The 225486-nt window shown below is 59.9% G+C and carries 224 protein-coding genes and 5 tRNA genes (1 of these 229 running past the window's edge); 145 read left to right on the top strand and 84 right to left on the bottom strand.

Going from position 1 to position 225486, the window contains the following annotated elements:
* Positions 1-77: the start of a DNA-processing protein DprA gene (gene dprA, locus KUV46_14670; GenBank protein QYJ00561.1), read on the bottom strand. 994 nt of this gene lie to the left of the window's left edge; 77 of the gene's 1071 nt are visible here — the first part of the coding sequence; it begins with the start codon at positions 75-77; its stop codon lies off the left edge, out of view.
* Positions 74-685: a glycerol-3-phosphate 1-O-acyltransferase PlsY gene (plsY, locus tag KUV46_14665; protein QYJ00560.1), complete on the bottom strand. Its 612-nt coding sequence runs from the start codon at positions 683-685 to the stop codon at positions 74-76. The genes dprA and plsY overlap by 4 nt, the downstream gene beginning before the upstream one ends.
* A gap of 136 nt (positions 686-821) precedes the next feature.
* On the opposite strand from plsY, the gene KUV46_14660 reads away from it, so the two are divergent.
* Positions 822-1400, top strand: a complete 579-nt coding sequence (locus tag KUV46_14660; protein QYJ00559.1) for a TetR family transcriptional regulator — start codon at positions 822-824, stop codon at positions 1398-1400.
* Positions 1401-1403: 3 nt separating this feature from the next.
* Here KUV46_14660 and pyrC read toward each other — a convergent pair whose 3' ends face one another.
* Genes pyrC through ruvX form a run of 4 tightly spaced genes read right to left on the bottom strand, consistent with a single transcriptional unit; the run spans position 1404 to position 5055 of the window.
* Positions 1404-2675 carry a dihydroorotase gene (gene pyrC, locus KUV46_14655; GenBank protein QYJ00558.1) on the bottom strand — a complete coding sequence of 424 codons (1272 nt, stop codon included), beginning with the start codon at positions 2673-2675 and terminating at the stop codon, positions 1404-1406.
* Positions 2672-3619, bottom strand: coding sequence for an aspartate carbamoyltransferase catalytic subunit (locus KUV46_14650; protein QYJ00557.1), 948 nt, complete (start codon positions 3617-3619; stop codon positions 2672-2674). The genes pyrC and KUV46_14650 overlap by 4 nt, the downstream gene beginning before the upstream one ends.
* A gap of 54 nt (positions 3620-3673) precedes the next feature.
* Positions 3674-4600: an AEC family transporter gene (locus KUV46_14645; protein ID QYJ00556.1), complete on the bottom strand. Its 927-nt coding sequence runs from the start codon at positions 4598-4600 to the stop codon at positions 3674-3676.
* On the bottom strand, positions 4597-5055 hold the full coding sequence (ruvX, locus tag KUV46_14640) for a Holliday junction resolvase RuvX (protein QYJ00555.1): 459 nt from the start codon (positions 5053-5055) through the stop codon (positions 4597-4599). The genes KUV46_14645 and ruvX overlap by 4 nt, the downstream gene beginning before the upstream one ends.
* Before the next feature lie 79 nt (positions 5056-5134).
* On the opposite strand from ruvX, the gene gatC reads away from it, so the two are divergent.
* Positions 5135-5422 carry an Asp-tRNA(Asn)/Glu-tRNA(Gln) amidotransferase subunit GatC gene (gene gatC / locus KUV46_14635; GenBank protein QYJ00554.1) on the top strand — a complete coding sequence of 96 codons (288 nt, stop codon included), beginning with the start codon at positions 5135-5137 and terminating at the stop codon, positions 5420-5422.
* A 72-nt stretch (positions 5423-5494) separates the two neighbouring features.
* On the opposite strand, the gene KUV46_14630 is transcribed toward gatC, so the two are convergent.
* Positions 5495-5941 (bottom strand): hypothetical protein, encoded by a 447-nt coding sequence (locus KUV46_14630; GenBank protein QYJ00553.1) that lies wholly within the window; start codon positions 5939-5941, stop codon positions 5495-5497.
* Positions 5942-6108: 167 nt separating this feature from the next.
* Here KUV46_14630 and gatA point away from each other — a divergent pair, with 167 nt between their 5' ends.
* The 4 genes from gatA (at position 6109) to gatB (ending at position 9839) form a co-directional block, all read left to right on the top strand.
* Positions 6109-7581, top strand: a complete 1473-nt coding sequence (gatA, locus tag KUV46_14625; protein ID QYJ00552.1) for an Asp-tRNA(Asn)/Glu-tRNA(Gln) amidotransferase subunit GatA — start codon at positions 6109-6111, stop codon at positions 7579-7581.
* A gap of 10 nt (positions 7582-7591) precedes the next feature.
* Positions 7592-7849 carry a hypothetical protein gene (locus tag KUV46_14620; protein ID QYJ00551.1) on the top strand — a complete coding sequence of 86 codons (258 nt, stop codon included), beginning with the start codon at positions 7592-7594 and terminating at the stop codon, positions 7847-7849.
* 58 nt (positions 7850-7907) lie between these two features.
* Positions 7908-8234 carry a hypothetical protein gene (locus KUV46_14615; GenBank protein QYJ00550.1) on the top strand — a complete coding sequence of 109 codons (327 nt, stop codon included), beginning with the start codon at positions 7908-7910 and terminating at the stop codon, positions 8232-8234.
* Positions 8235-8327: 93 nt separating this feature from the next.
* Positions 8328-9839, top strand: a complete 1512-nt coding sequence (gene gatB / locus KUV46_14610) for an Asp-tRNA(Asn)/Glu-tRNA(Gln) amidotransferase subunit GatB (protein QYJ00549.1) — start codon at positions 8328-8330, stop codon at positions 9837-9839.
* 161 nt (positions 9840-10000) lie between these two features.
* Here gatB and KUV46_14605 read toward each other — a convergent pair whose 3' ends face one another.
* The 6 genes from KUV46_14605 to KUV46_14580 form a co-directional block, all read right to left on the bottom strand.
* Positions 10001-10435, bottom strand: a complete 435-nt coding sequence (locus KUV46_14605) for an HIT family protein (GenBank protein ID QYJ00548.1) — start codon at positions 10433-10435, stop codon at positions 10001-10003.
* A complete protein-coding gene (locus KUV46_14600) occupies positions 10432-11007 on the bottom strand; it encodes a hypothetical protein (GenBank protein QYJ00547.1) in 576 nt (191 codons plus the stop codon). Before KUV46_14600 ends, KUV46_14605 begins: the two co-directional genes overlap by 4 nt.
* The gene (locus KUV46_14595) at positions 11004-12167 is read right to left on the bottom strand and encodes a GNAT family N-acetyltransferase (protein QYJ00546.1); all 1164 of its coding nucleotides are present in this window, start codon (positions 12165-12167) and stop codon (positions 11004-11006) included. The genes KUV46_14600 and KUV46_14595 overlap by 4 nt, the downstream gene beginning before the upstream one ends.
* A gap of 15 nt (positions 12168-12182) precedes the next feature.
* On the bottom strand, positions 12183-12908 hold the full coding sequence (locus tag KUV46_14590) for a hypothetical protein (GenBank protein ID QYJ00545.1): 726 nt from the start codon (positions 12906-12908) through the stop codon (positions 12183-12185).
* An 8-nt stretch (positions 12909-12916) separates the two neighbouring features.
* The gene (locus KUV46_14585; GenBank protein ID QYJ00544.1) at positions 12917-13378 is read right to left on the bottom strand and encodes a RidA family protein; all 462 of its coding nucleotides are present in this window, start codon (positions 13376-13378) and stop codon (positions 12917-12919) included.
* A 72-nt stretch (positions 13379-13450) separates the two neighbouring features.
* Positions 13451-14731: a DNA polymerase IV gene (locus tag KUV46_14580; protein QYJ00543.1), complete on the bottom strand. Its 1281-nt coding sequence runs from the start codon at positions 14729-14731 to the stop codon at positions 13451-13453.
* 125 nt (positions 14732-14856) lie between these two features.
* Between KUV46_14580 and KUV46_14575 the strand changes: the two genes are divergently transcribed.
* Both KUV46_14575 and KUV46_14570 read left to right on the top strand, forming a co-directional pair.
* Positions 14857-15249 carry a response regulator gene (locus tag KUV46_14575; protein QYJ00542.1) on the top strand — a complete coding sequence of 131 codons (393 nt, stop codon included), beginning with the start codon at positions 14857-14859 and terminating at the stop codon, positions 15247-15249.
* Positions 15246-16616, top strand: a complete 1371-nt coding sequence (locus KUV46_14570) for a PleD family two-component system response regulator (GenBank protein QYJ00541.1) — start codon at positions 15246-15248, stop codon at positions 16614-16616. The genes KUV46_14575 and KUV46_14570 overlap by 4 nt, the downstream gene beginning before the upstream one ends.
* A gap of 21 nt (positions 16617-16637) precedes the next feature.
* Here KUV46_14570 and KUV46_14565 read toward each other — a convergent pair whose 3' ends face one another.
* The 7 genes from KUV46_14565 to KUV46_14535 form a co-directional block, all read right to left on the bottom strand.
* Positions 16638-17102, bottom strand: coding sequence for a universal stress protein (locus KUV46_14565; protein QYJ00540.1), 465 nt, complete (start codon positions 17100-17102; stop codon positions 16638-16640).
* A gap of 131 nt (positions 17103-17233) precedes the next feature.
* A complete protein-coding gene (rpmG, locus tag KUV46_14560) occupies positions 17234-17401 on the bottom strand; it encodes a 50S ribosomal protein L33 (GenBank protein ID QYJ00539.1) in 168 nt (55 codons plus the stop codon).
* Positions 17402-17503: 102 nt separating this feature from the next.
* Positions 17504-18232, bottom strand: coding sequence for an NUDIX hydrolase (locus tag KUV46_14555; GenBank protein ID QYJ00538.1), 729 nt, complete (start codon positions 18230-18232; stop codon positions 17504-17506).
* Positions 18232-20499 carry a ribonuclease R gene (rnr, locus tag KUV46_14550; GenBank protein QYJ00537.1) on the bottom strand — a complete coding sequence of 756 codons (2268 nt, stop codon included), beginning with the start codon at positions 20497-20499 and terminating at the stop codon, positions 18232-18234. The genes KUV46_14555 and rnr overlap by 1 nt, the downstream gene beginning before the upstream one ends.
* A 297-nt stretch (positions 20500-20796) precedes the next feature.
* The gene (gene topA / locus KUV46_14545; protein ID QYJ00536.1) at positions 20797-23379 is read right to left on the bottom strand and encodes a type I DNA topoisomerase; all 2583 of its coding nucleotides are present in this window, start codon (positions 23377-23379) and stop codon (positions 20797-20799) included.
* Positions 23380-23449: 70 nt separating this feature from the next.
* Entirely contained in the window at positions 23450-24568 is a 1119-nt protein-coding gene (gene lptG, locus KUV46_14540) for an LPS export ABC transporter permease LptG (GenBank protein QYJ00535.1), read from the bottom strand.
* Positions 24568-25683 (bottom strand): LptF/LptG family permease, encoded by a 1116-nt coding sequence (locus KUV46_14535; GenBank protein ID QYJ00534.1) that lies wholly within the window; start codon positions 25681-25683, stop codon positions 24568-24570. The genes lptG and KUV46_14535 overlap by 1 nt, the downstream gene beginning before the upstream one ends.
* A 97-nt stretch (positions 25684-25780) precedes the next feature.
* On the opposite strand from KUV46_14535, the gene KUV46_14530 reads away from it, so the two are divergent.
* Both KUV46_14530 and KUV46_14525 read left to right on the top strand, forming a co-directional pair.
* Positions 25781-27247, top strand: coding sequence for a leucyl aminopeptidase (locus tag KUV46_14530; protein QYJ00533.1), 1467 nt, complete (start codon positions 25781-25783; stop codon positions 27245-27247).
* A 2-nt stretch (positions 27248-27249) separates the two neighbouring features.
* Positions 27250-27720, top strand: coding sequence for a DNA polymerase III subunit chi (locus tag KUV46_14525; GenBank protein ID QYJ00532.1), 471 nt, complete (start codon positions 27250-27252; stop codon positions 27718-27720).
* Here KUV46_14525 and KUV46_14520 read toward each other — a convergent pair.
* Positions 27717-27905 carry a hypothetical protein gene (locus tag KUV46_14520; GenBank protein ID QYJ00531.1) on the bottom strand — a complete coding sequence of 63 codons (189 nt, stop codon included), beginning with the start codon at positions 27903-27905 and terminating at the stop codon, positions 27717-27719. The two genes, KUV46_14525 and KUV46_14520, sit on opposite strands and share 4 nt — an antisense overlap.
* 147 nt (positions 27906-28052) lie before the next feature.
* Here KUV46_14520 and ndk point away from each other — a divergent pair, with 147 nt between their 5' ends.
* Positions 28053-28475, top strand: coding sequence for a nucleoside-diphosphate kinase (gene ndk / locus KUV46_14515; protein QYJ00530.1), 423 nt, complete (start codon positions 28053-28055; stop codon positions 28473-28475).
* A gap of 128 nt (positions 28476-28603) precedes the next feature.
* Entirely contained in the window at positions 28604-29044 is a 441-nt protein-coding gene (locus tag KUV46_14510; GenBank protein ID QYJ00529.1) for a BLUF domain-containing protein, read from the top strand.
* On the opposite strand, the gene purN is transcribed toward KUV46_14510, so the two are convergent.
* Positions 29022-29615 carry a phosphoribosylglycinamide formyltransferase gene (purN, locus tag KUV46_14505; protein ID QYJ00528.1) on the bottom strand — a complete coding sequence of 198 codons (594 nt, stop codon included), beginning with the start codon at positions 29613-29615 and terminating at the stop codon, positions 29022-29024. The genes KUV46_14510 and purN overlap by 23 nt on opposite strands.
* The gene (gene purM / locus KUV46_14500; protein QYJ00527.1) at positions 29612-30637 is read right to left on the bottom strand and encodes a phosphoribosylformylglycinamidine cyclo-ligase; all 1026 of its coding nucleotides are present in this window, start codon (positions 30635-30637) and stop codon (positions 29612-29614) included. The genes purN and purM overlap by 4 nt, the downstream gene beginning before the upstream one ends.
* A 110-nt stretch (positions 30638-30747) precedes the next feature.
* Here purM and KUV46_14495 point away from each other — a divergent pair, with 110 nt between their 5' ends.
* From KUV46_14495 to KUV46_14480, 4 genes are read left to right on the top strand one after another with little or no spacing between them, the layout of a single operon-like run.
* A complete protein-coding gene (locus tag KUV46_14495) occupies positions 30748-31764 on the top strand; it encodes a hypothetical protein (GenBank protein QYJ00526.1) in 1017 nt (338 codons plus the stop codon).
* Positions 31765-31769: 5 nt separating this feature from the next.
* A complete protein-coding gene (locus tag KUV46_14490) occupies positions 31770-32480 on the top strand; it encodes a hypothetical protein (protein QYJ00525.1) in 711 nt (236 codons plus the stop codon).
* Positions 32481-32503: 23 nt separating this feature from the next.
* Positions 32504-34702, top strand: coding sequence for an RNA degradosome polyphosphate kinase (locus tag KUV46_14485; GenBank protein ID QYJ00524.1), 2199 nt, complete (start codon positions 32504-32506; stop codon positions 34700-34702).
* Positions 34699-36198, top strand: coding sequence for a Ppx/GppA family phosphatase (locus KUV46_14480; protein ID QYJ00523.1), 1500 nt, complete (start codon positions 34699-34701; stop codon positions 36196-36198). Before KUV46_14485 ends, KUV46_14480 begins: the two co-directional genes overlap by 4 nt.
* Before the next feature lie 15 nt (positions 36199-36213).
* Here the strand turns inward: KUV46_14480 and rnd are convergent, their stop codons facing one another.
* Positions 36214-37386 carry a ribonuclease D gene (gene rnd / locus KUV46_14475; protein QYJ00522.1) on the bottom strand — a complete coding sequence of 391 codons (1173 nt, stop codon included), beginning with the start codon at positions 37384-37386 and terminating at the stop codon, positions 36214-36216.
* Between the two features lie 88 nt (positions 37387-37474).
* Between rnd and aspS the strand changes: the two genes are divergently transcribed.
* Positions 37475-39310 carry an aspartate--tRNA ligase gene (aspS, locus tag KUV46_14470; GenBank protein ID QYJ00521.1) on the top strand — a complete coding sequence of 612 codons (1836 nt, stop codon included), beginning with the start codon at positions 37475-37477 and terminating at the stop codon, positions 39308-39310.
* Positions 39311-39373: 63 nt separating this feature from the next.
* Here aspS and KUV46_14465 read toward each other — a convergent pair whose 3' ends face one another.
* The 3 genes from KUV46_14465 to KUV46_14455 all read right to left on the bottom strand — a co-directional run bounded on the left by KUV46_14465 (position 39374) and on the right by KUV46_14455 (position 43071).
* Positions 39374-40027 (bottom strand): pentapeptide repeat-containing protein, encoded by a 654-nt coding sequence (locus KUV46_14465; GenBank protein QYJ00520.1) that lies wholly within the window; start codon positions 40025-40027, stop codon positions 39374-39376.
* Between the two features lie 207 nt (positions 40028-40234).
* Positions 40235-40723 carry a pentapeptide repeat-containing protein gene (locus KUV46_14460; protein ID QYJ00519.1) on the bottom strand — a complete coding sequence of 163 codons (489 nt, stop codon included), beginning with the start codon at positions 40721-40723 and terminating at the stop codon, positions 40235-40237.
* A 68-nt stretch (positions 40724-40791) separates the two neighbouring features.
* Entirely contained in the window at positions 40792-43071 is a 2280-nt protein-coding gene (locus KUV46_14455; protein QYJ00518.1) for a hypothetical protein, read from the bottom strand.
* Positions 43072-43237: 166 nt separating this feature from the next.
* Here KUV46_14455 and KUV46_14450 point away from each other — a divergent pair, with 166 nt between their 5' ends.
* Genes KUV46_14450 through KUV46_14440 form a run of 3 tightly spaced genes read left to right on the top strand, consistent with a single transcriptional unit; the run spans position 43238 to position 44887 of the window.
* Positions 43238-43627 carry an NADH:ubiquinone oxidoreductase subunit NDUFA12 gene (locus tag KUV46_14450; GenBank protein QYJ00517.1) on the top strand — a complete coding sequence of 130 codons (390 nt, stop codon included), beginning with the start codon at positions 43238-43240 and terminating at the stop codon, positions 43625-43627.
* Positions 43620-44279 (top strand): MlaD family protein, encoded by a 660-nt coding sequence (locus tag KUV46_14445; GenBank protein QYJ00516.1) that lies wholly within the window; start codon positions 43620-43622, stop codon positions 44277-44279. The genes KUV46_14450 and KUV46_14445 overlap by 8 nt, the downstream gene beginning before the upstream one ends.
* The gene (locus KUV46_14440; protein QYJ00515.1) at positions 44276-44887 is read left to right on the top strand and encodes a DUF2155 domain-containing protein; all 612 of its coding nucleotides are present in this window, start codon (positions 44276-44278) and stop codon (positions 44885-44887) included. Before KUV46_14445 ends, KUV46_14440 begins: the two co-directional genes overlap by 4 nt.
* Here KUV46_14440 and aat read toward each other — a convergent pair.
* From aat to KUV46_14420, 4 genes are read right to left on the bottom strand one after another with little or no spacing between them, the layout of a single operon-like run.
* Complete coding sequence (gene aat, locus KUV46_14435) at positions 44812-45480, bottom strand: leucyl/phenylalanyl-tRNA--protein transferase (GenBank protein QYJ00514.1); 669 nt, start codon at positions 45478-45480, stop codon at positions 44812-44814. The genes KUV46_14440 and aat overlap by 76 nt on opposite strands.
* A gap of 24 nt (positions 45481-45504) precedes the next feature.
* Positions 45505-46845 (bottom strand): acetyl-CoA carboxylase biotin carboxylase subunit, encoded by a 1341-nt coding sequence (accC, locus tag KUV46_14430; protein QYJ00513.1) that lies wholly within the window; start codon positions 46843-46845, stop codon positions 45505-45507.
* 10 nt (positions 46846-46855) lie between these two features.
* Positions 46856-47338 (bottom strand): acetyl-CoA carboxylase biotin carboxyl carrier protein, encoded by a 483-nt coding sequence (accB, locus tag KUV46_14425; protein ID QYJ00512.1) that lies wholly within the window; start codon positions 47336-47338, stop codon positions 46856-46858.
* Positions 47339-47352: 14 nt separating this feature from the next.
* A complete protein-coding gene (locus KUV46_14420; protein QYJ00511.1) occupies positions 47353-47784 on the bottom strand; it encodes a 3-dehydroquinate dehydratase in 432 nt (143 codons plus the stop codon).
* A gap of 63 nt (positions 47785-47847) precedes the next feature.
* On the opposite strand from KUV46_14420, the gene thiS reads away from it, so the two are divergent.
* The 3 genes from thiS (at position 47848) to KUV46_14405 (ending at position 49462) form a co-directional block, all read left to right on the top strand.
* A complete protein-coding gene (gene thiS, locus KUV46_14415) occupies positions 47848-48048 on the top strand; it encodes a sulfur carrier protein ThiS (GenBank protein QYJ00510.1) in 201 nt (66 codons plus the stop codon).
* 75 nt (positions 48049-48123) lie between these two features.
* Positions 48124-48621, top strand: a complete 498-nt coding sequence (locus KUV46_14410) for an SRPBCC family protein (protein ID QYJ00509.1) — start codon at positions 48124-48126, stop codon at positions 48619-48621.
* Positions 48622-48688: 67 nt separating this feature from the next.
* A complete protein-coding gene (locus tag KUV46_14405) occupies positions 48689-49462 on the top strand; it encodes a thiazole synthase (protein ID QYJ00508.1) in 774 nt (257 codons plus the stop codon).
* Between the two features lies 1 nt (position 49463).
* On the opposite strand, the gene KUV46_14400 is transcribed toward KUV46_14405, so the two are convergent.
* From KUV46_14400 to KUV46_14380, 5 genes are all read right to left on the bottom strand, one after another.
* On the bottom strand, positions 49464-50213 hold the full coding sequence (locus tag KUV46_14400; protein ID QYJ00507.1) for a thioredoxin domain-containing protein: 750 nt from the start codon (positions 50211-50213) through the stop codon (positions 49464-49466).
* A 107-nt stretch (positions 50214-50320) separates the two neighbouring features.
* On the bottom strand, positions 50321-51682 hold the full coding sequence (locus tag KUV46_14395) for a M48 family metalloprotease (protein QYJ00506.1): 1362 nt from the start codon (positions 51680-51682) through the stop codon (positions 50321-50323).
* Positions 51683-51780: 98 nt separating this feature from the next.
* Positions 51781-52785: an ABC transporter ATP-binding protein gene (locus KUV46_14390; GenBank protein ID QYJ00505.1), complete on the bottom strand. Its 1005-nt coding sequence runs from the start codon at positions 52783-52785 to the stop codon at positions 51781-51783.
* Entirely contained in the window at positions 52782-54404 is a 1623-nt protein-coding gene (locus KUV46_14385; GenBank protein QYJ00504.1) for an iron ABC transporter permease, read from the bottom strand. The genes KUV46_14390 and KUV46_14385 overlap by 4 nt, the downstream gene beginning before the upstream one ends.
* 9 nt (positions 54405-54413) lie before the next feature.
* The gene (locus KUV46_14380; protein ID QYJ00503.1) at positions 54414-55517 is read right to left on the bottom strand and encodes an extracellular solute-binding protein; all 1104 of its coding nucleotides are present in this window, start codon (positions 55515-55517) and stop codon (positions 54414-54416) included.
* Between the two features lie 147 nt (positions 55518-55664).
* On the opposite strand from KUV46_14380, the gene KUV46_14375 reads away from it, so the two are divergent.
* Complete coding sequence (locus tag KUV46_14375; GenBank protein ID QYJ00502.1) at positions 55665-56747, top strand: FAD-dependent oxidoreductase; 1083 nt, start codon at positions 55665-55667, stop codon at positions 56745-56747.
* 76 nt (positions 56748-56823) lie between these two features.
* Entirely contained in the window at positions 56824-57978 is a 1155-nt protein-coding gene (locus KUV46_14370; GenBank protein ID QYJ02420.1) for an acyl-CoA/acyl-ACP dehydrogenase, read from the top strand.
* On the opposite strand, the gene KUV46_14365 is transcribed toward KUV46_14370, so the two are convergent.
* Entirely contained in the window at positions 57979-58413 is a 435-nt protein-coding gene (locus tag KUV46_14365) for a PaaI family thioesterase (protein QYJ00501.1), read from the bottom strand.
* Positions 58414-58547: 134 nt separating this feature from the next.
* On the opposite strand from KUV46_14365, the gene KUV46_14360 reads away from it, so the two are divergent.
* Genes KUV46_14360 through KUV46_14350 form a run of 3 tightly spaced genes read left to right on the top strand, consistent with a single transcriptional unit; the run spans position 58548 to position 61253 of the window.
* Complete coding sequence (locus KUV46_14360; protein QYJ00500.1) at positions 58548-59708, top strand: acyl-CoA dehydrogenase family protein; 1161 nt, start codon at positions 58548-58550, stop codon at positions 59706-59708.
* 34 nt (positions 59709-59742) lie between these two features.
* Positions 59743-60981 carry a beta-lactamase family protein gene (locus tag KUV46_14355; protein QYJ00499.1) on the top strand — a complete coding sequence of 413 codons (1239 nt, stop codon included), beginning with the start codon at positions 59743-59745 and terminating at the stop codon, positions 60979-60981.
* Complete coding sequence (locus tag KUV46_14350) at positions 60978-61253, top strand: DUF3253 domain-containing protein (protein QYJ00498.1); 276 nt, start codon at positions 60978-60980, stop codon at positions 61251-61253. Before KUV46_14355 ends, KUV46_14350 begins: the two co-directional genes overlap by 4 nt.
* 7 nt (positions 61254-61260) lie before the next feature.
* On the opposite strand, the gene KUV46_14345 is transcribed toward KUV46_14350, so the two are convergent.
* Positions 61261-62049 (bottom strand): enoyl-CoA hydratase/isomerase, encoded by a 789-nt coding sequence (locus tag KUV46_14345; GenBank protein ID QYJ00497.1) that lies wholly within the window; start codon positions 62047-62049, stop codon positions 61261-61263.
* A 144-nt stretch (positions 62050-62193) separates the two neighbouring features.
* Here KUV46_14345 and KUV46_14340 point away from each other — a divergent pair, with 144 nt between their 5' ends.
* Positions 62194-63627 carry a coniferyl aldehyde dehydrogenase gene (locus KUV46_14340; protein ID QYJ00496.1) on the top strand — a complete coding sequence of 478 codons (1434 nt, stop codon included), beginning with the start codon at positions 62194-62196 and terminating at the stop codon, positions 63625-63627.
* A 136-nt stretch (positions 63628-63763) separates the two neighbouring features.
* On the top strand, positions 63764-64870 hold the full coding sequence (locus KUV46_14335) for a PAS domain S-box protein (protein ID QYJ00495.1): 1107 nt from the start codon (positions 63764-63766) through the stop codon (positions 64868-64870).
* 10 nt (positions 64871-64880) lie between these two features.
* Here KUV46_14335 and KUV46_14330 read toward each other — a convergent pair whose 3' ends face one another.
* Entirely contained in the window at positions 64881-66521 is a 1641-nt protein-coding gene (locus KUV46_14330) for a DEAD/DEAH box helicase (protein QYJ00494.1), read from the bottom strand.
* A gap of 117 nt (positions 66522-66638) precedes the next feature.
* Positions 66639-67244 (bottom strand): superoxide dismutase, encoded by a 606-nt coding sequence (locus KUV46_14325; GenBank protein ID QYJ00493.1) that lies wholly within the window; start codon positions 67242-67244, stop codon positions 66639-66641.
* Positions 67245-67306: 62 nt separating this feature from the next.
* Between KUV46_14325 and KUV46_14320 the strand changes: the two genes are divergently transcribed.
* Both KUV46_14320 and KUV46_14315 read left to right on the top strand, forming a co-directional pair.
* Entirely contained in the window at positions 67307-67957 is a 651-nt protein-coding gene (locus tag KUV46_14320; GenBank protein ID QYJ00492.1) for a squalene/phytoene synthase family protein, read from the top strand.
* Between the two features lie 117 nt (positions 67958-68074).
* Positions 68075-70969 (top strand): insulinase family protein, encoded by a 2895-nt coding sequence (locus KUV46_14315; GenBank protein ID QYJ00491.1) that lies wholly within the window; start codon positions 68075-68077, stop codon positions 70967-70969.
* A 39-nt stretch (positions 70970-71008) separates the two neighbouring features.
* Here KUV46_14315 and KUV46_14310 read toward each other — a convergent pair whose 3' ends face one another.
* From KUV46_14310 to KUV46_14300, 3 genes are all read right to left on the bottom strand, one after another.
* Positions 71009-72655 (bottom strand): DHA2 family efflux MFS transporter permease subunit, encoded by a 1647-nt coding sequence (locus KUV46_14310; GenBank protein ID QYJ00490.1) that lies wholly within the window; start codon positions 72653-72655, stop codon positions 71009-71011.
* Positions 72652-73812: an HlyD family secretion protein gene (locus KUV46_14305; GenBank protein ID QYJ00489.1), complete on the bottom strand. Its 1161-nt coding sequence runs from the start codon at positions 73810-73812 to the stop codon at positions 72652-72654. The genes KUV46_14310 and KUV46_14305 overlap by 4 nt, the downstream gene beginning before the upstream one ends.
* Before the next feature lie 101 nt (positions 73813-73913).
* Positions 73914-74591, bottom strand: coding sequence for a nitroreductase (locus tag KUV46_14300; GenBank protein ID QYJ00488.1), 678 nt, complete (start codon positions 74589-74591; stop codon positions 73914-73916).
* A 187-nt stretch (positions 74592-74778) separates the two neighbouring features.
* Here KUV46_14300 and KUV46_14295 point away from each other — a divergent pair, with 187 nt between their 5' ends.
* The 3 genes from KUV46_14295 (at position 74779) to KUV46_14285 (ending at position 77278) form a co-directional block, all read left to right on the top strand.
* Entirely contained in the window at positions 74779-75564 is a 786-nt protein-coding gene (locus tag KUV46_14295) for a TerC family protein (protein QYJ00487.1), read from the top strand.
* A gap of 84 nt (positions 75565-75648) precedes the next feature.
* Positions 75649-76032: a DUF983 domain-containing protein gene (locus KUV46_14290; protein QYJ00486.1), complete on the top strand. Its 384-nt coding sequence runs from the start codon at positions 75649-75651 to the stop codon at positions 76030-76032.
* A 94-nt stretch (positions 76033-76126) separates the two neighbouring features.
* Complete coding sequence (locus KUV46_14285) at positions 76127-77278, top strand: hypothetical protein (GenBank protein ID QYJ00485.1); 1152 nt, start codon at positions 76127-76129, stop codon at positions 77276-77278.
* Positions 77279-77280: 2 nt separating this feature from the next.
* On the opposite strand, the gene KUV46_14280 is transcribed toward KUV46_14285, so the two are convergent.
* The 7 genes from KUV46_14280 to erpA form a co-directional block, all read right to left on the bottom strand.
* Complete coding sequence (locus KUV46_14280) at positions 77281-77661, bottom strand: hypothetical protein (GenBank protein QYJ00484.1); 381 nt, start codon at positions 77659-77661, stop codon at positions 77281-77283.
* Positions 77662-77670: 9 nt separating this feature from the next.
* Positions 77671-78351, bottom strand: a complete 681-nt coding sequence (locus KUV46_14275) for a hypothetical protein (GenBank protein ID QYJ00483.1) — start codon at positions 78349-78351, stop codon at positions 77671-77673.
* A 192-nt stretch (positions 78352-78543) separates the two neighbouring features.
* A complete protein-coding gene (locus KUV46_14270) occupies positions 78544-80034 on the bottom strand; it encodes an EAL domain-containing protein (protein QYJ00482.1) in 1491 nt (496 codons plus the stop codon).
* Positions 80031-80576, bottom strand: a complete 546-nt coding sequence (locus KUV46_14265; protein ID QYJ00481.1) for a heme NO-binding domain-containing protein — start codon at positions 80574-80576, stop codon at positions 80031-80033. Before KUV46_14265 ends, KUV46_14270 begins: the two co-directional genes overlap by 4 nt.
* A 251-nt stretch (positions 80577-80827) precedes the next feature.
* Positions 80828-81499: a nitroreductase gene (locus tag KUV46_14260; protein ID QYJ00480.1), complete on the bottom strand. Its 672-nt coding sequence runs from the start codon at positions 81497-81499 to the stop codon at positions 80828-80830.
* A gap of 136 nt (positions 81500-81635) precedes the next feature.
* On the bottom strand, positions 81636-82295 hold the full coding sequence (locus KUV46_14255) for a hypothetical protein (GenBank protein ID QYJ00479.1): 660 nt from the start codon (positions 82293-82295) through the stop codon (positions 81636-81638).
* A 121-nt stretch (positions 82296-82416) separates the two neighbouring features.
* Positions 82417-82743 (bottom strand): iron-sulfur cluster insertion protein ErpA, encoded by a 327-nt coding sequence (erpA, locus tag KUV46_14250; GenBank protein ID QYJ00478.1) that lies wholly within the window; start codon positions 82741-82743, stop codon positions 82417-82419.
* Here erpA and KUV46_14245 point away from each other — a divergent pair.
* From KUV46_14245 to KUV46_14195, 11 genes are all read left to right on the top strand, one after another.
* Positions 82703-83944 carry a deoxyguanosinetriphosphate triphosphohydrolase gene (locus KUV46_14245; GenBank protein QYJ00477.1) on the top strand — a complete coding sequence of 414 codons (1242 nt, stop codon included), beginning with the start codon at positions 82703-82705 and terminating at the stop codon, positions 83942-83944. The genes erpA and KUV46_14245 overlap by 41 nt on opposite strands.
* A 100-nt stretch (positions 83945-84044) precedes the next feature.
* A complete protein-coding gene (locus KUV46_14240; protein ID QYJ00476.1) occupies positions 84045-84857 on the top strand; it encodes an SPOR domain-containing protein in 813 nt (270 codons plus the stop codon).
* Entirely contained in the window at positions 84854-85897 is a 1044-nt protein-coding gene (nagZ, locus tag KUV46_14235; GenBank protein QYJ00475.1) for a beta-N-acetylhexosaminidase, read from the top strand. Before KUV46_14240 ends, nagZ begins: the two co-directional genes overlap by 4 nt.
* Positions 85894-86712, top strand: coding sequence for a segregation/condensation protein A (locus tag KUV46_14230; GenBank protein QYJ00474.1), 819 nt, complete (start codon positions 85894-85896; stop codon positions 86710-86712). Before nagZ ends, KUV46_14230 begins: the two co-directional genes overlap by 4 nt.
* Positions 86709-87491, top strand: a complete 783-nt coding sequence (scpB, locus tag KUV46_14225; protein QYJ00473.1) for an SMC-Scp complex subunit ScpB — start codon at positions 86709-86711, stop codon at positions 87489-87491. The genes KUV46_14230 and scpB overlap by 4 nt, the downstream gene beginning before the upstream one ends.
* An 83-nt stretch (positions 87492-87574) precedes the next feature.
* On the top strand, positions 87575-87823 hold the full coding sequence (gene tatA, locus KUV46_14220; protein QYJ00472.1) for a twin-arginine translocase TatA/TatE family subunit: 249 nt from the start codon (positions 87575-87577) through the stop codon (positions 87821-87823).
* A 23-nt stretch (positions 87824-87846) separates the two neighbouring features.
* Positions 87847-88323: a Sec-independent protein translocase protein TatB gene (gene tatB, locus KUV46_14215; protein QYJ00471.1), complete on the top strand. Its 477-nt coding sequence runs from the start codon at positions 87847-87849 to the stop codon at positions 88321-88323.
* Positions 88324-88331: 8 nt separating this feature from the next.
* Positions 88332-89162, top strand: a complete 831-nt coding sequence (tatC, locus tag KUV46_14210) for a twin-arginine translocase subunit TatC (GenBank protein QYJ02419.1) — start codon at positions 88332-88334, stop codon at positions 89160-89162.
* Between the two features lie 92 nt (positions 89163-89254).
* Positions 89255-90553 carry a serine--tRNA ligase gene (gene serS / locus KUV46_14205; protein ID QYJ00470.1) on the top strand — a complete coding sequence of 433 codons (1299 nt, stop codon included), beginning with the start codon at positions 89255-89257 and terminating at the stop codon, positions 90551-90553.
* Between the two features lie 164 nt (positions 90554-90717).
* Complete coding sequence (gene surE, locus KUV46_14200; GenBank protein ID QYJ00469.1) at positions 90718-91476, top strand: 5'/3'-nucleotidase SurE; 759 nt, start codon at positions 90718-90720, stop codon at positions 91474-91476.
* Entirely contained in the window at positions 91476-92120 is a 645-nt protein-coding gene (locus tag KUV46_14195; GenBank protein QYJ00468.1) for a protein-L-isoaspartate(D-aspartate) O-methyltransferase, read from the top strand. Before surE ends, KUV46_14195 begins: the two co-directional genes overlap by 1 nt.
* An 8-nt stretch (positions 92121-92128) precedes the next feature.
* Here the strand turns inward: KUV46_14195 and KUV46_14190 are convergent, their stop codons facing one another.
* Positions 92129-92482 carry a Kazal-type serine protease inhibitor family protein gene (locus tag KUV46_14190; protein ID QYJ00467.1) on the bottom strand — a complete coding sequence of 118 codons (354 nt, stop codon included), beginning with the start codon at positions 92480-92482 and terminating at the stop codon, positions 92129-92131.
* A 103-nt stretch (positions 92483-92585) separates the two neighbouring features.
* Complete coding sequence (locus KUV46_14185; GenBank protein ID QYJ00466.1) at positions 92586-93503, bottom strand: SDR family NAD(P)-dependent oxidoreductase; 918 nt, start codon at positions 93501-93503, stop codon at positions 92586-92588.
* Between the two features lie 146 nt (positions 93504-93649).
* Here KUV46_14185 and KUV46_14180 point away from each other — a divergent pair, with 146 nt between their 5' ends.
* Entirely contained in the window at positions 93650-94018 is a 369-nt protein-coding gene (locus KUV46_14180) for a VOC family protein (protein ID QYJ00465.1), read from the top strand.
* An 81-nt stretch (positions 94019-94099) separates the two neighbouring features.
* Here KUV46_14180 and KUV46_14175 read toward each other — a convergent pair whose 3' ends face one another.
* Positions 94100-94369, bottom strand: a complete 270-nt coding sequence (locus KUV46_14175) for a hypothetical protein (protein ID QYJ00464.1) — start codon at positions 94367-94369, stop codon at positions 94100-94102.
* A gap of 152 nt (positions 94370-94521) precedes the next feature.
* Between KUV46_14175 and KUV46_14170 the strand changes: the two genes are divergently transcribed.
* From KUV46_14170 to KUV46_14160, 3 genes are all read left to right on the top strand, one after another.
* Positions 94522-95805: a nucleoside:proton symporter gene (locus KUV46_14170; protein QYJ00463.1), complete on the top strand. Its 1284-nt coding sequence runs from the start codon at positions 94522-94524 to the stop codon at positions 95803-95805.
* Between the two features lie 80 nt (positions 95806-95885).
* Positions 95886-97931 (top strand): TonB-dependent receptor, encoded by a 2046-nt coding sequence (locus KUV46_14165; protein ID QYJ00462.1) that lies wholly within the window; start codon positions 95886-95888, stop codon positions 97929-97931.
* Positions 97932-98144: 213 nt separating this feature from the next.
* Positions 98145-98753 (top strand): glutathione S-transferase family protein, encoded by a 609-nt coding sequence (locus KUV46_14160; protein QYJ00461.1) that lies wholly within the window; start codon positions 98145-98147, stop codon positions 98751-98753.
* Between the two features lie 61 nt (positions 98754-98814).
* Here the strand turns inward: KUV46_14160 and KUV46_14155 are convergent, their stop codons facing one another.
* Genes KUV46_14155 through trmFO form a run of 3 tightly spaced genes read right to left on the bottom strand, consistent with a single transcriptional unit; the run spans position 98815 to position 101968 of the window.
* Positions 98815-99546: a class I SAM-dependent methyltransferase gene (locus tag KUV46_14155; protein QYJ00460.1), complete on the bottom strand. Its 732-nt coding sequence runs from the start codon at positions 99544-99546 to the stop codon at positions 98815-98817.
* Positions 99547-99574: 28 nt separating this feature from the next.
* Positions 99575-100549, bottom strand: coding sequence for an NAD(P)-dependent oxidoreductase (locus KUV46_14150; protein QYJ00459.1), 975 nt, complete (start codon positions 100547-100549; stop codon positions 99575-99577).
* Positions 100550-100555: 6 nt separating this feature from the next.
* Positions 100556-101968, bottom strand: a complete 1413-nt coding sequence (trmFO, locus tag KUV46_14145) for a methylenetetrahydrofolate--tRNA-(uracil(54)-C(5))-methyltransferase (FADH(2)-oxidizing) TrmFO (protein ID QYJ00458.1) — start codon at positions 101966-101968, stop codon at positions 100556-100558.
* Between the two features lie 139 nt (positions 101969-102107).
* Between trmFO and KUV46_14140 the strand changes: the two genes are divergently transcribed.
* The 5 genes from KUV46_14140 (at position 102108) to KUV46_14120 (ending at position 109285) form a co-directional block, all read left to right on the top strand.
* Positions 102108-103475 carry an MATE family efflux transporter gene (locus KUV46_14140; protein ID QYJ00457.1) on the top strand — a complete coding sequence of 456 codons (1368 nt, stop codon included), beginning with the start codon at positions 102108-102110 and terminating at the stop codon, positions 103473-103475.
* A gap of 33 nt (positions 103476-103508) precedes the next feature.
* Positions 103509-104984 carry an aminotransferase class V-fold PLP-dependent enzyme gene (locus KUV46_14135; protein ID QYJ02418.1) on the top strand — a complete coding sequence of 492 codons (1476 nt, stop codon included), beginning with the start codon at positions 103509-103511 and terminating at the stop codon, positions 104982-104984.
* A gap of 84 nt (positions 104985-105068) precedes the next feature.
* A complete protein-coding gene (locus KUV46_14130) occupies positions 105069-106418 on the top strand; it encodes a TldD/PmbA family protein (GenBank protein ID QYJ00456.1) in 1350 nt (449 codons plus the stop codon).
* A complete protein-coding gene (locus KUV46_14125) occupies positions 106405-107523 on the top strand; it encodes a DUF4170 domain-containing protein (GenBank protein QYJ00455.1) in 1119 nt (372 codons plus the stop codon). The genes KUV46_14130 and KUV46_14125 overlap by 14 nt, the downstream gene beginning before the upstream one ends.
* 1 nt (position 107524) lies before the next feature.
* Entirely contained in the window at positions 107525-109285 is a 1761-nt protein-coding gene (locus KUV46_14120) for an ABC transporter ATP-binding protein/permease (GenBank protein ID QYJ00454.1), read from the top strand.
* On the opposite strand, the gene KUV46_14115 is transcribed toward KUV46_14120, so the two are convergent.
* The 3 genes from KUV46_14115 to KUV46_14105 are packed head-to-tail and all read right to left on the bottom strand — an operon-like array spanning position 109282 to position 112364.
* The gene (locus KUV46_14115; protein ID QYJ00453.1) at positions 109282-109950 is read right to left on the bottom strand and encodes a DsbA family oxidoreductase; all 669 of its coding nucleotides are present in this window, start codon (positions 109948-109950) and stop codon (positions 109282-109284) included. The two genes, KUV46_14120 and KUV46_14115, sit on opposite strands and share 4 nt — an antisense overlap.
* 27 nt (positions 109951-109977) lie before the next feature.
* Complete coding sequence (locus KUV46_14110; protein ID QYJ00452.1) at positions 109978-110973, bottom strand: UbiA family prenyltransferase; 996 nt, start codon at positions 110971-110973, stop codon at positions 109978-109980.
* A gap of 26 nt (positions 110974-110999) precedes the next feature.
* A complete protein-coding gene (locus KUV46_14105) occupies positions 111000-112364 on the bottom strand; it encodes an NAD-dependent succinate-semialdehyde dehydrogenase (GenBank protein QYJ00451.1) in 1365 nt (454 codons plus the stop codon).
* Positions 112365-112422: 58 nt separating this feature from the next.
* Between KUV46_14105 and KUV46_14100 the strand changes: the two genes are divergently transcribed.
* The 4 genes from KUV46_14100 (at position 112423) to KUV46_14085 (ending at position 117063) form a co-directional block, all read left to right on the top strand.
* Positions 112423-113184: a 16S rRNA (uracil(1498)-N(3))-methyltransferase gene (locus tag KUV46_14100; protein QYJ00450.1), complete on the top strand. Its 762-nt coding sequence runs from the start codon at positions 112423-112425 to the stop codon at positions 113182-113184.
* Positions 113185-113194: 10 nt separating this feature from the next.
* Positions 113195-114574: a glutamate--cysteine ligase gene (locus KUV46_14095; protein QYJ00449.1), complete on the top strand. Its 1380-nt coding sequence runs from the start codon at positions 113195-113197 to the stop codon at positions 114572-114574.
* A 123-nt stretch (positions 114575-114697) separates the two neighbouring features.
* Positions 114698-116524 carry a peptide MFS transporter gene (locus tag KUV46_14090; GenBank protein QYJ00448.1) on the top strand — a complete coding sequence of 609 codons (1827 nt, stop codon included), beginning with the start codon at positions 114698-114700 and terminating at the stop codon, positions 116522-116524.
* Between the two features lie 140 nt (positions 116525-116664).
* Positions 116665-117063, top strand: a complete 399-nt coding sequence (locus KUV46_14085) for an energy transducer TonB (GenBank protein QYJ00447.1) — start codon at positions 116665-116667, stop codon at positions 117061-117063.
* Here the strand turns inward: KUV46_14085 and tldD are convergent.
* Together tldD and KUV46_14075 are read right to left on the bottom strand one after the other, a co-directional pair.
* A complete protein-coding gene (gene tldD, locus KUV46_14080) occupies positions 117060-118463 on the bottom strand; it encodes a metalloprotease TldD (protein QYJ00446.1) in 1404 nt (467 codons plus the stop codon). The two genes, KUV46_14085 and tldD, sit on opposite strands and share 4 nt — an antisense overlap.
* Before the next feature lie 50 nt (positions 118464-118513).
* Positions 118514-119065, bottom strand: a complete 552-nt coding sequence (locus KUV46_14075; GenBank protein QYJ00445.1) for a hypothetical protein — start codon at positions 119063-119065, stop codon at positions 118514-118516.
* Between the two features lie 181 nt (positions 119066-119246).
* Between KUV46_14075 and coxB the strand changes: the two genes are divergently transcribed.
* From coxB to KUV46_14025, 10 genes are all read left to right on the top strand, one after another.
* Entirely contained in the window at positions 119247-120173 is a 927-nt protein-coding gene (coxB, locus tag KUV46_14070) for a cytochrome c oxidase subunit II (GenBank protein ID QYJ02417.1), read from the top strand.
* Positions 120174-120199: 26 nt separating this feature from the next.
* Entirely contained in the window at positions 120200-121873 is a 1674-nt protein-coding gene (ctaD, locus tag KUV46_14065) for a cytochrome c oxidase subunit I (GenBank protein ID QYJ02416.1), read from the top strand.
* An 87-nt stretch (positions 121874-121960) separates the two neighbouring features.
* A complete protein-coding gene (gene cyoE / locus KUV46_14060) occupies positions 121961-122929 on the top strand; it encodes a heme o synthase (protein ID QYJ02415.1) in 969 nt (322 codons plus the stop codon).
* Entirely contained in the window at positions 122926-123192 is a 267-nt protein-coding gene (locus tag KUV46_14055) for a hypothetical protein (protein QYJ00444.1), read from the top strand. Before cyoE ends, KUV46_14055 begins: the two co-directional genes overlap by 4 nt.
* Positions 123189-123737, top strand: a complete 549-nt coding sequence (locus KUV46_14050) for a cytochrome c oxidase assembly protein (GenBank protein QYJ00443.1) — start codon at positions 123189-123191, stop codon at positions 123735-123737. The genes KUV46_14055 and KUV46_14050 overlap by 4 nt, the downstream gene beginning before the upstream one ends.
* 71 nt (positions 123738-123808) lie before the next feature.
* Positions 123809-124684: a cytochrome c oxidase subunit 3 gene (locus KUV46_14045; GenBank protein QYJ00442.1), complete on the top strand. Its 876-nt coding sequence runs from the start codon at positions 123809-123811 to the stop codon at positions 124682-124684.
* 9 nt (positions 124685-124693) lie between these two features.
* Entirely contained in the window at positions 124694-125074 is a 381-nt protein-coding gene (locus KUV46_14040) for a DUF983 domain-containing protein (GenBank protein QYJ00441.1), read from the top strand.
* Complete coding sequence (locus KUV46_14035) at positions 125071-125766, top strand: hypothetical protein (GenBank protein QYJ00440.1); 696 nt, start codon at positions 125071-125073, stop codon at positions 125764-125766. The genes KUV46_14040 and KUV46_14035 overlap by 4 nt, the downstream gene beginning before the upstream one ends.
* Entirely contained in the window at positions 125763-127148 is a 1386-nt protein-coding gene (gene thrC / locus KUV46_14030) for a threonine synthase (protein ID QYJ00439.1), read from the top strand. The genes KUV46_14035 and thrC overlap by 4 nt, the downstream gene beginning before the upstream one ends.
* A gap of 93 nt (positions 127149-127241) precedes the next feature.
* Positions 127242-128213, top strand: a complete 972-nt coding sequence (locus KUV46_14025) for an EAL domain-containing protein (protein QYJ00438.1) — start codon at positions 127242-127244, stop codon at positions 128211-128213.
* A 4-nt stretch (positions 128214-128217) separates the two neighbouring features.
* On the opposite strand, the gene KUV46_14020 is transcribed toward KUV46_14025, so the two are convergent.
* Positions 128218-128778 carry a YqgE/AlgH family protein gene (locus KUV46_14020; GenBank protein ID QYJ00437.1) on the bottom strand — a complete coding sequence of 187 codons (561 nt, stop codon included), beginning with the start codon at positions 128776-128778 and terminating at the stop codon, positions 128218-128220.
* 117 nt (positions 128779-128895) lie between these two features.
* Here KUV46_14020 and KUV46_14015 point away from each other — a divergent pair, with 117 nt between their 5' ends.
* From KUV46_14015 to KUV46_14005, 3 genes are all read left to right on the top strand, one after another.
* The gene (locus KUV46_14015; GenBank protein ID QYJ00436.1) at positions 128896-129378 is read left to right on the top strand and encodes a peroxiredoxin; all 483 of its coding nucleotides are present in this window, start codon (positions 128896-128898) and stop codon (positions 129376-129378) included.
* A 141-nt stretch (positions 129379-129519) separates the two neighbouring features.
* Positions 129520-130485 carry an SPFH/Band 7/PHB domain protein gene (locus KUV46_14010; protein QYJ00435.1) on the top strand — a complete coding sequence of 322 codons (966 nt, stop codon included), beginning with the start codon at positions 129520-129522 and terminating at the stop codon, positions 130483-130485.
* Positions 130486-130487: 2 nt separating this feature from the next.
* Positions 130488-130967 (top strand): NfeD family protein, encoded by a 480-nt coding sequence (locus KUV46_14005; protein QYJ00434.1) that lies wholly within the window; start codon positions 130488-130490, stop codon positions 130965-130967.
* A gap of 3 nt (positions 130968-130970) precedes the next feature.
* Here the strand turns inward: KUV46_14005 and xseA are convergent, their stop codons facing one another.
* Together xseA and KUV46_13995 are read right to left on the bottom strand one after the other, a co-directional pair.
* Entirely contained in the window at positions 130971-132410 is a 1440-nt protein-coding gene (gene xseA / locus KUV46_14000) for an exodeoxyribonuclease VII large subunit (protein QYJ00433.1), read from the bottom strand.
* A gap of 6 nt (positions 132411-132416) precedes the next feature.
* Positions 132417-132869 (bottom strand): hypothetical protein, encoded by a 453-nt coding sequence (locus KUV46_13995; protein QYJ00432.1) that lies wholly within the window; start codon positions 132867-132869, stop codon positions 132417-132419.
* Positions 132870-133024: 155 nt separating this feature from the next.
* On the opposite strand from KUV46_13995, the gene purD reads away from it, so the two are divergent.
* The 4 genes from purD (at position 133025) to KUV46_13975 (ending at position 136988) form a co-directional block, all read left to right on the top strand.
* Positions 133025-134314, top strand: a complete 1290-nt coding sequence (purD, locus tag KUV46_13990; protein QYJ00431.1) for a phosphoribosylamine--glycine ligase — start codon at positions 133025-133027, stop codon at positions 134312-134314.
* 79 nt (positions 134315-134393) lie between these two features.
* Positions 134394-134825 (top strand): PA2169 family four-helix-bundle protein, encoded by a 432-nt coding sequence (locus KUV46_13985; GenBank protein QYJ00430.1) that lies wholly within the window; start codon positions 134394-134396, stop codon positions 134823-134825.
* A gap of 163 nt (positions 134826-134988) precedes the next feature.
* The gene (locus KUV46_13980; protein QYJ00429.1) at positions 134989-136077 is read left to right on the top strand and encodes a phosphotransferase family protein; all 1089 of its coding nucleotides are present in this window, start codon (positions 134989-134991) and stop codon (positions 136075-136077) included.
* An 8-nt stretch (positions 136078-136085) separates the two neighbouring features.
* Positions 136086-136988 carry a hypothetical protein gene (locus KUV46_13975; protein ID QYJ00428.1) on the top strand — a complete coding sequence of 301 codons (903 nt, stop codon included), beginning with the start codon at positions 136086-136088 and terminating at the stop codon, positions 136986-136988.
* 6 nt (positions 136989-136994) lie between these two features.
* On the opposite strand, the gene KUV46_13970 is transcribed toward KUV46_13975, so the two are convergent.
* Positions 136995-137846: a hypothetical protein gene (locus KUV46_13970; protein QYJ00427.1), complete on the bottom strand. Its 852-nt coding sequence runs from the start codon at positions 137844-137846 to the stop codon at positions 136995-136997.
* Between the two features lie 54 nt (positions 137847-137900).
* Here KUV46_13970 and KUV46_13965 point away from each other — a divergent pair, with 54 nt between their 5' ends.
* A complete protein-coding gene (locus KUV46_13965) occupies positions 137901-138788 on the top strand; it encodes an OmpA family protein (GenBank protein QYJ00426.1) in 888 nt (295 codons plus the stop codon).
* Here the strand turns inward: KUV46_13965 and KUV46_13960 are convergent.
* The 8 genes from KUV46_13960 to KUV46_13925 all read right to left on the bottom strand — a co-directional run bounded on the left by KUV46_13960 (position 138785) and on the right by KUV46_13925 (position 145621).
* Positions 138785-140122, bottom strand: a complete 1338-nt coding sequence (locus tag KUV46_13960; GenBank protein ID QYJ00425.1) for a cytochrome P450 — start codon at positions 140120-140122, stop codon at positions 138785-138787. The two genes, KUV46_13965 and KUV46_13960, sit on opposite strands and share 4 nt — an antisense overlap.
* Positions 140123-140169: 47 nt before the next feature.
* Complete coding sequence (locus KUV46_13955) at positions 140170-141048, bottom strand: pseudouridine synthase (protein ID QYJ00424.1); 879 nt, start codon at positions 141046-141048, stop codon at positions 140170-140172.
* A gap of 22 nt (positions 141049-141070) precedes the next feature.
* Positions 141071-141475: a hypothetical protein gene (locus KUV46_13950; GenBank protein ID QYJ00423.1), complete on the bottom strand. Its 405-nt coding sequence runs from the start codon at positions 141473-141475 to the stop codon at positions 141071-141073.
* A gap of 54 nt (positions 141476-141529) precedes the next feature.
* A complete protein-coding gene (locus KUV46_13945; GenBank protein QYJ00422.1) occupies positions 141530-142486 on the bottom strand; it encodes a lysophospholipid acyltransferase family protein in 957 nt (318 codons plus the stop codon).
* Positions 142483-143484 carry a tetraacyldisaccharide 4'-kinase gene (lpxK, locus tag KUV46_13940; protein QYJ02414.1) on the bottom strand — a complete coding sequence of 334 codons (1002 nt, stop codon included), beginning with the start codon at positions 143482-143484 and terminating at the stop codon, positions 142483-142485. Before lpxK ends, KUV46_13945 begins: the two co-directional genes overlap by 4 nt.
* The gene (locus KUV46_13935) at positions 143484-144755 is read right to left on the bottom strand and encodes a hypothetical protein (GenBank protein QYJ00421.1); all 1272 of its coding nucleotides are present in this window, start codon (positions 144753-144755) and stop codon (positions 143484-143486) included. The genes lpxK and KUV46_13935 overlap by 1 nt, the downstream gene beginning before the upstream one ends.
* A gap of 46 nt (positions 144756-144801) precedes the next feature.
* Positions 144802-145506, bottom strand: coding sequence for a lysophospholipid acyltransferase family protein (locus tag KUV46_13930; protein ID QYJ00420.1), 705 nt, complete (start codon positions 145504-145506; stop codon positions 144802-144804).
* A gap of 40 nt (positions 145507-145546) precedes the next feature.
* Positions 145547-145621: transfer RNA gene (locus KUV46_13925), tRNA-Val, on the bottom strand.
* Positions 145622-146123: 502 nt separating this feature from the next.
* Here KUV46_13925 and KUV46_13920 point away from each other — a divergent pair.
* Positions 146124-146372: a hypothetical protein gene (locus KUV46_13920; protein QYJ00419.1), complete on the top strand. Its 249-nt coding sequence runs from the start codon at positions 146124-146126 to the stop codon at positions 146370-146372.
* Here the strand turns inward: KUV46_13920 and KUV46_13915 are convergent.
* Positions 146369-147055 (bottom strand): HAD-IA family hydrolase, encoded by a 687-nt coding sequence (locus tag KUV46_13915; GenBank protein QYJ00418.1) that lies wholly within the window; start codon positions 147053-147055, stop codon positions 146369-146371. The genes KUV46_13920 and KUV46_13915 overlap by 4 nt on opposite strands.
* A gap of 79 nt (positions 147056-147134) precedes the next feature.
* Between KUV46_13915 and glmU the strand changes: the two genes are divergently transcribed.
* From glmU to KUV46_13890, 5 genes are all read left to right on the top strand, one after another.
* Positions 147135-148487: a bifunctional UDP-N-acetylglucosamine diphosphorylase/glucosamine-1-phosphate N-acetyltransferase GlmU gene (glmU, locus tag KUV46_13910; GenBank protein ID QYJ00417.1), complete on the top strand. Its 1353-nt coding sequence runs from the start codon at positions 147135-147137 to the stop codon at positions 148485-148487.
* The gene (gene rpiA / locus KUV46_13905; GenBank protein QYJ00416.1) at positions 148390-149196 is read left to right on the top strand and encodes a ribose-5-phosphate isomerase RpiA; all 807 of its coding nucleotides are present in this window, start codon (positions 148390-148392) and stop codon (positions 149194-149196) included. The genes glmU and rpiA overlap by 98 nt, the downstream gene beginning before the upstream one ends.
* 55 nt (positions 149197-149251) lie before the next feature.
* Complete coding sequence (gene gor, locus KUV46_13900; protein QYJ00415.1) at positions 149252-150652, top strand: glutathione-disulfide reductase; 1401 nt, start codon at positions 149252-149254, stop codon at positions 150650-150652.
* 140 nt (positions 150653-150792) lie between these two features.
* On the top strand, positions 150793-152172 hold the full coding sequence (locus tag KUV46_13895; GenBank protein QYJ00414.1) for a 3-deoxy-7-phosphoheptulonate synthase class II: 1380 nt from the start codon (positions 150793-150795) through the stop codon (positions 152170-152172).
* Between the two features lie 16 nt (positions 152173-152188).
* The gene (locus KUV46_13890) at positions 152189-153571 is read left to right on the top strand and encodes a polysaccharide biosynthesis C-terminal domain-containing protein (GenBank protein ID QYJ00413.1); all 1383 of its coding nucleotides are present in this window, start codon (positions 152189-152191) and stop codon (positions 153569-153571) included.
* 14 nt (positions 153572-153585) lie between these two features.
* Here KUV46_13890 and KUV46_13885 read toward each other — a convergent pair whose 3' ends face one another.
* From KUV46_13885 to KUV46_13875, 3 genes are all read right to left on the bottom strand, one after another.
* Positions 153586-153852 (bottom strand): HU family DNA-binding protein, encoded by a 267-nt coding sequence (locus KUV46_13885; protein QYJ00412.1) that lies wholly within the window; start codon positions 153850-153852, stop codon positions 153586-153588.
* Between the two features lie 95 nt (positions 153853-153947).
* A complete protein-coding gene (locus tag KUV46_13880; GenBank protein QYJ00411.1) occupies positions 153948-154856 on the bottom strand; it encodes a hypothetical protein in 909 nt (302 codons plus the stop codon).
* A 26-nt stretch (positions 154857-154882) separates the two neighbouring features.
* On the bottom strand, positions 154883-155896 hold the full coding sequence (locus KUV46_13875) for an NADP-dependent oxidoreductase (GenBank protein QYJ02413.1): 1014 nt from the start codon (positions 155894-155896) through the stop codon (positions 154883-154885).
* Positions 155897-156080: 184 nt separating this feature from the next.
* Between KUV46_13875 and KUV46_13870 the strand changes: the two genes are divergently transcribed.
* The 4 genes from KUV46_13870 to gltX (KUV46_13855) are packed head-to-tail and all read left to right on the top strand — an operon-like array spanning position 156081 to position 161195.
* Positions 156081-156998 carry a Gfo/Idh/MocA family oxidoreductase gene (locus KUV46_13870; protein ID QYJ00410.1) on the top strand — a complete coding sequence of 306 codons (918 nt, stop codon included), beginning with the start codon at positions 156081-156083 and terminating at the stop codon, positions 156996-156998.
* Between the two features lie 3 nt (positions 156999-157001).
* Entirely contained in the window at positions 157002-158159 is a 1158-nt protein-coding gene (locus KUV46_13865; GenBank protein QYJ00409.1) for a DegT/DnrJ/EryC1/StrS family aminotransferase, read from the top strand.
* A gap of 22 nt (positions 158160-158181) precedes the next feature.
* Entirely contained in the window at positions 158182-159840 is a 1659-nt protein-coding gene (locus KUV46_13860; GenBank protein ID QYJ00408.1) for an NAD+ synthase, read from the top strand.
* Complete coding sequence (gene gltX, locus KUV46_13855; GenBank protein QYJ00407.1) at positions 159840-161195, top strand: glutamate--tRNA ligase; 1356 nt, start codon at positions 159840-159842, stop codon at positions 161193-161195. Before KUV46_13860 ends, gltX (KUV46_13855) begins: the two co-directional genes overlap by 1 nt.
* Positions 161196-161207: 12 nt before the next feature.
* Here gltX (KUV46_13855) and KUV46_13850 read toward each other — a convergent pair whose 3' ends face one another.
* Positions 161208-161768, bottom strand: coding sequence for a TIGR00730 family Rossman fold protein (locus tag KUV46_13850; GenBank protein ID QYJ00406.1), 561 nt, complete (start codon positions 161766-161768; stop codon positions 161208-161210).
* A gap of 97 nt (positions 161769-161865) precedes the next feature.
* On the opposite strand from KUV46_13850, the gene KUV46_13845 reads away from it, so the two are divergent.
* Both KUV46_13845 and KUV46_13840 read left to right on the top strand, forming a co-directional pair.
* A complete protein-coding gene (locus KUV46_13845) occupies positions 161866-163707 on the top strand; it encodes an ABC transporter ATP-binding protein/permease (protein ID QYJ00405.1) in 1842 nt (613 codons plus the stop codon).
* Between the two features lie 11 nt (positions 163708-163718).
* On the top strand, positions 163719-164888 hold the full coding sequence (locus KUV46_13840; protein ID QYJ00404.1) for a hypothetical protein: 1170 nt from the start codon (positions 163719-163721) through the stop codon (positions 164886-164888).
* On the opposite strand, the gene KUV46_13835 is transcribed toward KUV46_13840, so the two are convergent.
* Entirely contained in the window at positions 164885-165085 is a 201-nt protein-coding gene (locus KUV46_13835) for a DUF2842 domain-containing protein (GenBank protein ID QYJ00403.1), read from the bottom strand. The genes KUV46_13840 and KUV46_13835 overlap by 4 nt on opposite strands.
* 82 nt (positions 165086-165167) lie before the next feature.
* Between KUV46_13835 and KUV46_13830 the strand changes: the two genes are divergently transcribed.
* Positions 165168-166217, top strand: coding sequence for a COX15/CtaA family protein (locus tag KUV46_13830; protein ID QYJ00402.1), 1050 nt, complete (start codon positions 165168-165170; stop codon positions 166215-166217).
* On the opposite strand, the gene KUV46_13825 is transcribed toward KUV46_13830, so the two are convergent.
* Positions 166177-167199 carry a hypothetical protein gene (locus KUV46_13825; GenBank protein QYJ00401.1) on the bottom strand — a complete coding sequence of 341 codons (1023 nt, stop codon included), beginning with the start codon at positions 167197-167199 and terminating at the stop codon, positions 166177-166179. The genes KUV46_13830 and KUV46_13825 overlap by 41 nt on opposite strands.
* A gap of 36 nt (positions 167200-167235) precedes the next feature.
* Between KUV46_13825 and rplM the strand changes: the two genes are divergently transcribed.
* The 3 genes from rplM to argC all read left to right on the top strand — a co-directional run bounded on the left by rplM (position 167236) and on the right by argC (position 169322).
* Positions 167236-167700, top strand: coding sequence for a 50S ribosomal protein L13 (rplM, locus tag KUV46_13820; protein QYJ00400.1), 465 nt, complete (start codon positions 167236-167238; stop codon positions 167698-167700).
* Between the two features lie 4 nt (positions 167701-167704).
* A complete protein-coding gene (gene rpsI / locus KUV46_13815; protein QYJ00399.1) occupies positions 167705-168190 on the top strand; it encodes a 30S ribosomal protein S9 in 486 nt (161 codons plus the stop codon).
* A gap of 88 nt (positions 168191-168278) precedes the next feature.
* Entirely contained in the window at positions 168279-169322 is a 1044-nt protein-coding gene (gene argC, locus KUV46_13810) for an N-acetyl-gamma-glutamyl-phosphate reductase (protein QYJ00398.1), read from the top strand.
* Here argC and phaC read toward each other — a convergent pair.
* Positions 169280-171304 carry a class I poly(R)-hydroxyalkanoic acid synthase gene (gene phaC, locus KUV46_13805; GenBank protein QYJ00397.1) on the bottom strand — a complete coding sequence of 675 codons (2025 nt, stop codon included), beginning with the start codon at positions 171302-171304 and terminating at the stop codon, positions 169280-169282. The two genes, argC and phaC, sit on opposite strands and share 43 nt — an antisense overlap.
* Before the next feature lie 93 nt (positions 171305-171397).
* On the opposite strand from phaC, the gene KUV46_13800 reads away from it, so the two are divergent.
* The 14 genes from KUV46_13800 (at position 171398) to KUV46_13735 (ending at position 180958) form a co-directional block, all read left to right on the top strand.
* Complete coding sequence (locus tag KUV46_13800) at positions 171398-171829, top strand: hypothetical protein (protein QYJ00396.1); 432 nt, start codon at positions 171398-171400, stop codon at positions 171827-171829.
* Between the two features lie 47 nt (positions 171830-171876).
* Positions 171877-173106, top strand: a complete 1230-nt coding sequence (locus tag KUV46_13795; GenBank protein ID QYJ00395.1) for an LL-diaminopimelate aminotransferase — start codon at positions 171877-171879, stop codon at positions 173104-173106.
* Complete coding sequence (locus tag KUV46_13790) at positions 173103-174389, top strand: homoserine dehydrogenase (GenBank protein ID QYJ00394.1); 1287 nt, start codon at positions 173103-173105, stop codon at positions 174387-174389. Before KUV46_13795 ends, KUV46_13790 begins: the two co-directional genes overlap by 4 nt.
* A gap of 31 nt (positions 174390-174420) precedes the next feature.
* Positions 174421-175377, top strand: a complete 957-nt coding sequence (gene glpX / locus KUV46_13785; GenBank protein ID QYJ00393.1) for a class II fructose-bisphosphatase — start codon at positions 174421-174423, stop codon at positions 175375-175377.
* Positions 175378-177165 carry a single-stranded-DNA-specific exonuclease RecJ gene (gene recJ, locus KUV46_13780; protein ID QYJ00392.1) on the top strand — a complete coding sequence of 596 codons (1788 nt, stop codon included), beginning with the start codon at positions 175378-175380 and terminating at the stop codon, positions 177163-177165.
* A gap of 145 nt (positions 177166-177310) precedes the next feature.
* Positions 177311-177385, top strand: a tRNA-Glu gene (locus KUV46_13775).
* Between the two features lie 100 nt (positions 177386-177485).
* Positions 177486-178004: a cold shock domain-containing protein gene (locus tag KUV46_13770; protein ID QYJ00391.1), complete on the top strand. Its 519-nt coding sequence runs from the start codon at positions 177486-177488 to the stop codon at positions 178002-178004.
* A 61-nt stretch (positions 178005-178065) separates the two neighbouring features.
* A complete protein-coding gene (locus KUV46_13765) occupies positions 178066-178551 on the top strand; it encodes a DUF192 domain-containing protein (protein QYJ00390.1) in 486 nt (161 codons plus the stop codon).
* Entirely contained in the window at positions 178538-178969 is a 432-nt protein-coding gene (locus tag KUV46_13760) for a PaaI family thioesterase (GenBank protein ID QYJ00389.1), read from the top strand. Before KUV46_13765 ends, KUV46_13760 begins: the two co-directional genes overlap by 14 nt.
* 45 nt (positions 178970-179014) lie before the next feature.
* Positions 179015-179091: transfer RNA gene (locus KUV46_13755), tRNA-Pro, on the top strand.
* Positions 179092-179147: 56 nt separating this feature from the next.
* Positions 179148-179420, top strand: a complete 273-nt coding sequence (locus tag KUV46_13750; protein QYJ00388.1) for an ETC complex I subunit — start codon at positions 179148-179150, stop codon at positions 179418-179420.
* 15 nt (positions 179421-179435) lie between these two features.
* A tRNA-Arg gene (locus KUV46_13745) sits at positions 179436-179512 on the top strand.
* Between the two features lie 41 nt (positions 179513-179553).
* Positions 179554-180795: an aminotransferase class V-fold PLP-dependent enzyme gene (locus KUV46_13740; protein ID QYJ00387.1), complete on the top strand. Its 1242-nt coding sequence runs from the start codon at positions 179554-179556 to the stop codon at positions 180793-180795.
* An 88-nt stretch (positions 180796-180883) separates the two neighbouring features.
* Positions 180884-180958 (top strand) — tRNA-Phe (locus tag KUV46_13735).
* Between the two features lie 530 nt (positions 180959-181488).
* On the opposite strand, the gene KUV46_13730 is transcribed toward KUV46_13735, so the two are convergent.
* Entirely contained in the window at positions 181489-181872 is a 384-nt protein-coding gene (locus KUV46_13730) for a hypothetical protein (GenBank protein QYJ00386.1), read from the bottom strand.
* A gap of 297 nt (positions 181873-182169) precedes the next feature.
* Here KUV46_13730 and KUV46_13725 point away from each other — a divergent pair, with 297 nt between their 5' ends.
* The 38 genes from KUV46_13725 to KUV46_13540 all read left to right on the top strand — a co-directional run bounded on the left by KUV46_13725 (position 182170) and on the right by KUV46_13540 (position 222500).
* Positions 182170-182544: an NADH-quinone oxidoreductase subunit A gene (locus tag KUV46_13725; GenBank protein ID QYJ00385.1), complete on the top strand. Its 375-nt coding sequence runs from the start codon at positions 182170-182172 to the stop codon at positions 182542-182544.
* Complete coding sequence (locus KUV46_13720; GenBank protein ID QYJ00384.1) at positions 182545-183114, top strand: NADH-quinone oxidoreductase subunit B; 570 nt, start codon at positions 182545-182547, stop codon at positions 183112-183114.
* Between the two features lie 20 nt (positions 183115-183134).
* A complete protein-coding gene (locus KUV46_13715; protein QYJ00383.1) occupies positions 183135-183752 on the top strand; it encodes an NADH-quinone oxidoreductase subunit C in 618 nt (205 codons plus the stop codon).
* Positions 183745-184953: an NADH-quinone oxidoreductase subunit D gene (locus KUV46_13710; GenBank protein ID QYJ00382.1), complete on the top strand. Its 1209-nt coding sequence runs from the start codon at positions 183745-183747 to the stop codon at positions 184951-184953. The genes KUV46_13715 and KUV46_13710 overlap by 8 nt, the downstream gene beginning before the upstream one ends.
* Complete coding sequence (gene nuoE, locus KUV46_13705) at positions 184953-185978, top strand: NADH-quinone oxidoreductase subunit NuoE (protein ID QYJ00381.1); 1026 nt, start codon at positions 184953-184955, stop codon at positions 185976-185978. The genes KUV46_13710 and nuoE overlap by 1 nt, the downstream gene beginning before the upstream one ends.
* Positions 185978-187282 carry an NADH-quinone oxidoreductase subunit NuoF gene (nuoF, locus tag KUV46_13700; protein ID QYJ00380.1) on the top strand — a complete coding sequence of 435 codons (1305 nt, stop codon included), beginning with the start codon at positions 185978-185980 and terminating at the stop codon, positions 187280-187282. Before nuoE ends, nuoF begins: the two co-directional genes overlap by 1 nt.
* A 14-nt stretch (positions 187283-187296) precedes the next feature.
* Entirely contained in the window at positions 187297-187677 is a 381-nt protein-coding gene (locus tag KUV46_13695; protein ID QYJ00379.1) for a hypothetical protein, read from the top strand.
* Between the two features lie 4 nt (positions 187678-187681).
* Complete coding sequence (gene nuoG / locus KUV46_13690) at positions 187682-189781, top strand: NADH-quinone oxidoreductase subunit NuoG (protein QYJ00378.1); 2100 nt, start codon at positions 187682-187684, stop codon at positions 189779-189781.
* 9 nt (positions 189782-189790) lie between these two features.
* Positions 189791-190867 (top strand): NADH-quinone oxidoreductase subunit NuoH, encoded by a 1077-nt coding sequence (gene nuoH, locus KUV46_13685; GenBank protein ID QYJ00377.1) that lies wholly within the window; start codon positions 189791-189793, stop codon positions 190865-190867.
* Entirely contained in the window at positions 190864-191349 is a 486-nt protein-coding gene (gene nuoI / locus KUV46_13680; protein ID QYJ00376.1) for an NADH-quinone oxidoreductase subunit NuoI, read from the top strand. Before nuoH ends, nuoI begins: the two co-directional genes overlap by 4 nt.
* Before the next feature lie 61 nt (positions 191350-191410).
* On the top strand, positions 191411-192001 hold the full coding sequence (locus KUV46_13675; GenBank protein ID QYJ00375.1) for an NADH-quinone oxidoreductase subunit J: 591 nt from the start codon (positions 191411-191413) through the stop codon (positions 191999-192001).
* A gap of 3 nt (positions 192002-192004) precedes the next feature.
* The gene (gene nuoK, locus KUV46_13670; protein QYJ00374.1) at positions 192005-192313 is read left to right on the top strand and encodes an NADH-quinone oxidoreductase subunit NuoK; all 309 of its coding nucleotides are present in this window, start codon (positions 192005-192007) and stop codon (positions 192311-192313) included.
* A gap of 7 nt (positions 192314-192320) precedes the next feature.
* Positions 192321-194483 (top strand): NADH-quinone oxidoreductase subunit L, encoded by a 2163-nt coding sequence (nuoL, locus tag KUV46_13665; GenBank protein ID QYJ00373.1) that lies wholly within the window; start codon positions 192321-192323, stop codon positions 194481-194483.
* A complete protein-coding gene (locus KUV46_13660) occupies positions 194483-195976 on the top strand; it encodes an NADH-quinone oxidoreductase subunit M (GenBank protein ID QYJ00372.1) in 1494 nt (497 codons plus the stop codon). Before nuoL ends, KUV46_13660 begins: the two co-directional genes overlap by 1 nt.
* 9 nt (positions 195977-195985) lie before the next feature.
* The gene (gene nuoN, locus KUV46_13655) at positions 195986-197410 is read left to right on the top strand and encodes an NADH-quinone oxidoreductase subunit NuoN (protein ID QYJ00371.1); all 1425 of its coding nucleotides are present in this window, start codon (positions 195986-195988) and stop codon (positions 197408-197410) included.
* A complete protein-coding gene (locus KUV46_13650; GenBank protein QYJ00370.1) occupies positions 197407-198168 on the top strand; it encodes a biotin--[acetyl-CoA-carboxylase] ligase in 762 nt (253 codons plus the stop codon). Before nuoN ends, KUV46_13650 begins: the two co-directional genes overlap by 4 nt.
* The gene (locus KUV46_13645) at positions 198152-198937 is read left to right on the top strand and encodes a type III pantothenate kinase (GenBank protein QYJ00369.1); all 786 of its coding nucleotides are present in this window, start codon (positions 198152-198154) and stop codon (positions 198935-198937) included. The genes KUV46_13650 and KUV46_13645 overlap by 17 nt, the downstream gene beginning before the upstream one ends.
* A complete protein-coding gene (locus KUV46_13640) occupies positions 198927-200606 on the top strand; it encodes a ribonuclease J (GenBank protein QYJ00368.1) in 1680 nt (559 codons plus the stop codon). The genes KUV46_13645 and KUV46_13640 overlap by 11 nt, the downstream gene beginning before the upstream one ends.
* Positions 200607-200614: 8 nt before the next feature.
* Positions 200615-201046 carry a methylmalonyl-CoA epimerase gene (gene mce, locus KUV46_13635; protein QYJ00367.1) on the top strand — a complete coding sequence of 144 codons (432 nt, stop codon included), beginning with the start codon at positions 200615-200617 and terminating at the stop codon, positions 201044-201046.
* Positions 201046-201288, top strand: coding sequence for a DUF1467 family protein (locus KUV46_13630; protein QYJ00366.1), 243 nt, complete (start codon positions 201046-201048; stop codon positions 201286-201288). The genes mce and KUV46_13630 overlap by 1 nt, the downstream gene beginning before the upstream one ends.
* Before the next feature lie 113 nt (positions 201289-201401).
* Entirely contained in the window at positions 201402-202721 is a 1320-nt protein-coding gene (locus tag KUV46_13625) for a proline--tRNA ligase (protein ID QYJ00365.1), read from the top strand.
* The gene (locus KUV46_13620) at positions 202721-203989 is read left to right on the top strand and encodes a lipoprotein-releasing ABC transporter permease subunit (GenBank protein ID QYJ00364.1); all 1269 of its coding nucleotides are present in this window, start codon (positions 202721-202723) and stop codon (positions 203987-203989) included. Before KUV46_13625 ends, KUV46_13620 begins: the two co-directional genes overlap by 1 nt.
* Positions 203989-204678, top strand: a complete 690-nt coding sequence (locus KUV46_13615; protein QYJ00363.1) for an ABC transporter ATP-binding protein — start codon at positions 203989-203991, stop codon at positions 204676-204678. The genes KUV46_13620 and KUV46_13615 overlap by 1 nt, the downstream gene beginning before the upstream one ends.
* A gap of 55 nt (positions 204679-204733) precedes the next feature.
* On the top strand, positions 204734-208153 hold the full coding sequence (dnaE, locus tag KUV46_13610; GenBank protein QYJ00362.1) for a DNA polymerase III subunit alpha: 3420 nt from the start codon (positions 204734-204736) through the stop codon (positions 208151-208153).
* Positions 208154-208292: 139 nt separating this feature from the next.
* Positions 208293-209123: a 30S ribosomal protein S2 gene (rpsB, locus tag KUV46_13605; GenBank protein ID QYJ00361.1), complete on the top strand. Its 831-nt coding sequence runs from the start codon at positions 208293-208295 to the stop codon at positions 209121-209123.
* Positions 209124-209155: 32 nt separating this feature from the next.
* Positions 209156-210070, top strand: a complete 915-nt coding sequence (tsf, locus tag KUV46_13600) for a translation elongation factor Ts (GenBank protein ID QYJ00360.1) — start codon at positions 209156-209158, stop codon at positions 210068-210070.
* Positions 210071-210159: 89 nt separating this feature from the next.
* On the top strand, positions 210160-210897 hold the full coding sequence (gene pyrH, locus KUV46_13595) for a UMP kinase (protein ID QYJ00359.1): 738 nt from the start codon (positions 210160-210162) through the stop codon (positions 210895-210897).
* A gap of 18 nt (positions 210898-210915) precedes the next feature.
* The gene (gene frr, locus KUV46_13590; protein QYJ00358.1) at positions 210916-211470 is read left to right on the top strand and encodes a ribosome recycling factor; all 555 of its coding nucleotides are present in this window, start codon (positions 210916-210918) and stop codon (positions 211468-211470) included.
* Positions 211470-212228: an isoprenyl transferase gene (locus KUV46_13585; protein ID QYJ00357.1), complete on the top strand. Its 759-nt coding sequence runs from the start codon at positions 211470-211472 to the stop codon at positions 212226-212228. The genes frr and KUV46_13585 overlap by 1 nt, the downstream gene beginning before the upstream one ends.
* The gene (locus KUV46_13580) at positions 212229-213056 is read left to right on the top strand and encodes a phosphatidate cytidylyltransferase (GenBank protein ID QYJ00356.1); all 828 of its coding nucleotides are present in this window, start codon (positions 212229-212231) and stop codon (positions 213054-213056) included.
* Positions 213056-214255: a 1-deoxy-D-xylulose-5-phosphate reductoisomerase gene (gene dxr, locus KUV46_13575; protein ID QYJ00355.1), complete on the top strand. Its 1200-nt coding sequence runs from the start codon at positions 213056-213058 to the stop codon at positions 214253-214255. Before KUV46_13580 ends, dxr begins: the two co-directional genes overlap by 1 nt.
* Complete coding sequence (locus tag KUV46_13570) at positions 214255-215436, top strand: RIP metalloprotease (protein ID QYJ00354.1); 1182 nt, start codon at positions 214255-214257, stop codon at positions 215434-215436. Before dxr ends, KUV46_13570 begins: the two co-directional genes overlap by 1 nt.
* Positions 215437-215470: 34 nt before the next feature.
* On the top strand, positions 215471-218038 hold the full coding sequence (gene bamA, locus KUV46_13565; protein QYJ00353.1) for an outer membrane protein assembly factor BamA: 2568 nt from the start codon (positions 215471-215473) through the stop codon (positions 218036-218038).
* A gap of 19 nt (positions 218039-218057) precedes the next feature.
* The gene (locus KUV46_13560; GenBank protein ID QYJ00352.1) at positions 218058-218684 is read left to right on the top strand and encodes an OmpH family outer membrane protein; all 627 of its coding nucleotides are present in this window, start codon (positions 218058-218060) and stop codon (positions 218682-218684) included.
* A 9-nt stretch (positions 218685-218693) separates the two neighbouring features.
* Positions 218694-219710, top strand: a complete 1017-nt coding sequence (gene lpxD, locus KUV46_13555) for a UDP-3-O-(3-hydroxymyristoyl)glucosamine N-acyltransferase (protein QYJ00351.1) — start codon at positions 218694-218696, stop codon at positions 219708-219710.
* Positions 219707-220498, top strand: coding sequence for an acyl-ACP--UDP-N-acetylglucosamine O-acyltransferase (gene lpxA / locus KUV46_13550; GenBank protein QYJ00350.1), 792 nt, complete (start codon positions 219707-219709; stop codon positions 220496-220498). The genes lpxD and lpxA overlap by 4 nt, the downstream gene beginning before the upstream one ends.
* Before the next feature lie 10 nt (positions 220499-220508).
* Positions 220509-221348, top strand: a complete 840-nt coding sequence (lpxI, locus tag KUV46_13545; GenBank protein ID QYJ00349.1) for a UDP-2,3-diacylglucosamine diphosphatase LpxI — start codon at positions 220509-220511, stop codon at positions 221346-221348.
* A 6-nt stretch (positions 221349-221354) separates the two neighbouring features.
* Positions 221355-222500 carry a hypothetical protein gene (locus KUV46_13540; GenBank protein ID QYJ00348.1) on the top strand — a complete coding sequence of 382 codons (1146 nt, stop codon included), beginning with the start codon at positions 221355-221357 and terminating at the stop codon, positions 222498-222500.
* On the opposite strand, the gene gltA is transcribed toward KUV46_13540, so the two are convergent.
* Together gltA and gltX (KUV46_13530) are read right to left on the bottom strand one after the other, a co-directional pair.
* Entirely contained in the window at positions 222497-223804 is a 1308-nt protein-coding gene (gene gltA, locus KUV46_13535) for a citrate (Si)-synthase (GenBank protein QYJ00347.1), read from the bottom strand. The genes KUV46_13540 and gltA overlap by 4 nt on opposite strands.
* Positions 223805-223828: 24 nt before the next feature.
* A complete protein-coding gene (gltX, locus tag KUV46_13530; GenBank protein QYJ00346.1) occupies positions 223829-225313 on the bottom strand; it encodes a glutamate--tRNA ligase in 1485 nt (494 codons plus the stop codon).
* Between the last annotated feature and the right edge of the window lie 173 nt (positions 225314-225486).

Here is a 225486-nt window from a genome sequence, read left to right as displayed (position 1 = left end):
GTGACCGGCCCGACCTGCGGCGCCCGCGCTAGTGCGAGCCAGGAGACGCGGCGCTCCTCGCTGGAGCCGCTGTTCAAGCGGCGTCCTTTTTCTTCTGGCCGAACTTCGGTTCGGTGCCGGAGAGAAGACGTTTCAGGTTGGCGCGGTGGGTCCAGAAGACCAGCACACTCAGCACAACGAGGACGCCGACGGCGAACTGCGTCTCACCCAGAAGCCAGGCACCGATCGGCACCAGCGTTGCCGCCGTGAGGGCGGCCAGTGACGAGATACGTGAGAAGAAGAAAACGGCCAGCCAGATCGGCGCCGCGATCAGGAAGCCTTTCCAGGATGCGAACAGGAGCAGGCCTGCATAGGTCGCAACGCCCTTGCCGCCCTTGAAGCGCAGCCAGATCGGGTAGCAGTGGCCGATGAACGCGAAGACGCCCGCGATCAGGCCGACATTCCGGTCACCGAAGACGAGGGCGAAACCGACAATGGCAAGGCCCGCCTTGAAACTGTCGAGGAGAAGAGTGGCGAGCGCCAGATCCTTGCGGCCCGTCCGCAGGACATTGGTCGCGCCGATATTGCCAGACCCGATCTCGCGGATGTCGCCGAGACCCGCGGCGCGCGTGATAAACAGGCCGAACGGGATTGAGCCGAGAAAATAACCGCCGAGAGCAGCGATGATGAAGGCGATGCCATCCATGATATTATGTCCTGACAGGATACGAGCGGCGGGGAGGGGTTTTGTGTGCGTGTCTGGGAGTGAGGTCAAGACGCCGTGCGAAAGACGCCAATGCCTTTAACCATCGCTTTGCCCTTGATCATTATAGGATCTGTCGATGATGACAGCTGACACCGACGCCGTTCAGACTGTGCCTGCACGGGAGAAAATCCTGCAGGCGACCCTGGACCTCATCCCGGACTGGGGGCCGGACCGCATCACGCACCGGCTGGTGTCAGCCGAGGCCGATGTGTCACCGGGCACGATCACCTACCATTTCGACACGATCGACGCGCTGCTGTCAGATGCCTTCCGGCTCTACATGGCGGATTATGAGGCCGGACTGGATGAGGCGCTTGAGGCGCGGCCTTTGCGGTCATCCCGCGATGTCGTGCAGTTCCTGATGATGCTGATCGCCACCTCGCCAGAGCGCGCCGATCTAGCGCGTATCGAATATGCGATGATCGCCTATGCGCAGCGTGATGAGCTTCTGCAGCAGGAGGTGACAGCCTGGGCGGAGCTCTTGCCCGCACGTCTGTTTGATGCGCTCTGCCGGATTGGTGACCGGTATCCTGATGAGTCGGTGTCGAGGCTCGTGCGCTATTGCCGGGGCGTCGAGTTTGACGTGCTCTCGCGTGGTCTCAGCATTGATCTCGTCGAGCTTGAGGGTGAGCTCCTTTCTCTGCTCGACGTCTGAGAATTATCTCTGAAATACGGTCTCGCCACCGATGATGGTGTGCATGACGCGGCCAACCATCCGGCGCCCGTCAAAGGGCGAGTTTAGGGACCGCGATAGCAGGTTTTCGCGCTCGCAATGCCAGGGTTTGTCCGGGTCGAACAGGATGAGATCTGCTGGCAGGCCCGCCGCCAGTCGGCCTTGCGGTACGCCGATGAGCTTCGCCGGTGAGGATGTGATGGGGCGCAGCGCGTCGAGCAGGCTGAGCCGTTCATCCTGAACCAGAACGAGAAGTGCCGACAGAACCGTCTCAAGCCCGGCAGCTCCGAAGGCGGCTTCGCCGAATGGCAGACGCTTTTCTTCGGGCGGTTGTGGGTCGTGGGCAGAGACAACCGCATCGATTTCACCGGCTGCGAGGGCGTCAATCAGCGCTTGTCGATCATCCTCATTGCGGAAGGGCGGATTGACCTTGCAGTAGGTCAGGTAATCGCCGACGTCGGTCTCATTGAAGAAGAGGTGATGGGCGGCAACGCTGACATAGACTTCGACGCCGCGGCCACGGGCCTCACGAATGATGTCGAGGCTGCGCGCGGTTGAAACCTGATCGACGAGAAGGCGGCAGCCTGTCGCTTCAGCGAGAAGCAAGTCACGGGATAGGCCAATCCATTCGGCTTCGCGCGGCAGGCCGGCAAGTCCCATGCGGGCAGCACGGGCGCCTGAATTCATGACACCCTTCGCTGAGAGGGCGTAAGTGTCGGCGCGGCTCGAAACCATGACATCGCAGCTGGCAGCGTAGGCCATAGTGCGGCGCAGGACTGACGTGTCCTCGACTGGCCAGTCGCCATTCGTGAAGAAGACCGCGCCAGAACCCTGCATCAGGCTGATTTCGGACATGGCCTTGCCCTGAAGGCCCATGGTCAGCGCGCCTGCCGGGTAAATCCGGGTCTTCGAGGTTTCGCGGCCTCGATTGGTGATGAACTGGACGAGGGCGACGTCGTCGATGACCGGTTCAGTGTCCGGCATGACGACCATGCTGGTTACGCCGCCGGAAACGGCCGCGCGGGATGCGGTTTCGAGCGTTTCGCGCTGTTCACCGCCGGGTTCACCGGTCTTGACCCGGAGGTCTACGAGACCAGGGGAGAGGCAAAGGCCTGACGCGTCGATCAGCGTATCGGCGCCGCCGCTGACATCTCCGACAGCAGAGATTTTGCCGTCCTCAATGAGCAGGCTTCCCATCTCATCCAGGCCAGATGCCGGGCAGAGCAGGCGAGCATTGGTGATCAGGGTCCGGCTCATACGCGTCTTCCTGCGAGCAATTTGAGTACGGCCTCGCGGACCGCGACGCCCATCTCGACCTGCTGTGTGATGACAGAGCGCTCACCGTCAGCGATGGCGCTCTCGATCTCGATACCGCGGTTCATGGGGCCTGGATGCATGACGGTCGCGTCACTGGCGGCGCGGGCGAGGCGCTCGTTCGTGAGGCCGAAATTGCGGAAATATTCGCGCTGGCTTGGAAGGTAGGCGCCGTTCATGCGCTCCATCTGCAGGCGAAGCATCATGACGACATCTGCGCCCTCGATGGCGTCGTCGAAGCTGTGCGTGGTGCGTGCTGCGCCCCAATGTTCTGTGCCCGATGGCAGAAGCGTCGCAGGGCCGCAGAGGGTGACCTCGGCGCCAAGAAGGTGCAGGGCGAGTGTTGTCGATCGGGCGACCCGTGAGTGCAGTATGTCCCCGCAGATCGTCACTTTCAGCCCTTCGATACGACCCTTGGTGCGCCGGATGGTGAGCGTGTCGAGCAGGCCCTGCGTCGGGTGCTGGTGTGTGCCGTCACCGGCATTGATGACGGCGCAATCTACTTTCCGGGAGAGTAGCTTGACCCCGCCGGAGGCCGAATGACGGATCACGATGGCGTCTGGAGACATCGCATTCAGCGTCATTGCCGTATCGATCAGCGTCTCGCCTTTCTTGACGCTGGACTGGGCGATGGGCATCGCCACGACGTCTGCACCAAGCCGTCTGGCGGCGATTTCGAAGCTGGACATGGTTCGGGTCGAATTCTCGAAGAAGAGATTGATGACCGTCATGTCCTTGAGGTGCGGCTCTGGCCGCCGGCCGGCGCGCGTTGCCTCTGCAAACTCTTCGGAAAGATCGAGAATATGTTCGATATCGAGCCGGGACAGGTCCTCAATGCTCAATAGATGCTTGTGATCAAACTTGTAGCTGTAGCCCGGAATGGACATGCGCTGCCTTTCGATTTTCGGCGGTTTAGGCGCGTTTCCGGCCCCCCGCAAGGCCTAGAACAGCCCGAAGCTGAGACAGGCGAACCAGATGACCGGCATGGTGATAAGTGAGAGGACCGTCTGCATTGCAATGAGGTTGGCGGCAAGCGGAGCGTCACCGCCAAGCTGGCGCGCGAGAATATAGGAGCTGGTCGCCGTCGGCACCGATGCGCTGATGACAGCGATGGCAAGCGGCGTGCCGCTGATGCTTAGGACCAGCGCGCCGCCTATGGCGAGTATCGGCAAGCCGATGAGCCGCACTAGCGACCACGTCACGGTCTTGAGGCCCGAACGGCCAAGCGCGGCGATGTCCATACCGGCACCGGCAGCGAGCAGGCCGAGCGCGATCGTGCCTTGCCCAAGTAGATCAATAGTGAGGTCGAGGAGGGTAGGGATTTCGATGTTAAGCGCCGCAAGAAGGCCGCCAACTGCGCAGGCGATGATGAGCGGGTTGCGCAGGAGCTCCTTTACCGGGTTTCGTTTCGGCAAGCCCTCGCGTTCGGCGTGGCTGGTGAGTGCTGCAACGCTGAGCACATTGGCGGCCGGGATCATCGCGGCCGCTGCAATGGAAACGAGGGCCAGGCCTTCATCGCCGAACAGGGCGCTCGCGATGGAGAGGGCGACAAAGGTGTTCCAGCGGACATTCGACTGGATGATCGAGCCGACTTCCGGGCGTCTTATGCCGGGCCAGCGTCGGGCCAGAAGCCCGAACGCGCCGAGCAGGCATTGAGCGGCGATCAGCAAGGCCATGAGTGCCCAGGGCGCCTCTTCGAAGGGCGCGTTGGCCAGTGCGCGAATGATCAGGGCTGGAAAGAGGACGACATAGGCGAGGCGTTCAATCGCGCGCCACCCATCATCGGTGATGGTCTTGCGCCATCCCAGAAACCGCCCCAGCGCCACGATCAGGATCACTGGTACCAGCGCTGAGAGGAAGGCGCTCATGAGGCGTTCGCCAGCCTGTCGATGGCTGTCTGAAGGATGATGGCGGCTGCCGACGCGTCGATGAGTTCTGCGCGCCGCGCACGTGAGAGGTCGCCTGCGATCATGGCGCGTTCGGCCTCGCTGCTGGAGAGGCGCTCATCCTGAAAGGCGATGGGAATATCGCGCCTCGCAATGATATTACGGGCGAGGGCGCGGGCAGACTGGGCACGCGGACCTTCGCTTCCATCCATATTGAGCGGCAGGCCTATGACTAGGCCGACCGTCTTTCTCTGGTCGATGATTTCAAACAGGCGGTCGAGCGATGGGCCAAGCTTGCGACCCTTGCGGATCGTCTCGACTGGCGAAGCAATCAGGCGGCCTGCGTCACAGGCGGCGATGCCCAGCGTTTTGGAGCCAGGGTCGATGCCGATCAGCGGACCACTGGGGGGAAGATCAAACAGGTCGATGGTCGCCATGTGAGGCTCTGTGCCCCCTTCTCTTGAATTTGCCCTGCCTAGCGCGTATCGCACGGTTCTGTCGATTGGAGACCCGCTCATGAGTGTCACGAAGGAAGATGTCCGCAAGGTAGCCCGCCTGTCGCGCATTGCCGTGAGCGAGGACCGTCTGGAGCCGCTGGCGAATGAGCTCACCTCCATTATGGGCTGGATCGAGCAGTTGAACGAAGTGGATGTCGATGGCGTCGAGCCGATGACCTCCGTTGTCGATGCAACGCTGCCGATGCGTGATGACGTTGTCACTGACGGCAATATCCAGGACCAGGTACTGGCAAACGCGCCAAAGAGCGAAGACGGTTTCTTCGTCGTTCCGAAGTCAGTCGAATAAGAAAAGCCCGCAGGGCATTGCCGCTGCAGGCTTTCCATCGCTCTGAATGCTGAGCCGGTTTGCGCGGCGCTGTTATTCGACCGGCTCTCCAGCATCGATTGCGTCCTCATTCCACTCGTAAATGGCTTTGATCGGACAACGCACCGGCGCGATATCGGAGCGGCTTGGGCCAAATGCGCTCCTGAAAGCGTAGATTGAATCACCCTTCGTCACACAGCCGGACCCCGGGAAGGTATCAAAGCTGAGCGAGTTTGCGTTATCGAGGTCGTAACAGCTGCTGACCGTCTCGATGAGATACTCGTCATTCACGCCTTCTTCGACCACAACGCTATTGCGAGTGGCCATCCGGAAGCTGTCTATGTTCGAGGCAAAGCAAACGCGGTCCACTTGTTCGCCGAGACGAGCATCGGTTCGCCAGGCTTCGCGTTCGCTGTCACCAGGCTCAGGCTGGGACGTGCAGGCGGCGATGGCGAAAAGGGCCGTTGCCGGAAGAGCGAAGAGAATTTTCGTGCGGGTCATATGTTTCCTCCAATCTGCAACTGACGCGGGAGCGTACAGTCCATTATACACGTAAACGGGCGAGAGGCGTATCCGGTTCAAATGCGTCGTTTCAGACACCGGGGCTTGAACTCTTGAGCCCGGCCAGCATACGAAGGCGCAAACCTATTCTTGTGGATCCTTGCCAGATGACTGACCTCCCGAAACTCACGCTTGCTGCGGCCCTCGATGGGCTAGCTGCCAAGGCCTTTTCCTCGCGCGAACTTACCGAGGCCTTCATCAAGGAAATCGAGGCATCGAACGACACGCTGAACGCCTACGTCGTGAAGACGCCTGAGAAGGCGCTGGCGATGGCAGACGCGGCAGATGCGAAGATCGCTGCAGGTGAAGCGCGGACACTCGAAGGCGCACCTCTTGGCGTGAAGGACCTTTATTGCACCAAGGATGTCCGCACGACGGCATGTTCGAACATTTTGGGCGAATTCACACCGACCTATGAGTCGACGGTGACCCAGCAACTCTGGGATCGCGGCGCGGTCATGCTCGGCAAGCTCAACATGGATGAGTTCGCGATGGGCTCATCGAACGAGACCTCGCGGTTCGGCCCGCCGGCTAACCCATGGCGCCGCGAAGGCTCCAATCAGAATTTGACGCCGGGCGGCTCCTCGGGTGGCTCTGCGGCCGCTGTTGCGGCTGACCTCTGTCTTGGTGCAACGGCGTCGGACACGGGCGGCTCCATTCGCCAGCCTGCAAGCTTCACCGGGACTGTTGGCATCAAGCCGACCTATGGCCGCGCGAGCCGCTATGGCATGGTCGCATTTGCATCCTCGCTCGATCAGGCTGGCCCGATCGCCAAGACGGTCGAGGACAGCGCCATCCTGCTGGAAGCCATGTGTGGCCACGACGCGAAGGACTCGACCTCTCTGCCAGAACCCGTCCCGGCCTGGCGCGAGAGCGTAAAGCAGGGCGTCAAAGGCATGAAGATCGGCATTCCAAAGGAATACCGCGTCGACAATATGCCTGAAGAAATCGAAGCGCTTTGGACCCAGGGCGTGAAGTGGCTTGAAGAGCAGGGCGCCGAGATCGTCGACGTGTCTCTGCCGCACACGAAATACGCGCTGCCAGCCTATTACATCGTGGCCCCGGCAGAGGCGTCGTCTAACCTCGCGCGCTATGATGGCATGCGCTATGGCACGCGCGTTCAGGGCGACAATCTGGTGAATACCTATGAGGGCACGCGCTCTGAAGGCTTTGGCGCGGAAGTCCAGCGCCGCCTGATGATCGGCACCTACGTTCTCTCGTCCGGTTATTACGACGCCTATTACCTGCGCGCGCAAAAGGTCCGCACGAAAATCCTCAATGATTTCATTGAGGCATACGAAAAGTGTGATGCGCTTCTGACGCCAACCTGTCCGTCTGCAGCCTTCGCTTATGGCGAAAAGGCTGATCCGGTTCAGATGTACCTCAATGACATCTTCACGGTGACCGCAAACCTTGCTGGCCTGCCAGGTATTTCGGTGCCTGCGGCGCTCGACAAGCAGGGCCTTCCGCTCGGCCTGCAGGTGATCGGCAAGGCGCTGGACGAAGCCTCATGCTTCCGCGTTGCGGGTGCCATCGAGGAAGCGGCGGGCTTCGTGGCAAAGCCTCAGAAGTGGTGGTAGGCTGGCGGCCATGTCGACGCGTGGCCACCGCAACCTTCTCGAAAAGATCACGACCGGCCTGTTCTCTCTGAGGCTGCTGCGCTCACGCGCGGTGCGCTGGCCTCTCGCGGTATTGCTTGCTGGGCTTGGTGTTCATGCAGCAACCGTGCAGTCGGCGATGGACGGGCCGAAAGGCTTTGCCGTGCCTGCTATCCTGTTTCTGTTCGCGCTATTCCTAGTGCTGTTGCCAATTCTGCCCGTTGCCGACGGCTGGGACGATAGCGACTGAGCCTCTTAACGCATCTGTGAGCGTGACGGCCTGTGCAGGCGAATGCTAGAAGGTCCTCATGTCGAGAAAAACCAGAACCGCGCTCTACGCCGTCCTTGCCTTCGTCCTGATGGTCCTGCTGATCCTGTCGATGGCCTGGTACAATGGGGTGAACCCATTCCATCCACGCACGCGGATGTACTGGCTCGCTGCCGTTGTCGCTGCTCTTTATATTTCGCTGCGGGGGGCAATCTTCGTCGAGCGGATCCAGTATCGCCGCGAACGCAAGGCCGAAGAGGCTGAGACGCCAAGCCGCCTGAGCGCCAATATCAAGGACCGCATGGCGGCCCGTAAGGCGCGTGTGGCGGCGGCACAGAAAAAGGCTGGCCGGGATAAAAACGGCTAGGTGCTGCAAGGCGCGGGCGGCCGCCTATGGCAAGGCCTCCCGAGCTATGCTTAAACGCGCCCCAGATACTTATCTTGAATCGGGATTGAGAGCATGTCCGAGCGGCCGACCTATACGCTGAAAGGCGACACCGGAGACTGGGAACTTGTGATGGGCCTTGAGGTCCATGCGCAGGTTGCGTCTGAGGCAAAGCTCTTCTCCGGTGCGTCGACCGCATTTGGCGCAGACCCGAACTGCAATGTTTCGCTCGTTGATGCGGCGATGCCGGGCATGCTGCCGGTCATCAACAAGAAGTGCGTCGAGCAGGCCGTGCGCACAGGTCTCGGCCTCAAGGCCAAGATCAACAAATGGTCGCGCTTTGATCGCAAGAACTATTTCTACCCGGATCTTCCGCAGGGCTACCAGATCAGCCAGTTCGACCATCCGATCGTGGGCGAGGGCGAGATTGAAGTGGACGTCGAGCCGGCCCATGGCGACCCGGCCTATTCCTTCCCTGTACGGATTGAACGCCTTCACCTTGAACAGGATGCAGGCAAGTCCATCCACGATATGGACCCGACGGCGACCTATGTGGACCTTAACCGCTCCGGCGTTGCGCTGATGGAAATCGTCTCCAAGCCGGACGTCAGAACGCCTTTGGAAGCAGCAGCTTACGTCAAGAAGCTAAAATCCATCGTGGTCGCCCTCGGCACCTGCGACGGTGACATGGAGAAAGGCAATCTGCGTGCGGACGTAAACGTGTCGGTCTGCAAGCCGGGCGCTTATGAGAAATTCCGCGAGACAGGCGACTTCAGCCATCTTGGCACCCGCTGCGAGATCAAGAACATGAACTCGTTCCGCTTTATCCAGGCGGCAATCGAGTATGAAGCACGCCGTCAGATCGAGATCCTTGAAAGCGGTGGCAAGGTCGATCAGGAAACTCGCCTGTTCGATCCGAACAAGGGCGAGACGCGCTCCATGCGCTCCAAGGAAGACGCGCACGATTATCGCTATTTCCCGGACCCGGACCTTCTGCCGCTCGAGTTCGACGACCTTTTCATCGAGAACATCAAGGCAAGCCTTCCGGAACTGCCGGATGAGAAGCGCGCGCGTTTTGAGAGCGAGTACGGCCTATCGCGCTATGACGCCGGCGTGCTGACTGCTGACAGCGAACGCGCAGAGTTCTTCGAAGCCGTCGCCAAGGGCCGCGATGCAAAACTCGCCGCTAACTGGGTCAGCCAGGAGCTGTTCGGCTATCTCAATCGCGAGGACCTCGAACTGGCAGATAGTCCGGTGTCCGCCGCCCAGCTTGGCGAGCTCGTCGATCTCATTTCGAACGACACGATTTCGGGCAAGATCGCCAAAGATGTCTTCGCCCGCATGATCGATGGCGAGGGCAATCCCGGCGATATCGTCGAGAAACATGGCCTGAAGCAGGTGACGGACACGGGCGCCATTGAAGCCATCGTCGACCAGATCATCGCCGAGAACCCCGAGCAGGCCGCGGCCGTGAAGGAAAAGCCGAAGTCCATGGGCTGGTTTGTCGGTCAGGTGATGAAGGCGTCTGGCGGCAAGGCCAACCCACAGGCCGTCAACGAGATCCTGAAGCAAAAGCTGGGGCTTTAGCCTTACAGTCACTTCAAGCCGAGTACGTCTCACCTTCGATCGCGCTTGCGGTCGGAGGAGCTATCCTGCGTCTGTCACGATATCGATTGTTGAGAGAGCAGGCGATGCACTCTCAGATCAGCTGCGCTCATCGAGAGTGATGCTGCTTATGGCGTGCCTTCCTAGAGATACGCCGCAATCTTCTCCGCCAGCGCTTTCAGTTCTTCGGTATTAGCAGGCTCGCCGCTGGCATGGGGGCGGCCGGTCTGGCCTTCCATGATAGGCAGGATGTGGAAGTGGAGGTGGTAGACTGTCTGGCCCGCGGGCGCTCCATTGAACTGGAGAATGCGGAGGCCATCGGGCTGAAGCGCCTTTTCGACCGCCTTTGCGACCGTCTGGACGCGCTCCATATAAGGGCCGATTTTCTTTGGCTTCAGCTCAAGGAAGTTACGCGCCTTCACGTCCTTCGGGATGACCAGCGTATGGCCTGTCGTCTGCGGGAAGATGTCCATGAAGGCGAGGGCGACGTCGTCTTCAAACACTTTCACACATGGCATCTCTCCGCGCAACATTTTGGCGAAGATGTTGTCCTGGTCGTACTTGCCGTGAAGTGTCATTCAGCGTCGTCCTCAATATCTGCCCTAGGCTTTATCAGGCGGTCTGCCATGAAGACAAGGATCACGAAGAAGACGAACAGGAAGCCCTCAGCGTTCCAGTCCATCGAGATTATCGGGTTGTAGTTGCCCGCGGAGACTTCCGGAATCCAGTCTCGTCCCGATGGAGAGGGTTTGGCCCTGAACCAGCTTTCCGGGAGTACCGCGCTGAGTAATAGGATCACCCCGTAGAAGAGGTACATCAGCACGAACAGGGCGATGCCTAGCTCGTGAAGGATCATGTACCAGAGCGCGGCCACTCCGTAGCGCCGAGGTTTTTGATAGGCGCCGAACTCAGCTTCGAGCGCGTCTGGGCCTGTTTCGGCAGCATCTATGATGAGGAGTTTTGCGGCGTCATAGTCTGACGAGGGCACAGCAACGCTGACGCCCTGCAGGCCGGGAATGAGCAGCCAGTCATTTGATGCGTGATAGTAGTTCTCGACCGAGGCGTGGATGCCGCCTGCTTCGAGTAGGCCTTTGCAGACCAGAGCTTCAGGCAGGCTGGCACAGCGCCGGATCGTGACGAGAGAACTCATCCGTCTTTCTTAAACGGCGTTCTCTCACGTAGAAAGTCGGCTTCCCTTTCAACCATCTGGCGTTCGCGGCCGAGATACTCCCCGACGGCGTCAGCGAGGCCCTCATGGGCGATCCAGTGGGCGGAGTAGGTCGTTTCCGGCACGTAACCGCGCGCGAGCTTGTGGCCGCCCTGAGCGCCTGCCTCGACTGTCCTCAGGCCGCGCGCAATGGCGAAATCGATGGCCTGATAGTAGCAGGTCTCGAAATGCAGCATGGGCCGTGCAGAGACAGTGCCCCAATAGCGTCCGAGCAGCCGGTCTCCGCCAATCATGTTCAGCGCGCCTGCGATCGGCTCATCATTCTCTTCGGCAAAGATCAGCAGGATATCGTCGGCAAGTCGCTCGCCCAGCAGCGAGAATGTTTCCCTGTTGAGATAGGGCGAGCCCCATTTGCGCGCGCCGGTGTCCATGTAGAACTCATAGAAGACGTCCCAATGGTCTTCGGTGATGTCGCTGCCGGTGATGTGATGGAAGGTCAGCCCCTCCTGCGCGCGCCGCCGCTCCTTGCGGAGGTTCTTGCGTTTCGCAGATGAGAGCGCGTTCAGGAAATCGTCGAAACTTTCATAGCCATCATTCTTCCAATGGAATTGCTGGTCGGTGCGGATGAGCAGACCTGCTGTGTCGAGGCGGAGCGCCTCTTCGCCTGTCAGGAAGTTGATGTGCAATGACGAGATATTGTTGTCGGCGGCGATCTTTACAGCCGCGCCAAGTAGGGCTTCACCGATGCGCGCAGCATCCGGCCCGGGACGCACGAGGCGGCGTCGTCCAGTGACGGGCGTGAATGGAACGGCGGAAAGGAGTTTCGGATAGTAGCGTCCACCTGCGCGCTCATAGGCGTCGGCCCAGCTATGATCGAAGACGAACTCACCTTGCGAATGGGACTTCAGATAAAGCGGCATCGCCCCGCACAGGCCGCGCCCCGCCTGTTCGATGATGATATGATGGGGCGCCCACCCGGTTTCGGGGGAGGCTGCGCCGCTTTCTTCCATCGCTTGCAGGAATTGCCAGCTCAGAAAGGGGTCATAGGACTCGCTAGGCGGGTTGGCGACCGCGTTCCATTCCTCGGCGCTGACCTCGTTGAGGCTGTTGATCAGGCGAATTTCCAGGCGCGGTTCATCCATGGAGCGGAATCTAGCTCACGCCTCCGGCCTGACAAAGGCGGGATCGAAGCCTTCAAAGATCTGCGCGATGGGCAGCGATTTCAGCTCTTGTGCGCGTTCGGCTGTGTCGACTGTCCAGACGACCAAGGGCAGGCCGTAGTCGGTCGCCGTCGTCTGGGCCTCGCGTGCGTCTGACCAGTGGGCGGCGATGTAGTCAGGCATGAGGGCGGCAGATGTGCTGACGAGCGCCTGAAGCGTGATGTCCTGCGACATGCGGCTCGGCAGGATAAGGGCGCCCTTCATGATGCTGGGCGGGATTGCAGAGACAGCGCGGCGGCTGAAACTCATGAGGGCGGCGGGGCCGTCAAATGCCTCGACACGTTCTGCGACGAGCGCCGCAAATCCTTCAGCGTCAGTTTCGCCATCAATCTTCATCTCGATGAGGAGCGGGGTGTCCGCGGTCCAGGCATCGAGAACCTGATCCAGCGTCGCGAATGTGCCATTGCCCTTCAGGGTTAGCTTGGTGAGCTCTTCAGCTGAATGGTTTGCGACAAGCCCTTCAGCCTCGGTCATCCGCTTCAGTATTGAGTCGTGGAAAACGACGGGCGTGCCGCAGGCCGCCGGGCGAACATCTATCTCACAGCCTATTCCACCGCCCCCTGCAGCCAGGATCGCCTCAAGGCTGTTCTCTGGATACGTGTCTGCGGACCAAAGTCCGCGATGGGCATAGTTGTAGTCGAGCAGATTGAATCGTTCGGCCAAATCGGTCCTCAGTTTGTAATTTCAAAAATCCCGTCGATTTCCACGGCAACGCCGAGGGGCAGGGTCGGACAAGCCACTGCAGAACGCGCATGGCGCCCCGCGTCACCAAACACATCGACCATGAGGTCAGAGCAACCATTGATAACCTGCGGGATGTCCGTGAAGAGCGGGTGCGAGTTTACGAAGCCGCCAAGCTTCACCACGCGGGAAACCTTCGACAAATCGCCCAGCGCAGCCTTGCATTGCGCCAGCAGGTTGATGCCGCAGCGGCGTGCGGCTTCCTGACCGGCGGGCAGGTCCATGGTTTCTCCAAGACGGCCGGTTACAAGGCCATCCGGGGTGGAGCTAACCTGACCAGAGACAAAGAGATGCTGGCCGGAGATGACGAAGGGCACATAGTTGGCGACCGCCTTCATGGGCTCTGGTAGCGTGATGCCGAGATTGATCAGGCGGGCTTCAGGTGTGCTCATGGATGGGCGACTCCGGTAGTTGATACGCGTGACCCTCTTAGACATATGCCTTGGCACCGGGCAAGGCGAGGTTCAGTCGGGCGTGTTTTTTCGTCGCTCCAGCCGCATGGCGCGTCCTGTCTGCACGGCCTGATCCCCGAATTTGCCGCGCGCCTTGTCCATCGCGCGCTCTGCAGCGGCGCGTTTGGCGACGCCCGGGTCGACCAGATCAACCTGGTCGTGGCCCGCAGGATGCAGATCAGAAATGCCGATGCCGATCAGCCGGTAGGCCGTCGTTCCCGCAGTCTCTCGCTGCAGCAGCGGGCGGGAGACCCGGAACAGCGTCTGCGCAAGCTGCGTCGGCTCCGACAGTGTCACGCTGCGCGTCAGGCTGCGGAATGTCTTGGTCTTGAGTTTCAGTGTCACGACATAGCCTGCCACGCCGTGAGCCTTGGCGCGGGTCGCTGTTTCCTCGCAGACCGACCACAGGCGGTCGTCGAGGATCTGCGGGTCAGAGATATCGCTATTGAAGGTGCGTTCTGAGGAGACAGATTTCCTCTCGCGGTCAGGGGTAACCCGTCGATGGTCTATGCCGTGGGCCCGGTCCCAAAGGTGCTGGCCGCTTTCGCCATATTTGCGCATCATGTCGGCGCGGTCTTTGCGCTGAACGTCGCTGATCAGGTTCAGGCCGTCTTTCGACAGACGTGACGCAAAAGCCGGTCCGACCCCGTGAATGGCGCTCACTGGCATGGGGCCGAGAACGCCTTTGGCGTCAGAGCGGGAGAAGGCTGCGAAACCGCGCGGCTTGTCCATCTCGCTCGCCATCTTTGCGAGAAAGCGATTCTCCGACAGGCCGATCGAGATAGTGATCTTCAGGTCCCGTTCGATATCGCGGGCAAACGTAGCGAGCAGGGCGGCCGGCAAATGCGAGTGAAGCCGCTTGGTGCCTGACAGGTCGATATAGCCTTCATCAATGCTCACCATCTGTACCATGGGGCTTAGGGCTTCGAGCTTCTGCCTGATCTCACGCGAGACGGCAGAATATTTACGGAAGTCAGGGCGAACGACGACGGCATTCGGGCAGGCCTTGAGCGCCTTGAACATTGGCATTGCCGAGCGGACACCGTCGAGGCGGGCAATATAGCAGCAGGTCGCGACGACGCCGCGCTGCCCGCCGCCGACAATGACGGGGCGATTCCTTATCTCCGGATTATCCCTTTTTTCTATAGCGGCGTAGAAAGCGTCGCAGTCGATATGCGCGACGCAAAGCTCATCCAACCGGTCATGGAAAATGATCCGGTCGCTGCTACAGGACGGACACTTCACGATTTTTTCGGAATGGACTGCTGAACAGTCACGGCAAAGCGACGCCATGGATGTTCTTCTCATGTTCTTGTTCGTCAGGCAAGTTCACACGACGAATTAAAACATAGATTAAGACTCTTATGGGTAGGTATGCCCTTGAGGAATTATTCAGTTTTGGGGGACTAGACGGGGACATGATGAGCGGCGCACGCAAAAAAGTACTCGTTGTTGAAGACAACGAACTGAACATGCGCCTGTTCTGTGACCTGCTTGATGCCTTTGGGTATGACACGCTGCAATGCCGCGACGGCGCGCGCGCGGTCGAGCTGGCCCGTGAGCACAAACCCGCCCTGATCGTCATGGATATCCAGCTGCCAGACGTTTCTGGCCTCGATATCACCCGCTGGATCAAGGATGACGAGACAATCGCCTCCATTCCGGTGCTCGCAGTCACGGCCTTCGCCATGCGTGCTGATGAGAAGCTGGTGCGGGAGGCAGGCTGTGAGGCCTACCTCTCCAAGCCAATCCAGATGCGTTCATTCCGTTCCACAGTTGATAGTCTGATTTCAGACAGGCAGGCGGCATGAGCGCACGTATCCTTGTCGTAGACGATATACTCGCGAACCGGCGCCTGATGCAGGCAAAGCTGGAAGCAAAGTATTATTCGGTGCTGTTGGCGGAGAATGGGCCGCAGGCGCTCGAGGTGGCCCATAGTTCTGCGCCGGAGATCATCCTGCTGGATGTCATGATGCCGGGCATGGATGGCTATGAGGTTTGCCGTCAGCTGAAGGCATCAGCGGAAACGGCGCACATACCAGTCGTAATGCTTACGGCGCTGAGCGAGACCGCTGACCGCGTGCGCGGGCTGGACGCCGGGGCTGACGACTTCCTGACCAAGCCGGTGGATGATTTTGCCCTCATGTCGCGGCTTAATGCGTTGCTGCGCTATAATGCGGTGACGACAGAGCTTCGCCACCGTGAGGCGAGCGGCGTCAAGATTGGCGCGTTCAGCGAAGACGAGACATCGACCCTGAACCGGCACGTCAACATTCTGGTGGTCGATACGAACCCCTACAATGTGAAACGCATGCGGGAGCCGCTCGAGAAGGCTGGCCACCGCGTCTTTACGCTGGAAGAAGCCGAAAGCCTGAAGCAGTCACAGAACGAGAAGCTCGACATCGTGCTGCTTGGTCTCAGCAATCAGGCCTATGATCCGCTTCGCCTTTGCGCACACCTGCGAACGAATGATGCGACCCGCGCGCTTTCGATCATCGTCAATGTCGACGAGCGCGATCTGGATCTGGCGGGCAGGGCGCTGGAGCTTGGCGCAAGCGACGTCATTCAGCAGCCACTCGCTGTGGAAGAGCTGCTCGCGCGCATCCGGACGCAGACGCGCCGGTCGCGTTATGTCGAGATCCTGCGCAACCGTGTTGACCGGGGTCTGGAACTTTCGGTCATCGACCAGCTGACCGGTCTCTATAATCGTCGCTATATGAACAATCAGCTGAGCCTCTGGATGAAGCGGTCTTCCATGGGCGGTACGCCGCTATCGGTCGTGTCGGTTGATATCGACCACTTCAAGAAAGTGAATGACGTCTTCGGGCATGAAGCGGGTGACCGCGTGCTGAAGGAGTTTGCCGAGCGTATCATGGCGAACGTCCGGCCGAAGGATATTGTCTGCCGTCCGGGCGGAGAGGAATTCCTCGTCATAATGCCGGAGACGGGCGGTGATCTCGCCTGTTCAGCTGCAGAACGTATCCGCCGTGCAATTGCAGCCGAAACATTTGATGGTGGTACGCGCAGCTCGAGTGCACTCGAGGTGACTGTGAGTGCCGGCGTCGCGACGTTCCAAGGCGACGAAGATACGATTGCGGACATGCTTCGCCGCGCCGATGACGCACTCTACAAGGCGAAATCGGCAGGCCGAAACCAGGTCAAGAGCCTCGCAGCCTAAGCTGCGGCGCCAGAAGCGCTGTTAAGCGCCAAGGCGCTTCGTATAGGCCTCTGTCACCACAAAAACTGCGCAAGGGGCTTCACGAAGCATGTCAGAGCTCTCTGAGCCCAAGAGCAGGCGCTTCCACCATGTCTTCTGATGCGATCCGATAACGATCAAGTCGGCATCGATCTTCTTCGCATAGCTTGCGGCATCACGTGATGGATCGCCGTCGAGGACAGCGACGGTTGCGTTCGGAGAGTGTGTGGCGGTAAGGGCTTCCATCGCCTCCTGACGTCTGTCTGCGTCGGCCTGATGGGCTTTCGCATCAGCTTCGATCGCACCCGCCGCATAGGGGGACTCAAAGGTCGTGATGAACGGGTTTGAGTCGATGGCATGTAGCTCGCCAGACGAGGCCGTCAGCGACGCAGCGGTTTTCATGATCATCGGTGCGAGATCGTCATCGATGTCGATGACGGCGACAACCTTGTTGAATTCGAGAGCCATAGGACACCTCCTGTCTTTAGTTAGATAACAACTGAGACGGGCAGAGGGTCCATAAGCGCAATTACGTAGCGCAAAAAAGAAAAAGCCGGACGCTTGGCCCGGCTCGTTCAGAATTCGCTTTCAGGAAGATCCTACTTGATCTTGCCTTCCTTGAATTCGACGTGCTTCTTCGCAACTGGATCGTACTTCCGCATCACCATTTTCTCGGTGATGTTGCGCGGGTTCTTTTTCGTGACGTAGAAAAAACCCGTCCCGGCAGTCGAGTTCAGGCGAATCTTGATGGTTGTCGGCTTTGCCATGACGGTTGCTCTCGCGAGTGTTCTGAGAAATCGAAGGGCGCTTAATGGAGGGGTGGCCGTGTAAAGTCAAGCGCCTGTCCGCAGGCTATGCCACCCATTCCGTCAGATACGATCCTGTGAGTGGCCACCGGCTGTCCAGCGAAGGAATGGCGGGCGCAATTCGCTCACATCCTTCTGCTTCAGGCGCTCACCGATTTCACCCAGCATGAAGCGTGTGACGTTCGGCAAATCGAGCGCAAGGGCATCCGAGAGGGTCACCCATTGAAGGTCATGCAGCTCAGCACCGTCTACAGCGGGTCGCTCATCAATGAGGACATCTTCGGCCTCTGCCATGAAGAAGCGCGCATCGAAGCGTTTCGGCCGATAGGGCGGGGTGATTGCGCGCCCGATCATGGTAAAGCCCCGAAGACAGGGTGCTGCGCCTTGTTCAGCGTATTTCTGCCAGTCGCTTGCAGGCTGGCCGGGAAAGTCACTGGCGCGCCCGACGATCAGGCCGGTCTCCTCAAAGGTCTCGCGGATCGCGGTCAGGCCAAACGCGCGTGGCTTACGGCGCGTCTTGTGCGCCACTTTCTGGTGTTCGGTTTCCCGCAATTCGCTGAGCGAAGGGACACGCCCATCTGCGGTATCCACGCGGCCGCCCGGAAAGACGTATTTGTCCGGCATGAAAGTGTGCTTGCCAGAGCGCTTGCCCATAAGCAGTCGCGGCTGTGCCTGATCGCGCCGCACGAGAATGAGCGTTGCGGCGTCCTTGGGGCGGGGCGTTGGACGGTCCGTCTGGATGACGTCGCCGTCCCCTTCCTTGTCGAAGGCTGTGCCGAGTTTTCCGGCCATCAGCTCTTTCCTCCCTTGGCTCCCTTTTTACGGGAGGCTTTCTGTCGCGTCTTTTTGCGCGCTTTGGACATCTTGCCACGCGAGCGGCCCGGCGGACCAGACCTGCCCCCGCGCGAGGAGGGCGGCTTTTCTCCGGGCTTTCTGGGACGCGGAGGAGACAGCACCTTGAGCAGGAGGCCGCCTTGTAGCGGCGTCACCTCAGCAAGTTCTACCGTCACGACCTGACCCATCTCGAAGCGTTTGCCGGATCCGCGCGCGATGAGGGCCATCGCCCCTTCATCGTGCACCCAATAGTCGTCGGAGAGCTTCGAAATCGGCGAGAAGCCGTCTGCGCCCGTGCTGCCCAGTCGGATGAACAGGCCCGCAGGCGTGACTCCCGTGATTCGGCCTTCGAATTCTGCGCCGACCTTGTCTGCGAGGTAGAGGGCGAGATAACGGTCCGTGGCTTCGCGCTCTGCCGCCATGGAGCGGCGCTCGGTTGCGACGAGGTGGCTGGCAATATCCTCCAGCGAGGCCGCCATTTCCTTGGTCAGGCCATCCTCACCCATTCCGAGCGACGAGATCAGCGCCCGGTGAACGATCAGATCGCTGTAGCGGCGGATCGGCGAGGTGAAGTGAGCATACTTTGTCAGGTTGAGACCGAAGTGCCCATTATTCTCCGGCGAGTAGACGGCCTGTGCCTGAGAGCGCAGGACGATCTCGGAGATCGTGCCGGCATGCTCACCTTCGGCATGATCGTTCAGCAGCCGGTTGAAGCGGTGGGTCTGCGGACGCTCGCCGAGTGGCCATTTGATATCCAGCGTTTGAAGGAAGTCAGACAGGGCGGCGAGCTTTGAATCTGAAGGCTGATCGTGAACGCGGTAGAGCAGGGGAGAGCCTAGCTTTTCCAGCGTCTCTGCGGCCGCAACGTTGGCCTGGATCATGAATTCTTCGATCAGCTTATGCGCGTCGAAGCGTTCTTTCTCGATTATGCCGGCAACCTTGCCGTCCTCACTGATCTCAACGCGTTTCTCAGGCAGGTCGAGCGCAAGCGGCGCACGCAGGGCTCGGGCCTCTCCAAGCGCCTCATAGGCGCCCCAGAGTGGCTTCAGCACCGGCTCCAGCCACTTCTCGCCTTCGCCGCCTTTCTTTCCGTCAATCGCGGCCTGCGCTTCCTCATAGGAAAGCTTGGCATGCGAGCGCATCGTGCCGCGGATGAAGCGGTGCGAGCGTTTGGTACCTGATTTGTCGAATTTCATTTCGACCGCCATACAGGGGCGGTCCTGATTGTCGACGAGGGAACAGGCGTCAGCCGAAAGCTCAAAAGGCAGCATCGGCACGACCCGGTCCGGGAAATAGGTCGAGTTACCGCGCTTCTGTGCTTCGCGGTCGAGAGCGGTACCGGGCCTCACATAGGCCGCGACGTCAGCAATCGCGACGATGACCTTCCAGCCATCTTTGAGCTTTTCGGCATAGACCGCGTCGTCATGATCGCGCGCATCATGCGGGTCGATCGTGATCAGCGGGATGTGGGTCAGGTCCTCGCGTGGGCTGTCCAGCGGTTTGATCGTCTGGGCTTCGTTGAGGACGTCGTTTGGAAATTCGACCGGGATATCATGGCCATGGATCGCGAGCAGGGACGCTGCGCGCGGATCGTCCATGCGCCCGATGATCTCTGTCACGACGCCGAAGGCTGGACCGTTTGGTCTGCCAGGCTTCGGCATGGCTGTGACGAGGTCGCCATCCTCGGCGCCCTTGGCGTCCGTGCCGTCGATGAGGAAGGTACGCTTGTCCTTGCGGCTCGCCGGAACAACGCGGCCGCCGCGCGGCGTCTTCTCGAAGCGCCCGGTGAGCGAGGTTTCTTCGTCGCGCTGCTCAAACAGCTTCAGAAGCTTCGCGTGATACTCGCCATTCGCCTCATTGATGCGGGCAAGGCCTTTATCGCCGACACCCGGGGCAGGCCCCTTGGTGCGGCCACTATAGCCTGCATAGCGAATGGGTGGGCCGAACGCGCCATCGCGGCCGACACTGCGCCCGATCAACTCGCCATCGGAGTCGATCTCTTCGAAGACGATGACGCCTGTCGGCGGCGGGGTGTCCGTCTTGGCCCAGGCCCGTTTGCCTGTGCGCTCTAGCGTGCCGTCATTCTCAAGGCCTTTCAGGACCTGACGCAATGTCTGGCGCTCACGACCTTTAACCTTCAGCCCACGCGCAATTTCCTGCTTCGTGGTGGCTGAAGGATTGTCGGCGATGAATTGGAGAACTGTCTCTCTGTCGGGAAAACTCATGCCTCCCATATAAGGGATTCTGCGCGGTTTGCCCGTATTCATTCAGCCTGCCGGCCTGAAATCAGATGACGAAGGCGAAGATCACTCCAAGGGCGATCACCGCGGCGACGGTGGAAATAATGAGCACGTAACGCACGCCTTTGCCGGTTTCGCCCTGGCGTGCTTCTTCTTCCTGCAGTTTCGGTTCGGTCATCTTCAATATCCTGTCTGTCGGGTGCGAGCTCGCGCCCGCACCGAGAATTGAGCTAATGACCTACATCTGGTTCGACCGAAGAGATTGTAAAGCGATTCAACCGCTTACGCGTCGTCTGTCTTTGACTTCGCCGTCTTCTTCGCTGCGGGCTTTTTCTTGGCGGCAGGCTTCTTCTTCGCCGGGGCCTTTTTCTTGGCCGGCTTTTTCGCCTTCGCGTCAATCAGCTCGACGGCCTGTTCCAGCGTGACCGTATCTGGCGTCACGTCCTTTGGCAGGGTCGCGTTCGTCTTCTTGTGCTTCACATAAGGCCCGTAGCGGCCCTCATAAACGTGGATCGGTTCGTCGTCCGCCGGGTGCTTGCCAAGCTCCTTGAGCGGGGTCGCGCCGCGGCCACCGCCGCGTTTTGCTTTCTTGTCTTCGATCAGCGTCACTGCGCGGTTGAGGCCGATATCGAACAGCTCCTCAATGGTCTGCACGTTCGCGAAGGTGCGCTGGTGCTGCACATAGGGACCATAGCGGCCGAGATTGGCTCGGATCATCTCGCCATCATCAGGGTGCTCCCCCACATCGCGCGGCAGCGAAAGCAGCTTCACGCCCTGATCCAGTGTCAGTGCCTTGGCGTCCCAACCCTTCGGCACGCTGGTCCGTTTGGGCTTGTCGTCCTCACCGCCGGCCATTTCGACATAGGGGCCAAACCTGCCGGTCTTGAGGAAGACCGCCTCTCCAGTTTCCGGATGCAGGCCGAGCTCTTCGCCTTCCGGATTGATGGCGCCCTCCTGCTCGCTATCGGTAGAGAAGGGGCGGGTGAACTTGCAGTCTGGATAGCGCGAACAGCCGACGAAAGCGCCGTGGCGCCCAAGCTTTAGAGACAGTTCGCCTTCGCCGCAAAGTGGACATTCGCGCGGGTTTTCTTTCGGATTGCCGTTCTCGTCCGTCTTCGGGAAAACGTAAGGGCCGAGTGCTTCATTCAAGGCGTCCAGCACGTTTGAAACGCGAAGCTCTTTCGTCTCCGCGATCGCTGCCTGGAACTGGACCCAGAACTCACGCAGGAATGCTTTCCAGTCGAGCTTGCCGTCAGAAATGACGTCCAGCTGTTCTTCAAGCTCTGCGGTGAAGTCGTACTCGACGTAGCGCGCGAAAAAGTTTTCGAGGAAGGCGGTGACGAGACGGCCCTTGTCTTCAGGGATCAGTTGTTTCTTCTCAAGGCGCACATAATCGCGGTCTTCCAGCGTCGACAGGGTGGACGCATAGGTCGAAGGACGCCCGATGCCGAGCTCTTCCAGCCGCTTGACGAGCGAAGCTTCAGTGAAACGCGGCGGCGGCTGGGTGAAGTGCTGGTCAGATTTGGCTTCGATGAGGTCGGCGTGGTCACGCTCATTCATCTTCGGCAGGCGGCCTTCGGCATCTTCATCCTCGTCGCCATCATCGCGGCCCTCAGTGTAGAGCTTGATGAAGCCGTCAAACTGGACGACCTGGCCGGTTGCGCGAAGCTGTGCGCGGCCATCTTTCGACATGAAGTCGAGCGTGGTGCGCTCAAAGATTGCCGCTTCCATCTGTGAGGCGACAGCGCGGCGCCAGATGAGCGTGTAAAGCTTTTTCAGGTCGCCATCGCCTCGATACTCTTCCGGGCGGATGGAGAAATCGGTTGGGCGGATGGCCTCGTGGGCTTCCTGCGCATTCTTGGCCTTGGACGAATAGCGGCGCGGCTTTTCCGGCAGGTATCGGGCGCCATAGTCGCTTTCGATCTGCTTGCGCGAGGAATGGTAGGCCTCTTCGGCCATGTTGATGCCGTCGGTCCGCATATAGGTGATGCGGCCTTCCTCGTAGAGCTTCTGCGCCGCGCCCATGGTCCGCTTGGCCGTAAAGCCGAGCTTGCGGGAGGCTTCCTGCTGCAGGGTCGAGGTGATGAAGGGCGGCGGCGGGTTGCGTTTGACCGGCTTCGATTCAACCGAGCTGACCGTATAGCCGCCGACTTTCACCGCTTCGAGGGCAGCGGTCGCGCTCTTCTCATCGGGAAGTGAGAACTTCTTGAGGTTGTCGCCATCGAGGGCATGCAGGCGGGCTTTGAAGCTCGTCCCGTCCTTTGCGCGAAGATCTGCTTCGATGGACCAGTATTCCTGAGGCTGGAAAGTCTCGATCTCGAGCTCACGCTGGCAAATGATGCGCAGGGCGACGGACTGGACGCGGCCAGCAGAACGAGACCCTGGAAGCTTGCGCCAGAGAACCGGAGAGAGATTGAAGCCGACGAGGTAATCGAGCGCGCGGCGGGCAAGATAGGCGTCGACTAGCTCCTGATCGATCTCACGCGGCTGCTCCATCGCGGTGGTCACTGCATTCTTGGTGATCGCGTTAAAGACGACGCGCTCGACCGGAATGCCTTTCAGCGCCTTACGCTTTTCCAGCGCTTCCAGAAGGTGCCAGCTGATGGCTTCGCCTTCGCGATCAGGGTCAGTCGCGAGAATGAGCTTGTCGGCGGACTTGGTCGCCTCGGCGATATCGCGAATGCGGCTCGCCGATTTGGAGTCGGCCTGCCAGACCATCTCAAAGTCATTGTCAGGATCGACCGAGCCGTCCTTGGAGGGAAGGTCACGGACATGGCCGTACGAGGCGAGGACCTTGTAGTCCTTGCCAAGATACTTGTTGATCGTCTTCGCTTTCGCCGGCGACTCGACAACGACAACTTTCATATAGGGTGACCTCCAGAGCGCGGCGGAACTTGTGGGTGGTGGCGGCCAGTGTCAACCGGGCCGCCGAATCTCAGCCGTCTTCGCGGTATGCCAGTACAGCCAGGCTGGCAAAGAGCGCAAAGACCGCAGGTGCCCATGCCGCAATCAGCGGCGGCAGCGCACCCGATGCGCCAAGACTGGAGGAGAACTGCATGATGAAAAAGACACCAGCTGCAGCAAGCGAGCCAGTGGCCACCAGCCGGCTCGTCCCGCCAAGTCGCGACATACGCAGGCAGACGAGCGCGCCGATCAGCCCCATGGCGGCAAAGAAGAGCGGCATTGCCGTCAGTCCGTAGAGACGAACCTGAAAGCGTGATGAGTCGAGGCCGGCCTGGCTGGTCTGGTGGATAAAGCCCGGCAGGCGCCAGAAGCCGATCGTGTTTGGCGAAGTGAACCGGTCAAGCAAGCGGTCAGGGTCGAGATCGGTCGGAATAGCCAGCGCGTCCATCCGCTCTGGTGAGCGGCCGGGAATGTTCTCGACGAGGTTCTCGATCTGCCAGAAGCCGTCAGTGATGCGTGCGCGCTCAGCATCGATGCGGCGGATAAATTCGTAGCGATCTGTGGGGCGGCCATCTTGAAAGACGCGGCCTTCCTCGATCATCTTCACATCCTGGAAGATCTGCCCGGTCTCGTCGACGGATTGGGCGCTAATGACGATCTGCGAGTTGCCGTCACCCTGACGGAGCCAGACATCCTCACGGCTGGAATCGATGCGCACACCGCCGGTGATCAGGATTGAGTTGCGAGACTGCTCGAACTGGCTGGAGAGGCGTGCGCCGAGCGGATTGAGCACCATCATCGAGAAGAGGCCCAGCGCAACGGCCAGCACCATGACGGGGGCCAGAAACTCCCATGCCGACAGCCCGCTCGCGCGAATGACGGCGAGCTCCGAGCGGGTATTGAGCCGGTTGTAAGCGATCATGGCCGCAATAAGGACTGCGAAGGGTAGGGTCTGCTCAATCAGTCCAGGAAGCTTCATGAAGGAGAGACCGACAGCTTCCAGTGGAGAAAGCTGAACGTCTCCGCCGACCGTTCGCAGCTGCTCGACCACGTCGACGAGCATGATGGTGGCCGTGAAAACTGCCAGCACGAGGGCGAGGCCGCTAAGCAGCTGCCAGATGATGTATCTTTGGATGCGGGTGAGGAACATCAGCGGGCTGCCCCCAGGACGCGTTTGGGCACATTAAGTCGCCATTTGAAGAAAATGAGCGAGAGAACCAGGACGGTACCAATCGGCACCAGCCATTGCGCGGCGTTTGCACCAATACTGCTGCGGCTGGCCGATTGAACAACCAGCTGGACGATCACGAGCAAAAGCGCGCCGCCTGTCGCGAACGCAATGCGCCGTGAATAGCCGCGGCGGTTAAAGTCTCCGCCAAGAACCGCCATCACGGCGATGAGTGCCATCGCAATCGAGACCAGAGGCGTCGTCAGCCGCGCATTGGCTTCAGACAGGAAGGCTTCCTGATCGCGCAGTTCCTGGTAGCTGGTCGTGTCGATGTAGAGGAGCTCGTGCAGATAGCGGTCAGACGCCTTGAGGACGACGGCGGCGTTGTCATCAACAAAAGGTGTGAGGTCGAAGGTCGACTGGTCAAAGTTCAGGACCGAGAGGGCGCCATTTGCATCAATCTGATGAATCTGGCCTTCCCACATGATGATGCTTGGCACGCCGTCGACTTCGACGAAGCGGCCGCGCTGGGCGAGATAGTCCCGCGAATCAGTTTCGGTCTCGCGATTGTCGGAGATGAGCACGCCGATGAGGTCGCCGCCGCGCGACTCGCGGGCAAAGACTGTGAGGCCTTCGCCGGCGGTCGTGAACTGTCCGGGGCGAACGAGAGATGTCGCGAGATCCGTGCGTGCGTCCTGAACTGTCTCTCGCAGCAGGCGCTGCGCAGTGGGCTGGACCCAGAGATTGACGCCCAGATGGACGATGGCGGCCAGCACGGCGAGCCGCAGGATTGGCGACGCGATATCCCAGCGCGTCATGCCTGCGGCGCCTGCGACGACGACCTCATTGTCCCGGTGCAGTTTATTGAGAGACCAGATGGTCGCCACAAACAAAGCGAGCGGTGTAAGAAGCGCAATGACCTGCGGTGCGCCAAGCGCGACGATGGTGAAATAGGTCAGGGCCGACTGGCGGTTTTCGACGATGATGTCCGTCTGCGACAGCCCTTGCGCCAGGATCGCCAGGAGGGTCAGGCCGCCCACAATGATCAAGACAGAGCGAAACACTTGCCTGAAAAGATAGCTCTGAATGCGTTTCATTGCGCCTTTGAATACAGTTTTTTGTGTGCGTGGCACTGCCTAGCGAGTTGATTGGCGCGCGTCGATGCTTAGTTTTCGCGTCAAACGGAGTTTATTCATGAAAATCACATTTGCTGAACAAGCAGAAACCGAAATTGTCGCATTCGTAATCGATCAGGATGGCGGTCTACCCGGCGCGGCCAAGTCGCTCGACGAATCAAGCGGTGGCCTTCTGAGCGAAGCGCTCGGCCAGACCCGCTTCACGGGCAAGCATGGCCAGACGGCCGTCGTCGTCCTGCCGAAAGGCGCATCCGCTCGCCGCGCCGTTCTTATCGGTGGCGGCAAGCCAGAGGGCCGCGATGCCCGCGCCCAGGAAAAGATCGGCGCGCTTCTCGTCAAAAGCCAGGCTGGCAGCGGCTTCAAATCGCTCGGGCTCCACGCTGATGACGCTGAGTTCGCCGCCCGTGCCGCGATTGGCGCGAAGCTCGCTTCTTATCGCTTCGACAACTACTTCACGAAGCTGAAGGATGACGACAAGCCAAGCCTGGAGACATTCACGCTCGTAACCGGCGACGCTTCGGCGGCCGCTGACAAGTGGGCACCGCTCGAAGCTGCCGCCGAAGGCACCTTCATGGCGCGTGACCTCATGAACCTCCCGCCAAACATCCTGTACCCGGCCAGCTTCGCCGACCGCATCAAGGAACTCGAGAAGCATGGTCTCGAAGTGCAGGTGCTCGGTGAAAAGGAAATGGAAGCCCTTGGCATGGGTTCACTGCTCGGCGTCGGGCAGGGCTCTGTAAAGGAATCCAAGCTCGCCATCATGAAGTGGATGGGCGGCAAGGACGGTGACGCACCAGTGGCCCTCTGCGGCAAGGGCGTCTGCTTCGACACAGGCGGCATCTCCCTCAAGCCTGGCCCAGGTATGGAAGCGATGCGCGGCGATATGGGCGGCGCAGCAGCCGTCACCGGCGCCATGCTTTCGCTCGCCAAGCGCAAGGCTAAAGCCAACGTCGTGGGTCTGGTTGGCCTCGTGGAAAACATGCCGGATGGCAACGCGATCCGCCCGGGTGATATCCTCACCTCGGCTTCCGGGCAGACAATCGAAGTTCAGAACACGGATGCCGAAGGACGTCTCGTTCTTGCTGACGTGCTCTGGTACGCCCAGAAAGAGTTCAAGCCGAAATCCATCGTCGACCTTGCGACCCTCACGGGCGCCATCGTGATTTCGCTTGGCCACCATCATGCCGGTCTCTTCACCGATAATGATGAGATGGCAGACCAGCTGACCAAAGCCGGCCTTGCCGAGGGTGAGCGCGTCTGGCGTCTGCCGATCGGTCCGGAATATGACCGCCAGCTGAAGTCGCAATTCGCCGACATGAAGAATATTGGCGGCAAGTCTGCTGGCTCCATCACGGCGGCCCAGTTCCTGAAGCGCTTCATCAATGAAGGTCAGGCCTGGACCCACCTCGATATCGCAGGCGTTGCCTGGGTCGAGACCGAGAAGTCGCCGCTCGATCCGAGCTGGGCATCTGGCTACGGCCCGCGCCTGCTCGATCGTTGGATCGCCGACAATTACGAGGGCTAGACTTGGACACGGCCAGCAAACCTGAATGGTGGTTCTACCACCTCAAGCGGACGACGCTTGAGCAGGCGGCGGGCCCACTCCTTGAGAAATGCCTGGAGCGGGGCTGGCGCGTACTCGCCGTCAGCCCCGACATCCGTCGCCGCGGGGCGCTGGATGCAGCCCTGTGGACATATGATGACCAGAGCTTTCTGCCGCATGGCCAGGCTGAAGCGGCAGGCCTGGATCCGGCGCGCCAGCCAGTTTTGATCGCTGAGAAGCCCAACAACCTGAACGAGGCTGCCGTTGCGCTGTTGATGGACGGCGCCGACATGCCGGTGGATGCGTCCTATACGCGGTGCATGGTGATGTTCGACGATGGCGACACGCCCGTGCGCAACAAGGCGCGCAAGATGTACAAGGCGGCGTCGGATGCAGGGCTCACCACACGATACTTCCAGCAGACAGAGCAGGGCGGCTGGAAAGAGGCTGGCTAGGCCTTTGGTGGGCTGTTCGGCCTCGAAATCAGCAGGATGATGAGCGAGACGACAGTGAGGATGCCGAGTGTCCCCATGATCTCCGCCCCATATGCCGGAATGGTCCCGGTCCAGAGCCAGATCAATGCGTAGATTGCCGAAATCAGTACAGCCAGCGCGATCATCAATCTCAAAATACCGGTCATGGGCCGTAGTCCTCTTCTCAAGCGGCAATCCTGCCTGACTCTAGTGGCTGAAGCCCAGTCTGTCAGCAGGAGTTGCCCGACTGCGGCCTGCTCGCTATAGGCCGCGCGAGAGTTTCACCCAAAGCAAGACTATTGAAGGAGCCATTCATGGCTATCCAACGCACATTTTCGATCATCAAGCCGGACGCGACCGAGCGTAACCTGACCGGCGCCGTCAACGCGGTTATCGAGAAGGCTGGCCTGCGCATCATCGGCCAGCGCCGCATCCAGATGACCCGCGCGCAAGCTGAGCGCTTCTACGACGTCCACAAGGAACGCCCTTTCTTTGGTGAGCTCGTTGACTTCATGACCTCCGGTCCTGTCGTCGTTCAGGTTCTCGAAGGTGAGAACGCCGTGAAAGCGTACCGCGATGTCATGGGCGCAACCAATCCGGCAGACGCTGAAGAGGGCACGATCCGCAAGCTCTACGCAAAGTCGATCGGTGAGAACTCGGTTCACGGCTCCGACAGCGAAGAGAACGCTGCGATCGAGATCCGCCAGTTCTTCTCTGAGGCTGACATCGCAGGCTAATCGCCCGTCAGGATCAATGAATTGGGAGCCCTCTCGTCTTCGGCGGGAGGGCTCTTTTCATTTGGTAAACGCAAATTAACCATTATCGCGCAATAGTTGATTCGTCTGAGCCTGGAGGATCCGCGCGGATGAAACGTTTGATCTATCTGTCGAAAGCCCGCCCGTCGCTGCGCGATGATGCGCTGTACGACATGCTTGCCGCTGCGCGCGACCATAATCGCGAGGCATCAATCACGGGTCTGCTGATCCATCAGGACCAGCTCTGCCTGCATGTGATTGAAGGCGAAGAAGCCGCCGTTCGCGATTGCTATGCCCGCATCCGGCGGGACTGGCGACACGAAAACTGTCAGGTGATCTTCCATGACGACGTGCCGGGCCGGATGTTCACAGGCTGGCCGCTCGCTTACCGCGCTGGACGTGATCTTGAGCGCGGGCAGGTCCGGCAGCTGGCAGACATCGTCGAATGTGCCGCGCGGCTTGCAAGCAAGCCGACCGATTCCGACCGCTGGGCTATGGATGTCTACCTTCGGGCATTGATCGACAGCTTCAGCGCGCTGACGGTGCAGTAATCATCCTGCATGCATCGGCGAGCGCGCGCGGGTAAAGCTCATGCTCGGCAATCAGGACGCGTGCGGCCAGGCTATCCGGCGTATCGCCAGCCTTCACCGGCACGCGGGACTGTCCGATGATCGCGCCCTCATCGACACCTTCACTGACCCAATGCACCGTGCAGCCTGCTTCGCTGTCGCCTGCCTCGATCGCGCGGGCGTGGGTATCAAGCCCCGGATAGGCGGGGAGCAGCGAGGGGTGGATATTCACCATCCGGCTTTCCCATTTGCCGACAAACCAGGGCGTCAGCACGCGCATGAACCCGGCGAGCGCGATGATGTCGATCTCGTGCTGCGTCAGCGTCTCGTGAAGCGCTTCCTCGAAGGCGCGGCGGTCCTTGTATTGCTCGTGCGGAATGAGCACCGCTTCGACGCCGAAACGCCTTGCTGTCTCCAGCCCCGGCGCACCTTCCTTGTTCGCGATCACCAGTCTTGGCTTTGCCGGGTACGCCTCATCAATTGAGGCGTTGAGCAGGCTCTCCATATTGGAGCCGCGGCCTGAAATCAGGATGCCGAGATTGAGCCGGGTCATGCGGGGACGATATCACCAATGACAACCGGGTTCTCGCCAACGGCCTGCAGGTCTGCGATCGCACGCTCTGCCTGATCAGGCGAGACGGCGAAGACGAGACCAATACCCATATTGAAGGTGCGGTGCATCTCGTCCTCGGCGACATTGCCTTCTTCCTGCAGCCAGCGGAAAATATCCGGCAGCGGCCAGGCAGCCCGGTCGAAACGCGGGGTCAGGTCATCTGGCAGCATGCGAGGCACGTTCTCGGTCAGGCCGCCGCCCGTGATGTGGGCCAGCCCCTTGATTCGTTCATTTCGGATCAGCGGCAGCGCGGCGTGCGAATAAAGACGCGTTGGCGTGAGCAGGGCCTCGCCAAGCGGCTTGTCGCTGAACGGTGCCGTTGCATCCCACTTCAGGCCTGTCCGCTCCACGATCCGGCGGATGAGCGAGTAGCCATTGGAGTGCGGGCCAGACGACGCAATTCCGATCAGGATGTCACCGGCTTTCATTTCGGCAAAGCGAGGCAGGACATTCTCACGCTCAACAGCGCCGACGACAAACCCCGCAAGGTCATAGTGGCCCGGCGGATACATGCCCGGCATCTCGGCAGTTTCACCGCCAACAAGTGCGCACCCGGCCAGTCTGCAGCCTTCAGCGATTCCCGAAATCACGGCCTCGGCAATGCCGGCATCGAGCTTGCCGCAGGCGAAATAGTCGAGGAAGAAAAGTGGTTCTGCCCCCTGCGCCAGCACGTCGTTCGCGCACATGGCAACGAGGTCGATCCCGACCGTGTTGTGGATGCCGGTTTCGAAGGCCAGCATGAGCTTTGTGCCCACGCCATCCGTTCCTGAAACCAGGATCGGATCCTTCCAGTTCTCCTTCTTCAGGTCGAACAGCGCGCCGAAGCCACCGAGGCCGCCCATGACGCCTGCACGACGTGTTGCCTTGGCCAAAGGAGAGATCGCATCGACGAGGCGTTCGCCTGCCTCAATGTCGACACCAGCGTCCTTATAGGAGAGAGAGGGTTTGTCTTTTGAAGTCATGGGCAAGCGCGTTACCATGTGGATGAATGTTCGGCCAGCCGACATGGCGGTTCCATCGTGCCAGCGGCCTTGCTAAGGACATTTCCAACCGGAGTCGGAAAGGCGACCAAATGACCAGACGAATCCTTCTGATGTTTGCTGTGGTATTTTTTGCGGCAGGCACAGCGGCGGCCCAGCTGCGCGATATCTATACGATCCGGGAGATCGAAGTCGAGGAAACCGCTGGCAGCGTGATCCAGGCCCAGCAAGAAGCTTTCGCCTCTGCGCGCGTCAAAGGCGCCTACCGGCTCTTCGAACGCCTTACGCTCCCTGAGGACCGCTCCGGCAAGCTTTCATCGGGTGCAGTGAGCGCTGCGGTTGCAAACCGTCTCGCTGTCGCAGTCGACGTTGAAGAAGAAGAGCGCGGCGGCGGCAAATATGTCGGCAAGCTCGCTGTGGTCTACAATCCGACCAATGTCCGCGAATTCCTCGATGAGCGCTCCATTCCATACATCGATCAGCTGGCGCCAAAATCAGTTGTCTTCCCGGTCCGCAGCTCTGCCAACGCTGTTGCCTGGAACTCAGCCTGGCCGAATTCTTCGCGCGGACGCCTCGCGCCGTTCGACACGTCCCGTGGCACGTCAGCGACGACCTCTTCGGTCTGGCAGGAATTGCAGGGCGATGTCATGGCGGCAAATGCCCGCCGCGCCATCAAGGCAGAGCTTCTTGGCGATGCAGGTAGCTACCGCGTCCGTCTGATCAGCGTCACAGCGGCCGGCGAAACTGATCTGGGCACCACTGGATCAGCCGCGACGCTGGAAGCGGCCGCTGAGAACGCGGCTGACCTTCTCGATACCGTCTGGAAGCGTTCGGCGATCATCCGTTCAGGTGAGCGTACGCCGGTTGAGGCCACCGTTCTGTTCACGTCGCTCCCTGAGTGGAACTCGCTGCGCAGCGCGCTGGCCCGTTCTCCGCTCGTGTTTGGCTTCGAGATTGTCGGCCTTTCGCGTCAGGGCGCCGTGGTGCGTTTTGCCTATGCCGGTGAACGTGACCAGTTCATTGCTGGCCTGCGTGAGCGCGGCCTCATGGCCGACACTGACGATATGGGCTGGGTGATGACCTCTGCGGTAACGCGCGCGCCGAGCTAGTTCTGGTGTCACGCACGGACCATCCCCAACGGAAAAGCCGTCAGCTCAAGTTCGAATTCCCCGGCAAGGGGCATACGCTGGACACGCTGGCGGTCACCGACGCCAATAGGACCGCGGTCGCGCTCCTGAAACGCTGGCCTGACTGGCGCACAGCCGCGTTCTGCCTCGTGGGTGATGAGCTGTCCGGCCTGACGACAGCCGCGCAGGCCTGGTGCGAGCTTGCGGGTGGCTCAATGCTAGGGGCAAAGGCGCTGTCCAAACTTTCGCACAAGAAGATCGACGCGATCGCGAGCACGCCTGTTGCCGTAGACCGGGCCGATCTCGTCGAAAATGACGACAACCTCCTGTCGCTCATAAACCTGTCTGCCAGTCATGGTGGCTCATTGCTGCTGACAGGGCGCGTCCCTCCTGCGCGCTGGCGTACCCGTCTTCCGGACCTGCAATCGCGGCTTAGCGCGATGACCTTGATCGAGCTTGGCCCGCCAGACGATGAAATGATGTCGATCCGTCTCAGGGCTGCAATGAAACGCCGCTATCTGAAACTGCCGGACGAGGTGGAGTCCTATCTGATCATCCGGCTCGAGCGCAGCTATGCGGCCATTGAAAACTTCGTGGAAAATCTTCACGAAATGAGTGACGGGCGTGAGGTAACAGTTCCTCTCGCGCGGGAAATTCTGGACGAAATGGACGGCACGCGCCCGCTGTTTGAAGACTAGATGGGACAGACAAGAGGCAGTCGATGAGCACGACCGAAACAACGTCCCAGGAAAAAGTGCCGGCGCGCGCAGGAAAGTCGTTGATCGATCAGCCCCAGAGATTTTTGAACCGGGAGCTATCCTGGCTGAAGTTCAATGAAAGGGTCCTGGAAGAAGCACACAACATCTCGCATCCCTTGCTTGAGCGCCTTCGTTTCCTGTCCATCTCCGCCAATAACCTCGATGAGTTTTTCATGGTTCGCTATGCGGGCCTGCGCGAGCAACTTCGCGCCGGCGTGATGCGGACCAGCCAGGATGGGATGACACCGTCCCAGCAGGTCGAAGCCATTGAAAAGCAGTCTGCCAAGCTGATGGAGGCCCAGCAGGCCTGCTGGCGCGAGCTGCGTGGTCTGCTCGATGAAGAGAAAATTGAAGTCAAACGGATTGGAGAGCTCACCAAGACCGACCTCGGCTGGCTGCGTGATCACTTTGAAAGCCATATCTTTCCAATCCTGACGCCGCAGGCGGTCGATCCGGCCCACCCATTCCCGTTCATTCCCAATCTCGGCTTTGCAGTCGCTTTCCAGCTGGCACCTGAGAGCGCTGGCGAGGCGATGGTCGGCCTTGTGCCCATGCCGGCTTTTTCACCGCGCTTCATTCGCCTCCCGGACAGGAACCGCCAGTCGATCCGTTTCGTGCGGCTTGAAAGCGTCATCGCGACCTTCATGGACATGTTGTTTCCGGGCTATCGCTCCCTAGGCCATTGCGTCTTCCGCATTGTCCGCGACAGCGATATCGAGATCGAGGAAGAGGCCGAAGATCTCATCCACGAATTCGAGATCCTGCTGAAGCAGCGTCGCCGGGGCCGGATCGTACGCATTCATATCGATGGCGACGCGCCCGAAGAACTCGAGAAATTTATCACCCGCGAAATCGGCTCAGAGCCCCGCGATGTGATGATCCTTCATGGTCTGCTTGGTATGAAGAACCTTTCTGAGCTGATCATCGAAGACCGGATGGACCTGCAGTTCAAACCGTATGAACCGCGCTACCCCGAACGTATCCGCGAAATGGGCGGCGACTGCTTTGCTGCCATCAAGGCAAAAGACTTCGTTGTCCACCATCCGTACGAGTCGTTCGATGTCGTTATTCAGTTCATTCGTCAGGCGGCAATTGACCCGGATGTCGTGGCCATCAAGCAGACGCTGTACAGGACGACGCTGAACTCACCCATCGTCGCTGCGCTGCAGGAAGCGGCGGAGATGGGCAAGAACGTCACGGCCCTGGTCGAGATCAAGGCGCGGTTCGACGAGGAGACCAATCTGCGCCTCGCCCGTGATCTGGAGCGGGCAGGGGTGCAGGTCGTCTATGGCTTCCTCGACTACAAGACCCACGCAAAGGTCTCGCTGGTCGTGCGCCGAGAGGGCGGCAAGCTCGTTTCCTACACCCATTTCGGAACGGGCAATTACCACCCCGTCACGGCGCGCATCTATACCGACCTCTCGCTTTTTACGTCTGACCCTGCGCTTGGCCGCGACGCAAATAAGCTTTTCAACTACATCACAGCTTACCGCGAACCGCCTGAAAAGGCGCCGGATTTCGACAAGATCGCCATGTCACCGCGCACGCTCGAGCCGTATCTGATCGAGATGATCGACCAAGAGGCGGAGAATGCGAAAGCTGGCAAGCCAAGCGGTGTCTGGGCGAAGATGAATTCGCTCGTCGACGGCGACGTCATCGATGCGCTTTACCGCGCAAGCCAGGCGGGCGTGCCCATCGTTCTTGTTGTGCGCGGCATTTGCTGCCTCCGCCCCGGCGTGCCGGGCTTGTCGGAAAACATTCAGGTTAAAAGCCTGATCGGCCGCTTCCTGGAACACTCACGCATCGTCTGCTTTGCGAATGGTGAGAATTTGCCATCGGCACGGGCGAAAGTGTGGATTTCGTCAGCGGACTGGATGCAGCGTAACCTCAAGCGCCGCGTAGAAGCGCTTGTCCCGGTTGAAAACCCGACGGTGCATCGTCAGGTGCTGAACCAGATCATGATCGCAAACCTCAATGACGACGAACAAAGCTGGGAGATGGACGGCGAAGGCGAGTTCCACCGCCTGCGCCCCCCAGAGCGCGGCAAGGGCTTCAGTGCGCACCGCTACTTCATGGAGAACCCATCACTGTCGGGGCGCGGCAATGCACTGGTCGTCTCGATCCCGCCAAGGCTCGCGCCGAAGAAGCGGGGCTCTAAATGAGGCTAGCGCTGCAGCCTGAAAAAGCTGCCGTTGTAGACATCGGCTCAAACTCCGTCCGGCTCGTCATTTACGAGGTCACGGGCGCTGCGGCGCTTCCTTACTTCAACGAGAAAGTGCTGGCCGGGCTGGGACGCGGCCTGCCGGAAACGGGGAGGCTGTCGCCCGAAGGTGTTGTCGAGGCCGTCGCCGCCATCCGGCGCTATCGCGCGATCCTGACAGGGCTTGGTGTGACGCAGGTGACGGCAGTCGCAACGGCGGCCGTGCGTGATGCTGAAGACGGGCCTGAGTTTGCGCGCATGGCTGCGACCGAGCTGGGTGCGCGTCTGCGTATCCTGCCCGGGCCGGAAGAGGGTCGTCTTTCAGCGCTGGGTGTGCGTACAGGCTTTGACCAGCCGGATGGGCTTGTCGGCGATCTGGGCGGCTCCAGCCTCGAATTCCAGCCCATCTCGCCGGCCGGACAGGACGGGCAGGGAGAGACCCATAAGCTCGGGCCATTCTCTATGCCGCAGGGCGATGATGCGAAGCCTGCGGAGCGGCGCAAGGCCATCCGCAAGGTTCTGAAATCATCAGAGCTAATCAATCAGGGGCATCGCCGCCTCTATGCAGTAGGCGGCTCCTGGCGTGCACTGGCCAGCATTCACATGGATATGAAGGCCTATCCGCTTGCCATCCTGCACGGCTACCGCATGACCGGCCCCGCGATCCGATCCGTCGTACGGACCGTGCTTGCCACACAACGCGACAAGGAACTCGCTGGCCGCATATCCAGCCTTGTCGGGCGTCGCTACGACACGATCATCCATGCCGCGCTGGTGCTCGATGAAGTCTTTGACGCGGGCGGGTTCAAGGAAGTGCTGATATCGGCAAATGGCCTGCGCGAAGGTGTTCTCTTTGACCGCGGCGAGAAGCTCCTTTTTGAGACCATGCGCGAACCGTTCGGCGATGCGCTGATTGATGGCACAATCGCCTTCCTGCGGCTCGAAGCCTCCCAGCTCGCCTTTGGCGAGGCGCTCTACAAATTCATCAAGCCGGTCCTGCCGCGATCTCATGCGCGCCAGCGCCTCTTCAGGGCAGCCTGCCTGATGGCCGATTGCGGCGGGCGTTTCCATCCCGACCACCGGGCGGACATGGCCTATTACCTGATCCTTCGCTCACCCATTCGCGGGATCACGCACGATGAACGCGTTCTCCTCGCCCACGCGACGGGGGCGCGCTACACGCACAAATTCCAACGCCCCAAGCCGTTTGCGCGGCTCGGCCTCGAATCTGATGATCAGCTGGCGCGTATCATGGGCGCAGCCATGCGACTGGGGGCAGTTTACTCTGGACGTTCAGCGCCGCTTCTCAAGCAGGTGAAGCTGAAAACCTCGAAGTCGAAACTCATCCTTGAGGTTCAGCCGGGCGCTGAGGACATGATTTCCGGCACCGTGAAGAAGCGGTTTGAGCAACTCGCGACCTTCATGGATCTCGACGCCCAGATTGTGACGGCCGAGTAAGCCGACGGCCTTGTCTCAGCTCTTCGGCTCGAACAGGCGGACCTGACCGCTCTCGAAGGACAGCGCCAGTTTGCCGGTAAGCAGCGCGCGTGCCTTCTTGCCGAACACATCATAGCGCCAGCCAGTCAGGGCCGGGATGTCCTTGTCCGTCTCGCCGCGCGCAATCCGTTCGATGTCGGCAGCGTTCGCGATGAGACGCGGGACGACATCCTCGTCTTCGCTGACATACTTCAGAAGAACTTTCAGCATCTCTGGCGCGCCAGCGGGCGTCTGCGGGTTCTGCTTGCGTGGTGGAGCCGGTGGGGCATGCGCGTCAGGGTCTGCAAGCGCAGTTTCAACCGCGCGCATCAGGCCATCTGCATTGCGTGACCGGATAAAGCCCTTCGGTACGGCGCGCAGCCTGTCGAACGCCTCTTCCGATTTTGGCTTCTGGTCCGCGATTTCCTGAATGGCGTCATCCTTCAGAATGCGACGGCGCGGGCGGTCCAGCGTCTGGGCCTGACGCTCGCGCCATTCTGCGACGGACGCGAACACGGCAAGGTATTCCTTGTGCGTCTTGCGGACTTTCAGCCGCTGCCAGGCATTCTTCGGATCAGTGTCGTAAAGCGCCGGATCAGAGATGCTGTCCATCTCCTCGGCGATCCATTCCATCCGGCCACGCTTTTCAAGCTCGTCCCGCATCCAGAGATACGCGTCGCGTAGGTGGGTCACGTCGCCAAGCGCATAATCAAGCTGCTTGTCCGACAGGGGACGCCTCTTCCAGTCGGTAAACTGGCTCGACTTGTCGATATGACGGCGAAGGACACGTTGGATCAGATTGTCGTAGGAAATGGAATCGCCAAGACCGAGCGCCATGGCAGCGACCTGCGTGTCGAAAACCGGCGCAGGCGGCGTACCGATCAGCTTGTTGAAGATTTCCATGTCCTGGCGGGCAGCGTGAAACACTTTCACGCGTGAAGTGTCGGCCAGAAGGTCGAGGAAAGGTTTGAGATCGATCCCATCTGCCTTTGGGTCGACCACACCTTCGACACCGGGCGCAGACGCCTGGATCAGGCAGAGCTCTGGCCAGAAGGTCGTTTCGCGGTGAAATTCGGTATCGACACAGATGAAATCGCTCGCCGAAAGCGAATCGCAGAACTTTTGCAGCTCTTCCTGCTGTGTAATCGGCGTCAGCGTCTTGTCAGTCATGGCGCGCACGCGTATCGCATCCGCACAACAATGGCGAGGGGAAGGTTCACAAATCCTCTCAGGCCTCAAGAATCCTCGGAGTGAGAGAATGCACGCTTACCGCACCCATACCTGCGGCGAACTCACCAAGTCTGATGTCGGCGCCACGGTCAAACTTTCTGGCTGGCTGCACCGCCGCCGCGAGCATGCCGGCGCCCTGTTCATCGATCTGCGCGACCATTACGGCCTGACGCAGGTTGTGGTGTATCCGAATGCAGCCTTCTACGAAGACGCCAAGCGCGCGACTGCCGAAAGCGTGCTGACGGTCACCGGCAAGGTGATTGCGCGTGACGCCGAAGCGGTGAACCCGGAGCTGCCGACTGGTGAGGTAGAGCTTCCTGCCGAGACGCTGAACATTGAAAGCGCCGCAGCCAAGCTGCCGCTGCCTGTGTTCGCAGAGCCGGATTATCCAGAAGAGATCCGCCTGAAGCATCGCTACCTCGATCTTCGCCGTGAGACGCTGCACAAGAACATGATCCTGCGCAGCCAGATCATCGCGAGCCTTCGTCGCCGCATGATCGAGCAGGGCTTCACCGAATACCAGACGCCAATCCTGACGGCCTCCTCACCTGAAGGCGCGCGCGACTTCCTCGTGCCATCACGCCTGCACCCGGGTGAATTCTACGCCCTTCCGCAGGCACCGCAGCAGTTCAAGCAGCTGCTCATGGTGTCGGGTTTCGACCGCTACTTCCAGATCGCGCCGTGTTTCCGCGATGAGGACGCCCGCGCAGACCGCTCACCGGGTGAGTTCTACCAGCTCGATATCGAGATGAGCTTCGTTGAGCAGGAAGACGTCTTCCAGGCGATCGAGCCTGTGATGCGCGGCGTCTTTGAGGAGTTCGCAGACTGGCAGGGCAAGGGCCGCACCATGCCGGAAGGCCCGTTTCCGCGCATTCCATACGCCGAAGCCATGGCGAAGTACGGCTCTGACAAGCCGGATCTGCGCAATCCGATCGAGCTTGCCGACGTCACTGACTTCTTTGCCGATGACAGCAAGACGGGCTTCTCCATCTTCGCGAAGATAATCGCAGGTGGCGGCAAGGTTATCGCCATTCCGGCGCCAAAAGCGGCCGAGCAAAAGTCCCGCAAGTTCTTCGACGACCTCGACAAGTGGGCGAAAAAGGAAATGCAGGCGCCTGGCCTAGGCTATGCGCGCCTGAAAGAAGCCGACGGCGGCGGTGTCGACAGCCAGGACCCCGTGCTGAAGAACTTCGACGCCGATCACCTGAAAGCCTTCCTTGAGCAACTCGGACTTGGCGCGGGCGACGGTATCTTCTTCTCCGCTGGCAACCACGACGCCGCTTACAAGCTGGCCGGCGCTGCCCGTAACAAGGTTGGCGAAGAGCTGGAGCTGATCGAGCAGGGCATCTTCAAGTTCTGCTGGATCGTCGATTTCCCGATGTATGAGTGGGACGACGACAACAAGAAGATCGACTTCTCGCACAACCCGTTCTCCATGCCGCAGGGCGGTATGGAAGCGCTTGAGCAGGCCGATACGGTCGAGAAGCAGCTCGAGCTGAAAGCCTTCCAGTACGATATCGTCTGTAACGGCGTGGAGCTGTCCTCCGGCGCTATCCGGAACCACCGCCCTGACATCATGCTGAAAGCGTTTGAGCTTGCAGGCTATGGCGCTGACGTGGTCGAGGCAGAGTTTGGCGGCATGCTGAACGCGTTCCGCTACGGCGCCCCGCCGCATGGCGGTATCGCACCGGGCGTTGACCGTATTGTCATGCTGCTCGCCGAAGTCGACAATCTGCGCGATGTGACGCTTTTCCCGATGAACCAGCAGGCACGCGACCTGATGATGCAGGCGCCGTCACCGGTGGACGAGAAGCAGCTTCGCGAGCTTCACATCCGTCTGGCCCCGCAGGCCAAGAAGGACTGAGCGCGGGCCGGCTTGATTGTCGAGAGATAGAAAAGCGCCCTCTGACGGTTCAGAGGGCGTTTTTTATTGGCCGGCTGTCTGGATCAGGCCGCCGCGCAGCTCTTCGGTCCCAGGGAGCCGTACAGCCTGACAGGACAGCAGCGCGATGCCTGCGGGTACGTTTGTGTTCTCACCTGCGCAACTGCCTTCGAAATTCGTGCTCTCGAGGCCAGTCGCGCCTTCAAAGCTGACATTGATCAGCCGGATATTGGTGATACGCGCACCGTGCAGGTCTGCATTGGCAAACGAGGTCCCGTTCAGGATTGCGTTGTTGAACTGCGCTTCACGCAGGATCGCACCATTGAAAATCGCGCCGGTCAGATTGGCGCCGGTGAAATCTGTTCCCGACGCGCGTGCACGCGAAAAATCTGTCCCCGTGGCATTCGCCACACCAAGGCGTGCGCCGGTCAGGTGAGTGTCTGAAAGTGAGGCACCTGAGAGGTTCACATTGAGCAGGCTGGCCCGCTCAAAACGGGAGCCTTCGAAGCGGGTATTGGACAGTCTGGAGCCGTCGAGCGTCGCCCGGCGGAAATCAGTGCCCTTCGCCATCGCGTCCGAGAGGTCGATATTCAGCGCCCGCGTGCCACGCAGGAAGGCGCCTGAGACGTTGGCTTTGGGATAGTGCGCTGCCGAGATATCCCCGCCCGACATGTTACGTCCGCGCAGGTCGCAGCTCACGCAGGAGCCACCATAAGAGGGGGCCCAGGAGACGCGCGTCGACTTTGACTGCGCGTTTGCCGCGCCGGACGCGGCCCCGCATGCAGCAAGTGCCAGAATGACAGACAAGCGACTAAATCTAAGCATGCAGCGTATTTACGAGGTCTGGAGCCTGCTTTGAACTGAATTCCCGGTAATGACTGTAAACAGACGCAGGTGTGTGTCTCTCTAGCCGCACCTTGGGATCGTCAGCCCAGCAGGCAGGCGCGTTGCCTGATCACCGCACGCCTGGCGCAATTGTGCTTGCGTCAGACCTTTGGCGAGGCGGAAGTCTGCGCCGGAAAGATTCGCGCCGGCAAGGCTGGCGCCCGCAAAGTTCGAAGACCCGAAATAGCCACCGACCAGTGTCGCGCTCTCAAGGTTTGCATTCGAGAAGTTCGAGGCGTTGAACCGCACGCCGAACATGTTGGTGACCGAGAGATTGGTGCCGCGCAGATTCCAGTTATCGAAAGTCGACAGCTGCATGTCGCTCTGGCGAAGGCGTGCACCTGAGACGTTGATATTGGCGATATCGAGATAGGCAAGATCTGCCTGGAAGAGGTTACATCCGGGGCAGGATTGGCCGTTGCGCACCTTGGCAATCTCGCTGGCGTCCTGTGCCGTAGAAGGCAGGGCGAGGGCGGCAAACGCGAAAGCGGTCAGGAAATGTTTCAGCATGGCACACCTGTGGAGCTGGGAATGAGACTTACCCGGCTCTCACGCAATCGCGCTGCCAGATTCCCCACTTAGTTGAATCCGGATTCAGACCGCGTCGGCTCATTACACGTTGCGCAATGGGCCACACGCTCGTCGCCGGTCGCCATCAGCGTGAAGCTCGAACAGTTCGGGCACGGATCGCCCAGATAGTCCTCTTCGTCCTCATCCTCTTCGCTGGCGGAGGCAGATGCTGCTTCGTCGCGTTCGGCGCGCTTGCGCTCAAGAATGACGATATTGTCCGGTAGCTGTCCGCGAGAGAAACCGCGCGAGATGAACTGCACGGCTTCGTCCGGCAGCGGTTGCGGCCCTTCACGCGTACCGTCCTTGAGGCCACGGCCAAGGCCGTCATGGCTCACATCGTCGCCAAGTTCAGCTAGGTCATCTCGGCGCAGATAGGAGATGGCGAGCTCCCGGAAGATGTAGTCGAGGATCGAGGTCGCCTTGGTAATGCGGTCATTGCCCGTCACCTCGCCCGCCGGCTCAAACCGGGTGAAGACAAATGCGTCGACATATTCGTCCAGTGGCACGCCATATTGCAGGCCGAGCGACACGGCGATGGCGAAATTATTCATCAGCGACCGGAAAGCGGCGCCTTCCTTGTGCATGTCGATGAAGATCTCACCGAGTGCGCCGTCTGCAAACTCGCCTGTGTGCAGGTAGACCTTGTGGCCGCCCACGGTCGACTTCTGGATATAGCCTTTGCGGCGGTCTGGCAGTCTTGTGCGGCGGGCAGGCTTGCCGGTCGCGTCGAGGCCATCCGCGCCGATGCCTTCCTGCGTGATCGCCCGGGCCTCTTCGGCGTGAAGGTCTTCGGCAAGCTCCATGATCGCGTTCATACGATCAGATGCTGCGCCGTCTTCGCTGCGGTCCCGCGCGCGCAGATAAAGCGCGATGCCAGCCTCCAGGGCGGCGGTGCGGTCGTCATGGTCTTCCCAATCACTTGCATCGACGCAGACCAGCGCGCCGCTGGCTGCCAGCGGCACGGCGACAGCGAACTCGAAAGCGCGGGGAACGGGCAGTGTGATGCCATGCTTGAGCAGCACTTCGCGCGCGATCGTCTCCGAAGCGGCACTGACGGCGGCATCTGCGGCGGCGATCTCGTCATCCGAAAAGCCAATCATCCGGAGGAGGGGACGCCCATCAGTATCAAAGCTTTCAGGCGCAAGCTTGAGGCGCGACGCGATGACATCATCGCCCAGCACCCAGCGTGAGAAAGCCGCGCCAAGTGGCAGGCCTTCCTTCAGCGCATTGCGCACGCGGATGATCGCTTCGCCCGAGAAGCCGCGCGCCTTCAGCGCGTCGCTGTCGATGCCGTCCAGCCTGTCGAGGTCACAGCCCGCATCAAGCGCGCTGCGCAATTCGTCTGCGGCTTTAGGTGAGAGGCGCAGCAGCGCCGTGATGGCGGCTGGCGAAGGGCTTGCACCTGCTTCTTCTGCGGCCTGCACAAGTGCAATCTCGCCAGACAAGCCGTCGCTTGTGGCCGCAAATTTCGTCTCATCGCTTGCGCGCAGCGGCATGGCCGCGAGGCGCAAGCCGCTGACAGGTTTGAAATCATCTATGCTCGCGCCCAGAAGCTTTGCCGTTTCAGCCGAGAGCTTCCACCCCGATACGAGACAGGCGAGCGCCTCACAAAGCGCGCGGCCTTTTTCAACAAACGAGGCCTCATCTGTTGCGCCGAGGGCGAGTGCGCCCGCCGCTACACCGTGGAGGATGACCACCACAGCCTCCTCCGGTACAAGCTGCGGAAGCGCCGACAGCGTGTCATGCAGCAGGCTGGCTTCTAGGCCCTGCTCGGAGATGAAAGCTGAAACGTCCACCGCGCAGGCTGGCATGTCGCCAGAGGGGACAGCGCCCGGCCAGACACTAAGGCTGATCCCTTCATCGAGGGCGTGATCCGCCAATGTGGGGACATCCAGATACTGTGACGCTTCGAGACCGATGGGCAGTTGTTCGTCTGCTGCCATGGCGCTGCTTCTCAGCCAGCGCTCGAGCCCCGGGAAACCTTCGGGGTGGGTAATGCCCGCTTCGATCATCTGCGCTGGCAGGCCCGCATTCAGCGCTTCGGCCAGCTCTGCATTCTTCGGGGCAACACCCAGTTGCTCGACCAGATCAGCAAGACCCAGCCGTGCTTCCTTTTCGAGCCGCTCGCTTGTGCGCGAATCCATCGCCTCGCGTAGCGCAGCCGTACCATCTGCGGCAAAACGCCTTTGTGGCAGCAGGACAAGCGTTTCCAGAGGCAGGACCGGACTGACGCGTCCTGACTGCATCGCATCACCAAAGACCTTGTCTGCATGCTGCTGTCGGCTCATATCGTCTATCTCTCGCATCGGTGTCGGCCGGCCCTCTTCATCGCCTGATGGGTGATGCAGAAGGCTTGACGGCCCGTTACAGATATTGTGAGCCGATCCATAACTGGATTCGCCGCAGGACCTGCTCCATATTCCAGATTGCGCACAGAAGTTTCAGGATCGCGATATGCTCAAACTCTTCACCTGGTGGAATGGCGTCACGCTCGGCGGCCTCTTCGACATCAAACGCCGCAGCGACTATGTCGGCACCGATGATTACGGCAATAAGTATTATGAGGACCGCAAGGTCTCTATCGAGCGCCGCAATCGCCGTTATGTCGTCTATAAGGGCCTCGCAGAGCCTTCCAAAGTGCCTGCGGAGTGGCATGGCTGGCTTCACCACACGCTGGATGAACCGCCGACCAAGGCGCCGCTCAATCGCCGCGCCTGGGAAACCGATCACAAGCCGAACATGACAGGCACGCTGTTTGCCTATCGCCCGAAGGGTGCGCTCAGCGAAGGCGGAAACCGTCGCAAGTCTGATGCTGACTATGAGGCGTGGACCCCAGATGCGTGAATCGATTCTCGAAACAATTATCGGCGCGCTCGTGCTGGGCGTCGCCGCTTTCTTCATGTGGTTTGCCATCGGCAATGGCACTGATCGCGCAGAGGCTTCCTCAGGCACGGTAGAGCTTGGCGCGCGTTTCAACAGCGCAAAGGGTATCAATGTTGGCACCGAGGTCAGCATGGCTGGCGTGAAAGTTGGCACGGTGCGGAATATCCGGTTGAACACCGAGCGTGCCGAAGCGCTCGTGACGCTCGCGATCAGCCGCGACCTCGTTCCGCTGGACGACGGCACGACCGCACGCATTCAGTCCGAAGGTCTTCTGGGCGGCAACTACATCAATCTTGAGCCAGCATCCGGCTTTGGCCAGATCGAACCTTGCCCTCAAGGCGAGGAGCTTTTCGGCGAGAGCGGTTGCGGCGAAATACTGTACACGCAGGGCAGCGTCGACCTTCTGACGCTGATGGCATCCTTTGCGAATAGCGGCGGCGGCGATGACAGCTCGTCTTCGTCCGGCTCGTATGACGATGGTATGGGCACGCAGGCTTCCGGTCGCAGCAATGCCGGGGCGCCTGAAGGTGACGCGGATATGGACACAGAATCTTCGGATTCGGATGGCTCTGTCTCGGAGACCGAGAACGAACCGGCAGGAGATACAGAGTGAAACGCCTTTTCTGCACCGCAGCCATTGCCGCGCTGACCCTGAGCGGAGCTGCCGCGCAGGAAGACATGATGGCTGACGAAAGCTCCGCCGACGCCGAAATGGCCTCAGACGAAGAGCCGTTGGAAGAAGAAGAGGAAGAGGGTAGCGCCCCGACCTATACGCAGGAGCGGATGGCGACGCTGCGCGCTCTGGACAAGATTACCGGACGGTCTGCCGACTTCGAGATCGAGGTTGGCGAGCCTGTGGTCTTTGGTGTCCTCGAAATCGATCTCAAGGTCTGCTTCCAGACCCCTCCTGAAGAGCCGCCAGAGAGCGCGGCTTTCCTTCAGATTGTGGAAGCTGACTATGTTGAGACCAATACGCTTACCGAGCCACGCCTTGCGTCTGAGGTCCGCGCCGAGACGAGCGACGTCGAGGCACCGGCAGACGCACCCGCCGTGACTGAGACCGAAGATGAGGAAGAGGCTGGTCCGCTTTTCTCTGGCTGGATGTTCGCGTCGACACCTGGCCTCAGCGCGCTCGAACACCCTGTCTACGACGTCTGGGTAATCAGGTGCAGACAGCCTTCGCCAGAAAGCCTGTCTTCGCCGGTCGTGCCCGACGAGTAGAAGTCGCCCTCAAGCGATAGCGCCGCCTCCAGACGCTTCATGAAGTCGGCCTTCTTCATCTCAATCAGTCCGAACTGCTCCAGATGCGGATTGTGGAATTGCGCATCAAGCAATTCGTAGCCGCCTGCGATTAGCCGCGCGACGAGGTGAACCAGCGCGATCTTCGACGCATCGGTCGCGCGGGAAAACATGCTCTCGCCAAAGAATGCCGCGCCTAGCGATACGCCGTAGAGCCCGCCTACCAGCTCTCCATCCTCGTCCCAGCACTCAACCGAGTGGGCGTAGCCGCGCTTGTGGAGCGAGCTGTAGAGGTTCTGGATCGGCACGTTGATCCATGTGGTCGGCCGGTCAGACGTGCCTTCCGCGCAGCCTTCCATGACACGGCTGAAGGCTTGGTCGATCGTGACGCGGTAAGGGTCCTTGCGGACCGTCTTGCGCAGGCGCCGCGGCACGTGGAACCCATCCAGCGGAAGAACACCCCTGATCTCGGGAGAGATCAGGAACAGATTCATGTCCTCGCGCGAATCAGCCATGGGAAAGACGCCCTGCCGATAGCAGTCGAGCAGCATGTCCGCATTGAACCGGTCTGACATGTGTCCAGCGTTCGTTGAGGCCGCCTATTTGGCTGCGAGGAAGCGCTCCAGCCAGTGAATGTCGTAATTTCCGTCCACGACGTCCTGGGCTTCCACGAGGCGCTGGTGCAGCGGCAGTGTCGTGTTGACGCCGCCAACGACCATTTCGTCGAGTGCACGCCGAAGGCGCATGATGCACTCGTTGCGCGTGCGGCCGTGCACGATCAGCTTGCCGATCAGGCTGTCATAGTTTGGCGGGATCTTGTAGCCGGCATAGGCCGCGCTATCGAGCCGCACATCGGGGCCGCCCGGTGCGTGGAAATCGGTGATCGTGCCAGGCGACGGCGCGAACGTCTCAGGGTGTTCGGCATTGATCCGGCATTCGATGGCATGGCCAACCAGCATGACGTCTTCCTGCGTGAAAGACAGTTTCTTGCCATCGGCAATGCGAATCTGTTCCCGCACCAGGTCGATGCCCGTGATCATCTCTGTCACCGGATGCTCCACCTGCAGACGGGTATTCATCTCGATGAAGTAGAAGTTGCCGTCCTCATAGAGGAATTCCATCGTGCCTGCGCCGAGATAGCCAAGTTTCTCGACTGCGCGGGCAACGATGTTACCGATCTCTTCGCGCTGTGCCTGGTTGAGGGCTGGGGATGGCGCTTCCTCAAACACTTTCTGGTGACGGCGTTGCAGCGAGCAGTCGCGCTCCCAGAGGTGGGCTACATTGCCATGGCTGTCGGCAATCACCTGGATCTCGATATGGCGCGGTGTGCCGAGATATTTCTCGAGATAGACCGCGTCATCACCGAAAGCAGAACGTGCCTCGGTCTTCGCGGCGCGGATCGCGCTTTCCAGCTCCTTTTCGGTCTTGGCGACGCGCATGCCGCGGCCACCGCCGCCTGCAGCTGCCTTGATCAGGACCGGATAGCCGATCTTCTTGGCGATCTTCTTGGCGTCGCCAATGCTGTTCACGCCGCCATCGGAGCCCGGCACGACAGGCACGCCAGCGTCGATCATTGCCTGCTTGGCAGCGATCTTGTCGCCCATGGTGCGGATGTGCTGCGCCTTGGGACCGATAAATTTCAGCCCATGCGCTTCGACCATCTCCGCGAACTGGGCGTTCTCGGAGAGGAAGCCGTAGCCCGGATGGATCGCATCAGCATTCGTGATTTCTGCGGCGGCGAGAATGCGCGACTTCTTCAAATAGCTTTCAGAAGACGGCGCCGGGCCGATGCAGACGCTCTCGTCGGCGAGACGGACAGCCATTGCATCCCGGTCGGCCTCTGAGTGCACGACAACGGTCGCGATGCCCATTTCCTTACAGGCCCGGTGAATGCGCAGGGCGATTTCGCCGCGATTGGCGATAAGGACTTTCTCGATCATGCCGCTAGCCTCACTCGATGACGATCAGCGGTTCGCCGAACTCCACAGGCTGGGCGTCCTGCACGATGATTTCCTTCACCGTGCCGGCCTGCGGTGCCTCGACGGGGTTAAACGTCTTCATGGCCTCGACGAGCATCAGCGTGTCGCCCTTTTTCACCTTGTCACCAACCTGGACGAAGGCTTTCGAGCCCGGCTCTGGCGACAGGTAGACTGTGCCGACCATTGGGCTGGTTACGGCGTTCACAGAGACAGGGGCTGCCGTTTCAGGTGGTGCTGATGCCGAAGGCGCCGCCGGTGCGGCAGGTGCTGCAGCCGGGGCAGGGGGCGCGGCATACTGGACCGGGGCGGGGGCGGCCTGCATGGGGCTCGCCTTGCTGACCCGGATGCGAAGGCCTTCATGCTCGACTTCTACCTCGCCAAGATCTGCATCCCGGAGGATGGCGGCAAGTTCCCGGACAAGGCCGGTGTCGAGGCTGTTCTTTGCGGTGCTCATCAGATTGCGTGTCCTCAAGCTTTCATTCTTATCGCAGCTTCGAGTGCGACTTCATACCCATGAGGGCCTAGCCCTGCAATTGAAGCCATAGCTGCGGAAGCCACATAATTTGTCTGGCGAAACGCTTCGCGCGCCGCCGGGTTTGACAGGTGAACCTCAATCAGAGGAGCGGTGCAAGCGCGCAAGGCATCGTGCAGCGCCACAGAGGTATGCGTATACGCCCCAGCATTGAGGATCAGGCAGCTTGCCTCACGGGAGGCTTCCTGGACCCAGTCGACCAGCTGGCCTTCGCTATTGGTCTGACGGAACTCCAGCGCTTGATCGCCCGCTTTCTGGCGCAGACGTGATTCGATGTCCGCGAGGGTCTCGCGCCCATAGATTTCCGGTTCACGTGTGCCCAGAAGGTTGAGATTAGGTCCGTTAAGGACATAAATCGGCTTGGTCATGGCTTCCGTTTGCGCGCGTTTCCAAGGCAAGGCAAGCCATTGATCCTGAGAGGAGTGCTTCAGATGCAAGTGTTCGTGAATGGTGATGAATTCGAAATCGAGGATGGCGCGAGCCTGTCTGATCTCGTTGCAAAACTGACCGACGATCCACGCGGCATGGCCATTGAGCGCAATCGCGAGATCGTACCGAAATCTCTGCACGCTTCGACTGTTCTGGAACCGGGTGACAGGCTTGAAGTCGTGCAATTTGTAGGCGGCGGCTGACCTTCCCTAACGGCCTGCCTTTTAGCCGCCCAAGTGCGGTGATAGCCCCGTAAACTGAACAATCAGGAGCATGTCATGGCGAAAAAAATGAAGAAGCTTGAGGAAGTCGGCGAGGCGTTCATCGCGGACGCATCCAAAACCAAGCTTGTTCGCCATGAGTTTCCTTTCCCTCGCGAGATTGTCTGGAACGCACTGCTGGACGGTGAGACCTGGACGAAATGGCTGCCGATCACGAAGGTCGAATGGACCTCGCCTCAGCCCTTCAAGGTCGGAACGACGCGCACGGTCTGGATTGGAGAACAGGCGGTGGAGGAAGTCTTTTTCGCTTGGGAAGACAATAAGCGGATGGCATTCCGCTTCGACAAGACGACGCTCCCCCTGAAGGCGTGTGTCGAGGACTATCAGCTGGTGAACACGCCGGGCGGTTGCCGTCTCGACTGGCGCTTCCGGGCAAAGGCTCCTTTCATTCTGGGGCCACTCATTTCGGGTCAGATGAAATCCGGCCTCAAGAAAGGCCTGCCGCAGCTGGAAGCCTATATACGCGAAAACCCCGCAAAGTTCGGTCTTTCCTGATCGGCATACCAGTTCTGACACCCATCCCCCCTAGCGTTGGATGGGATTGTCACATACCTAGCAGGCCATGACAGACGACACGCTCAAGATCGCCGGGCGCGAGTTCAAATCGCGGCTCATTATCGGCACAGGCAAGTACAAGTCCTACGCCCAGAACGCTGAGGCCGCCGAGGCCGCTGGCGCGGAAATGGTCACGGTCGCCCTGCGGCGCGTGAATCTCTCCAACAAGGATGAGGACCGGCTGCAGGACCATGTATCGCCGGACAAATATACCTATCTGCCCAACACGGCTGGCTGTTTTACGGCTGACGATGCCGTGCGCACACTGCGCCTCGCACGTGAGGCCGGCGGCTGGGATCTCGTAAAGCTCGAAGTCCTGTCAGACCAGAAAACGCTTTATCCGGACATGGAAGAAACGCTGAGCGCGGCCAAGGCGCTGATCGCGGACGGCTTTCAGGTCATGGTCTACTGTTCTGATGACCCGGTTTATGCCCGCAAGCTCGAAGAGGCTGGCTGCTGCGCGATCATGCCGCTCGGTTCGCTGATCGGGTCGGGTCTCGGGATCCAGAATCCGCTTAACATCCGGCTCATCGTAGAGCAGGCCCGCGTGCCTGTGATCGTGGATGCAGGCGTAGGTACCGCATCGGATGCGGCGATGGCGATGGAACTTGGCTGTGATGGCGTCCTGATGAATACCGCCATTGCTGAAGCCAAGGATCCTGTCCGCATGGCACGCGCCATGAAGCACGCGGTCATTGCTGGTCGCGAAGCCTATCTGGCAGGTCGGATGGGCCGTAAGCGCTATGCTGACCCATCCTCACCACTTGCGGGGCTGATCTAGCCTAGCTCGCCTGCTCGACGGCGGCGTCCAGCATCTGCGTGACAGCAGCCCGGTTCGCACCTGAAACAAGCTGGTCGCCAACAAGGAAGGCCGGCGTGCCGTCAATGCCGACCCTGCGGGCGAGCATCTTGTTATCTGCGACGACTTTCTGAAGACGGACCGAGCCCATGTCAGCGCGCATGCGTGCGATGTCGACGCCAGCGCGCTCTGCGGCGGCATCGATTTCGTCCGGCGTGAAGCCGCTGGAATTGTCGAGCTCCATAAGCTCGCGGTGCATCTCGGCATAGAGGCCCTGCTCACCCGCGGCGAGAGCCGCGAGGGCAGCTTTTTCGCTCTCGGGCGAGAGGATCGGGAATTCCTTGAAGATGACGCGGACCTTGCCGTCATAGGCGTCCGGAATGTCCATCGTCCATTCCATGGAGCGCTTGCAGTAGCCGCAGCGATAGTCGAAGAACTCCACCATGGTCACCGGTGCATCATCAGGGCCGATGGAATAATCAGCTTCGCTCTCATAGAGGTCCGCCGAGGCGGACGCGATTGCCTGGCGGGAGACCTCAGCCTCTTGGGCCTCCGCGCGCTGCTGAAGCTTGATGATGGCCTGCTCGATGATCTCCGGATTTTCCAGAATGTAGTCGCGCACAATCTCTTCGATCTCTTCGCGATTTTGAGGGGTGCCGCTGTCCTGCTGCGCACAGGCCGGGGTGAAGGCGAGGAGGGAGAATGCGGCCAGCGGGGCCAGTTTGAAGGTCATGTCTCGTCCTGTATCGAATCTGTTCGGTGGATGTCGTTACCCGCGATTCATTGAGTTTGTCTCAACACGGCCGCAGACCGGCACCTGACAATCACGTGATCGGCGGACTAGCCGCGGCGACGCCAATAGTCCTGATTCTCTGGCAGGGCAGGGTCTGTGACGTTCCGGATATCGTTGGCGCGGCGCGACTGCGAGGTGCCTTCTTCTAGGTCCTCGATGGCGCGGCGTGCAAAGATATGGGCGCGTGGGTAGTCGCCGATATGGTAGGCGGACTCAGCGGTCGCGAGTTCTGCTTCTGCCCGCCGTCCCTGCTTTTCCAGCGCTGACGCAAGCTGGTTCCACGCAAAGGAATTGTCCGGCTCCTTGATCAATGCATCACGCAAGGCTTCTTCGCCGGCCTCCAGATCCCCTTCCTCACCACGGGCAATGAGAGAGCGGCCATAATTGATCAGGAGAAGCGGGTGCCCTGGCAGGTACTCTAGCGATTTCGCATGTGGCTCCACCGACTCGGCGGCGCGGCCCATCTCGAACAGCGCCTGACCTTTAAGTTCCCAATAATACGGATTCTCCGGAAACTCCTCGAGAAGGGAATCGATTTCGGTGAGCGCGCTCGACATGTCGGATGACTGCATGGAAGCGATTGCGCGGGCGTATCTTGCAGGTTCGCTGTCATCGCCGCGTGGATATTTCTGGTAGACCCGGGCGAGCGGCTCCAGGAAGCCGATCAGCTTGGCCTGCATCAGATCAAACTCGCGGACCGTTTGTGGATCTGGTTCGACATCCATAAGGCCGGTATCTTCAGCCAGTGCCCGCGTTGTCCTGATCCGGTCTGAGGCGAGCGGGTGGGAGCGGAAGTATGGATAGCGGCGCGATTCCGAGAGGACTTCCTGAACGCGGTATTTGTTGAAGAAGTCCACGATGCCACGCGGCGACTGGCCGAGCTGCGCAAGATAGGACACAGCGGCGGCGTCAGCCGTAGCCTCTTCAGCGCGTGTGTGAACGAAGAAGTTGAGCGCAGCAAATTGCTGCGAACTTGCGATCAGCGCTGCGCCTGCATCGCCTGCACCGGCGGCCATTGCGAGCACCCCGAGGCCGATCGAAACAAGTGCTGGACGGCTAGCGACATTGGCCGCGCGCGATCGCGAGATGCTGTGCCCGCACGCGATATGGCAGGTCTCGTGAGCGATCACGCCCTTGATTTGTCCCGGCGTATCAGCGGCTATGAGCAGACCTGTATGAAGGTGAATGCGCTGACCGTTCGCCACGAAGGCGTTCAGGTCGGGATCGTTGATGATGTATAGTCCAACGTCTTCAGGCTTGAGGCCTGCGACTTCCAGGATCGGGTCTGTCCAGTTGCGCAGCGTGGTTTCGATTTCAGCATCGCGGATCAGGCTCTGCGCAGAGGCCGTCATTGCAGCAGCTGCGGTGAGCGCTGCGACAAGCGCGCCCTTCAGAAAATGTGTCGGCATGAAACCTCGCCTCTTATTCAGGGGTGAAGCCTATGGGATGATTACGGCTTTGGCGAGGCCGGTTACCGCAGCTTACTGAAATGTCAGACAGGGACGACCTACTTCGCCGCGAAGACAAACTCAGGCGCGAGGGATACGGCAAGCTTGTCGCCCGCGCTCGGTGTGAAAGGCCCAAGTGCTAGCGCTTGAATGCTCTCTGTCTCAGTGAGCTTGAGTTCAATCTCAATGAGCGAGGAGGTTCTCTGGGCGGCGATGACTTCCAGCATGGCATCGCCAGCCGGGTCGAGACGGACTGCCTCTGGACGCAGGCAATATGTTTCAGCGACTGGCACCTTTGCCTGCCAGTTCTCTGGCAGCGCGCCGCGCCGGACTGACCGAAGAGGGCCGAGCGCGCGGGCAACAGACATGCTGACCGGATTGAGGTAGAGTGCTTCTGGCGTGTCTTCCTGCAGGATTACACCGTCAGACATGACCGCCACACGGTCTGCCGCGCGCATCGCTTCAGAGGCATCATGGGTAACGAGGAGGGCAGGGATGCCTGCTTCGGCCACCGCGGCGAGGGCTGTGCGCCGTACTTCTGATTTTAGTGTGACATCGAGACCGGAAAACGGCTCGTCCATGAGGATTGCCACGGGCTGCGCAGCGAGCGCACGCGCGATGGACACGCGTTGCTGTTCACCGCCAGACAGTTCATGCGGATAAGCTTTTGCCCGGTGGGAGAGGCCAAGGCGATCGAGCCAGTGACGGGCCGTTTCCCGGCGCTTGTCCTTGCTTTGCCGGCTAAGTCCAAATCCTACATTGTCGATGGCGTTGAGGTGCGGAAACAGGGCGAAATCCTGAAAGATCAGTCCGATCTGCCGCTCTTCTGCGGGCATATGTTTGGACAGCGTCGAGACAGGAATATCGCCGTGCAGGATCTCGCCTGCGTCGACCGGCTCAAGACCAGCAAAAAGGCGCAGCAGCGTCGATTTGCCGGCGCCAGACTGGCCGAGCAATGCCGTGATCTTGCCGGGTTGCAGGGTCAGCGACGCATCCTGCACGACCGCACGGCCATCATAGCGGCGGGTGACGCCGCGCGCGTGAATTGGTTGAAGATTGCTCATCCAGCCGCCCTTGATTGACCGGCACGTGTTAGCTGCAATGACAGGAGAACAACAGGGCCAAGTCCCGCTGCGGTGATGAGAAGCGATGGAAGTGTCGCAGCTGCGAGACGCTCATCAGATGCATAGGCAAATGCCTGGACCGCCAGCGTGTCCCAGTTGAATGGACGCAGCATGAGTGTGGCTGGCAACTCCTTCAGCGTCTCGACAAACAGGATGATTGCGGCCGCTGACGCCCCCGACATCGCCACAGGCAGGTCGACACGTACAAGGCGCTGGAACCGGCTTGCGCCGAGGCTGCGCGAGGCATTGCCGAGGCTTGCTGGCGCGCGTGAGAAGGCCGCATTCAGCGGCTCTGCGCCTGCTGCCGTAAAGCGGCTCGCATAGATCCATACAAGGAAGATGAGGGCAGCTGGTCCGGCGACGGAGAAACCTGTCCATGAGAGGATGAAAAGCGCCCCGAGCGCCAGCACGATACCCGGCGCGGCATAGCCAGCGCCTGCTGCAAAGCGGCCGATGAACTGGCTGAAACGGTTCTGACGGGCACCGATCGTGATGGTGAGGGCCAGCACAAATGCTGCCGCAGATCCAGCAAGGGCGAGCGTCAGGGAATTGAGGAATGGCCGGACAATCTGGCCCTGTCCAAGGCCGGTCTCGGCGCTAACCCAGATGAGGCGCGTGACGGGGATTACGAAACTCAGCAGCAGGACAAGCGTGCAGCCCGCCGCCACACTCCAGCCCGCAACCGCACCAAGTTTCTGGCGGCGAGGCGTACGCCAGCGCGTGGCCGTCTGCTGGATGCCGCCGCGCCCACGAGCGATCCGCTCAATGAACTGAAGGCCGAAGGCAATCATGATAAGGAGCACGGCAAGGCGCGCCGCAACCGCAGGCTCACTGAAGCTGTGCCAAGCGCGGAAGATGCCCACGCTGAGCGTCTGGACGCCAAGATAGCTCGCCGCACCGTAGTCGGCAGCCGTTTCCATCAGGGCGAGGGCAAGCCCGGCAAAGATGGCCGGGCGCGCCGCTGGAAGGGCGACCTGCAGGAAAAGCCTGCGCGGCGAGGCCCCTAGGCTACGCGCAGCCTCCATTGTGCAGAGAGACAGATTGGAGAACGCCGCCCGCGCGGTCAGATAGGCATAGGGAAAGAGCGCGCTTGCCATCACAAAGGAGAGGCCTGGAACCGAATAGACACTCGGAAACCAGTAGTCGCGCGCTGACAGGCCAGTCACATCCCGCAGCAGAGATTGGATCGGCCCGGCGACATCCGCCGCATCTGCCCATGCATAGGCGAGCACATAGCCCGGTGCTGCCAGCGGCAGGATGAGCGCCCATTCAAAAAAGCCGCGCCCGGGAAACTCATTCAGGCTGACAAACCATGCCGTTGGCACCGCGAACAACAGGATCAGCGCAGCCGTAAGACCAATCACGGCCAGCGTCGTCATCGTGTAGCCAAGCAGTTGCGTTGACACGATGTGCATCCACGCGTCACCGCCGCCGCCGATTACGCCAGTGAAGATCGCAATCGCGACTGGTGCGCCGATCAGGCTGGCAGCAGCCAGTGTGATCAGCGCGACCGGGTTTAGCCGCGGAAGGTGAAGTGAGGATGCCCGGATGGCCTGCATATCGAAGCGCTAGTTCCAGCCAGCCTCATCATAGATGCGCTGGGCTTCGGACTGGCGCTCACCGAACGTGTCGAGCGGGGTGTCGCTGTCTTCAAAGTCCGGAATGGCGTCGAGGCCCTGTGGCCAGGTCACATCGTCGATGACAGGGATTTCCTTGGTTTCGTCGACAAGACGGTGCTGGCCATTTGAGGACAGAAGGTATTCCACGAACTGGATCGCTTCATCCTTGTTCTGCGCATTCGCAGCCATGGCGACACCTGTGATGTTCACGTGAATGCCTTCGCCGTCACCGAAGCTCGGGAAGGCAATCTGCGTCGCAGCCGCCGCGTCGCGGGTCGCGTCAGAGCCGCTCTGCGTCATGCGAACCCAGTAATAATGGTTCGTGATGGCAATCGAGCAGAGACCAGCTGCAACCGCTTCGATCTGGTCGGTATCACCGCCCTGCGGCGAGCGCGCCATATTGGCGGTAACGGCGTTCGCCCAGTTCTGAGCCTCCTCAGCACCCCACTTCTCGACCATCTCTGCCATCAGCGACAGATTATAGATATTGGTGGAAGAGCGGACGCAGATCTCGCCTTCGAGTGACGGGTCAGCGAGGTCTTGCCATTCGTCGACCTGGTCGGGGCTAATGCGCTCCGGGTCATAGGCGACACCGCGAATACGGCGGGCAAGGCCGACCCACTGGCGGTCCGGCTCAATGAGACGCTCCGGGATGAGGGTCTCAAATTCACCTTCCGGGAGCGGCTGGGTCAGGCCTGCATCCTTGAAGCGCCAGAGGGCGCCCGCATCGGACGCGATGATGAGGTCAGCCGGGCTATTCTCGCCTTCGGCGCGCATCGTTTCCAAGAGCTGGTTCGCCCCGGCCTCGCGATACCGCACACGAATACCCGATTGCTCTTCAAATGCTTCGTACATCAGCTTGTCGGAGTCGTAGTGACGGGCCGAGTAGATGTTCAGCGTGCCATTGCTGCCCGCTTCGACCGTTGCGGCCGCTTCGCTGCTCTCTGCGGTATTCTCAGACACCGCATCCTGATCGGTTGAGGCAGGCGCTGCGCCGCCATCGGAACACGCGACGAGCAGGGCCGTGAAGCTGACGCTCGCAATTGTTTTCATCGTCGTTTTCATAGTGTTGGCTAAAACACAAATGAGAAGCAATCGCAACTAGCGGCCGTCAGCCTGACCGCGATCAAGTCAATCTGTCGCGCTTCATGTGAGGCAAGCTGGTTGAGCGCAGCGGGCGGCTTTGCCTAAAAGCGAGACATGACCGCAGAGCGCGCCACCTCTCAGACGATTGCCATCGCTGGCGCGGGCCTCATTGGCCTCAGTTGCGCGCTTGAGCTGGCTCAGCGCGGGCATGACGTCAAGCTGTTTGATCCAAACCCCGCAGAGATGTCGACCGGCTGGGCGGCCGCCGGGATGATCGCGCCTGCCTATGAGCTGATGCTGCAGGCTGGGCCAGTGGACAAAACCTTCGCAGCCTTCTGTTTCGAGAGTGCCCGGCTTTGGCCGGGTTTCGCGAATGCTATGAAGCAGCACGCAGGAAGCCCTGTCGCGCTTTCAAACGCCCCAACACTGGCGCTGGCCAGAGACGCGAAAGAGCAGACACGCCTCGATGCGCTGGCTAACCTGCTGAGCGAACTCGGGCATGGCTTCCGCCGCATTTCAGCAACCACACTTCAGAACCAGTTCGGGCTCTCACCCATGATCGAGAGCGGCCTGCTGCTCCCCAATGACACCCATGTCGACAATCGCCGCGTGATCAGCGCGCTCCGGCGTTTCTTCGCGGGACAGGGAAAGATCATCTCGTCTGCCGTCACAACGCGTCGTGAGATGGAAGAGCTGGCAGGCGTGCCATTCGACGCGGTCGTCTGGGCACGTGGCACGGCAGAAACCGGTTCAAAGGCCGAAGTGAAGGGGCAGGCCATTGCGCTCAGCCCTGTCCCGGGTCAGCCGTCCAGCGTCCTGCGCTTCGGTGCCCGCTATATCGTGCCCAAAGCCGACCGCACCATCATCGGCGCGACGAGTGAGCCGGACTTCGCAAACAAGGGCATCGACCCGGCCGTCGCCAATATGCTCCACGAGGAAGCCGCGCGCGTACTTCCGCAGCTCGCGAGGGCAGACCGGCTGGAACATTGGGCCGGTTTCCGACCGCTCGGGAAGCAGGAGCGCCCGCTTATCGGCCGAAAAAGTTCAGGCGAATTCATCGCGACCGCCCACTACAGGAATGGCGTGCTTCTCGCGCCTGCGACCGCGAAGCTGATTGCCGATCAGGTCGAAGGCCTTACTTACGAAAGCGCTTATGACGCGTTCGCGCCGGCGCCCGGAAGCGGCGCGACGGCGTGACACTGGTTCAAACGACCGCGCCATGTTTAGACAGGGCGGTTCGAGGAGGAAGAGAGATATGCATTCGATCGGTGAAATGACGGAAGACCAGCTTGCCATCCGGGATGCGGTCGAGAAGACCTGCAGCCAGTTCGGCGAGGATTACTGGGCCAAGACAGACGAGACTGGCGACTGGCCGGAGGAGTTCTGTGACGCCATGGCAAAGGGCGGCTGGCTCGGTGTTGCTTTCCCGGAAGAATATGGCGGTGCGGGATTGGGCCTGACGGAAGCAGCCCTTGTGATGCAGACCGTCACGCGCTCTGGCGCCGGTTATTCAGGCGCCTCTGCCATTCACCTCAACATCTTTGGTCCAAAGCCGCTCGAAAAGTTCGGCACGCCTGAGCAGAAGCAGGAAAACCTGCCGCGTATCATCTCGGGTGAAGAGAAGATGTGTTTTGCCGTGACGGAGCCGAACTCCGGCCTCGACACTTCCAGCCTCGAAACCAGGGCTGAGCGGACGAATACCGGCTACACCATCAATGGCCGCAAGATCTGGACGACGGGCGCGCAGCGCGCTGACAAGATCCTGATCATTGCGCGCACCACGCCAAAGGATCAGGCGTCGAAGCCCTATCTCGGCCTCTCACTCTTCTACACCGACTTTGATCGCGGCAAGATCGACGCCAAGCCAATCCCGAAAATGGGCCGCAAGGCGGTCGAGTGTAACATGCTCTATCTCGATGGCCTCGAAGTGCCGAAAGAGCACCTCATTGGCGAAGAGGGGCAGGGCTTCAAATACCTCCTCCAGGGGCTCAACCCTGAACGCGTGCTCTTTGCGGTGGAATCAGTTGGCCTCGGCTTCGCAGCGCTTGAGCGGGCCACCACCTATGCCAAGGAGCGTGTCGTCTTCGGCCGTCCGATCGGCCAGAACCAGGGCATCCAGCACCCGCTCGCCCAGCGCTGGGCAGAACTGAAAGCCGCAGAGCTTCTCGCCTACAAGGCAGCCGGTCTCTACGATCAGGGCGTCGATTGCGGGGCAGAGGCGAACGCCGCCAAGCTGCTCGGCACTGAAGCAGGCTTCAAGGCGTGTGAGACAGCGGTCCTCAGCCATGGCGGCATGGGCTACGCCAAGGAGTATCACGTCGAACGCTATATGCGCGAAGCCATGCTTGCCCGCATCGCGCCGGTCAGCCGTGAGATGATCCTCAATTTCATCGCAGAACGCGTGCTCGGCCTGCCGAAGAGCTACTGATCAGTCCTGCTTTAGCGGGCGGCGCATGATCGTGCCTGAAAAGTTCAGGCATGCCTTGCCGTCGCCCGTGATCAGGCCCCGCACAAAAGTCAGGTTACGACCGGACCGGAGAACTTCGCCTCGCGCTTCGATGTAAGCGCCTTCGGCCGGGCCCGACAGGAATTCGGACGTAAAGGCGACGGTCACGCCGTATTCGCCTTCGAGCTGTTCGTGCGCGATGGCGAAGAGCGAGAAGTCCGCGAAGGCCATCAGGCAGCCGCCATGTACGACGCCGCCCTTGTTCATATGCTTGCGTTCTGCCCGAAAGGCCGCGACCGGGCCTTTCTCGTCGACGCGGAAATAGAACGGGCCTGCCGTTTCAAACTCGAACGGCTCATCCGGCCAGGTTGACCAGCCTTGGAATTCTCCGGTCTCGCACACTTCTCCGGTTACCATCGATTCCTCCGCTAATTTCTTCTCGACCTGTCCTAAACGCCGCTGAGCCCTGCTGCCAAGCGACGCGGGGCTTGCCCTTCGACAGAACTCCCATCAAAGCCTATGTTGACCGGAAACCGGAAGGGAGAATGAAGATGGCTTTTGATGCCGAAATTCGTCAGGCGCTGATCGACCAAGTACGCCGTTTCGTGAGCGAAAAGTGTATTCCGCTGGAAAACCAGGTCGGTGAAACTGATGAGGTGCCGCAGGAAATCGTCGACGAGATGAAGCAGCTCGGCCTGTTCGGTCTCGCCGTTCCTGAAGAATTCGGCGGACTTGGCCTCGATATGGAAACCGAATGCCTTGTCGCGCTGGAGCTTGGCCGCACCTCTCCGGCTTTCCGCTCTGTCGCGGGCACCAATATCGGTATCGGGTCGCAGGCGCTGGTCCTGTTCGGCACGCCAGAGCAGAAGGACAAATGGCTGCCCGGCATCGCATCCGGTGATCTGATTTCGAGTTTTGCGTTGACGGAACCGGGTGCAGGCTCGGACGCAGGCAGCCTGACGACGAAAGCCATTCGCGACGGTGACCACTATGTTCTCAACGGCACCAAGCGCTACATCACCAATGCGAACAAGGCTGATCTCTTCACGGTCATGGCGCGCACCGCGCCGGATGTTAATGGGCCCAAGGGCGTTTCCGCCTTCGTGGTTGAGCGCAACACGCCAGGCGTCAGCGTAGGCCAGCCAGAGAAGAAGATGGGTCAGCAGGGCGCCCATGTCTGTGACGTGATCTTTGAAGACGCCCGCGTGCCAGTCGAGAATCTGATTGGCGAAGAAGGCGAGGGCTTCAAGGTCGCGATGAGCGTGCTCGACAAAGGCCGCCTGCATATTTCCGCTGTGGCGACGGGGATGTCCGAACGCCTGATCAAGGAAATGGTGACCTATGCGAGCGAGCGTGTGCAGGGCGGCAAGCCGATCATCGATCACCAGCTGATCCAGGCGCTGCTGGCCGACAGTCAGGCTGAGACCTATGCCGCGCGCTGCATGATCCTCGATGCCGCTCGCAAACGCGATGCTGGTGAGAATGTGACCATTCTCGCATCGTCGGCAAAACTGTTTGCAACCGAAGCAAATGGCCGGGTCGCAGACCGCGCCGTTCAGGTCTTCGGCGGGGCTGGTTATATCAGCGATTACGGCATTGAGCGGTTTTACCGTGACGCCCGCATCTTCCGTCTGTACGAAGGCACGAGCCAGATTCAGCAGATCATTATCGCACGAGAGCTGAAACGTGCGGCAATGGCTGACCAACTCTAGGCAGGCCTAAAGGCGCGGGAAGGAAGCGGACAAGATGACAGAGAATGAAGATGGAATTCAGGCGTCGGATGTCGGCCTGAATGAAGAGCGGCTGAAACGGATTCCCGAATTCTTCGCCGACAATTACCTCGACACCGGCAAGCTGCCTTGTGTGGCAACGCTGATTTCGCGCAACGGTCAGATCGTGCACGAAGCCTATCGCGGACGCGATGAGCTTGATGGCGGCGATCCGATCGGGCCGGATACCATTTTCCGCATCTACTCGATGACCAAGCCGATCACATCGGTTGCAGCCATGATGCTCTTCGAAGAGAGCAAGCTCCGCCTCGATCATCCGGTGCACAATTACATTCCCGAGTTTGCCGACACCGAAATGTGGGTGAAGGGGACGGTCGACGATTATGAGACCCGCAAACCCCTCCGCCCGATGGAGATACGTGACCTCTTTACGCACACATCAGGGCTGACCTACGGCTTCCTGATGCAGCATGAGGTCGACGCCCTCTATCGGCGTGAGAAGATTGCACGCCCTGATGAGAGCCTCGAAGAAATGTGCAAGCGGCTGGCAAAGCTGCCGCTTCTCTTCTCGCCCGGCACGCGCTGGAACTATAGCCATTCCACCGACGTGCTCGGCCGCGTCGTCGAAGTTGCGTCAGGAATGAAGCTGGACGAGTTCTTCCGTGAGCGGATCTTCGAGCCGCTCGGCATGGTCGATACCGACTTCTTCGTGCCGAAGGAGAAGATCCATCGTCTCATGGCCTGCTACTCACGCGACCCGCAGACCGGCAAGATCAGCGAGAGCGATGGCAAAGGGGAGGCCTCACGTGCCTACCGCCATCAGCCGCCGCTTCTCAATGCTGGCGGCGGACTTGTCTCCACGCTGCGGGACTATCACAAGTTCTGCCTGATGCTGCTACATGGCGGCGCGCTTCACGGCACGCGCCTGCTCAGCCCCAAGACGGTTGAGTTCATGCGCATGAACCACCTGCCGGACAATCGCACGATCAAGCAGATGGGTGACAAGACCTTCTCTGAGGCGCGCATGGAAGGAAATGGCTTCGGCCTGGGTGGCAGCACGATCGTCAATGTCGCCGATTCCATGCAGCCCGGCTCGATCGGCACGTTCAGCTGGGGCGGTCTCGCCAACACCTTCTTCTGGATCGACTATGAAGAAGAGATGATCGCGATCCAGGCGACGCAGATGATCCCGTCAGGTTGCTATCCGCTTCGTCCGCAGTTCCAGCAACTCGCTTACGCAGCCATCGAGTGGTGAGCGAGGACGACCGCAAGCGTCGCCAGAAGGCTTCACTCGATGAGCTGATCGTCGAACTCGTGTCTGAGCGCGGCGCAGAAAAGACGGTCTGTCCGTCTGAAGTTGCCCGCGCCAAGCGTGACGAGAACTGGCAGCAGCTTATGGGTGAGATCCGCGTGCGCGCGGTGAAGCTTGCCGATGCAGGTCAGATCGCGATCTACAGAAAAGGAAAGCCGGTAGACCCCCACGATTTCAAGGGGGTCTACCGGCTCGGTCTTCCGGGTACGGAATAGTGCGCGCTTAGGCTTTCTTGAAGTCTGCCGGGCGCTTTTCGAGGAATGCTTTCACGCCCTCTGCAAAGTCCGGTGAGCGGCCAGCCGTGCGCTGTGCAAAGCGTTCGGCCTGAAGCTGGGCGTCGAAGTCATTGTCTTCGGCCTGCCAGATCAGGTCACGGATCAGGGCCAGCGCCGTGGTCGGGCCATCTGACAGCTGCTTGGCATATTTCTTGGCTTCGTCGAGCAGGGTGTCATCCGAAACGACACGGTTGACGAGCCCCCATTCGAGCGCTTGAGCGGCAGGTATCTTCTCGCCGAACAGGGTCATTTCCATGGCGCGGGCACGGCCAATCGCGCGGGTGAGGAGATAGGTCGAGCCACCATCCGGTACGAGGCCGATGCGGCGGAAGGCCTGAAGGAAATAGGCGCTCTCTGCCGCGACAATGAAGTCGCCTGCCAGAGCTATGGAGCAGCCAACGCCAGCCGCCGCGCCATTCACAGCTGTGATGACTGGGTGGGGATGGGTGCGGATCGCCTTGATGAAGGGATTGTACAGCCGGTCCAGTTCACGGCCCGCATCCGGCTTACGCTCGGACTTTGCGCCGCCCATATTGCCGGAAAGGTTCGCGCCAGAGCAGAAGCCCCGACCATTGGCGGTGATGATCGTGCAGCGCGCAGCATCACCGGCTTTTTCCAGCGCCAGGCTCATCTCGTCGACAGTGTCGACACCGGCGGCATTCATCGTCTTCGGATCGTTGAACGCGATGATCGCGATATCGTCCTGGACCTCGTAAGTGATCTTCTCAAAGCTCATCGCAGCTCTTCCTCCTCCTGTGAGATTTGACGGCGACTGTAGCGTGCTGTGAGGACCGCAAAAACCGTGACGCCGGGGCAATCTTTGGATTGGGCGCCAGTTCCGGTACACTGCGCTCTAATCATATGGGTCTAGGAGGAAATCATGGCACTTGAAGGCGGACCAGGCGAGCTCGGTACAATCCTCGCAAAACAGAAAGCTGCGCATTTGCGCGATGGCATTCCCTCTGTCGAAAAGCGGATTGACTGGCTGGATCGTTCAATCGATCTCCTCGCGACCCATGGCGACAAGCTGAACGAAGCGATGCGCGAAGATTTTGGCCATCGTTCCGTCGATCAGTCCAACTTCACCGATATTGCAGGCTCCATCGGCGCGCTCAAGCATGCCAAGAAGCATGTCAAATCATGGATGAAGCCAGAGAAGCGCTCGACCGATTTCCCGCTCGGCCTCTTCGGTGCCAAGGCGCGTATCCAGTACCAGCCAAAAGGCGTGATCGGCGTTATCAGCCCCTGGAACTTCCCGGTGAACCTCACCTTCACGCCGCTTGCTGGCGTGTTCGCGGCTGGCAACCGCACCATGATCAAGCCGTCTGAATTCACAGAGCGCACATCCGAGCTGATGAAGCAGCTCCTTGCAGAGTATTATTCAGAAGAGGAGGTTGCTGTCGTGACCGGTGGGCCAGATGTCGGCGCGGCCTTCTCGAAGCTCGCCTTCGACCATCTCCTTTTCACCGGCGCGACCTCGATCGCTTACCACGTCATGCGCGCGGCGGCCGATAACCTCGTGCCTCTGACGCTTGAGCTGGGCGGCAAGTCGCCGGTCATCCTTGGCGAATCGGCAGACCTCGAAAAAGCTGCCAAGCGCATCATGGCGGGCAAGACGCTCAATGCCGGCCAGATCTGCCTCGCGCCGGACTATGCCTTTGTGCCGAAGGACAAGACGCAGGACTTCATCAAGGCCGCCAGCGCCTCTGTTGAAAGCATGTTCCCATCCGGCCTCAAGGATAATGATGACTACACCTCCGTCATCAACCAGCGGCATTTTGAGCGTCTCAACAGCTATATCGACGATGCGCGTTCCAAGGGCGCAGAAGTCATTGATCTCAACCCGAAGCAGGAAGACCTCACCCAGCAGCCGCATCATAAGATTGCGCCGACAATCATCGTCGACCCGACGGACGACATGAAGGTTATGCAGGATGAAATCTTTGGCCCGATCCTGCCGATCAAGACCTATGGCTCTACCCAGGAAGCCGTGGACTATATCAACGCCCATCCACGCCCGCTTGGCCTTTACTATTTCGGCCAGGACGCAGATGAGCGCGAGCACGTCCTGAACAACACGACTTCAGGCGGCGTCACCGTGAATGACGTGATCTTCCACGTCGCGCAGGAAGACCTGCCATTTGGCGGCGTCGGTCCGTCCGGCATGGGCAGCTATCACGGCGTCGATGGCTTCCGCGAGTTCAGCCATCGCAAGTCCGTCTACACACAGGTTGGCGCGGACCTGATGGCAATTGCGCGCCCGCCTTATGGCGAAAAGTATCGCAAACTAGTCGCTGGACGCCTCAAAAAATAGGTGGAGCGTGAACTGTGCGCAGAGATGGGCCGGAACGATAGTTTTGGCCCTTTTTTGCGCGCACAGGTAGTTTCACTATTTTAATTTCCGCTGGATGCTGTTCTATCTCACGGCACTGGCATAAGGATTCCGCCGCTTGGAGAACAATCGAGAGAAAATCCAGCTCGCCGTGCTCGATCAACTCGGAGAGGGCATCATCCTTGCCGACAGGGATGGCAAGATCGTTACGGTCAATCGCGCTGCCGAAGTCATTCATGGACGTAGCAAGCTGGATGTTGAGCCCGATGACTACAGCGACAGCTACCAGCTACTGACGCTGGACGAGGAGCCTTATCCGCCGGAGAAGCTGCCGCTCACGCTCGCGGTCAAAGAGGCGCGTACCGTAACAGACGCGCCATGGAAGATCCGACGGCCTGACGGTTCCATCGTTATTGCCGTCGGCACCGCACGGCCTGTCTTTGGTAGTGACGGCACGCAGGTCGCCTCTGTGCTCACAATGCGCGATGAGACCGCCCGCTATCACGCCGAGCACAAGCTCAAGGAAGCGCTCGAAGTCAAGGAAACGCTGCTCTACGAGGTGAACCACCGCGTCAGGAACAGCCTGCAGGTCGTCTCTTCGCTCGTTGCCATGCACATGCGCACGGTTGAGGATGCAGACGCGCGCGAGGCGCTGGATGCCGCGCGCCGCCGGATCGACGTGATCACAGCCACGCACCGCAGCCTCTATGAGCTCGGCACTCATGACTGGGTGGACTGTTCCTACCTTCTGCCAGACCTTTGCAAGCAGATTGTCGATACCTTCTCTGCCAAGCAGAACATCGTCCTGAAGACCCGCAAGACAGGTGTCGTCGTGCTCGCAGTGAGCCAGGCCGTCTCGCTCTGTCTCGCGGTCACCGAACTCATGATCAATGCCTGCAAGTACGCCTTCAAGGGGCGTGCAGCGGGGCGCATCAACCTCGTCATGGAATGTTGCGATGATGACCGGGTAACGGTCAGCGTGTCTGATGACGGCGTGGGTATCGAGGAAACAGATGCCGAGGGCCGCAAGGGCATCGGCTCGATGATCGTGTCCAGCCTGACCCATAGTCTCGATGCGACGGTGGAGCGCGAAACTGGTCCGCTCGGCACGACATTCACGATCAGCTTTGTGCGCGCGGAAGAGGGCAATCGCTCTGCGCTCGGCCTTCCGGCGTCACCGCAGAACGATCCCCTCGATCACTGGCAGAAAAACCGACTGGCCTGACGCTTATGCGCTAGCGCTTCAGGAAGTCCGGAATATCGTCCCCGAAGCCGCGGACGCCGTCAGAGGCAGGCTGCAGCTTTTCGGACTTGTCCGATTTGTTCGAACGCCCGCCGCGCGATGATGATCTGGAATTGCGAGGTTTTGCGTCCTTTGCAGGCCGCTCATCCTTGCGCTCTTCCTTCTTCGAGCTCTTCTTCTCGGGCGCGTCATTGCTCTTGGCTTCCTGCTTTTCGGGCGCAGCCTCTTCGGACTGGGCCTTGTCGCCGCCGCGCGAGCGTCCGCGGCCACCGCTGCTGCGGCCACCGCGACCACCGCCGCCATCTCGGCTTCTGCCACGTCCGCGGCCGCGTCCACGCCCGCCCGTATCTTCAGGCAGGTTCTCGATCTCTTCGGCGAGGCCGGGCAGGTCGAGGTCTTTTACTTCCTGCTCGATCAGCTTCAGCACGCCTTCCCAGGACTTTTCGTCCTCTGGCGTCACAATCGTCACACTCTCGCCGGTACGCCCGGCGCGGCCGGTACGACCTATACGGTGGACATAGTCCTCATCCTTCGGCGGCGGGGCATAGTTAAAGACGTGGCTCACATCCGGCACGTCGAGCCCGCGTGCGGCAACGTCCGAAGCAACCAGCAGCTTTAGGTCGCCGTCGCGGAAACGGTCCAGCGTCTGGGTGCGGTAAGCTTGCGGCAGGTCGCCGTGAATGGCAGCCGCGTCGAAGCCGTGCTTGTTCAGGGACTTCACCACAATGTCGACATTGCGTTTGCGATTACAGAAGACGATGCCGTTCTTCACCTCGCGCGATTCAATAATGCGGCGCAGCGCCGTGCGCTTTGCCTTGTCGTCATTGCGCGACAGCTTCACCACATACTGTGTGATCGTTTCTGCCGTCTGTGCCTGACGCGCGACCTCGATCTTCATCGGGTCCTTCTGGAAGCGCTGGGCCAGCTTGTTGATCTCTGGCGGCATGGTCGCAGAGAAAAGCAGCGTCTGGCGGCGCGGCGGCAGCAGGCCGCAAATCTTCTCGATGTCAGGAATGAAGCCCATGTCGAGCATGCGGTCGGCTTCGTCGATGACGAGGATTTCAACACCGGTCAGCAGGATCTTGCCGCGCTCGAACTGGTCGATCAGGCGGCCAGGCGTCGCGATCAGAACGTCGACGCCGCGCATCAGCTTCTGTTCCTGCTCCTTGAACGACACACCGCCGATCAGCAGGGCCATCTCAAGCTTCAGGTTCTTGCCATACTTTTCGAAGTTCTCGGCGACCTGTGCGGCCAGCTCACGCGTTGGCGCAAGGATCAGCGTACGCGGCATGCGGGCCCGCGCGCGGCCACGCTCCAGGCGATGGATCATCGGAAGGACGAAAGCAGCCGTCTTGCCCGTACCCGTCTGTGCAATGCCAGTTACGTCGCCGCCAAGGATGACCTGCGGGATGGCCTTCGCCTGGATCGGCGTTGGCGTGTCATAGCCGGCTTCTTCGATGGCTTGCAGGATTTTCGGACCAAGGCCGAGGGCAGCGAAGGTCGTCTTCGGGATTTCGTTTTCGGTATCAGTCAAATTTGTCTCTTTTCCGGAGATTGGATGAATTACGCTCGGGGTGAGAGCCGTCCGTATGACGGCTATGTACCGGGCGCTTATCCTTGCCCGGAAGAACATATGGCGCCGCAATAGCCGAATTTCCGCAGGTGCGAAAGGGTCTGCATGTCGCGCTAAAGAATTGGCCCGCTTCCAGACCGGAAGCGGGCCATTCGAATACTGTCGATTTAAACTCGACTAGCTCGCGTCAGCGAGGTTCTGGTTTGCGAAGTCCCAGTTGACCAGATTTTCCAGGAACGCGTCCATATAGTTCGGGCGCGAGTTCTGGTAGTCGAGGTAGTAGGCGTGCTCCCAGACATCCATGGTCAGAAGCGGCGTAGCGCCGTCTTCGGTCACAGGGGTCTCGGCGTTTGGCGTCTTGCGGATAGCGAGCTTGCCGTCCTTCAGGACCAGCCATGCCCAGCCAGAGCCGAACTGACCGCCGCCCGCTGCCTTGAATTCTTCAGCGAACTTTTCGTAGGAGCCGAAGTCCTCGTCGATCTTCTTGGCGATTGCGCCGGTCGGCTTGCCGCCGCCGCCTGGCTTCATGGAGTGCCAGTAGAAGGTGTGGTTCCAGACCTGCGCGGCGTTGTTGAAAAGGCCGGCCTTGGAGCTGTCGCCAGAGGCATCCTTGATGATCTTCTCAAGCGGTGCGTTGGCATGGTCAGTGCTTTCGATCAGCTTGTTGAGGTTGTTCACATAGGCCTGATGGTGCTTGCCATAGTGAAAGTTGAGGGTCTCTTCGGACACGTGCGGCGAAAGCGCATCGCGGGAATAGGGAAGAGGCGGAAGATCAAATGCCATGAGGTCACTCCTTGCTGTATTGCTGCCTTTTATAAAGGCGTTTGCCCACAGATATGGTTGCCATGACGATTAGTTCCACCCCGCCGGCCCCTGAAATATGGGCAAATATCGATAGAAGACTGCGAACAGGCGACGAGGATCGCTGGCTTTCATCCCGCTATGCGCAGGCTGAGGCGCGCAACGATTTGATCGCGCTTTATGCTTTCTGTTGGGAGCTTGCGCGGGTCCGCCTCATTGTGACCGAGCCAACACTCGGCGCCATTCGCTTTCAATGGTGGCGTGACGCCTTGACAGAGCTTGAAGAGGGGCGCCCGCCGCGCGCCCATGATGTGGTGTCAGTGGTCGCGGTCATGCTGAATCGCGCCACCCTGAAGACGACTGATCTAATGTCGATCATCGAAGGATACGAGACAGCCTTCGAGCAGAAGGACCGCGCCCTTGAGCCGGAAGCCGCAATCGCCCGGTGTGCGGCGCGCATTGTTGCGCCTTCGGAGGACCTTGGCGCTGACATTGAAACGCTCGCACACCAATTTGCTGCGGCGCGCCGGGGTGAGACAGTGGCTTCGCCAGCGCCCATCATGCGCTTGGCGTCTGCTGTCCTGCCAGCGCTTGCCCATTTTCGCCTGCGTAAGCTCTATGCCCGTGACGCCACCCCGCGCCCGTTGTCAAAGCGGCTCAGCGTGTTGCGAGCCGTACTCTCCGGGAAAGTCTAGACATATCCAGCTTGGCGCGTGACATCGAAAATCAATAAAGCTACAGTCCTTTGATCGGCCCTTCTTCGGCCACGCGCTGCACGCTACGGCGCATCAAACTCGATCAAAGGAAATGTCATGAAGCTCAGGGCCTGCACAGCGCTTGCAACCATTCTCACTCTGGCTATCGCGCCTGCGACCGTCGCCGCGCAGCAAGCCGGACCTGCCGAGGCGCAGACCAGCGTCGCAGAAGAGGTCGCCGCAGCACCTGAGTTTGAAATCGCGTTTGAGAAATTCACGCTGGAAAACGGCCTCGAAGTCATCCTGCAGGTCGACAGGTCTGACCCGATCGTCGCCTTCTCCACCGTTGTCCATGTTGGCTCCAACCGTGAGCGTCCGGGCCGGACAGGCTTTGCGCACTTCTTTGAGCATATGGCGTTCAACGATTCCGAAAACGTGCCGCGCGGCTGGAACCGCAAGGCCATCCCCGATTGGGGCGGCAGCCGCAATGGTGGCACCTGGTCAGACGGCACAATCTATTATGAAGTCGTCCCGAAAGATGCCGTCGACAAGATCCTCTGGATCGACTCCGACCGGCTTGGCTACATGATCAATACGGTGACCGAAGCGGCGCTCGAGCGTGAGAAGCAGGTCGTCAAGAATGAGAAGCGCGAGCGGGTCGACAACCAGCCATATGGCTACACGCAGGAAGTCATCCGCAAGGCGCTTTACCCGGAAGGCCACCCTTACAGCTGGACCGTCATCGGCCAGCTGCCGGACCTGCAAGCCGCGACGCTGGATGACCTGAAGGAATTCTACACCGAATATTACGGGGCAGGGAATGCGACGCTCGCCATTGTTGGCGACATCGACATCGAAGAGATGAAAGAGAAGGTCCAGCGCTGGTTTGGCGAAATTCGCCGCGGGCCAGACGTTGAACCGCTCACGCCGATGCCTGTCTCGCTGGAAGAGACGAAGTCCTTCTGGTTCGAGGACAATTTCGCGACGCTGCCAGAACTTCGCCTGACCTTCCCGACAGTCGCCTCCTATGACGAAGACGAGCAGGCACTCAACGTCCTTGCTCGTCTGATCGCAGGCACCAAGAACTCGCCGCTCTACCGTGAGATCGTCGAGGAGCAGGCGCTCGCCCCGGACGTGTCGGCCTACAATAACAGCATGGAGCTCGCTGGAGAGTTTGTGTTCCGTGTACGTGCAAAGTCCGGAACGGATCTTGATGCTGTGAAGGCTGCCCTCGATGCCGCGCTCGCCGACTTCGAAGAAAACGGCGTCAATGAGCTTGACCTGCAGCGCATCAAGGCCGAGCAGGAAACAATTCTGTATAATGAGCTTTCGACCGTTCTTGGCAAAGCCAACCAGCTCGCCACCGATAATGAGTTCGCAGGCGACCCGGCCAACTCCATCCGCACGGCTGAGCTGCTTAGAGCCGTAACGGCTGAAGACGTGATGCGGGTCTATGAGACCTACATCAAGGACAAGCCATCCATCATCACCAGCTTCGTGCCGCAGGGCGAAACGGCTCTCGCGCTGGAAGGCGCTGAACAGGCCGAAGTCTGGATCGAGAATGTCCGCTCAGATGTCGCCAGCGAGGAAGTCTCGCAAGGCGAAGAAGCTGACTACGAAGAGACGCCGAGCCAGTATGACCGCTCTGAGCCACCTTTTGGTGAGCTTCCACTGATCGAGATGCCCGAAGTCTGGCAGGCATCTCTGGGCAAAGGCGCAGAGCTTTTCGGCATCGCGAATGATGAGCTGCCGCTGGTCACGTTCGATATTGTGTTCGACGCGGGTTCCTGGCTCGATCCGCAGGACAAGGTTGGCACGGCAAATCTCGTCGCTGAAATGCTGAACGAGGGCACGGCCACCAAGACGCCAGCCGAACTGGAGCAAGCCATCGGTCTGCTTGGTTCCGGTGTCAGCATCAGCGCTGGCGCGACCAGCGTCACGATCAGCGCCACTTCGCTTGCCCGCAACTTCGAGGAGACGCTCGCGCTCATCGAGGAAATGATCTCCGCCCCGCGCTGGGCTGAAGAAGACTTCGAGCGTGAGAAGTCTGCGGCCCTCACGACCATCCGCGACCGGCAGGCCAATCCGCAATACATCGCCGCTGGCGCTTTCGCCCAGCTGATCTATGGCGCGGACCATCCTCAAGGCCGCTTCAGCATCGGCACAGAAGAGAGCGTCAGCGCAATCGAGCTCGATGATCTCAAATCCTACTTCGACCAGATGCTGGCGAGCGACGTGCGTATGCATATTGCGGGCGATGTCTCACAGGCCCGCGCCGAATCCGCCTTTGCGGGCGTAGCTGAGCTTCTCTCCGATGACGACATTGCGCGGCCAGACTATGAAGTCGCCGAACAGGATGATGAAGGCAAAGTCTACTTCATCGACGTGCCGGGCTCGAAACAAAGTGTACTGAATATCGGTAAGCTGATCGTCCCGACGACTGATCCTGACTACAAGCCTATCGACTTCGCCAATGAGAAACTCGGCGGTGGCATCAGCGGTGACCTGGCCCAGGTCTTGCGCATTGAGAAGGGCTACACATACGGCGCCTATTCCTATCTCAGCGACGGAACCGAGCCGCAGACCTTCAGGATCGGCACAAGCGTTCGCGCCAATGCGACGGGGGCGTCGCTCGATGTGATCCGCGAGATGCTGCAGGATTACGGCCCGAGCTTTGACGATGACGCGGTGGAGCTTACCCGTCAGAAGGTCGTGAAGGCGAACACGCGCGCTTTTGAGAGCCTCAATGCCAAGCTCGGCATCCTGCATGAAATCAGTGAATATGACCGCCCGGTCGACTTCGTGGAACAGGAACAGCAGGCGCTCCTCTCCATGCCGCTGGAAGAGTATCAGCGCGTGATCAGCGCATATCTCGCAGAGCCTCAGATGACCTGGGTCATCGTCGGCGATGGCGAGACGCAGCTTGAGCCTGTGACCGAATTCGCGGGCGGGGAGGTCACCGTCCTCGATATTCACGGCCAGCCTGTCGAACAGGCTGCCGCAGACGAATAAATTTGGTGCGCGCCGGACGCCCAGCCGGGCCCGGCGCGCCTATCTCGCCTGCGATGGGTCGAGCTTCGGCTTCGGCATCAGGGCCAGAAAGCCAAGCACGATGACGAACCAGATACCGATGACGAGGAAGCAGTCCCGGAAAGCGTAGACGGCGGCCTCATTCGAGATCTGACGCCCGAGCTCTCCGAACGCAGAATGAAACGCGGGCAGTTGCGGCATGCCGCTCCGCTCCAGCTCGCGCGCGATCTGGACATGCGTGTAAGAAAGCTGCGCGTTCGCTTCATTGACGCCGGAGGCCAGATGCTCGCCATGAAAGATGAGCCGCCTCTGCAGCAGGATGGCAAGCAGATTGACGCCGAACGCCCCACCAATCTGCATAAGGAAGGAAGCGCCGCCTGTGGCGGACGCCAGTAAGGGCGGCGGCACGGCGCGCACCGCTGTCGTGTTGGCGGGCGGCATGCAGAAGCTGATGCCAACGCGGCTGAGGACGATCCAGAAGACCAGCGTCCAGTAAGGCGTCATCGCCGTCACATGCGACAGCAGGAAGGCCGAAGTCCCGAACGAGATTATGCCAAAGGCGAGCAGCCAACGCACATCCACCTTGTCGGTCAATCGCCCCGCAATTGGAAAACCGATCACCATGGCAAGCCCTGCCGGGATCATCATCACGCCTGCTGCCGTCGGCGAATAATGCTGCACCAGCTGCACAAAGAGCGGGATCATATATGTCGATCCGTAGATCGCGATGCCGGTCGCCGAGATGACAAGCCCTGCCGACCAGAACTGGCGATAGCTGAAGATCTTCGGGTTCAGCGCAGGGAAGGGATGTCGCCGCTCCCAGAAATAAAAGGCGATCCCGGCGATGAAGCCGACCGAAAACTTTATGAGCGAGATGTCCGAATCCCAGCCATCACGATTGCCGCCCGCAAAGCCGGACAGGAAGGATACCGCCGAGACACTGAGAAGGATGAGGCCCTGCCAGTCGAGCGGGCGCTTTTCTGCCTGCTGCGCCGGGTCGGCCTTGGGCATCAGCAGGGGCGCTGCCGCCAGTGCCAGAAGGGCGAGCGGCACCGTCGCGACAAAGACGAGCCGCCAGCTCGACAGGTCTACCGCGACCCCGCCTAGCGCCGGGCCAAAGGCGGGCGCTAGTACGACACCGATCGAGAAGATGCCGATCGCCGTCCCGCGCTGCTTGTCTGGGAAAGTCTGGAAGATCAGGAACATCGACATGGGTTGCAGCAGCCCCGCTGCCATGCCCTGCATCGCGCGCGCCACGATGAGGAGTGCCAACGTGTTGCTAACCGCGCCGAGCAGGGAGCCCGCGACGAACATCAGCATACCGAATATGTAGGTTGCCCGTGGTCCGTATGCGGACATCGCCCATGCATTGGCGAGCATCGCGATCGTGGACGAAGCAAGAAACGCCGTCGACATCCATTGCGCCTGATCCTGTCCAAGGCCGAAGGCGCCGATAATGGCGGGCAGTGCAACATTGATCGTTGTCGCCGCCAGTAGCGTCGACATGGACCCGATCAGCATGGAGAAAAGCAGGAGCCAGCGATAGGACGCGCCAAACTGGGCAAACCGCTCGCGGATCGCACTATTGGCAAGCGGTGGAATGTCAGCGGGCAGGGGCAGCGGCGCGCGAAATCTGCCCGGCCGCGGCGTTCCTGACGTGACGCTCACCCCGCATCCCCGACTTGCGTTTTCTCGATCCTCACGGTCGCCATCGTACCGGGGCGTAGCGGCACGCCCGCAGCCTCTAGGTCGATGCGCACTGAAATGCGCTGCGTGATCTTGGTGAAGACGCCATTCGCGTTCGGGTTCGGCATCAGGGCCGCTTCAGCCAATGTCGAATCATTGATCGCCGTCACGCGGCCCTCGAATTCGCGGCCCGGATAGCTGTCGATCTTCACGGCCACCGGCGCGCCGGGCTGGACGTGCCTGATCTCGGTTTCCTTGATATTCGCCGACACCCATGCCGCATCAGGGTTGTGTACCAGCGCCATGCGGAAGCCGCGCAGGGAATGCTCGCCGACATCATAGAAAAGCTCGTCCACCACGCCGTCGATGGGGCTGCGGATCGTGTGCTGGTCAACGACAACTTCCTGCGCCTCAACCCGCGCCTCTGCCTGACGCAGCGCCGCGCGAAGGACTGAAAGGTCGTACTCGATCAGGGCGACTTCCTCGCCTGCAATGCTCGCCGTGCGCTGTTCTGCGAGGGCCCGGTCGGCATCGGCTTCGGCGCGCCTCACCGCCTGCTGCGCCGTGTCGAGTTCATTTTGCGCGCGGTCCAGCGCGGCCTGCGTCACCCGCCCGCGGGCGAACAGGTCTTCGGTGCGGGTGAAGTCGGACTGCGCAGTCTCGAAGTCAGACATGGCGGCGGCCACCGATGCACTGGCTGACAGTGTGCCCGCCCGGCGCGCGGCAACTTCGCTGCCGGCCTTCGATGTCGACAGATTGGCGCGCATTTCCTCGCGCTGGATTTCCGCGCGCAGCCGGTCAGCTTCGGCCTGGTATTGCGCCAGCGCCAGCTCTGCCTCGCGCCGGTCAATCTCGAAAATGACATCGCCTGCCGCGACCCGGTCGCCCTTGCTGACGGCAAGCGTCGTGATTCGCCCGGAAATGTCCGTCGAGACCGCCACCATGTCGGAGGCGATGCGCGCATCGGCTGTCGCCACATAGCGCGCACGCTCACTCAGGAACCGGAACAGGAAGATGGCAGCAAGCGCAACGGCCGCCAGAATCACGGCCAGCCTTATGCGCCGCGCCGTCAGCCATTGCCAACGCCTTGAGAGACCGGACTTTGCGCCGGTTTCAGTGTGTGCGGCCCCGCCATCCATGAGCGTGTAGCCTTCCTGGTTTCCATCCCTGAAAGCTATCTAACGCCAGTTCTGACGATTGTTCGAGAGGTGACGCAAAGGCAACTCGCTTGCCCGCAGGCCTAGTCCTCGAAACCAAGGAAGGTCGCTGCCTCGTCGACCGATTTACGGTTCGACACGACAGAGTTTGCCGGGAACTCATCATCCGGCCAACCCATGGCAATGCAGGTCTGGATCACCTGATCATCCGGGATTTTCGCGTGCTCACGAACAACCGGACTCTGCATGATGCCCTGGCTGTTGATGACGCAGCCGAGCCCCTTCGACCAAGCCGTATTGACGATACAGTTCACCACGCCGCCGCAATCAAAGGGCGCGATGTCGCTGCCCTGTATCGACTTGTCATAGGTCACCACGATGGACACTGGCGCGTCGAACTGGCGAAAGCCGCGCAGCACCCAGTCCATGCGCGCTTCCTTGTCGTGGCGCTCGATGCCCATGACGGCGAAAAGCTGTTTCGCGATCTCGATCTGGCGCTCTCGGTGGGCGCCTTCATAGCCGGGGCCCATGCGGAACTCGCGGCTGTCTGGCACGCCCGCCACATTGCGCTCGACATTACCCTTGCGGATCTTGTCCAGCACGTCGCCAGCGACGACGTAGAAATTCCAGGGCTGGGTATTGAGCGAGGTTGGCGCCCGCATCGCAATCTCGAGGATTTCGCGCACCAAAGCTTTAGGCACCGGCTTTTTCTGAAAGCCCCTGATGCTGCGGCGCTCGCGTACAACCTGCTCGTATTCCATATCGTATCTCTCCCTCATGCCTGAATCGGCCCTGTTTGCCGTGCAAGCTAGTTCGCTGCCGCTGCGGTAGCCAAGAGGTGACCAGCGGCGAAATCGCCTTGTCAGAAATTGCCCCGACAAGAAGGGGCTGGAACCCAGCGCCAGCTGAAGCCATTAATACTCCGACTGACAAAGCAGGGGGAAAGAGTTGGCTGATTATCTTGCAGTGTTTGCAACGCCAGAGGCATGGGCGGCTCTCGCCACCCTGATTGTTCTCGAAATCGTTCTCGGTATCGACAATCTCGTCTTCATCTCGATCCTCACAAACAAGCTTCCCGAAAAGCAGCGGCCTGCCGCGCGGCGTATCGGTATCGGCCTCGCGCTCATTCTGCGTCTGGCGCTGCTGGCAACGATCGCCTGGATCGTCGGGCTGACCGCGACAGTCTTCGACCTTGGCATTTCCGGTCCGCCGGGTGATCACGGCGAGGTCACTTTCGAAACCGCCTTTTCCTGGCGAGACATCATCCTCGTTTCAGGCGGTCTCTTCCTCGTCTGGAAGGCGACGACAGAGATCCACCACCATATTGACCCGGAACCAAGCGACAGCGTCTTTGGCGACAAGCGCGCCAGCGTCGGCTTCGCCAGCGTTCTGGTCCAGATCATCCTGCTCGACATGGTCTTCTCGATCGACTCGATCCTGACCGCCGTTGGCATGACCGATCAGGTGCCCATCATGGTGGTCGCCGTCGTTATTGCGGTGATGGTCATGCTGCTCGCGGCGGGGCCTCTGGCCCGATTCATCAACAAGAACCCGACCGTCGTCATGCTCGCGCTGGCCTTCCTGCTGATGATCGGCATGGTGCTGATCGCGGATGGCTTCGGCGTGCATGTGCCAAAGGGCTATATCTACGCGGCGATGGCCTTCTCGGTCTTTGTCGAGGTGCTGAATCTCATCGCCCGCAAGCGCAGAAAAGCGGGCGACGCCGCCCACTAGTTCGTATGCCTCATGTGCGCTCGCGCCGCACTATCGGCGCGGGCGGGCAGGGCCCATATTCGGGTCATGTTAAGTCAGCCAATCATGCGCGGCCTCAAGCGCCGCTGCCCGACTTGCGGCGAAGGCAAGCTCTTTAGTCGCTATCTCGTCTTCCGGGAAGAGTGTGCGGCCTGCGGGCAGGACTTCCGCTCTGCCGACACGGCCGACGGCCCGGCCTTCTTTGTCGGCTTTCTGGTGATGATCGTCTTTGCGCCATTCTATTTCATTCTCCCCATGCTGGAGATGGCGCTCTGGCTGAAGATTCTCGGCTTTGCCGTGCTGCTGGGCGCTATGATTGGCACCGCGCTCGCCCTGCTGCCCCTGTTCAAGGGCGTGCTGTTCAACCTGCAGCTTTCCAACAAGGCCGAAGAGGCCCAATGGGAAAGCACGGGCAAACACGGCGCGCCGCCTCGTAACTGGAAGGGCTGATCTGCTGCAGGCAGTGCAGGTTAGAGCCTTGCCGGACTGGCGCAATCGGGCTCTAAATACACCCGGGACGCATTCACTTAACCGGGACAAAACATTGGCATCGAGTATCTGTTTTTCTGCTGCACTGGCATCGGCATGCGCAGTTTTCGCCGTGCAGGCTGCTAGCGCGCAGGACGCGAGGCAGCAGGCAGTTGATAGTCAGCTGTCTGTTCTGCGGACCACGACTTATGGCCTTGGCGTCGACGACCATTGCCAGGTCTTTGACGAAGCGCAGCGCGGCGCTGTCGAGCATCTCCAGACTGTCATGCGCAAGTCGCTGATCAGCGCTTTCAATAGCGACACCGTCATGACGGAGCAGGACCGCATCAGCGCGATCGCAAAGGATGCCTGGACAGGATGTCTTTCAAGGTCCGAACATGCAGACAAATGGCAACTCGTCGATGGGGCGAGGCTTTATGGCGAGGCCTTGCTGGCCGCTGCCGGTGCAATGCCTTCCCATATCACCGAGTGTGCTGTGGGTCAGGACGGCGCAGTCCTTAAGCGCGATGCAATGGATGCCCTGCGCGCTGAAGTTCTGGCGCGCTATCAGGGAGATGAGCGGGAGCAACTGGACGGTCTCGTTGCGACCATGTCGCCCGCCATGGCGGCGCAGTGCGATGCTTACGGCTATGCGACCGACCTTGAGCCTGCCTACTGGTGGAACAACCGCAAGCAGCTTCAACCCCAGACGCCAGGCGGACAGCCAACTTCACTTTCAATCTACGGGCCGTGGACGAGCTTTAATTTCTTCTCGTTTGAAGGCTTTTCAGAGTTTGCTGTTCTGGCTTACCGCACAGGGGGCGAAGGCACAGGGCGCCTTGCAGGTGTCACGCTGGAAAGGGGCAATGCGCCGAACGGCGACGGCACATTGTACGCGCTCACTGACGGCACCTTGTCAGCGCTAGTGTCTGGCGCGGTCGCTGGTTTCGTAATCCGTGTCGAAGGTAGCGACGAAAGCTTTTCGTTCTCAAAAACTGCGCAATCCAGTGACAATGGATTTATAGAAGAAACGCGCTTCACGCTCGATGCTGATTCAACGGCCTCTGTCCTCGCCCTGCCGGACGAGAGGCCGTTGACCTTTCATTTTCAGCTGGAGCCGGATTCGGACTGGCGGCAATACGTCAATCATGGAGAACGGCCCGCGACATTGCCGGCAAGCCGTTTGAAAGAGGCCATCGACTGGGCCAGCGTGCCGGTCGCTGAATAGGCCTACCAGCGCGGGCGCTTGGGCCCCAACATGTCCCGAAAGGCTTCAAACGTGCCGCGCGCGATTTGCGTCGCGGTCGGTTTGCGGCCATGCGCGCCGCGCACGAAGTGCACACAGTTCGAACCAGTCAGGTGGTAGTCATGCCCGATGCGGCGGCTGGCGCGGTCGATGGCTGTGAAGTCACAGGCTGCGGCGTTGCGGCCATGATTCCTGATTTCGCGGCCATCCGCGAAATCCTCGATCGATTGTGTGACGACGCCATGATGCCGGCGCGTATTCGAAATGATCCGGCCATCCCAGCCAACGATGCCATAATGTCGAAGAAAGCCGCCAAAGCGGACAGAGACGACATCGCCGGGTCGGAAGTCATACTTATCGTTCATCGATAAACGCTAGGCCGGTTTCTTCGCGCCGTCAAGTTCGGCCGAGGCCGTCTCCTCCTCGGCGCCAGAGGGCTCGCCTTCCTCGTCCAGGCGCCTGTAATTCGAAGCGAACGAAACTTGTGCCAGCGGCTTCAGGCGCTCGATCAAGGCAGACGTCTGTTCACGTTGATAGATCATAGCCTCCAGGGATTGCTCGCGGTCCGCTGCCTGCTGCGTGATCTCCGCCTCGAGCTGTGCCTGCCGCGCCGGGCTGAGTTCGCTTCTGGCCAGCTCCCGGCTTGCCGCATCAATGCTGTCGGTCTGTTCCAGCAAGGCGATGATCGGCACTGTCTCGCGCAGGAAGTGTTCATTGATCGCAAAGCGCAGATCCATGTCCTGAATATCGAAAAGCCGTTCGCGATTGCGTTCATAGACATTGGCTTCGCGAAGCGCCGTTCTGAAAAAGCGCTGGGTGATGCGGCCCCACTTGTCGCCAATCTGCTGTGAGCTCGTGGCGAGGTCGATGATCGCATCGATGGAGGTCATGATCTCACCAAAGAAGCGCGCAGCCTCCCGTTCGCGGCGCTTGCGCCCAAGCCGGTCCTGGATGATCTCGGCGATCAGCGCGCCACCGGTCGCAAGAAAGGCGCCGATGATGACCGCCACCAGCGTGTCGAGATTGCCAATGAAATCGAACGAGGATGCGCGCATGTCCCAGCCCCTCCCAGCAGCCAGGAAGCAAGCATGTCACAGGCGTGCGCGATGGCAAGAACGGCGTCGGTTTTCGGACACCCTCCAGAAACACCGCCAGCACACCGTCACTGCACCATGAATTTCACGGAAACGGCGTGTGCGTCCGGTTGGAAAGTATCACCGCCCGGCCTCTCTCGAATGCGTGCACTTTCAGACGGCAATCTTCTTCGGCTGGTAAGCCACTTCAATGTCGTTTGCGCATTGGGCCTTGCCGAACAGGTAGCCTTGCAAATTGGTACAACCCAGCGCCTTCAGAACCGTCAGCTGGTTCTCCGTCTCCACCCCTTCAGCGACGATGGTGAGATTGATCGCCCGTGCCCATTGCGTGATCGTGCTGATCAGCATGGCGACGCTGTCATTGATATCGAGATCAGAGATCAGGGACCGGTCCAGCTTGATCTTGGATAGTGGCAGCCCGACCAGGGAGCGCAGGTTCGAGTAGCCAGTGCCGAAGTCATCGAGCGCCACCTTGAGGCCAAGCGCGTGCAACGCGTCGAGCTGGCTTCTGGCAAAGGCGAGGTCTTCGATGAAGACCGACTCCGTCACTTCGATCACAAGACGGTCGCGAGGAAAATCAATCTGTTCAAGGACTTCGGACAGGGTCCTTACAAAATCTGGCGACATGAGATCGGACGGCGACACGTTCACGGAAATGTCGCTCAGCCAGCCATCATCTATCCATGGTTTGGCGAGTTCGCAGGCGCGCTGAAGTAGATAGCGGTCGAGGCGCCGACGAAGACCCAGCTCTTCGGCGAGTGGAATAAACTCCATTGGCGCGACAAAGCCGTCTGGCCCCAGCCACCTTGCCAGAACCTCGAATGAAAGTTTCGACGGGTCGCGAGGATCGATGATCGGCTGGAACCAGGGTTCAATCTCGTTTTTCTTGATCGCTTCGCGAAGCAGCACTTCGAGGTCATGGCGCCGGCTCGCTTCAGCTTTCAGGGCGCTATCATAGACGCAGACCCCACCCACAGGCAGGGCACGCGCCTTCTGCATCGCGAAATCAGCAGCGCGGCGAAGGCCTTCAATGTCCGAGCCAGCGATGTTCGTGCCGGCTGCCCCGATCGCGACTTCGAGTGTTATCTGCCGGTTCAGAACCTCGATCGGCTGATGTAGAACCTCCTGCAGGTGCTGGGTGTAGCAGAAGGCCTGTCCAGCCGGCAGCTCGAGACAAAGAGCGAACTCATTGCCGCCAAAGCGAGCAGCAAAGCCTTGAGCTTCGTCGGCAACCTGCTGTAGCCGCGCCGCGACGGCCTTCAGGACGAGGTCACCTCCATACTGGCCGACGCGCCCATTGATCAGTTTGAAACGACGCAGATCGACGAGGAGCAATTTCAGCGAAGTCTGCTGCGGTCGAGGGCGGAGTAGGGCCGCTTCGAGACGCGCGAAAAAGGCCGTTCGGTTTGCGAGGCCGGTAAGGTGGTCGATCCGGGAGGCTTCCAGGACGCGGTCGCGTTCTACCTGAAGCGCCTCGATCTGCGCCCTCAAATTTGCTTTGGCCCGCTTGAGTTCTGCATTTGCCGCGAATAGCTCCAGCGACTTCTGTTCAAGGATCTTTTCGGCCGCCTTTCGGGACTGGCGTTCGCGGATTGCGCGCCTCTCGAGCATTGCGACTTCATGATCTGAGAGCGTGTTGGTCATTGCTGCCTCCGCTCAAGCTGGAAACGGACGACACGACTGGCACCGTCACCTCTCGGCGTCATGGCAATGGCGATGGTCTCTCCGAAGGCTTGAGCCGAAGCCTCCAGAAGACCGAACGCCAGATGCTCAAGGGCCCGTGATGAGATGTAATCGACGACCAGCGTATCGTCCGTCCGCATGATGATGTGAAACTCCGGGAGCTCCGCATCCACGTAGAGCTTCTGGACTTCCACATGAATGTGAGAATCTATGGACTCTACGAAATCGAAAAAGTCATCGACTTCGAAATAGGCGGGATAGCCTTGCTTGAATGACCCGGCCAGATGATGGCCGAAGGCCTTCAGCAACGTGGCCGGGCAACGGCCCGTGGTGTTGGACACAGCGCCGATGAGTTTGCCCATCTCGGCGCAGGGATAAGTGCCAACTGAGGTATAAGCCCCTTCTGATTCCAGCTCGCACGCGTCGATGATGCGTTGTGTCTGGATAACGCCGAGTTCAGCTTCGACGTGATCGAGAAATTCAGTAAACACCACACCCTTCATGCCCATCCCCCTCAAGTGATGGCGTGGAATGCGATGTCTCCGATTGCTGATCGCTCTACGGCGCAGCTGAAATTTCAGCGAAAATTCGGGCCGTCAGAACAGTGTTGCGGCCGGTGGGGCCGCTTTGCTGTAGCATTCGCTGGAGGGGTAATGGTAAACCGCGTCGCGGCGCGCACTTGTCCTTTCGGCGCACTGCGACATTCTGTCCAACACCTTAAAAAAATTGTCTTTTTTAAATTTTTAAACGTCGCCTAGAAGCCTTTGAGTTCGGCAAACTCATCGACCTTAGCCCGCTCGGCGCGAAGCTGGTTCACCGGGTGGTCCGGGTCCGGATAGCCTACGGCCATGCCGCAATAGAGCATCTCGGTATCTCCCAGTCCAAAATGCTCTTTCAGCGTTGGACGAAGAATGCCCCAGCACTCCTGGAAACAGCTGCCCCAGCCACGCTCTTCGGCGAGCAGGGCCAGCGTCTGCATGAACATGCCGGTATGTGCCCACTGGCCATGACCCATACGCTCATCGATCACGAAGAAGACAGCCAGCGGTGCGTCGAAGAAGCGGAAATTACGCGAAAACCATTGAATTCGCTTGGCTTTATCTTCGCGAGGGATCTCAAGCTTCTCATACATCATCTCGCCAACCTTGCGGCGCCGCGCTTCATGCGGCTCCCAGAGGTCCTTGGGATAGATCGGCCGATCCGTCTTCTCGCCGCGCGGGTCTTCGGCGAGCTTTTTCTGGGCCAAATCAATGACCGCCTGCTTTTCAGCGCCGGTGACTGCGATCACGCGCCATGGCTGGAGGTTGCCACCAGAAGGCGCGCGCTGCGCCGTCGCCAGCCAGTCACGCACTTCATCTGCGCTGATCTGCTTGTCGAGAAATGCGCGTGTCGAGATGCGCTGATTTACGGCCTGGCTGACGTCCATAGGTCGGGTCTCCTTGCTTGAGAGAAGCGGTTTAGGACAGCGACGCCGGGGAAGGGAAGGGGCAGCCGCCGAGCATTACTCAAAAAAGAAGGCGCCCCCATGGAGCGCCTTCTAATCAGTAAAAATGGGCAAAAGCCTAGTAGCTGTCGTCCATGTCCATCATGTCATCGTCATCATGGTCCATCTCGTCATGGTCCATCATGTCATCATCGTCTTCGGCTTCCGGCTCATCGTCATGCCAGATGCGCAGCGCGTTGACGCTAAGCTCTGCATTCAGGCCTTCTGCATTAATGATGTAGATGCGCGGATCGCCAGTCGCAGTCATGGCATTCGCGTCAGCGTCGACGACGGTCGCGCCAGCTGCAGCACCGACTTCCCATTCGTCGCCGTCCATCAGCTCATCAAGAGCGTCCTGTTCGCGGAAGACATAGACCATCTCTGACTGATCGACGCCGGCCTGAAGGCCGACAGATGCCTTGCCGATATAGTACTGGCCGGTTGGCTCACCGTCGATGAAGAGCACGCCTTCACCGCCTGCGCCGCCAACAATCAGGTCAGCTTTCCAGACTTCCGGGAAGACGAGGACACCAGCTGCGGCATCGATATCGGCGCCACACGTTTCTGCAACGGCGCGGCAATTATCGAGGGTCTGCTTTGCGTCCTGCACGTTTTCGTACTTATGGGCCTTTTCGCCGCCTTCCTTGTGGTGGTCGGCGAAGGCCGGAGCACCGGCGAAAAGCACGGCTGCGCCGGCTGCGAGCGTAGAATTACGAAGAAGAGTCTTTGAGAGTTTCATGGCGTTCTGCCTCCTGAACTTGCGTTCACTCTGAGCCTTATTGCCCAAAGCTTGGTGTGGCAGAAGAAACCCTCACACGCGGGGCGTGTTCCAAAAAATGCAGGAAACGCCCCTCAGCTGATCAGAGAGAAAAGCTCGTCCCGCAGCCGCAGGCGGCTGTTGCATTGGGGTTATTGATCTTGAACGCGGCGCCGATCAGCTCATTCGAGAAGTCGATCTCAGAGCCCCGCATGAATTCCATGCTCATCTCGTCGACGAGGACACGCGCGCCATCGCGCTCGACGATGATGTCATCGTCATTCTTCGTGTCCTCAAGGTCAAACTTGTAGGAAAAGCCCGAGCAGCCACCACCTTCGACTGACACACGAAGGTAGTCCTTGCCGGACTGTTTCGCCAGAATCGCATTAATGCGCCGGGCAGCATTCTCTGAAAGGGTGACGTCGGTCATGAGTCACAAGATAGGTAAACCTGCGCTTCCAGAAAAGAGAGCGGTGTTTGCGACACTGTGGGAAACCTCTCGTGGGCGTTTCCATGAAGAGGCTGAATCGGCCACACGCACGCCGTTTCAGCGCGACCGCGACCGCATCATCCACTCATCCGGATTTCGCCGCCTGAAGCAGAAAACGCAGGTTTTCGTGGCCCATGAGGGCGATCACTACCGCACGCGGCTCACTCATTCTCTCGAGGTTGCGCAGATTGCGCGGTCCGTTGCGCGCAGGCTCGGCGTCGATGAAGATCTCGCAGAGGCGATGGCGCTGGCCCATGATCTTGGCCATCCGCCCTTTGGTCATGCGGGCGAAGACCAGCTCGACGCCTGTATGGAGGCTTATGAGGGCTTTGATCACAATGCGCAGACCCTGCGCGTCGTGACACGGCTGGAACAGCGCTATCCCAATTTCGACGGCCTGAACCTGACCTGGGAGATGCTTGAAGGCCTCGTAAAGCATAATGGCCCGCTGATCACTGACGGCACGCCTGTGTCCGCGCTGCCGGCCGCGTTCCGCGACTTCCCGCAGCTTGAGCGGCTTGAACTTGACCAGTTTGCAGGACCGGAAGCCCAGATCGCAGCGCTGGCGGACGACATCGCCTATAACAACCACGACATTGACGATGGCATCGCAGCGGGTCTCTTCACCATCGACGACATGCTGCACCTGCCCATGGTCGGTGATGTCTTCCGGTCTGTGCGCATTGAGCATCCCGTGCTCGACACGCAGCGCACCGTTTATGAAGCGGTGCGCCGTCTGATTGGTCTCTGGGTCGATGACCTTGTGACAGAAACCAGCGCCCGCGTGGCGAAGTACAATCCCCAATCTGCTGCCGAAGTGAGGGCGCTGCCTGAGCCTCTGGTCGCCTTCTCAGAGGATTTCGACGCGCAGCAAAGGGCGCTGCGGGCCTTCCTGTTTGAGCGGATGTACAAGCACTACAAGGTCAACCGGATGCGCAGCCAGGCCAAGCGTGTGCTGAAAGAGCTGTTTGAGCTTTTCCTCGCCGAGCCGGACATTCTGCCGCCGCCGTTGCGACAGGACGCCGAGCAGGCACCGGAGGCGCGCCGGGCAAGGCTGGTCTGCGACTATATCGCCGGCATGACTGACAATTACGCCATCGACCTGCACCGCAAGGTTTTCAGCATTGAGGGCATTGTCTGAGCGGCCAGCAGGGCGAAGGACACGCGGATTCAAGGATCGTTAACAAAGCGCTGGCAATTTCTTAACCAATAATCAAAGGCGACGAAGGGGCAGGCGTGCGATGAGCCACGGCAGCAACAGATACGACTACGCGTCCTATGAGGATGAATATCGCGGCTTCGAGATCCGCGACGACGAGTCTGCGCGCGGGCCGCTGATTCTCGCTTTGGCGATCGGTGTCCTGATCGTCTTCGCGGCAGTCGTCTGGAACACCTATCGTCAGGGGCTTCGCGAAGAAGATGGCGAGCTGCCAATGGTCATGGCCGACGCTGAGCCGTTCAAGTCGGTGCCAGAAGACCGCGGCGGCATCCAGATCGAGGATCTCGACCGCCGACTTTACGACAATATGGACGGGTCCACCCGCCCGCCAGAGCCACAGCCCGTCGCAGGCGAGCGCGAACTTGCCATGCTGGCAGGCCCGCCAATGGACCTTCGCGGTGGGTCCGGTTCAAGCTCATCGCAGGGCGCAGCCCCGGCAGAGGTGCAGGCAGATGACCTGCCACCGCTGGAGCAGCCAGTGCCAGCCGCCAGCGAAGAGCGCCATGACGAGCCTGCGATCGACCCGGCGCCACCTGTTGAGCCAGCCAGAAGCAATGGCCGCTTTGCCTTCACTGCCAACGGACCATTCCTTGTCCAGATATCGGCCGTTCGCACGCAAGCAGCCGCTGATGAGGCGTGGAGCCGCGTCCTGAGCCGCTATCCCGATGTGTTCACCGGTGCCCAGAAAGTGGTCGAACGCGCTGATCTTGGCGCAGATGGCATCTTCTTCAGGGTCAGGGCAGGGCGCTTTGATACACGAAGCGATGCAAGCGAATTCTGCGAATCCTATAAACTTGCTGGCGGAGACTGTATCATCACTCGCGAGACGCCATGACCAACAAGGCTTGTATATTGAGCATTTCGGGGCCGGTTCTTCAAAAGGAGGAATCGGCCCTTTTCGCAGATCAGAAGCCCTGGGGCGTGATCCTCATGGGCAGATCGTGTCAGACGCGCGACCAGGTGCGCCGCTGCGTAGACGATATCTGGCGGGCGGTAGGCCGTGAGATCCTGATATTCATCGATCAGGAGGGCGGCCGTGTCGCGCGCCTGAAATCGCCTGAATGGCCGTTATTCCCGCGCGGGGAGCTCTATGGTGCGCTTTATGGCCGCGACAAGGAGCTTGGGCTTGAGGCGACCTGGCTTGGCCATCGCCTGATGGCGGCTGAGCTGACGGCTATGGGTATCCACGCCGACTGCGCCCCGGTGTGCGACCTGCCGCAGCCGGGCGCGCATGACGTTATCGGCGACCGCGCATTCGGCACCGATCCGGATGTTGTCGGTGCGATCGCGACGGCGGCGCTGAAGGGGCTAGAGGATGGCGGCGTTGCCGGTGTGATCAAGCACATACCCGGCCATGGTCGCTCGACCGCAGACAGCCATCTGGAACTGCCACGCGTCACGGCAGGCGACAATGAACTGTCCTCGGATTTCGCCGCCTTTGCCCACGTCGCCCACGCGCCAATGGCCATGACGGCCCATATTTCCTATGATCATTTCGATGAAGGACGTGCTGCGACGGTCTCTCCGATCATGATTAATGAGGTCATCCGGCAGCGAATCGGGTTTGATGGTCTCCTTATGACAGACGATCTTGGCATGCAGGCTCTTGGCGGAACGCTCACCGAGCGCGCTGACGCGTCTATTGCCGCGGGCTGCGATATGCTGCTGCATTGCTCTGGCTTCCTGCGTGAGCCAGACGCGATCCTTGCTGAAATGCGTGAGGTGGCGGAGGCTGCCCCAGAACTTTCTGGAAAGGCGCTTGCGCGCGCTGAGGATGCAGAAGCCGCCGCTCAGCGTGAAAAGCCGTTCGACGTCGAGGCTGGCTGGGCACGTTTCAAATCGCTCATTCCGAACGTGGGGCACTTCAGCGTATGAGTTCGCAACTCGTTTCCAGCGACCTGATCGACCGCGATGACCTCGAAAACGGGGATTATTTCGCGGTTGATATCGATGGATATGAGGGGCCGCTTCACCTGTTGCTGGACCTTGCGCGCCGTCAGAAGGTCGACCTTCTGAAAGTGTCGATGCTGGAGCTGGCGAACCAATATATCGACTTCATCGAAGACGCCCGGAAGAAGCGGATCGATCTTGCCGCTGACTATCTTCTGATGGCGGCATGGCTTGCCTTCATGAAGTCGCGCCTGCTGCTTCCGAAGCCTGAGAAGGCCGCCAATGATGAGATCGATGGCGAGGAGATGGCTGCGCGGCTCGCCTTCCGTCTGAAGCGGCTTGAGGCGATGCGCGAGGCCGGCGAGGAGCTGATGGATCTGGCGCAGCTTGGGCAGGAAGTGTTCCTGCGCGGGGCGCCTGAACAGCCGCGCGTGATCAAGCATACCGAATACGATACATCGCTCTGGCACCTGATGCAGGCCTTTGGCGGTATACGTCAGCGCCGCGAAGATGCCGCCCCGCACAAGGTTGTGCATCAATATGTTCTGCCACTGGAGCATGCGCGCGACTCGCTCAAAAGCTTGAGCAAGATGATCGATAGCTGGGCCAGCCTTGATGAACTTCGCCAGCGCATGAAGGATGTCGCAGGCGATATTCCGCCCCGCTCGGTCACAGCGAGCGTCTTTGCGGCCGCACTGGAACTGGCGCGCGATGGCGACATTGAGATTCGGCAGGGAGCTCATTTCCAGCCGCTTTACCTGCGCGGCAGCCAGGACAGACAGGAAGGGATAGGCGGATGACCGCAATACCCCGTTTTGAAAACGAGAAGCTGGAAGACGCCCCGGAGGAAATCCGCGACGCGGTACGCCAGCTGTCCTTTGCCTATAAGCGCTCTGAAGAGCTGCTGAAGCGCGAGGCTGAAGGCGGCGCCGATGTCATCGCAGACGCGCTGCGCCGAGCTGAAGCCATCCTCTTTGCTGCAGGCGAGCCGCTGAGCGCCGAGCAGGTCGCTGAAGTGCTTCCGCAAGGCATCGATGCCGCGACCGTCCTGATGTCGCTCAAGGCAGCCTATGCCCATCGCGGCGTGACGCTGGTCGAAGTGGCGGGCAAGTGGCGTTTCCAGACGGCTGAAGACCTTGCCTATCTCTTCGTTGAAGAGCGTCAGGAGCAGAAGAAGCTGTCTCAGGCTGCGCTCGAGACGCTCGCCATCATTTCATACGGTCAGCCCGTCACGCGCGCCGAGATCGAGGCCGTACGCGGTGTGGCCGTGTCCAAGGGCACGATCGATCAGCTGATGGAAGCGGGCTGGGTCAAGATCAAGGGGCGTCGCCAGACGCCGGGCCGCCCGGTGACCTATGGCACGACCAATGGCTTCCTGGAACATTTCGGGCTGGAAAGCCTCGACATGTTGCCCGGACGCGCCGAGCTGCAGGCTGGCGGTCTTCTCTCTGACGTCGTCCCGGCTGATTTCGACCCAGGCGATATGGACATGCCAATGTCCGATGGCGAAACTGATGACCACGCGAATGATGAAGACGGTGCCTTCATGACCGACTTCATGGATGGCGAGGACGATTGATCGCACGCCTTTGTGTGATCGTTACCCATTGAGACTTATCCTGATGGGCGCTACTTGTTCAGAAGAACTTCTGGAGACCTTCCATGGCCCCTAGCTGGATGCAGCTTCTTATCGTGCTGATCGTTGCCCTTCTGCTGTTTGGCGGACGTGGGCGTATTTCATCCATCATGGGTGACATGGCCAAAGGCGTCCGCAGCTTCCGCAAGGGGCTGAACGACGACGAGGAGGCAGACAGCGAGGACAAGGACAAGTCCAAGCAGTCGCGCCACCTCAGTGACGACAAGATGGTGAACGTCACGCCTGAGAAGGACAAGTCGAAAACCTCCAGCTGACAGGCAAGTGAGGCCGGCTAAGCATGCTTCCACAATTTGGTCTCACCGAGTTCATGCTCGTGGCGATCGTCGCATTGATTGTCGTGGGTCCGAAGGACCTGCCTCTGATGATGCGCAAGCTCGGCCAGTTCGTCGCCAAGGGCCGCGCAATGGCGCGCGAGTTTCAGTCCGCTTTCGATGACATTGCCCGCCAGGCGGAGCTTGATGAGCTACGCAAGGAAATCGAGGACCTTCGCCGCGACAATGCGCTGACCGAAGCGGTCAACGACATGAAGAAGGCCGAAAGCGACATCAATCGCCGCGTGATGATGGAAAACCCCTGGCCGGAGGCCGGCAAAGAGGGCGGACCGGGCGTCGTGCCGGAGGACAAGGCTGCGCCGGCAGTGTCGGACGAGAGCGCTTCGAGTGAGAAGCCCGCTTCGACGGGTGAGAAGGCCGAAGCCAAGCCCGATGCTCCGGCCAAGCCTGATGATGACGGCAAGAAGGCTGCGTCCTCATGAGCAAGGACATGCGGGCCGACGAGCAGCCGAACTTCACCGATGAAGACAACGAGATGGAATCGTCGCGCGCGCCGCTGCTCGACCATCTTATCGAGCTGCGCACCCGGCTGATCTGGTCGATTGCGGCGCTGGCCGGGGCGACGCTCCTCTGCTTTTTCTTTGCACGGCCACTCTACAACATTCTGCTCGACCCGCTGGTTCAGGTTGCAGAGATTGAGCGTGGTGAGACGCGGTTTGAGCTGATCTACACCGCGCCGCTGGAAGTATTCTTCGTCGAGCTGAAACTGGCGCTCTTCGCCGGTGTGTTCGTGGCGTTTCCGGTGATGGGCTGGCAGATCTATTCCTTCGTGGCGCCGGGCCTCTACAAGCGGGAGAAAGGCGCTGTCCTGCCGTTCCTGATCGCCGCGCCGGTTCTGTTCCTGCTCGGTGCATTGTTCGTCTATTGGGTCATGCTGCCGCTGATTTCGAACTTTGCGCTTTCATTCGAACAGCAGGCAGCAGAGGGGCGCGCGGCCATCACGCCGCAGATCAAGGTGTCGGAATACCTCTCGCTGGTCATGGCGCTGATGCTGGCCTTTGGTTTGAGCTTCCAGCTGCCCGTCGTGCTCAGCCTGCTCGGTCGGGCAGGGATCATCGGTAGCGACACGCTTCGTTCCGGGCGCAAATATGCCGTTGTCGGTATTCTCGTCGCGGCCGCCTTCTTTACGCCGCCTGACCTCATCTCGCAGGTGATGCTGGCTGTGCCTGTCTTCCTGCTCTACGAGATATCCATCATCTGCGTCTCCATGATGGAGAAGAAGGCAGCTGAGGACGAAGCGATCGACACTGGCGAAAATTGAAGGCCAGAGGTTCAGTTCAGACGGTTCCGCTTGCGCGCCAATTAGACTAGACGCATCGGCAAGACACAAAGAACTGCCTGAAAGCCCAACCAATGTTCGATCTTCGCGCCATTCGTGAGAACCCCGATCACTTCCGCAAGGCCTGGAACCGGCGGGCGTCTGGCCTTGGCGACAAGGTCGACGACATCCTCGCCCATGATGCGGCCCTGCGTCAGGCGCTGACTGACAAGCAGGAGGCCGAAAGCGCGCGCAATGCCAATTCCAAGCTGATCGGCAAGGCGAAGGCGAGCGGCGACGAGGCTGAGTTCGAACGCCTGCGCGATGAAGTCGCCGAAGCCAAGAAGACCATCGAGGTTGCCGGTGAGCAGGAAGAGGCCGCCCGCAAGGAGCTGGATGATCTGATCCTCGGCCTGCCGAACCTGCCGCTGGATGAAGTTCCGGAAGGCGAGGACGAAGCCGATAATGCTGAGCAGAAGAAAGTTGGCACGCCAACCGCGCTCGCCTTTGCGCCCAAGGACCATGCAGACCTTGGTGAAGCCCTCGGCATGATGGACTTCGAGACCGCCGCCAAGATGTCGGGTTCGCGCTTCGTCGTCCTGCGCCACCAGCTATCGCGGCTGGAGCGCGCACTCGCCAACTATATGCTGGACGTCCAGACGGGCGAGCATGGCTATCAGGAAACCAGCCCGCCATTTCTCGTTCGCCCGGATGCGCTTGAGGGCACGGGCCAGTTGCCGAAGTTCGGTGAGGATTCCTTTGAGACGACCGATGGCATGTGGCTTATCGCAACCTCGGAAATCTCACTGACGAACACGGTTCGCGAGGAAATCCTTGAGGGCGACAGCCTGCCGCGCCGCATGACTGCGCACACGCCGTGCTTTCGTTCTGAAGCGGGCAGTGCAGGGCGTGACACGAAGGGCATGATCCGCCTGCACCAGTTCAATAAGGTGGAGCTTGTTTCCATCGTGAAGGACGAAGCCGAAGGCCTTGAAGAGCTGGAGCGGATGACGCGCTGTGCCGAGACGATCCTGGAGCGTCTTGATCTGCCTTACCGGCGCATGCTGCTTTGTACGGGCGATATGGGCTTCGGTGCCCGCAAGACCTATGACCTCGAAGTGTGGCTGCCGAGCCAGGATACCTATCGTGAGATCAGCTCGTGCTCTTATTGCGGGGACTTCCAGGCTCGCCGGATGAATGCCCGTTGGCGCGCCGCGCCGAGCGCTGACAATCCAAAGCCGAAGCCGGAGTTCGTGCATACGCTGAACGGCTCTGGCCTTGCCGTTGGCCGTACGCTCGTCGCCGTGCTGGAGAACTATCAGCGCGAGGATGGCACGATTGGCGTGCCGGCTGTCCTCCAGCCCTATATGGGCGGGCTTGAGGTGATTGGGTAGGCCACTTCCCGTCTCCCCACCGAAAGGTGGGGCCCATGGCGGCTGGAAGCTCTGGTCTCAACCGCCATGGATCCCAGCTTGCGCTGGGAAGGCGGAATCAGAAGTAAGCTGAATAAACCTCATCCTGAGCTTGTCGAAGGATGTGAAGCGAGCAGGAACGACGAATGAGAATTCTCCTCACCAATGATGACGGGATCCATGCGCCGGGGCTATCGGTGCTGGAGTCGATTGCGAGAGAGCTCTCTGACGACATCTGGATCGCGGCGCCTGAGGTCGAGCAGTCTGGTCAGTCGCGATCCATCACGCTGACCCAGCCTGTGCGCACGCGTGAAGTGCGTGAGAAATGCTGGGCGGTCATGGGTACGCCGACCGACTGTGTGCTTCTGGCGGTGCATGACCTGATGCCGGAAAAGCCGGACCTCATCCTGTCTGGCGTCAATCGCGGCCAGAACATCGCTGAGGATACCAGCCTTTCAGGGACGATTGCGGGCGCCATGTTCGGCATGCATCTCGGTGTGCCGTCCATCGCGCTCAGCCAGGCGCAGAGCTTTCGCGAACGTGGCTCCTTGCCGTGGGAAACATCGAAAAGCTGGGGCGCCAAGGTGATCAAGCCGCTGATCGACAAGGGCTGGCCGGATGATGTCGTGATGAACATCAACTTCCCGGACCGTGAGCCAGAAGATGTCGCCGGTATAGAAGTCACCCGTCAGGGCTTTCGCGACGAGCAGATCATCCACACCGAACGGCGTGAGGATTTGCGCGGCAACGACTATTTCTGGATCGGCTTCAAAGGCAGGCTGTCGCGTCCGCCAGAAGGAACTGACCTGAGAGCGATCTATGAGGGGCGCATTTCCGTCACGCCGCTCCATGTGGACCTCACCCACAACCGTTACCTCGAAACCCTCAAGGCCGAGTGGAAATAGTGAGCACTGACCCGTTCCGCGCCGCCCGCTTCATCCTGCAGCTTCGCCAGCAGGGCATACGGGACGACGCCGTCCTGTCAGCGATGGAAACGGTCGATAGGCGGGATTTCATCGACAAGTCGCTGCACAAGCTTGCGGCGGAAGATGCTGTCCTGCCGCTGCCTTGCGGTCAGGTACTGCCCAAGCCGCTGACCGTGGCACAGCTTCTCACCGCGCTGGAGATGACGCCGGGTGGTAAGGAGAGCTACTTGCTCATCGGCGCCGGGAGCGGCTATACCGCCGCGCTCATGTCGAAACTCGCAGGCAAGGTCTGGGCGGTTGATCGCTTCAAGACGCTGGTCGACGCAGCGCGTAGCAATCTGGAGGCGCTCGGCATCCGGAATGTCAGTCTTCGTCAGGCAGACGGGTTTGTTGGCTGGCGCGAGCATGCGCCTTACGACCGAGTGCTCGTCACAGGTGCAGTCACGAAAATCCCTGAAGACCTTTTCGCGCAGCTCGCTGCAGGCGGGAAAGTCGTTGCGCCGGTCATCGGCGTCGACGGTCGCCAGACCCTTCGCATCGTCACCAAGGACGGTGCACGCACTCATTCACCGCTCGCCGAGCCGCTCTTGCCGCTTGTCGAAGGGCTGGCTGAGGCGCTCTAGCGCCGATTTTAGTCTGCAGGACATTCACCCTGCGAGGCGACGTCGACGCCTGCAGCTGCCGCCGTGCAGGCATTGCCATAGGTCTTGCCATCGCAGCCGCAGACCGGATCGTATTGCTGGGTGCACACTTCCGGGCGAGGGGCGCATATGCCGGAGCCATCAGCGGTGCTGACGCACTGGCCAACTGGCTTCGTGCAATAGAGCCCTTCACCACACTGAATCCCCGCGATGCCGCCGCACATTTCACCCTCCGCCCGAGGCGTATCGGCTGGGCGCGATGCCGGATCACCATCGACAGGGATTGGCTGTGGCTGGCAGGCGGCGAGCAGCAACAGGCTGGCGGTCAAAAGGGCAAGGCGCATGTCATTTCCTCCGAAACGGTGTGGCTGAAATGATTGGGCCACGCCTGCAGCTTGAATGCAAGGCTGCGGGCGTGGCCCTCAATTTTTGGATGGCGTGGCTGAACTAGCCTTTTGCGCCCTCAGCGAGGAGGCGGAAGATGTTCTGACCGTGCTCGCCGCCAGCGTTGAAGTGCGTCTGGGTCGACTTGTCGGTGATCTGGTCCCACTTGGCTGCAACCGCTTCGGCGGTAAGGGCGTCGCCCTGGCCAACGAATGCACCATTGGTCTCGACGATTTCCGCCATGGAGAAGGCGCCAGCGCCAGCCGAGAGGACCATACCGGTCGGGGCGTCGTCCTTGACGAGGTTCATCACGCCCGGCGTGACATATTCCGGCTTCAGCTGTTTCAGGACTTCTTCTGGCATCAGGCCCTCGGTCATGCGGGTTGCAGCGACCGGGCAGACTGCGTTGATCTTGATGTTGTTCTTCGCGCCTTCGATCTTCAGCGTGTTCATCATGCCGACGAGGCCTAGCTTGGCGGCGCCATAGTTGGCCTGACCGAAGTTGCCGTAGAGGCCGGTCGAGGAGGTCGTCACAACGATGCGGCCGAAATTCTGCTCTTTCATGATGTCCCAGGCCGCCTTGATCGGCTTGAAGGAGCCCATGAGGTGGACGTCGACGACGAGCTGGATGTCTTCCATCGTCATCTTGGAGAAGGACTTGTCGCGCAGGATGCCTGCATTGGCGATCAGGATGTCGATGCGGCCCCACTTGTTCATGGCGTCGTCGATCATCTTCTTCACGCCGGCATCGTCGGTGACCGAAGAACCGTTCGCGATGGCTTCACCGCCGAGCGCTTCGATTTCCTTGACGACTTCATCGGCGGCTGCCGAGCTGCCGCCGGATCCGTCCATCGATGCGCCGAGATCGTTCACGACGACCTTTGCGCCGCGGCGGGCGAGTTCGAGCGCGTGACAACGGCCAAGACCGCCGCCTGCACCGGTGACGATAGCGACTTTGCCGTCAAAACGAATGTCTGCCATGGGGTATCTCCTGACTGAGGTAAAACTTGACGGTCAGCCTTGCAGCACCCGCTCACGTAAACGTCAAGCATTCGCGCTGGGGAAGTGCTTGCTGGGGTGTGCCTGGCATGCTGCAACAGCGATCAAGATCAGCAAGGAGGACTGACATGCTCGCTTATGTGACGCTAGGCTCGAACAATATCGAGAAAGCCCTGGAATTCTATGATGGCTTCATGCCGACGATTGGCGCAAAGCGCTTCTTCGACAATGGCCGTCTCTATTTCTATGGCACGGGGCCCGGCCAGCCCATGCTGGCGATTGGCGGGCCTTATGACGAGCAAGTTGCCACGGTTGGCAATGGCGTGATGCCCGCGCTTGCTTGCGCCGATAATGAGACCGTGGACAAGGCCTATGCGAAAGCCATCGAACTAGGCGCGACGCCGGACGGTGAACCCGGCAAGCGAATGCCGACCTTCTATGGCGCCTATTTCCGAGATCCGGATGGCAACAAGATCTGCGTCTGCAAGCTCGGCTAGTGACCGGCCTATAGCCACAAACGAAAGCCGCGGGGCCATTAGGGCGCCCGCGGCTTTTTGTTGGTCTGGTTTAGTGGCCGATTAGGCTGCTTCGACCTTCTGCTCCAGCTTGTCATCGTGGAGGAGGCGCTTCACTGCCTCATCAATATAGCGCAGCAACGGCTTGCCATCGGTTTCCGGCTGACGGTTCGCCCAGTCGCTGTGGGCCTGGCGAAGCTCATTCAGCTTTTCCATTTTTTCATCAAGGGCAGCTGAGGAGTTCATGATGCCGTCTACCTTGTCAGTCGTGACCGGGCGTGGCTCCATATTGACCTTCTGGTCGCGTAGCGGGGTGAAAGTCTTGCGTTTCATGATCGCTCCTTCTTTTTCAGCTTTCTTCTTACCTCTGATCAACGTGCTGCCAGACGCACCGTTCCGACAAATGATCTGACTCCCGGGTCTGGTGGATATGCGGGACGCGCGATAAGGCAGTTAAGGATAGAGGGCATCAGGGAGTTAGCCGGATGGAATGGGGCTGGGACAATGCGCGCGCACTTCTAGGGATCGCGCTGATCTTCGCAATCGGCTGGGGCCTGTCTGAAAAGCGCAGCCAGTTTCCACTGAGGCTCGTACTGGGCGCGGTGGCTATGCAGTTCGCCTTTGCGCTCCTGCTGTTCGGCATTCCGTTTGTGCGCAGCCTTCTTTTCAAGGCGAACTTCATTGTCGACGCGCTTCAGGAAGCGACCCGTAACGGCACCAGTTTTGTGTTCGGTTATGTGGGCGACAACCAGGCCGCCAGCGCGATCATGACCGGCGATGCGCCGCCGCTATTCTTCTTCCAGATCCTGCCAGTGGTGATCGTGGTTGCCGCGCTGTCTGCGATCCTCTGGCACTGGCACATCTTGCGCTGGATCACGAAGGGCTTTGCTTTCATTTTCCGCAAGCTGATGGGCCTTGGCGGGGCAACCTCGCTTGCTGTGTCGGCCAACGTCTTCATGGGCATGACCGAAGCCCCGGTTCTTGTGAAGCCGTACATCAAGGGCATGACGCGGTCTGAAATCTTCATCCTGATGACGGCAGGTTTCGCGACCATCGCTGGCTCGGTGCTGGTGATCTATACGACTTTCCTCGACGGCGTGATGGCCAACCCGCTGGCCCAGCTTCTAACCGCGTCGATCATTGCTGCACCCGCGGCTGTCGCCATGGCGCTGGTCATGATCCCGGAAACGACGGACCCGTCAGAACGCGCGCATGAGCCGGACTTCAAATACAATTCGACCATGGATGCTTTCGCGACGGGCGCGGCTGATGGCCTGCAGATCGTGCTCAACATCGCGACCATGCTGATCGCGGCGCTGGCGCTGCTCTGGCTGGTGAATGCCGGTCTGGGCGCACTGCCTGCGGTGGGCGGTGAGCCGCTTTCGATCCAGCGGGTCCTTGGGTGGATCTTCTCGCCGCTGATGTACATGATTGGTGTGCCATGGAGCGAAGCGCCGCTTTCCGGCTCGCTCATGGGCATCAAGACGGTGCTGACCGAGTTCGTGGCCTTCATCGAGCTCGGAAATGTGCCGGTCGACGCCATGGACCCGCGCACCCGCATCATCACGGCGCACGCGATCTGCGGCTTTGCGAACTTTGGCTCTATCGGCATCCTGATTGGAGGCCTCAACATCATCTGTCCGGAACGCCGCTCCACCTTCCTTGAGCTCGCCTGGAAGACGCTGATCGCCGGTACGCTCGCGACCTGCCTTTCAGGCGCGGTTGTCGGTGCGCTCCCCGTGCAGCTGTTCACAGGTGCAGCAGGCTGACGCAGCGTGTGGGGTCGTCAGGCATGGGCCTGCGACCTACACTCTGGAACTCGTTTCTTATTGATCTTCCGGGTTCTTCCATGCCGTCACGCCTCCTGCTTGCAACAACAGCCAGCCTTGCCCTTGCGCCTTTAGCGGGCGCGCAGGTTCAATCGAGCGTACCCAGTGCGGAGCGGCTTTCACCTGTGTTCGTTTATGGCGACCGTACGGTGGGCCAGCCAGGCAGTGTCGCTACAGTCGATGAAGAGATCATCGTCACCGTGAACGCGGATCACCCCGCACAGATATTGAATGAGCTGCCGGGCGTGAACGTGCAGATGAATTCGGGGCAGGAGCATCTGATCGCGCTTCGGTCGCCTGTACTGACGGGCGGCGCAGGGCAGGGAAGCTTCCTGATCCTGCAGAATGGTGTGCCGACGCGTTCGCCCGCCTTTGGCAACGTCAATTCCCTGTTCGAAATCCACCACGAGGTGGCAGACGCAATCGAGATTGTGCGGGGGCCTGGTTCTGCCAAGTATGGCTCGAACGCGGTGCATGGCCTGATCAATGTGATCCTTGGTCTGCCGCAGCCCGGCACCTATGCCGATGCGCGCTTCTCCGGATCGACGCTCAACCGGTACAAGGCAGACATCACCGGCAATCTCGATGACACGGCGCGGGTATCGCTCTCGCTGCAGGACGATGCAGGCTGGCGGGACTTTACCGGCGTCGAGCAGCAGAAACTGTCGGCGCAATACGCGTTCAATACTGCCGGCTGGGACGGCCTTGCCTTTGTCAGTGCGTCGAATCTCAATCAGGAAACCGGCGGCTTCATTGAAGGGTACAAGGCCTATCGCGATGATGACCTTGTGACGCAAAACCCGAACCCGGAAGCTTACCGCGATGCGCAATGGGCCATGGGCGCTATTCGCCTCTCACGCGAAATTGGCCCCGGTGAGCTGACCCTGACGCCATTCTATCGCTGGCAGGAGATGGAGTTTGCCCAGCACTTCCTGCCGAATGGCGGTGTCGAAGAGAACGGGCATGATGCTTTCGGCCTTCAGTCCAAGTATGAGTTTGCGGCTAGCGACGCCGTGACACTGCGCATCGGCGCTGATGCTGACATTGCGTCTGGCTGGCTAAAGGAAACCCAGCTGGAGCCGTTTGGCTTCTTCCCGGGCGATAGCCGCTTCCCGGTTGGTGTGCACTACGACTACACCGTGGATACGACCGTGTTTGCCTTGTGGAGCGAAGCCGAATGGGTGGTGTCCAACGAGCTTTCCATTCTCGCGGGGCTGCGCGGTGAAACGCACGATTACGACTATGAGACGGACGTGCCGCCCGGCCCAAATGGGCGGTTCCTTGTGCCAGCGAACCGTGAAGACAGCTATGACCTGCTGACACCAAAACTCGGTGCGATCTGGGCTCCGGGAGATGGATCTATCAGTTATTACGCCAACTATTCGCGCGGCGAGCGGGCACCACAGGCATCTGATCTCTACCGTCTGCAAAGCCAGCAAGGCATTGCCGAAGCCGAGGTCGAGACGATGGACAGTTTTGAAATTGGCCTTCGCGGCACGGCGCTCGGTGGAGACATGTTCTTTGATATCGCGGCGTACCATGCCGAGAAAGAGAACTTCTTTTTCCGCGATTCCGACGGGCTGAATGTAACGAACGGATCAACCCGCCACACCGGCGTCGAGGCACAGGCAAACTGGTTGGTGAACGATGCGTTCACCATATCGGGAACGGCAAGCTATGCCGAGCACACCTATACATTCGACCGCATTGTGGCTGCGGGCTCCGAAGTGATCCGCGATGGCAATGAGGTGGACACGGCGCCGAACTGGCTTGGCGATATCCGCGTGACGTGGCACCCCACAGAGCGGTTTGAGGCTAGTCTCTCGGCTGAGTATATCGGTGAGTACTATGTCGATCCGGGCAATACGCAGACCTATCCAGGGCATACGTCAACACATGCGCGGGCATCCTACGCCTTTAGCGAGACGCTCGAAGGCTTCGTGATTGTTCGGAATCTGTTTGACGTCAATTATGCTGACCGGGCTGATCTTGCTTTCGGGGCCAATCGCTATTTTCCGGGTGAGCCGCTGAACGCGACGTTTGGGGTCAGGAAGCGGTTTAACTAGCCGACTAGTCCTTTTCCCGACCTCCCAGCGAAAGCTGGGACCTATGGCGGCTGGGTGTCCACGTATATGGCCAGCCGCCATGGACCCCAGCTTTCGCTGGGGAGGCGGCTTGCGTGGGTGAGCCGTTCAGTTTGCCAAGCTTCCTTCGCCACGGAAGGCTTCGCACGCCGTCTCTAGCGCGCTACACCTCTCGGCAAATCGAGGAGGAAACCCATGAAGCTTTATCACAGCCCGCAAGCGCCGAACCCCGAACGCGTCACAAACTTTCTGAAAGCCAAGGGCAAGCTTGGTGATGTCGAGGTCGAGGAGATCTCGATCATGAAGCAGGAGCACAAGACTGAAGACTATCGGAAAGTGTCCCCCTTCTCGCAGGTGCCGTCGCTTGTGCTGGACGATGGGACCACGCTCACCGAGAGCCGCGCCATCTGCACCTATTTCGAAGGCATCTTTCCGGAGCCGAACCTGATGGGCGCCGACCCGAAGGAGAAAGCGCTGATCGAGATGTGGGACCGGCGCGTCGAGCTGATGCTCTTCATCCAGTTTGCGACCTGGTTCCGCAACACCCATCCGGCCATGGCGCCGCTTGAAGTGCCTCAACTTCCCGAGGCTGGCGCGAAGGCTGAAAAGGGTGCACGTGCGATGGCAAAACGTATCGACGCCCATCTGGCAGAGAATGACTTCCTTGCTGCTGGACGCTTCTCGATCGCCGACATCACGCTCTATTGTTTCACCGGGTTTGCTGGCGTGATGAAGTGGAAGCCGCACGAAGAGTTCGAGAATATTGGCAAGTGGCGCGAGCGCGCAAAGGCGGCGATCGGTTAGCGGTAGCGACGTCACGGGACGCCAGAAAGAAAATTGCGACGTTAGAAGTCTTCTTTTTGGCTCACACCGTCCGCACCAGCCGGTAGCCGCAATCGAGTGCGTCCAGTTTCACCAGATGCCCGAACCGCGCGTCCCAGATGCCGTCCTTAAGGTCGCTCTCGAGCCGGGACAGCCCTTCGGACACATCGCCGATCTTCCAGAAGGAGGACATGGCCCGGCGGATGCGTTCATCGAGATAGGCGGCAGGCCGTCTCCAATAGGCGGCGAGAAACCCGTCAGTGCAGTCATGGGGGATGGGGACAGGGTCAATCACGACTTCGCCCAGCCAATTGGAGTACCGCTCCATTGGCGGCATGGCGGCTTCATCGAGGGTGAGCAGGGCCGGGAAATAATCGAACAGCCAGAAATCCTTATGGCCAGCATCGAAGGTCAGGAAGACTGCTGGACCGCGCGTGACCCGGCGCATCTCGGCGCAGCCCTTCGCCTGATCGCTCCAGTGATGGATCGTTAGTACGGCCATCGAGGCGTCGAAGCTCTTGTCGGTGAAGGGGAGGGCCTCGGCTGAGCCTTGTATCGCGACCGCATCAGAAAGCGGGCGCTGGGCGATCATTTCTGCCGAAGGCTCAATCGCTGTCAGCTCGCGCCCTTGCGGTTCGTATGAGCCGCTTCCTGCGCCGACATTCAGGATAGTTCGGGCGTCACCAAGTGCGGCATGTATCTGGCGCGCAATCCGCAGATCGGGCTTGCGAAGCTGGGCGTAGTCGACGCCGATGGTGTCATAGAGCGCTGTCATGGCCGCGCTCATAGCACTGCTTTTCGGATCAGTCTCGCCAGATCAGATCAGCGCCCTCGACGCTTGGCGATGGATAGGCGGCATCGTGGGCGAAGGGCAGGTCCTCGCCTCGGCGAAGAGCATTGAGCATGGCCGCAAAGTCTGTCTGGAACTTGAAGCCAAGGTCGCGCTGAAACGCAGATGCGTCGTACACCCGGCCAATTGAGGTGGGCAGCTTCCAGCCGCGCGCGGTATAGAGATCAGCTGCGTCAGGAAAGTAATGAGCAATGACGTCTGGTGCTGCGGCTTTCAGGGCCGCGCAATCCTGCCGCGAGAAAGGTGTCGGGGCAGAGACAATATAGACGCCGAAGCCGATGTCCGGCGCTTTCTCAAGCGCGGCCAGATGTGCACGGGCCGCGTCCTCGACCGTCAGCCGGCGGTTCAGAAATTCGTTTGCTTTCAGGTTTTCGGGCGGCGGGTCGGTCAGCGTGTCGTCTTCTTCGGGGAAGAAGCGGGATGTGCGAAGGACCAGGCAGGCGAGCCCTGTCTGCTGATGGACCTCACGACAAAGGTTTTCGGCCGCGAGCTTGGTGACGCCATAGATATTACGCGGCGCAAGCGGGGCGTGGCTTTCATCCAGCCATGTCGCCTGATCGCTCAATTCTGAGCGGATCGCCTGCGAGATCATCAGGGACGTCGTCGAGGTGAAGACCAATCGTTCGTGGCCAGCAGCAGCGGCGGCTTCGAGCAGGTTCAGCGTACCCGTTACATTGACGTCGATGAAGGCCTGTCTCGGGAAGCGTGCAATGTCCGGCTTGTGAAGGCCGCCAGCATGTATGATCGCTTCGATCCCGTGATCTGAAATGACGCGGTTTACGAAAGGCCGGTCGGCGATCGTGCCGATCTCGCTGGTGTACGCTCCCGGTGCGACGTCGAGGCCGGTGACCTTGTGGCCGCTTCTCTCAAGCAAGGGCGCGAGGTAGCGGCCCAGCCAGCCAGAAGACCCGGTCAGCAGAACCCGCATGGCAGGCTACTCGGCCGCAACCGGCTCTCGCTGAGCTGCCAGCCAGGCGTCGATATCCTGCAGCGCGCGAACGGCCTGCACGCCCTTCTTGGCGCGGCCCTTGGCCTTGCCGCGCAGGCGTCGGCCTTCCTCATCCTTTTTCGGGATGGTTTCAGGGTCCGGGTCAGGGAAGAGGCCGAAATTGATGTTCATCGGCTGGAAGCTCTGCTTGCCCTCAAGGTGGCCGCCCGTGATGTGACCTACAAGAGCGCCGAGCGCAGTCGTTGGTGGTGGCGGCGCGAGCTCTTGGCCGAGCCGCTCTGCGGCAGCGAACCTGCCAGCCAGCAGGCCCATGGCGGCGCTTTCGACATAGCCTTCAACGCCTGTCACCTGTCCGGCGAAGCGAAGGCGTGGCATCGATTTCATGCGCAGCTGGCTGTCGAGCAGCTTTGGAGAATTGAGGAAGGTGTTGCGGTGAATGCCGCCGAGGCGGGCGAACTGGGCGTTTTCCAGCCCCGGGATCATCCGGAAGATGTCCGCCTGCGCGCCGTACTTCAGCTTTGTCTGGAAACCGACCATGTTCCAGAGCGTGCCGAGCGCATTGTCCTGGCGGAGCTGGACGACAGCATAGGATTTCACGTCCGGATCGTGCGGATTGGTCAGACCAACCGGCTTCATCGGGCCGAAACGCAGCGTTTCGCGGCCGCGTTCGGCCATGACTTCGATCGGAAGACAGCCCTCAAAGTATGGCGTGTCTTTTTCCCAGTCCTTGAACTCGGTTTTCTCACCAGCGATTAGCGCGTCGATGAAGGCGTTATACTGCTCCTCATTCATCCCGCAGTTGATGTAGGCGGCTTTTTCCCCGTGCGGGCCGGGCTTGTCGTAACGGCTCTGGCGCCACGCCTTGTTCATGTCGATGCTGTCGAAATAGACGATGGGTGCGATGGCGTCGAAGAAGGCGAGATCTTCCTCCCCCGTATGTGCGCGGATGGCTTCTGCGAGCTTGATCGAGGTGAGCGGACCCGTCGCGATGATGACGCTGTCCCAGTCTTCGGGCGGGATGTCGTCGATAGCTTCGCGTACGATCGTGATGTTGGGGTGGGATTCGAGCGTCGCGGTGACGTCTTCAGAGAAACCTTCACGGTCGACCGCCAGCGCGCTGCCGGCCGGCACAGAGTGCTCGCCGCCCTTGGTGATGATCAGGCCATTGGCGCGGCGCATCTCCTCGTGAAGGACACCGACCGCGTTCGAGGTGTGATCGTCCGACCGGAAAGAGTTCGAGCAGACGAGTTCTGCCAGCTTGTCAGTCTGGTGTGCTTCGGTGCCGCGTACGCCGCGCATCTCATGGATGATGACGGGGACACCCATATTCGCAGCCTGCCAGGCCGCTTCGGACCCGGCCATGCCGCCGCCAATGATGTGGATCGGTTTGATGCTCATGTCCCGCGATGTGCTGCTTCATGGCCGCAAGGTCAAGCTGACGCGGGCATCATCGCTGGACGCGGCAGCGCGGCGTCATAGCTCCGCTGCGGTGCCTGCCGGTCGCTGCAGGCCGAAACGACGTTCGAAAGGCAGGCTCTTGCAACTTACCGACGGCTCCGTGCGCGCATCCTTTTCGAAGATCTGGATTCCGATGATATCGGGCGTTCTGGCCGTGAAAGCGATCGGCGTTTCCGATGCCTATTTTGTCGGGCAGCTTGGTGAGGAGAAGCTGGCGGCGATCTCCTACACCTTTCCGATTGTGATGACACTGATCAGCCTGGCCATCGGTCTCAGCGCGGGTGCCTCATCTGTCCTTTCCCGAATGATCGGCGCCGACGCGTCAATCGAAGAACAGGCAGAGCTCACGACAGGCGCTATCGGCATGGCGGTCATCATTTCCGTTGCGCTGTCTGTCTTCGGATTTCTCTTTATAGGGCCGATCCTTAGCCTTCTCGGTGCTGAGGGGCAGATCCATGAAGATGCCAAGGCCTTCATGATGATATGGTTCGCGGGCGTAGTTTTCCTCGTCGTCCCGGTCGCAACCAATGGATTGCTGCGCGCGACGGGAGATGGAGTAAGCCCGGCAATCCTGATGAGCTCGATCGCGGTGCTGAACATTGCGATCAATCCAGTTTTCATTTTCGGACTCGGCCCGGTCCCCGAATTCGGGATGCAAGGTGCAGCCGTCGCAACAATCACGGCGCGAGGTGTGTCCACGATCGGTGCGTTCTATCTGCTTTGGCGAAAAGATTTGCTCGCAGCCTCAATCGGGTCGTTGAAAAGAGGGCTTGCTCGCTGGCAGCAGGTGGCCCGCATTGGTTTGCCGGCCTCGCTCTCTACTTCGGTTAATCCGATTGCCCTTTCGATTGCCACGGCAGCTGTTTCAACGATTGGTTCTGCAGAAGTCGCCGCTTTCGGTCTCGTGACGAAGATCCAGTCTTTCTCAGTCGTTCCTCTGCTCGCCCTGTCTGCGGCCTCAGCGCCATTTATCGGACAGAATAGCGGCGCTGGTAAAACAGAGCGTTCACGCGAAAGCCTCTGGTTCTCCGCGCAGGTCTCCATTGTGTGGGCAGTCGTTCTCGCCGTTTTCTTCTATTTCGGGGGTGAGTGGCTCGTTTCCTTCTTCACCGAGTCTGAGGCGACACGAGAGGTGGCCGCGCTCTACCTCGCTATCGTTCCGCTGTCCTATGCAGGCTATGGGGTCATCATTTCGCTGACGGCGGCGCTCAACGGTCTCGGGCGTTCGGTGAGCGGCCTATTTATCGGGGCGGGCCGGGCGATCGGCTTGCTGGCGAGCGGTGCCTGGATCGGCGTCCTGACCGGTGGGTTCCTGGGCCTTGCGATTGCGACCTTCATAGCCAACGCAGTGTCCGGACTGATCGGTCTTTTCATTATCCGGCGGCATGAGCTGAAAGAACTTGATGCGGACCGCGGCACATCACCTGATTGCTATGAGAGCGACTAGAGACGAGTGAGTGGCTTCGTCCCATTCCAATCCATGGATGATGATTTGACCGACTTTCACGCAAAAGCCTCCCTTGAACCTGAGGACTGGACTGATTTCAGGCGCCGGGCTCATGAGACGTTGGACCGTGCGCTGGACAAGCTTGAGCAGGCCGGGACCGGAAGGGTCTGGACGCCCGTGCCTGAGAGCGTGGACGCGCAGATTGAGAGGGCCCTAGGCGCTTCGCCCCTCGGGCCAGAAGGAGTGGACGCGGCGCTGGCGTCGCTCTTGCCTTACGGGGTTGGAAATACGCATCCGCGCTTCCTCGGCTGGGTGCATGGTAGCGGCACGCCGTTTGGCCTGCTGCCCTCAATGATCGAAGCTGCAATCAACGCCAATTGTGGCGGGCGCGATCATGTTGGCCTGAGAGTGGAGCGCGCGCTGTCCGACTGGGTCGCTCAGCAGTTTGGCTTTCCGAAGACGGCGAGCGGCCTAGTGGTAACTGGAACGTCCATGGCGACAGTCGTTGCCCTGAAGGTGGCGCGGGACGCGGCGCTTGGCTTTGCGTCTCGAGAGGCTGGAGTCGGTGGCTCGAAGCTCGTCGCCTACAGTTCGGCAGAGGCGCATGCATGCAATGCCCGCGCGCTGGATATTCTGGGTCTTGGGACTTCTGCGCTGCGCAAAGTGCCGGTGAACGATGCGTTCCAAATTGATCTTTCGGCGCTTAAGGCGGCCATCGCAGAGGACCGGGCCGCGGGCCTTGTTCCCTTCGCCATCATCGGGACTGCCGGTACGGTGAATACAGGTGCAATCGATGAGCTGAACGGCATTGCGGATATCGCTGAGGCCGAAGGTCTCTGGTTCCACATTGATGGTGCGTTTGCGGCTTCCGGGATTTTGAGTGAAGACGTCGCCTCCAAGCTGCGCGGCATCGATAGGGCAGACTCGATCGCTTTCGATTTCCATAAATGGCTGCACGTGAACTATGACGCGGGCTTCGTTCTGGTGCGGGACGAGGCGTTGCACGGCCAAGCCTTCTCAACACGGCCGGACTATCTGAAGGCGACTGAGCGAGGCCTCGCTGCTGGAAACCCGTGGCCGGTAGAGTACGGACCGGAGCTCTCGCGGGGCTTCCGGGCGTTGAAGGTCTGGGCACATATTGCAGAGTTTGGCCCAGAGCGACTGGGCGCCGCCATCTCTGGCAATTGCCAGCTTGTCCGCACGCTGGCCGCTCTCGTCGATGCCGCCCCCTCATTCGAACGACTGGCACCTATTGAGACGTCTATCTGCTGCTTCCGCTACGTGGCCGAGGATCTGTCTGATGCCGACCTCGACGCGTTGAACGAGGAAATCGTCATCAGGCTACAGGAGACGGGTGCTGCAGCACCTTCGACAACGCGGGTAAACGGCAAACTGGCCATTCGGGTGAACATCACAAATCACCGCACACGCGAAACTGACCTTCATCTGCTCCTGAACGCCATCAAGGCGCTCGCGCCAGAGGCATTGGAAAAGCTTGGTAAGGCATAAGCGCGCCGTTACTTGCAATCTCGCCTGCAAAAGCTGTCAGCTTGGACGTTGCCGCTCACTCAAGAGAGGGTTACCTCAACCAGCATGAAATCAAGCTTCATAACGCCCCCGCAGGACATTCTCGCCAAGCTGATCGACCAGTGTCTCGCTGCCGGTGCGACGGCGGCCGATTGCTCTCTCGCCGTATCGGACGGCGTGAACGTCGATGTGCGGGACGGCAAACTGGAAAACGTTGAGCGTAGCGAGTCGCAGGGCGTGTCGCTTCGCGCGCTGTTCGGGCAGCGACAGGCGCATGTGTCGGGCTCTGACCTTTCAGACGACGCCCTGAAGACGATGGCAGAGCGCTGCGTCGCAATGGCGAAAGCTGTACCGGAGGACAAGTTCGCGGGGCTTCCTGATGCGGAGCTGCTGGAGACAAACCCACCCGAGCTCGATCTCGAAGGTGACGGTGAAATTCCGCTCGAGCGCCTTGAGGCAGATGCGATCGAGGCAGAGGCTGCAGCACTGGCCGTGAAGGGCGTGAAGACGGTCGCAGGCTGCGGCAATGGCTGGAGCCGGTCAGAGCGTTGGGTCGCCGCAAGCAACGGGTTCTCGTCCTATCTGGCAGGCGGTTCCACCGGTCTTGGACTGGCGGCCGTTGCCATGCGCGATGACGCGATGGAGCGCGACTATGACAGCTGGAGCGTGCGCAAGATGGCCCATCGGCCGTCACCAGCAGAGATTGGCCGCACGGCCGGCGAACGGGCTGTCGCGAGGCTCGGCCCGCGGAAGGTGAAGACGCAGAAGACGGCGGTCATCTATGACAAGCGCGTTTCTTCCAGCCTTATCGGTGCGTTCCTGTCAGCGATTTCCGGCCCGTCCGTCGCGCGGGGCGTAAGCTTCCTGAAGGATCGCATGGACCAGAAGGTCTTTGCCGATGGCCTGAACATCATCGATGACCCCTTCCTTGAGCGAGCCCTCGGTTGCCGCAATCATGATGGCGAGGGTCTGCCGGTCGCAAAGTCGGCACTGGTTGAGGACGGCGTTCTTACGCGGTGGCTGCTTAACACATCTTCGGCGCGCCAGCTTGGGCTGCAGCCGAATGGCTTTGCGGCAGGCGGCTTTGGCAACCCGCCGGGCGTTGGCACGTCTAACACGCATATCGAAGCGGGGGCGAAGTCGCCTGAAACGCTGATGTCAGAAGCGGGCAAAGGCCTGCTGGTGACCGATATGTTCGGCCCGTCGATCAATCCGAATACAGGTGACTATTCTGTCGGTGTGGCCGGCTTCTGGTTCGAGAATGGAGAGATCCAGCATCCGGTATCAGAGGTGACGATCGCCGGGGATCTGCCTGCTATCTTTGCGAGGCTCATTCCGGCATCAGACCTGGAATTCCGCGGCCGCATCAACGCGCCGAGCCTTCTGGTTGAGGACATGTCGATTGCAGGCAACTGACACGCCCTTCAGTGATGATTTCATGCTTCTGCAGGAAGCCGTGATCGAGGCTGGAAACATGGCGCTTGCCCGCTTTGAGCGGGGCGACACCAAGGCCTGGGAAAAGACGCCGGGTCATCCGGTTACCAATGCCGACCTTGAAGCCAACCGAATTATCAAGCGCCACCTGACCGGCAACCGTCCGGACTATGGCTGGCTGTCGGAAGAGACCGCGCTCTCACGCGACACCCATCTCAGCGATGTTGTGTGGTGCGTCGACCCAATCGACGGCACGCGCGCTTTCATGGGCGGCGAGCCTTACTGGGCGATTGCGGGTGCGCTGGTGAAAGATGGCCGGGCGGTCTGCGGCGTGGTTCATGCGCCTGCGTTGGGTGAGACCTATGCGGCTGAGCGGGGCAAGGGCGCCTGGCTCAATGGCCAGAGACTGCTGACCAGCAGCTGCGATGAAGAAACCGGCTGCAAGATGATCGCCTCCGAATCGATGCTGACACATCCAGCCTGGCGCGTGCCCTGGCCAGATATGAAACTTGCCCGGCCAAAGCCCAATGCGACGCTCTTGCGGATGTGCTGGGTTGCAACCGGCGAGTGGGACGCGACGCTCGCGCTCTGGCGCAAATCTGACTGGGACCTTGCCGCTGGGACAGTGATCGTCGAAGAGGCTGGCGGCGTTGCGTCAACTCATCTTGGTGAGAGCTTCAGATTCAATCGCAGTGAACCAGCCCAGCGTAGTCTCATTGCGGCTGGAAAGCGCCTGCATCCTCTGTTAGTGGAGCGCGTCAAAGGCGTCCGACTGCCTGATCCGAACTGGACGGTCAGGCCATATGACAGGGCGAACGATACGGAGCAGACGAAAATGGCCGGCACACCAGATACCAAGCAACTTCTTCACCTTGTCATCGGCGGTGAGCTGAAAGACGTTCGCGGCATCGAGTTCGAGGACCTTTCCAAGCTGGACTTTGTCGGGGCCTTCCCGAGCTACAAAGCGGCCTATGATGCATGGAAGAATGCGGCGCAGCGCACCGTGGACCATGCGGAGATGCGCTACTTCATCCTGCACGCGCACAGGCTGCTCGACCCTGAAACGGGCTCCCACCATCACGTCTGATATGGCGAGCGGGCCAGAGCGCAGCCACAGCCTTTTCAGGCTGATCAAGGAGCGGTTCAGGCCTCACCTGAAGTGGTTCGTTATCGGTACGGCCTGCGCGGCCGTGACGGCAATCGCGGCTGCTTCATACGGCTATCTTCTCAAGCTGGTGGTCGAAGGTCTTGAAGACCTGGCGGGGCCAGAGAGCGTGACTGTGCCATCCAGCCTCTGGTGGCTGATCGGCATTATCGGGTTTGCGGCGGCCATCAGGTCACTCTCGCTCTACGGCATGACGCTCGCCAACAATACCGGCGTGCAGCGTGCCATCGTCGACATTCAGGCAGACCAGTTCAATTCTCTGACCGAGGGGGACTTCGCGCGCCTGTCTGCGGACCGGTCTGGCGGCTTCGTCTCGCGTTTCATCAATGATGTGAATGCGCTCCGCGATGCGGGCCTGCGCCTTGCGAACAACCTTACCAAGGGCGTGCTCACGGTTATTGGTGTGCTGATCACCATGTTCATCATGGACTGGAAGCTGACGCTGATCCTGATCCTCGTCTATCCGATAGCGTTCGGGCCGGTGATCAGCCTTGGCAACCGCGTGCGCCGCCGCTCCAAGCAGGCGCAGAAGCAGATTGGAGAAGTCGCTTCGCTCCTGTCTGAGAGCTTTCAGTCTGCCCGTGTGGTCAAGGCTTATGGACTTGAGGAGTACCAGAAGGGCAGGGCGAAGCGTGGCTTTGTCGAGCGCTCCCGGCTCTTCCTGAAGGTTCTCACCGACAGAGCAGCCGTGGACCCGATTCTTGAGATCACCGGTGGGCTTGCTCTGGTTGGAATACTGGCACTGACCGCATGGCGGATCGCTGACGGTGATACTTCGCTCGGCAATTTCGTCGGCGTCATTGGCGCGGTCGCTGTCGCGGCACCGGAAGTGCGTGCGCTCGGTACGCTCAACGCGGTCGCACAGGAAGGCGGCGCCGCAGCAGACCGTGTGTTCGAAATCATCGATGCTGAGCCGCAGATCAAGGACAGGTCTGACGCCCGCACGCTCGAGAATGCGCGGGGCAGCGTCGAATTTCAGGATGTGCATTTTGCGTACCCTGACGGATCACAGGCGCTTAAGGGCCTCAGCTTTTCAGCCAATCCGGGCGAAACGGTTGCGCTGGTCGGCCCATCCGGGGCCGGAAAGTCCACCGTTTTCAACTTGTTATTGCGGCTTTATGAGCCGGTTTCCGGCTCGGTCATGGTCGATGGTTCGGACGTCCGCGCCTATACGGGCGCGAGCCTGCGCAGGTCCACGGCTCTCGTCGCTCAGGAAGCGCTGCTGTTTGATGACACAGTTGCCGCCAACATCGCGCTTGGCCGGATGGGCGCGAGCCGCGAAGAGATCAAGGACGCCGCCCGCGCAGCAAGCGCGCATGAGTTTATTCTGGGGCTGCCGGGCGGCTATGAAGCGCCGTGCGGCGAGATGGGGCGCAACCTCTCGGGCGGCCAGCGTCAGCGTATTTCTCTGGCCCGCGCCATCATCCGGCAGGCTCCGATCCTGCTGCTGGATGAAGCGACATCAGCGCTCGACGCTGAGAGCGAAGCCAAAGTTCAGGCTGCGCTCTCTGAATATGCGAAAGACCGCACAACGCTCGTCATTGCCCATAGGCTTTCGACGGTGCGTTCAGCCGACCGCATTATCGTGCTGGATGACGGGAAGGTGGCCGAGGAAGGCACCCACCAGGAGCTGCTGCGCCAGGGCGGTCTCTACAAGCAGCTGGTCGAGCTTCAGCTTAGCTAGCCGTAGCTGCGTTGTTGCGGCATCTGTTTCGCCGACGCACTCAGGAATTTCGCAAGCTTCTCTGCGCTCTCGGCGCCCTGGACGGCAATACGGCGCATGGCGATGTAAGTCGGCACGCCGCCAATCCCCATTTCGCGGAAAAGGTTTTCCTCGTCGCGGGTCGCTTGGGCATCAGCGTCAGAGTCGAGCAGGCCAGTGATAATCTCGCGGTCGAGGCCAATCGACTCGCCTATGTCGGCAAGTACCTCATGGTCACCGATATCACGGGCTTGTTCGAAATAGGCAGAGAAGAGCGCTTCCTTGGCCTCGATGCCTTTGCCCTGGCCCTGTGCCCAGCGAACGAGGCGGTGCGCGTCGAAGCTGTTCGGCCTGTGCCGAAGCTCACCGAAATTGAACGGAATGCCTTCTTCTTCGCCATACTGGACGAGCGCTTCGCGCATGGAGGCCCAGCGATTGTCTTCTGTCTCGGGGCCGAACTTGCTGGCCATGTAGTCACGGTAATTGACGCCGCCTTGCGGAATGGTCGGATCGAGTTCGAAGGGCCGGAAGATCAGCTCAACATCGACATCATCGACGAGGTCGATTGCGCTGCGGATGCGCCGGAGGCCCAACCAGCACCACGGGCAGACGAGGTCCGATACCATTTCTATGGTTAGCTTGGTCATCTCTTCCTCCTTGGGTTGGCGCTGCGCCTAGATGATGGCGGAGAGCGTAAAGCCTGCCACCAGTATCAGCGCGGCCCATGCGTTCGACTTGAACACCATCAGCGCATGGTCGTCGTCCTGGTTCATCTTGTACACCTGCCAGATGGCATGAGCGAAGAAGCCGATCACGGCCAGCACGCCAAGAGGCATGCCGCCATTTGCGGCAACTGCGCCGCCGAAAAATGCCGTGGCGGCGAGATAGAAACAGAACGCGCCAAGAATAGTCTGCTCGCCCAGAAGGCGCGCCGTCGAGCGGACGCCGATGAGGGCGTCGTCTTCGCGGTCCTGCATCGCGTAGATAGTGTCATAGCCGACGGTCCAGGCCGCAAAGCCGAGATAGAGAAGGATAGTGCCGAATGAGACATGCGTTGCCATCGCAGCCGCCACCAGCACGCCCCAATTGATGGTAAAGCCGAGCCAGACCTGCGGCCACCAGGTGACACGCTTCATAAATGGATAGGCGGCAATCAGGGGCAGGGCGAGCAGGGAGACGATCTTTGCGTCGGTCGGAATGCATAGCCATGCAATGAAGGCGATCGCGACCTGAATGCCGAGGAATATGTAAGCCTGGGTGACAGTGACATCGCCAGCCGGTAAGGGCCGGTTAGCTGTGCGAGCAACAGCGCCGTCAAAATCCTTGTCCGTGATATCGTTCCAGGTGCAGGCCGCACCCCGCATGGTCACTGCGCCGACAATGATCAGGACATCCCACCAGATATCGATCCATGCGAAGCCTGTCTCCATGCGGGTATACGCCAAGGAGGCCAGTGCCGGGAGCATGACCAGCCAGGTGCCGATAGGGCGATCCAGACGCGCGAGCGCCGCATAGGGGCGCAGCGTGTCTGGAAGGGATGTCAGCCAGTCAGGCAGTGCGCTGTCTGCGGGCGCGTTGGCGCGAGCGCTCTCTGCGCTATCAGCGGCCTCTGGCTGCGCGCCGGTTTCCGGGGTTTCAGGGGTCGTATCTGATGTCGTCGGATCGTTCATGGGCCCGGTATAACCGTAATCGTGCGTCAGGCGATAGACACGGTTTTGCGATGAATGAAGGCGCGAATGCCATCGCTGGCGAGTTCGCGGCCATACCCTGATGACTTCACGCCGCCGAATGGCAGGCGCGGATCGCTTGCGACCTTTGCATTCACGAAAGTCGAGCCAGCATCGAGATCCCGTATTGCTGTTTCGATCTCTGTCTTCTCCGTCGTGCAAATGGACGAGCCGAGGCCGAAAGGGCTGTCATTTGCGCGGTCGATGGCCTGCGAAAGGCTGGAAACCTTCCAGAGGGAGGCGACGGGGCCGAACATTTCCTCGTGGGCTGCAGGTGCGCTTTCCGGAGCTTCATCGAGGATCTGCGGGGCGTACCACCAGCCCTTGTCCGGTAGTGACGGTGTCTCGAGTAAGGGTTTGGCGCCTGCTGCGACTGACTTGTCGACCTGTTCGGCGAGGTCATCGCGAAGTGACTTCATGGCGAGCGGCCCGATCTTCGTATCGTCTGCCAGAGGATCGCCAATCTTGAGGGCTTTCATTCCTTCCACGAAGCGGTCGCGGAACTCGTCATAAATGTCTTCATGCACGAAGAAGCGCTTGGCCGCGATGCAGGACTGGCCATTGTTCTGTACGCGGGCATCGATGGCGGTCTCGACGGCGCTTTCGATATCGGCCGATGGCATAACAATGAACGCATCGGTGCCGCCAAGCTCCAGCACGGTCGGCTTGATCTCGTCTCCGGATATCGAGGCGACAGAAGCGCCTGCCGGACCAGAACCGGTCAGCGTCGCTGCACGTACGCGCCGGTCACGCAGAACATTCTCGACGTCATCCGAGCCGATAAGCAGTGTCTGGAAGCAGCCATCCGGAAAGCCTGCTTCCCGGAACACATCCTCGATATTGAGGGCGCAGCGCCATACATTCGAGGCGTGCTTCAAGAGGCCGACATTGCCCGCCATAAGCGCTGGTGCGGCAAAGCGGAAAACCTGCCAGTACGGGAAGTTCCACGGCATGACGGCGAGGACGGGCCCGATTGGGAGGTGACGCACGAAGGACTGGCTCGCGTCCGTCTTGATCTTTTCGTCCTTGAGATAGGCTTCGGCGTGCTCGGCATAGTGGCGGCAGACCCAGGCGCATTTCTTTAGTTCGCCTTCAGCCTGCGCCAGTGGTTTGCCCATCTCGCGGCTCATGGCCGGGGCCCAGTCGCCAACGCGGCTCTCCAGCACGTCGGCCGCCTTTTCCATCAGCTTTGCGCGCTCATCAAAGTTCGTCAGACGCCAGTGGGCGTATCGTTCATCTGCCTTGGCAAGCGCAGCATCCACGTCGACCTGACTGTGCGGTTCGAATGTTTCGATGATTTCTTCGGTGGCGGGATTGATGGAGCTGACACTCATCGCGCGGCCTCGCTGGTTTTGGCTTAACTCTCTGACAACAGAAGCCTATATGGTCCCCATGAGTTCCGTTCCCAGACTGTTCATCGACGCAGGCCTGTCTTCCGGAGAGAAGGTCTCGCTTAGCGACAATCAGGCAAACTATATCCTGCGGGTCATGCGGCTAGGTGAAGGCGCGCCTGTGCGGGTCTTCAACGGGCGCGACGGCGAGTGGATTGCCGCCGTTGTTCCGGAAAGCGGCAAGCGGGCGTCTATTGTCCCTGAGAGGCAGACGAGGCCGCAGGTCGAGACGCCGGATCTCACGCTTTTCTTCGCGCCGCTGAAAAAGGCGAGGACCGATTTCGTTGTCGAGAAGGCTTGTGAACTTGGCGTGCGACGTATCCAGCCCGTGATGACCGAGCGTACCCAGTCGAGCCGCGTACGCCGCGACAGGCTGCAGTCGGTTGTCATCGAAGCAGCTGAGCAGACAGAGCGGATGGATGTGCCGGAGGTCTTTGACGATGTGTCGCTTCAGGACGCGCTTCAGGACTGGCCGGCCGAAAAGCCGCTCTATTATTGCGATGAGGCTGGCGATGCGCGGCCGATGCGCGAGGTACTGACGGGCGCGGTTGGCAATGCAGCGGGTATTCTCATCGGACCTGAGGGTGGTTTCTCTCCGAAGGAACGCGATTGGCTCCGGAAAATTGAGCATATTCAACCGGTAACGCTCGGTCCTCGTATCCTCAGGGCAGAGACGGCGGTGGTCGCTGCGCTCACCCTGTGGCAATCTTGTGTTGGCGACTGGCAGGAACATCCCTATCTGCCTGAAACCGAAAACGGCTAGAGGGGCCGGCATGACGACACCTACGTCAGACATCGACGAGAACGCCCCGCGTATCGAGTCAAAATCAGAGCTCGTCGAATGGATGGAGCAGGGCTGCGCGCCCAAATCCGACTGGCGGATTGGCACCGAACACGAGAAGTTCGGCTTCATTCGCGACGGGTTGAAACCGCTTCCATATGATGGCGACGTCTCGATCCGTGCCATGCTCGAAGGCCTGGCCGACAAGTTCGGATGGGAGCCGATTTCCGAATCGGGGCTGCTCATCGGTCTCAAGAAGGACGGTGCCAGTGTCAGCCTGGAGCCAGGCGGTCAGTTCGAGCTTTCGGGTGCGCCGCTGGAGCACATCCACCAGACCTGCAACGAGGTCGGCGACCATCTGAAAGAAGTGCGCGAGATCGCAGACCCGCTCGGTATCGGCTTTCTGGGCATGGGCTCGTCACCGCTGTGGACGATGGCCGAAACGCCCATGATGCCAAAAGGCCGTTACGCCATCATGCGGGACTATATGCTCAAGGTCGGGCGCCTCGGCCGTGAGATGATGTTCCGCACCTGCACCGTTCAGGTGAACCTGGATTTCGCCTCAGAGGCGGACATGCTGAAGAAATTCCGCGTGTCGCTGGCTCTGCAGCCGCTGGGCACGGCACTTTTTGCGAATTCGCCCTTCACCGAGGGGCGTCCAAACGGCTTCCTGTCCTATCGCTCTCATATCTGGACCGACACCGACCCGGACCGGTCCGGCATGCTCCCCTTCATGTTTGAGGATGGCGCAGGCTTTGAGAGGTATGTGGATTACGCCCTTGATGTGCCGATGTATTTTGTCCGCCGCGGCGGCAAGTATCTCGATGCCTCTGGCAAGAGCTTCCGCGACTTCATGCATGGCAAGCTGGACCTGTTGCCCGGCGAGAAGCCGGCCATCGACGATTTCGTCGACCACCTCTCCACCATTTTCCCGGAAGTGCGCCTGAAACGCTTCCTTGAGATGCGCGGCTCTGATTCCGGCCCATGGAGCCGGCTCTGCGCATTCTCCGGCTTCTGGACGGGTATCCTGTATGAGCAAAGCTCGCTCGACGCGGCATGGGACTTGGTGAAGGACTGGACCGCTGCAGAACGCGAAGCCATGCGTCAGTCCGTTCGGGTCCTTGGCCTTCGCACTCCGGTGCCTGGCGGCGGAACGCTTCAGGACCTCGCCAAGCAGGTTCTGGCTATCAGCCGGAATGGTCTCAAGGCGCGCGCCAAGTACAATAGCTCTGGCGACGACGAGACTGGCTTCATTGCGGAGCTGGACGAGATTGCAGAAAGCGGGCTGACGCCAGCTGATCGACTGCTTGAGCTCTATCATGGTGAATGGGGCAGGCGGGTCGAACCAGCCTTCGAAACGCTGGCCTACTAGCGGGCCTTTGCGTCTTTCTGATTACAAATGGCACATCATTGCTTGAGCCAGACCAAACTGCGTGATCAAAGTGTGCGCTGACGAGGCGTGCGATCACGCGTGGAGAGGTTGAGGGTCTAGCTGATGTTTTCTGTTCTATTGTCGCTGCTGGCGGTGCCGCCACTCGGTTTCACGATGTGGCAGCTCAGGAAACATCCCAAGGGTCTCTACATCCTGTTCTTCGCAGAGATGTGGGAGCGTTTTTCCTATTACGGGATGCGCGCGCTCCTCATCTTCTATCTCACCTGGCACTTCCTGTTCGAAAGCAGCTTCTCGCTGACACTCTATGGCGCCTATGTGGCGCTGGTCTATCTCGGGCCTCTCCTCGGCGGCTGGCTTGCTGACAAGTATATCGGGTTCAGGAAGGCTGTGACCTTCGGTGCGATCCTGCTTGTGGCAGGTCACGGCTTGATGGGCCTGCACGGTCCGGCAGCGACTGAGACGCTCAATGTTGACGGCACCGTCTATGAGCTGGAGCGCCCGGAATACAGCGAGACGCGCGACCGTTTCATCGTCATCGACGGCGAGGAAATCGCCATTGATGGCTTCGTGCAGCCTGAAGAAGGCTCGACGACACGCATTGTCACCTTCCAGCAGGACGGCGCTGAAACGACGCTCACCGGTACGCTTGAAGAAGAGCGTAACCCGCTTTTCGCGACCATCCTGTTTGCCGCTCTCGCGCTGATCGTGGCCGGTGTTGGCTTCCTCAAGCCGAACATCTCGACCTGCGTTGGGGCCCTCTATGACCAGGGTGACCGCCGGCGCGATTCGGGCTTCACGCTTTACTATATGGGCATCAATCTCGGCTCATTCCTGTCGGGTATCTTCTGTGCACTTGCTGCCGCGACGCTCGGCTGGTGGGCAGGCTTTGGTCTTGCCGCTGTCGGCATGCTGGCTGGCCTCCTCGTCTTCGTCTGGGGCCAGGGCTGGCTGGAAGGCCGCGCAGATCCGCCGGCAGATGTCGACCTGAAGACCCCGGTGTTTGCAGGCCTCAACCGCGAATGGCTGGTCTATGCGGCAGGTCTTGGCTTTGCGCTCGCAGCTTTCTTCCTGCTGCAGATTGCCAGCATCATGACACTCGCCATGCACGTCGTTTTCCTCGTCGTGACGCTCGGTATTGTCATCTATATGCTCATCAAGCTGGAGTCCGACACCCGGAATGCGATGATCGGCCTCCTCATACTGACGGTGTCGTCGGTTCTGTTCTGGGCGCTCTTCGACCAAGGGCCGACATCGCTGAACCTCTTCGCAGCGGCGCACGTCGACAACCAGGTTGGGGGCGAGCCTTTCCCGGCGCCGATCCTTCAATCAGCCAACCCGCTCTACATTATGTATTTTGCTCCGCTGATCGCGGTTCTCTGGACCTGGCTCGGCAATCGCGGGATTGAGCCGAACAGCTTCATCAAGTTCGGTCTCGCCATGGTGCAGATTGGTGCAGGTTTCTTCGTGCTCAATCTGGGCATCCAGACCGCTGTGCCGGACACCGACGGTGCGCTTCGCATCTCGGTGCTGTTCATCATGCTGATGTACCTGCTTCACACGACGGGTGAGATCTTCCTGTCGCCCGTTGGCCTCTCTGCTGTGACCAAGCTGTCGGCCAAGCAGATCGTCGGCTTCATGATGGGCTACTGGTTCCTCGCTTCCTCTTACGCGAACGTGATCGCAGCGGGTATCGCCCAAGCGACACAAGTACCTGAAGGCGCACCAGCTGAAGAAAGCCTTGCAGCATACAACGCGGTTTACCTTCAACTCGGCGGCGCGGCCGTCGGTCTCGGTGTTGTACTGATCCTGCTCAGCCCATGGCTTCGCAACCTGACCAAGCATGCAGAGCGCAGCCACGGCCCAGGCGACAAGGAACGCCGCGCCGAAGTGGATCCGTCTGGTGTCTCAATGGACCGGACGCAAAGCTAGGCGACAAGACTAGCTAGCCTTTTTGGATATCCCCGCGAGGCGCAACTTCGCGGGGATATTTCTTATAAAGTCGATCTTTCTGCGTCTTGCCAGCTCAACCCCAGGGTCATAGCCTGCGCAGGTATCAGGAGGGCGATGGGATGATCAGAGGTGCTTTGTTAGCAATGAGTGTCGTTGCCCTGGGTGCAACTGTTCACGCTCAAAGCGATGCTGATGGGGACGCGCAGCCCATATTGCCGCCCGTGCCAAGCTACCCACCCATGGCTCAGATGCTCGGCATCGAGGGCTATTGCGAGGTCAGGTTTTCCGTCGACGAAAACGGCTACACATTTAGCCTTACAACTTCCTGCACCCAGCCGATCTTTTGCTACCAGTCCAAAAGGGCCGTTTCACTTGCTCGGTTCGAGCCCAAACGGGTCGGCGGCCGTGCTATGCCGCGGTTCAACGTGGTCTATCCGCTGATGTATATGCTGGGAGAAGAGCACGATGGCGTCGATACGAGTGGTCTCAACCCTTGCGACGAGCGCGCCGTTTCCTAGCCTGCACCGCCCACTGTAAGCGCATCGACTTTGAGCGTCGGCTGGCCGACGCCAACCGGGACGCTCTGCCCGGCCTTGCCGCAGGTGCCGACACCGTCATCCATGGCGAAGTCATTGCCGATCATGGACACTTTGTTGAGTGCTGTCGGGCCGTGGCCGATCAGGGTCGCGTTCTTCACCGGTGCGATCACCTCGCCATTCTCGACGAGATAGGCTTCGGTGCACTGGAATACGAAATTGCCTGACGTGATGTCGACCTGGCCACCGCCGAAGTCGACAGCCCAGATACCACGCTTGATGGATTTGACGATCTCGTCCGGATCATCCTTGCCGCCAAGCATGACTGTATTTGTCATACGCGGCATGATGCCAGCGTCATAGCTTTCGCGACGTCCATTGCCCGTGGGCGCCATGCCCATCAGGCGGGCGTTCTGGCGGTCCTGCATGTAGCCTTTCAGGATGCCGTCCTCGATAAGGACGTTGCGCTGGGTTGGCGTGCCTTCATCATCGAAAGAGAGTGACCCGCGCCGCGCATCGAGCGTGCCGTCATCGACGACGGTGACCCCCTTGGCCGCAACCTGTTGGCCGATCTTGCCGGAATAGACGCTGGTCTGTTTGCGATTAAAGTCGCCTTCAAGGCCGTGGCCAACAGCTTCGTGCAGCAGCACGGCTGGCCAACCCGGGCCGAGGACGACTTCCATCTCGCCTGCAGGAGCAGGGATAGAATCGAGGTTTATTTCCGCCTTTCGAAGCGCGCGTTCAGCCATTGCCTGCCAGCGCTCCGGTTTGATCCACTCTTCATATTCGGCGCGGCCGCCCGCACCAGACGTCGCCGATTCGCGGCGACCATTCTTTTCCAGGGTGACAGCGATGTTCAGGCGGACGAGGGGGCGGACGTCATGGAAGGTTTCACCCGCAGGCCGCAGGATATCGATTTCCTGATGACTGCCAGCGAGAGAGACCGACACCTGAACGACGCGTGGGTCTCTCGCGCGAACCCAGGCGTCGATTTCGGCGAGCAGGCCGGTCTTCACCGTGAAGCCGGGCGCTTCCGTCGGGTCGATAGGCTGGTAGAGCTTTCGGTTCGTCGGAACTGGCCCTGCTGCGAGGGAGCCAGAGTAGCCGCGCTTGGCCGCCGAGGCAGTCTGCGCAGCGCGGCGAATCGCGTCGAGCGTCAGTTCGCCAGCATGTGCATTGCCGCTGGCTTCTGCGGCGACCACCCTCAGGCCGAACCCCTGCGATGTATCGAAGGCAGCAGACTTCAGCCGGCCATCGTCGAACATGAAGCTTTCAGAGCGCGCGCGCTGGACATAGATGTCGCCGTCATCAGCCCCTTCGCAGGCCTCTGCCAGGATACGGGTCGCTTCTGAGCGGTCGAACGGAAGATCTGTTTCAAGCATATGAAGACAATGGCCATTCGCCGCTCAGCCTGCAAGCGGGCAGGGGAGAGTTACTGCTCCTGAACCTCAAATCGGCTCAACTGGCGCTGTGCAAGGTCCCAGCCGGGTTTCAGCTCCAGCGACCGCTGAAAGTCGAAATAGGCGCCGGGAACATCGCCCGTGTTTTCCCGCGCAATGGCTCGATTATAATAAGCTGCGAACATGTCATTTGTGTTCAGCTCGATCGCGCGGTTCAGTGAGACGAGCGCATCGGAGAAGTTGCGCTGATAGATATGTGCGGCGCCTTCGTTCAGATATGCCGCCCCAAGGTCTGGCAGGATTGATGTTGCGTTCGCATAATCGCTGAGCGCTTCTTCGTATTCGCCCTCACGCATGCGCAGGACGCCGCGGTTTACATAGGTCGCCGCGCGGTTTTCCCGCGTGAGCGTTTCTTCACGCAAGGCGCGTGAACAGGTTTGCTCTGCAATGCGGAACACATAATTGCCGCTCTGGGCCTCGTCGTAGCATTCACGGGCCAGGCCACCGCCTACGACGAAGACCTGCGCGCTTGCTGTCGCGGCTGCGAACATGGCGACTGAGCCGGTTAGAAAGATACGTAACATGCCGGATACCTCCCTTTAGATGACAGCCAATATAGCGCTGCGTGAAGACAAAGCGAAGCTGCTGCGACATATTTGATTTTGCTGAAGGGGCGGGTGGACGCGGCTCCTGACGGGGGGTATTGCAAGGCTCGAATAATTACCAAGGAGTCGGGTTGTGCGTTTTCTCGTCGCTCTTCTTTCGATCCTTCCTTTCAGCGCTGCAGCTTACGCCGCTGTACCTGAGGAAGGCGGAATAAATCTTCAGGCTGCCGCGACGCGAATCATGGAGCGTCTGCACTGGTTTCACAATTACCTGCTGGTGATCATCACGCTGATTACCCTGTTTGTGCTGGCGCTGATCGTCTGGGTCTGCATCAAGTACAACAAGCGGGCCAATCCGGTTGCCCGGAAATTCAGCCACAATACGCCGATTGAGATCGTCTGGACTGTCGTTCCTGTGCTGATCCTCGTTGCGATTGCTGGGCCGTCTTTCTCGAACCTGTTCTATCAGGAAAACCAGCCAGACCTTGAGGCGATCGCGACTGCAGAAGGCGACGATCCGAACATCTATCCTGACGCAGCAGCGAAAGGCTGGATCACGGTCAAGGCCCAAGGCAATCAGTGGAACTGGACCTATTCCTTCCCGGATGAGCTCGACGGTGGTGGTTACCCGGTAGAGTTCGTGTCGAACCCGCTGCAGCGTGGTCTGTCTTCAGACCAGGACACGGAGGCTTCTCGCGGCCCACGTAACCTGTCGACTGACTATCCGCTCGTGCTGCCGGTCAACCGCTACATTCGTTATCAGACCGCCGCGTCAGACGTCATCCACTCCTGGACTGTTCCGGCCTTCGGCGTGAAGACCGATGCCGTGCCCGGCCGTCTGAATGAAGGCTGGTTCCTGGTGGAGGAAGAAGGCACCTATTACGGCCAGTGCTCCGAGCTTTGCGGCAAGGACCATGCCTATATGCCGATCGAAGTCCGCGTTGTTGATCAGGCGACTTACGACACTTGGATTTCGACCCTTCGCTCTGGTGATTTTGAAGGCGCATTCGGTGCGCTGGACCAGGCTCAAGTTGCAAGCAATTCCGACCGAGCAGGCGCTGAAACGCGTCTTGCCCGCGCCGAGTAGAACCCAAGAGGATTTCTGACATGGCAATGGATCAAGTTTCGACCGTCCATGACGATCACGCCCACGACCACAAGCCGGGCTTCTTTACGCGCTGGTTCCTGTCGACCAACCACAAGGACATCGGTACGCTCTACCTCGTCTTTGCGATCATAGCAGGCATTGTTGGCTACACCCTTTCTGGCATTATCCGTCTTGAGCTGGCGCAGCCGGGCATCGGCCCGCTCACCAGCCTGATGGAATTCTTTGGCTACTCAGGCGATCAGGCCATTGAGCATGCCAAGCATTTCTACAATGTCGTGATCACCTATCACGGCCTGATCATGATCTTCTTCATGGTGATGCCGGCGCTTATCGGTGGTTTCGGCAACTGGTTCGTGCCGCTCATGATCGGCGCGCCGGACATGGCGTTCCCGCGCATGAACAATATTTCGTTCTGGCTCACCGTGGCCGCCTTCGTCATGGCGTGCATTTCCATGCTGATCCCGGGCACCGGCGAGTTCCTTGGTTTTGGTGGTGGTTGGGTTCTCTATCCGCCGCTGTCCAGTGCAACCGGTCACCCTGGTCCTTCGATGGACCTGCTGATCCTGTCGCTGCACACCGCGGGTATCGCTTCCATCCTTGGCGCCATCAACTTCATCGTGACCATTCTGAACATGCGTGCGCCGGGCATGACCCTGCACAAGATGCCTCTGTTCGCCTGGTCGATGCTGGTTACCGCTGTCCTGCTGCTCCTGGCCCTGCCGGTGCTCGCTGGCGCACTCACAATGCTTCTGACCGACCGTAACTTCGGTTCGCAATTCTTCGACCCGTCCGGCGGCGGCGACCCGATCATGTTCCAGCACCTGTTCTGGTTCTTCGGTCACCCGGAAGTGTACATCATGATCCTGCCGGCCTTCGGCATCATCAGCCACATCGTGTCGACCTTCTCGAACAAGCCGGTCTTTGGCTATCTCGGCATGGCCTACGCAATGGTCTCGATTGGTGCGATCGGCTTCATCGTGTGGGCTCACCACATGTACACTGTCGGTATGCCTGCTGACATGAAGGCCTACTTCGTGGCTGCGACCATGGTCATCGCGGTGCCGACCGGCATCAAGATCTTCTCCTGGATCGCAACGATGTGGGGCGGCTCGATCGATTTCTCCGTACCTATGGTCTGGGCGATCGGCTTTATTTTCCTCTTCACCGTTGGTGGTGTGACCGGTGTTGTGCTCGCAAACGCAGGCATCGACCACATCCTTCACGACACCTACTACGTGGTTGCCCACTTCCACTATGTGCTGTCGCTCGGTGCCGTGTTTGGTCTCTTCGCTGGCTGGTACTACTGGTTCGAGAAGATGTTCGGCGTGAAGTACAATAAGGGCATCGGTTACGCGCACTTCTGGACGATGTTCATTGGCTCGAACCTGCTCTTTTTCCCGCAGCACTTCCTCGGCCTGAACGGCATGCCACGCCGCTATATCGACTATGCCGACGCCTTCTCGACCTGGCATTTCTGGTCGTCGATGGGCTACGCAGTGACCCTCGTCGCGACGCTGATCTTCTTCGTTGGCGTGATTGAGGCCGCTGTCCGTCGCCGCAAAGGTGTCAGCAATCCGTGGGGCGAAGGTGCCACGACGCTGGAATGGACGCTGCCTTCGCCGCCACCATTCCACCAGTTCAACGAGCTGCCGGAAGTGAAGCCGCAAGGCCACCACTAAAGGGCCGTTGAAGGACTGAAACAGAGCGGCCCTTCGCGTTCAGTGTCGCGAGGGGCCGTTTCCATCTTGATGGAGCACATGAAACCGATGTCGCATGTCGATACAGTTGATATGACCCCTGACGCGCCGCGCTATGCGACCGCGGGTGATTATGTGCAGCTGATGAAGCCGCGCATCATGATGCTTGTGGTCTTTACCGGACTTGCCGGTCTCGTCAGCGCGGTCGGCGTGACGGGCGAAGCGATCAATCCGTTCATGGCTGCCATCGCCACCCTTGCTATTGCGCTTGGATCCGGCGCCGCTGGCGCCATCAATATGTGGTACGACGCCGATATCGACGCGATTATGAAGCGGACGTCCACACGTCCCATTCCGTCTGGTGCTGTGCCGCGTGACGAAGCAATTGCGCTCGGCCTGGTAATGAGCGGTGTTTCCGTTCTCCTGATGTGGCTGGCCTCGAATGCCGTAGCCGCTGCGCTGCTTGCGCTTTCAATCGCCTATTATGGCTGGTTCTACACGATGCTGCTCAAGCGTCGCACACCTCAGAACATTGTCATTGGTGGTGCTGCGGGTGCGTTCCCGCCGGTCATTGGATGGGCCATTGTGACGGGCAGTGCACCGCTTGATGCATGGCTTCTGTTCGCAATCATCTTCTTCTGGACGCCGCCGCATTTCTGGGCGCTCAGCCTGCTCGCGCATGGTGAGTACAAGAAGGCGAATGTTCCGATGCTGCCTGTGACCCATGGCGCAAAGGTGACCCGTAACCAGATCATGGCTTACACGCTTCTTCTGGCGCCGCTGGCCCTCGCGCCAGTGCTGACCGGCCTGGGTGGTCTTGTTTACGCTGTGGCCGCGCTTGTTCTTGGCGTTGTTTTCGTCAAGCTGGCACTTGATGTCTGGCGCAGCGATGCTGGTGCAGTGCCGGTGCAGCCAGAGGGTGCGAAAGCAGCCAAGCGTCTATTCGCTTTCTCCATCCTGTATCTCTTCCTGCTTTTTGCTGCGCTGATCATTGAGCATGGCTTCGGGGCTTATATGGCGGTGCCGGGACTATCATGACCGAACAACAGCAAACCCCGCCACCTCCGCTGGATGATGAAGCCCGCCAGGCGCAGAAGCGCCGCAACTGGTGGCTGGCGCTTGCCCTGTTTGCCTTTGTCATTCTCGTCGGCGTAACCACTGTTGTGCGGCTCGCGGACTCCGAGCTCGGCCCGGATGGCGGCTTTTACTGGAGCAATCCTCCGCAAAGCAACAGTCAGCCAATGCCTGATCTGCCTGCGGGTGATGACGCTCGCTCTGAAGAAGAGGGGAGTGAACAATGAACAACCGGACAATCGCTCTTGGCGCCGGTGTCGCTGCGCTCGGCATGCTGGGGCTCGCCTTCGCGTCGAAGCCGCTCTACGACACCTTCTGCCGCGTAACGGGCTTTGGCGGAACGACGCAGGTAGCCGAAGCTGCACCCGAAGAAATCCTGGACCGGACGGTCAATGTGCGTTTCGATTCAAACGTGATGAATGCGCCCGTCCTGTTTCGTCCGCTGCAGACTGGCATGGATGTGCACCTCGGCGAGCACGGCCTCGCCTTTTTCGAGGTCACGAACACGTCGGATCATGATGTGAGCCTTATGGCGTCCTACAATGTGACGCCGCACAGGGCTGGCATCTACTACAACAAGCTGGAATGCTTCTGCTTTGAGGAACGCATCGTCAAAGCGGGCGAGACCAAGAAGCTGCCAGTTGTCTATTTCGTCTCACCGGAAATGGACGCAGACTCCAATCTCGCAGATGTGCGGACAATCACCCTGTCCTACACCTTCTACGAGACGGACAATTTTCAGGGTGCGGCGAAATCGGCGGCACTTAACTAGACGGTTGCGACTCCATTGGCCTGCGGGCTAAAAGGCGCGAAGAATTTGATGGATGATAGGGATTCCGGGCAATGGCACATGATGAAGTGAAACATGACTATCACCTCGTGAACCCATCTCCCTGGCCGCTGCTGGGGTCGATGGCGATGATCGTGCTGGCGATTGGCGCCGTTGGTTACATGAAGGGCCTGTTTGGTATCCCGGAAGGCTCACCATGGCTGATGCTGATCGGCCTCGGTTTCGTCGGCTATGTCATGTTTGGCTGGTGGAGCCAGGTCATCAAGGAGAGCAAGGAAGGCGATCATACGCCTGTCGTCTCCATTGGCCTGAAATATGGTATGGTTCTGTTCATCGCGTCGGAGATCATGTTCTTCGTCGCATGGTTCTGGAGCTTCTTCGAGTTCGCGATTTTCCACGGCGCCCGGGTTGGCGAGACCTTCGACGTCGCGAACCCGCTATATGCCGAGGCCCTTCAGGCTGTTGGCGGCCAGTGGCCACCGGCAGGCGTCGAGCTCTTCGATCCGTTCCACCTGCCGCTGATGAACACGCTCGTCCTGCTGCTTTCGGGTACGACGGTTACGGCTGCTCACCACGCCTTGCAGCACGACAACCGCAAGACGGCTATTAACATGCTGGCGATCACGGTCCTCCTGGGGCTCTTCTTCACGGGCCTTCAGGTTCTCGAATACTCGCATGCTGGCTTCAGCTATGACGGCACGCTCTACGGCTCAGCCTTCTTCATGGCGACCGGTTTCCATGGTGCGCACGTCGTCATCGGAACGATCTTCCTTGCGGTCTGCCTCATTCGTCTGATGACGGGCGGCATGTCGGCCAAGAAGCATCTCGGCTTCGAGTTCGCGGCCTGGTACTGGCACTTCGTTGACGTCGTGTGGCTGTTCCTCTTCGCCTTTGTCTACGTCATTCCTTACCTGGTGCTTGGCCACTAGGAGGTTTGCTTGGCTGGCAATGTTTCACCGATTAAGGCCGGGCTCGCCTGTCGATGCCCGGCTTGCGGTGAAGGCCCGGTCTTCAAATCCTTTCTGGAAATAGCGCCGCGCTGCACAGCTTGCGGCGCGGACATCTCCAAGGCCGATGCCGGTGACGGCCCGGCATTTTTTGTCATGTTCATCCTGGCAATCATCATCATGCCTCCGGTCCTGCTGGTGCAGATCGTTTTTGCGCCGCCTTTCTGGGTCCATGCCATTGTCTGGACGCCGCTGATTGTTCTGCTTGGGGCCTGGCTGTTGCGACCCTTCAAGTCGATCATGTTCGCGCTGCAATGGAAGCATAATGCTGAAGAGGTCAGGTGGACCGGTTCAGACGGACACTCCTCATGACTTTTCGACCTATGCCGCTCCTGACGGTCCTCACGATCGTGAGCCTTGTGATCCTCGTTCTGCTCGGGAACTGGCAGTATGCGCGCTACAGCGAGAAGAAGGCGCAAGGGCAGGTCGAGAACGATCCCTTCGAGAAAATCAGCGTTGAGGTCGACACGGCCAATCCTGGCAATGCGCAGCAGGTCTACGGCATCGTTGATGGCGAAGCGATCTGGCGGCGATATGTGCCGGGACGCATCAATGGCGAAGGGCCAGTTGTGCTCCTCCTTTGGGATGCAGTCGCAGGAACGGATCCCGTACCGCTTAGAATTGCAGGCCTCTCCGACTTTGAGGGGCGTGCAAATGCTTTTGAGCGCCCGGCCCAGACACGCGGTTTGGCCGGTTCCAGCAAGCCGGAGCGTGATCTCTGGTACGGGTTCAACGCAGCCTCCATGCTGGCCAATCTCGGCTACACGCAGGAAGATAGCCGCGTCGTCGAGCCGGATACGATGCGAGTCGTACTCGCCACGGACACGTCTCGTTCGCGGACAACAGAAAATCCTTATGCCATGCTGACCGGGCGGGACCCATTGCCGCCCGAACGCCACTTCGGCTATGCGCTCACCTGGTGGGGAATGGCGGTCGGCCTGATCGGGGTCTACATCGCCTTCCATCGCGCCCAGGGGCGGCTGAAGTTCGGAGGCAAATCGTGAAATTCATCTCCACGCGTGGACAGGCGCAGCCGGTAGGTTTCGTAGACGCATGCCTTTCGGGACTGGCGCCCGATGGCGGTCTCTATGTGCCTGAAAGCTGGCCGGCCATCGCGCCCGCAATCGCCGACGAGAGTTATGTTTCTGTCGCCAGCCGTGTGATCGCTGCATTCGCCGGCGATGAGCTTTCAAAAACGACCATCGAAGGCATTTGCGAACGGGCCTATTCGGGGTTCTCGCACAAGAGCGTCGCCCCGCTCGTTCAGTGGGGTTCGAACCGCTTCATCATGGAGCTTCATCACGGGCCGACGCTTGCGTTCAAGGATGTCGCCATGCAGTTGATCGCTCAGCTGTTCGATGAGGTTCTTTCTGCCCGTGGCCTTCGCATGAGCGTCACTTGCGCCACATCAGGCGATACGGGCGGTGCCGCGGCTGCAGCCTTTGCAGGGGCTTCACAGGTCGACCTCTTCATCCTTCACCCGTATGAGCGCGTCTCTCCGGTTCAGCGCCTGTTTATGACGACGACAGGCGCGGACAATGTCCACAACATTGCGATCGATGACGATTTCGATGTCTGTCAGGCTATCGTCAAATCCCTGTTCGCCGATCGTGATTTCGTCAATCAGACCTACCTGTCAGGGGTAAACTCTATCAACTGGTCGCGGATCGCGGCGCAAGCCGTCTATTATGCGACAACGCAGGCGGCTGTGGGTGCCGACCGCTCGCTCCGGTTCATTGTGCCAAGCGGGAATATGGGCGACGCTCTGGCCGGCTATGTGGCTTCACGCTGCGGTCTTCTTTCAGGGTTTGAGGCAGTGTGCGCCGTCAATGGCAACGACACGCTGCGCGTCCTGTTCGAGGAGGGGCGCATGCTGCGCAAGCCCGCGCTCGCAACGCCAAGCCCGGCCATGGACATCTCTGTGCCAAGCAATTTCGAACGGCTTGCCTTTGAGGTGAGTGGCCGTGATCCGGAGCTGATCCGGGGGCTTTATGATAGTTTCGCCCAATCCGGGGCAGTTGATCTTCCCGACCGTATCTCCGGCCCGTTGGGCTGTAGTGGTCTCTCTGCGGCTGCTGTTTCTGATGCAGAGACGCTGGAAGAGATGAACAAGGTTCATAACGAGACGGGCTGGCTTATCTGTCCGCACACAGCGGTCGGCACGCACGTCGCCCGGCGCAAGCCCGTCAGAGGAGACGTGACTGACGTGGTCCTGGCAACGGCGCACCCGGCCAAATTTCCTGAAACTGTGAAGGACGCCGTTGGCCGGGCTTGTCCGCTTCCAGACCGGGTCGCGGGCCTCGCAGACCGTGTAGAACGCTTCGAGCGTCTCTCTTCCGACGTCTCGGACGTCCGTCGTTACATCCTTGAAAATCGCCGCGACTGACGCTCGCCAGCGTCTGCGAATGAGGCTAGGTTCCGTCCAATGTTGTCGGCCGACCCTCTTACGCTAGGCGAATGGTCCTGGGATGCGCAGTCCATGCGCCTCTCTATCGATGTTGATGCGTCAGCAGGGTACCAGGAAATAGACGGCGTATGGACGCTCCAGTCCATTTCGAAGGTGCTGGTCGGTCTCAGCCATCAGAGGCTTCATCAGCTTTTTACCGACCCGACACCGATTGATGAGCCGGTGTCCTGCCGCCTCAAATTGTCGACAGGCAAATCGCTGACGCTGACTGGCCGGTTCCATGCGGATGGATCGGCAGCAGGCGTTCTGATGCGCCGGGGCGAGGCAGAAGAATGGCTGGCCGATCCGTCAGGTGCAGAGCTTGAGGCCGCATTCCAGCCAATCGTATCGCTGAAATCAGGTGAGATCGGCGGTTTCGAAGCGCTGGCGCGATGGCCACGGGCGAGTGCTGGCCATCCCTACAGCCCCGAAGACAGGGGGCTTGCGACCTCCATGTTGATGCGGGCGAGCGAAGCCCTGTCGTCATGGATCAGGGAGAGCGGACGCCGTGACCTTTTCGTGAACGTCAACGTGACCGCACCAGACCTTGCCGAAGAATCACTTGTCGCGCTGGTCGGTGACCTTATCGCCGGACATGACTTTGCGCCCGGCCAGTTAAGGGTAGAGCTGACGGAACAGGCAGCGCTTCGTGATCCGGAGACGGCTCTGCGAACGGTTGAAGCCCTCAAGGATGCCGGGGCGGGCGTCGTGCTTGATGATTTCGGCACTGGGCATTCGTCATTTGAATGGCTGGAAGCTCTGCCTGCGGATGGTCTGAAGGTGGATGCGGACCTCATCAGAAAGCTTGAGCGCCCGCGGATGCAGACCATTCTGAAGTCAGTAACCGGACTTGCCCATGAACTTGGCTTGAGCACGACGGCTGAAGGCGTTGAAGATCTGGAGACCGTTGGACTTCTTAAGTCGCTTGGTTTCGACTTCGTGCAGGGCTTTGCTTTCTCAAGGCCGCTTCCGGCGGTGCAGGCCGGCAAGCTCCTGAAAGCCTAGCCGGCTAGGCGTTACCGCCTGCGCTGTGCAGCCGCGCGACATCAATGCCAATCAGTTTGAGCGCTGTTGACCATTTGGAGTCGTGGCTTGGCCCGAAGACAAGATCCGGGATCGGCTCGCTGACGATCCAGGCATTTTCCGCAATTTCGGTCTCGAGCTGTCCAGCCCCCCAGCCGGAATAGCCGAGTGCCATGATCGATTCGCGTGGTGCATCATCCGACGCGATGGCGACGAGCACATCTCGCGTCGCCGTCAGGCAGAAGTCGTGATTGATGGCCAGCGTGGCCCCCTCACAATGGAAGTCATCCGTGTGAACGACAAAGCCCCGATCAGTCCCGACTGGGCCGCCATTCAGCACGGCGCTGTCAGGGATCTTGATATCCTGCTCGATGCCAAGCTGCGACAGGAGCTGGGGCAGCGTGAGGTCATCAATCGGCTTGTTTAGGACAATACCCATCGCATATTCAGGTTCGTGCGCGCAGACGAGCACCACCGACCGTGAAAATCGCGAGTCTCCGATTGAGGGCATGGCAATCAGTAGCTTGCCAGTCAGATCGCTCATCATGATCTGGTCACCTTTCCTTGGCTGAAAGCTGACTCAGGCCCGGTGATTTATCAAGGTTCGATTGAAAGCTTGCCCGCACTTGCATAAGAAGCGAGCAGTTTCGCAAGGAGAAATTCAATGACGATCAAGCAAGGCGATAAACTTCCGGACGCGGTCCTGATGGAAATGACGGGCAATGGTCCCGAGCCCCGCAAGACCGACGACATCTTCAAGGGCAAGACCGTCGCGCTCTTCGCCGTTCCAGGTGCTTTCACACCAACCTGTTCAGCCAAGCACCTGCCAGGCTTCGTGGAGAAAGCCGAAGAGCTGCACGGCAAGGGCGTCGATGACATTGTCTGCACGTCGGTCAACGACGTCTTCGTCATGAACGCCTGGGGCGAGTCAGCCAAGACAGGCGGCAAGGTCCGTATGCTGGCAGACGGCAATGGCGCTTTCGCAAAAGCCATGGGCCTCGAGATGGACGCCAGCGGCTTTGGCATGGGTGAGCGGTCCAAGCGCTATTCCATGCTGGTCAAGGACGGCGTCGTTGAGCAGCTCAATGTCGAAGATGGCGGCGAGTTCAAAGTGTCTTCGGCCGACTATCTTCTCGGCCAGCTCTGAACCGAATTTAGATCAGCAAGACAGCTGACTCGGTCTATAAGCGGCGCATACCTTCGAGGTGTGCGCCGTTTTGAATTTATTCTTATTGAAAAACGATGAAAACGCCCCGATATCAGTCCTAGGTTAAGGAGGAGAGCCTGGATGGAACCATCTGTCATCGTCGTCATCGTCATTGCCGCAGTCGCGCTCATCGTGCTGGTCTCGGCCATCAAGGTCGTGCCGCAAGGATATAATTTCACGGTCGAGAATTTTGGTCGCTATACCAATACCTTATCGCCCGGACTTCACTTCATCATTCCATTCTATCAGCGCGTTGGCCGCAAGATGAACATGATGGAAAGCGTGCTCGACATTCCAACCCAGGAAGTGATCACCAAGGACAATGCGATGGTGTCATGTGATGCTGTCGTCTTCATTCAGGTGATCGACCCGGTTTCGGCGGCCTATGAGGTCAACAATCTCCAGAATGCTATCCAGAACCTGTCCCTGACGAACATCCGGACGGTGGTCGGCTCGATGGATCTCGATGAAGTCCTGTCGAACCGGGATGAGATCAATGCGCGGCTTCTTTCAGTTGTTGATGCCGCGACGAACCCGTGGGGCGTAAAGGTGACGCGGATTGAGATTGCCGACCTGACGCCGCCGGCTGACATCACTGAGGCCATGGCCCGCCAGATGAAAGCCGAGCGCCTGAAGCGCGCAGAGATCCTTACTGCGGAAGGTGACAAGCAGTCTGCCATTCTCAAGGCCGAAGGCGCCAAGCAGTCCCAAATCCTTGAGGCCGAGGGCCGCCGCGAAGCCGCCTTCCGCGACGCTGAAGCACGTGAGCGCGAAGCCGAAGCGGAGGCAAAAGCGACTGCCATGGTTTCTGAAGCTATCGCCAAGGGCGATGTGAACGCGATCAATTACTTCCTCGGCCAGCAATACGTGATGGCCTTCGAGAAGCTTGCAACGTCCCAGAGCAACAAGACCGTGATCATCCCGGCCGAGTTCAGCTCCATCCTCGGCACAATTGAGGGGATCCGCGGCCTCACCGAGAGCGCGGGCAAGTCGCTTGCCGCCAACTCAGGCGGCGCTGTCCCAACTACCCGCAGGCGGGAGGAGTAGTCGTGGACGCACTCATCGACCTGATCTGGCCTCTCAGCGCCTGGCATTGGCTTGTCCTGGCGCTGGTCCTCCTCGCGATCGAGACGATGCTTGGCACGTTCGACCTGCTCTGGGTCTCGATTGCGGCCGGTGCTACGGCAGTGTTCTCGGCGTTCGCAATCATTGGTAGCCATAGCTGGCAGGGGCAGTTCCTGTTCTTTGCCGTCGCGGCTGTTGGGCTTGTCGTGCTTGGACGGAAAGTCTTTGCCAACATGCGCAAGAAGGTTGCCGAACATCCAACCCTGAACCGGCTGATGAGCCGCACGCTTGGTCAGCGCGCCACCGTGATCGCTGCTTTTGCGAATGGGCAGGGTAGGGTGCGGCTTGGCGACACTGAGTGGCCTGCCGAGACGACTGACGGCAGCAATCCGGACACGGGTGCGTCCGTCATCGTCGATGGGACTGAAGGCAACGGCCTCAAGGTGAAGCCAGCCAGCGCCTAGCCCCTAAAAGAGATCGCCCTGCGGCGGTTCCTTGGCAGGCTTTGAAGGTGTTGGAGGGGACTTCGGTTTGGCGGCGCTTGGCTCGGACTTCCTGGCCGACTTTGTCTCGCCTTCGATCACCGAAGCGTCGACCGAGCCGTCGCTCAGCGTGATGCTGAGATGGTCGCCGGTTGAGACGGTTTTCGACGTCCGTAGAATTGCGCCGTCTGCATTCCTCACGACGGAAAAGCCTCGGGCCAGCGTCGCCTGATAGGAGAGTGCTTCCAGCAAATTCGCGCCAGCCGTGAGTCGTTGCTTTCGCGTATCGATCAGGCGTTCCAGTGCGGGGCGGGCGCGCTTGGCCGTGTCCAGAAGGCGACGGCGGGCATCGCGCGCATCCTTGCTAAGCGGATCAGTGCGCAGGCGGCTTCCTGTACGCGCGAGTTCGATGTGCTTTGACTTGATGGCGCTAGAGAGCCCGCCGCGTAGGCCTGCGTCCAGATAGTCGAGGCTCTGGCGCTTTTGCGCGATGAGGGTTTCAAGCCTCGGCAGGCGTGAGGCCCTTAGCCGGTCAGCGTCATGGCGAACCCGGCGCGACAGGGCCCGGGTCAGGCTTTGCGCGCGCTCTTCAATCGCCATCATCAGATCAGAGCGCACCGGCACCGCAATCTCTGCCGCGCCCGTAGGGGTCGGCGCGCGCGCATCGGACACGAAGTCGATGAGGGTGGTATCGGTCTCATGGCCGACTGCGGAGATAAGAGGGATCTTACTCTCGAATGCCGCGCGAACGACGTTTTCTTCGTTGAAGGGCCAGAGGTCTTCTATGGAGCCGCCGCCACGACCGACAATCAGCACGTCGGGACGATCGCCCTCTGGCATAGCGTTGAATCCCCGAATACCCGCTTCAATCTGCGCGGCGGCGCGGTCGCCCTGCACCAGAGCTGGCCAGAGAATGACACGCACCGGAAAACGCTCCCGGATACGGTGCAGGATATCGCGGATGACAGCGCCCGTAGGGCTGGTCACCACGCCGACCGTTCTTGGCAGGAAGGGAAGTGGCTTCTTGTGCCGCTCATCGAACAGGCCTTCAGAGGCGAGCTTCTTCTTGCGCTCTTCGAGAAGCGCCATGAGCGCGCCAGCGCCAGCTGGGCGCATGAAGTCGGCGATGAGCTGATAGTTGGATCGCCCTGGATAGGTCGAGAGCCGACCTTCCGCGACGACCTCCAGTCCTTCCTCCGGCTTGAACGGAAGGCGCTGCACGGAGCCCTTCCACATCACCGTATTCAGGACAGCCTTGTCGTCCTTGATGTCGGCATACATGTGGCCCGAGCGCGCAATCGTGACGCGACCGAGCTCACCGCGCACACGCACATGATCATAGGTCGTTTCAATGGTGCGCTTGAGCGCCCCTGCGAGTTCGGAGACAGAAAGCTCAACGACGTTTGACGGGGGTGTTTCGCTCACGCCTGATCAGTCCTCGGTGTTGCGGCCGATCTGGCTCTCGCTGGCAGCTGCTGGCTGGATGGCCGCTTTCAGGGCGCCAGAGATGCGGGTCATCATGAATGTGCCGGAGCTTTCTGCCGGATCATCAAAGAACCAGACGCCGCTGATAACGCAGCATTCGGGATCCGTATCGCCCTGATAGCGGAGCAGCTCCAGGCTGCCGTCCGGTCCTGCCGTTTCGATCTTGGTGAAGCGAACGTCCAGCCCGCGCCGTTCGCCGATGATCTCAGAGGTGCATTCGCCGTCCGGTTCCATGCTGGTGATATCATCCTCAAGCACAGAGCCTGTGATGGTGCCCTCATCCTCGGAAATCCACGCCGTAAAAGGAACGGCGTCATCAGTGAGGTCATAGGCGTAGAAGCCGGTCCAGAGGCCGCTTAGATCGTGGCTGGGCGTGCGGGCGGAATAGGGTTTGGTCATCTATCCTGAGCTTGCCTTGCGACAGGCGCTATCATCAAGGGCTGATCTCCAGTCAGCCCACAATTATTTGTCGCGGGCTTTCCACCGGTCGCCGCCGTCAGTCAGGCAGGCAAGAAGCCTTGATCCATCGGGAAATCGCGTTCATCACCCCTGCCATGAAAATTCTCATTCTTGGTTCTGGCGGACGCGAACATGCGTTGGCCTGGAAAATCGCACAGTCGCCTCTGGTGGACGAAGTTTTCTCAGCGCCCGGAAACCCCGGCATGGACAAGATCGGCCCGTGTTTCGATCTCGATCCAACCGATCTGCACGCGGTTCAGGAACTGGCGCTGCAAATTACGCCAGACCTCATCATCATCGGCCCTGAAGCGCCGCTGGCGGCAGGGGCGTCAGACGCGCTGCGGGCTCGCGGCTTCGATGTGTTCGGGCCAAGCCAGCAGGCTGCGCAGCTCGAAAGCTCCAAGGGTTTCGCCAAGGACCTGATGCAGAAGTATGGCGTACCCACTGCTGCGTACGGTCGCTTTAGCGATCTGACAGAGGCGCTCGATTACCTTGAGACGGTCGAAGGCCCCTATGTGATCAAGGCGGATGGGCTGGCGTCCGGCAAAGGCGTCGTCATCGTCGAGTCGCAGGAAGATGCGGAGAATACGGTCGAGGAATTCATGACCGGCAAGTTCGGTGAAGCGTCTGCCGAAATCGTCATCGAAGAGTTCATGACCGGCGAGGAGGCTTCCATCTTCGTCATGACGGATGGGGAGGGCGCCATCTACCTTCCCGCCGCGCAGGACCATAAGCGGGTCGGCGACGGCGACGTGGGTCCGAATACGGGCGGTATGGGCGCCTATGCGCCTGCACCTGTCGTTGATGCGCGTATCATGGAACTCGTCCAGACGCTGATCGTGGAGCCCATGCTGTCTGGCATGGCAGAAGACGGCATGCCGTATCAGGGCGTGCTCTATGTCGGCATCATGGTGACCGAGAGCGGCCCGAAAGTCGTCGAGTTCAACGCACGCTTCGGTGACCCTGAGTGTCAGGCCCTCATGGCGGGTCTGCCGGGGGACATTGTGCCGGCGCTACTCGTCTGTTCAACGGGCGGGCTCGTCGGCAGCCACGCATCGCTTTGCGAGATGATGGGCCTCTCTGACTTCACCCCCAGCGCGACTGTCGTGATGGCGGCTGAAGGCTATCCAGACAAGCCTTTGAAGGGCACCGTCATCAAAGGCGTCGACGCTGCGGATGCGATTGAAGGCGTCACTGTCTTCCACGCTGGCACCGACATCAACGACAAGAATGAGATGATTGGGACTGGCGGACGAGTGCTTGGCGTGACCGCGACGGGCGAAAGTCTGAAGGCCGCCATCGACAAGGCCTATGAGGGTGTCGCAGCCATTGATTGGCCGGGCGGTTTCTTCCGTAAGGACATCGGGTACCGCGCACTCAAATAGCGGGCTTTCTGCAGAGGCTGGGCAACTGCAGGTTGGCATCCATCGTTATTCTCCTGTTCGCCACAAAGGAGATGACAGAATGTCGAACCCCAATATTGAAGTGCTGAATGACGTGACCAAAACCCTGATCGATAGCCAGAAAGGCTATGAGAAGGTTTGCGAGGTTGCGGATGAGAACCACGGTCTGCGCAACAAGTTCAAGACGCTTGCCTATGAGCGCAGTGAACTCGTGACCGCATTCCAGGCCAGGGTCCGTGACCTTGGCGGAGAGCCGGAAACCGAGGGCGGTACTGCAGGTACGCTGCACCGCGGCTGGGCCGACTTCACGTCGCTGTTCATGAGCGATGAAAAGGCGGCCCTCGAAGCGGTCGATGACGGTGAAGACTATCTTGGTGACCGTATCGATTCGAAGCTCGAGAAGACTGACCTTGATCCGGAAACCGTTGAGCTGCTCAAGCGGGCCAAGAATTCGGCCCGGCAGGGCGAGAATTTTGCCGACGCACTGAGCTAGTTCGGCCAGCGCTTTCCAACCACCTTATTGAAGGGGCCGACCAAGTGTCGGCCCTTTTTATATGTCGGGGCGCAACTCTTCTCAGGATTACCCTGCGAGACGCTTGTTCAGCGCCCCGGTTTCGCTAGGTTGCGGCCAGACAAAATGATCAGGGAGCAGTGGCATGTCAGAAGCCGACAATGCGCAGGAAATGTTCAGCGGCACAAAAGAGGTCGCTGAATCTCACAGGTTCAACGAAGCGAACCTCGCCGCCTGGATGGAAGCGAATGTCGAAGGCTATGAAGGCCCTCTGACGGTCAAGCAATTCAAGGGTGGCCAGTCCAACCCGACCTATAAGCTCTTCACGCCAAACAAGACCTACGTCATGCGGCGCAAGCCTCCCGGCAAGCTCCTGCCGTCGGCACATGCCGTGGACCGTGAGTTCAAGGTCATTAATGCGCTCTATCCCACCGGCTTCCCTGTCGCTCGCCCGTACGGGCTCTGCATGGATGAAGACGTCATCGGCACGATCTTCTACATCATGGACAATGTCGACGGCCGCATCCTCTGGGACCAGACCCTGCCGGACTATGAGCCAGCACAGCGCCGCGCGATCTATGAGGCCAAGGTCAAGACGTTCGCGGATCTGCACAACACCGATTATAAGAAGGTCGGACTGCAGGATTTCGGCAAGGAAGGCGACTATTGCGCCCGCCAGATCCATCGCTGGACGAAGCAGTACAAGGCGTCCGAAACGATGCATATTCCGGAGATGGAGCAGCTGATCGACTGGCTGCCGAAGAACCTTCCGAAGAACGAGGACGTCACGATCGTCCACGGCGACTATCGGCTGGACAATATGGTCCTTCACCCGACGGACCCGAAAGTCATCGCCGTGCTCGACTGGGAACTATCGACGCTTGGCGACCCGCTCGCAGACTTCTCCTACCACCTGATGAACTGGGTGATGCCGGGCAATGACGAATCGCGTGGCTCGATTGCGAATATCAAGGACCTGAAGGCCTGGGGCATTCCCACGCTTGAGGAATATGTCGATATGTACTGCCAGCATACCGGGCGCGACGGGATGCCGGATCTCAACTACTACTTCTCCTACAACGCCTTCCGTTTGGCCGGCATTCTTCAGGGGATCGTCGGACGCGTGCGTGACGGAACTGCTTCAAATGCGAATGCGGCTTCCAATGCAGAGCGTGTCATCCCTCTCGCCAGGTTCGCTGCAGAGCGGGCACGCATGGCCGGGATGCAAGGGTAGGGGCACTAATGACGAAGGTGATTGAGGGCCCCTTGCGCAAACCAGCCCAGATGCTGGCTGACCAGTCCTATGATGGGCACAGCTCCATTCATGACGATGCCGAAGCCGAGAAGCTCGGCATTCGGGCCGGGCCCATCGAAGGGCCGACCCATTTTAGCCAGTTCTCACCCTACCTGGTCGATCTATTCGGGAAGGAATGGTTTGAGCGTGGATGTTTCTCGACCCACTTCCAGAACATGGTCGTCGAGGGCGAAGAGGTGCGCGTCTTAATTGAGCCGAAGACCGACACCTATGCCTACTGCCGCGCCGAAAAGGCGGATGGCACGCCGGTGCTCGAAGCGAGCGCGACACTGGGCCCGAATCACGGCGAAACACTGCTGGCGGCCCGGATGGCGAAGCTGCGGCCTGCGGGCGACCTCGTCATCCTGGCCGATATGAAAACGGGCATGACCGGGCCAGACAATGAGCTGGTCAAGATGGATCCTGACCAGCATATGGGCGACCTCTATCCTTTCTCACTGAACGAGAAGCTGGAGAAGATCACCGAGCCGATGGACTGGTACAGTGACGCGTCTGCTTCTCCGTGGGGCAGGACGATCGTTCCGACAGAAATGGTGTCGGTGCTCGGCAACTATACGGGCGGCATGGTGAAGTGGCCGGTCAAGCGACCTTCAATTGGCCTGTTTGCAGATCTCGAGATCAAGATGGTCAACGGGCCACTCTTTGTCGGGGAGACCTACCGGCTGAAGCGTGAAGTCGTTGCGCTCTCGCAGAGCCGCCGCGTTGAGAATTACTGGGTGCTGACGAGCTTTTACGATGAAAGTGGGTCGGAGCTGAAAGCACAGATGCTGCTCAATCATGGTGTCATGAAAGCCAGCTATCCCGACTATCCTAAGGAACTGCTCGCCTGAGGCACCTTATTCGCAGGCGGTATAGTCGGAATCGAAGATATAGGTCTGCGAGCCGATCGGCGTCGTGATGTCCTTGTAGATATTGTTCGCCGGATCGTCCCAGGACTGGATGAAACGCTCCATATGCGTGATCCGGTCGCCGAGATATTTCTGTAGGTGAGCTGCGTCGATCATGCCCCAATATTCGTCTGGGTCGACGCGGCAGCCATGGGCCTTCGCATCTGCGTACATTCTGTCGTGCACTGTCTGGATATAGTCGCGATCCACATTCTGTCCTTCGAGATGCCCGGTCATGTGATCCTGTCCGCTCCGATGCATCGTGTACGGAAAGTTGTAGCCCATGGCGGCAGTCATCAGGTCTGTCTGCCCCGGCTCTTCACCATTGCGCTGCCAGCCATACCATTCAGGAAAGCTAAGCATCACCATTCCGTGTACGGAAATATGCGCTGTATTGTCGATTCGGAGGTCATCGATGCCTGGCACAAGTACCATCGCGCAGGCGGACATGCATTGGCCTGCAATGGTCACAGGCTCGCCGCGCTCATCCAGTATTCGGCTCATGATACGGGCTGTCGCGACATTGCCGCCAGGGCTCGAGATGATGATCTGATCGGCGGGTGGAAGCTCTGCTAGCGCCAGAAACTCGGCCGGGAATATTGCGGCGTTATAGCAGATAGTCTGGCTGCCTTCGATAAAGCCAACGCCTTCCATCCCCAGGCAAGCTTCAACGAGCTTGTCGAGTTCCGCATCATTTTCGTCAAAAGCTGGAGCTTCCGGTCCACCCTGCGCGTTGGCAACCAGACTGATGCAGACTGCACCGATAGAAAGCGCGATACAGCGTGGTTTGAAATTTGCCATAGCGTCCGGCGTCTTCCTATTTGCAGTGTGCCCGAAGCTGGGAGAGTAGAACAAATGCAGCGACCGACAATACGATTGAGCATGGCTTCTGGCGTCTTCGCCCTCGGGCTTGCCGCCTGTGATGGCGCAGTGATGGGGGAAGCGGGACCGCAGCTCAACGCGCCGAGCGCTTGTGTCGAGCTCGCAGAGGGGACTTACCAGTTCGCGGATGGGCTTTTCATTCCGGCATCGGGTATTCCCGAAGAGGACAGTGCGAGTGAAGGTCAGCAAGCGTCGCCGCTGCAATGGGCAGGACGTTTGCAGGATGATTTGCGCCAGGACGGCTATGACTGGATATTGTTGCGAACCCGAAGGGGTATTGCGCTTATCGGAGGCACCGCTTCTGACGAAGATCAGAGGCTTGCCGGGCTAGAAGCGGCGATCTCGGCAATTGAAGCCGACGTCATCGCAGAAGATGCCACTCGCGTCATTGTCGATAATATCGTTGTCGAGGGAGAACCGGCCCCGGTTGGGGCGCCAGTTGCCAGCCTGCCAGCCACTCCATCTGCAGCAGCCTGTACCGAGGCGTTCGAAGGCGTACTTGATGGCCGCACGATTGAGTTTTCAGCCAGCAATCGCGCAATTTCAGACGAGACGATGCCTGTCGCAGCTGCAATCGCAGGAACGGCACTGCTTTGCGATCAATATCAGATCGAGATTGGAGCTCACACCGATGCGCGCGGCGCCGAGTCTTTTAACCAGCGGCTCTCCCAGACAAGAGCGAATACCATTCGCGACTATCTGATCGAGGTGGGCACGGCGTCAGCATCGCTCAGCGCGGTTGGCTATGGCGAGAGCCAGCCAATTGATACGTCCGAGACGACCGAAGCCTATGCCCGCAATCGACGGATCGAGTTCAGCGTCAGCGACGCTGGACCCGCGGCCGACAATGCAGACGACTAGAACTTGTAGCGCACCGGAATGGATTTTGGCCCGCCCACAAAGTTGGCGCGGATGAAGCTTGGCTCACCTGCAAGCTCAATCGACTTGATGCGGGAGAAAAGCTCCTCATAGATCGCTTGCATCTCAAGACGGGCGAGGTGCATGCCAAGGCACATATGGCCGCCGTGACCGAAGGAGATGATCTTGTTCGGGCTGCGATCAACGCGGAAGTCGAACGGGTCGTCAAACACATCCTCGTCGCGGTTGCCGGAAGGGTAGCAGAGTAGCAGGCTCTCGCCCTTGAGGATCTTGCGTCCACGCAGCTCATAATCGTGCTGGGCCGTGCGCATGAAGTGTTTCACCGGTGTCGTCCAGCGGATGGCTTCGTCGACGGCTGTACGGGACATACCCTTCGGATCATCCATCATTTTCTTGAGCTGTGCCGGATTGTTCAGCATGCCCAGCACGCCGCCGCCTGTAGACGCGCTGGTCGTATCGTGGCCGGCTGCCGCGACGATGATGTAATAGCTCATCGCTTCAAGCTGACCGATTGGTTCGCCATCGACCGTACCGTTCGCGATGACGGTTGAGACATCGTCTTTCGGGTTCGCACGGCGGTCCTGCGTGATGTTCGTGAAGTACATGAAGAACTGGGCGAGCGTTTCCTGAATGGAGGAGAGGCCCTTGTCGGCGTCAGCACCCTCTTCGGAAAGGCTCTTGTCGCGCATCAGGTCAGGGTCCTGCGCGCCAAAGATTTCCTGCGTCAGCTTCAGCATCATGGGCTCATCTTCGACCGGGACGCCGAGGATCTGCATGATGACGCGAAGTGGGTAGTGGAGCGCGATATCCTGCTGGAAGTCGCACTCGCCGCCCATGTCTTCCATGCGGTCGACAAATTCCTTGGCGATCGTGCGGATAGCTTCCTCGCGCGTCTTTACCTTGTGCGGCATGAACCAGTCCTGCGTCAGGTGGCGCAGCTTGTAGTGCATCGGGTCGTCGAGCTGGACGAGCGTCTTGAGAAGGTGCGGTCCGCCAGTCTGGGCATACACGCGCTCCTCGGCCTGTTGGTAGGAAAGCATCTCGCGCTCGCCATTTGTGAACAGCTTGTTCTGGCGACTGACTTCCATGATGTCGGCGTGTTTGGTGACAGCCCAGAATGGGCGGAAGGCTTCAGGCTCACACCAGGCGACAGGGTCTTCGGCGCGAAGACGCGCGAACGCAGCATCAAGCTGCTCCATATGAGCGTAGACGTCCGGGCTCACGATCAAGTCGCTCGTGGCACGCGCCGCTTCGCTCATCTGGCGAGATGGGTCTTTCTTGGTCTCAGGCGGCTGGGCAACAGCAGTGTCGGACATGAGGGCCTCCCGTTCGTCGTCTGGTTCTGATGACCAGCATTATCCGACTAACGGCGTCTGTTAAGGCCTTTCTTAGCGTCAGGTCTCTGCTTCTTTTGCTCTGGCTTGCGCCGTGCGGGTTGTGCTGGAAGCATGGGGCCAAGCGTTTCCATCAGCGTCTGATAAGGCACTTCTTCGACAGCACCGGGCGCGAGATCACCCAGTTCGAAAGGCCCGTATTCGGTGCGGATGAGCCGGTTCACTTCCAGCCCGACCGATTCGAGGGCGCGGCGCACTTCGCGCTTCTTGCCTTCAGTCAGTTCCACCTTGATCCAGTTGTTCGTACCGGTCTCGCGCTCCAGCTCAGCGATGATCGGCGCATAGGTGACGCCGTCTACGGTGACGCCGTCTTTCAGCGCTTCGATCTTGTCAGGCGTGACCCGGCCGTGTGCCCGGGCACGGTAGCGACGGCGGAATGCATTGCGTGGCAGCTCAAGCGTACGCGCAAGCTCACCATCATTTGTCAGAAGCAGCAGGCCCTCGGTTGTCAGGTCAAGACGGCCAACAGTGACGGTGCGCGGCAAGTGTTTGGGTAGTTCTTCAAAGATGGTGCGCCGGCCGGCAGGGTCATGCGTCGTCGTGATGAGGCCGGACGGCTTGTGATAGCGCCACAGCCGCGTGCTTTCGGGGGCTTTGACCGGTTTGCCGTTGACCTTGATGGATTCCTTGCCAGTCACCTTGAAAGCGGGGGAGGTCAGCTTGCGTCCATTGACCGTGACCTTGCCTTCCTCGATCAGCGCTTCGCTCTCGCGGCGCGATGCAATGCCAGCACGCGCGAGCCATTTCGCTATGCGTTCGCCGCCCGACCAGTCGGGGTCGACATGCGATGAGGTGGGGTTTGGTTTGGTCCGTCTGCCGGGCCGGGGCGTCTCTCGACGATCCGTCATGTGCTGTTCCTCTAGAAAGGCATCAGCCTAGGTGAAGAACCGGCGACGCAATTGCAAGAGCCAGTGCGAACTCCACGGCAATCCATATCGGCATCATACCCGGCGCGCGGTTCTCTTTTGCGTCGGCCAGATAGGAAACAAGACGGCCGAGGCCTGCGCCAAACCAGCCTGCAGCGATAGGCATGATGGCGAGGAGCGCGAGAGGACCATTGAGCCGTAGCAAAATGACCAGCGCTGTGATGTGCAGCATGAAAAGAAGGCCGCCATACGTCGCGCGAAACTCTGAAAACCCACCGGGGCGGTCCGGATGCGGATCGGGAACGAGCCGCACGACGCCTTGCGCCCATTTCGGAGCGAAAAGTGCGCCCAGACCGATCAGGGCGCAGAAGACGAGAGCCGCCGCAGACAACAGAACGAGAGGTGACATGTGTTCTCCTTGGTGCCTTGCCGGCGAACTGAACGATACTGTTATGTGAGCTAGCTAGACGCCCGCTTTTTTCCAGGCGGATTTTGGCCATCTTCTGTGCTGCCAGAACCACTGATCTGGATGGTCGCGTACCTGCGCTTCGATGAAATCGGTTATCTGCTCGACGCAGTCTCGAACGGCGTCCTCGCCTTCCAGTCCGGCGCGAGGACGGATTGGCTCATGGATCGTCGTCTGGAATCTTGCCGGTCCGGTCCGCACAGTCGACACAGGAATAATGGGCACGTTGTATTTTAGCGCCAGACGTGACGGCCCGGGCGCCGTCATCGCTTCATGGCCGAAGAAGGGGACACTAAGCCCCTTGTTGAACTTCTGATCATTCATCAGCGCTACAGAGCGGCCTGCGGAAAGCGCCCGCATCAATTCGCGCGTGCCAAGACCCTTCGGAGTCAGGACGCCGATACCGTAATCATGGCGGACCTTGTTGATCCGCTGGTCGATATGGGGGTTGTTGAGGGCCCGATAGGTGACGAGGCAATCGACGGGCCGTCGGCATATGACGGCGGCCATCACCTCCCAGTTTGCAAAATGCCCGGAAATGAAAACGGCGCCGGTTTCGCTGGCTTCCACGGCATCGAGCCGTTCTGGATGAACGACGTCCACCCGGTCGCCTTCATAAGGATGAATTTTCGGCAGATGCGGCAGTTCGCCAGCGGTCCGACCGACGCTTTCCCAAGCGGCCTCCGCCACCTTGTCGATTTGTTCGTCGCTCCAATCAGGGAAAGCCATGCGGAGATTGCGTTTGACGGTCTTGTTCTGGCTAAGAAGCGGTGCAATGCGTTTTACCAGCCAGCCGGCGAAATTCGATGCGCGTTCAGGCCCCAGCGCTTTCATCGGCCACCAATAGATGAAATCCCATGCTATTGCTTCCAGCCGCCAGGCCAGGCGCTGGCGCCAGGTGGACCGATCATCAATATCTTTCGGTCGAACGTATTGGGTGTTGCTGTCGCTCATTTTGTCAGCCCGTCTGTAACAGGCTTGAGAAGTTTCGCCAGATCGTCCGCTTCTTCGAACTGAGCAGTGACGGGCAGGGTGACGATACCCCGCCTCTGCTCAGGCGACAGTCGAACAAGGTCTTTCTCTGTAGTGATGAGCTGCGCGTTGTGATCTGCAGCTAGCGCTCGAAGATATCTAAGGTCGCGGTCAGTGTAGACATGGTGATCGCCAAAGGGGACAGCGTCTATCGGAGGCGTCCCGCAGGCCTTCAGAGTATCGAAGAATTTTTCGGGTCGTCCGATGCCCGCAAAAGCGACATAGGTCCCGGGAGGCGGCGCGGATACGGGCCGGATGGAAGCGCGCATGACCGGGCCTTCAAAGCCATCGATACCAGCAGGTGGATTACCATCGCCCATGAGAATGATGGCGTCTGCTCGGGCAAGGCCTGCCTCAACAGGTTCGCGCAGCGGGCCTTTGGGAATGACGTGGCCGTTGCCGAAACCTGCTGCGCTGTCGACGACAATAATAGATAGCGACTTGTCCAACCCCGGATTCTGGAACCCGTCATCCATAATGATGACGTCAACACCATCAGCCTCCATCGCTTTTCCGGCAGCCGCGCGATCCGCGCCAATCCACGCTTCTCCCGATTGAGAGAGCATAAGGGCCTCGTCGCCGACCTGCGAGGCGTCATGGGTTTCAGGATCAACTCGAAGAGGATCTTTAAGCTTTCCCCCATAGCCGCGCGAAAGGCTGGCGGCGCGTATGCCGCGCGGTAGGCTCCCAAGATGCTGACGTATTGCAGCGACGACAGGGCTTTTCCCGCTGCCTCCCGCCGTCAGATTGCCCACGCAGATCACCGGGATGCCAAGCTTTAATGGAGTGGCATTCCTGATCCGCCGTGCCGTGACCTCTGCATAGATCGCTGCCAGAGGCGTCAGGAGCAGCCGCGTAACGGGTGCCCCCTCCCTGGACTTCGGATCGACGTCGCGGTCCCAGAAGCGTGGAGAGCGCATCATGGTGCGGACTGTGGCAGGAGGCTGTCGAGCGCCTCAAGCGTGACGCGCATCGGTTCCAGTGCGCGTGCCTCAAGCGAAATTCTCAGAGCCTGTGAGGGCGCCGGCAATGGGAATTCGCGTCTCAGAGTATCGACGTCTTTGACAATCCTGAAGCCCGGGTCGTCTTCCAGCGTGGCTGCGAGGTCGGAGAAGTTATGTATATGCGGACCGGTGAGAACGGGGCGCCCAAGACGCAGGATCTCGATGGGGTTGTGTCCGCCAACCCCCTCTGCATGCCCGCCGCCGAGATAAACGCTGTCGGCAACGCTCGCGAACAGACTGACCTCACCAAGCGTGTCGCAAAGAAGGACGTCATGGCTGGTCTCAGGAACTTCTTCGCGAGAGCGAACGGAGTGGCTGAGTCCACGTTCATTGAGCAGATTTATGATTTTCTCGCGGCGTTCGGGATGCCGGGGAATGATGACAAGAGCAGGTCGCGGCTCAATTCCTTCTACCGCATCAAGTATCCACGTTTCCTCGCCCTCATGAGTCGATACGGCGACAAGACACCGGCGGCCACCAATGAAGGTATTGCGAATGGCTTGAGCCTCCGCTTCGCTGGCTTCTGTGACCGAGAGCGAGAGTTTGAGGCTGCCGGGGCATGGGATCTTGCCGTCGGCCAGTCTTTCCAGCCCGTCCGCTGTTCGTTCGTCTGCAGCCACGATGGCGTCGAAGCTGGAAAAGACTTCGCGCGCGAAGCCTTGCCAGCTGGTCCAGCCCTTGAGTGACTTGGCCGTCATGCGGGCATTCACTAGGGCTAGCGGAATCTTGCGGCTGCTGGCTTCAAGTATGAGGTTCGGCCAGATTTCACCCTCAGCAAAGACACAAAGGATCGGCTGCCAGATGTCGAGAAAGCGGGCCGCAATGCTCGGTGTGTCAAGCGGCGCGACTTGATAGCGGCTGCGTCCGGCAAGCGTTTCAGAGCTTGCGAGGCGCCGACCTATCAGCTCAGCGGCCGTCTGCGTCTGGCTTGTAAAGAGAAAGTGGAGTTCGGGGTGTGTGGTACCCAGCCTTTCGGCAAGGTCGAGAAGCAATCTGGTCTCACCGATGCTGGCGCCATGCATCCAGACTAGGTGGGCCGGGGTCAGATCGACGTTCGAACGCGCAAAACGCTCCGGTATTCGCTGGGCATTTTCCTTGCCGCGTTTTGCCCGTCGGCGCAGCAGGGGGCCCAGAAAGGGCTGCGCGGCACGCGTCGTGGTTCTGTAAAGGATGCGGCCCATGCTCATCTGGTGAAGATAATCTGCTCTACAGGCTTCGCCAGACGCTGAACTGCTAGCGCTTTGCAATGATGGCAGCGGCTCGCTGATGTGCCGCACGCATAGCGTCTTCTATCTGGCGCAGTCTTTCTTCCTTACCGGCGTTCCTGCTCACGTTGAGAGGCGACCCGAGGATCATCGCCCCTTTTGTGAAGGGCAGAGGGATCATGAATCTGTCCCAGGTGTCCAGTCTGAACACGGGACGGCAATCGAGTGCATAAGGAATGATGAGCGCGTCGGTACGTTGCGCCATGATTAGTGTGCCTGCTTGCACCGTCTCAGCCGGACCGCGGGGGCCGTCTGGGGTAATGCAGACAACGCTACCAGAGCGAAGGCGACGGCTTGTTTCTGCGACGGCCGCGGCGCCGCCCTTATTCTTGTTCTTTTTCTTGTGAGAGGATGATCCTCGCACCGCTTCCAGTCCAAGATGCTCAATAGCCTTGGCGACCGCTTCACCGTCTTTCGACAGGGAGATGAGCATTGAGGTCGGGTACTTCTTCGCGGGGAGCTTGCGTGCGATCTTGCTCCAGATCACAGGCAGAAGAAGGACTCTCGAGTGCCAGCCAGCGACCAGCAGGCCGCTTTCGGTCGCCCAGGCCTGCTTGAAGGCATCCTCGCCCTCGACAGTCCAGCGGATCGTGCGCGCGCACAGGACCATATAGGCCCAGATGAGATAGCCGAGCGTAGCGGAAACGATTGGAGATCGAAGGAGCGACTTCATCTTGCAGGCCGTCTCCCGTTTCGGTCGCCTGGAGTTTGGATGGTGGGCGATACTGGGTTCGAACCAGTGACCCCTGCCGTGTGAAGGCAGTGCTCTACCACTGAGCTAATCGCCCGAAAACAGGAAGCGCGGTCTTATATCGGGGGCGTTGATGGGTCAACGCGCTAAGACATCAAGCGCTTAGGAAGGATGTTTTTCAGAATAATTGCGCAAATTAGATATGCATAATTGCAATCAGCTCACCTTGCGTCAGTCGGGTGCGACACATTGGTTCGATGCCGGATTTGCGATTGACCGAGGTGAAATTTGCCCGTGCCCACTCCAATAAGTCATCGAACAAGCATTTTAGTTGCATTTGAAATGGTTCAAGGGGCGCGATTTTGCGGGCGCTCCCCGAATATGAACAAGTGTTCAGTATGAACAGCCATTCATATTCAAAACTAAACCTAATTTCATAGTCCGAAAGGGTTGTGAATCGCCGCTCAAGTTGTCATTTAACCGACACGAACGGGGTCTGACATAGAGATGTCCCTCGTTGAATAAAACGAGCAACAAAGAAGGACAGACGGGCTGGAGCTAAGCCTCCGAGCCTCAATAAATAGTCTGGAGAGATTGAAATGAAAGATTGGTGCAACAACGAAGGTGCAAAACGTCTTCGTGAGAAAATTCGCGAGTATTGGGCAGAGCGCGGCTATGAAGTCGACGTTGACCTGGTCGATGCTGGTTTCGTTCCTGCCATGCGCAGCGCGCGTACCGACCTGCGCAGCAACATGGTGAACGGCATGCCACGCCGTCGCATTGCAAAGACGCAGGAAGAAGTTCGCACGACCTATCGTCCGAACGACGCTGTCGTCGAAGCTGCCTAAGGCATCGCGATCGACCGGATAGCGGACATTACCTCTTTATAGGATGATGCGCGAAATGCTGTGTCATCCCAGTTATCGGGTGATGGACCATATCCAAATGTAACGTACACGAAGGGCAGTCCGGCATTCCGGGCTGCCCTTTCGTCTGTCTGGCTGTCGCCAATCATAATTGCCTTTTCCGCCAGGCCCCCGGCGCGATCGACGGTATAAAGGATATGATCGCCGGACGGTTTCTTGTTCGGAACGCTGTCAGCGCCGCAGATCGTTGCAAAGCGGCTCGACAGTCCGAGCGCATCAATCAGCATCTCTGCGAGATGCTGGGTCTTGTTCGTGCAGATTGCGAGCTTTGCCCCTTTCGCTGCCAAGTCCTCGATAGACTTTAAGACGTCTTCGAACGGCGTACTGCGCTGACAAATATTCGCTTCATAGTACTGCAGGAATGACTTCCAGAGAGGTTCATGCTCTGCTGGCTCCTGAGTCACGCTCTGAAAGGCAAGTCCTTTCTCGATCATCGCTTTCGCGCCTTGGCCAATCATGTGGCGAATGCTCTCGAAAGGTACCGTCTCGAAACCCGCCTCGGACAGGCAATGGTTCAAGGCGAGATGAAGGTCGGGTGCGGTGTCGACCAGCGTGCCATCGAGGTCAAAGACAATCGTCCAGCCGGAAAGTGTGTCGGAAGTCATGCTTGCTTGTTCTATCCTCTCGCATCGAGTCGTTTGATGGTTTAGGCGACAAGGCAAGGCAGAACGAGACTTTTTGATCATGAAAGACCGGGCGGCGCTCATCCTGGCTGCGGGCCAGGGCACACGAATGAAGTCAGACCTTCCAAAGGTGCTCCATCAGGTTGGTGGCCGTGCCATGCTGGACTGGTCGATAGATCTGGCGCGCCGGTCCGGCTGTAGCCGCATCATCGTTGTTGTCAGCGCGGGCTCTCAGGTACTGCAGGATCACGTGACGAAAGTGCTGGGTGAAGGCGCCTTCGTCATTCAGGATCCGCCGATGGGGACTGGGCACGCGGTTCAGGCTGGCGAGCAGGCCCTTTCAGGCTTCGACGGTGATCTCATCGTGCTCTATGGCGATTGCCCTCTCATCCCTGAAACAGCTGTGAATGATCTGTTTGGCGAACTCGCGAACGGTGCCGATGTCGGCGTGCTCGGCTTTGAAGCCGAAGAGCCCGGTGCCTATGGTCGCCTGATCCAAAGTGCCGATGGCAGGCTGGAGGGCATCGTCGAAGCAAAAGAAGCGAGCGAAGAACAGCTCGCCATAAAGCTCTGCAATTCAGGCGTCATGGCCGGGGCGCGCAAGTTCGTGTTCGAGCTTCTCTCGAAGGTCACCAACGATAATGCAAAGGGTGAGTATTACCTCACTGATATCGTCGGGCTGGCGAATGAGGCAGGTCGTGTTTGCCGTGCGGTGACATGCGACGAGGAAGACGTTCTGGGCGTCAACTCACGCGTTGAGCTGGCGCAGGCCGAAGCGGTCTTCCAGAAGAAGCGCCGCGGCGCATTGCTGCGCGACGGGGTCACCATGACGGCGCCCGAAACGGTCTTCTTTTCTCACGATACGAAGATTGCAAACGACGTTGTGATCGAGCCAAACGTGGTTTTCGGCACTGGGGTCGAAGTGGAGACGGGCGCGCGCATCCGCGCTTTCTCGCATCTTGAGGGCGCCATCGTGCGAACGGGCGCTGAAGTCGGGCCGTATGCCCGCCTCCGTCCGGGCGCTGAAATTGGCGAAAAAGCGCGGATCGGCAACTTCGTGGAAGTGAAGAACACAAGCGTCGGAAAGGGCGCCAAGGCCAATCATCTTGCTTATTTGGGCGATGGCTCAGTCGGCGCTGGCGCCAATATCGGCGCCGGTACAATCTTCTGTAATTATGATGGCTTCCTGAAATATCGCACCGAGATCGGCGCTGATGCCTTTATCGGGTCTAACAGTGCGCTGGTTGCGCCAGTGACAATCGGAGAACGGGCGATCGTCGGCTCCGGCTCGGTCATCACAGACAATGTGTCGGACGATGCGCTGGCGCTCGGCCGCGGCAAGCAGGTCGAGAAGCCTGGCTGGAGCAAAGGCTTCAGAGAGCAGAAGCAGCGCGAAAAATCCTCGAAGCGTTAGGAGACTGAAAGTGGCATTTGAACGCGAGAAGGAAAACGCGGCGACGGCCGCGATCGAGTTTGTCGAAGACGGCATGACGATCGGCCTTGGCACGGGCTCCACAGCGAAGTTTTTCGTTGAGGCGCTGGCTGATGAGATTGCGGACGGTCTTGTCGTGCGCGGCGTGCCGACGAGTGAAGAAACCCGCCGTCTGGCTGAATCACTTGGCGTCCCACTTGTGCCGGTGGAGCAGGTTGACCGTATTCACCTCACCGTCGATGGCGCCGATGAAGTCGATGAGCATGCGCAGCTGATCAAGGGCGGCGGTGCTGCGCTTTTGCGCGAAAAGATCATAGCGAATGCCAGCGATCTAATGGTTGTCATCGCAGACCCTTCAAAGCAGGTCGAAGTGCTCGGCTCTTTCCCGCTACCGGTTGAAGTGACGCCGTTTGGTTTCACGATTACCGCCAAGAAGGTCTACGACGCGCTCAAGACGTCCGGCGTATCGCGGCCGCGTATCGACGTGCGCCGGGGCAGCGGCGACAAGCCTCTCGTGACCGATGGTGGCAACTATATTCTCGACTGCGCTTGCTCGGTCATCCCAGACCCGGCCTATGCCGCAGAACTCCTGTCCGTCATTCCGGGCGTCGTCGAGCATGGCCTCTTTATCGGGCTTGCCCGCACCGTGATCATTGGAAGCGATGAAGGTGCTTCAATATTTGAATATTGAGGCCACTGCCGCCACCTAGGCTGGCAGAGTTCAAAGTACCAAAAGGAATTTCTTGATGGCTGAAGCTGAATACGACTTCGACCTGTTCGTCATTGGTGCGGGGTCCGGCGGTGTTCGCGCCGCCCGGATTGCTGCCCAGGCAGGTGCGCGCGTGGCCATCGCTGAAGAGTACCGCGTGGGCGGCACCTGCGTCATCCGCGGCTGCGTCCCCAAGAAGTTCATGGTCTATGCGAGCGATTATGGCCGCAAGATCGAGGAAGCCCGCCAGTATGGTTGGCAGGTCGAAGAAAAGGGGTTTGATTTCCCCGCTTTCATGTCAGCGATGAATGCCGAGGTGGACCGTCTGTCCGCCATCTATCTGCGCAATCTTGCCAATGCTGGTGTTGATGTCTTCGAAGAACGCGCCGAACTCAAGGACGCCCATACTGTCGTCCTGAAAGAGAGCGGCAAGACGTTTACCGTCGATAAGGTCCTCATTGCGACAGGCGGCACGCCGTGGCGCCCGTCACCGGAGGAGCTTCCCGGTGTCGAGCATACGATGACGTCGAATGAAGTCTTCCTGCTGGACGAGCTTCCAAAGCACGTTGTCATTGCGGGCGGCGGCTACATTGCCTGCGAGTTTGCGCACATCTTTGCAGGTCTCGGTGTCGAAACCTGTCTCGTCTATCGCGGGGACACAGTCCTCAACGGATTTGACTGGGACGTTCGCACGGCTGTTCACGAAGGCCTCAAGGAAGCGGGCGTGCGCGTCATCACCTCGGCCATCTTCGAAGAGATCCGCGAAGTCGAAGGCGAAGAATGTCCGTACTGCATCAAGCTCAGCAATGGCATGGAGATCAACGCCGACAAGATTGTCATGGCGGTGGGCCGCCGCGCGGCAACTGACGGGCTAGGCTGCGACGCTGCTGGCGTGAAGCTGACCGACAAGGGCGCCGTCATCGTCGATGACACCTCGCGCACCAGCGTCCCGAACATCTTTGCCGTCGGTGATGTGACCGACCGTATCCAGCTTACACCTGTCGCCATTCGCGAAGGTCATGCCTTTGCCGACAGCATATTCGGCGACAAGGACTGGCACTTCGAGCATGACAATGTCGCCTCGGCTGTCTTTACGCAACCGGAAGTCGGCACCGTCGGCATGACAGAGGCCGAAGCGCGCAAGGCGCTCGACAATGTCGATATCTACAAAACGAAGTTCAGGCCCATGAAGACGATGCTGCTCGATGACCCGGAGCGGGTCATGATCAAGCTCGTTGTCGATGGCGACACTGATCGTGTCGTTGGCGTTCACATCGTCAGCCCGGATGCGGGTGAGATGATCCAGATGATCGGCGTCGCTGTGAAAATGGGCGCAACGAAAGCGCAATTTGATGCGACCTGCGCCGTTCACCCGACCATCGCAGAAGAGATCGTGACCCTTCGACAGAAATGGGTGCCGGAAACAGAACCGGCCTGATCGCGCGCGGTAAATTCTTGCGGGCTTCGCGCTGAGTTGGCCCGCCGACTGCAATGATTGCGATACAGCAGCCTCATCTGTGGTAAAACTTGCCCATTCGAACGGAGGCCGCTAATACGCCCCGCTCTGGAGATATGAATATGACCTGGACGCCAAACAGCTGGAGGGCTCGGCCCGCCAACCACATTCCGGATGACTATCCGGACGTTGACGCACTCGCGAATGTCGAGGCACGCCTGAAGGCGTTCCCGCCGCTTGTCTTTGCGGGCGAAGTTCGCAGGCTGAAACAGCAACTCGCTACGGTGTCAAAAGGTGAGGCATTCCTGCTTCAGGGCGGCGATTGCGCCGAAAGCTTCAAGGAATTCAGCGCCGACAATATTCGCGACACGCTACGCGTCATGTTGCAGATGGCGGTCGTTCTGACCTTCGCTGCATCCAAACCAGTCGTGAAAGTCGGCCGTCTTGCTGGCCAGTTCGGCAAGCCGCGTTCTGCACCGATTGAGACAATCGACGGTGTCACGCTGCCATCCTATCGCGGCGACAATATCAACGGCATGGACTTCACGCCCGAGGCCCGGATGCCGGACCCAGAGCGTCTGATCCAGAGCTACTCGCAATCTGCCTCCACGCTGAACCTCGTTCGCGCCTTCTCCCATGGTGGCTATGCGGACCTTGCAAACGTGCACCGCTGGATGCTGGGCTTCGTCGACCGCTCGCCTCAGGCAGAGCGCTACAAGGCGCTCGCAGAGCGTATCACTGATGCGCTCTCTTTCATGGAAGCGTGCGGCGTCAGCTCCAAGACCGTGCCGCAAATGGCGCAGGTTGATGTCTACACCTCGCATGAGGCGCTTCTGCTCGGCTTCGAAGAGGCGATGACACGCGTCGATTCAACGTCCGGCGACTGGTACGACACGTCAGCACACATGCTGTGGATCGGTCACCGCACACGCCAGGTCGATCATGCGCATGTTGAGTTCTGCAAGGGCATTCATAACCCGCTTGGCATCAAATGTGGTCCGGGCATGGAAACCGATGAGCTGCTTCGCCTGATCGAAACGCTCAATCCGAAGGACGAGGCCGGTCGCATTACGCTCATCTCGCGTTTCGGGTCTGAAGGTGTGAAGGAAGGTCTTCCGCCGCTCGTTCGCGCCGTCAAGAAGAGCGGTCGCAATGTGGTCTGGTCCTGTGACCCGATGCACGGGAACACGCTGAAAACCGATAGCGGTTTCAAGACCCGTCCGGTCGACCGGATCCTGTCCGAGGTGAGCCAGTTCATCGACATCGTGTCGAGCGAAGGCTGCTATCCGGGCGGTGTGCACTTCGAGATGACCGGTCAGGACGTCACCGAATGCATCGGCGGCGCACAGGCAATCTCCGAAGCAGACCTGTCATCGCGATACCACACTCATTGTGATCCTCGCCTGAATGGCGAACAGGCGCTTGAACTTGCCTTCCTGATCGCAGAGAAGCTCCAGCTCATGAAAGAGGCGGTAAACGCCGAGGCTCGCCAAGCGAGCTGACTGGGGAGAGATCGCCATGCGTCGCAGGCGGGTTTGGCCCGCCTGGGCGCGGCCATCGGACATTGCAGACCTGTTGCGGCTTTCAGGGCCGATTGCTGTCTCGCGCGCGGCGATGATGTTGATGGGCCTGACGGACGTCATCGTCCTTGGCCAGAATGCACCGGAAGAGGTCCCATTTGTCCTGAATTCCTGGCTGCCGATCGGTGTGTCGCTTGGACTGACCATGGGCCTTCTGATGGGGGTTTCGGTCCTGACGGCTGAACTTGCGGGCATAGGGCAGGGCAAGGACACCGGGCGCATATTCAGGCGCGGTATCCGCTTCTCGCTCTGGTTCGGGGCGATCCTGACAGTAGTCATCTTCTTGACGGCCGGGTCCATGTTCCGACTGTTCGGTTTCGATGACGAGGTCGCGGCCGGCACAGCGTCAGTCACCCGCATTCTCGCACTCGGACTGATCGGCCACATGCTGACCCATGTCGCCGGATCATATTTGGAGGCGCTCCGACGTCCGCTGATCGTCACCACGATCATGTATGCGGGCGTCTTGGTCAATCTGGTGATTGATCTTGCTGTCGTCGCTGGATGGTGGGGTATGCCCAAGCTCGGCGCCGACGGTGTTGCGATCGCGACCACCGGGACGCGCTGGTTTCTCGTCATACTCTTTCTGGTCGCCGTCTGGAAAATGACGCCCGCCTTCAGGCCGTCCAGCGACGCGCCAGCAGAGGAAGGCAAGCGCATGTTCTCTGTCGGATACGGTACAGCCGTCTCGAATGTCGCTGAGTGGGGCGGCTTCAATTCGACCTTCATTATCGCCACGCTGATCAGCACCGCCGTGAACACGGTTTACGGCATGGCAATCCACGTCATCGGTTTCTGCTTCATGGCTTTCCTCGGCCTTGGAACGGCGACCAGCGTTCGCGTTGCGGAGGCGTATGGACGCAAGAATGCAGATCAGGTCCGCGAAGCCTCGCGTCTCGGCATCGTGGCGACGGTGTTGATTGGGCTGTTGCTGGGTCTGCTTGTCTGGACGTTCCGCGAACAGCTGGCGTCAATCCTGATCCGGTCGGATGCAGAAGTGGCCGGTGTCGCGATCCATGCGGCGCTCGTGCCGATCATTGGCTTCACCTCGCTTGTGATCGTATTCGACGGGCTTCAGAACGTCGCCTCCATGGCGATGCGCGCACAGAATGTTATCTGGCCGCCGACCTTCATCCACCTTGGCTCATACTTCCTGCTGATGCTGCCGCTGACATGGTATCTGGGGATGGAGCGCGGCGGCGGAGCCATGGGCATGATGCAGGCAGTCCTGATCGCGTCATTCATCGCGGGGCTTGCACAGACAGCCCTGCTGGAATCGAAAGCGGCGCGCCAGCTGAAGCCAACGCGCCGCCCCGAATAGGTTCCTGACGGGACCTAGATGTCTTTCAGAGCCGAAGCAGGCTTGAAAGCACCAGACGTCTTTTCAGGGATCTGGATCGTTTCGCCGGTTGCCGGGTTACGGCCTTCACGAGCGCCGCGGGTCTTGGCGTGGAAGGTACCAAAACCAGCGATAGCGACCTGCTTGCGGTCTTTCACTGCGCCAGAGATGGTGTCGAAGACTGCGTCCACCGCTTTGCCGGCGTCTGCTTGTGACATGCCAGCAGATTCTGCGACGGCTTTCGTAAGTTCACCCTTATTCATTGGGCACTCCTCTTTGTTAACGGCGATTTTGTGCCGTATGAGTTTTCTACACGATTCGAATGGGGTGGATATGCTGTAAACCCAATAACCACGGGCTATTTCAGCAGAATCCACCCCTCTTCGCCCTCAATCTGTGCAATTTCTTCGCTTGAGAGGGCTTCGGGAGGACCGAACAGGGCGCCTAAGCGGCCTGCCTCGTCCAGACTGTAATAGTGACGGGCGAGTGCCTCGACCTGCGCCTGATCCATCACCTCGCCGGTGCGCGGCTTTGCATCGACGAGCGACGGATACACCTCAGCGAAAACAACATCGATGCCGTCGAGCGTCTCGGCGTCCATAGGCGCAAGCCCAGTTTCGAATGGCCAGATCTTGCTATTCGGCAAGGAGTGGCGAAGCGCATGCACTGTCGGAATACCGAGTAGCGACTGGCTTCCCACGGAGCCCGCACCATAAAGCTGCCAGCTCGACTTCGGCTTTGCCTTATGGTTCTCGCGGACCCAGCTTTCGACGCGCCGGTACTCGTTGAGCGCAATGTCCTCGAAATTACCCTTGGTGGAGGTAAGCGTCGTCAGCCGGTCACGCGCCGGTGCGCCCCAGAAGGGCAGCGGCCCCTTGCTCATGGCGTAGTTAAGGCTGGCCGCAACGGCAAAGCGCGTATTGCTGTTATCGTCAGTCTCTTTGACCTTCGATGCCAGGTGGTCATGCATGGCCTGCCAAGCTGGCTTGTCCGTCGACAGGCCGGCCAGCTCAGCCGTTCCTGCCGGATAGCCAAGACTGAAATCAAAGCCGACCAGAACCTTGTCGCCGCGCTTCACGAAACGCTCGACAAGACCGTGTATCAGCTCTCGCGCTTTCTTCCGCGTGGACGGGTTCGCGGCCTGAAACTGGAATTTCAGGCGCGCGTCACGTGCAAGAGCGCCGATCCAGACAGAATTGGCACCGAGCGCAGGTTTGCTTGACGCGCTCCAGTCCACGATGATGTAAGCGTCGAAGAGACGCGCCATGACTTACCTCCATTGGGGGGGCATGCTCAGGCGAGTTTGACGAGCATCTTCCCTGTATTGCGACCCTGGAAAAGGCCGAGAAACGCTTCAGGCGCCATCTCGATACCTTCCATAACAGTTTCCTCGAACTTCATGTCGCCATTCTTGATCCAGGCGGCCATGTCTTTCAGGAATTGGGGCTGCATATCTGCGTAGGTCGATACAATAAAGCCCTTGAGTGTCAGCTGTTTGCCAACGACCTGAATAATGTTGCTCGGGCCGGGCTGCACGTCCGTAGCGTTGTACTGGCTGATCATGCCGCAGATCGCAAAACGACCCATCGGACGGGCACATTCGATGGCCGCCTGAAGGTGATCGCCGCCAACATTGTCGAAGTACACATCAATGCCCTTAGGGGCCGCCTTCTTCAGCGCGCCAAGCAGGCCTTCATAGCTATCATGCGCCTTGTAATCGATCACATGATCGGCGCCGAGTTCCTTGACGAGATTGCATTTTTCGGCGCCGCCGGCAGAGCCGATGACGGTGCAATTCTTGATCTTTGCAATCTGGACAACGGTCGAGCCAACGGCGCCCGCTGCACCGGAAACGAAGACCGTGTCGCCTTCCTTGAGATCGGCCACGCGCAGGATCCCGGCATAGGCGGTAAGGCCTGGCATGCCCGCAACACCGAGAAGCGCAGAATCAGGAAGTCCTGTCTGTGGGACCTTGTTGACCATCAGGTCTTCCGGCTTGCCGGTCCACACGTCCCGCCAGCCTGCCATCGAGACGACGAGATCGCCTTCAGCGTAGTCGGGATGGCCTGATGCTTCGACGCGTCCGACAGCACTGCCGGTCAGCACCTCGCCGATCTGGAAGGGCGGCACATAGCTTTCGCGGTCGTACATCCGGCCGCGCATATAAGGGTCGACGGACATCCAGCTATTGCGCACCTGTATCTCGCCATCCTTCGGCGCAGGAGCAGAGATCTCGACCTTCTTGAAGTCGTCCATCTTCGGCATCCCAACTGGACGCTTGGCAAGGGCCCAGCCCGTTCCGTTCATATCTGACATGTCGCGATTCCTCATATTTTTGATAGGTATGTGGCCGCAACATGGGTCATGCCAAGGTCGCTGTGAAGGCGAGAGCGAAAGAATTCGCAAGACTCTTTGACCTCTCGACCTGTGCCACCAGCTTGCGTGTGAGCGCGCCTCAATGCGAAGGGGCAGCTAATCTGGAGTAAGTCATATGTCCCTCAAAACAGGCTTGATCGGCGCCGGCGTTTTCGGCGGCTATCATGCGGGCAAGATCGCAGAAGCGCAGACCACTGACTTTGTCGGTGTGTTTGATCCCGATGCCGCGCGCGCTGCTGAGCTTGCTGAAAAGCACGGCGTGAATGCGTTTGCCTCGCAGGCTGAGCTTTTCGCAGCTGCCGACGCTGTCCTTGTTGCGTGCCCTGCGATCTATCATGCCGCGACGGTTGAGGCCGCGCTGGCCGCAAACTGCCATGTGCTGGTCGAAAAGCCGCTCGCTCTCACAGGCGAGACTGCAAAAGCGCTCGCTGCGCAGGCAGATGCAGCCGGACTTGTTCTACAGGTCGGCCATCAGGAGCGCCTCGTCCTCAAGGAAATGGGCCTGTTCGACCTGCCTGAGACGCCGACCGAAATCGAAGCATGGCGCGAAAGCCCGCCAGCGCCAACCGGCCGCGCCGGCGACGTGTCAGTAATCTTCGATCTGATGATCCATGACCTCGACATGGTCGCGTGCCTGATGGGGCGCGCCGACACAATCGAAGGGCAGGGGGCTATCATCCATTCCGGCCACATCGACGAGGCCACAGCGACGCTCGGCTTCGCGAATGATCGAAGCGCCGTCGTCACATCCAGCCGCGCCGCAGAAGAACGCCGCCGCAAGATGCGCCTCGCCTTCAAGAGCGGCGAGATCGAAATCGACTTCCTGACGCGTGAAGTCCGCAATTCAACACCGTTTGAAGTCCGCGCAGATGTCTCGCAATCCCTTCCTGACCCACTCGGCGCTGCCGACCATGCCTTTTTCGCTGCTTGCCTCGGCAAAGGCCCTGTCCTTGTGCCGGGGCGCGAAGCAGTCGAAGCTGTACGCGTGGCCGAAGCCCTAGAAACGACAATAAAGACAACCACCGGAGCCTGACCCATGGCCGCTGCCGAAAAAATCACCCCATCTGGCGACGCGCCGATCCAGTTTTTCGACCTGAAGTCCCAGCAGGCCTCGATCCGCGGCGCGCTCGAAGAACGCTGGACGACCATTCTCGATCACGGCCGCTATATTGGCGGGCCGGAAGTTGATGAGTGCGAGCAGAAGCTCTGTGAGTTCACGGGTGCAGCTGACGCGGTCGTTGTTGGTTCGGGGACGCAGGCGCTCGTCATGCCGCTCATCGCGCTCGGCTATGGTCATGGCGATGCGGTCTTCATCCCCGGCTTCACCTATAACGCCACGGCGAACGCGGTCCTTCTCGCAGGTGCGACGCCGGTCCTGGTCGATATCGATCCGAAGTCGTTCAATATGGACGCTGAGGACCTTGAGCGGAAAATCCAGCGCGTGAAGGCCAACCGCAATCTTCGCGCCCGCGCTGTGATGCCTGTCGACCTCTACGGCCTGCCAGCTGACTACCCGGCCATTCAGGCAGTCGCTGATACGCATAACCTCCGCATGGTGGCCGATGCCGCACAGGCCTTTGGCGGCCGTCAGGATGGCAAGTGGATCGGGACGCTGGCGGAAATCACGGCAACCAGCTTCTACCCAACCAAGACACTTGGCGGATATGGCGATGGCGGCGCAATCCTTGTGCGGGACAAGGAAGTTGGCGACCTGCTTCGCTCGATCCGCTGGCACGGCACAGGCGACAATCGCAAGGAATCGATCCGCGTCGGCATCAATGGCCGCTGCGACTCGATCCAGTGCGCTGTCGTCTCCGAAAAGCTTGGCATCTTTGAAGATGAGCGCCAGCGCCGCATCGCTTCGGCGAAAATCTATGATGAGCGCCTTGCAGGGAAGGTCGAAGGCCAGATCGGCGCCGCGGGCGACGAGTCGGCCTACGGTCTCTACACTGTGCGCGTGCCAGAGCGTGATGCCATCCGGGCCGCGCTGCAGGAAAAGGGCGTACCGACGGCGATCTATTACGACACGCCGATCCACCAGATGCCGGCCTTCGAACAGTTCTCACCTCCGGGCGGTCTGCCGGAATGTGAGCGTGCCTCGAAGGAGGTTCTCAGCCTGCCAATGCACCCATACCTGTCGGAAGATCAGATCCACCGGGTTTGTGACGCACTCCTTGGTGCTTTGCAGCGCTGACAGTTTCTCTTAAGTGGGCGCCATGACAGACGTGCTCAAAATACTGGCGGTCCAGTTCAACCCCGTTGTCGGTGACATCAACGGCAATGCGAAGCTTGCACTCGAGGCGCTTGAGGCAGGCGCGCGCGATGGGGCTGATCTCGTCGTCTTCAGCGAGATGTTCATCCTCGGCTATCCGCCGGAAGATCTCGTCCTGAAGCCGAGCGCGGTTGAGCTCAGCATGAAAGCGGTCGCCGACCTCGCCAAGGGATCGGCCGACCTGCCAGCCTTCATCATCGGCTCGCCCTGGGCCGAAGATGGTGAGCTCTACAATTCAGAACTCTTCTGCCGCGATGGCGCCATTGAAGCGCGATACGACAAGCAGGAACTTCCCAATTACGGTGTCTTTGATGAGCAGCGTCTCTTCACCAAGGGTAAGTCGCCTGCCTGTATCGTTGAAGTGAAGGGCGTAAAGATCGGTCTCGCCATCTGTGAAGACGTCTGGTTCGACCGCGTCCCGAATGCGGCAAAGGCGGCTGGCGCCGAACTTCTCGTCATTCCCAATGGGTCGCCGTGGCGCCGTAGTATTCATAGCGAACGCGCCGAGGCTTTTGATCGCTGGAGCAGGCTCGGCTTGCCTTACATCTTCGTCAATCAGGTGGGCGGTCAGGATGAGCTTGTCTTCGACGGCGCCTCCTACGCAACGAACACCACCCATTCTCAGCGCTGTGGTCTCGTTGGCCAGTTCGACACCGGCATGTCCATGGTTGAGTTCGACCTTGAGACGCGCAAGCTGAAGCTCCCCGATGCGGGATGTGAGCTGGACCCAGATGGCTGGCACATGGAGTACCGCGCCGCCACGCTCGCGCTCGGCGACTATGTGAACAAGAACCGGTTTCCGGGTGTCGTCCTCGGCATGTCCGGCGGCATCGACAGTGCGCTGACAGCGGCAATAGCGGTAGATGCACTCGGGCCCGATAGGGTCTGGTGCGTGATGATGCCGTCGAAATACACCTCGTCGGAAAGCCTCGAAGACGCAAAAAAATGCGCAGAGCTGCTCGGCGTGCGCTATGACATCGTCAACATCGCGCCCGGTGTCGGCGCGATGGACGACATGCTTGGTGATCTCTTCGCCGGACGTGAAAGCGACACGACCGAAGAGAATATCCAGTCCCGCCTTCGCGGCCTGACCCTGATGGCGCTCTCCAACAAGTTCGGCCACATGGTTGTGACGACCGGCAACAAGTCTGAAATGGCGGTTGGTTACGCGACGCTCTATGGCGACATGTGCGGCGGCTACAATGCGCTGAAGGACTTCTACAAGACCGAAGTGTTTGAGTTGTCCCGCTGGCGCAATGCGAACCATCCAAAGGGCGCGCTTGGCCCACCCGGAGAAGTGATTCCCGAACGCATCATCGCCAAGCCGCCATCGGCAGAACTGCGCGAGGACCAGAAGGATGAGGACTCGCTTCCATCCTATGACGATCTCGATGACATCCTGCGCGGCCTCGTCGATGAAGAGGCTGATATCGACGACATTCTCGCCCGCGGGCACGATGAGGCAACTGTAAGACGTATCGAGCATCTCTTGTACATTGCCGAGTACAAGCGTAGGCAAGCGCCGCCCGGCGTCAAAGTCGGCGGCAAGAATTTCGGCCGCGACCGTCGCTATCCGATTACCAACCGTTTCAGGGATGATTGATGACCGCACCTGTCGTCCGTTTCGCGCCTTCGCCAACTGGCAAGCTTCATGTCGGCAATGTCCGCACAGCCCTCATCAACTGGCTCTTTGCTAAGGGGCAGACGGGAGGAGAGCAGGGTAAGTTCATCCTTCGTATCGATGACACCGATACCGAACGCTCGACGCAGGCCTATGAAGATGGCCTCAAGGCTGATCTGACCTGGCTCGGCCTCGTCTGGGATGACACGTTCAACCAGTCCAAACGGTTCGACCAGTACGATGCAGCTTCCGACAAGCTGCGCGGCATGGGCCTCCTCTATGCGTGCTATGAGACCGCTGACGAGCTTGACCGCAAGCGCAAGATCGCGCTCTCACGCGGCCGCCCGCCGGTCTATGATAGATCGGCGCTGAACCTCACGGATGAGGACAAGGCGAAGCTGGAAGCCGAAGGCCGGAAGCCGCACTGGCGCTTCAAGCTGTCCGGTGACCGCGTTGAATGGAATGACCTCGTTCGCGGTCCGCAAAGCATCGACACGTCCAGCGTTTCTGATCCGGTTCTGATCCGCGAGGACGGCTCGTATCTCTACACGCTGCCATCCGTTGTCGATGACATCGACGCCAAGATCACCCACGTCGTGCGCGGCGAGGACCACGTCACCAATTCGGGCGCCCAGATCGAAATCTTCAAGGCGCTTGGCGGTACCGCGCCCGATATGGCGCACACCCCGCTTCTGGTCGATGCAGAAGGCGGCGCATTCTCCAAGCGCCTCGGTTCGCTCAGCATGGACACGCTCGAGGCACGCGGCATCCTGCCGATGGCGATCCTGTCACTGCTCGCCAAGCTCGGCACCAGCGACAATATCGAAGTGCGCAGTGATCTGGCGACGCTCGCGGCAGAGTTCGACTTCTCGAAAATCGGCCGCGCACCCGCTAAGTTTGACGAGAAGGACCTTCTCGCCCTGAACGCGGTCCTCGTACACGACCTGTCATTCGAAGCGGTTCGCGCAGACCTTGAGCGCATCGCGCCTGATGCGGCCAACGAAGCCTTCTGGCTGGCCGTCCGCGAGAATTGTGAGACCGTTCACGACGCAAAGCCATTCGCTGACATCGCCTATGGCACGATTTCATCAGTCATTGATGACGAGGACGCCGACTTCATCGCAGAGGCGCGCAATCGCCTTCCGGAAGGTGAGCTCACCAGTGAAAGCTGGAAGGCTTGGACGACGGAGCTGAAAGAGGCGACCGGCCGCAAAGGCAAGGGGCTCTTCATGCCGCTTCGCAAGGCACTGACCGGTCAGGAGCACGGCCCGGATATGTCAGTAATTTTCCCGCTGATCGGGCGCGAGGCAGCCGAACGCCGGCTTTCCCGCGCCTGACGCAGAGACTGATCAGGAAATCGCTACAACCCGGTCGCGCAGGGCAGAAATCGCAAGCTCTGGCGTGCTCTCGTGCACCAGTGCGCTGCGGAAGCTTTCAGGCGTGAACTTGCCATCAATGATGTGGTTCATCAGCTCGAAGAACGGGGCCCAGAAACCGTCCTCATCGAGGAAGGCCATTGGCTTTGCGTGAAGGCCAAGGCGCGCCCAGCTCAGCATCTCGACAGCCTCTTCCAGCGTACCGATGCCGCCGGGCAGCACGATGAAAGCGTCTGACTCGTCGAACATCATCTGCTTGCGCGTGTGCATGTCATCGACGATGCGGTGTTCGACTTCATCGAAGACGCGTTCCTTCTGAAGCAGGAATTTCGGCATGATGCCCAGCACTTCGCCGCCAGCTTCGTGGGCAGCGCGCGCGCAAGCGCCCATCAGGCCGACACCGCCGCCGCCATAGACCAGCTTCAGGTCCTGATCCGCAAGCGCGCGGCCAAGATTGCGGGCAAGGGTCAGATAGCCGGGGCGTACATCGTCAGATGACCCGCAATAGACACAGATTGATTTCAGCTTCGCCATTTCAGTCTCATTCGTTTTCAAGCGCGTTTAGGCTACTGCGTGGATTCGTTCCAGCCTCGCCCTGTTCGCCGCGCACATTTCGTCCCATATGGCAGCCATGACCGCACCCACTTTTTCGCAGCCAGACCGCGACCGGATCGAGAGCGCCGATGGCGGTCTTGGTAGCGCGATCGTCAAGATCCTGAAACTCCTCGCCCGTCCGGAGATGAAGAAGTGGCGACCCATCATGGTGGTCGCCATTATCCTGACGCTTGGCGCAGCCGTGCTGGAAGTTGTCTCGCCCATCATCCTCGGCGATGCGATCAACCGGGTTGCGGGGGAAGACGGCGTGGAGGCTGCCCCGCTTGCAATTGCCATAGGCTGGATCGCGCTTGCGATCGGACTTCGCTTTCTGGCGGCCGCGCTACCGCAGGCGCGTGACGCGCTGTTCAGCCCGGTCAGCCAGGATGCTCAGCGCATCGCCTGCGTCGACGCCTTTGGTCACGCGCAATCGCTTTCCCTCGGCTTCCATCAGACGCGCCGCTCTGGCGCGCTTAACCGCGTCATTGAGCGGGGCGCGAGCGCGATCGATTACCTGATCCGCTTTCTCGCCTTCAATATCGGCCCGACTTTCGTCCGTCTCGCGCTCGCCTCCATCGCGCTTGGCGCGGCATATGACTATCGGCTCGCGCTGATCGCCGTCGTCACGATCATTCTCTACGTCATCGCGACTGTTATCATTACCGAATGGCGCGTGCGGCAGCGTCGGCGCATGAACAAGGCGGATACCGAGCTTCGCGCCGTCTCAATCGACACGCTGACAAACTTCGAAACGGTGAAAGCCTTCGCTGCCGAAAAGCGTGAGACAGGCCGCTATGACACCGCCATGCGTCGCTACAACAAGCGCTACGTTGAAGCGGTCCGCAGCATGTACCTGCTGAACGGCGTGCAGGCCTTCATCATGAATGCAGGCCTCTTGGCCGTGCTGGCGCTTTCAGCTTGGAATTACAGCCAGGGCACGATGCAGATTGGTGACCTCACCGCAGTCATGCTCGTCCTGCTCAGCCTCTATGCCCCGCTCAATATCCTCGGTTGGGCCTGGCGCGAGATCAAACAGGGCGCTGTCGATCTCGAAAAGCTTCACGGTCTTCTCGCCATGGTCCCTGAAGTACAGGACAGGGCAAAGGCGGTAGAGCTCGACAAGCCAGAAGGCGCGGTGAGCTTCGAAGACGTCAGCTTCACGCACGATGCCCGAACGGTTGGCGTCGCCGATATCAGCTTCGACGTCGCACCGGGGCGTAAGATCGCCTTTGTCGGCACATCCGGTGCAGGCAAATCGACACTGCTAAAGCTTCTCTTCCGCTTTTACGATGTACAGACTGGCAGCGTGCGCATCGACGGCACAGACGTTCGCGACATGACGCAGGCATCTCTGCGACAGGCGCTGGGCCTCGTCCCGCAGGATGTCGTCCTGTTCAACGACACGATCGCCGCAAACATCGCCTACGCCAATCCGGACGCTTCCATCGAAGCGCTCGAGGACGCCGCACGCCGTGCACAACTTCTGCCATTCATCGAAGCGCTGCCGGATGGCTGGCAGACCGAAGTCGGCGAACGCGGCCTGAAACTTTCTGGCGGCGAAAAGCAACGCGTCGGTATCGCCCGCGTCATCCTCGCTGACCCGGCTGTTCTCGTCCTCGATGAAGCGACTTCCGCTCTCGACAGCGCAACCGAGGCAGCTGTGCAGGATGCGCTCGATGAAGCGTCGCGCGGGCGCACAACGCTGATGGTCGCGCACCGCTTGTCGACCGTGCAGAACGCCGACGAAATCGTCGTTCTCGAGCAAGGACGAATACTGGAGCGCGGAACGCACGGCGAACTTTTGCGCTCTGATGGCAAGTATGCACAAATGTGGGCGCATCAGGTTGCGAGGGATCGCCTCGCAACTGCCGCCGAATAAGAGGAACTACCATGGCAGACCGTGACGCGTCACTTTCTCACAAGACCTTCCCCTGGTTCAGGAGCGGTTTTGACCTTGAGGGCGTTGTCGGATTCCTGGCGGCATGGTTGCTCGGCATCCTGCTCGCCATGCTGTGGGAGCCGCTTTTCTGGCTCGGCTTCATTCCGGGCGTCATCATCCTCTTTGCCACGCGCACGGCAGAACGGGTCACACCGCAGTCGGTCGACCATGTGACGTCGCCTTGCGACGGCGTCGTCGTTTCGGTTGGAGAGACTGAAGCGCCTGAGGGGCTGCGTATGGCAGGTCCGACCGTCCGCATCCGCATCGCATCGTCTCCCGTTTCTACCAACAACGTTCACGCGCCAATTGCGGGCGCCATTGACCGTATCGAGTGCACAGAGGGGGAGCCCAAGGCCGTGATCGCCATGAAGGCCGAATCCGAAGGGCTTGCGCGTCTCTCTGCGGTCTTCAGCAATGACAATATCCGCGCCGGTTTCGTCTTTGCATCCGGCGGTCTCGGCCCGCGCCTTGTTACCAAGTCTGACGCTGGTGACCGGGTCGCCAAGGGCAAGACGGTCGCAACGCGCCGGCTCGGCGGCTGGTGTGATGTCTACATTCCGGCGCGCTCACCGGGCAGCTGCATCGTGCAGCCGGGTCGTACCCTCACGGGCGGCGAAACCATCCTCTGGGATCTCTCGCTCACAAGCGTCGCATCAGAACCACAGACTGATTACGCAGCGCAGGCAACGGCCGGGAGCTATTCTGATAATACCGCCACGGTCGCAACGACTGCCGCTGCCGCCGCAGCTGCGTCGCCTGAGGTCATGCCCGAGCAACTCGTTGAGGCAGACGCTCCCGTAGATGAAGCGGATGTGCCAGAAGCCGAAGCGTACTCTGCCGACTCGCAACCAACGCCGGAAGTGGTTCCAGCCCCAGTAGAGGCTGAAGCCGAAGAAGAGGTCGCTGAAAGCCAGGCCAGCTGGAGTGATGAACCAACGCCGGAGACGCTGCCGCCAGAGGTGGCAGAAGAGGTTTCGGACACCCCTGACTTTGAACCTGACGCTGACACGGCCTCAAATGCTGAAAGCGATGAAGGCGAAGACCCGTCCACCATGTTCGAGCGACTGCGCCAGCAGGCCCGTCGGCTTGCTGGCGAGGATGACGATCAGGAAAACCGCTAGTCCTGGCTTGGCTCTGCGCTGTTCATCCAGCGCAGGACCGGCCGCACAGGCAGGATCCAGGCGACGCCTGCAATGATGTAAAATGGCAGTTCGAGCCAGAACGGCCAATCTGTCATACGGCTGCCGATTGTCCCGACCAGAAAGATCCAGATTGCAATGATGGCAAGGATTGCGATGGCCGCGAGCGGTTTGCGCATGATGGGTTCCGGTCCTGACTTCGATACACCTGCGACCGCGTGACGGCTTGCGAAATCGCGGTATGGGCTCAGATAGGTCGCCATGACACAAATGGCAAAGTCCCCGCTTGCAGACAAATGGATCCGGCGCTGGCTCGTCGTTATCGCGCTGATGGTCTATGCGATGATCCTGATCGGAGGCATGACGCGCCTTACCGATTCAGGTCTCTCAATCACCGAATGGGACGTGATTAGCGGATCTCTCCCGCCACTCAACCAGCAGGACTGGGCGGAAGAGTTCGCGAAGTACCAGCAGACCACCGAATTCCAGCAGCAGAACTACAATATGACGCTGGCGGAGTTTGAGTACATCTACTGGTGGGAGTGGGGGCACCGTCTCTTCGGGCGGCTCATCGGCCTTTTTGCTGTCGGTGGTCTCGTTTTCTTTCTGGCCCGCAAGTGGATCGGCCGGGCGCTCACCACGCGCCTCATCATTCTGATTGCGCTTGGCGGCCTGCAGGGTGCGATTGGCTGGTGGATGGTGTCCAGCGGGATTGGTGAAACAGACCGTCTGGATGTCGCGCCGTACAGGTTGATGACACACTTCGTTCTGGCGCTCGTCATCATTGGTTACACGGTCTGGCTATGGCTGGATCTTGGCCGCACGAGCCGCATCACCGCTTCCCGGCTTCTTTCTTCACTGTCGATCGTGCTGCTCGCCCTGGTTTCGATCCAGATGGCATCAGGCGCCCTCGTAGCAGGCCTTGATGCCGGGCGCACCTATACTGACTGGCCACTCATGGACGGCGCCTTCGTGCCCGCTTCATATATTCAGGACGGTCTTGGCATCCGCAGCCTGTTCGAAGGGCTGGCGGCGACCCAGTTCAATCACCGGTTGCTCGCCTATGTCCTCTGGGGCGCGGCGCTGGGCGGGGCAGTCCTTGCCTGGGGCAAGCCTGCCGCCAAACCCTTTGCCTTGCTTGCCACCTTGATCACGGCTCAGGCCGCTTGGGGCATCTACACACTCGTCAGCGGCGCACCGCTAAAGCTTGCCATCGTCCATCAGGCGCTCGGCGTGATCGTGTTCATCGCCGCCGTGCGCCTTGTCTGGATCACTCGGTCGGCGTCGGAACCTCAATCGGCGACATCGTAATGCGGCTCGGGTCTATCATGACGACCCGGTGATCGTCGCCGCTGACCGTGCCGCCGACAATGATGACGCCGCCGGGATAGCCGCCGCCGCGCGCATCGCCCGTTGCCGCCAGCGACGTAAACATGCTCGGCACTTCGACCGTGATGCCTTCACGAATATCGAATGTTGCCGGCTCATTGTCGCCAACGGCCAGTTTAAGACGTCCATTGCCTTCGGACAGGATCAGCGTTTCGCGTCCCAGACGGCGAAGGCTGGCCGCTGCATCAACAGGCGCCGTAAACACCGTCGCCTCGTCAGCGCTGATGACGCAGGCGGTGATCGGGCCGCTGGCGGTCTGCTCATCTTCGACTTCAAAGACAAGCTCGCCGCCCGATTCCCGAATAGCGCCATTATAGAGCGTGTCCGGCTCCGTTTCAGTCCAGTACGCAATCCGATGGGTGGAATCAGCATCGTCCGCAGGCGGGGCGGCACAGATGCCCGCTGCAGGACCGGTCTGGTCCCCTTGCAGATCATACTGGATAGGCGCGGCAACGCCGCCGCCATAGATCCAGACTTTCAGGCTGCCCTCTGCGTCGATGCCAGGGAAGATCGTGACCGGCGTACCAGCAAGCATCGCATAGCGTCCCTCCGCGAGCGCGCGCGTACCTTCACCGGTCGTCTCGGTGATACGTTCACCATCGAAGTCGAAAATCTGGACGCTGCCATCGTCATAGGCGACGGCGAATGTCGATCCGGCACCGCCCGCAACGCCGATGCTGGCAACCGGCGAATCGAGCTGGCGGGTCGACCAGACAGCCGGCAACATATTTATTGCTGCCGTATCAGTGGTTTCAGACACAGCGTCCTCTTCCTGGGCCGCTGGTTCGCCCTGTTCTGCTGGCTCTTGCGGGCCAGAGCAGGATGCAGCATAGAATAGCAGGAAACCGGCGATCCCTGCGTTGACAGGGAAGGTCTGCGCGCTTAAACGCGGGCGCTTGAACATATTCCAACACTCCGAATGAGAGGCTCCCGAGGAGCAATGAAGACTTATAACGCACCAGCTGACGTGGAGAACAAGTGGATCGTTATCGACGCAACTGATGTTGTGGTCGGTCGCCTTGCTTCATATGTCGCCAAACGCCTGCGCGGCAAGCACCGCGCTGATTACACTCCGCACATCGATACGGGCGACCATATCGTTGTGATCAATGCGGAAAAGGCTCGCTTCACCGGCAACAAGCTGCGTGACAAGACCTATTACCGTCACACCGGATACCCAGGCGGCATTAAGCAGACCACGGCAGAGAAGATCCTCGGCGGTCGCTTCCCAGAGCGCGCGATTGAGCTCGCTGTGAAGCGCATGATGCCGGGTGAAAGCCCGCTCGCCCGCCAGCAATTCTCCAAGCTTCGCGTCTATGCAGGGTCTGAGCACCCGCATGAGGCCCAGAAGCCGGAAACCGTCGATTTCGCATCGATGAACGTCAAGAATCTGAGAGACGACTGATCATATGTCCGATACCGCCAATTCTCTTGAAGACCTGAAAACCGTCACTAGCGGCGAAGCTGCAACCGAGACGGTTGTCACTGCAGAGCCAAAGATCGACGAGTTCGGCCGCTCTTACGGCACCGGCCGCCGCAAGTCCGCAACGGCTCGCGTCTGGCTGAAGCCAGGCACCGGCAAGATCACCGTCAACGGCAAGGACCAGGAGCAGTATTTCGCTCGTCCGGTTCTGCGCATGGTGATCGAACAGCCGCTGATTGAAACCGATCGCCGCACCGAGTTCGACGTGATCTGCACCGTAAAGGGCTCTGGCCTTTCCGGTCAGGCTGGCGCTGTGCGTCACGGCATTGCCCGCGCACTCGTGAACTACGAGCCAGGCCTGCGTTCGGTTCTCAAGCCATTCGGCTTCCTGACCCGCGACCCGCGTACGGTTGAGCGTAAGAAGTATGGCCGTGCAAAAGCACGCCGCAGCTTCCAGTTCTCGAAGCGCTAGGTTCGCATTCAGAATCTTTTTCCCGAAAAGGGCGCTTCGAAACCGGAGCGCCCTTTTTCTTTGCCCGCTGACATGACAAAGAGGCTTCATGACCGATCAACCGTTGAAAGCCGCTATTCTGGGCGCGTCCGGTTATACCGGCGCTGAGACCGTCCGACTCCTGCGCAATCACCCGTCTGTCACGCCCGTCGCTGCCACGGGGAACGCGCTCGCTGGCAAGACACTGTCGGATATTTTCCCGCACCTTCGCGGCAAGTACGACCTCGACGTCATCAAGGCTGAGGATGTTGATTGGGACGGCATTGACGTCGCATTCGGCTGCCTGCCGCATGGGACAAGCCAGGACCTGATCGAGACGCTGCCATCCCATGTTAAGGTCGTCGATCTCTCGTCAGACTACCGGTTTCGCGATGCAGTGGCCTATTCTAAGGCGTATGGCCGCGAGCATATCGCGCCCGATCGTACGGCAATTGCAATTTACGGCCTTAGCGAACACGCTGGCGATGCCATGAAAGGCGCAGATCTTGTCGCCTGTCCGGGTTGCTATCCGACGGCGATTCTCATGGTTCTGCTGCCGCTAATGAGTCCTATGATTATTGATCGTGATGCGATCATTATCGACGCCAAGTCCGGTGCGACCGGGGCAGGGCGGGGTCTGAAAGAAGGCAACCTCTTCAGCGAAGTCACCGAGGGCTTGCACGCGTACGGAGTCGGCACCCATCGGCATACGCCGGAGATTGAGCAGGAGCTTAATCTGCGGGCAGGCCTCAATGACATCGAAGTGACGTTCACGCCCCACCTGATCCCGATGGCACGAGGTGAACACGTTACCTGCCATCTGCGCGGAGACGTCGATTCGGTCCATGCAGCTCTGTCGGCGGCCTATGCAGATCAGCCTTTTGTCAGCGTGTTGCCGCTCGGATCACCGCCGCCGGATACGCGTCATGTGCGCGGGACGAATGATTGCCGGATTGCCGTTTTCCCTGACAGCGCAAAAGGCCGTGTGATTGTGATCGCGGTCATCGACAACCTCGTCAAAGGGTCCAGCGGTCAGGCCATCCAGAACCTCAACCTTATGATGGGATGGGATCAGGCCTTGGGGCTCGACGCACTTCTGCCACTCTTCCCTTGAGACGCAGTTTTCTTGGCCGGCTTCTTCGCGCCCGCCTTTGACTTCGTCGAAGTCGTAGAGCTGCTTTTTGCCTTGGCGGCAGCCGGTTTGGGCTTAGGCGAAGACGCCTTTTTGGCGGCCGGCTTCGGCTTTGGGGCCGGGCGGTCAGGCTTGGAAGGCGTCGAATACTCGGTCGCGGGCATCTTGCCCTGCGCGATGTCAGAGAGGCGCATCTTCACATAGGTGCCGGGTGCGTCGCCCAGCCCCTTGTCTTCAACTGGCTCAGCTGGTTGAAGGTCGCCCGCCTTAGGCTCAAGCCATTCCCACCAAGTCGGCCACCATGAGCCCTTGGTCTCTTCGGCTCCAGACAGCCAGGCCTCTGGCGTCTTCGCCAAGCCCTCATTTGTCCAGTGCTGGTACTTCTCGGCGCTCGGATGGTTGATCACGCCAGCGATGTGGCCCGACCCGGCCAGGATGAAATTTACGTCGCCGCCATACTTCTGGGCACCGCGATAGATGGAGTGCCACGGACAGATATGGTCTTCGCGGCTCGCCTGAATGGTGACGGGAATAGAGATGTCCCCCATGGAAACAGGCTCACCGAAGATTTTGAAACGTCCTTGGGATAGCTCATTCTTTCCATACAGGTTTTTCAGATAGGTACGATGCGTCTCGCCCGGAATATTCGTTTGATCCGCGTTCCAGAACAGAAGGTCAAACGGGCGAGGCTTCTTGCCCATCATGTAATTGTCGACAACGTAGCGCCAGACGAGGTCGACAGGGCGCAGCCAGTTGAAAGTCTGGCCCATCATCTCGCCCGGCATGATGCCATTATTCTCGTCGATGACGGAATCGATGCTGCCGAGTGACTCCGGATCGGTGAACACCATCAGGTCGCCTGCATCGGAGAAGTCTGATTGCGACGCAAAGAAGGTGGCCGATGCGACGCGCTCGTCGCCCGTCTTCGCCATGTGGCCAAGCGCCCCGGTGAGAAGCGAGCCACCGATACAATAGCCAATGGCGTTAAGCTTGCCCGCACCGGTTTGGGCGAGGGCTTCGTTCATCGCCGCGAACGCTCCGTGTTCGATATAGTCATCCCACGTAAAATCACGCGTCACGGCATCCGCAGACCGCCACGAGACCACGAAGACGGTCAGGCCCTTGTCGACGAGCCAGCGGATCAGCGAGTTCTCCTCGCGCAGGTCCATGATGTAGTATTTGTTGATCCAGGGCGGGAAGATGAGCAGCGGGCGCTCATAAACATCCTCGGTGGATGGTTCGAACCGAAGTAGCTCGATCAGCTTGTTACGGAACACGACCTTGCCGGGGGCGGTTGCGATATTCTTGCCGATCTCAAATGGCGTTTCATCCGACTGGCTGATCGACAGGCGGCCGCCACCTTTGGCGATATCAGCGCGGGCATTCCGCAAGCCGTCAACGAGGCTCTGCCCGCCCGTTTTCAACATGGCGCGCAGGGCTGCAGGATTGGTCGCGAAGAAATTGGTCGGGGACAGCGCGTCTATTGTCTGGCGCGTGTAGAACTGGGCCTTGCGCTTGTCGCTTGGCGAAAGATCAGGCGCGGCCTCCAGCAGCGACATCATCCAGGATGAGTTCAGCTCATACGCCTTGCGCATGAACTCGAATGCCGGGTTGGACGACCATTCGGGGTCAGAGAAGCGCTTGTCCTTCGCATCGCTGATCTGACCGAGCGTGAAATCCTTCCAGAGGCTGATCCAGCCGGTCCAGAGCTCCAGATTTGCGTCGAGCAAGGCCTGCGGATTGCTCGCCAGCGACTGTCCGAGGCGGCCGTAGGTGTTGCCGACACCGAATGGGTCTGGGTTTGACGTAAGCCCTTCGCCGGGGTTCGCTGTCGCAAGCACTTCATTGAGCAGCGCCTGCGACTCGATCGCGGCTTCGGCAAGGGCCTGCCCGATCGCCTGTAACTGCTCAGGTGATTGATCAGCGAGGATCGCATTCAGTGTGCGGTGTTCTGGATCGCTCATATCGCTCGTGCTTTTCATCACCCTCTATCGCTATTCTACACAAACAGCGGTAGGGAATAAATGTTTCAGGATGAATGAAGAGTACCGAAGTTTATGACGAAAGCCTGGTTGATTCCCGTTTTTACGCTGATGCTGGTCGGATGCACGACAACTGCGACCTCGAGCAGCACCGTGCAGCCGCCGGAATGGTATGAAAAGCGCCAGGCGGAATTGGCGGAACGTGGCTTCCCGAAAATTGCTGATGTCCCGACGCTACCTCAGGCTGAAGTCGAGACGGATGAAGGCGTGGACTCGGACTCCAAGCGCGCCAAGGATGAGGCGGTCCGCCGCCGCAGCGCCTTGTATCAGGCCATGCTCAAGGACCCGCGTTCAGCGCCGACTTATCTCACGCCGCAGGAAATCGCGGCCTGGGGCGATGCGCAGCTTAACAAGCTCGAAGGTCGGCCAGCTCCCGCCGACTTCCTGTCAGATCAGGAAGTTGCTTCCCTGCGGGCAAGGTTTGACAGGCCCCGCGCGCGGCGCTGACACTTCCTTTCCATCGCTACAGCCCATTTGCCCTGCGGAGTTCGGTCATGGCCGGAGAATTTTATAAGATCAGGCGTTTGCCGCCCTATGTTTTTGAACAGGTGAACCGTCGCAAGGCGGCGCTGCGGGCGAATGGCGCGGATATTATTGACCTCGGCATGGGCAATCCGGACCTGCCGACACCAAAACACATCGTCGACAAGCTTTGTGAGACCGCACAGAAGCCGGACGTGAATGGCTATTCCGCTTCGCGCGGCATCAATGGCCTGCGCCGCTCGCTCGTGAATTACTATAAGCGCCGCTTCGACGTGACGCTGGACAAGGACCGCGAAGTCATCGTGACGCTGGGGTCGAAGGAAGGCTTCGCCAACCTCGCACAGGCAATTTCCGCCCCGGGCGACGTTATCCTAGCGCCCGACCCCTCCTATCCGCTGCACTCGTTCGGCTTCATCATCGCTGGCGCCTCGATCCGCGGCGTGCCAGCCCAGACGCCGGAACAGTACCTCTCCAATCTTGATCACGCGATCCGCTACAGCGTGCCGCCGCCGACCGCGATGGTGCTCTGCTATCCGTCCAACCCGACAGGCGCTGTGGCTGATCTCGATTTCTACCGCGAAGCCGTAAAGATCGCCCGTCAGCATGATCTCTGGATCCTGTCTGATCTTGCCTACAACGAAATCTATTTCGAGGATCCGCCACCATCCATCCTTCAGGTCGAAGGCGCACGTGAGATCGCCGTTGAGACAACGACCCTGTCGAAGACCTACTCCATGGCAGGCTGGCGGATCGGTTTTGCGGCGGGCAATGAGCGGCTGATTGGCGCGCTTGGCCGCGTGAAGTCCTACCTCGACTATGGCGCCTATACGCCAATTCAGGTCGCCGCCTGCGCCGCTCTGGACGGCCCGCAGGATTGCGTCGCTGAAGCCCGTGAAATCTACCGGGCGCGCCGCGACACTCTCGTCGACAGCTTCCGCCGTGCCGGATGGGACGTGCCGAAGCCGACCGCTTCCATGTTCTGTTGGGCGCCTGTGCCCGAGCAGTGCAAATCCATGAGCAGTCTCGAATTCTCACTTGCGCTCATAAATGAGGCAGGCGTGGCTGTGGCGCCCGGTTCTGGCTTCGGAGAGCGCGGCGAAGGCTATGTTCGCATCGCGCTGGTTGAAAACGAGCAGCGCATCCGGCAGGCAGCCCGCAACATCAAGAAATTCCTTCAGACCCACGGCAAAGCGGCTGCGGAGAATGAAGGACCGGTATTTGAAGGAAAGGAGCTGTCGTGAAGACATTGAAGCTCGGTATCGCAGGGCTCGGCCATGTCGGCTGTGGTCTCGTTGACCTTGTACAGCGCCAGGAAAACCTGCGCCTTCCGGGTCAGGTCGAGATTACGGGCGTCACGGCACGTAACCGGAGCCGCAACCGGCCTGTCGAGACAGACTCCTATCGCTGGTTTGATGATGCCGCGAAACTTGCGGCAGATGACTCCGTCGATGTCTTCGTGGAGCTGATTGGTGGCTCTGACGGTCCTGCCAAGGTCGCCGTCGAAACCGCGATCAAGTCCGGGAAATCCGTCATAACCGCCAACAAGGCGCTCATCGCCATGCATGGGCAGGCCCTTGCAGAGCTTGCGCGCGAGAACGGTGTCGACCTTCTTTTCGAAGCGGCGGTCGCAGGCGGTGTTCCGATTGTCCGCGTGCTGCGCGACTCGCTCGCTGGCGTCGAAATCAACCGCGTTACCGGCATCCTGAATGGCACGTGTAACTTTTTGCTGAGCGAGATGCTCGACACCGGCAAGTCTTACGACACCGTTCTGGCTGAGGCTCAGCGTCTCGGCTTTGCTGAAGCTGACCCGACCCTCGACGTGTCCGGCATGGACGCGGCTCACAAGGCGGCCATCCTTGCGGCCATCGCATTCTCAGCCGACCTCGACTTCTCAAAAGTGTCGGTGTCCGGCGTCGATGGTGTCGAGCTGCTTGACCTCGATCTTGCTGACAGGCTCGGCCTTCGAATCAAGCTCATCGCAGAGGGCAAGATTGCAGGCGACGGTGTTGTCTGCCGCGTCGAGCCATTCGCCCTGCCGAAGAATCACCCGCTGGCCCGCATCAATGGCAGCCTTAACACCGTCCGTGTAGAAGGTGATCCGCTAGGTGCCGTTACGCTGACAGGCCCCGGCGCAGGTCCCGGACCTACGGCGAGCGCCGTCATGGGCGACGTGGCAAAGCTCTTCAATCCGATTGCGCGCCCAGCGTTCGGTCACGCCGAACACCATGCGCGCCGCAAGTTCGTTGTCGCAGAAGCCGATGAAACCGCTGCATATTTTGTCCGCGTCAAGCTGATGGATAAAGCCGGTTCGCTCGCAGAACTTACCGAAGCACTTGCCGAGGCGGGCGTGTCGATCGACAAATTGCTGCAGGACTCGGCTGACGAGGACGGCGCCGCGCCGATTGCTATCGTGACGCATCTCTGTTCACGCAAGGAGATATCGAATGCACGCGAGCGCTTGCAGTCGCTGGCGTCCAATGTAGGAACACCGCAGATAATGGCCATTGAGGCTTCATCGGAGTAGGGGGACAGCCATTCTGGCTGCGAGGAAGAATATGACAAATAGCATTCTCGTCCCGCATCTTGCTGATGCGATGGTACGTGTAACCGAAGTGGCGGCGATTGCGGCGCAGAAGCTCGCGGGTCTGGGCGATGAGAAAGCCGCTGACCAGGCCGCTGTCGATGCGATGCGCACGGCTTTCAACTCGGTTGATTTCAAAGGCCGGATTGTGATCGGCGAAGGCGAACGCGATGAAGCGCCGATGCTGTATATCGGCGAGGAAGTCGGCACCGGGAACGGCCCGGAGATCGACATTGCGCTCGACCCGCTTGAGGGCACAACGCTCACCGCCAAGAATATGGCGAACGCGCTCGCTGTTCTTGCGATTGCGCCGCGTGGCGGCCTGCTGCACGCGCCTGATACCTATATGGACAAGATCGCCATCGGCCCGGGTTACGAAAAAGGTGTGATCGATCTCGATGCGACGCCTGCCGAGAACATCAAGTCCATGGCGAAAGCTGCAGGACGGCCTGTCGAGTCGATGACGGTGTGCGTTCTCGATCGTCCGCGTCATGCCGATATCATCGAGAGTATCCGCAGCGTTGGCGCCCGCATCAGCCTCATCTCTGATGGCGATGTCGCTGGCGTGATCAACACCACCAATCCGGACACCGGCATCGACCTTTATATCGGGCAGGGCGGCGCGCCAGAAGGCGTGCTCGCGGCAGCGGCGCTGAAATGCGTTGGCGGTCAGATGCAGGGCCGTCTCTTCTTCCGCAATGACGATGAGCGCGCACGCGCCAAGCGCGTTGGCGTCACCGATCTCGATCGCAAGTATGATCTTGATGAGCTTGCAAGCGGAGAGACTGTCTTCTGCGCAACGGGCGTAACAAAGGGCGGCCTGGTGGACGGCGTCGTCGTTCGTCCTGGCGTCATCACGACAGATACGCTCGTCATGAGCTCGGCCGACGGCATGGTCCGCAAGATCCAGTCGCGCTACCGCACCGCTTAGGTGATGCCGGGCGGCGGCTACCTGTTCAATGTCGGTCAGTCGCTCGGCGATCGATACTGGTCGCTCGCCGACGTCGACGACAACAAGGTCCGGCAGCTGAGCCTTTCGCTTGGCACGCCGGACTTTATTTCCAGACTGCTTTTTCTTCGAGGCGTAGAAGCGGGCGCAGCGCCGGGATTTCTGGCGCCGAAGCTTCGTGACACATTTCCGGACCCCTCCACCTTCAAGGATATGGAGAAGGCGGCGCGTCTTATTATGGACGCGATCGCAGATGGCCGGAACGTTACTGTCTTTGCTGATTATGACGTCGATGGCGGCACCTCATCGGCCCTGCTTGCCCGGTACTTTCGCGCCTGGGGGCGAGAGCTTGGCCTCTACGTCCCGGATCGCCTGACGGAAGGCTATGGCCCGTCTCCAGCTGCCTTTCGCTATCTGAAAGAACAGGGCGCCGACCTCGTCATCACGGTTGATTGTGGGGCTGCGGCGACGGAAGCGCTTGAAGAAGCCAACCGCATTGGCTTGCCGGTCATCGTCATCGACCACCACCTGATGGGGCATGAATGGCCGGAAGTGGCCGCGCTGGTAAATCCCAATCGGCCGGATGACACATCCGGCTATGGCCACCTCGCGGCGGCTGGCGTGGTCTATGTCATGCTCGCAGCTCTGAACGCAGAAGCGCGCAAGCGGAATATCGCGCCTGCTGGCGGCCTGCCCAACATGCTCGACTGGCTCGACCTTTGTGCCCTTGGCACGCTTTGCGACATGTCGCCTTTGCGCGATGCCAACCGCGCCTTTGTCCATCAGGGGCTGAAGATCATGGCCCGTGACGGAAATCCGGGGCTCCGCGCGCTGGCAGACGTTGCCGGGATCGGCCGGATTGAAAGCGTGTATCATGCGACCTTCGTTCTTGGGCCCCGCCTCAATGCAGGCGGCCGGGTCGGTGACCCGTGGCTTGCGGCAAAGCTGCTCGCGACAGATGACCGTCAGGAAGCGATTGAACTCGCAGAGCGGCTTCATGGTCTGAATGATGAGCGAAAGGCCGTAGAGGCCCATATTCTAGAAATCGCAACGGCACAGGCAGAACGTCAGCTGGAGCAGGATCCTGACCGTCATGCCCTCGTCGTATCTGGCGAAGATTGGCATCCCGGCGTCATCGGCATCGTGGCAGGGCGAATCAAGGACCGCTTCCACCGGCCAACAATCGTGATCGGCTGGGGCAGGGAGCTTGGTCCAGTCGCCAAGGGATCGGCGAGGTCTGTACGCGGTGTGAATATCGGGGACGCGATCGCCCAGGCTGCACGCGAAGGGCATATTCTCTCAGGCGGTGGTCATGCGATGGCTGGCGGCCTCAGCCTTGAGCCAGACCAGATCGGGCCGTTCTCCGACTGGCTTAATACCCATCTCAGCGCCTTTTCAGATGAACGGGATGCGGCGCGGGAACTGAAAGTCGACGCCTTGCTGGACGCGGGTGCTGTGTCGCCTGACACTTTTGATCTCATCGCGCAGCTCGGCCCGTTCGGGCAAGGCGCACCTGAACCATATTTTGCGCTGACGGATATGGAGATCACGCATGCGCGGCCCATCGGTGCCAATCATCTGCGCCTGACAGCTGAGAGCACGACAGGGCGAGTCGAAGTGCTGAGCTGGCGCAGTGTCGGCACGCCGCTGGGCGATGCGCTGCAGGCGCGAGGGCGCTTTCATCTGGTCGGACGCCTGAAATGTGACGAGTGGAATGGCCGCCGCCGCGCGCAACTGGAACTCGTGGATGCTGCGCCAACAGGCGGTTAAGCCCCGGATTTCCTTGCATGACGGGGGATCCCGGTCTGGTGTGCATCCAGCGAAAAGGCGCCCAACTGCAAAAAACTGATTTGTCCGCATAGAGCCGCTTGCAAGCCGCGCGAGTGACAGCTATATCGCGCGTTCCAAACCGAGCGCTCCCTTCGTCTATCGGTTAGGACGCCAGGTTTTCAACCTGGAAAGAGGGGTTCGATTCCCCTAGGGAGTGCCATTTTTTTGGACAATTTCGCGTAAAACACGATTTGTTGTCCCCTTCGGGGATGACATTCCGATTCGGCTTTTCTACTATTCTTAACGGGAATGGTGGGTCGATGAGTGCGGTGAAACCTGAAATCCAGAATATAGAGCCTTCAACCTCAGTGCGGGTGATTGGCGCTATCAAATGGTTTGACCCTGCAAAGGGCTACGGTTTCGTCATTCCTGATTCAGTTACCTCATCTGAGCTTTCGGGCGATGTGATGATCCATATCTCGGCGCTGCGGGCCTATGGCGAGTCTGATGCCGATGAAGGGGCACGTATCGTCTGCGACGCTGTAGCCGGCGATCGGGGCTGGCAGGTTGAGCATATCATCGAGATGGACCGTCCTCGCGAGGTGATCGCCAAGGAAAAAGGCACTGCCCCTGAACCTGAAGACGTCATTGTTAAGTGGTTCAGCACAGAACGCGGCTTCGGTTTTGTAAATCGGGTCGAGGAGGAGGGGGATGTCTTCATCCACATTTCCGTTCTTCGCCGTAGCGGCATCTCGTCGGCAGAGCCGGGCGAGCAGTTCACCGTGACAATCTCCGAAGGCACGCGCGGCGCCTATGTGAGCGCCGTCCTTACAGAATAGATACATCGCTGGCTTCCAAGACGTGTTGTGCGTGCGAAAGGTGCGGGCTAAACCCGCTGGCATGAAAACACTTCTCGCCATTGCGGCCCTGAGCTTCAGCACCATGGTGCTGCCGTCTTCCACTGCTTTTGCGCAGACCGCGCCTGCCGATCCGCTTGAGACCTCGAGCGTCACGATCGACTCGGCAAATGGTAGCCACCAGTTCGACATCGAGATCGCCGATGAGAGCGATGAGATTTCCTACGGCCTCATGAACCGCGAATCGCTGGCACCAGATGCAGGGATGCTGTTTGACTTCGGCAATCCGCGTGAGCCGGCGATGTATATGAAGAACACGCTGATCCCGCTGGACATGCTGTTCATCTCTTCGACCGGTTCTGTCGTGATGATTGCCCGTAATGCTGTTCCGGGCTCTCTGCGCACCATTTCGCCGGGCACCCCGGTAAAAGGCGTCCTCGAGATCAATGGCGGCAGGGCAGCAGAGCTTGGCATCGAGCCGGGCGACACCGTCCGTCACGCAATCTTCGGCAACGATGCCGCAGAATAGCGAAGTTCACCGCGACCCGCCTGCGGGTTTCGAGATATCCTCTTCCCGCGGCCCGTTCACCACACGCAACGGACCCGTCTGCCGCGCGACGGCAGAAGGCGACATGCGCAGCGGCATCTGGGTCCTGGACCGCCATTGCAACAGCATGGGTTTCATGCATGGCGGCATGGTGAGTTCGTTTGCAGATGGCGCGCTTGCCTGGGCCGTCTGGTATGAAACCCGGAAAATGTCAGTGACACTGAAGCTCACCACCAGCTTCTACGGCACCATCCGTCCGGGCGACTGGCTCGAGGCGCATCCCCGCGTCATATCTAGCGATAACGGCGTTGTGCACGTCACGGCGGACATGCTGGTGGGCACGGTTTTGGCCGCGCGGGCGGACGCAGTTTTCCGCGTGCTGCGTCGAACCGCTAAATAGGGCTTGCGGCGTCCGGCGCGTCTGCATAGAAGGGCAATCCGATGTCGGAGCGTGGCGCAGCCTGGTAGCGCACCTGATTTGGGATCAGGGGGTCGGAGGTTCGAATCCTCTCGCTCCGACCATCGATATACTGGAGGCGAACATGGACGCGCGGATCTATAAGCCCAGAAAGACTGCCATGCAGTCAGGCCGGGGAAAGACGCGCGAATGGGTTCTTGAGTTTCGTGCCGATCACGATGCCCGCTTCGCTGACCCTCTGATGGGCTGGACCAGCATCAACGACACAACAGGCCAAGTGCGCATGCACTTCGAAACGCGTGAACAGGCAATCGACTTTGCCAAGCGCGAAAAGCTGACTTTCACTGTCGATGAGCCGCGTGAGCCAAAGCGTCTGGTGAAATCTTACTCCCAGAACTTCGCTGCCGATCGCAAACAGCCCTGGACGCATTAGTCCGGCGCGCTTTCCGGCCCCTTAGCTCAACTGGATAGAGCACCGGACTTCTAATCCGACGGTTACAGGTTCAAGTCCTGTAGGGGTCGCCATTGCTGGCGGTTCGATTATGCTGCCCGATTGGGAGGCAGCGATGAAACTACCGAAAACAGGAACGAGCTGGACCGAGCTAAAATCCGAGATGTCGGCGCGCGGTGCAGGCGATGCCAAGTGGCGCGACGGCAAGACGGCGGTCTATGTCTTTAATGCCGGTCCAGAGGTCGAGCAGGTCCAGAAGGAAGCCTACACCGCCTTCATGTCAGAGAACGGCCTTGGGCCGCTTGCCTTTCCGTCGCTTGCGAAGATGGAGAAGGATGTCGTCTCCATGGCGCTGGACCTCCTGCATGGGCCAGAAGGGTCGACCGGCGCGATGACATCCGGCGGAACCGATTCGATCACGATGGCGCTCAAGACAGCGCGCGACTTTGCCCGCTCGAAAGGCCAGTCGGGACCTGCGAATATCGTCCTGCCGCAGTCGGCACATCTTGCCTTCGATAAAGCAGCGCACCTCATGGACATTGAAGTGCGCCGTGCGGCTCTGAAGACCGATGGCAGCTATGAAGCTGACCCTGCCGCCATGGCTGAGCTGATTGATTCGAACACTGTGATGATCGTCGGCTCCGCGCCGAATTTCCCGCACGGAATCATCGACCCGATCGCGGCGCTGTCTGACCTCGCCATTGTGAAAGGCGTCTGGCTTCATGTCGATGCCTGCGTTGGCGGCTTCCTTGCGCCATTTGCGCGGATGAATGGCGTTCCTGTGCCGGCTTTCGATTTTGAGCTGGAGGGCGTCCAGTCGATGAGCGCTGATCTTCATAAGTATGGATATGCGGCCAAAGGCGCATCGACCGTGCTGTTCCGCTCGGCTGACCTCTATCAGCACATGCCGTTCGACTTTGCGGGCTGGTCTGGCGCGCCGATGAAGACCCCGACCCTCGCCGGGACGCGGCCGGGCGGGGCGATTTCTGCGGCCTGGGCGGTGATGAACCATTTGGGTGTCGAGGGATATTGCCGCCTCCAGGGCAAGGTCTGCGCCGCGCGCGAGAGAGTAGAGCAGGGGCTGCGCTCTCGTGGGTTCGAGATTCTTGGCACGCCGCTGCTTGGCCTCATCGCGTTTCGCCATCCGGACCTTCATTCCTTTGCGCTTTATGGCGAGCTCTACAAGCGTGGCTGGTTCACCTCGGTCACCAAGGAGCCGCGCAGTCTTCATCTCATGCTGTCGCCGAAACATGCCGATATGATCGATGACTATCTGCGCGATCTCGACGCGGCGTGTGAAACTGTCCGGGCTGGCGAATCTGCCCCGGCAGAGACGGTTCAGCCGCGCTATAATTGAGGTTGTCTGCAGCTTGCTGCAAAAAGATCAAACAGGGGATTGGACAATGGCAAGTCCCGGCGTTATGACGCCGTTTCCCCAGTAACCCGCCCGGGTAGCTCAGGGGTAGAGCAGCGGATTGAAAATCCGCGTGTCGGTGGTTCAAATCCGCCCCCGGGCACCATTCACTTTCCGATTTGCGCAGCGAAATTTTCGATCCGGTGGATCGAAAATAGGAAATGAATGCCCCGGCAGGGGCTTTGTGCTTTTCGCTCCGTTTCCCCGCTTCCCTCTTCATCTGAGTGGTGCTCTTTTGGTTTGATCTCGCTTCGCGATGGATCGGGCTCAGGGCTGCGTTTCACTCAATCCGCTCACCCCGGCGCAGGCCGGGGTCTCAGGAGGCTTATGGCGCTTCCTTCAGTGATTTCCTGCTTCATCCTTCGACAGGCTCAGGATGAGGAAGCGCGTGCGGCCGCAGGCCCGGTCGGGCTGCGGTCTTGTATCCGCAGACGCCTGCGTCCTTCGACAAGCACAGGATGAGGGGCAGGTGTCCATGATGCGGCTTTGAGAGTGCTTGCTTAGGCTCAGAGGCTGCATCTTGGATACCTGCCTTCGCAGGTATCTTCGGGAGGTGGGTGTTTGGGGTGGTGGGGTTGATGTTGGCCGCGTGGTTCGGCTTCGCTCACCATGCGGAGTTTGGGTTGGGCGCTGTGTCTAGGGTGGAATGAGATTGAGGTTTGTGGCGGCGGAGATTTTCCATGGTTCGGACGTGCTGAAAGATGGACGCTGGGCGGGTGTTTGAGATTCAGTAGCCTTCAGGCCCTGCCACACCTCAGAGACATCCAGAGACAGCCGCTTCCAAGGCGCACGCGGCGCAAACACGGTCCAGTCATTCGGGGCTGGTTTGTCCGCGAAGGCCTGGAGCGTGATATAGATGCGGCCTTTCTTGCAGACCGAGTAGCCAACAAGGCCAGAGCGGTGTTCTGCGCGTCTCGCTATGAGGTAGCGGTCCAGCCAGTACAGTTCCCAGAGGAAGATGGGCCAGTACCAGAGCTCCAGCTCTGCCAACACATCAAGGATCCAGTCACGGGCGATCATGGGTGCCACTGTACCCCGGTGCCCTCAGGTGTCGGAAACTCTGGTGCAGGCGTGGTGTTTCTGACGGTGCAGTGACGGTGTTTGGGAAGTGTGGGCGAGGGGGAGCTGTATGACTTGCAAATCCTTCGCATTTTCAGCTGGATGCCGGTTGCAGCCAGCGCGTCGCCTCGCCGCATGCGAGGGGGCAGAATTTTCTGTCAGCCACGTTAGTTATGATGGGGATGGCATGTTGCCATCGCGCTGAAAGCGTCCTAACCCGACGCTTTCGACGCCCGTCCTTCGAGGAGCTCACCTCATATGACCGAGATTGAACGCTTTGCCCTCGACTATCTGCCAGTGATCCTGTTTCTGGGACTTGGTGTGATCCTGTCGCTGCTCTTCATTATTGGCGCTGCCATTTTGGCCCCGTCCAACCCGGACCCTGAAAAGAATTCGGCCTATGAGTGTGGCTTCAACGCTTTCGACGATGCGCGCATGAAATTCGATGTCCGCTTCTATCTGGTGGCCATCCTCTTCATCATCTTCGATCTGGAAGTGGCCTTCCTCTTCCCGTGGGCTGTCAGCCTCGGCACCATTGGCGTGTTCGGCTTCTGGTCCATGGTCGTCTTCCTCGGCGTGCTGACGGTAGGTTTCATATACGAATGGCGCCGTGGGGCGCTGGAGTGGGAATAGATGGCCGACGACTATAAGCCATATGCACTTGGAGCCGGCCGCGCCGGTGTCGAAGGCGGGCACGATGTGCGCGCTGATGACCCGTTCTTTGCCGGACTTTCCGATCACCTTGCCGACAAAGGCTATTTCACCGCGCGGGCAGACGACCTGATTGCGTGGGCGCGGACCGGTTCACTCATGTGGATGACGTTCGGTCTGGCGTGCTGCGCTGTTGAAATGATGCAGGCAGGCAATCCGCGTTACGACCTGGAGCGCTTCGGCATGGCACCGCGCGGCTCTCCGCGTCAGTCAGACGTGATGATCGTCGCAGGTACGCTCACCAACAAGATGGCGCCAGCGCTTCGCAAGGTCTACGACCAGATGCCGGAGCCGCGTTACGTTGTTTCCATGGGCTCGTGCGCGAATGGCGGCGGTTATTATCACTATTCATATTCAGTCGTTCGCGGCTGTGACCGTATCGTGCCTGTCGACATCTATGTGCCAGGCTGTCCGCCGACCGCAGAAGCGCTCGTCTATGGTATGCTGCAACTTCAGAAGAAGATCCGCCGCGAAGGCTCGATCGAGCGCTAGGCGGAAAGGATTTACTGGTCATGAGTGAAGCCCTGAAAGAGCTTGGCGAGCATATCAGCGACTCGTGCGCTGATATGGTGAAAAGCTTCCATGTGAAGCATGGCGAGCTGACGCTGCTCGCCGAACGCGATTCGATCCTGCGCCTGTCGAAATTCCTGAAAGACGACAATCAGTGCGTGTTCGAGACGCTGATCGATATTTGCGGTGTCGACTATCCTGAGCGCAGCCAGCGTTTTGAGGTCGTCTATCACTTCCTGTCGATGCGCCTGAACCAGCGTATCCGGGTGAAGGTCTCGACCGATGAGAGCGCGGCTGTGCCGAGCCTTACCGGCCTGCACCCGAGCGCCGACTGGTTCGAGCGCGAAGCGTTTGACATGTACGGCATCCGCTTTGCCGGCCACCCGGACATGCGCCGCATCCTGACCGATTATGGTTTTGAAGGCTATCCGCTGCGCAAGGACTTCCCGCTGACGGGCTATACCGAAGTACGTTATGACGACCTTGAAAAGCGGGTTGTCTATGAGCCGGTGAGCCTCGTTCAGGAATACCGGAACTTCGATTTCCTTTCGCCTTGGGAAGGCATGACCAAAGAGCTGCCGGGCGATGAAAAGGCGGAGAAGGAGGCTGACAATGGCTGATAGCGCTTACATTTCGTCCTCCGACGACGACCGCAAGTTTACGCTGAACTTTGGCCCGCAGCACCCGGCTGCGCACGGTGTGCTGCGCATGATCATGGATCTCGACGGCGAAGTCGTCGAGCGGATCGACAGCCATGTCGGTCTTCTGCACCGCGGCACCGAAAAGCTGCTGGAGTACAAGACCTACCTTCAGGGCCTGCCTTATTTTGACCGGCTCGACTATGTCGCGCCTATGAACCAGGAGCATGCTTGGTGCCTTGCGATCGAGCGTTTGCTTGGTCTCGAAGTGCCCCGCCGTGCCAAGTTCATTCGCGTGCTGTATTCCGAAATCGGCCGCATCCTGTCGCACATGCTGAACATCACGACGCAGGCGATGGACTGCGGCGCGCTGGCTCCGATTACGTGGGGCTTTGAAGAGCGCGAAGTGCTGATTGGCTTCTATGAGCGCGCCTCCGGCTCGCGCATGCACTCTGCCTATTTCCGTCCGGGCGGCGTCCATCAGGACCTGCCACCTGATCTGCTCGACGATATCCTGCATTTCTGCGGCCGGTTCCCGGACGCGATTGCGCATATCGAAGGGCTGATCACGGACAACCGCATCTTCAAGCAGCGTAACGTAGATATCGGCGTCGTGGACGAGAAGATCATCATGGAATGGGGCTTCTCAGGCGTCATGGTGCGTGGCTCTGGCCTCGCATGGGACCTTCGCCGTTCACAGCCCTACGAAATCTATGACGAGATTCCGGGCGACGTCTTCAAGGTCGTGGTCGGCAATAATGGCGACAATTACGACCGCTATGTCTGTCGCATGGAGGAGATGCTCATCTCCTGTGACATCATGAAGTGGTGCATCGAGAACATGCCGGAAGGCGAAGTTCTGCTGGCAGGCTCCAAGGTGTCGCCACCGCGCCGCGGTGACATGAAACGCTCAATGGAAGCGCTCATCCACCACTTCAAGCTTTACACCGAAGGCTTCCATGTGCCCGAAGGCGAGGTTTATGCCTGCGTCGAGGCGCCGAAGGGCGAGTTTGGTGTGTATCTGGTTTCTGACGGGACGAACCGTCCATATCGCGCAAAGATCCGGGCGCCGGGCTATCCGCACCTCGCGGCCATGGATCACCTGTGCAAGGGGCATATGCTGGCAGACGTCTCTGCCATACTGGGTTCGCTCGACATCGTGTTTGGGGAGATCGACCGCTAATGGCACTTCGCCGTTTTGATCTTGAGGCAGGGGGCGAGACTTTCGCTTTCAAAGCCGAAACAGAGCCGACGATTGCGTTCTGGCTGGGCAAGTACCCAGAGGACAAGAAGCGTTCGGCCGTCATCCCGCTGCTGTGGCTGGCGCAGAAGGACAATAATGGCTGGCTGTCCGAGCCGGCCATGCGCACGGTCGCTGACCGCCTCGAGATGCCGTATATCCGCGTCTATGAGGTTGCGACCTTCTACACGATGTTCCGCCTCCAGCCGGTCGGCAAGAATCACGTCCAGCTTTGCGGCACGACGCCGTGCATGCTGCGCGGCGCCAACGACCTGAAAAAGGTCTGCGAGAAGCGCATCGGCAAGAAGATGGCCGTGACCGATGATGGCCGCCTGTCATGGGAAGAGGTCGAGTGTCTCGGCGCCTGCGTGAATGCGCCGATGGTCCAGATCAACGATTATTACTATGAAGACCTGACGCCGGAATCTCTCGATGAGATCCTGTCGCGTCTTGCGGGCGGTGTCGATGTGCCTCCGGGGACATTCGTGGATCGCCAGAACAGTGCGCCGATTGGCGGAGCGACAACGCTGAAAGAGGCGGCCCTGTTTGATGGCTCGCGCAATGGCGTGTCCGGCCTGCCAAATCTTCCAGAGGCGACGAAGGGCGACAATCCTGAGCCGGAAGCCAAGGGTGAGCCGGCCCGGTCGAAGCCGACCAATACTGACCGCGAAGAGCCATCCAAGTCGACGGTGAAAGCTGCCGATGAAGAGATGGAGCTTGAGGGTGAGCGTCCAGCCGCGTCTGAGACGGGCGCTGAGGGCGGCGATGATCTCAAGAAAATCAAGGGCATCGGGCCGAAAATTGAGAAACAGCTCAATGAGCTTGGTGTGAACACCTATGCGCAGATCGCGGCCTGGAGCGGCGATAATGTGAAATGGGTCGACGGGTATCTGTCTTTCCGGGGCCGGATTGAACGGGAATCCTGGATCGAGCAGGCCAAGACACTTGCATCTGAGGACAAGAGCTAATGCTGCAGGACAAGGATCGCATCTTCACAAACCTTTACGGCGCGCACTCGCCAGGCCTCGAAGCGGCCAAGAAGCGCGGTGCCTGGCATCTCACGCGTGAGATGCTGCAGCAGACGCCGGAATGGATCTGCGACCAGATCAAGGCGTCCGGCCTTCGTGGCCGCGGCGGGGCTGGCTTCCCGACGGGTCTCAAATGGACCTTCATGCCGAAGGAAGTCCGTGACCGGCCGCACTATCTGGTCGTCAATGCAGACGAGTCCGAGCCGGGCACGTGCAAGGACCGCGAGATCATGCGCCATGACCCGCACCTTCTGATCGAAGGCTGCATGGTCGCCTCCTATGCGATGCGCGCACATGCCTGTTACGTCTATCTGCGCGGCGAATATATCGCTGAGCGCGAGGCGCTCGAGAAGGCGGTGAAAGAAGCCTACGAGGCAGGCCTGATCGGCAAGAACAACAAGAATGGCTGGGATTTCGATCTCTATGTCCACCATGGCGCAGGTGCCTATATCTGCGGCGAGGAGACGGCACTTCTGGAAAGCCTCGAGGGCAAGAAGGGCCAGCCGCGCCTGAAGCCGCCATTCCCGGCCAATGCCGGCCTCTATGGCTGCCCGACCACAGTGAACAATGTCGAGTCGATCGCGGTCGCGCCGACCATTCTGCGCCGCGGCGCTGAGTGGTTCGCGGGCTTTGGCCGTCCAAACAATACCGGCACGAAGCTGTTCTGCGTGTCCGGCCATGTGAACAAGCCGTGTAATGTCGAAGAAGAGATGTCGATCACTTTCCGTGATCTCATCGAGACCCATTGCGGCGGTATCCGCGGTGGCTGGGACAATCTGAAGGCGGTGATCCCGGGTGGCTCATCGGTGCCGATGGTGCCGGCCGAGCAGATCATGGACGCCTATATGGATTTCGACACGCTGCGGGACCTGCGCTCAGGTCTCGGTACGGCGGCCGTCATCGTGATGGACAAGTCCACTGACCTCATCCAGGCGATTGCGCGGATTTCCTACTTCTACAAGCATGAGAGCTGCGGCCAGTGTACGCCGTGCCGCGAAGGCACCGGCTGGATGTGGCGCGTGCTGGAGCGGATGGCCAAAGGTCAGGCAGAGATGTCGGATATCGACATGCTGCTCGATGTGGCTGGTCAGGTCGAAGGTCATACGATCTGCGCGCTTGGCGATGCTGCGGCGTGGCCGGTGCAGGGCCTTGTCCGCCACTTCCGTCATGAGATCGAAGACCGCATTTCCGAGTACCGGGCGCCGCGCACCATGGTGCAGGGCGCAAACGTGGCAGCGGAGTAGGGCAGACACGACTGATGACCATGCTCCGCAACATCCTCACCGCCATCTGGTGCGCCGTGATCATCGGGACGAATACGTTCGCCCTGATCGTCACAGCGCAGTATTTCGGCGTGGATGTGCTGGCGCTGAATTCAGTCCTGCTACCAGTAGTGCAGATGGGCGCGATGATCGTGCTCGGTATCCTGTCGTTGGTCTCGACAAAGTATCTATGGGTGATTCTGGGGGTGTCTGTGCTGTCACTTGTGCTGACGCTAGCGCATGACCTGCTCGTGATGCGGGTCTGGCGCCCGTCTACGATGCTGGACAGCCTGCTCGTGATCGTTCCGACCTATCTCCTTGCGCGCTGGAATTCGCTGTCGCGCGAGACGAAATTCAATCCCGTACAAGAGTTCTAAAGCGATGGCTGACGACCTTTTCAAACTGAACATCGATGGCAAGGATATTGAGGTGCCCAAGCACTACACGCTGATGCAGGCGTGTGAGGAAGCTGGCGCCGAAATCCCGCGCTTCTGCTATCATGAGCGCCTGTCGGTGGCCGGCAATTGCCGTATGTGCCTGGTTCAGTGGAAGGGCGCGCCGAAGCCGATTGCGAGCTGTGCCCAGACCGTTGGCGACATGCGCCTCAATCCGGATGGCACGCCGCCGAACATCCTGACCTCTGGCGACTATGTCGAGAAGGCCCGCAACGGGGTGATGGAGTTCCTGCTCATCAACCACCCGCTGGACTGCCCGATCTGCGATCAGGGCGGTGAGTGTGACCTTCAGGACCAGGCCATGGCCTATGGCCGGTCTGGCTCGCGCTATGCGCTGAACAAGCGCGCGGTCGAGAACAAGAATATGGGCCCGCTGGTCAAGACGATCATGACCCGCTGCATCCAGTGTACGCGCTGCGTGCGCTTTGCAGCCGAAGTCGCCGGTGTCGAAGAGCTGGGCATGATTTCGCGCGGCGAAGATGCCGAGATCACGACCTATCTGGAAAAGTCGCTGTCGTCGGAGCTTTCCGGCAATGTCATCGACCTTTGCCCGGTCGGCGCGCTGACGTCGAAGCCTTACGCCTACAATGCGCGCCCATGGGAGCTGCGCAAGACCGAGTCGATCGACATCATGGATGCGATGGGCGCAGGCATCCGCGTCGACGCCAAGGGTGCTGGCGTGATGCGTATCATGCCGGTCATCAATGAAGAGGTGAACGAGGAGTGGCTGTCAGACAAGTCGCGCTTCGTCTGGGACGGCCTAGCCCGTCAGCGCCTCGACAAGCCTTATGTCCGCGAGAATGGCAAGCTGCGCCCGGCAAGCTGGAGCGAGGCGCTCCAGAAGACCGCGGAGGCGCTGAAAGCCTCGAAAGAGAAGACAGGCTTTATCGCAGGCGACCTCGTTGAAGTTGAACAGGCCCGTGCGGCGCTGGATCTTGCACGCAGCCTCGACATTGCATCGACTGATTGCCGCCCGGCAGGCGCAGCCTATGGCGCTGACGGTGTACGCGAGAAGTACATTCTGAACCCGACGCTTATGGGCGTTGAGGAAGCCGATGCGCTGCTGCTGATCGGCACCAATCCGCGTGTCGAAGCTTCGGTCTGGAACGCACGTATCCGCAAGGCCTGGCTCTGGAATGATCTTCAGGTTGGTCTGGTCGGCGAAGGCGTCGACCTCACCTATGACTACGATCACCTCGGCACGGGCCCGGCAGACCTTGATGGCCTGCTGAAAGGCGACAGCGCTTTCGTCAAAGCTTTCAAGAATGCCAAACGCCCTATGGTTGTCATTGGTGAGCACGCGCTGGTCGGCGACCATGGGCTCGATGTGCTGAACGCGGCGCACCAGATCGCGCTCGATGCGGGCGCAATCACCGAAGAGTGGAGCGGCTTTGGCGTGCTTCACAATGCGGCTGGCCGTGTTGGCGCGCTCGATACCGGTTTCGTGCCGGGCGAGGGCGGTCTTGATACAAAGGCAATGCTCGAAGGCGGCGTGGACACGCTGGTCCTTCTGGGCGCCGACGAGCTCGACCTCAGCAAGCTCGGTGATACGACCGTGATCTATGTCGGCTCTCACGGTGATCGCGGCGCCTCGCGCGCTGACATCATTCTTCCTTCTGCGGCCTATACCGAGATGGAAGCGACCTATGTGAACACCGAGGGCCGCGTGCAGATGACCCGCAAGGCGGTCCAGCCGAAAGGCGACGCCCGTGAGGCCTGGGCGATCTTCCGTGCGCTGTCCGAGCTGACCGGCAAGCCGCTGTCCTATGATTCGGCAGACCAGCTTCGCGAACAGATTCGCGAGCATAATCCGGTGTTCGCAGGTCTTGGCTTTGCCCCGGGCAAGGCCGGCCATGAGGCGCTGTCCAAGGCGCCTGAAAAGGCCAAAACCCTCGCCGGAGCGCGTCCTTTTGAAGCGCCCTTCGAAGATTTCTATCTGACCAACCCGATCGCACGGGCGTCAAAGACGATGGCGGAATGCTCGCTCATGAAGCGTGGCCTTGAAACGCCGGTAGCAGCGGAGTAGGCGAGCGCCATGAGTGCATTCATCCAGGAACATGGACTGCTTTTCGGCTGGCTGACCGTCATTGGTCAAATCCTGCTGTTTACGGTTGTCCTGCTGCTTTCGCTGGCCTTCCTCCTGCTCATGGACCGCAAGGTCTGGGCAGCTGTGATGATGCGCAAGGGACCCAACGTTGTCGGGCCTTTCGGCCTGCTTCAGAGTTTTGCGGACTTCGGCAAATTCCTGCTGAAGGAAATCATCATTCCGGCAGGCGCGAACAAGACGGTCTTCCTTCTGGCGCCCATCCTGTCTCTGACACTGGCATTCGCTGCCTGGGCCGTGATCCCGGTCGCGCCGGGCTGGGTCGTTGCTGACCTCAATGTTGGTATTCTTTACCTGTTCGCGGTCTCCTCGCTCGGTGTCTATGGCATCATCATGGGCGGCTGGGCATCGAACTCGAAATATCCGTTCCTGGGCTCACTTCGCTCAGCGGCGCAGATGGTATCCTATGAAGTCTCCATCGGCTTCATCATCATCACGGTGATCCTGCTCGTCGGGTCTATGAACCTCAGCGACATCGCCAACAACCAGTCGGGCGGCTTCTGGACCTGGCACGTGTTCAGCTTCAACAACATCATACTTTTCCCGGTGATGGTGGTCGTCTTCGTGATGTTCTTCATCTCGGCGCTGGCTGAAACCAACCGCCCGCCATTCGACCTTCCGGAAGCAGAATCCGAACTCGTGGCTGGCTATCAGGTGGAGTATTCCTCCACGCCGTACCTGCTCTTCATGATCGGTGAGTATCTCAACATCGTGCTGATGTGTTCGATGATGACGCTTCTCTTCCTCGGCGGCTGGCACGGTCCAATTCCGTTCGGCGAAGAGTTCGTTTCGAACTTCCCGGTCTGGATGGTCAATCTTGGCCACCTCGCCTGGTTCATGGCGAAGACCGTTTTCTGCTTCTTCCTGTTTGCACTCGTGAAGGCTGTCGTGCCGCGCTATCGCTATGACCAGCTGATGCGCCTTGGCTGGAAGATCTTCCTTCCGACCTCGCTGGCTGCCGTCTTCATCGTTGCAGGCTATGTCGTTTACACAGGAGTCCAGGCATGAACATCGTTCAGTCCCTCCGCGGCGCCATGATGACGGACTTCCTGCATGCCTTCAAAATCGGCATCCAGGAAATGTTCAAGCGCAAGGCGACCGTGAACTATCCGTTCGAGAAGAACCCGCTCAGCCCGCGTTTCCGCGGCGAGCATGCGCTGCGCCGTTATCCGAATGGCGAAGAGCGCTGCATCGCGTGCAAACTCTGCGAAGCGATCTGTCCGGCCCAAGCGATCACCATTGAGGCAGAGCCGCGCGAAGATGGTTCGCGCCGCACGACCCGCTATGACATCGACATGGTGAAGTGCATCTATTGCGGCTTCTGTCAGGAAGCCTGCCCGGTAGACGCCATCGTCGAAGGGCCAAACTTCGAATTCGCGACCGAAACCCGCGAAGAACTGTATTACGACAAAGACCGTCTGCTTGCGAATGGCGACCGCTGGGAGCGCCTCATCGCACGCAATCTTGAACTCGACGCGCCGTACCGTTAGGGCGGGGCGCCTTCACTTTCCTGCAGCGGTCTGACCGCTGTCAACATTGGGGCTCACACCGGTGGAACTCATCGCCTTTTACATATTGGCAGCGATCGTGACGGTCTCGGCAGTCGCCGTGATTGCCGCCAAGAACCCGGTTCATTCCGTGCTCTGGCTGATCACGGCCTTCTTCACATCTGCGGGTCTGCTCGTCCTGATCGGGGCGGAATTCCTCGCCATGTTGCTGGTCGTCGTCTATGTCGGCGCGGTCGCGGTGCTCTTCCTGTTCGTGGTCATGATGCTGGACGTGGATTTCGTCGAGCTGAAGCAGGGCACGCTGGGCTACTGGCCGTTTGCCGCCCTGGTGGGCGTCGCATTCGCGGCCGAGATTGCGCTGGTGACCTTTGCGCGCGCCACGACAGGTGATGAGATCAATGCCAATCCGGGCGCTGCAACGAATGCCGAGGCCATCGGGCAGGTGATGTACACCGAGTACCTGCTGCTGTTCCAACTCTCCGGTATCATCCTGCTGGTCGCCATGATCGGCGCGATTGTGCTGACGCTGCGCCACAAGCCGCACGTGAAACGCCAAAACATCGCCAAGCAGACCGCACGCACCCGCAAGGATGCGATCCGCCGCATCGACGTTGAGTCAGGCAAGGGGCTTTAGGTCATGGATATTACCGTCAATCACTTCCTGGCTGTCTCGGCTATCCTGTTCACGGTGGGTGTCGTCGGCATCTTCGTGAACCGCAAGAACATCATTGTCATCCTGATGGCGATCGAGCTCATCCTTCTGTCCGTCAACATCAACCTGGTCGCCTTCTCGGTGTTCTCGGGCACGATTGTCGGCCAGATCTTCGCCATGCTGGTTCTGACAGTGGCTGCTGCCGAAGCAGCTGTCGGGCTCGCCATTCTCGTTGTTTTCTTCCGCAATCGCGGCGACATCGCCGTCGAGAGCATCGACCTGATGAAGGGCTAGGCCGGATATGCTTCCTGATTTTGCACTTCTCTTCATCGTCCTGGCGCCGGGCCTCGCTGCCCTGATCGCCGGGGTGTTCCAGAAATATGTGACCGATACCGGGGCCATGGTGATCACGACTGGTACGGTCGGGCTCGCCGGCATCCTGTCGGTCATCCAGCTTTTCATGTTCGCCTTTGGCGGCGGTGTCGCAGAGGCGGTCCATACCGCAGCGCCTGCAGCCGGGGATCATGGGGCGGCCGTCGTTGCGCCGGTCCAGCACATCATCACGCTGCTGACCTGGATGGATGTTGGCCAGTTCCAGGCTGACTGGGCGATCCGCGTCGATGCGATGTCTATCGTCATGATGGCGGTCATCACGGGCGTTTCCGGCCTCGTCCACCTCTATTCTTGGGGCTATATGAGCGAAGACCCGCACCGGGCGCGCTTCTTTGCTTATCTGTCGCTCTTTACCTTCATGATGCTCATGCTGGTGACGGCGGACAATTTCATCCAGCTCTTCTTCGGCTGGGAAGGTGTTGGTCTCGCCTCCTACCTGCTCATCGGCTTCTGGTATACGAAAGCAGCCCCGAACAGCGCAGCCATCAAGGCCTTCGTGACGAACCGCGTCGGCGACTTTGGTCTGGCCCTCGGTATCATGGGTGTGTTCGTGGTGTTCGGTTCGGTTGAGTTCGAGCCCGTGCTGAGCGCGATCCGTGAGAATGCGACCGTGACGCCGCTGGCGCTGGCGGAAGCTGCGCCGATCCGCGAGCTGATCGTGCCATTCCTCGGCCTCAACGTTCCAGCGCTTGAGCTGATCGGTGTTCTTCTTTTCATCGGTGCGATGGGCAAGTCGGCGCAGTTCTTCCTGCATGTCTGGCTGCCGGATGCGATGGAAGGCCCGACGCCTGTGTCCGCGCTCATTCACGCCGCGACGATGGTGACCGCGGGCGTCTATCTCGTCTGTCTCGTGTCGCCGATCTATGAGTACGCACCGTTCGCTGCCGGCATGGTGACGCTGATCGGCGCAGTGACCGCGCTCTATGCGGCGACGGTTGGCATGGCGCAGAACGACATCAAGCGCGTCATCGCCTATTCGACCTGTTCGCAGCTCGGCTATATGTTCTTTGCCGCTGGTATCGGTGCCTATCAGGCCGCGATGTTCCACCTGTTCACACACGCCTTCTTCAAGGCGCTTCTCTTCCTCGGGGCAGGCTCTGTCATTCACGGCATGCACCATGAGCAGGACATGCGCCGCATGGGCGGTGTCGCGAAGTTCATGCCGCTGACCTATGCCGCGATGATGATCGGTACGATTGCCATCATCGGTCTTGGTATCCCGCATACTTCGTTCGGCTTTGCTGGCTTCTTCTCCAAGGATGCAATCATCGAAACGACGTTTGCGGCCGGATCGAATGGTGTGAGCTTTGGTATGCTGGCCTTCATCTTCGGTATCGTGGCCGCGCTGCTGACCAGCTTCTATTCCTGGCGCCTCATCTACATGACGTTCCACGGCCCGCGTGAGGATTCGATCCCGCCGGAAACGCCGGAAGTCGACAGCCACGCCGATGAGCACCTGTCGGTCGATGATCATGGTCACCACCATGACCATCACGAGGACCCGCATGAGAGCCCGCTCGTCATGCTGATCCCGCTCGGCCTCCTGTCGCTCGGTGCGATCTTTGCCGGCTTTGTCTTCTACGACTCCTTTGTGGGTCACTACCAGGCCGAGTTCTGGGCTGGCGCGATCTACAACGCGGCGGACAACACCGTGCTGGCTGACAAGTACAATGTGCCGGAATGGGTGTTCTGGGCGCCGCTCTTCGTGACGGTGACCGGCTTCCTGATCGCGACCTTCACCTATTTCTTCAACCGGGGTTTCGGCGCGAAGATCGCGGCATCGGGCGGTCCACTGCACAGCCTGTTCGCCAACAAGTGGTACTTTGACGAGATCTACAATGCGACCTTCGTCAAAGGCACGAGCTGGCTGGGCGGCTTCCTTTGGAAAACCGGCGACAAGCGCATCATTGACGGCTTCGGCCCGGATGGCGTGACTTCGCTCGTCCGGTGGGGCTCGCGCCGTCTGTCGGCCATGCACACCGGTTATCTTTATCATTATGCATTCGTGATCATCCTTGCGGCCCTCGTCTTTGGCGCGGTGATCTTCTGGCGTGTCGGAGGCGCGGGCTGATGGGCAATTTCCCAATTCTGACAGCGGTCACCTTCCTGCCGCTGGCTGGTGCCTTGCTGATCATGCTTGTGCAGGCAGCCACTGGCAGCAATGGCCAGGATGAAGAGACTCGTGGGCGCCAGTCGCTCATGGCGGGCCTGATCTTCTCCGCGGCCACCTTCGTGGCGTCGCTGGTCATGCTGGCGAGCTTCGAGGTCGATGCGCCAGGCTATCAGCTTGTCGAGCAGGTGAGCTGGTTTGCCGGTATCCAGTACAAGCTGGGCATCGATGGCATGTCGCTTCTGCTGATCCTGCTGACGACGCTGCTGACGCCGATCAGCCTCATTGCGTCCTATGGCACGGTAAAGCACCGCCTGACCGAGTACACGATCGCGTTCCTCGTCCTCGAGACGTTCATGATCGGTGTGTTCTGCGCGATGGACCTCGTCCTGTTCTATGTCTTTTTCGAGGCAGGCCTCATCCCGATGTTCATCATCATCGGCGTGTGGGGCGGGGCGGACCGTATCTACGCCTCGTTCAAATTCTTTCTCTACACGCTGCTCGGCTCGCTCTTCATGCTGGCGGCCATTGTCTTCATGTACCTTCAGGCCGGCACGTCCGACATCATGGTGCTGGAGACCTATGCCTTCGCACCTGAAGTGCAGACCTGGCTGTGGCTCGCCTTCTTTGCGTCCTTTGCGGTGAAGCTGCCCATGTGGCCGGTCCATACCTGGCTTCCGGATGCGCACGTTCAGGCACCGACGGCCGGTTCTGTGATCCTGGCAGGCGTGCTGCTGAAGATGGGCGGCTATGGCTTCCTGCGCTTCTCGCTGCCGATGTTCCCGGATGCGAGTGAGTTCTTCCAGCCGATGATGTTCGCGCTGTCGGTGATCGCCATCGTCTATGCGTCGCTGGTCGCTTTCCGCCAGACGGACATGAAGAAGCTGATCGCCTATTCGTCCGTCGCCCATATGGGTTTCGTGACGCTCGGCATCTTCTCCTTCACCGAGGTCGGCGTGCAGGGCGCGATCTTCCAGATGATCTCGCACGGGCTTATCTCCGGCGCGCTCTTCCTGGTCGTTGGCATGGTCTATGACCGGGTTCACACCCGTGAGATCGCAGCCTATGGCGGCCTCGTGAACAAGATGCCGATCTATGCGGCCATCTTTATGCTGTTCACCATGGCCAATGTCGGCCTGCCTGGCACCAGTGGCTTTGTCGGGGAAATCCTGACCATGACAGGCGCCTTCCAGGCTTCCACCTGGGCAGCAGCTGGCGCCGCGCTTGGTGTAATTTTCTCGGCTGTCTACATGCTGACGCTCTACCGTCGCACGGTCTTCGGCCCGGTGACCAATCCGGCGCTCGAAAACATCACCGATGTGGGCAAGAAGGACCTTGTCACCATTGTCCCGCTGATCATCGGCACCATCCTGCTTGGCGTCACGCCAAATCTCGTATTCGACATCACGCGCGAAAGCAGCCTGCGCGCGCTTCAGATGATCACCGGAGGATAGAGGCACATTATGCTCGACTTTCAGGCGATGATCTCTGCCATTGGCCCGGAGCTGCTGCTTGCGCTCGCAGGCCTCGCCGGTGTGCTTGCTGGCGCGTATATGGGCGACCGCTTCAACGGCCTGTCCTTCAAGCTGGGCGCGGCAACGCTCCTGCTGGCCGCACTCGTTGTCATCATGAACTGGGAAGGCGGCGAAGCCTTTGGCGGCCTCGTCACGACCGGCCCGTTCGTGAACTTTGCAAAATGTATCAGCTTCGTGGCCGGTGCCGTGACGCTGCTCATGGCTGAGGGCTTCCTCAAGCGCCACGAGACGATCCGTTACGAATACCCGCTTCTGGTGATCTTTGCCTCACTCGGCATGGGGATCATCCTGTCGGCGTCGAACCTGATGACGCTCTATATGGGTATCGAGACGCTCAGCCTCTCATCCTATGTGCTCGCCTCATTCCATCGCGACTCGATCCGCTCTTCGGAAGCTGGCTTGAAGTATTTCGTGCTGGGTGCGCTTGCCTCGGGCATCCTGCTTTATGGCATTTCGTTGGTCTATGGTTTCACCGGTTCGGTCGACTATGGCGATATCGCGAGCTCTGAGCGCACGATTGGCCTCGTCTTCGGTATGGTGCTGATGATTTCCGGCATGGCGTTCAAGGTGTCTGCGGCACCGATGCACGTCTGGACGCCGGACGTCTATGAAGGCGCGCCGAGCCCGGTTGTCGCCTTCTTCGCGACAGCGCCGAAAATGGCGAGCATGGTCGTCTTCGCAAACCTGCTCTTCACCGCGTTTTCTGGCGTGTTCGAAGACTGGCAGATGATCATCGGTATCATTGCGACGCTTTCAATGCTGATTGGCGCCTTCGGTGCGCTGATCCAGACGAACCTGAAGCGGCTTCTTGGTTATTCCTCGATCGCCAATATGGGCTATGCGCTGGTCGCTGTGGCAGCGGGCGCCGAGTATGGCGCGGCAGCGCTTCTGGTGTTCATGACGACCTACGTCATCGCATCCATTGGCCTCTTCGGTGGTGTCCTCTCCATGCGCCGTGAGGGTGGTATGGTCGAGAGCATTGATGAGCTGGCTGGCCTGGTTCGTCGCCGCACCGGACTTGCCATCGCGCTGACGATCCTCGTGATTTCGGTTGCAGGTTTCCCGCTCGCCGTTGGCTTCATCGGTAAGCTGGTCGTGTTCCAGGCTGGCTGGAATGCCGGTCTCCTGCCGCTCCTGATCGTGCTGGTGCTAAGCTCGGTGATCGCCTTTGGCTACTATCTACGTATCATCCTTGTGATGTGGGTGAAGGAGCCAGCAGAGCGCTTCCAGCCGGTTGGCACGACTGTAGCCCTTTCGGTCTATGCCGCGGCGGCTGCCTGTCTTGTTCTCTTCGTCTTCGTGTCGCCATTCATTGACTGGGCGACGCAAGCGTCGGCCGGGTTCATTCAGTGAGACCAGACGCACCAGTTCTCTGGTTCGACGAGATCGACAGCACCAATGAAGAAGCCCGCAGGCGGGCGCAGGCCGATGATTTCGGACCTGTCTGGATTGCCGGGCGCAAGCAGACCGCTGGTCGTGGTCGCCTTGGCCGCCAATGGGATTCGCCGACCGGCAATCTGTTTGTCACCGCCCTGTTCGAAGAAGTGGGCGGGCTGGTAAAGGCGACCCGCTATCCCTTCGCTGCCGGGCTCGCCATTCTCGATGCCGCTTCTGCCTTTATTGAAGGCGGACAGCTTCAGCTGAAATGGCCAAATGATGTCCGCGCGAGTGGCCAGAAGCTTTGCGGTATTCTGGTTGAGGCTGGCACCACGACGGCGAAGTCATGCTGGGTCGCGTGTGGCATGGGGGTGAATGTCCGGTTTGCGCCAGAGGGCGCAGGGCAGGCGGCAACGAGCCTGCTGGACCTTGGTGCATCAGAGATCGTCAATGCAGAGATGTTCCTCGACGCGCTCCGTCCTGCTTTCGTGAAACGGTGCGCGCAGGCCTCATCTGACTTTGAGAGCCTGCTCGCCGACTGGCAGAAACATGCCGAAGGACTGGGCAAGCAAGTGACTGTCGGCAAAGGCGCTGACGCGCAAAGCGGCATCTTCAAAGGTGTCGGGCCTGATGGGGCGCTGCTGCTTGCAAGTGCGGACGGGACGACGCACACGATCCGTGCAGGCGATGTAGAGCTGGTAAAGGAGATTGGCAGTCATGCTGCTCGCGATTGATGTCGGCAATACGAATACGGTCTTCGCGCTCCATGATGGCGAGGACTGGGTCGCTATGTGGCGCAGCGCCACTGACGCGCGCCGGACGGCTGACGACTATATCGTCTGGCTCGAGCCCCTGATGAATATGCGCAAGGTGTCGAGCTACGACATTGATGCGTGTGTGATTTCCTGCGTGGTGCCACAGGCGCTGTTCAACTTCCGCAACCTCGCCCGCCGCTATTTCGCGACAGAGCCGCTGGTCGTCGGTGAGGCGTCGGTGGAGCTTGGTGTTCCTATCCGCATCCCGCGCCCTGAACAGGTGGGTGCTGACCGTCTGGTCGCCGCAATCGGTGCGCACATCGCCTATCCGGGCGCGCTGATCGTGATCGATAGCGGCACGGCAACGACGCTGGACATTGTCGGCCCGGATGGCGGGTTCGAGGGCGGCATTATCAGCCCCGGCATCAACCTCTCCATGCGCGCGCTGCACGATGCGGCGGCCCAGCTGCCGCGAATTGCCATCCAGCGGCCAGAGAAGATCATCGGCGACTCCACCGTGGCCGCGATGCAGACGGGCGTCTTCTGGGGGTATATCGACCTCATCGACGGCCTTGTCAGGCGCGTGAAGGAAGAATACGGCCAGCCGATGACAGTAATTGCGACTGGCGGCGTTGCCTCGCTCTTTGAAGGTGCGAGCGCGACCATCGACCATTACGACCAGACCCTGATGGAGTCTGGGCTTCTGGAGATTTACCGCCGGAACCGGAAAGGATCCGATGCCAAATAAGGACACGCCCGAACTCGTCTTTCTTCCGCTTGGGGGCTGCGGCGAAATCGGTATGAACCTGAACGCCTATGGCTATGGCCCGGCGCATGACAGGCGCTGGATCCTTGTGGACCTTGGCGTGACCTTTGGCGACGACACCACGCCGGGCATCGACCTCATCACGCCGGACCCTGAATTCATCGTCGAGCATGCTGACCAGATCGACGCGATCTTCCTGACGCATGCGCATGAAGACCATATCGGGGCTGTGGGCCTGCTCTGGCCGCGTCTTCGCGCGCCGCTGTATGCGACGCCGTTTACCGCCCATCTCGTCGCCGGAAAGCTGGCCGAGCGTGGGCTGAAACATGTCGATGTGAATGTGGTGCCGCTCGAGGGAGAGGTCGAAGCCGGCCCCTTCAAGGTCCGCTACATGACGTTGACGCACTCCATTCCGGAGCCGAATGCGCTCGCCATTGAGACGCCTGCCGGGACGATCCTTCATACAGGCGACTGGAAAATCGATCCTGATCCTCTGATCGGTGAAGGCGTCGATGTCGAAGGGCTGAAGAAGCTCGGCGATGAAGGTGTGCTGGCCATGATCTGCGACAGCACGAACGTCTTCGTCGATGGCGAAAGCGGCTCTGAAGCGACCGTGCGCAAGAATCTGATCGAACTGATTGGCGGTCTGAAGGGCAGGGTGGCTGTGGCGACATTTGCCTCGAACGTTGCGCGGGTGTCGACGGTGATCGAAGCGGCGCGTCAGGCGGGGCGGAGTGTCTGCCTGGCGGGTCGCAGCATGCACAAGATTGTCGATGCAGCCGTCCAGACGGGTGTGCTGAAGGACCTGCCTGACCTCGTCAACGAGGCAGATGTGGGCAGCTTTCCGGCAGATAATATCCTGATCCTCTGTACAGGCAGCCAGGGCGAGGAGCGTGCTGCGCTGGGCCGGATTGCGGCCAATACGCACCGGCATATCTCGCTGAATGCCGGGGACACGGTGATCTTTTCCTCGCGTGTCATTCCGGGCAACGAGAAGGGCATCTTCGAGATGCAGAATGCGCTGGCCGAGAAGGGCGTGCGCATCATCACCGACAAGATGTCGAAGGACGTCATCCACGTGTCTGGCCACCCAGCGCGCGATGAGCTGGAACGAATGTATCAATGGGTGCGCCCACGTATTTCGGTGCCGGTCCATGGCGAGCGGCGGCATATCGTGGAGCATGCAGGCTTTGCCCGCTCCATGCAGGTGCCCGAAGCTGTGACGCCCCGCAATGGCGACATGATCCGGCTGGCTCCCGGCAAGGCTGAAGTGATCGACACGGTGCCGCATGGCAGGCTGCACCTTGATGGCAACCGGCTGGTGCCTGCAGGCTCTGAAGGCCTGAAGGAGCGGATTGCGATCTCGAAGTTTGGCTATGTCTCGGCCAGCGTGTCCTTTGATGAGTCCGGCAGTATCGCTGACGGACCGTATCTCGCGGTGCGCGGCATGTCCGAAGAGGATGGCAGCCTCGCCGATGAGTCCGTCGATGCCATTGAAGCTGCCTGCGACGAGGCGCTCGATGGTCTTTCGCGCAAAAAGCGCCTAGATGACGACGCAGTTGAAACCACGCTGGTGCGGGCCATCCGCAAGGCGTGCGAACGAACGTTCGGCCGCAAGCCGCTGGTCGATGTCATGGTTATGAGAGTGTGAGGGATAAAATGGCTGAAGACTTCAAACTGGGCCCGTTAAACCATGTCGGTGTTGCTGTGCCGTCGCTTCCCGATGCAATCGAGACCTACAAGACGCTGTATGGCGCAACTGACATTACCGAGCCGTTCGACATGCCTGCGCAGGGCGTGAAAGTCTGCTTCGTGAACCTGCCGAACAGCCAGATCGAGCTGATCGAGCCGCTGAACGAAGAGAGCCCGATCCATAACTTCATCCAGAAGAACCCGAAGGGCGGCCAGCACCATGTCTGCTTCGAAGTGGCTGATATCCATCAGGCCGTCGAGGTGATGAAGACGCGCGGCGCGACCGTGCTTGGTGAGCCCCGCATTGGTGCGCATGGAACGCCGATTGTCTTCGTGCACCCGAAGAACTCGAACGGTGTCCTCGTCGAGCTGATGGAGACCCCGAAGGGCGACCACTAATGTCACTCGTCGGCGGTATCGTCATCTTCTGCATATCCTGGTGGATGTGCCTGTTTATCGTCCTGCCGATTGGCGTGCGCGGCCAGTTCGAGGATGGCGAGATCCCGGAAGGCACTGAAGAGGGCGCGCCTGCTGAGCCGATGTTGGCCAAGAAGGCTATCTGGGCAACGATTGGCGCGGTGGTGTGCACGGCAATCGCCGGCATCATCGTCGTGCCGTTGCTTCGCTATTACGGCGCCTGACCAACCGGGCGTGAAAAAGCGCTGCGTGCTTGCAGGCGCACACTAGCCAATTGCAGCGACTGACAATAACACAGGGGGCCGCGACCCGCCTTGTTAGGAGTGAGCCAGTCTCAATGCGCCTGTCCAGATATTTCCTGCCAGTTTCCAAGGATGTGCCAGCTGATGCGGCCATCGTTTCGCACCAGCTCATGCTGCGCACCGGCATGGTCCGCCAGAACGGCGCCGGTATCTATACTTGGCTGCCGCTCGGCTTTCGTGTCCTCAAGAAGATCGAACAGATCGTCCGCGAGGAAATGGACCGGGCAGGGGCGGTTGAGCTGCTCATGCCAACGATCCAGCAGGCCGAGCTCTGGCAGGAGAGCGGACGCTATGAGGCCTATGGCAAGGAGATGCTGCGCATCACCGACCGTCATGAGCGCGAAATGCTGTTCGGCCCGACGAATGAAGAACTGATCACCGATGTCTTCCGCGCCTATGTGAAAAGCTACAAGGCGCTACCGCTGAACCTCTATCACACGCAGTGGAAGTTCCGTGATGAGATCCGCCCGCGCTTTGGCGTGATGCGGGGCCGCGAATTCCTGATGAAGGACGCCTATTCCTTCGACCTCACCGAAGAAGGCGCGCGCAAGAGCTATCAGAAGATGTTCTGTGCCTACCTCAACGCGTTCGACCGGATGGGACTGACCGCCATTCCGATGCAGGCTGATACCGGCCCGATTGGCGGCGACCTCAGCCATGAATTCATTATCCTCGCAGATACGGGCGAGAGCGCCGTTTTCTGTGACCGCGCGCTGCTAGACGTGCCTGCGCCGGGGCTGGACCTCGATTTTGACGGTGAGCTGTCAGACGTCATGGAACGGCGCACGCAATACTATGCGGCGACCGAGGAGAAGCATGACGAGGCCGAATTCGCCAAGGTGCCGGAAGACCGTCAGGTGTCGGCCCGCGGGATCGAGGTTGGGCACATCTTCTTCTTCGGCACGAAATATTCCAAGGCGATGAATGCCACCGTGCAGACCGCTGAGGGTGAAAATGTTCCCGTCCAGATGGGCAGCTATGGCATCGGCGTTTCGCGTCTTGTTGGCGGCATCATCGAGGCCTGCCATGACGAGAATGGCATTGTGTGGCCGAAAGCCGTTTCGCCGTTCGACGTGGGTCTCATCTCGATGAAGCCGAAGGATGAGACAGTGTCGGGCGTGGCTGATGGCGCCTATGCGGCGCTGCAGGCAGCTGGTCTCGACGTGCTTTATGATGAGACCGATGAACGCCCGGGTTCCAAGTTCAACCGGATGGACCTCATTGGTCTGCCCTGGCAGATCGTGATTGGCCCACGCGGTGTCGAGGCTGGTATGGTCGAGGTGAAGAACCGCAAGACCGGCGAGAAGTCCGACATGACGCTGGAGCAGGCCATCGAGATGGTGAAGGCCGACTGATGGCGAAAGTTGCGCCTTTCGGCCAGGTGGAGCGGGCGCTCGCCTGGCGCTATCTGCGCGCACGCCGCCAGCATGGCGGTGTGTCCCTCATCTCGATCATTTCCTTCTTTGGCATCATGCTGGCCGTGACGGCGCTGATCGTCATCATGTCCGTCATGGCGGGCTTTCGCTCGACGCTGCTGAACGCGCTTCTAGGCGGGCAGGGGCATGTCTTCGTTTCCGTTGGCGGTCTGCCTGAAGCCGATGTCGATATCCTGACGAATGAGATTATCGAGCTGGAAGGCGTCGAGCATGCCTTCCCAATCATTGAGCAGCAGGTTTTGGCGACGTCCGAATATGGCCGGACGGGCGCCATTGTGCGCGGCGTGCGCACCGAGGACATCGGAAACCTGCCTTATCTCGAAGGCGGCCAGTCGACAGCGGATGCAGCCGGTTTCGGTGAGGGGCGTAATGGCGGCGACGTTGTCCTGATCGGCGCCTTCCTTGCGCAGGATCTCGGGCTCCGCATCGGTGACAAGATCACGCTGATCGCGCCTGAGGGTGTGGCCGGGCCGTTTGGCGTCACGCCGCGCTCCAAGGCCTATACGATCGGCGACACGTTCACGACCGGCAGTGTAGAACTCGACAAGCTTTATGTCCTGATGCCGATGGAGCAGTCCCAGCTCTTCTTCAACAAGCGCGGCGAATACCAGGCGATTGATGCACGGCTCTACAATCCGATGCGGACTGAACCTGTCATGGCGGAGATTCGGTCGCTCACGGGCGGGCTACGCGTCGAGGACTGGAAGCTGCGGCGCGCTTCCTATTTCAATGCGCTGAATGTCGAGCGCGGGATGATGCGGGTCATCATGCTGATCCTTATCACGATCACGGCGCTGAACATTATCACGGGCGTGGTCATGCTGGTGAAGAACAAGACGCGCGACATCGCCATCCTTCGAACCATTGGCACACCGCGCGGCGCGATCATGCGGGTCTTTATCATGATTGGCGCAATCCTGGGTCTGACCGGCGCCCTGATCGGTCTCGCGCTGGGCGTACTGATCGTACTGAACATCGGTGTAGTCGAAGGCTTCCTCAGCTCCATTCTCGGTCGGGATATCTTCGATGCTGAAGTCTATGGCCTTGATGGCCTGCCAGCAGAGCTCGACTGGGCGGAGGCTGTATTCACGACGCTGTGGGCGATGAGCATGTCGATCCTGGTGACGATCTGGCCGGCCTGGAGCGCGGCACGTCTCGATCCTGTTGATGCGTTGAGGTTCGAGTGATGAGCGCTGCACCTGTTCTTGAACTTCGCGGCATCGTTCGCGAATACCGCTCCGGCCCAACTGTGCTTCAGGTTCTGGATCATGCCGACCTGACGCTGAACCGCGGCGAGCTGGTCGGTCTTGTCGGTCCGTCGGGGTCGGGCAAGTCGACGCTGCTGCATACGGCCGGCCTTCTGGAGCGGGCAGAGGGCGGTGAAGTCCTGCTGGATGGCGAGGGGGTTCTGAACCTTTCCGATGCTGTGCGCACGCGCCTTCGCCGCGAAAAGCTCGGCTTCGTCTACCAGTTCCACCACCTGCTTCCGGAGTTTAACGCGCTCGATAATGTCGCGATGCCGCTCATGGTGAATGGGGTGAAGCGGAGCCTTGCGCGGGAGAAAGCCCGTGAGCTTCTGGCGGAGATGGGCCTCTCAGAGCGGGTTGAGCACCAGCCGGGCGCGCTTTCAGGCGGTGAGCAACAACGCGTCGCGATTGCCCGCGCCCTGGTGAATGACCCCAAGCTTGTCATCGCCGATGAGCCGACCGGCAATCTCGACCCGGCCACCACCGAGCGTGTCTTTGCCAGCCTGATCAAGATTGCGCGTATGGAGGGGGCTGCGGTCCTCGTCGCCACGCACAATATGGCGCTCAACCAGCATATGGACCGGGTGCTGACGCTGAAGGCAGGAAAACTCACAGCCTTTGCAGGCTGAGCCCTTCGACTCATCGGCAATACGGGGCATAATCCTCGCCTGAGAGGAGCCCGCCTTGTCCGAGCCGCTTTTTATCCATCTTGCCGTGCGTACCAGCTTCTCGCTTCTCGAGAGCATGATCACGCCAAAGGATCTTAAAGCCTGGGCCGTCGGCAATGGGGTCCCGGCCGTTGCGGTGACTGACAGAAATAATCTGTTCGGCGCACTGGAGATTTCCGAAACGCTGTCTGGCGCTGGCATTCAGCCGATCATGGCGTGCTGTTTCGATGTGACCGATGGTGGGCATCAGGAGTGGCTGACGCAGGTTTCGGTCTATGCGCAGAATGAGATTGGCTACAAACGTCTCATGGAGCTGTCCTCCTATGCCTATCTTGAGGCGGCGGATGGCGTGCCGCGCCTCAAGAGAGAGCATCTGTTTGAGAAGACGGACGGCCTGATCCTTCTGACCGGCGGCATGCGGGGCGAGGCTGCGCAGTATATCCTGAAGAACAAGCAGGCCGACGCCGAGGCGACCCTGTCGAGCTTTGCTGAAGCCTATCCGGGGCGCTGCTATGTCGAACTTACGCGCCACGGTCTGCAGGAAGAGGCGGACAGTGAACCGGGCTTGCTGGAAGCGGCCTACAAGCTGGGCCTGCCAGTGGTCGCCACGCACGATGCGCGGTTCCTGAACCCGAAGCACGCCCACGCTCATGACGCGATGATGTGTATCGCGAATGGTGAGTATCTTGGTCAGGACGACCGCAAAAGGGTCTCGCAGGACCAGTATCTGAAGGCGCCTGCCGAGATGATCGAGCTCTTCGCCGATCTGCCGGAAGCGGTCGCCTCGACGGTAGAGATCGCGAAACGCTGCGCGGTGCGTGCGCGCACGCATGAGCCGATCCTGCCGAACTTTGGCGACGGAACACGCTCAGAGTTTGAAGAGTTGCGCGTTCAGGCAGAGGAAGGGCTGGAGCAGCGCCTTGCCGAAGCGCCGCAGCTCTACGCGCCGAAAGAGACCTATATAGAGCGGCTCAATTATGAGCTGGGCATCATCAAGAAGATGGGCTTTCCGGGCTACTTCCTGATCGTTGCCGACTTCATCAAATGGGCCAAGGAGCAGGGGATCCCTGTTGGGCCGGGCCGTGGCTCTGGTGCGGGTTCTGTCGTCGCCTGGGTGCTGACGATTACGGACCTCGATCCGCTTCGCTTTGATCTTCTGTTCGAACGCTTCCTTAACCCGGAACGCGTGTCGATGCCTGACTTTGACGTCGACTTCTGTCAGGAGCGGCGCGGCGAGGTGATCCGCTATGTGCGCGACAAGTATGGCGCCGACAGTGTGGCCGCGATCATCACCTTCGGTACGCTGCAGGCAAAGGCTGTGGTGCGGGACGTCGGCCGCGTCATGCAGATGCCCTACGGCCAGGTCGACAGGCTGGCAAAGCTCATTCCGTTCAACCCTGCCAATCCGCCGAAGCTGCAGGATGCCATCGACGATGAGCCGAAGTTTGATGACGAGGTTGCGCAGGATCCGCGCGTCGGAGAGTTGCTGAAAACGGCACTGGCGCTTGAAGGGCTGTATCGTAATGCCGGTACGCACGCGGCGGGCGTTGTTATCGGTGATCGTCCGCTTACGGAACTTGTGCCGCTCTACAATGATCCGCGCTCTGATCTTCCGGCTACGCAGTTTAATATGAAGTGGGCGGAGGCGGGCGGCCTCGTCAAGTTCGACTTCCTCGGCCTGAAGACGCTGACGGTTATCGACCGCGCGCTGAAATTCATCCGGCGCGATGGCCGCGATGTTGGCCCTGAGTGGGATACGCTGGACGACAAGGACACCTATGAGCTGATGGCGAGCGGCCAGACGCTGGGCGTATTCCAGCTTGAAGGCCAGGGTATGCGCGATACGCTGCGCAAGGTTCGCCCGCACAACCTCGAAGACGTCATCGCGATCATCTCGCTCTATCGTCCAGGTCCGATGGACAACATCCCGGTCTATGTGGCGGGTAAGGAAGACCCAAAGAACGTCCATTATCAGCACCCCGATCTCGAGCCGATCCTTGAGGCGACTTATGGCGTGCCTGTCTATCAGGAACAGGTTATGCGAATGGCGCAGGAGATTGCGGGCTATTCGCTCGGCGAAGCTGACCTTCTGCGCCGGGCCATGGGTAAAAAGAAGGTCGAGGAAATGGTCGCGCAGCGCGCGCGCTTCCTCGACGGTGCGCAGAAGCTCAAAGGCATCGAAGCGCCGCTCGCCAACGAAATCTTCGACACGATGGAGAAGTTCGCGGGCTACGGTTTCAACAAGTCGCACGCCGCCGCTTATGCGCTTATCGGTTACCAGACCGCGTATCTGAAGCGCCACTTCCCGGTCGAGTTCCTTGCCGCCTCTATGAGCCTCGACCTGCAGAACACCGACAAGCTTGCTGCCTTCGTGCAGGAATGCCGACGTCTTGAGATCGATATCATCCAGCCGGATGTGAACCGGTCGACGGCCGACTTCGACGTTGAGAATGGCGCGCTCGTCTATGCGTTGGGCGCGCTTAAAGGCGTGGGCCTTGAGGCCATGCGCCAGCTGGAAGCCGAGCGCGCGGTGCGCGGGCCTTTCCAGTCCTTGCATGACTTTGCAGAGCGCGTTGATCCGAAATCCGTGAACAAGAAGTGCTTCGAGCAGCTATCGCGTGCAGGCGGGTTCGATTCGATTGAGCCCAATCGGGCGACCTGCCTCGCATCGGCGCATCTGCTTTCGGCCATGGCGGTTTCGGCGGCCGAGGACCGGGCTGGCGGGCAGGGCGGCCTGTTCGGTGACGCAGAGCCTGCGGTGAAGGCGACATTGCAGGAAGTGTCCTCCTGGAATGGCCAGCAGATCCTCGATGAGGAATTCGCAGCGGTCGGCTTTTATCTCAGCGGCCACCCGCTCGACGATGTGCTCGACAGTCTTGAGGAAGGGCGCATCACGCTTTCAAACGAGATTGCCGATGTGGCCGTGGACGGGCGACCCCTTGAACTGATTGGCGTCGTGCGCCGCCGGGTCGAAAAGCCAGCCCGCAATGGTGGCAAGTTCGCTTTTCTGACGCTGTCTGACCCGACCGGTGAGGTCGAGCTGATGGTGATGCCGGAAGTGCTCGATAATTTCCGTGATCTCATGTCACCGGCCAGCAGCATCTGCGTCATGGTGAATGTGCGCCGGCAGGAAGAGGAAATCCGCCTCTCGGTGAAGCATGTGAAGCCGATTGAGAAGGCGCGGATTGGCAAGAAGGCGAAAGCGCTCGTCGTGCGCCTGTCGCGCGGCGCTAACTTTGATGAGCTGGCGGCCGTGGCCGAGCGACTCATCAACGCGCCGGGTGCGGACCGGGGCGAGATTTTCCTTGAGCTGCCGCTTGTTGATGGCCGTATCGTCTCCATGAAGCTTCCGGCCGTCTATGCGACGGGGCTTGAGGCGTTGCGCGCGCTCAAGATGGCATCCGGCGTCTCACGCGTGGACACGCTCGCGGCCTGACAAAGCCCGGTTGCAATTGGGCCCGTTTTACGTATATGGCAGCGCTCTAAACCCCCGATGCGCGGATCATCCGGTGTCGAGCTCAGTGGTTTGAGCCCGATAGTGTCCGTGCCGGTCAACCGGAAGAGGAAGAAATATCATGGCTCTGCCTGAATTCACGATGCGTCAGCTGCTCGAAGCTGGTGTTCACTTCGGCCACCAAACCCACCGCTGGAACCCAAAGATGAAGCCATTCATCTATGGCGATCGCGCGGGTATCCACATCATGGACCTGTCCAAGACTGTGCCGCTGCTTCACCAGGCGCTGGTCCAGGTTCGCGACACGGTTGCAAAGGGCGGCCGCGTTCTTTTCGTCGGCACCAAGCGCCAGGCGGCGCAGCCGATTGCAGAAGCCGCAGAGCGTTCTGCTCAGTACTTCATGAACCATCGCTGGCTCGGCGGTACGCTGACCAACTGGTCAACCGTTTCCAAGTCGATCAAGCGTCTTCGCGAGCTTGACGAAGTTCTCTCTGATCGTGACGCTTCGGGCCTCACCAAGAAAGAGCTCCTCGTTGTCGAGCGTGAGCGCGACAAGCTGCAGCGCGCCCTTGGCGGTATCGCAAATATGGGCGGCCTGCCGAGCCTCATGTTCGTGATCGACACGAACAAGGAGCAGATCGCCATCAAGGAAGCCAAGAAGCTTGGCATCCCGGTCATCGCCGTGATCGATACCAATTGTGACCCGGACGATGTCGACTTCCCGTTCCCGGGCAATGACGACGCCGCCCGCTCGATCTCGCTCTACTGCAACCTGATTGCAGATGCGGTTCTCGATGGTCTGGCTGAATCGTCGGCTGGCCTCGGTATTGATCTTGGCGAGTCCGAAGACATCGACGCGATGGCCGAAAGCGACGTTGCCGCCGCTGATGCTGCTGCCAGCGAAACTGCTGAAGCAGACGCAGGCGAAGAAGAAGCCAAGGCTGACAGCTAAAACCTGAAACTCAATCTGGAAGGATCATAGAGATGGCACAGATCACCGCCGCTCTGGTCAAGGACCTGCGTGACCGCACGGGCGCAGGCATGATGGATGCGAAAAAAGCGCTCGTCGAAAATGATGGTGACACGGAAGCCGCTGTTGACTGGCTGCGTGCGAAAGGCCTCTCCAAGGCCGCCAAGAAAGCGGGCCGCGCTGCGGCTGACGGCCTGGTTGCTGCGCTGCTGTCATCCGACGGCACGTCCGGCACGCTGGTCGAGCTGAACGCTGAAACCGACTTCGTTGCCCGCAACGAGAAGTTCCAGTCCGCACTCGCAGGCATCGCCAAGACCGCGCTCGAAACCGACGGTTCGCTCGAAGCTGTCCAGAACGCACCAGCGCCAAAAGGCGATGGTACGGTCAACGACATGATTACCGGCCTCGTTGCGACGATCGGTGAGAACATGACGCTTCGCCGCGTTGCGAAAATGACCGCTGAAGGCGGCCAGGTCGCTGCTTACGTTCACAGCCCGGAAGCTGAGAACATGGGCAAGATCGGCGTGCTCGTCGCTGTCGAAGGTAGCGACAATTCGAACCTGGCTGAAGCTGCCCGCAAGGTTGCGATGCACGTTGCTGCAACGAACCCGGCATCGGCAACGACGGCTGACCTCGACCCTGAGCTGGTTGAGCGTGAGCGTCAGATCCTGACCGATCAGGCCCGCGAAAGCGGCAAGCCTGACAATGTCATCGAGAAGATGATCGAAGGCCGCCTCAACAAGTTCTACAAGGAAGTTGTCCTTGTCGAGCAGCCATTCGTGATGAACCCGGACCAGACGGTCGCCGCGTTCCTGGAAGAGCAGGGCGCAACGCTGAAGGGCTTTGTGCGCTTCGGTCTTGGCGAAGGTGTCGAGAAGGAAGAAGACGATTTCGCTGCTGAAGTCGCTTCCATGACCTCCGGCTCGTAAGGCCTGCAAAACTCATCTTAAAGTCTCCCGGCTGCCCATGACAGGCAGCCGGGAATCCTTTACGAGCTAAGCGGCCTTGGGAGACAGTCATGACAACAGAGACCGACCATAGCAGCGAGCTCGTCTATAAACGTGTTCTCCTGAAGCTGTCGGGAGAGGCCCTGATGGGGCCATCGGAATTCGGCATCCACATGCCGACCTGCCTACAATTTGCCGAAGAGATATCTGGTGCGATCCGCCAGACAAATGTCGAGCTGTGCCTGGTCATCGGCGGCGGCAATATCTTCCGCGGTCTTGCCGGTGCTGCCAATGGCATGGACCGCTCTCAAGCTGATTCGATGGGCATGCTCGCCACCGTGATGAACGCGCTCGCGATGCAGAGCGCGCTTGAGCAGATCGGCACACCGACGCGGGTTCAGTCCGCGATCCCAATGGATACGGTCTGCGAGCCATACATCCGCCGCCGCGCTATCCGCCACATGGAGAAAAAGCGTGTGGTCATCTTCGCGGCGGGCACGGGCAATCCATATTTCACCACTGACACTGGCGCGGCCCTGCGAGCTGCCGAGATGAATTGCGACGCGATGTTCAAGGGCACGCAGGTCGATGGGGTCTATTCAGCTGACCCGAAAAAGCATGCGAACGCTGAGCGTTACGAGCAGCTTGGCTATCAGGAGGTCCTTGCGCGGGACCTGCGCGTCATGGACGCGTCAGCTGTCAGCCTGATGCGCGATACAAGCATTCCAATTGTCGTGTTCTCACTTCACAAAAAGGGCGCATTGCTAGACGTTCTGCGTGGGGTCGGAACATCGACGCTCATCTCTTAATGTGCGAGAACAATTGCCATGAGTATAAACAAAAAAGATCTTGAGCGCCGCATGGAAGGCGCCGTTGCTTCGCTCCAGTCGGACCTTGCTGGCCTTCGTACGGGCCGCGCATCGCCGAACCTGCTCGATACCGTGAATGTGCCGGCTTATGGCTCGACCGTTCCGCTGAACCAGGTTGGTTCTGTCTCTGTGCTCGACGCGCGCACCTTGTCCGTGAATATCTGGGACAAGTCCGTTGTTGGCGCCGCTGACAAGGCGATCCGCGAATCAGGACTTGGCCTGAACCCGGTCACTGATGGCACGACGCTTCGCATCCCAATTCCGGTCCTTAATGAGGAACGCCGCGCTGAGCTTTCGAAGATCGCCGGCAAGTATGCCGAGCAGGCCCGTGTCGCCGTGCGCAATGTGCGCCGCGATGGCATGGATCAGCTGAAGAAAGCCGAGAAAGACAATGACATCAGCAAGGACGAGGCGCACGGCCTGTCTGACGATGTCCAGAAGCTCACCGACACGTACATAGCCCGCATTGATGAGATCGTGAAGGCAAAAGAAGCGGAGATCATGCAGGTTTGATGGCGCAGCCGGCTTCTAACGGGGTTCCCGAATTTGCCGACCCGTCCAGTCTGCCAGCCCATGTCGGAATTATCATGGACGGGAATGGCCGCTGGGCGACCCGGAATGGCTTGCCGCGTTCAATTGGACATGAGCGCGGCGTCGATGCCCTGCGCGAAACTGTAAAGGCAGCGCAGAAGCTGGGCCTGTCCTATCTCACGGTCTACTCGTTTTCGACGGAGAACTGGCGCCGCCCGGTGGCCGAGGTCACGGCGCTGTTCGCGCTGCTGCGCCACTTCATCAAGAAGGACCTGAAGCGCCTGAAAAGCGAGAACGTGAAGATCAGCGTTTTCGGGACACGCGCAGGATTGCCTGACGATATCTGTTCCTCGCTCGACCTCGCTGTGAACGAGACCGCCGAGAACACGCAGTTCAATCTTGGCATTGCCTTCAATTATGGCGGGCGCGAGGAAATCACACGGGCAGCGCGTCTTATCGCAGAGAAAGTCGCTTCAGGCGCTATGAAGCTCGATGACTTCACCGAAGAAGCGATCTCGCAACACCTCGACACGAAGACGTTTCCCGATCCTGACGTGATTATCCGCACAGGTGAGGAGCACAGACTGAGCAACTTCCTCACATGGCAAGGCGCCTATGCCGAGCTCGTCTTCATGGATGTTCTCTGGCCCGAATTTGGTGAGACACACCTTCGTAAGGCACTTGAGCGGTTCGGCGCGCGAGAGCGTCGTTTCGGCGGTCTGGGTAAGGAGGCGCGCTAGATGGTTGCGTCGAGGCCCGGTAGCCATAAGTCGAGAGAGCTGGCGCTGAGGCTACTGTCCGCGCTCGTCCTCATACCATTTGCGCTATTCGTCGTTGCGACTGGCGGCATGGTTCTGGCGATCGCCTGTGCCATCTTTGCTGCCATCATGGGGTATGAATGGGCGCGGATGACGGCGTCACCTATCATGCCGGCCACCGCCGTTCTCGCGGCCGTCTGTGTTTTTGCGGCCTATTTCGGAGACTGGAGCGTCTCATTCATTGCGCTTCTTGTCTCCGCTGGCCTGATTTTCCTCATTCACCCATCGCGTATCAATGATCGCGCAGTTGCAGCCTTCGGTGTCTTCTATAGCGCAGGCCTGCCGCTCGGGCTGTTCTTTCTGCGCGAGGGGACCTGGTATGGTCAGGCGGCCGCGCTGATCCTCATGGGGACTGTGTGGGCCTCGGATACCGGTGCCTATTTCGCAGGTCGCGGCTTTGGTGGCCCGCCGCTGGCGCCAAAGGATTCTCCGTCGAAAACCTGGAGCGGCGCTATTGGGGCGATGATCTGCAGCGGCCTATGCGGCCTTATAGCGGCAGGCCTGCTGGACGCTTCGCGCATCTCCTGGCTGTTTGCGGGCTTTGCCATTTCCATCGTTGCCCAGTGGGGTGACCTTTTTGAATCTTCGCTCAAGCGCCGTTACGGCGTTAAAGATACCAGCGGCTTCTTGCCCGGACATGGCGGTGTCATGGACCGTGTTGATGGTCTCGGCATGGCGGCTGTGTTCTGTGCCGCCACGATGGCGCTCATTGCGCCGCTTCACGGATTGCTCGGACTGCAGGCCAGCTAATGGCCCGCAAGCTCAGCATACTCGGATCAACAGGATCGATCGGACAGTCAGCGCTGTCAGTTGTCGCACATGCCAACTCAGTCGCCGATGAGCCAGCCTTCGAGATCGAGGCTTTGACTGCGCACACGAATGTGGAGTTGCTTGCGTCGCAGGCGCTGGAGTTTGGTGCGCGCAGAGCTGTCATAGGCGAAGAGCGATTTCTTGATGCGCTGAAGTCCCGGTTGGCTGGTACCGGGGTTGAGGTGCTGGCAGGGGCGTCTGCTATTGAAGATGTGGCTCGGCTTCCTGTTGACCGCGTGCTCGCCTCCATTGTCGGCATAGCGGGCCTCGCTTCTACTCACGCCGCACTTGATGCAGGTAACGACGTCGCACTTGCCAATAAGGAAAGCATGGTCTGCGCTGGACCGCTTCTGAAGAAAGTCGCGGCGAAGACGGGGGCACTCATCGTTCCTACCGATTCTGAGCACAATGCGATGTTCCAGGTCATGGAGCGCGCCGAGGATGTCGAGCGCCTTATTCTGACAGCGTCGGGTGGGCCATTCCTGCGCACGCCGCTCGAGCAGCTTGCGAAGGTGACGCCTGAGCAAGCTTGCGCGCATCCGCGTTGGTCGATGGGCCGCAAAATATCGGTCGATAGCGCAAGTTTCATGAACAAGGCGCTTGAGCTGATCGAGGCGAGCTACCTGTTTGACGTGCCTGAATCGCGCATCGATGTTCTCGTCCATCCGCAGTCGATCATTCATTCGCTCGTCAGCTATATTGATGGCTCATTCCTTGCACAGCTCGGCTCACCAGATATGCAGACGCCGATTGCCCACGCTCTCTCATGGCCGAATGGCCGCGTTCCGACCGCCGTCGAGCGGCTGGATCTTGCCGCGATTGCGCGGCTCGATTTCGAGAATGTGGACGACAGGCGCTTCCCTTCCATCAGGCTCGCGCGTGCTGCACTGAACGAATCAGATGCCGCCGTAATCGTCCTCAACGCGTCGAATGAGGAAGCGGTTGAAGCGTTTCTGACCGGGCGCTGCAAGTTCACAGACATCAACCGTGTGAACGAGAAAGCTGTATCGCAGCTAAGCCATCGTTTCACTCACACGGGCGACTGTCTAAGCCTCGACGAGATCGGCTATATAGATGCTGAATCGCGCAAGCTTGCGCGGGAACTGGTTGCATCAAGCATGGCCGGCGCGAAGGATTGATGATGATGATGGATGGATTTCTCAGCCAGGGCCCGATCTTTATTGTCTGCCTCGTCTTCATGCTGGGCGTCGTGGTCGTCATTCACGAGCTCGGCCACTATCTCGCAGGCCGCTATTTTGGCGCGGGCGTCGAGTCGTTTTCGGTTGGCTTTGGCAAGCCGATTTTCGAACGCAGCGACAAGCGCGGAACGAGGTGGCGCGTAAACTGGATCCCGCTGGGCGGCTTTGTGAAATTCGTTGGCGAAAGCCAGCTTCCGGGCGATGTCGGCAAGATAGAGCAGGGGCCAGTCGGCAAGCCATTCCATGAGATTGGCGTATGGCCGCGTACGGCAATTGCCGCGGCTGGCCCGGCAGCGAACTTTGTGCTGGCGGCTCTCATTTTCGCGGTCTTCTTCTATTTCAACGGCGCCTATCAGGCGCGTGTCGGTGTGACGAGTGTCGTCGAGGGCGGCGCGGCAGCGGAAGCCGGGATTGAGACGGGAGACATATTTGTTTCCATGGGCGGCGAGGCTGTCGACAATGCCGGCGACCTGCAGACAATTGTCTCCATGTCGAGCAACAAGGAGTTGCTCACCATCGTCGAGCGCGATGGTGAGGAAATCCAGCTGACCGTCACGCCGCAGCGTCAGATGCGCGAGAATGCGGTCGGTCAGGTCCAGGCTCTCGGCACGATCGGCATCACGCTTCAGGAAATGCGCGATACAGCGCAGAGAATTGACTACAATCCGGTCGAAGCACTTGCCATGGGCGGCGTCCAGACCTGGGACACCGTGTCCAAGACGACTGACATGATTGGCCGGATGATTACAGGCAAGGAAGCGCTGAGTTCTCTCAGCGGACCGGTTGCTATCGGTGATATCAGCCGACGGGTTGTGAACCGGACGATGGCGAATAGCGAAGTGCCATTAGCAACGCGTATCAATGCACTCTTCTGGAGCATGATGACGATCTGCGCGGCCGTGTCTGTAGGAATCGGATTCTTTAATTTACTTCCATTTCCTGTTCTTGACGGTGGCCACATCGTGTTCAATTGCTATGAAGCATTCGCGGGCAAGCCATTGCCTGCACGTATACAGGAGGGGGCCCTTATGGCCGGTATGTTCCTGCTTTTGGGGATGTTTGTCTTCATTACCTGGGGCGATGTACTGGAAACAGGGCTGTTCAACGGCGCTCGAGGCTGATAGCCGATTTCCGTTGTAAATTGAGAGAGACGCCATGCGATCAGTCTTCGTTGCTTCCATGATTAGCGTTGCCGCGTTGCTCGGCACGTCCACTGCGGTCGGTGCTTTGCTTTCAGCGAGCGCTCAGGCGCCGCAGTCTGGCGAGCGTATCCGCACGATCCAGGTCGAAGGCAATGAGCGTATCGAAGACCGCACGATCCAGTCCTACCTGCTGGTCGAGCCGGGCGATCCGTTTGACGCCGAGCGTATCGATCTCTCTCTGAAAACCCTCTTTGCGACGGGCCTGTTTGCGGACGCGTCTTTCGAGAAGTCCGGTCCGGACCTTATCGTTCGCGTGGTTGAAAACCCGATCATCAACCGCGTCATCTTCGAGGGCAACAATGCCATCGATGATGAAAAGATGCGCGAAGAAATCCAGGTCGCCCCGCGCGGTATCTTTACCGCAGCGCGCGTGCAGGCAGACGTTCAACGCATTCTTGAGCTTTACCGTCAGTCCGGCCGCTTCGCAGCGACCGTGGAGCCGCAGTACAAACCACTGGAGCAGAACCGCGTCGATCTCGTCTTCGTGGTCAGCGAAGGCCCGGTTACCGGCGTGCGCTCGATCAACTTTATCGGCAACGAAGAATATGCTGACCGCCGTCTACGCAGCGAAATCGCTACGCGCCAGTCGCGCTGGTGGCGCTTCTTCAGCTCGAACGACAACTATGACCCGGGCCGTCTGGAATATGACCGCGAGCTTCTGCGCCAGTTCTACCAGAATAATGGTTACTACGACTTCCGCGTTGTCTCCGCCGTCGCTGATCTGACGCCGGACCAGGAAGACTTCTACATCACCTACACGGTGGATGAGGGCGATCAGTATAATTTCGGTAGCGTGGAAGTCTCGACCGAGCTCGACAAGCTGAACAGCACTGCACTTCGCAACGCGCTCTCCATTCAGGAGGGTGACCTTTTCCGCGGCAATCGCATCGAGAGTGCAATCGATACGCTGACCTATGCTGCGGGTATCGCAGGTTATGCGTTCGTCGACATCACGCCGGACCTGCGCCCGAACCCTGAGACCAATACGGTCGATGTAACCTTCGCCATTGATGAAGGCCCACGCGTCTATATCGAGCGGATCAATATTGTCGGGAATACGCGGACGCTTGACCGCGTTGTGCGCCGGGAACTTCGCGTCTCTGAAGGCGATGCGTTCAACCGCGTGCTCCTCGACCGCTCGCGCAACCGCGTGCGGGCGCTCGGCTACTTCAAGGAAGTCGAGATCACGGAAAATCCTGGCTCGCAGCCGGACCGGACAGTGGTTGATGTGAAAGTTGAAGAGCAGCCAACCGGCGAGCTTTCTTTCGCGGCGGGTTATTCCTCGGTCGACGCATTCCTTTTCGATGTCAGCGTTTCTGAGCGCAACCTGCGCGGCCGGGGCCAGACGGCCGTGGCGCGCATCTCCGCATCGCAGCGCCAGCAATATGTTGACCTTCGCTTCCGTGAGCCGCGCTTCCTCGATCGCAATCTGGCGGCCGGTATCGACATCTTCTCGTCCCGGTCTGACTTCGAGTCGTTTTCGGGCTTCACCTCGAACACGATTGGCGCAGGCGTAAATCTTGGCTTCCCGCTGACGGAAAACACCAATCTTGGTCTGCGCTATAGAATTCAGTCGGACGAGCTTGAATTCGTAGATGTGCGCCGTGTCATCAATGACGCCGATGGCACGCTGGCGACAAGGGATGTTGTCAACGATGCCGGCACGCCGGACGATCCATCGGACGACTTTACCCAGACCCTGCTCGTGCCCGTTAACGCTGATCCGCTTCCGGCGGGAACCAGCATTCTCGATATCTGCGATCCTGCGGTTAGCCCTGTGGTCCGTCCAAGCTACTGTCGGAATGAACGTGCCGAGCTGTCTTCAATCATTGGCTACACCTTTAACTGGGATCGCCGGAACGACCCGATCGCGCCGACAGGCGGCTTCGACTTCTCGTTCAGCCAGGATGTCGCGGGTCTCGGCGGCGACGTTCAGTACATCCGGACGGAGACGTCTGCTGCAGCCTATCGGGGCATCTTCAAAGGCGTCCGCGCCAGCGTGCGTCTGTCTGGCGGCTTGATCGAACCGTTTGGCAACGATGATGGTATTCGTATCAATAACCGCTTTTTCCGCGGCGGGAGTACTTTCCGCGGCTTTGATGTTGCCGGTCTCGGGCCACGCCAGATTGTGCGCGAGTTCGACGAAGACGGGAATGAGGTCCGCCTTTTCAAGGGGCAGTCCCAAGGCGGCAAAGCGTACTATCAAGCAACGGCTGAGCTGACCGTGCCAAACTTCCTTCCTGAGGAATATGGCATCGATACAGCCCTGTTCGTTGAAGCCGGTTCGGTTGGCATGCTGGATGATGTCGACGTCGATCCGACGACCGAAGTTCAGTGCCGCGTTGGCGTACTGTGTATTCAGTCGACACCAACCGGCATGGGTCTGCGGGCAACTGCAGGCCTCTCGGTGGGCTGGGACTCGCCGTTCGGACCAATCCGGTTCGATTTCTCTCAAATCATCAGGAAAGAAGAGTACGACCGGACCGAAACGTTCAGGTTCAGTACCTCAACACGCTTCTAGAAGTTCTCAGGAGGAACTCATGAAACTCATTAAAGCCGCAGCGGCATCCGTCGCTGTTGTCATGTCGTCTGTTGCCCTCGCCGCACCGGTTGCGCAGGCACAGAATTCGCAGGTCGTCGTAATCGATCAGCAGCGCGTTATGGCTGAGAGCTCTGCGGGGCTCGATATTGCCCAGAAAGTTCAGCAGATCAGCACCACGATCCAGTCTGAACTGACGCCAGAGGCAAACGCCCTCCAGCAGCAAGGCGAGTCGCTGGAAGCGCGCACCGCCAACATGTCCATGGAAGCGATCGGCGCCGACCAGGCTCTTCGGACAGAAGTCGAAACCTATGCGCAGCGCGCGCAGCAGTTCAGCCTCGACCGCCAGTTCGCCGCAGCTGAACTGCAGGCAACCGAACGTGCTGCCTGGACGCGCTTCTACCAGGCGCTTCAGCCCGTCCTCGAGCAGGTGATCACCGAAAACGGTGCAAGCGTGATGCTTGATACCTCGCAGACGGTCTGGTCTTCGGAATCGGTTGATGTGACTGCTTCGGTCATCACAAAGATGAATGCGGCGCTGCCGAGCGTCGAAGTGACCCGTCAGCGTCTTTCGCCCGAGGCTCGCCAGCGCCTCATCCAGCAACAGCAACAACAGCAGCAACAGTAGTCTTTCGCCGTGCCAGCAGACCCAAGGTTCTTCCGTTTTCTCGGGCCCGTCCGCCTTGGGGACCTGGCTGCTGCGACTGGCGCTGAGCTTCTCGGCGATGCTGAGGCCGTCGCGACGAATGTCGCTGCGGCTTCCCGCGCGCGTGGTGGCGAGGTTTGCTACTATGAAGGCAAGAAGAGACCGGCAGCTGACGCGATAAGTTCTGATGCTGCCGCCTGCTTCGTCCGGCAGGATTTTGCAGACACGCTGCCGGAAGGCGTCGCGGCGCTCATCACACCATTGCCTCGCTACGCGCATGCCGTCGCAGCCCGCCAGCTTCTCCAGTTTCGCGATTGGGGCGACGTAGAAGAGCCACACGAAGCGACGAATATCCATCCGAGCGCGCGAATTGCTCCGACAGCGCATATTGGCGAGGGCGCTGCCATTGGTGACCGTTCGATCATTGCGCCAAACGCGGTTATCGGCCCGGGCGTACAGATTGGCCGCGATTGCGTAATTGGCGCCAATGCCAGCATCCAGTGCGCCCTGATCGGCAACAGTGTCAAAATCTATTCCGGCGCGCGCATTGGAGAGGCCGGCTTCGGTGTCATGCCAGGGCCGGGCGGAGCAGAAGATGCGCCGCAATTCGGCCGCGTGATCATTCAGGATGGCGTCACCATCGGCGCGAACAGCTGCGTTGATCGCGGTGCATTCGATGACACGATTATTGGTGAGAACACCAAGATCGATAATCTCTGCCAGATCGCTCACAATGTGGTCCTCGGCCGCAATGTGCTCATGGCGTCGTTTGGCGGCATCTCCGGGACCGTGACCGTCGGTGACGGCGTCCAGCTTGGCGGCCGGGTCGGTATTGCGGATCATGTAGTTGTCGGAGAAGGTGCGCAGATCGCAGCTTCTGCCGGCGTATTCCGCGAGATCCCGGCTGGAGAGACATGGGGGGGCACGCCTGCGCGACCTGTCCGTGAATGGATGCGAGAGATTGCTTGGGTGCAAAAGCAGACTTCGAGGGAAAGGCGCAAATCTTGACCACAGTGATTCACCCGACAGCAATTGTCGAAGAAGGTGCGAGCCTAGGGCAAGACGTCAGCGTAGGCGCGTTTGCCTATGTTGGCACCGAAGTCACACTGGGCGATGGCTGCCGCATTCATCAGCGGGCGACCGTAACCGGCCGGACGGAGCTTGGTGCGAATGTCGAAGTCTTTCCAGGCGCCGTCATCGGTACAGCGCCTCAAATCCTGAATTTCAAGGATGACGGGACGTCTCGTCTGGTCATTGGCGCTTCAACCGTCATCCGCGAGCATGTGACCATTCATGGCGGCTCGCCAGCGCATGGTGGCCTCACCAAGGTCGGCGAAAACTGTCTCTTCATGGTCGGCGTTCATATCGCCCATGATTGTATCGTCGGCGATAAATGTGTTTTCGCGAACAATGTCGCGCTCGGTGGCCATATCGTCGTGGCTGATCAGGTCTGGATGGGCGGCCTTGCTGCTGTGCACCAGTTCTGCCGCATCGGCCAGCATGCCTTCGTTGGCGGCGGTGCCATCGTCGTTGCTGACGTCATCCCGTATGGCTCTGTCATCGGCAACCATGCCCACCTTGCCGGTCTCAATATTGTCGGCATGAAACGTAGAGGGTTCAGCCGCCAGTCTATCCATGATCTTCGCGCGGCCTACCGGATGCTGTTTGCCAAGGAGGGCACTTTCAGCGAACGGGTAAAGGACGCTGAGGAGACCTATGGTGAGTGCGCTGAATTGATGCAGATCATCGACTTCATTCGCGCCAGCAAGAACCGGTCGCTCTGCCTGCCTGAATAGGCCATCCAGTATGAAGAAACTCGCCATCATTGCCGGACTGGGAGACCTTCCGGTCTCGATCGCATCGGCGGCCCAGGAACGGGGGCAGGACGTTCACGTCTTTCGCCTGTCCGGCTTCGAGGAGAAGCGCCTTGAGAGTTTCGACCATGAGACGGTCGGGATCGGTCAGATTGGACACCTCATCAAGCGCCTCAAGAAGGCCGGCTGTGAGCAGGTCGTGTTCGCTGGCATCGTGAAGCGGCCGAACTTTTCCAACATCAAGCTCGACATGCGCGGGGCAAAGCTTCTGCCGCGCGTGCTTAAGGCAGCGCGCAATGGCGATGATGCGCTGTTGCGTGTGATCGTGGGTGAGCTTGAAGCTGAAGGCTTTGAGGTCATAGCGGCGGAAGACGCGGCGCAGGACCTGACTGTTGGCGAAGGCGTTATCTTCGGCCGGGAGCCATCAGAAAGTGAGCTCGCTGACCTTCGCAAAGCGGCGGCGATCGCAGGCGAAACCGGACGACTGGATATCGGGCAGGGGTGTGTCGTGTGTGATGGGCTCGTCCTGGCCGTCGAGGCTCAGGAAGGCACCGACCGCATGCTCGCCCGGATCAATGATCTGGAAGACGAGATCAGGGGCACGCCGACCTCGCGGCGCGGCGTGCTAGTCAAGCGCCCCAAGCCCATTCAGGAGCGCCGCATCGATCTGCCGACGATCGGTCCGGCAACGATCGTGAAGGCCGCTGAGGCGGGCCTGGTTGGCGTAGGTATCGAAGCTGACGGCGCGCTTCTTCTCAATCGGGACGAGATTGGCAGGCGTTGCTCAGAGACAGGTGTGTTCCTGTTCGCTTTCCCGAAGAATTGGACCTGATCATCTATGGCATCCAGCATCTACCTTGTTGCCGCTGAAGCCTCCGGCGATCTTCTGGCTGCAGAGATCGTCGACGAGCTGCGACGTATAGATCCGGATGTGACGCTTAACGCCATCGGCAGCGACCAGCTTGCCGCGCGTGGCCTTTCTTCGCCGATAGACGTGTCGGTGCTTTCCGTTGTCGGCCTGCTCGAAGGCGTGAAGATCTATCGCGAGGTTGTCGCGCTCGCGGATGCGGCGGCAGATGCCATCATAGAAGCGGCGCCGGATACCGTTGCCCTTGTAGACTCCTGGGGGTTTACGCTTCGCGTCGCCCAACGCGTGCGCGCACGCGCTCCGCATATCAGACTGGTGAAGGTCGTGGGCCCTCAAGTCTGGGCCACACGCCCCGGCAGGGCAAAGACACTTGCCGAGACTGTCGACCACCTCGTGTGCATTCACGGGATGGAAGCACCATTCTATGAGCCCTTCGGACTGCCTGTGACGGTGATGGGAAATCCAGCGCTGTCACGCGGTCATAAGGGAGATCCGGACGCTGGGCGGCTCGCAATGGATGTGGGTGCAGCACCAGTACTTCTCGTACTGCCGGGGAGCCGGCGCAGTGAGATTGACGGCGTTGCGCCTGAATTGCTCGAAGCGGCTCAGCAGGTGAAGCAGGCCCGCGGCGATATACGCGTCATCCTTCATCCCGCGTCTAACATTCGTCCATATTTCATTGAAAAGTTTGGAAACCGGTTCGATTGGGCCGACCTGAGTCCGGAAACTGCTGACCGTTTCGATGTCATGTCAGCGGCAACGTATGCGCTTGCCTGTTCGGGAACGGTTACAAGCGAGCTGGCCTTTCAGGACACGCCGTTTCTTGTTGGCTACCAGACCGGCTGGGTGACCTGGTCGCTTGCGCGCTTCTTCCTATTCAAGCCGACCCATATCACGCTTCTGAACATCGCTGCGGACGATACCGAAGTCGTGCCGGAATTCGTTCAGACAAAGTTCAAGGCCAGAAGGATGGCAGACGAAGCGCTGCGCATGCTTGGTGATGAAGAGGCCCGCCAGGCCCAGATCACTGCACAGAAAAACGCCCTCGCACGTATGGGCGAGGGCGATCTTCGATCTGCTGAGATTGCAGCGAAAGTGCTGATCGAGCGCGACTAGCCGCGCTCTGACACTGGTTTGAAGTCGCGCAGCGGTGCGCCGGTATAGATCTGGCGCGGGCGGCCGATGCGCTGGGTCGGGTCGTCGATCATCTCATTGAGCTGCGACACCCAGCCAACGGTGCGGGCAAGTGCGAAGAGGACCGTGAACATCTCGGTCGGGAAGCCCATCGCATCGAGAATGATGCCGGAGTAGAAATCGACGTTTGGGTAGAGCTTCTTCTCGACGAAGTAGTCGTCTTCAAGGGCGATCTTCTCAAGCTCCATCGCGACTTTGAGGATCGGCGTGTCCTTGATGCCGAGCTCGTTGAGAACCTCGTGAGCGGTTTCCTGCATGACCTTGGCGCGTGGGTCATAGTTCTTATAGACGCGGTGACCAAAGCCCATGAGCCGGAACGGGTCGTCCTTGTCTTTCGCGCGGGCGATGAATTCCGGGATGCGGTCAACAGAGCCGATCTCGTGCAGCATGTTGAGGCAAGCCTCATTGGCGCCGCCATGCGACGGACCCCAAAGACAGGCGACGCCCGCTGCAACTGCGGCGTATGGGTGTGCGCCCGATGAGCCAGCAAGGCGGACAGTCGAGGTCGACGCGTTCTGCTCATGGTCAGCGTGCAGAATGAAGAAGCGGTCCATCGCTTTCGCGAGGGTCGGGCTGATCTTGTAATCTTCTGCCGGCACCGAGAAACACATGCGCAGGAAGTTCTCTGCATAGGAGAGGTCGTTGCGCGGGTTCACGAAAGGCTGGCCGATCGAGTATTTATAAACGCGCGCTGCCAGCGTCGGCATTTTCGCGATGAGGCGGATTGATGCCAGACGGCGCTCTTCCGGGTCAGCGCTGTCCATCGAGCTTGGATAGAAGGCCGACATGGCGCCGACCGTACCGGTCAGCATGGCCATTGGATGGCTGTCACGACGGAAACCATCGAAGAAGCGGTCCATCTGCGTGTGAAGCAGAGTGTGCTGCGTGATTTCGCGCGCAAAGTTCTTGAACTGGGTGCCGGTCGGCAGCTCACCGTTCAGAAGGAGATAGCAGACCTCAAGATAGCCGGACTGTTCGGCAAGCTGGTCGATTGGATAGCCGCGGTGAAGGAGAACACCTTCTTCGCCATCAATGAAGGTGATTTGCGACTCGCAGCTGGCGGTCGAGGTGAAGCCAGGGTCGAGTGTGAAAACACCTGCCTCACCGTAAAGCTTTTTCACATCGACGACGTTTGGACCGAGCGTCCCGCTCAGGACTGGCAGTTCGTGGGATTTGCCGTCAATTTCAATTTTCGCCGTCCCGGCAGGTTTCGTCTTGTTGATCATGTCTGCTCTCTCATCCGTGTCGGTCTATTCACTCTGCATGTCAGTGCGAGCGAGGTGAAAATCAATGCGTGACAGGGTCTCATTGCGGCCGAGCCATTCCATGACCGGCGCGAGGTCCGGTGCAGGAAGTCCTCCGGTCAGGGCCGCACGAACGGGCGGGCCAATCTGGCCAAAGGACAATTCGTTTTCAGCGCAGTAAGACTGTAACGCCTGTTGCAGTGCGGTATCGCGCCATTCCTCTACATTGGCAATGGCTTGGCGCAAATCAGAAAGACGTTCGAGGCTGTCACCAGAGAGGGCCTTGCGGGCCTTCTTGTTGAGATTGTCGGTATTGGCGCTCCAGAGGAAGCGGAACGCCTCTGCCAGCTCTGGCAGGGTCGCACCGCGGTCCTTCATGGAAGGAAGGGCGGCGGTGATCCGCTCCAGAATCGTGTTGTTCAGAGGCTCGCCCTTCGCTTCCTCGAGCCATGGCTTCAGAAGCGTCAGAAGGCGCGCATCGTCGCAGGCGCGGATGAAGTGCGCGTTGACGTCATTCAGCTTGGCAAGGTCCAGCCGGGCAGGCGAGCGATTGATCGCCTCGATCGAAAAGACCTTCGCTGCCGACGCCAGCGTGAAGATTTCTTCGTCGCCATGGCTCCAGCCAAGACGGAGGAGGTAGGAGTTCAGCGCTTCGGGCAGATAGCCCATATCGCGGTAGGCGGTCGTGCTGAGTGCGCCATGACGTTTTGACAGTTTGGCGCCATCATCGCCGTGGATCATCGGCACATGCGAGAAGTTCGGCACGTCCCAGTCCATCGCCTGGTAGATCGGAATCTGGCGGAATGTGTTGCGCAGGTGATCGTCGCCGCGAATGACATGGGTGACGCCCATATCATGGTCGTCGACGACGACGGCCAGCATGTAGGTCGGTGAGCCATCTGCGCGGAGCAGGATGAGGTCATCGATCTCGCGCGCGGCGACCTTTACCTCGCCCTGGACGCCGTCCTGTACGATGATCTGACCATCGTCAGGCGCGCGCAGGCGGATTGTGTAGGGCGCGTCCGGTGCTGGCGCATCTCCGCCATCGCGCCACGGCGAACGGAACGGAGCGAGCAGTTCTTCAGCCTTGCGTAGTAGCGACTGGCGGTCGGCTTCGCTGACGCCGTCCTGTTTCGCAGCGGCGCGAGCGGCTTCCCCTTCATCGCGGCGGGCCTGGAGTTCTTCCGGGGTCGCATAGCAACGAAAGGCACGGCCATTCGCGACCATGGCCTCGGCGCATTCGACATGGCGTCCGGCCTGCGCGCTCTGGAAGACCGGCGCCTCGTCAGCGTCGAGGCCGAGCCAGCTCATGCCGTCGAGAATCGCGTCGACGGCTTCCTGGGTGGAGCGCGCCTTGTCGGTATCCTCGATCCGCAGCAGGAATTTTCCCTGGTTGCGGCGTGCAAACAAGTAGTTGAAAAGGGCTGTGCGTGCGCCGCCAATGTGGAGCATGCCAGTCGGGGAGGGGGCAAATCGCGTTATCGTCGTCATCAGTCTGACAAACTGTCCGGTTCTGCTTCTGATCAGGTATCTGGGCGCCATGAACACTCTGAAAGGGCATCAGGCAAGAGGCGCGCTGATTTCCCTCGCGGAGGCTCTGCAGAGAGCCGTGTTTTACACCTCGTTCTGAATGGCCCGCTCTATTTCGCACTCGGACTTTGTCT

Origin of the sequence: Thalassovita mediterranea (assembly GCA_019448215.1) — a bacterium.
In the GTDB taxonomy this organism is placed as follows: domain Bacteria; phylum Pseudomonadota; class Alphaproteobacteria; order Caulobacterales; family Hyphomonadaceae; genus Henriciella.
Note: the sequence above shows the minus strand (reverse complement) of the source record. Positions and strands in the feature narration are given on the sequence as shown.

What these genes read in the sequence shown, in the direction of transcription:
- plsY (QYJ00560.1), bottom strand. Translation starts at nt 685, where the DNA reads ATGGATGGCATCGCCTTCATCATCGCTGCTCTCGGCGGTTATTTTCTC.
- KUV46_14660 (QYJ00559.1), top strand. Translation starts at nt 822, where the DNA reads ATGATGACAGCTGACACCGACGCCGTTCAGACTGTGCCTGCACGGGAG.
- pyrC (QYJ00558.1), bottom strand. Translation starts at nt 2,675, where the DNA reads ATGAGCCGGACCCTGATCACCAATGCTCGCCTGCTCTGCCCGGCATCT.
- KUV46_14650 (QYJ00557.1), bottom strand. Translation starts at nt 3,619, where the DNA reads ATGTCCATTCCGGGCTACAGCTACAAGTTTGATCACAAGCATCTATTG.
- KUV46_14645 (QYJ00556.1), bottom strand. Translation starts at nt 4,600, where the DNA reads ATGAGCGCCTTCCTCTCAGCGCTGGTACCAGTGATCCTGATCGTGGCG.
- ruvX (QYJ00555.1), bottom strand. Translation starts at nt 5,055, where the DNA reads ATGGCGACCATCGACCTGTTTGATCTTCCCCCCAGTGGTCCGCTGATC.
- gatC (QYJ00554.1), top strand. Translation starts at nt 5,135, where the DNA reads ATGAGTGTCACGAAGGAAGATGTCCGCAAGGTAGCCCGCCTGTCGCGC.
- KUV46_14630 (QYJ00553.1), bottom strand. Translation starts at nt 5,941, where the DNA reads ATGACCCGCACGAAAATTCTCTTCGCTCTTCCGGCAACGGCCCTTTTC.
- gatA (QYJ00552.1), top strand. Translation starts at nt 6,109, where the DNA reads ATGACTGACCTCCCGAAACTCACGCTTGCTGCGGCCCTCGATGGGCTA.
- KUV46_14620 (QYJ00551.1), top strand. Translation starts at nt 7,592, where the DNA reads ATGTCGACGCGTGGCCACCGCAACCTTCTCGAAAAGATCACGACCGGC.
- KUV46_14615 (QYJ00550.1), top strand. Translation starts at nt 7,908, where the DNA reads ATGTCGAGAAAAACCAGAACCGCGCTCTACGCCGTCCTTGCCTTCGTC.
- gatB (QYJ00549.1), top strand. Translation starts at nt 8,328, where the DNA reads ATGTCCGAGCGGCCGACCTATACGCTGAAAGGCGACACCGGAGACTGG.
- KUV46_14605 (QYJ00548.1), bottom strand. Translation starts at nt 10,435, where the DNA reads ATGACACTTCACGGCAAGTACGACCAGGACAACATCTTCGCCAAAATG.
- KUV46_14600 (QYJ00547.1), bottom strand. Translation starts at nt 11,007, where the DNA reads ATGAGTTCTCTCGTCACGATCCGGCGCTGTGCCAGCCTGCCTGAAGCT.
- KUV46_14595 (QYJ00546.1), bottom strand. Translation starts at nt 12,167, where the DNA reads ATGGATGAACCGCGCCTGGAAATTCGCCTGATCAACAGCCTCAACGAG.
- KUV46_14585 (QYJ00544.1), bottom strand. Translation starts at nt 13,378, where the DNA reads ATGAGCACACCTGAAGCCCGCCTGATCAATCTCGGCATCACGCTACCA.
- KUV46_14580 (QYJ00543.1), bottom strand. Translation starts at nt 14,731, where the DNA reads ATGGCGTCGCTTTGCCGTGACTGTTCAGCAGTCCATTCCGAAAAAATC.
- KUV46_14575 (QYJ00542.1), top strand. Translation starts at nt 14,857, where the DNA reads ATGATGAGCGGCGCACGCAAAAAAGTACTCGTTGTTGAAGACAACGAA.
- KUV46_14570 (QYJ00541.1), top strand. Translation starts at nt 15,246, where the DNA reads ATGAGCGCACGTATCCTTGTCGTAGACGATATACTCGCGAACCGGCGC.
- KUV46_14565 (QYJ00540.1), bottom strand. Translation starts at nt 17,102, where the DNA reads ATGGCTCTCGAATTCAACAAGGTTGTCGCCGTCATCGACATCGATGAC.
- rpmG (QYJ00539.1), bottom strand. Translation starts at nt 17,401, where the DNA reads ATGGCAAAGCCGACAACCATCAAGATTCGCCTGAACTCGACTGCCGGG.
- KUV46_14555 (QYJ00538.1), bottom strand. Translation starts at nt 18,232, where the DNA reads ATGGCCGGAAAACTCGGCACAGCCTTCGACAAGGAAGGGGACGGCGAC.
- rnr (QYJ00537.1), bottom strand. Translation starts at nt 20,499, where the DNA reads ATGAGTTTTCCCGACAGAGAGACAGTTCTCCAATTCATCGCCGACAAT.
- topA (QYJ00536.1), bottom strand. Translation starts at nt 23,379, where the DNA reads ATGAAAGTTGTCGTTGTCGAGTCGCCGGCGAAAGCGAAGACGATCAAC.
- lptG (QYJ00535.1), bottom strand. Translation starts at nt 24,568, where the DNA reads ATGTTCCTCACCCGCATCCAAAGATACATCATCTGGCAGCTGCTTAGC.
- KUV46_14535 (QYJ00534.1), bottom strand. Translation starts at nt 25,683, where the DNA reads ATGAAACGCATTCAGAGCTATCTTTTCAGGCAAGTGTTTCGCTCTGTC.
- KUV46_14530 (QYJ00533.1), top strand. Translation starts at nt 25,781, where the DNA reads ATGAAAATCACATTTGCTGAACAAGCAGAAACCGAAATTGTCGCATTC.
- KUV46_14520 (QYJ00531.1), bottom strand. Translation starts at nt 27,905, where the DNA reads ATGACCGGTATTTTGAGATTGATGATCGCGCTGGCTGTACTGATTTCG.
- ndk (QYJ00530.1), top strand. Translation starts at nt 28,053, where the DNA reads ATGGCTATCCAACGCACATTTTCGATCATCAAGCCGGACGCGACCGAG.
- KUV46_14510 (QYJ00529.1), top strand. Translation starts at nt 28,604, where the DNA reads ATGAAACGTTTGATCTATCTGTCGAAAGCCCGCCCGTCGCTGCGCGAT.
- purN (QYJ00528.1), bottom strand. Translation starts at nt 29,615, where the DNA reads ATGACCCGGCTCAATCTCGGCATCCTGATTTCAGGCCGCGGCTCCAAT.
- purM (QYJ00527.1), bottom strand. Translation starts at nt 30,637, where the DNA reads ATGACTTCAAAAGACAAACCCTCTCTCTCCTATAAGGACGCTGGTGTC.
- KUV46_14495 (QYJ00526.1), top strand. Translation starts at nt 30,748, where the DNA reads ATGACCAGACGAATCCTTCTGATGTTTGCTGTGGTATTTTTTGCGGCA.
- KUV46_14485 (QYJ00524.1), top strand. Translation starts at nt 32,504, where the DNA reads ATGAGCACGACCGAAACAACGTCCCAGGAAAAAGTGCCGGCGCGCGCA.
- KUV46_14480 (QYJ00523.1), top strand. Translation starts at nt 34,699, where the DNA reads ATGAGGCTAGCGCTGCAGCCTGAAAAAGCTGCCGTTGTAGACATCGGC.
- rnd (QYJ00522.1), bottom strand. Translation starts at nt 37,386, where the DNA reads ATGACTGACAAGACGCTGACGCCGATTACACAGCAGGAAGAGCTGCAA.
- aspS (QYJ00521.1), top strand. Translation starts at nt 37,475, where the DNA reads ATGCACGCTTACCGCACCCATACCTGCGGCGAACTCACCAAGTCTGAT.
- KUV46_14460 (QYJ00519.1), bottom strand. Translation starts at nt 40,723, where the DNA reads ATGCTGAAACATTTCCTGACCGCTTTCGCGTTTGCCGCCCTCGCCCTG.
- KUV46_14455 (QYJ00518.1), bottom strand. Translation starts at nt 43,071, where the DNA reads ATGAGCCGACAGCAGCATGCAGACAAGGTCTTTGGTGATGCGATGCAG.
- KUV46_14450 (QYJ00517.1), top strand. Translation starts at nt 43,238, where the DNA reads ATGCTCAAACTCTTCACCTGGTGGAATGGCGTCACGCTCGGCGGCCTC.
- KUV46_14445 (QYJ00516.1), top strand. Translation starts at nt 43,620, where the DNA reads ATGCGTGAATCGATTCTCGAAACAATTATCGGCGCGCTCGTGCTGGGC.
- aat (QYJ00514.1), bottom strand. Translation starts at nt 45,480, where the DNA reads ATGTCAGACCGGTTCAATGCGGACATGCTGCTCGACTGCTATCGGCAG.
- accC (QYJ00513.1), bottom strand. Translation starts at nt 46,845, where the DNA reads ATGATCGAGAAAGTCCTTATCGCCAATCGCGGCGAAATCGCCCTGCGC.
- accB (QYJ00512.1), bottom strand. Translation starts at nt 47,338, where the DNA reads ATGAGCACCGCAAAGAACAGCCTCGACACCGGCCTTGTCCGGGAACTT.
- KUV46_14420 (QYJ00511.1), bottom strand. Translation starts at nt 47,784, where the DNA reads ATGACCAAGCCGATTTATGTCCTTAACGGACCTAATCTCAACCTTCTG.
- thiS (QYJ00510.1), top strand. Translation starts at nt 47,848, where the DNA reads ATGCAAGTGTTCGTGAATGGTGATGAATTCGAAATCGAGGATGGCGCG.
- KUV46_14410 (QYJ00509.1), top strand. Translation starts at nt 48,124, where the DNA reads ATGGCGAAAAAAATGAAGAAGCTTGAGGAAGTCGGCGAGGCGTTCATC.
- KUV46_14405 (QYJ00508.1), top strand. Translation starts at nt 48,689, where the DNA reads ATGACAGACGACACGCTCAAGATCGCCGGGCGCGAGTTCAAATCGCGG.
- KUV46_14400 (QYJ00507.1), bottom strand. Translation starts at nt 50,213, where the DNA reads ATGACCTTCAAACTGGCCCCGCTGGCCGCATTCTCCCTCCTCGCCTTC.
- KUV46_14395 (QYJ00506.1), bottom strand. Translation starts at nt 51,682, where the DNA reads ATGCCGACACATTTTCTGAAGGGCGCGCTTGTCGCAGCGCTCACCGCA.
- KUV46_14390 (QYJ00505.1), bottom strand. Translation starts at nt 52,785, where the DNA reads ATGAGCAATCTTCAACCAATTCACGCGCGCGGCGTCACCCGCCGCTAT.
- KUV46_14385 (QYJ00504.1), bottom strand. Translation starts at nt 54,404, where the DNA reads ATGCAGGCCATCCGGGCATCCTCACTTCACCTTCCGCGGCTAAACCCG.
- KUV46_14380 (QYJ00503.1), bottom strand. Translation starts at nt 55,517, where the DNA reads ATGAAAACAATTGCGAGCGTCAGCTTCACGGCCCTGCTCGTCGCGTGT.
- KUV46_14375 (QYJ00502.1), top strand. Translation starts at nt 55,665, where the DNA reads ATGACCGCAGAGCGCGCCACCTCTCAGACGATTGCCATCGCTGGCGCG.
- KUV46_14370 (QYJ02420.1), top strand. Translation starts at nt 56,824, where the DNA reads ATGACGGAAGACCAGCTTGCCATCCGGGATGCGGTCGAGAAGACCTGC.
- KUV46_14365 (QYJ00501.1), bottom strand. Translation starts at nt 58,413, where the DNA reads ATGGTAACCGGAGAAGTGTGCGAGACCGGAGAATTCCAAGGCTGGTCA.
- KUV46_14360 (QYJ00500.1), top strand. Translation starts at nt 58,548, where the DNA reads ATGGCTTTTGATGCCGAAATTCGTCAGGCGCTGATCGACCAAGTACGC.
- KUV46_14355 (QYJ00499.1), top strand. Translation starts at nt 59,743, where the DNA reads ATGACAGAGAATGAAGATGGAATTCAGGCGTCGGATGTCGGCCTGAAT.
- KUV46_14345 (QYJ00497.1), bottom strand. Translation starts at nt 62,049, where the DNA reads ATGAGCTTTGAGAAGATCACTTACGAGGTCCAGGACGATATCGCGATC.
- KUV46_14340 (QYJ00496.1), top strand. Translation starts at nt 62,194, where the DNA reads ATGGCACTTGAAGGCGGACCAGGCGAGCTCGGTACAATCCTCGCAAAA.
- KUV46_14330 (QYJ00494.1), bottom strand. Translation starts at nt 66,521, where the DNA reads ATGTTCTTCCGGGCAAGGATAAGCGCCCGGTACATAGCCGTCATACGG.
- KUV46_14325 (QYJ00493.1), bottom strand. Translation starts at nt 67,244, where the DNA reads ATGGCATTTGATCTTCCGCCTCTTCCCTATTCCCGCGATGCGCTTTCG.
- KUV46_14320 (QYJ00492.1), top strand. Translation starts at nt 67,307, where the DNA reads ATGACGATTAGTTCCACCCCGCCGGCCCCTGAAATATGGGCAAATATC.
- KUV46_14315 (QYJ00491.1), top strand. Translation starts at nt 68,075, where the DNA reads ATGAAGCTCAGGGCCTGCACAGCGCTTGCAACCATTCTCACTCTGGCT.
- KUV46_14305 (QYJ00489.1), bottom strand. Translation starts at nt 73,812, where the DNA reads ATGGATGGCGGGGCCGCACACACTGAAACCGGCGCAAAGTCCGGTCTC.
- KUV46_14300 (QYJ00488.1), bottom strand. Translation starts at nt 74,591, where the DNA reads ATGGAATACGAGCAGGTTGTACGCGAGCGCCGCAGCATCAGGGGCTTT.
- KUV46_14290 (QYJ00486.1), top strand. Translation starts at nt 75,649, where the DNA reads ATGCGCGGCCTCAAGCGCCGCTGCCCGACTTGCGGCGAAGGCAAGCTC.
- KUV46_14280 (QYJ00484.1), bottom strand. Translation starts at nt 77,661, where the DNA reads ATGAACGATAAGTATGACTTCCGACCCGGCGATGTCGTCTCTGTCCGC.
- KUV46_14275 (QYJ00483.1), bottom strand. Translation starts at nt 78,351, where the DNA reads ATGCGCGCATCCTCGTTCGATTTCATTGGCAATCTCGACACGCTGGTG.
- KUV46_14270 (QYJ00482.1), bottom strand. Translation starts at nt 80,034, where the DNA reads ATGACCAACACGCTCTCAGATCATGAAGTCGCAATGCTCGAGAGGCGC.
- KUV46_14265 (QYJ00481.1), bottom strand. Translation starts at nt 80,576, where the DNA reads ATGAAGGGTGTGGTGTTTACTGAATTTCTCGATCACGTCGAAGCTGAA.
- KUV46_14260 (QYJ00480.1), bottom strand. Translation starts at nt 81,499, where the DNA reads ATGGACGTCAGCCAGGCCGTAAATCAGCGCATCTCGACACGCGCATTT.
- KUV46_14255 (QYJ00479.1), bottom strand. Translation starts at nt 82,295, where the DNA reads ATGAAACTCTCAAAGACTCTTCTTCGTAATTCTACGCTCGCAGCCGGC.
- KUV46_14245 (QYJ00477.1), top strand. Translation starts at nt 82,703, where the DNA reads ATGCGCCGGGCAGCATTCTCTGAAAGGGTGACGTCGGTCATGAGTCAC.
- erpA (QYJ00478.1), bottom strand. Translation starts at nt 82,743, where the DNA reads ATGACCGACGTCACCCTTTCAGAGAATGCTGCCCGGCGCATTAATGCG.
- KUV46_14240 (QYJ00476.1), top strand. Translation starts at nt 84,045, where the DNA reads ATGAGCCACGGCAGCAACAGATACGACTACGCGTCCTATGAGGATGAA.
- nagZ (QYJ00475.1), top strand. Translation starts at nt 84,854, where the DNA reads ATGACCAACAAGGCTTGTATATTGAGCATTTCGGGGCCGGTTCTTCAA.
- KUV46_14230 (QYJ00474.1), top strand. Translation starts at nt 85,894, where the DNA reads ATGAGTTCGCAACTCGTTTCCAGCGACCTGATCGACCGCGATGACCTC.
- scpB (QYJ00473.1), top strand. Translation starts at nt 86,709, where the DNA reads ATGACCGCAATACCCCGTTTTGAAAACGAGAAGCTGGAAGACGCCCCG.
- tatA (QYJ00472.1), top strand. Translation starts at nt 87,575, where the DNA reads ATGGCCCCTAGCTGGATGCAGCTTCTTATCGTGCTGATCGTTGCCCTT.
- tatB (QYJ00471.1), top strand. Translation starts at nt 87,847, where the DNA reads ATGCTTCCACAATTTGGTCTCACCGAGTTCATGCTCGTGGCGATCGTC.
- tatC (QYJ02419.1), top strand. Translation starts at nt 88,332, where the DNA reads ATGCGGGCCGACGAGCAGCCGAACTTCACCGATGAAGACAACGAGATG.
- serS (QYJ00470.1), top strand. Translation starts at nt 89,255, where the DNA reads ATGTTCGATCTTCGCGCCATTCGTGAGAACCCCGATCACTTCCGCAAG.
- surE (QYJ00469.1), top strand. Translation starts at nt 90,718, where the DNA reads ATGAGAATTCTCCTCACCAATGATGACGGGATCCATGCGCCGGGGCTA.
- KUV46_14190 (QYJ00467.1), bottom strand. Translation starts at nt 92,482, where the DNA reads ATGCGCCTTGCCCTTTTGACCGCCAGCCTGTTGCTGCTCGCCGCCTGC.
- KUV46_14185 (QYJ00466.1), bottom strand. Translation starts at nt 93,503, where the DNA reads ATGGCAGACATTCGTTTTGACGGCAAAGTCGCTATCGTCACCGGTGCA.
- KUV46_14180 (QYJ00465.1), top strand. Translation starts at nt 93,650, where the DNA reads ATGCTCGCTTATGTGACGCTAGGCTCGAACAATATCGAGAAAGCCCTG.
- KUV46_14175 (QYJ00464.1), bottom strand. Translation starts at nt 94,369, where the DNA reads ATGAAACGCAAGACTTTCACCCCGCTACGCGACCAGAAGGTCAATATG.
- KUV46_14170 (QYJ00463.1), top strand. Translation starts at nt 94,522, where the DNA reads ATGGAATGGGGCTGGGACAATGCGCGCGCACTTCTAGGGATCGCGCTG.
- KUV46_14165 (QYJ00462.1), top strand. Translation starts at nt 95,886, where the DNA reads ATGCCGTCACGCCTCCTGCTTGCAACAACAGCCAGCCTTGCCCTTGCG.
- KUV46_14160 (QYJ00461.1), top strand. Translation starts at nt 98,145, where the DNA reads ATGAAGCTTTATCACAGCCCGCAAGCGCCGAACCCCGAACGCGTCACA.
- KUV46_14155 (QYJ00460.1), bottom strand. Translation starts at nt 99,546, where the DNA reads ATGACAGCGCTCTATGACACCATCGGCGTCGACTACGCCCAGCTTCGC.
- KUV46_14150 (QYJ00459.1), bottom strand. Translation starts at nt 100,549, where the DNA reads ATGCGGGTTCTGCTGACCGGGTCTTCTGGCTGGCTGGGCCGCTACCTC.
- trmFO (QYJ00458.1), bottom strand. Translation starts at nt 101,968, where the DNA reads ATGAGCATCAAACCGATCCACATCATTGGCGGCGGCATGGCCGGGTCC.
- KUV46_14135 (QYJ02418.1), top strand. Translation starts at nt 103,509, where the DNA reads ATGGATGATGATTTGACCGACTTTCACGCAAAAGCCTCCCTTGAACCT.
- KUV46_14130 (QYJ00456.1), top strand. Translation starts at nt 105,069, where the DNA reads ATGAAATCAAGCTTCATAACGCCCCCGCAGGACATTCTCGCCAAGCTG.
- KUV46_14120 (QYJ00454.1), top strand. Translation starts at nt 107,525, where the DNA reads ATGGCGAGCGGGCCAGAGCGCAGCCACAGCCTTTTCAGGCTGATCAAG.
- KUV46_14115 (QYJ00453.1), bottom strand. Translation starts at nt 109,950, where the DNA reads ATGACCAAGCTAACCATAGAAATGGTATCGGACCTCGTCTGCCCGTGG.
- KUV46_14110 (QYJ00452.1), bottom strand. Translation starts at nt 110,973, where the DNA reads ATGAACGATCCGACGACATCAGATACGACCCCTGAAACCCCGGAAACC.
- KUV46_14105 (QYJ00451.1), bottom strand. Translation starts at nt 112,364, where the DNA reads ATGAGTGTCAGCTCCATCAATCCCGCCACCGAAGAAATCATCGAAACA.
- KUV46_14100 (QYJ00450.1), top strand. Translation starts at nt 112,423, where the DNA reads ATGAGTTCCGTTCCCAGACTGTTCATCGACGCAGGCCTGTCTTCCGGA.
- KUV46_14095 (QYJ00449.1), top strand. Translation starts at nt 113,195, where the DNA reads ATGACGACACCTACGTCAGACATCGACGAGAACGCCCCGCGTATCGAG.
- KUV46_14090 (QYJ00448.1), top strand. Translation starts at nt 114,698, where the DNA reads ATGTTTTCTGTTCTATTGTCGCTGCTGGCGGTGCCGCCACTCGGTTTC.
- KUV46_14085 (QYJ00447.1), top strand. Translation starts at nt 116,665, where the DNA reads ATGATCAGAGGTGCTTTGTTAGCAATGAGTGTCGTTGCCCTGGGTGCA.
- tldD (QYJ00446.1), bottom strand. Translation starts at nt 118,463, where the DNA reads ATGCTTGAAACAGATCTTCCGTTCGACCGCTCAGAAGCGACCCGTATC.
- KUV46_14075 (QYJ00445.1), bottom strand. Translation starts at nt 119,065, where the DNA reads ATGTTACGTATCTTTCTAACCGGCTCAGTCGCCATGTTCGCAGCCGCG.
- ctaD (QYJ02416.1), top strand. Translation starts at nt 120,200, where the DNA reads ATGGATCAAGTTTCGACCGTCCATGACGATCACGCCCACGACCACAAG.
- cyoE (QYJ02415.1), top strand. Translation starts at nt 121,961, where the DNA reads ATGTCGCATGTCGATACAGTTGATATGACCCCTGACGCGCCGCGCTAT.
- KUV46_14055 (QYJ00444.1), top strand. Translation starts at nt 122,926, where the DNA reads ATGACCGAACAACAGCAAACCCCGCCACCTCCGCTGGATGATGAAGCC.
- KUV46_14050 (QYJ00443.1), top strand. Translation starts at nt 123,189, where the DNA reads ATGAACAACCGGACAATCGCTCTTGGCGCCGGTGTCGCTGCGCTCGGC.
- KUV46_14045 (QYJ00442.1), top strand. Translation starts at nt 123,809, where the DNA reads ATGGCACATGATGAAGTGAAACATGACTATCACCTCGTGAACCCATCT.
- KUV46_14035 (QYJ00440.1), top strand. Translation starts at nt 125,071, where the DNA reads ATGACTTTTCGACCTATGCCGCTCCTGACGGTCCTCACGATCGTGAGC.
- KUV46_14025 (QYJ00438.1), top strand. Translation starts at nt 127,242, where the DNA reads ATGCGCCTCTCTATCGATGTTGATGCGTCAGCAGGGTACCAGGAAATA.
- KUV46_14020 (QYJ00437.1), bottom strand. Translation starts at nt 128,778, where the DNA reads ATGATGAGCGATCTGACTGGCAAGCTACTGATTGCCATGCCCTCAATC.
- KUV46_14015 (QYJ00436.1), top strand. Translation starts at nt 128,896, where the DNA reads ATGACGATCAAGCAAGGCGATAAACTTCCGGACGCGGTCCTGATGGAA.
- KUV46_14010 (QYJ00435.1), top strand. Translation starts at nt 129,520, where the DNA reads ATGGAACCATCTGTCATCGTCGTCATCGTCATTGCCGCAGTCGCGCTC.
- KUV46_13995 (QYJ00432.1), bottom strand. Translation starts at nt 132,869, where the DNA reads ATGACCAAACCCTATTCCGCCCGCACGCCCAGCCACGATCTAAGCGGC.
- purD (QYJ00431.1), top strand. Translation starts at nt 133,025, where the DNA reads ATGAAAATTCTCATTCTTGGTTCTGGCGGACGCGAACATGCGTTGGCC.
- KUV46_13985 (QYJ00430.1), top strand. Translation starts at nt 134,394, where the DNA reads ATGTCGAACCCCAATATTGAAGTGCTGAATGACGTGACCAAAACCCTG.
- KUV46_13980 (QYJ00429.1), top strand. Translation starts at nt 134,989, where the DNA reads ATGTCAGAAGCCGACAATGCGCAGGAAATGTTCAGCGGCACAAAAGAG.
- KUV46_13975 (QYJ00428.1), top strand. Translation starts at nt 136,086, where the DNA reads ATGACGAAGGTGATTGAGGGCCCCTTGCGCAAACCAGCCCAGATGCTG.
- KUV46_13970 (QYJ00427.1), bottom strand. Translation starts at nt 137,846, where the DNA reads ATGGCAAATTTCAAACCACGCTGTATCGCGCTTTCTATCGGTGCAGTC.
- KUV46_13965 (QYJ00426.1), top strand. Translation starts at nt 137,901, where the DNA reads ATGCAGCGACCGACAATACGATTGAGCATGGCTTCTGGCGTCTTCGCC.
- KUV46_13960 (QYJ00425.1), bottom strand. Translation starts at nt 140,122, where the DNA reads ATGTCCGACACTGCTGTTGCCCAGCCGCCTGAGACCAAGAAAGACCCA.
- KUV46_13955 (QYJ00424.1), bottom strand. Translation starts at nt 141,048, where the DNA reads ATGACGGATCGTCGAGAGACGCCCCGGCCCGGCAGACGGACCAAACCA.
- KUV46_13950 (QYJ00423.1), bottom strand. Translation starts at nt 141,475, where the DNA reads ATGTCACCTCTCGTTCTGTTGTCTGCGGCGGCTCTCGTCTTCTGCGCC.
- KUV46_13945 (QYJ00422.1), bottom strand. Translation starts at nt 142,486, where the DNA reads ATGAGCGACAGCAACACCCAATACGTTCGACCGAAAGATATTGATGAT.
- lpxK (QYJ02414.1), bottom strand. Translation starts at nt 143,484, where the DNA reads ATGCGCTCTCCACGCTTCTGGGACCGCGACGTCGATCCGAAGTCCAGG.
- KUV46_13935 (QYJ00421.1), bottom strand. Translation starts at nt 144,755, where the DNA reads ATGAGCATGGGCCGCATCCTTTACAGAACCACGACGCGTGCCGCGCAG.
- KUV46_13930 (QYJ00420.1), bottom strand. Translation starts at nt 145,506, where the DNA reads ATGAAGTCGCTCCTTCGATCTCCAATCGTTTCCGCTACGCTCGGCTAT.
- KUV46_13920 (QYJ00419.1), top strand. Translation starts at nt 146,124, where the DNA reads ATGAAAGATTGGTGCAACAACGAAGGTGCAAAACGTCTTCGTGAGAAA.
- KUV46_13915 (QYJ00418.1), bottom strand. Translation starts at nt 147,055, where the DNA reads ATGACTTCCGACACACTTTCCGGCTGGACGATTGTCTTTGACCTCGAT.
- glmU (QYJ00417.1), top strand. Translation starts at nt 147,135, where the DNA reads ATGAAAGACCGGGCGGCGCTCATCCTGGCTGCGGGCCAGGGCACACGA.
- rpiA (QYJ00416.1), top strand. Translation starts at nt 148,390, where the DNA reads ATGCGCTGGCGCTCGGCCGCGGCAAGCAGGTCGAGAAGCCTGGCTGGA.
- gor (QYJ00415.1), top strand. Translation starts at nt 149,252, where the DNA reads ATGGCTGAAGCTGAATACGACTTCGACCTGTTCGTCATTGGTGCGGGG.
- KUV46_13895 (QYJ00414.1), top strand. Translation starts at nt 150,793, where the DNA reads ATGACCTGGACGCCAAACAGCTGGAGGGCTCGGCCCGCCAACCACATT.
- KUV46_13890 (QYJ00413.1), top strand. Translation starts at nt 152,189, where the DNA reads ATGCGTCGCAGGCGGGTTTGGCCCGCCTGGGCGCGGCCATCGGACATT.
- KUV46_13885 (QYJ00412.1), bottom strand. Translation starts at nt 153,852, where the DNA reads ATGAATAAGGGTGAACTTACGAAAGCCGTCGCAGAATCTGCTGGCATG.
- KUV46_13880 (QYJ00411.1), bottom strand. Translation starts at nt 154,856, where the DNA reads ATGGCGCGTCTCTTCGACGCTTACATCATCGTGGACTGGAGCGCGTCA.
- KUV46_13875 (QYJ02413.1), bottom strand. Translation starts at nt 155,896, where the DNA reads ATGAACGGAACGGGCTGGGCCCTTGCCAAGCGTCCAGTTGGGATGCCG.
- KUV46_13870 (QYJ00410.1), top strand. Translation starts at nt 156,081, where the DNA reads ATGTCCCTCAAAACAGGCTTGATCGGCGCCGGCGTTTTCGGCGGCTAT.
- KUV46_13865 (QYJ00409.1), top strand. Translation starts at nt 157,002, where the DNA reads ATGGCCGCTGCCGAAAAAATCACCCCATCTGGCGACGCGCCGATCCAG.
- KUV46_13860 (QYJ00408.1), top strand. Translation starts at nt 158,182, where the DNA reads ATGACAGACGTGCTCAAAATACTGGCGGTCCAGTTCAACCCCGTTGTC.
- gltX (QYJ00407.1), top strand. Translation starts at nt 159,840, where the DNA reads ATGACCGCACCTGTCGTCCGTTTCGCGCCTTCGCCAACTGGCAAGCTT.
- KUV46_13850 (QYJ00406.1), bottom strand. Translation starts at nt 161,768, where the DNA reads ATGGCGAAGCTGAAATCAATCTGTGTCTATTGCGGGTCATCTGACGAT.
- KUV46_13845 (QYJ00405.1), top strand. Translation starts at nt 161,866, where the DNA reads ATGACCGCACCCACTTTTTCGCAGCCAGACCGCGACCGGATCGAGAGC.
- KUV46_13840 (QYJ00404.1), top strand. Translation starts at nt 163,719, where the DNA reads ATGGCAGACCGTGACGCGTCACTTTCTCACAAGACCTTCCCCTGGTTC.
- KUV46_13835 (QYJ00403.1), bottom strand. Translation starts at nt 165,085, where the DNA reads ATGCGCAAACCGCTCGCGGCCATCGCAATCCTTGCCATCATTGCAATC.
- KUV46_13830 (QYJ00402.1), top strand. Translation starts at nt 165,168, where the DNA reads ATGACACAAATGGCAAAGTCCCCGCTTGCAGACAAATGGATCCGGCGC.
- KUV46_13825 (QYJ00401.1), bottom strand. Translation starts at nt 167,199, where the DNA reads ATGTTCAAGCGCCCGCGTTTAAGCGCGCAGACCTTCCCTGTCAACGCA.
- rplM (QYJ00400.1), top strand. Translation starts at nt 167,236, where the DNA reads ATGAAGACTTATAACGCACCAGCTGACGTGGAGAACAAGTGGATCGTT.
- rpsI (QYJ00399.1), top strand. Translation starts at nt 167,705, where the DNA reads ATGTCCGATACCGCCAATTCTCTTGAAGACCTGAAAACCGTCACTAGC.
- argC (QYJ00398.1), top strand. Translation starts at nt 168,279, where the DNA reads ATGACCGATCAACCGTTGAAAGCCGCTATTCTGGGCGCGTCCGGTTAT.
- phaC (QYJ00397.1), bottom strand. Translation starts at nt 171,304, where the DNA reads ATGAGCGATCCAGAACACCGCACACTGAATGCGATCCTCGCTGATCAA.
- KUV46_13800 (QYJ00396.1), top strand. Translation starts at nt 171,398, where the DNA reads ATGACGAAAGCCTGGTTGATTCCCGTTTTTACGCTGATGCTGGTCGGA.
- KUV46_13795 (QYJ00395.1), top strand. Translation starts at nt 171,877, where the DNA reads ATGGCCGGAGAATTTTATAAGATCAGGCGTTTGCCGCCCTATGTTTTT.
- glpX (QYJ00393.1), top strand. Translation starts at nt 174,421, where the DNA reads ATGACAAATAGCATTCTCGTCCCGCATCTTGCTGATGCGATGGTACGT.
- KUV46_13770 (QYJ00391.1), top strand. Translation starts at nt 177,486, where the DNA reads ATGAGTGCGGTGAAACCTGAAATCCAGAATATAGAGCCTTCAACCTCA.
- KUV46_13765 (QYJ00390.1), top strand. Translation starts at nt 178,066, where the DNA reads ATGAAAACACTTCTCGCCATTGCGGCCCTGAGCTTCAGCACCATGGTG.
- KUV46_13760 (QYJ00389.1), top strand. Translation starts at nt 178,538, where the DNA reads ATGCCGCAGAATAGCGAAGTTCACCGCGACCCGCCTGCGGGTTTCGAG.
- KUV46_13750 (QYJ00388.1), top strand. Translation starts at nt 179,148, where the DNA reads ATGCAGTCAGGCCGGGGAAAGACGCGCGAATGGGTTCTTGAGTTTCGT.
- KUV46_13740 (QYJ00387.1), top strand. Translation starts at nt 179,554, where the DNA reads ATGAAACTACCGAAAACAGGAACGAGCTGGACCGAGCTAAAATCCGAG.
- KUV46_13730 (QYJ00386.1), bottom strand. Translation starts at nt 181,872, where the DNA reads ATGATCGCCCGTGACTGGATCCTTGATGTGTTGGCAGAGCTGGAGCTC.
- KUV46_13725 (QYJ00385.1), top strand. Translation starts at nt 182,170, where the DNA reads ATGACCGAGATTGAACGCTTTGCCCTCGACTATCTGCCAGTGATCCTG.
- KUV46_13720 (QYJ00384.1), top strand. Translation starts at nt 182,545, where the DNA reads ATGGCCGACGACTATAAGCCATATGCACTTGGAGCCGGCCGCGCCGGT.
- KUV46_13715 (QYJ00383.1), top strand. Translation starts at nt 183,135, where the DNA reads ATGAGTGAAGCCCTGAAAGAGCTTGGCGAGCATATCAGCGACTCGTGC.
- KUV46_13710 (QYJ00382.1), top strand. Translation starts at nt 183,745, where the DNA reads ATGGCTGATAGCGCTTACATTTCGTCCTCCGACGACGACCGCAAGTTT.
- nuoE (QYJ00381.1), top strand. Translation starts at nt 184,953, where the DNA reads ATGGCACTTCGCCGTTTTGATCTTGAGGCAGGGGGCGAGACTTTCGCT.
- nuoF (QYJ00380.1), top strand. Translation starts at nt 185,978, where the DNA reads ATGCTGCAGGACAAGGATCGCATCTTCACAAACCTTTACGGCGCGCAC.
- KUV46_13695 (QYJ00379.1), top strand. Translation starts at nt 187,297, where the DNA reads ATGACCATGCTCCGCAACATCCTCACCGCCATCTGGTGCGCCGTGATC.
- nuoG (QYJ00378.1), top strand. Translation starts at nt 187,682, where the DNA reads ATGGCTGACGACCTTTTCAAACTGAACATCGATGGCAAGGATATTGAG.
- nuoH (QYJ00377.1), top strand. Translation starts at nt 189,791, where the DNA reads ATGAGTGCATTCATCCAGGAACATGGACTGCTTTTCGGCTGGCTGACC.
- nuoI (QYJ00376.1), top strand. Translation starts at nt 190,864, where the DNA reads ATGAACATCGTTCAGTCCCTCCGCGGCGCCATGATGACGGACTTCCTG.
- nuoK (QYJ00374.1), top strand. Translation starts at nt 192,005, where the DNA reads ATGGATATTACCGTCAATCACTTCCTGGCTGTCTCGGCTATCCTGTTC.
- nuoL (QYJ00373.1), top strand. Translation starts at nt 192,321, where the DNA reads ATGCTTCCTGATTTTGCACTTCTCTTCATCGTCCTGGCGCCGGGCCTC.
- KUV46_13660 (QYJ00372.1), top strand. Translation starts at nt 194,483, where the DNA reads ATGGGCAATTTCCCAATTCTGACAGCGGTCACCTTCCTGCCGCTGGCT.
- nuoN (QYJ00371.1), top strand. Translation starts at nt 195,986, where the DNA reads ATGCTCGACTTTCAGGCGATGATCTCTGCCATTGGCCCGGAGCTGCTG.
- KUV46_13645 (QYJ00369.1), top strand. Translation starts at nt 198,152, where the DNA reads ATGCTGCTCGCGATTGATGTCGGCAATACGAATACGGTCTTCGCGCTC.
- KUV46_13640 (QYJ00368.1), top strand. Translation starts at nt 198,927, where the DNA reads ATGCCAAATAAGGACACGCCCGAACTCGTCTTTCTTCCGCTTGGGGGC.
- mce (QYJ00367.1), top strand. Translation starts at nt 200,615, where the DNA reads ATGGCTGAAGACTTCAAACTGGGCCCGTTAAACCATGTCGGTGTTGCT.
- KUV46_13630 (QYJ00366.1), top strand. Translation starts at nt 201,046, where the DNA reads ATGTCACTCGTCGGCGGTATCGTCATCTTCTGCATATCCTGGTGGATG.
- KUV46_13625 (QYJ00365.1), top strand. Translation starts at nt 201,402, where the DNA reads ATGCGCCTGTCCAGATATTTCCTGCCAGTTTCCAAGGATGTGCCAGCT.
- KUV46_13620 (QYJ00364.1), top strand. Translation starts at nt 202,721, where the DNA reads ATGGCGAAAGTTGCGCCTTTCGGCCAGGTGGAGCGGGCGCTCGCCTGG.
- KUV46_13615 (QYJ00363.1), top strand. Translation starts at nt 203,989, where the DNA reads ATGAGCGCTGCACCTGTTCTTGAACTTCGCGGCATCGTTCGCGAATAC.
- rpsB (QYJ00361.1), top strand. Translation starts at nt 208,293, where the DNA reads ATGGCTCTGCCTGAATTCACGATGCGTCAGCTGCTCGAAGCTGGTGTT.
- tsf (QYJ00360.1), top strand. Translation starts at nt 209,156, where the DNA reads ATGGCACAGATCACCGCCGCTCTGGTCAAGGACCTGCGTGACCGCACG.
- pyrH (QYJ00359.1), top strand. Translation starts at nt 210,160, where the DNA reads ATGACAACAGAGACCGACCATAGCAGCGAGCTCGTCTATAAACGTGTT.
- frr (QYJ00358.1), top strand. Translation starts at nt 210,916, where the DNA reads ATGAGTATAAACAAAAAAGATCTTGAGCGCCGCATGGAAGGCGCCGTT.
- KUV46_13585 (QYJ00357.1), top strand. Translation starts at nt 211,470, where the DNA reads ATGGCGCAGCCGGCTTCTAACGGGGTTCCCGAATTTGCCGACCCGTCC.
- KUV46_13580 (QYJ00356.1), top strand. Translation starts at nt 212,229, where the DNA reads ATGGTTGCGTCGAGGCCCGGTAGCCATAAGTCGAGAGAGCTGGCGCTG.
- dxr (QYJ00355.1), top strand. Translation starts at nt 213,056, where the DNA reads ATGGCCCGCAAGCTCAGCATACTCGGATCAACAGGATCGATCGGACAG.
- KUV46_13570 (QYJ00354.1), top strand. Translation starts at nt 214,255, where the DNA reads ATGATGATGATGGATGGATTTCTCAGCCAGGGCCCGATCTTTATTGTC.
- bamA (QYJ00353.1), top strand. Translation starts at nt 215,471, where the DNA reads ATGCGATCAGTCTTCGTTGCTTCCATGATTAGCGTTGCCGCGTTGCTC.
- KUV46_13560 (QYJ00352.1), top strand. Translation starts at nt 218,058, where the DNA reads ATGAAACTCATTAAAGCCGCAGCGGCATCCGTCGCTGTTGTCATGTCG.
- lpxI (QYJ00349.1), top strand. Translation starts at nt 220,509, where the DNA reads ATGAAGAAACTCGCCATCATTGCCGGACTGGGAGACCTTCCGGTCTCG.
- KUV46_13540 (QYJ00348.1), top strand. Translation starts at nt 221,355, where the DNA reads ATGGCATCCAGCATCTACCTTGTTGCCGCTGAAGCCTCCGGCGATCTT.
- gltA (QYJ00347.1), bottom strand. Translation starts at nt 223,804, where the DNA reads ATGATCAACAAGACGAAACCTGCCGGGACGGCGAAAATTGAAATTGAC.
- gltX (QYJ00346.1), bottom strand. Translation starts at nt 225,313, where the DNA reads ATGACGACGATAACGCGATTTGCCCCCTCCCCGACTGGCATGCTCCAC.